Annotated in this window: 241 protein-coding genes, 2 tRNA genes and 3 rRNA genes (2 of these 246 only partly in view); 127 read left to right on the top strand and 119 right to left on the bottom strand. The window is 61.4% G+C overall.

All coding sequences use genetic code 11. The features are described 5' to 3' along the window. On the bottom strand, nt 1-26 hold the 5' end (the start) of the coding sequence (locus OIS50_RS05325; protein WP_264693291.1) for a hypothetical protein. The gene continues 877 nt to the left of window position 1, outside the view; the window shows 26 of its 903 coding nt (coding positions 1-26); it begins with the start codon at nt 24-26; its stop codon lies off the left edge, out of view. 371 nt (nt 27-397) lie between these two features. Here OIS50_RS05325 and OIS50_RS05320 point away from each other — a divergent pair, with 371 nt between their 5' ends. After that, nucleotides 398-1,426: a class 1 fructose-bisphosphatase gene (locus OIS50_RS05320; RefSeq protein ID WP_264693290.1), complete on the top strand. Its 1,029-nt coding sequence runs from the start codon at nt 398-400 to the stop codon at nt 1,424-1,426. 96 nt (nt 1,427-1,522) lie between these two features. Here the strand turns inward: OIS50_RS05320 and OIS50_RS05315 are convergent, their stop codons facing one another. Then, nucleotides 1,523-2,365 (bottom strand): oxidoreductase, encoded by an 843-nt coding sequence (locus OIS50_RS05315; protein WP_264693289.1) that lies wholly within the window; start codon nt 2,363-2,365, stop codon nt 1,523-1,525. A 243-nt stretch (nt 2,366-2,608) separates the two neighbouring features. Here OIS50_RS05315 and OIS50_RS05310 point away from each other — a divergent pair, with 243 nt between their 5' ends. Next, nucleotides 2,609-3,328: a M48 family metallopeptidase gene (locus tag OIS50_RS05310; protein WP_264693288.1), complete on the top strand. Its 720-nt coding sequence runs from the start codon at nt 2,609-2,611 to the stop codon at nt 3,326-3,328. Between the two features lie 12 nt (nt 3,329-3,340). On the opposite strand, the gene OIS50_RS05305 is transcribed toward OIS50_RS05310, so the two are convergent. The 3 genes from OIS50_RS05305 to OIS50_RS05295 all read right to left on the bottom strand — a co-directional run bounded on the left by OIS50_RS05305 (nt 3,341) and on the right by OIS50_RS05295 (nt 5,763). Beyond that, nucleotides 3,341-3,727, bottom strand: coding sequence for a DUF3037 domain-containing protein (locus OIS50_RS05305; RefSeq protein WP_264693287.1), 387 nt, complete (start codon nt 3,725-3,727; stop codon nt 3,341-3,343). Beyond that, the gene (locus OIS50_RS05300; protein WP_264693286.1) at nt 3,705-4,496 is read right to left on the bottom strand and encodes a HipA family kinase; all 792 of its coding nucleotides are present in this window, start codon (nt 4,494-4,496) and stop codon (nt 3,705-3,707) included. Before OIS50_RS05300 ends, OIS50_RS05305 begins: the two co-directional genes overlap by 23 nt. A 517-nt stretch (nt 4,497-5,013) precedes the next feature. After that, nucleotides 5,014-5,763 (bottom strand): S24 family peptidase, encoded by a 750-nt coding sequence (locus OIS50_RS05295; protein ID WP_264693285.1) that lies wholly within the window; start codon nt 5,761-5,763, stop codon nt 5,014-5,016. Between the two features lie 234 nt (nt 5,764-5,997). Here OIS50_RS05295 and OIS50_RS05290 point away from each other — a divergent pair, with 234 nt between their 5' ends. From OIS50_RS05290 to OIS50_RS05245, 10 genes are all read left to right on the top strand, one after another. Beyond that, entirely contained in the window at nt 5,998-6,258 is a 261-nt protein-coding gene (locus tag OIS50_RS05290) for a hypothetical protein (protein ID WP_264693284.1), read from the top strand. Next, nucleotides 6,258-6,470, top strand: coding sequence for a hypothetical protein (locus tag OIS50_RS05285; protein WP_264693283.1), 213 nt, complete (start codon nt 6,258-6,260; stop codon nt 6,468-6,470). The genes OIS50_RS05290 and OIS50_RS05285 overlap by 1 nt, the downstream gene beginning before the upstream one ends. 81 nt (nt 6,471-6,551) lie before the next feature. Further along, nucleotides 6,552-7,181, top strand: a complete 630-nt coding sequence (locus OIS50_RS05280) for a hypothetical protein (RefSeq protein WP_264693282.1) — start codon at nt 6,552-6,554, stop codon at nt 7,179-7,181. Continuing rightward, nucleotides 7,178-7,747 (top strand): hypothetical protein, encoded by a 570-nt coding sequence (locus OIS50_RS05275; RefSeq protein ID WP_264693281.1) that lies wholly within the window; start codon nt 7,178-7,180, stop codon nt 7,745-7,747. Before OIS50_RS05280 ends, OIS50_RS05275 begins: the two co-directional genes overlap by 4 nt. Nucleotides 7,748-7,752: 5 nt before the next feature. Then, the gene (locus tag OIS50_RS05270; protein WP_264693280.1) at nt 7,753-8,589 is read left to right on the top strand and encodes an adenine nucleotide alpha hydrolase family protein; all 837 of its coding nucleotides are present in this window, start codon (nt 7,753-7,755) and stop codon (nt 8,587-8,589) included. Nucleotides 8,590-8,601: 12 nt separating this feature from the next. Continuing rightward, complete coding sequence (locus tag OIS50_RS05265; protein WP_264693279.1) at nt 8,602-9,627, top strand: hypothetical protein; 1,026 nt, start codon at nt 8,602-8,604, stop codon at nt 9,625-9,627. Nucleotides 9,628-9,661: 34 nt separating this feature from the next. Next, nucleotides 9,662-10,366: a hypothetical protein gene (locus OIS50_RS05260; RefSeq protein WP_264693278.1), complete on the top strand. Its 705-nt coding sequence runs from the start codon at nt 9,662-9,664 to the stop codon at nt 10,364-10,366. 188 nt (nt 10,367-10,554) lie between these two features. After that, a complete protein-coding gene (locus OIS50_RS05255) occupies nt 10,555-11,679 on the top strand; it encodes a site-specific DNA-methyltransferase (RefSeq protein WP_264693277.1) in 1,125 nt (374 codons plus the stop codon). A gap of 61 nt (nt 11,680-11,740) precedes the next feature. Next, nucleotides 11,741-15,985 carry a DEAD/DEAH box helicase gene (locus OIS50_RS05250; RefSeq protein WP_264693276.1) on the top strand — a complete coding sequence of 1,415 codons (4,245 nt, stop codon included), beginning with the start codon at nt 11,741-11,743 and terminating at the stop codon, nt 15,983-15,985. Between the two features lie 27 nt (nt 15,986-16,012). Beyond that, on the top strand, nt 16,013-16,702 hold the full coding sequence (locus OIS50_RS05245) for a hypothetical protein (RefSeq protein ID WP_264693275.1): 690 nt from the start codon (nt 16,013-16,015) through the stop codon (nt 16,700-16,702). 464 nt (nt 16,703-17,166) lie between these two features. Here the strand turns inward: OIS50_RS05245 and OIS50_RS05240 are convergent, their stop codons facing one another. The 3 genes from OIS50_RS05240 to OIS50_RS05230 all read right to left on the bottom strand — a co-directional run bounded on the left by OIS50_RS05240 (nt 17,167) and on the right by OIS50_RS05230 (nt 20,011). After that, nucleotides 17,167-17,607 carry a hypothetical protein gene (locus OIS50_RS05240; RefSeq protein WP_264693274.1) on the bottom strand — a complete coding sequence of 147 codons (441 nt, stop codon included), beginning with the start codon at nt 17,605-17,607 and terminating at the stop codon, nt 17,167-17,169. Continuing rightward, nucleotides 17,600-18,115 carry a M15 family metallopeptidase gene (locus OIS50_RS05235; protein WP_264693273.1) on the bottom strand — a complete coding sequence of 172 codons (516 nt, stop codon included), beginning with the start codon at nt 18,113-18,115 and terminating at the stop codon, nt 17,600-17,602. The genes OIS50_RS05240 and OIS50_RS05235 overlap by 8 nt, the downstream gene beginning before the upstream one ends. A gap of 1,485 nt (nt 18,116-19,600) precedes the next feature. Next, nucleotides 19,601-20,011: a DUF2493 domain-containing protein gene (locus OIS50_RS05230; protein ID WP_264693272.1), complete on the bottom strand. Its 411-nt coding sequence runs from the start codon at nt 20,009-20,011 to the stop codon at nt 19,601-19,603. A gap of 189 nt (nt 20,012-20,200) precedes the next feature. On the opposite strand from OIS50_RS05230, the gene OIS50_RS05225 reads away from it, so the two are divergent. The 6 genes from OIS50_RS05225 (at nt 20,201) to OIS50_RS05200 (ending at nt 23,102) form a co-directional block, all read left to right on the top strand. Then, entirely contained in the window at nt 20,201-20,563 is a 363-nt protein-coding gene (locus OIS50_RS05225) for a hypothetical protein (RefSeq protein WP_264693271.1), read from the top strand. Beyond that, complete coding sequence (locus OIS50_RS05220) at nt 20,556-21,053, top strand: hypothetical protein (protein ID WP_264693270.1); 498 nt, start codon at nt 20,556-20,558, stop codon at nt 21,051-21,053. Before OIS50_RS05225 ends, OIS50_RS05220 begins: the two co-directional genes overlap by 8 nt. Nucleotides 21,054-21,063: 10 nt before the next feature. Continuing rightward, nucleotides 21,064-21,249: a SymE family type I addiction module toxin gene (locus OIS50_RS05215; RefSeq protein ID WP_264693269.1), complete on the top strand. Its 186-nt coding sequence runs from the start codon at nt 21,064-21,066 to the stop codon at nt 21,247-21,249. 48 nt (nt 21,250-21,297) lie between these two features. Then, nucleotides 21,298-21,612 (top strand): DUF3846 domain-containing protein, encoded by a 315-nt coding sequence (locus tag OIS50_RS05210; protein WP_264693268.1) that lies wholly within the window; start codon nt 21,298-21,300, stop codon nt 21,610-21,612. Between the two features lie 65 nt (nt 21,613-21,677). Beyond that, a complete protein-coding gene (locus OIS50_RS05205) occupies nt 21,678-22,382 on the top strand; it encodes a hypothetical protein (RefSeq protein WP_264693267.1) in 705 nt (234 codons plus the stop codon). 48 nt (nt 22,383-22,430) lie between these two features. After that, nucleotides 22,431-23,102 carry a PD-(D/E)XK nuclease-like domain-containing protein gene (locus OIS50_RS05200; protein ID WP_264693266.1) on the top strand — a complete coding sequence of 224 codons (672 nt, stop codon included), beginning with the start codon at nt 22,431-22,433 and terminating at the stop codon, nt 23,100-23,102. Between the two features lie 69 nt (nt 23,103-23,171). Here OIS50_RS05200 and OIS50_RS05195 read toward each other — a convergent pair whose 3' ends face one another. Together OIS50_RS05195 and OIS50_RS05190 are read right to left on the bottom strand one after the other, a co-directional pair. After that, nucleotides 23,172-23,993, bottom strand: coding sequence for an agmatine deiminase family protein (locus tag OIS50_RS05195; protein WP_264694329.1), 822 nt, complete (start codon nt 23,991-23,993; stop codon nt 23,172-23,174). Nucleotides 23,994-24,037: 44 nt separating this feature from the next. Further along, on the bottom strand, nt 24,038-25,033 hold the full coding sequence (locus OIS50_RS05190; RefSeq protein WP_264693265.1) for a hypothetical protein: 996 nt from the start codon (nt 25,031-25,033) through the stop codon (nt 24,038-24,040). Between the two features lie 212 nt (nt 25,034-25,245). Here OIS50_RS05190 and OIS50_RS05185 point away from each other — a divergent pair, with 212 nt between their 5' ends. Beyond that, entirely contained in the window at nt 25,246-25,932 is a 687-nt protein-coding gene (locus tag OIS50_RS05185; RefSeq protein WP_264693264.1) for a DUF1353 domain-containing protein, read from the top strand. Between the two features lie 203 nt (nt 25,933-26,135). Here OIS50_RS05185 and OIS50_RS05180 read toward each other — a convergent pair whose 3' ends face one another. The 12 genes from OIS50_RS05180 to OIS50_RS05125 form a co-directional block, all read right to left on the bottom strand. Continuing rightward, on the bottom strand, nt 26,136-26,708 hold the full coding sequence (locus OIS50_RS05180; protein ID WP_264693263.1) for a hypothetical protein: 573 nt from the start codon (nt 26,706-26,708) through the stop codon (nt 26,136-26,138). A gap of 80 nt (nt 26,709-26,788) precedes the next feature. Then, entirely contained in the window at nt 26,789-27,448 is a 660-nt protein-coding gene (locus tag OIS50_RS05175; RefSeq protein WP_264693262.1) for a hypothetical protein, read from the bottom strand. Nucleotides 27,449-27,634: 186 nt separating this feature from the next. After that, nucleotides 27,635-28,270, bottom strand: coding sequence for a DUF6266 family protein (locus tag OIS50_RS05170; protein WP_264693261.1), 636 nt, complete (start codon nt 28,268-28,270; stop codon nt 27,635-27,637). A 56-nt stretch (nt 28,271-28,326) separates the two neighbouring features. Then, a complete protein-coding gene (locus OIS50_RS05165) occupies nt 28,327-28,869 on the bottom strand; it encodes a thermonuclease family protein (protein ID WP_264693260.1) in 543 nt (180 codons plus the stop codon). 405 nt (nt 28,870-29,274) lie between these two features. Further along, entirely contained in the window at nt 29,275-30,594 is a 1,320-nt protein-coding gene (locus tag OIS50_RS05160) for a site-specific integrase (protein WP_264693259.1), read from the bottom strand. A gap of 148 nt (nt 30,595-30,742) precedes the next feature. Further along, nucleotides 30,743-30,815 (bottom strand) — tRNA-Thr (locus tag OIS50_RS05155). Nucleotides 30,816-31,140: 325 nt separating this feature from the next. Further along, nucleotides 31,141-32,253 (bottom strand): porin, encoded by a 1,113-nt coding sequence (locus tag OIS50_RS05150; RefSeq protein WP_264693258.1) that lies wholly within the window; start codon nt 32,251-32,253, stop codon nt 31,141-31,143. A gap of 1,445 nt (nt 32,254-33,698) precedes the next feature. Continuing rightward, a 5S ribosomal RNA gene (gene rrf, locus OIS50_RS05145) occupies nt 33,699-33,810 on the bottom strand. A 99-nt stretch (nt 33,811-33,909) separates the two neighbouring features. Beyond that, nucleotides 33,910-36,819 (bottom strand): 23S ribosomal RNA (locus OIS50_RS05140). A 203-nt stretch (nt 36,820-37,022) separates the two neighbouring features. Then, nucleotides 37,023-38,537: ribosomal RNA gene (locus tag OIS50_RS05135) — 16S ribosomal RNA — on the bottom strand. The 16S, 23S and 5S rRNA genes sit together here, the layout of an rRNA operon. 831 nt (nt 38,538-39,368) lie before the next feature. Beyond that, nucleotides 39,369-41,720, bottom strand: a complete 2,352-nt coding sequence (locus OIS50_RS05130) for a DUF349 domain-containing protein (RefSeq protein WP_264693257.1) — start codon at nt 41,718-41,720, stop codon at nt 39,369-39,371. Nucleotides 41,721-41,784: 64 nt separating this feature from the next. After that, entirely contained in the window at nt 41,785-42,351 is a 567-nt protein-coding gene (locus OIS50_RS05125; RefSeq protein WP_264693256.1) for a YqgE/AlgH family protein, read from the bottom strand. Nucleotides 42,352-42,620: 269 nt separating this feature from the next. Here OIS50_RS05125 and pdxH point away from each other — a divergent pair, with 269 nt between their 5' ends. The 3 genes from pdxH to OIS50_RS05110 all read left to right on the top strand — a co-directional run bounded on the left by pdxH (nt 42,621) and on the right by OIS50_RS05110 (nt 45,265). Continuing rightward, nucleotides 42,621-43,271, top strand: coding sequence for a pyridoxamine 5'-phosphate oxidase (pdxH, locus tag OIS50_RS05120; protein ID WP_264693255.1), 651 nt, complete (start codon nt 42,621-42,623; stop codon nt 43,269-43,271). Between the two features lie 118 nt (nt 43,272-43,389). Continuing rightward, complete coding sequence (locus OIS50_RS05115) at nt 43,390-44,709, top strand: DUF1015 domain-containing protein (RefSeq protein WP_264693254.1); 1,320 nt, start codon at nt 43,390-43,392, stop codon at nt 44,707-44,709. Beyond that, nucleotides 44,684-45,265, top strand: coding sequence for a Maf-like protein (locus OIS50_RS05110; RefSeq protein ID WP_264693253.1), 582 nt, complete (start codon nt 44,684-44,686; stop codon nt 45,263-45,265). The genes OIS50_RS05115 and OIS50_RS05110 overlap by 26 nt, the downstream gene beginning before the upstream one ends. Nucleotides 45,266-45,359: 94 nt before the next feature. On the opposite strand, the gene OIS50_RS05105 is transcribed toward OIS50_RS05110, so the two are convergent. The 4 genes from OIS50_RS05105 to OIS50_RS05090 all read right to left on the bottom strand — a co-directional run bounded on the left by OIS50_RS05105 (nt 45,360) and on the right by OIS50_RS05090 (nt 49,594). After that, nucleotides 45,360-47,072 (bottom strand): catalase, encoded by a 1,713-nt coding sequence (locus tag OIS50_RS05105; RefSeq protein ID WP_264693252.1) that lies wholly within the window; start codon nt 47,070-47,072, stop codon nt 45,360-45,362. Nucleotides 47,073-47,239: 167 nt separating this feature from the next. Further along, the gene (locus tag OIS50_RS05100) at nt 47,240-48,397 is read right to left on the bottom strand and encodes an MFS transporter (RefSeq protein WP_264693251.1); all 1,158 of its coding nucleotides are present in this window, start codon (nt 48,395-48,397) and stop codon (nt 47,240-47,242) included. Between the two features lie 354 nt (nt 48,398-48,751). Further along, a complete protein-coding gene (locus OIS50_RS05095; RefSeq protein WP_264693250.1) occupies nt 48,752-49,183 on the bottom strand; it encodes an EamA family transporter in 432 nt (143 codons plus the stop codon). 6 nt (nt 49,184-49,189) lie between these two features. Then, nucleotides 49,190-49,594, bottom strand: coding sequence for a DUF4259 domain-containing protein (locus tag OIS50_RS05090; RefSeq protein WP_264693249.1), 405 nt, complete (start codon nt 49,592-49,594; stop codon nt 49,190-49,192). A gap of 70 nt (nt 49,595-49,664) precedes the next feature. Between OIS50_RS05090 and OIS50_RS05085 the strand changes: the two genes are divergently transcribed. Then, nucleotides 49,665-50,120 (top strand): DUF3592 domain-containing protein, encoded by a 456-nt coding sequence (locus OIS50_RS05085; protein WP_264693248.1) that lies wholly within the window; start codon nt 49,665-49,667, stop codon nt 50,118-50,120. 81 nt (nt 50,121-50,201) lie between these two features. Here the strand turns inward: OIS50_RS05085 and OIS50_RS05080 are convergent, their stop codons facing one another. The 6 genes from OIS50_RS05080 to OIS50_RS05055 all read right to left on the bottom strand — a co-directional run bounded on the left by OIS50_RS05080 (nt 50,202) and on the right by OIS50_RS05055 (nt 57,477). Beyond that, nucleotides 50,202-51,191, bottom strand: coding sequence for an NAD(P)H-dependent glycerol-3-phosphate dehydrogenase (locus tag OIS50_RS05080; protein WP_264693247.1), 990 nt, complete (start codon nt 51,189-51,191; stop codon nt 50,202-50,204). Nucleotides 51,192-51,394: 203 nt separating this feature from the next. Beyond that, nucleotides 51,395-52,807 carry an efflux RND transporter periplasmic adaptor subunit gene (locus OIS50_RS05075; protein ID WP_264693246.1) on the bottom strand — a complete coding sequence of 471 codons (1,413 nt, stop codon included), beginning with the start codon at nt 52,805-52,807 and terminating at the stop codon, nt 51,395-51,397. A 137-nt stretch (nt 52,808-52,944) separates the two neighbouring features. Continuing rightward, on the bottom strand, nt 52,945-54,492 hold the full coding sequence (locus OIS50_RS05070) for a TolC family protein (RefSeq protein ID WP_264693245.1): 1,548 nt from the start codon (nt 54,490-54,492) through the stop codon (nt 52,945-52,947). A gap of 76 nt (nt 54,493-54,568) precedes the next feature. After that, complete coding sequence (sdaAB, locus tag OIS50_RS05065; RefSeq protein ID WP_264693244.1) at nt 54,569-55,249, bottom strand: L-serine ammonia-lyase, iron-sulfur-dependent subunit beta; 681 nt, start codon at nt 55,247-55,249, stop codon at nt 54,569-54,571. Nucleotides 55,250-55,379: 130 nt separating this feature from the next. Then, nucleotides 55,380-56,669 carry a site-specific integrase gene (locus tag OIS50_RS05060; protein ID WP_264693243.1) on the bottom strand — a complete coding sequence of 430 codons (1,290 nt, stop codon included), beginning with the start codon at nt 56,667-56,669 and terminating at the stop codon, nt 55,380-55,382. Between the two features lie 43 nt (nt 56,670-56,712). Beyond that, nucleotides 56,713-57,477 carry a LexA family transcriptional regulator gene (locus tag OIS50_RS05055; protein WP_264693242.1) on the bottom strand — a complete coding sequence of 255 codons (765 nt, stop codon included), beginning with the start codon at nt 57,475-57,477 and terminating at the stop codon, nt 56,713-56,715. Between the two features lie 141 nt (nt 57,478-57,618). Here OIS50_RS05055 and OIS50_RS05050 point away from each other — a divergent pair, with 141 nt between their 5' ends. The 33 genes from OIS50_RS05050 to OIS50_RS04890 all read left to right on the top strand — a co-directional run bounded on the left by OIS50_RS05050 (nt 57,619) and on the right by OIS50_RS04890 (nt 71,853). After that, a complete protein-coding gene (locus OIS50_RS05050) occupies nt 57,619-57,843 on the top strand; it encodes a LacI family DNA-binding transcriptional regulator (RefSeq protein ID WP_264693241.1) in 225 nt (74 codons plus the stop codon). Between the two features lie 23 nt (nt 57,844-57,866). After that, on the top strand, nt 57,867-58,136 hold the full coding sequence (locus OIS50_RS05045) for a helix-turn-helix domain-containing protein (protein WP_264693240.1): 270 nt from the start codon (nt 57,867-57,869) through the stop codon (nt 58,134-58,136). 108 nt (nt 58,137-58,244) lie between these two features. After that, a complete protein-coding gene (locus OIS50_RS05040) occupies nt 58,245-58,505 on the top strand; it encodes a hypothetical protein (protein ID WP_264693239.1) in 261 nt (86 codons plus the stop codon). After that, on the top strand, nt 58,502-58,765 hold the full coding sequence (locus tag OIS50_RS05035) for a hypothetical protein (RefSeq protein ID WP_264693238.1): 264 nt from the start codon (nt 58,502-58,504) through the stop codon (nt 58,763-58,765). Before OIS50_RS05040 ends, OIS50_RS05035 begins: the two co-directional genes overlap by 4 nt. After that, nucleotides 58,765-59,034, top strand: a complete 270-nt coding sequence (locus OIS50_RS05030; protein WP_264693237.1) for a hypothetical protein — start codon at nt 58,765-58,767, stop codon at nt 59,032-59,034. Before OIS50_RS05035 ends, OIS50_RS05030 begins: the two co-directional genes overlap by 1 nt. An 11-nt stretch (nt 59,035-59,045) precedes the next feature. Further along, nucleotides 59,046-59,597, top strand: a complete 552-nt coding sequence (locus OIS50_RS05025; protein ID WP_264693236.1) for a phiTE_072 family protein — start codon at nt 59,046-59,048, stop codon at nt 59,595-59,597. A gap of 97 nt (nt 59,598-59,694) precedes the next feature. Next, a complete protein-coding gene (locus OIS50_RS05020) occupies nt 59,695-59,931 on the top strand; it encodes a hypothetical protein (protein WP_264693235.1) in 237 nt (78 codons plus the stop codon). 19 nt (nt 59,932-59,950) lie between these two features. Next, nucleotides 59,951-60,184, top strand: coding sequence for a hypothetical protein (locus OIS50_RS05015; protein ID WP_264693234.1), 234 nt, complete (start codon nt 59,951-59,953; stop codon nt 60,182-60,184). A gap of 1 nt (nt 60,185) precedes the next feature. Next, entirely contained in the window at nt 60,186-60,845 is a 660-nt protein-coding gene (locus tag OIS50_RS05010) for an ERF family protein (RefSeq protein WP_264693233.1), read from the top strand. 11 nt (nt 60,846-60,856) lie between these two features. Further along, nucleotides 60,857-61,225 (top strand): hypothetical protein, encoded by a 369-nt coding sequence (locus OIS50_RS05005; RefSeq protein ID WP_264693232.1) that lies wholly within the window; start codon nt 60,857-60,859, stop codon nt 61,223-61,225. Nucleotides 61,226-61,244: 19 nt separating this feature from the next. After that, nucleotides 61,245-61,535 (top strand): DnaJ-like cysteine-rich domain-containing protein, encoded by a 291-nt coding sequence (locus OIS50_RS05000; protein WP_264693231.1) that lies wholly within the window; start codon nt 61,245-61,247, stop codon nt 61,533-61,535. Then, the gene (locus OIS50_RS04995) at nt 61,528-62,133 is read left to right on the top strand and encodes a nucleoside triphosphate pyrophosphohydrolase family protein (protein WP_264693230.1); all 606 of its coding nucleotides are present in this window, start codon (nt 61,528-61,530) and stop codon (nt 62,131-62,133) included. Before OIS50_RS05000 ends, OIS50_RS04995 begins: the two co-directional genes overlap by 8 nt. 98 nt (nt 62,134-62,231) lie before the next feature. Continuing rightward, nucleotides 62,232-62,411 carry a hypothetical protein gene (locus OIS50_RS04990; protein WP_264693229.1) on the top strand — a complete coding sequence of 60 codons (180 nt, stop codon included), beginning with the start codon at nt 62,232-62,234 and terminating at the stop codon, nt 62,409-62,411. After that, nucleotides 62,408-63,136, top strand: a complete 729-nt coding sequence (locus OIS50_RS04985) for a GIY-YIG nuclease family protein (protein ID WP_264693228.1) — start codon at nt 62,408-62,410, stop codon at nt 63,134-63,136. Before OIS50_RS04990 ends, OIS50_RS04985 begins: the two co-directional genes overlap by 4 nt. Before the next feature lie 5 nt (nt 63,137-63,141). After that, nucleotides 63,142-63,738 (top strand): hypothetical protein, encoded by a 597-nt coding sequence (locus OIS50_RS04980; protein WP_264693227.1) that lies wholly within the window; start codon nt 63,142-63,144, stop codon nt 63,736-63,738. Between the two features lie 65 nt (nt 63,739-63,803). Continuing rightward, a complete protein-coding gene (locus OIS50_RS04975) occupies nt 63,804-64,853 on the top strand; it encodes a YdaU family protein (protein ID WP_264693226.1) in 1,050 nt (349 codons plus the stop codon). Nucleotides 64,854-64,856: 3 nt separating this feature from the next. Continuing rightward, complete coding sequence (locus OIS50_RS04970; protein WP_264693225.1) at nt 64,857-65,267, top strand: hypothetical protein; 411 nt, start codon at nt 64,857-64,859, stop codon at nt 65,265-65,267. After that, a complete protein-coding gene (locus OIS50_RS04965; protein ID WP_264693224.1) occupies nt 65,254-66,411 on the top strand; it encodes a P-loop NTPase family protein in 1,158 nt (385 codons plus the stop codon). Before OIS50_RS04970 ends, OIS50_RS04965 begins: the two co-directional genes overlap by 14 nt. Nucleotides 66,412-66,495: 84 nt before the next feature. Continuing rightward, nucleotides 66,496-67,038, top strand: coding sequence for a hypothetical protein (locus OIS50_RS04960; RefSeq protein ID WP_264693223.1), 543 nt, complete (start codon nt 66,496-66,498; stop codon nt 67,036-67,038). A gap of 1 nt (nt 67,039) precedes the next feature. Further along, entirely contained in the window at nt 67,040-67,231 is a 192-nt protein-coding gene (locus tag OIS50_RS04955; protein WP_264693222.1) for a hypothetical protein, read from the top strand. Between the two features lie 161 nt (nt 67,232-67,392). Then, complete coding sequence (locus OIS50_RS04950; protein WP_264693221.1) at nt 67,393-67,950, top strand: hypothetical protein; 558 nt, start codon at nt 67,393-67,395, stop codon at nt 67,948-67,950. Between the two features lies 1 nt (nt 67,951). After that, a complete protein-coding gene (locus OIS50_RS04945) occupies nt 67,952-68,179 on the top strand; it encodes a hypothetical protein (protein ID WP_264693220.1) in 228 nt (75 codons plus the stop codon). Between the two features lie 12 nt (nt 68,180-68,191). Further along, nucleotides 68,192-68,662: a hypothetical protein gene (locus OIS50_RS04940; RefSeq protein ID WP_264693219.1), complete on the top strand. Its 471-nt coding sequence runs from the start codon at nt 68,192-68,194 to the stop codon at nt 68,660-68,662. 2 nt (nt 68,663-68,664) lie between these two features. Beyond that, on the top strand, nt 68,665-68,880 hold the full coding sequence (locus OIS50_RS04935) for a hypothetical protein (RefSeq protein WP_264693218.1): 216 nt from the start codon (nt 68,665-68,667) through the stop codon (nt 68,878-68,880). A 69-nt stretch (nt 68,881-68,949) separates the two neighbouring features. After that, nucleotides 68,950-69,102, top strand: coding sequence for a hypothetical protein (locus OIS50_RS04930; protein ID WP_264693217.1), 153 nt, complete (start codon nt 68,950-68,952; stop codon nt 69,100-69,102). Further along, the gene (locus OIS50_RS04925) at nt 69,099-69,410 is read left to right on the top strand and encodes a hypothetical protein (RefSeq protein WP_264693216.1); all 312 of its coding nucleotides are present in this window, start codon (nt 69,099-69,101) and stop codon (nt 69,408-69,410) included. Before OIS50_RS04930 ends, OIS50_RS04925 begins: the two co-directional genes overlap by 4 nt. 103 nt (nt 69,411-69,513) lie before the next feature. Then, nucleotides 69,514-69,747: a hypothetical protein gene (locus tag OIS50_RS04920; RefSeq protein WP_264693215.1), complete on the top strand. Its 234-nt coding sequence runs from the start codon at nt 69,514-69,516 to the stop codon at nt 69,745-69,747. 116 nt (nt 69,748-69,863) lie between these two features. Then, nucleotides 69,864-70,241, top strand: coding sequence for a RusA family crossover junction endodeoxyribonuclease (locus OIS50_RS04915; RefSeq protein WP_264693214.1), 378 nt, complete (start codon nt 69,864-69,866; stop codon nt 70,239-70,241). A gap of 18 nt (nt 70,242-70,259) precedes the next feature. Beyond that, entirely contained in the window at nt 70,260-70,820 is a 561-nt protein-coding gene (locus tag OIS50_RS04910; protein ID WP_264693213.1) for a hypothetical protein, read from the top strand. Between the two features lie 2 nt (nt 70,821-70,822). After that, on the top strand, nt 70,823-71,050 hold the full coding sequence (locus OIS50_RS04905) for a hypothetical protein (protein ID WP_264693212.1): 228 nt from the start codon (nt 70,823-70,825) through the stop codon (nt 71,048-71,050). 12 nt (nt 71,051-71,062) lie between these two features. Beyond that, entirely contained in the window at nt 71,063-71,218 is a 156-nt protein-coding gene (locus tag OIS50_RS04900; RefSeq protein ID WP_264693211.1) for a hypothetical protein, read from the top strand. A 3-nt stretch (nt 71,219-71,221) separates the two neighbouring features. Continuing rightward, nucleotides 71,222-71,539, top strand: a complete 318-nt coding sequence (locus OIS50_RS04895; protein WP_264693210.1) for a hypothetical protein — start codon at nt 71,222-71,224, stop codon at nt 71,537-71,539. Continuing rightward, complete coding sequence (locus OIS50_RS04890; protein WP_264693209.1) at nt 71,539-71,853, top strand: hypothetical protein; 315 nt, start codon at nt 71,539-71,541, stop codon at nt 71,851-71,853. Before OIS50_RS04895 ends, OIS50_RS04890 begins: the two co-directional genes overlap by 1 nt. Before the next feature lie 541 nt (nt 71,854-72,394). Here the strand turns inward: OIS50_RS04890 and OIS50_RS04885 are convergent. The 11 genes from OIS50_RS04885 to OIS50_RS04835 form a co-directional block, all read right to left on the bottom strand. After that, nucleotides 72,395-72,468 (bottom strand) — tRNA-His (locus tag OIS50_RS04885). Between the two features lie 313 nt (nt 72,469-72,781). After that, nucleotides 72,782-73,189: a hypothetical protein gene (locus OIS50_RS04880; protein WP_264693208.1), complete on the bottom strand. Its 408-nt coding sequence runs from the start codon at nt 73,187-73,189 to the stop codon at nt 72,782-72,784. Beyond that, entirely contained in the window at nt 73,189-73,551 is a 363-nt protein-coding gene (locus OIS50_RS04875; RefSeq protein WP_264693207.1) for a hypothetical protein, read from the bottom strand. The genes OIS50_RS04880 and OIS50_RS04875 overlap by 1 nt, the downstream gene beginning before the upstream one ends. A gap of 2 nt (nt 73,552-73,553) precedes the next feature. Then, nucleotides 73,554-74,900: a hypothetical protein gene (locus OIS50_RS04870; protein WP_264693206.1), complete on the bottom strand. Its 1,347-nt coding sequence runs from the start codon at nt 74,898-74,900 to the stop codon at nt 73,554-73,556. Between the two features lie 75 nt (nt 74,901-74,975). Then, nucleotides 74,976-75,389, bottom strand: coding sequence for an N-acetylmuramoyl-L-alanine amidase (locus OIS50_RS04865; RefSeq protein ID WP_264693205.1), 414 nt, complete (start codon nt 75,387-75,389; stop codon nt 74,976-74,978). Beyond that, the gene (locus OIS50_RS04860) at nt 75,386-75,697 is read right to left on the bottom strand and encodes a hypothetical protein (protein ID WP_264693204.1); all 312 of its coding nucleotides are present in this window, start codon (nt 75,695-75,697) and stop codon (nt 75,386-75,388) included. Before OIS50_RS04860 ends, OIS50_RS04865 begins: the two co-directional genes overlap by 4 nt. After that, nucleotides 75,688-76,176, bottom strand: a complete 489-nt coding sequence (locus OIS50_RS04855) for a hypothetical protein (protein ID WP_264693203.1) — start codon at nt 76,174-76,176, stop codon at nt 75,688-75,690. The genes OIS50_RS04860 and OIS50_RS04855 overlap by 10 nt, the downstream gene beginning before the upstream one ends. After that, the gene (locus OIS50_RS04850; RefSeq protein WP_264693202.1) at nt 76,173-76,619 is read right to left on the bottom strand and encodes a hypothetical protein; all 447 of its coding nucleotides are present in this window, start codon (nt 76,617-76,619) and stop codon (nt 76,173-76,175) included. Before OIS50_RS04850 ends, OIS50_RS04855 begins: the two co-directional genes overlap by 4 nt. Nucleotides 76,620-76,638: 19 nt before the next feature. Next, nucleotides 76,639-78,054: a right-handed parallel beta-helix repeat-containing protein gene (locus tag OIS50_RS04845; RefSeq protein ID WP_264693201.1), complete on the bottom strand. Its 1,416-nt coding sequence runs from the start codon at nt 78,052-78,054 to the stop codon at nt 76,639-76,641. Between the two features lie 61 nt (nt 78,055-78,115). Then, entirely contained in the window at nt 78,116-80,521 is a 2,406-nt protein-coding gene (locus OIS50_RS04840; RefSeq protein WP_264693200.1) for a pectate lyase family protein, read from the bottom strand. Between the two features lie 15 nt (nt 80,522-80,536). Continuing rightward, nucleotides 80,537-80,815, bottom strand: coding sequence for a hypothetical protein (locus tag OIS50_RS04835; RefSeq protein ID WP_264693199.1), 279 nt, complete (start codon nt 80,813-80,815; stop codon nt 80,537-80,539). A gap of 60 nt (nt 80,816-80,875) precedes the next feature. On the opposite strand from OIS50_RS04835, the gene OIS50_RS04830 reads away from it, so the two are divergent. Next, the gene (locus OIS50_RS04830; RefSeq protein ID WP_264693198.1) at nt 80,876-81,058 is read left to right on the top strand and encodes a hypothetical protein; all 183 of its coding nucleotides are present in this window, start codon (nt 80,876-80,878) and stop codon (nt 81,056-81,058) included. Here the strand turns inward: OIS50_RS04830 and OIS50_RS04825 are convergent. The 7 genes from OIS50_RS04825 to OIS50_RS04795 all read right to left on the bottom strand — a co-directional run bounded on the left by OIS50_RS04825 (nt 81,030) and on the right by OIS50_RS04795 (nt 95,161). Then, entirely contained in the window at nt 81,030-83,030 is a 2,001-nt protein-coding gene (locus OIS50_RS04825; protein WP_264693197.1) for an Ig-like domain-containing protein, read from the bottom strand. The genes OIS50_RS04830 and OIS50_RS04825 overlap by 29 nt on opposite strands. Then, the gene (locus OIS50_RS04820; protein ID WP_264693196.1) at nt 83,030-84,406 is read right to left on the bottom strand and encodes a hypothetical protein; all 1,377 of its coding nucleotides are present in this window, start codon (nt 84,404-84,406) and stop codon (nt 83,030-83,032) included. Before OIS50_RS04820 ends, OIS50_RS04825 begins: the two co-directional genes overlap by 1 nt. A 3-nt stretch (nt 84,407-84,409) precedes the next feature. Next, on the bottom strand, nt 84,410-84,790 hold the full coding sequence (locus OIS50_RS04815) for a hypothetical protein (RefSeq protein ID WP_264693195.1): 381 nt from the start codon (nt 84,788-84,790) through the stop codon (nt 84,410-84,412). After that, a complete protein-coding gene (locus OIS50_RS04810) occupies nt 84,787-85,497 on the bottom strand; it encodes a hypothetical protein (RefSeq protein WP_264693194.1) in 711 nt (236 codons plus the stop codon). Before OIS50_RS04810 ends, OIS50_RS04815 begins: the two co-directional genes overlap by 4 nt. Further along, nucleotides 85,498-85,779, bottom strand: coding sequence for a hypothetical protein (locus tag OIS50_RS04805; protein WP_264693193.1), 282 nt, complete (start codon nt 85,777-85,779; stop codon nt 85,498-85,500). It abuts the gene before it with no gap. 97 nt (nt 85,780-85,876) lie between these two features. Continuing rightward, nucleotides 85,877-93,442, bottom strand: a complete 7,566-nt coding sequence (locus OIS50_RS04800; protein WP_264693192.1) for a hypothetical protein — start codon at nt 93,440-93,442, stop codon at nt 85,877-85,879. Between the two features lie 3 nt (nt 93,443-93,445). Beyond that, on the bottom strand, nt 93,446-95,161 hold the full coding sequence (locus OIS50_RS04795; RefSeq protein WP_264693191.1) for a hypothetical protein: 1,716 nt from the start codon (nt 95,159-95,161) through the stop codon (nt 93,446-93,448). 306 nt (nt 95,162-95,467) lie between these two features. On the opposite strand from OIS50_RS04795, the gene OIS50_RS04790 reads away from it, so the two are divergent. Continuing rightward, on the top strand, nt 95,468-96,049 hold the full coding sequence (locus OIS50_RS04790) for a hypothetical protein (protein WP_264693190.1): 582 nt from the start codon (nt 95,468-95,470) through the stop codon (nt 96,047-96,049). A gap of 98 nt (nt 96,050-96,147) precedes the next feature. Here the strand turns inward: OIS50_RS04790 and OIS50_RS04785 are convergent, their stop codons facing one another. The 5 genes from OIS50_RS04785 to OIS50_RS04765 form a co-directional block, all read right to left on the bottom strand. Continuing rightward, nucleotides 96,148-96,474 (bottom strand): DUF4326 domain-containing protein, encoded by a 327-nt coding sequence (locus OIS50_RS04785; protein ID WP_264693189.1) that lies wholly within the window; start codon nt 96,472-96,474, stop codon nt 96,148-96,150. Nucleotides 96,475-96,559: 85 nt separating this feature from the next. After that, the gene (locus OIS50_RS04780) at nt 96,560-96,826 is read right to left on the bottom strand and encodes a hypothetical protein (RefSeq protein ID WP_264693188.1); all 267 of its coding nucleotides are present in this window, start codon (nt 96,824-96,826) and stop codon (nt 96,560-96,562) included. A gap of 2 nt (nt 96,827-96,828) precedes the next feature. Beyond that, entirely contained in the window at nt 96,829-97,176 is a 348-nt protein-coding gene (locus tag OIS50_RS04775; protein ID WP_264693187.1) for a hypothetical protein, read from the bottom strand. Between the two features lie 229 nt (nt 97,177-97,405). Beyond that, on the bottom strand, nt 97,406-97,696 hold the full coding sequence (locus OIS50_RS04770) for a hypothetical protein (RefSeq protein WP_264693186.1): 291 nt from the start codon (nt 97,694-97,696) through the stop codon (nt 97,406-97,408). A 39-nt stretch (nt 97,697-97,735) separates the two neighbouring features. Beyond that, entirely contained in the window at nt 97,736-98,410 is a 675-nt protein-coding gene (locus OIS50_RS04765; protein WP_264693185.1) for an endonuclease domain-containing protein, read from the bottom strand. 504 nt (nt 98,411-98,914) lie between these two features. On the opposite strand from OIS50_RS04765, the gene OIS50_RS04760 reads away from it, so the two are divergent. Both OIS50_RS04760 and OIS50_RS04755 read left to right on the top strand, forming a co-directional pair. Continuing rightward, nucleotides 98,915-99,217, top strand: coding sequence for a hypothetical protein (locus tag OIS50_RS04760; RefSeq protein ID WP_264693184.1), 303 nt, complete (start codon nt 98,915-98,917; stop codon nt 99,215-99,217). Between the two features lie 12 nt (nt 99,218-99,229). After that, nucleotides 99,230-99,580, top strand: coding sequence for a DUF3127 domain-containing protein (locus tag OIS50_RS04755; protein ID WP_264693183.1), 351 nt, complete (start codon nt 99,230-99,232; stop codon nt 99,578-99,580). 84 nt (nt 99,581-99,664) lie between these two features. Here the strand turns inward: OIS50_RS04755 and OIS50_RS04750 are convergent, their stop codons facing one another. Genes OIS50_RS04750 through OIS50_RS04740 form a run of 3 tightly spaced genes read right to left on the bottom strand, consistent with a single transcriptional unit; the run spans nt 99,665 to nt 100,772 of the window. After that, the gene (locus tag OIS50_RS04750) at nt 99,665-99,931 is read right to left on the bottom strand and encodes a hypothetical protein (protein WP_264693182.1); all 267 of its coding nucleotides are present in this window, start codon (nt 99,929-99,931) and stop codon (nt 99,665-99,667) included. Continuing rightward, nucleotides 99,931-100,080 (bottom strand): hypothetical protein, encoded by a 150-nt coding sequence (locus OIS50_RS04745; protein ID WP_264693181.1) that lies wholly within the window; start codon nt 100,078-100,080, stop codon nt 99,931-99,933. The genes OIS50_RS04750 and OIS50_RS04745 overlap by 1 nt, the downstream gene beginning before the upstream one ends. 11 nt (nt 100,081-100,091) lie before the next feature. Beyond that, complete coding sequence (locus OIS50_RS04740) at nt 100,092-100,772, bottom strand: hypothetical protein (protein ID WP_264693180.1); 681 nt, start codon at nt 100,770-100,772, stop codon at nt 100,092-100,094. A gap of 95 nt (nt 100,773-100,867) precedes the next feature. Between OIS50_RS04740 and OIS50_RS04735 the strand changes: the two genes are divergently transcribed. Further along, a complete protein-coding gene (locus tag OIS50_RS04735) occupies nt 100,868-101,527 on the top strand; it encodes a DNA cytosine methyltransferase (protein ID WP_264693179.1) in 660 nt (219 codons plus the stop codon). A gap of 35 nt (nt 101,528-101,562) precedes the next feature. Here the strand turns inward: OIS50_RS04735 and OIS50_RS04730 are convergent, their stop codons facing one another. Beyond that, nucleotides 101,563-104,742, bottom strand: a complete 3,180-nt coding sequence (locus tag OIS50_RS04730) for a hypothetical protein (RefSeq protein WP_264693178.1) — start codon at nt 104,740-104,742, stop codon at nt 101,563-101,565. 111 nt (nt 104,743-104,853) lie between these two features. On the opposite strand from OIS50_RS04730, the gene OIS50_RS04725 reads away from it, so the two are divergent. The 6 genes from OIS50_RS04725 to OIS50_RS04700 all read left to right on the top strand — a co-directional run bounded on the left by OIS50_RS04725 (nt 104,854) and on the right by OIS50_RS04700 (nt 107,009). After that, complete coding sequence (locus OIS50_RS04725; RefSeq protein WP_264693177.1) at nt 104,854-105,117, top strand: hypothetical protein; 264 nt, start codon at nt 104,854-104,856, stop codon at nt 105,115-105,117. Nucleotides 105,118-105,119: 2 nt separating this feature from the next. Continuing rightward, nucleotides 105,120-105,617, top strand: a complete 498-nt coding sequence (locus tag OIS50_RS04720; RefSeq protein WP_264693176.1) for a hypothetical protein — start codon at nt 105,120-105,122, stop codon at nt 105,615-105,617. Continuing rightward, nucleotides 105,614-105,892 (top strand): hypothetical protein, encoded by a 279-nt coding sequence (locus tag OIS50_RS04715; protein ID WP_264693175.1) that lies wholly within the window; start codon nt 105,614-105,616, stop codon nt 105,890-105,892. Before OIS50_RS04720 ends, OIS50_RS04715 begins: the two co-directional genes overlap by 4 nt. A 2-nt stretch (nt 105,893-105,894) precedes the next feature. Continuing rightward, nucleotides 105,895-106,350 (top strand): hypothetical protein, encoded by a 456-nt coding sequence (locus OIS50_RS04710; protein ID WP_264693174.1) that lies wholly within the window; start codon nt 105,895-105,897, stop codon nt 106,348-106,350. Beyond that, a complete protein-coding gene (locus OIS50_RS04705; RefSeq protein ID WP_264693173.1) occupies nt 106,347-106,505 on the top strand; it encodes a hypothetical protein in 159 nt (52 codons plus the stop codon). Before OIS50_RS04710 ends, OIS50_RS04705 begins: the two co-directional genes overlap by 4 nt. 213 nt (nt 106,506-106,718) lie before the next feature. After that, the gene (locus OIS50_RS04700) at nt 106,719-107,009 is read left to right on the top strand and encodes a hypothetical protein (RefSeq protein ID WP_264693172.1); all 291 of its coding nucleotides are present in this window, start codon (nt 106,719-106,721) and stop codon (nt 107,007-107,009) included. 47 nt (nt 107,010-107,056) lie between these two features. On the opposite strand, the gene OIS50_RS04695 is transcribed toward OIS50_RS04700, so the two are convergent. From OIS50_RS04695 to OIS50_RS04675, 5 genes are read right to left on the bottom strand one after another with little or no spacing between them, the layout of a single operon-like run. Further along, nucleotides 107,057-107,791: a hypothetical protein gene (locus OIS50_RS04695; RefSeq protein ID WP_264693171.1), complete on the bottom strand. Its 735-nt coding sequence runs from the start codon at nt 107,789-107,791 to the stop codon at nt 107,057-107,059. Continuing rightward, nucleotides 107,791-108,549 (bottom strand): hypothetical protein, encoded by a 759-nt coding sequence (locus OIS50_RS04690; RefSeq protein ID WP_264693170.1) that lies wholly within the window; start codon nt 108,547-108,549, stop codon nt 107,791-107,793. Before OIS50_RS04690 ends, OIS50_RS04695 begins: the two co-directional genes overlap by 1 nt. Continuing rightward, entirely contained in the window at nt 108,550-108,903 is a 354-nt protein-coding gene (locus tag OIS50_RS04685; RefSeq protein WP_264693169.1) for a hypothetical protein, read from the bottom strand. A 6-nt stretch (nt 108,904-108,909) separates the two neighbouring features. After that, nucleotides 108,910-109,608: a hypothetical protein gene (locus OIS50_RS04680; RefSeq protein ID WP_264693168.1), complete on the bottom strand. Its 699-nt coding sequence runs from the start codon at nt 109,606-109,608 to the stop codon at nt 108,910-108,912. Between the two features lie 3 nt (nt 109,609-109,611). Then, a complete protein-coding gene (locus tag OIS50_RS04675; protein ID WP_264693167.1) occupies nt 109,612-110,493 on the bottom strand; it encodes a hypothetical protein in 882 nt (293 codons plus the stop codon). 288 nt (nt 110,494-110,781) lie between these two features. Between OIS50_RS04675 and OIS50_RS04670 the strand changes: the two genes are divergently transcribed. Further along, nucleotides 110,782-111,297, top strand: coding sequence for a phosphohydrolase (locus OIS50_RS04670; protein WP_264693166.1), 516 nt, complete (start codon nt 110,782-110,784; stop codon nt 111,295-111,297). 76 nt (nt 111,298-111,373) lie between these two features. Here the strand turns inward: OIS50_RS04670 and OIS50_RS04665 are convergent, their stop codons facing one another. Together OIS50_RS04665 and OIS50_RS04660 are read right to left on the bottom strand one after the other, a co-directional pair. Next, nucleotides 111,374-112,756 carry a hypothetical protein gene (locus OIS50_RS04665; RefSeq protein ID WP_264693165.1) on the bottom strand — a complete coding sequence of 461 codons (1,383 nt, stop codon included), beginning with the start codon at nt 112,754-112,756 and terminating at the stop codon, nt 111,374-111,376. A 12-nt stretch (nt 112,757-112,768) separates the two neighbouring features. Then, nucleotides 112,769-113,902, bottom strand: a complete 1,134-nt coding sequence (locus tag OIS50_RS04660) for a hypothetical protein (protein WP_264693164.1) — start codon at nt 113,900-113,902, stop codon at nt 112,769-112,771. A gap of 96 nt (nt 113,903-113,998) precedes the next feature. On the opposite strand from OIS50_RS04660, the gene OIS50_RS04655 reads away from it, so the two are divergent. Then, entirely contained in the window at nt 113,999-114,160 is a 162-nt protein-coding gene (locus OIS50_RS04655; protein ID WP_264693163.1) for a hypothetical protein, read from the top strand. Further along, on the top strand, nt 114,157-114,426 hold the full coding sequence (locus OIS50_RS04650) for a hypothetical protein (RefSeq protein ID WP_264693162.1): 270 nt from the start codon (nt 114,157-114,159) through the stop codon (nt 114,424-114,426). The genes OIS50_RS04655 and OIS50_RS04650 overlap by 4 nt, the downstream gene beginning before the upstream one ends. On the opposite strand, the gene OIS50_RS04645 is transcribed toward OIS50_RS04650, so the two are convergent. The 20 genes from OIS50_RS04645 to OIS50_RS04550 all read right to left on the bottom strand — a co-directional run bounded on the left by OIS50_RS04645 (nt 114,423) and on the right by OIS50_RS04550 (nt 126,786). Beyond that, a complete protein-coding gene (locus OIS50_RS04645; RefSeq protein WP_264693161.1) occupies nt 114,423-114,794 on the bottom strand; it encodes a hypothetical protein in 372 nt (123 codons plus the stop codon). The two genes, OIS50_RS04650 and OIS50_RS04645, sit on opposite strands and share 4 nt — an antisense overlap. Further along, on the bottom strand, nt 114,791-115,057 hold the full coding sequence (locus OIS50_RS04640) for a hypothetical protein (protein WP_264693160.1): 267 nt from the start codon (nt 115,055-115,057) through the stop codon (nt 114,791-114,793). Before OIS50_RS04640 ends, OIS50_RS04645 begins: the two co-directional genes overlap by 4 nt. A 16-nt stretch (nt 115,058-115,073) precedes the next feature. Continuing rightward, nucleotides 115,074-115,922: a hypothetical protein gene (locus tag OIS50_RS04635; RefSeq protein WP_264693159.1), complete on the bottom strand. Its 849-nt coding sequence runs from the start codon at nt 115,920-115,922 to the stop codon at nt 115,074-115,076. Nucleotides 115,923-116,022: 100 nt separating this feature from the next. After that, nucleotides 116,023-118,464: a hypothetical protein gene (locus OIS50_RS04630; RefSeq protein WP_264693158.1), complete on the bottom strand. Its 2,442-nt coding sequence runs from the start codon at nt 118,462-118,464 to the stop codon at nt 116,023-116,025. Nucleotides 118,465-118,482: 18 nt separating this feature from the next. Continuing rightward, nucleotides 118,483-120,564 (bottom strand): hypothetical protein, encoded by a 2,082-nt coding sequence (locus OIS50_RS04625; protein WP_264693157.1) that lies wholly within the window; start codon nt 120,562-120,564, stop codon nt 118,483-118,485. Beyond that, nucleotides 120,565-121,215, bottom strand: a complete 651-nt coding sequence (locus OIS50_RS04620) for a hypothetical protein (protein ID WP_264693156.1) — start codon at nt 121,213-121,215, stop codon at nt 120,565-120,567. Then, complete coding sequence (locus OIS50_RS04615; RefSeq protein WP_264693155.1) at nt 121,215-122,027, bottom strand: hypothetical protein; 813 nt, start codon at nt 122,025-122,027, stop codon at nt 121,215-121,217. The genes OIS50_RS04620 and OIS50_RS04615 overlap by 1 nt, the downstream gene beginning before the upstream one ends. After that, nucleotides 122,024-122,212 carry a hypothetical protein gene (locus OIS50_RS04610; protein ID WP_264693154.1) on the bottom strand — a complete coding sequence of 63 codons (189 nt, stop codon included), beginning with the start codon at nt 122,210-122,212 and terminating at the stop codon, nt 122,024-122,026. Before OIS50_RS04610 ends, OIS50_RS04615 begins: the two co-directional genes overlap by 4 nt. Continuing rightward, entirely contained in the window at nt 122,212-122,430 is a 219-nt protein-coding gene (locus tag OIS50_RS04605; protein WP_264693153.1) for a hypothetical protein, read from the bottom strand. Before OIS50_RS04605 ends, OIS50_RS04610 begins: the two co-directional genes overlap by 1 nt. A 22-nt stretch (nt 122,431-122,452) precedes the next feature. Continuing rightward, complete coding sequence (locus tag OIS50_RS04600; RefSeq protein ID WP_264693152.1) at nt 122,453-123,025, bottom strand: hypothetical protein; 573 nt, start codon at nt 123,023-123,025, stop codon at nt 122,453-122,455. An 85-nt stretch (nt 123,026-123,110) separates the two neighbouring features. Beyond that, nucleotides 123,111-123,401: a hypothetical protein gene (locus OIS50_RS04595; protein WP_264693151.1), complete on the bottom strand. Its 291-nt coding sequence runs from the start codon at nt 123,399-123,401 to the stop codon at nt 123,111-123,113. Nucleotides 123,402-123,433: 32 nt separating this feature from the next. Next, nucleotides 123,434-123,679: a hypothetical protein gene (locus OIS50_RS04590; protein WP_264693150.1), complete on the bottom strand. Its 246-nt coding sequence runs from the start codon at nt 123,677-123,679 to the stop codon at nt 123,434-123,436. Nucleotides 123,680-123,681: 2 nt separating this feature from the next. After that, nucleotides 123,682-123,852, bottom strand: a complete 171-nt coding sequence (locus OIS50_RS04585) for a hypothetical protein (protein WP_264693149.1) — start codon at nt 123,850-123,852, stop codon at nt 123,682-123,684. Continuing rightward, complete coding sequence (locus tag OIS50_RS04580; RefSeq protein ID WP_264693148.1) at nt 123,849-124,145, bottom strand: hypothetical protein; 297 nt, start codon at nt 124,143-124,145, stop codon at nt 123,849-123,851. The genes OIS50_RS04585 and OIS50_RS04580 overlap by 4 nt, the downstream gene beginning before the upstream one ends. A 2-nt stretch (nt 124,146-124,147) precedes the next feature. Then, entirely contained in the window at nt 124,148-124,723 is a 576-nt protein-coding gene (locus OIS50_RS04575) for a hypothetical protein (RefSeq protein WP_264693147.1), read from the bottom strand. 10 nt (nt 124,724-124,733) lie between these two features. Further along, complete coding sequence (locus OIS50_RS04570) at nt 124,734-124,964, bottom strand: hypothetical protein (RefSeq protein ID WP_264693146.1); 231 nt, start codon at nt 124,962-124,964, stop codon at nt 124,734-124,736. A gap of 2 nt (nt 124,965-124,966) precedes the next feature. Next, nucleotides 124,967-125,170 (bottom strand): hypothetical protein, encoded by a 204-nt coding sequence (locus OIS50_RS04565; protein WP_264693145.1) that lies wholly within the window; start codon nt 125,168-125,170, stop codon nt 124,967-124,969. 4 nt (nt 125,171-125,174) lie between these two features. Then, complete coding sequence (locus OIS50_RS04560) at nt 125,175-125,303, bottom strand: hypothetical protein (RefSeq protein ID WP_264693144.1); 129 nt, start codon at nt 125,301-125,303, stop codon at nt 125,175-125,177. A gap of 249 nt (nt 125,304-125,552) precedes the next feature. After that, nucleotides 125,553-126,305: a GIY-YIG nuclease family protein gene (locus tag OIS50_RS04555; protein WP_264693143.1), complete on the bottom strand. Its 753-nt coding sequence runs from the start codon at nt 126,303-126,305 to the stop codon at nt 125,553-125,555. A 1-nt stretch (nt 126,306) separates the two neighbouring features. Continuing rightward, nucleotides 126,307-126,786 carry a helix-turn-helix domain-containing protein gene (locus OIS50_RS04550; protein WP_264693142.1) on the bottom strand — a complete coding sequence of 160 codons (480 nt, stop codon included), beginning with the start codon at nt 126,784-126,786 and terminating at the stop codon, nt 126,307-126,309. Nucleotides 126,787-127,440: 654 nt separating this feature from the next. Here OIS50_RS04550 and OIS50_RS04545 point away from each other — a divergent pair. The 14 genes from OIS50_RS04545 (at nt 127,441) to OIS50_RS04480 (ending at nt 133,054) form a co-directional block, all read left to right on the top strand. Further along, complete coding sequence (locus tag OIS50_RS04545; protein ID WP_264693141.1) at nt 127,441-127,878, top strand: hypothetical protein; 438 nt, start codon at nt 127,441-127,443, stop codon at nt 127,876-127,878. Nucleotides 127,879-128,012: 134 nt separating this feature from the next. After that, the gene (locus OIS50_RS04540) at nt 128,013-128,228 is read left to right on the top strand and encodes a hypothetical protein (protein WP_264693140.1); all 216 of its coding nucleotides are present in this window, start codon (nt 128,013-128,015) and stop codon (nt 128,226-128,228) included. 51 nt (nt 128,229-128,279) lie between these two features. Beyond that, complete coding sequence (locus OIS50_RS04535; protein ID WP_264693139.1) at nt 128,280-128,594, top strand: hypothetical protein; 315 nt, start codon at nt 128,280-128,282, stop codon at nt 128,592-128,594. 116 nt (nt 128,595-128,710) lie between these two features. Then, nucleotides 128,711-129,292 (top strand): antirestriction protein ArdA, encoded by a 582-nt coding sequence (locus OIS50_RS04530; RefSeq protein ID WP_264693138.1) that lies wholly within the window; start codon nt 128,711-128,713, stop codon nt 129,290-129,292. 12 nt (nt 129,293-129,304) lie between these two features. Then, nucleotides 129,305-129,577 carry a hypothetical protein gene (locus OIS50_RS04525; protein ID WP_264693137.1) on the top strand — a complete coding sequence of 91 codons (273 nt, stop codon included), beginning with the start codon at nt 129,305-129,307 and terminating at the stop codon, nt 129,575-129,577. A 124-nt stretch (nt 129,578-129,701) separates the two neighbouring features. Further along, on the top strand, nt 129,702-130,127 hold the full coding sequence (locus OIS50_RS04520; RefSeq protein ID WP_264693136.1) for a hypothetical protein: 426 nt from the start codon (nt 129,702-129,704) through the stop codon (nt 130,125-130,127). 44 nt (nt 130,128-130,171) lie between these two features. Next, the gene (locus OIS50_RS04515; protein WP_264693135.1) at nt 130,172-130,468 is read left to right on the top strand and encodes a hypothetical protein; all 297 of its coding nucleotides are present in this window, start codon (nt 130,172-130,174) and stop codon (nt 130,466-130,468) included. Nucleotides 130,469-130,481: 13 nt separating this feature from the next. Further along, entirely contained in the window at nt 130,482-130,670 is a 189-nt protein-coding gene (locus OIS50_RS04510) for a hypothetical protein (RefSeq protein ID WP_264693134.1), read from the top strand. Nucleotides 130,671-130,747: 77 nt separating this feature from the next. Next, nucleotides 130,748-130,942, top strand: a complete 195-nt coding sequence (locus OIS50_RS04505) for a hypothetical protein (protein ID WP_264693133.1) — start codon at nt 130,748-130,750, stop codon at nt 130,940-130,942. A 278-nt stretch (nt 130,943-131,220) separates the two neighbouring features. Then, nucleotides 131,221-131,544: a hypothetical protein gene (locus OIS50_RS04500; RefSeq protein ID WP_264693132.1), complete on the top strand. Its 324-nt coding sequence runs from the start codon at nt 131,221-131,223 to the stop codon at nt 131,542-131,544. Between the two features lie 235 nt (nt 131,545-131,779). After that, entirely contained in the window at nt 131,780-132,031 is a 252-nt protein-coding gene (locus tag OIS50_RS04495) for a hypothetical protein (RefSeq protein ID WP_264693131.1), read from the top strand. Nucleotides 132,032-132,079: 48 nt separating this feature from the next. Beyond that, nucleotides 132,080-132,511 carry a hypothetical protein gene (locus tag OIS50_RS04490; RefSeq protein WP_264693130.1) on the top strand — a complete coding sequence of 144 codons (432 nt, stop codon included), beginning with the start codon at nt 132,080-132,082 and terminating at the stop codon, nt 132,509-132,511. A gap of 12 nt (nt 132,512-132,523) precedes the next feature. Next, nucleotides 132,524-132,811 carry a hypothetical protein gene (locus OIS50_RS04485; protein ID WP_264693129.1) on the top strand — a complete coding sequence of 96 codons (288 nt, stop codon included), beginning with the start codon at nt 132,524-132,526 and terminating at the stop codon, nt 132,809-132,811. Nucleotides 132,812-132,901: 90 nt separating this feature from the next. Further along, complete coding sequence (locus tag OIS50_RS04480) at nt 132,902-133,054, top strand: hypothetical protein (protein WP_264693128.1); 153 nt, start codon at nt 132,902-132,904, stop codon at nt 133,052-133,054. A gap of 75 nt (nt 133,055-133,129) precedes the next feature. Here OIS50_RS04480 and OIS50_RS04475 read toward each other — a convergent pair whose 3' ends face one another. After that, nucleotides 133,130-133,927 carry a hypothetical protein gene (locus OIS50_RS04475; RefSeq protein WP_264693127.1) on the bottom strand — a complete coding sequence of 266 codons (798 nt, stop codon included), beginning with the start codon at nt 133,925-133,927 and terminating at the stop codon, nt 133,130-133,132. A gap of 405 nt (nt 133,928-134,332) precedes the next feature. Here OIS50_RS04475 and OIS50_RS04470 point away from each other — a divergent pair, with 405 nt between their 5' ends. Both OIS50_RS04470 and OIS50_RS04465 read left to right on the top strand, forming a co-directional pair. Beyond that, entirely contained in the window at nt 134,333-135,322 is a 990-nt protein-coding gene (locus OIS50_RS04470) for a tryptophan 2,3-dioxygenase family protein (protein WP_264693126.1), read from the top strand. A gap of 78 nt (nt 135,323-135,400) precedes the next feature. Next, nucleotides 135,401-135,874 (top strand): hypothetical protein, encoded by a 474-nt coding sequence (locus tag OIS50_RS04465; RefSeq protein ID WP_264693125.1) that lies wholly within the window; start codon nt 135,401-135,403, stop codon nt 135,872-135,874. A gap of 67 nt (nt 135,875-135,941) precedes the next feature. Here the strand turns inward: OIS50_RS04465 and OIS50_RS04460 are convergent, their stop codons facing one another. Further along, complete coding sequence (locus OIS50_RS04460; protein WP_264693124.1) at nt 135,942-136,574, bottom strand: NAD(P)-dependent oxidoreductase; 633 nt, start codon at nt 136,572-136,574, stop codon at nt 135,942-135,944. Nucleotides 136,575-136,798: 224 nt separating this feature from the next. Between OIS50_RS04460 and OIS50_RS04455 the strand changes: the two genes are divergently transcribed. From OIS50_RS04455 to OIS50_RS04435, 5 genes are all read left to right on the top strand, one after another. Next, nucleotides 136,799-138,364 carry an NAD(P)/FAD-dependent oxidoreductase gene (locus OIS50_RS04455; RefSeq protein WP_264693123.1) on the top strand — a complete coding sequence of 522 codons (1,566 nt, stop codon included), beginning with the start codon at nt 136,799-136,801 and terminating at the stop codon, nt 138,362-138,364. Between the two features lie 135 nt (nt 138,365-138,499). After that, entirely contained in the window at nt 138,500-138,865 is a 366-nt protein-coding gene (locus OIS50_RS04450) for a CoA-binding protein (RefSeq protein ID WP_264693122.1), read from the top strand. Nucleotides 138,866-139,291: 426 nt separating this feature from the next. Next, nucleotides 139,292-139,867, top strand: coding sequence for an RNA polymerase sigma factor (locus tag OIS50_RS04445; RefSeq protein ID WP_264693121.1), 576 nt, complete (start codon nt 139,292-139,294; stop codon nt 139,865-139,867). Then, nucleotides 139,848-140,732: a hypothetical protein gene (locus OIS50_RS04440; RefSeq protein WP_264693120.1), complete on the top strand. Its 885-nt coding sequence runs from the start codon at nt 139,848-139,850 to the stop codon at nt 140,730-140,732. The genes OIS50_RS04445 and OIS50_RS04440 overlap by 20 nt, the downstream gene beginning before the upstream one ends. Before the next feature lie 54 nt (nt 140,733-140,786). Next, nucleotides 140,787-141,911, top strand: coding sequence for a PorT family protein (locus tag OIS50_RS04435; RefSeq protein WP_264693119.1), 1,125 nt, complete (start codon nt 140,787-140,789; stop codon nt 141,909-141,911). Nucleotides 141,912-142,056: 145 nt separating this feature from the next. Here OIS50_RS04435 and OIS50_RS04430 read toward each other — a convergent pair whose 3' ends face one another. Genes OIS50_RS04430 through OIS50_RS04420 form a run of 3 tightly spaced genes read right to left on the bottom strand, consistent with a single transcriptional unit; the run spans nt 142,057 to nt 143,551 of the window. Beyond that, complete coding sequence (locus OIS50_RS04430; RefSeq protein ID WP_264690536.1) at nt 142,057-142,368, bottom strand: IS1 family transposase; 312 nt, start codon at nt 142,366-142,368, stop codon at nt 142,057-142,059. Between the two features lie 17 nt (nt 142,369-142,385). Then, nucleotides 142,386-142,745: an IS1 family transposase gene (locus OIS50_RS04425; protein WP_264690537.1), complete on the bottom strand. Its 360-nt coding sequence runs from the start codon at nt 142,743-142,745 to the stop codon at nt 142,386-142,388. A gap of 56 nt (nt 142,746-142,801) precedes the next feature. Next, nucleotides 142,802-143,551, bottom strand: a complete 750-nt coding sequence (locus OIS50_RS04420) for a TrmH family RNA methyltransferase (protein WP_264693118.1) — start codon at nt 143,549-143,551, stop codon at nt 142,802-142,804. A gap of 12 nt (nt 143,552-143,563) precedes the next feature. Between OIS50_RS04420 and tamL the strand changes: the two genes are divergently transcribed. Continuing rightward, nucleotides 143,564-146,056, top strand: coding sequence for a translocation and assembly module lipoprotein TamL (tamL, locus tag OIS50_RS04415; protein ID WP_461657600.1), 2,493 nt, complete (start codon nt 143,564-143,566; stop codon nt 146,054-146,056). 204 nt (nt 146,057-146,260) lie between these two features. After that, nucleotides 146,261-149,548, top strand: coding sequence for a T9SS type A sorting domain-containing protein (locus OIS50_RS04410; protein ID WP_264693116.1), 3,288 nt, complete (start codon nt 146,261-146,263; stop codon nt 149,546-149,548). 241 nt (nt 149,549-149,789) lie between these two features. Here OIS50_RS04410 and OIS50_RS04405 read toward each other — a convergent pair whose 3' ends face one another. Together OIS50_RS04405 and OIS50_RS04400 are read right to left on the bottom strand one after the other, a co-directional pair. Continuing rightward, nucleotides 149,790-151,904 (bottom strand): alpha-ketoacid dehydrogenase subunit alpha/beta, encoded by a 2,115-nt coding sequence (locus tag OIS50_RS04405; RefSeq protein WP_264693115.1) that lies wholly within the window; start codon nt 151,902-151,904, stop codon nt 149,790-149,792. Nucleotides 151,905-151,970: 66 nt separating this feature from the next. Further along, a complete protein-coding gene (locus OIS50_RS04400) occupies nt 151,971-152,399 on the bottom strand; it encodes a hypothetical protein (RefSeq protein ID WP_264693114.1) in 429 nt (142 codons plus the stop codon). 309 nt (nt 152,400-152,708) lie between these two features. Here OIS50_RS04400 and hemF point away from each other — a divergent pair, with 309 nt between their 5' ends. Further along, nucleotides 152,709-153,653: an oxygen-dependent coproporphyrinogen oxidase gene (gene hemF, locus OIS50_RS04395; RefSeq protein ID WP_413617041.1), complete on the top strand. Its 945-nt coding sequence runs from the start codon at nt 152,709-152,711 to the stop codon at nt 153,651-153,653. Further along, on the top strand, nt 153,646-154,230 hold the full coding sequence (locus tag OIS50_RS04390) for a phosphatase PAP2 family protein (RefSeq protein ID WP_264693112.1): 585 nt from the start codon (nt 153,646-153,648) through the stop codon (nt 154,228-154,230). The genes hemF and OIS50_RS04390 overlap by 8 nt, the downstream gene beginning before the upstream one ends. Before the next feature lie 79 nt (nt 154,231-154,309). On the opposite strand, the gene OIS50_RS04385 is transcribed toward OIS50_RS04390, so the two are convergent. The 5 genes from OIS50_RS04385 to OIS50_RS04365 all read right to left on the bottom strand — a co-directional run bounded on the left by OIS50_RS04385 (nt 154,310) and on the right by OIS50_RS04365 (nt 158,045). Next, nucleotides 154,310-154,519, bottom strand: a complete 210-nt coding sequence (locus OIS50_RS04385) for a hypothetical protein (RefSeq protein WP_264693111.1) — start codon at nt 154,517-154,519, stop codon at nt 154,310-154,312. 70 nt (nt 154,520-154,589) lie between these two features. Next, nucleotides 154,590-155,321, bottom strand: a complete 732-nt coding sequence (locus OIS50_RS04380) for a phosphodiester glycosidase family protein (protein ID WP_264693110.1) — start codon at nt 155,319-155,321, stop codon at nt 154,590-154,592. Nucleotides 155,322-155,347: 26 nt separating this feature from the next. Next, nucleotides 155,348-155,938, bottom strand: a complete 591-nt coding sequence (locus OIS50_RS04375; protein ID WP_264693109.1) for a riboflavin synthase — start codon at nt 155,936-155,938, stop codon at nt 155,348-155,350. 6 nt (nt 155,939-155,944) lie between these two features. Continuing rightward, nucleotides 155,945-156,583, bottom strand: coding sequence for a hypothetical protein (locus tag OIS50_RS04370; protein WP_264693108.1), 639 nt, complete (start codon nt 156,581-156,583; stop codon nt 155,945-155,947). 43 nt (nt 156,584-156,626) lie between these two features. Beyond that, the gene (locus OIS50_RS04365) at nt 156,627-158,045 is read right to left on the bottom strand and encodes a sugar transferase (protein WP_264693107.1); all 1,419 of its coding nucleotides are present in this window, start codon (nt 158,043-158,045) and stop codon (nt 156,627-156,629) included. Nucleotides 158,046-158,174: 129 nt separating this feature from the next. Between OIS50_RS04365 and OIS50_RS04360 the strand changes: the two genes are divergently transcribed. The 3 genes from OIS50_RS04360 (at nt 158,175) to OIS50_RS04350 (ending at nt 160,418) form a co-directional block, all read left to right on the top strand. Then, nucleotides 158,175-158,852 carry a protein-L-isoaspartate(D-aspartate) O-methyltransferase gene (locus OIS50_RS04360; protein WP_264693106.1) on the top strand — a complete coding sequence of 226 codons (678 nt, stop codon included), beginning with the start codon at nt 158,175-158,177 and terminating at the stop codon, nt 158,850-158,852. A 143-nt stretch (nt 158,853-158,995) separates the two neighbouring features. Then, nucleotides 158,996-159,514, top strand: coding sequence for an acyl-CoA thioesterase (locus OIS50_RS04355; RefSeq protein WP_264693105.1), 519 nt, complete (start codon nt 158,996-158,998; stop codon nt 159,512-159,514). Nucleotides 159,515-159,617: 103 nt separating this feature from the next. Next, nucleotides 159,618-160,418, top strand: a complete 801-nt coding sequence (locus OIS50_RS04350) for a hypothetical protein (protein WP_264693104.1) — start codon at nt 159,618-159,620, stop codon at nt 160,416-160,418. Between the two features lie 150 nt (nt 160,419-160,568). On the opposite strand, the gene OIS50_RS04345 is transcribed toward OIS50_RS04350, so the two are convergent. From OIS50_RS04345 to gatB, 4 genes are all read right to left on the bottom strand, one after another. Beyond that, entirely contained in the window at nt 160,569-161,714 is a 1,146-nt protein-coding gene (locus tag OIS50_RS04345) for a TlpA disulfide reductase family protein (RefSeq protein WP_264693103.1), read from the bottom strand. Between the two features lie 152 nt (nt 161,715-161,866). Then, nucleotides 161,867-162,967 (bottom strand): AhpC/TSA family protein, encoded by a 1,101-nt coding sequence (locus tag OIS50_RS04340; protein WP_264693102.1) that lies wholly within the window; start codon nt 162,965-162,967, stop codon nt 161,867-161,869. 77 nt (nt 162,968-163,044) lie between these two features. Continuing rightward, nucleotides 163,045-164,175 (bottom strand): TlpA disulfide reductase family protein, encoded by a 1,131-nt coding sequence (locus tag OIS50_RS04335; protein ID WP_264693101.1) that lies wholly within the window; start codon nt 164,173-164,175, stop codon nt 163,045-163,047. A 137-nt stretch (nt 164,176-164,312) separates the two neighbouring features. Then, nucleotides 164,313-165,773 carry an Asp-tRNA(Asn)/Glu-tRNA(Gln) amidotransferase subunit GatB gene (gatB, locus tag OIS50_RS04330; protein WP_264693100.1) on the bottom strand — a complete coding sequence of 487 codons (1,461 nt, stop codon included), beginning with the start codon at nt 165,771-165,773 and terminating at the stop codon, nt 164,313-164,315. A 615-nt stretch (nt 165,774-166,388) separates the two neighbouring features. Here gatB and OIS50_RS04325 point away from each other — a divergent pair. Continuing rightward, entirely contained in the window at nt 166,389-167,825 is a 1,437-nt protein-coding gene (locus OIS50_RS04325) for a glycosyltransferase family 39 protein (protein WP_264693099.1), read from the top strand. Between the two features lie 121 nt (nt 167,826-167,946). On the opposite strand, the gene OIS50_RS04320 is transcribed toward OIS50_RS04325, so the two are convergent. Both OIS50_RS04320 and alaS read right to left on the bottom strand, forming a co-directional pair. Beyond that, nucleotides 167,947-168,702, bottom strand: coding sequence for an energy transducer TonB (locus OIS50_RS04320; RefSeq protein WP_264693098.1), 756 nt, complete (start codon nt 168,700-168,702; stop codon nt 167,947-167,949). Between the two features lie 218 nt (nt 168,703-168,920). Beyond that, nucleotides 168,921-171,569, bottom strand: a complete 2,649-nt coding sequence (gene alaS / locus OIS50_RS04315; RefSeq protein WP_264693097.1) for an alanine--tRNA ligase — start codon at nt 171,567-171,569, stop codon at nt 168,921-168,923. Between the two features lie 268 nt (nt 171,570-171,837). Between alaS and OIS50_RS04310 the strand changes: the two genes are divergently transcribed. The 3 genes from OIS50_RS04310 (at nt 171,838) to OIS50_RS04300 (ending at nt 174,269) form a co-directional block, all read left to right on the top strand. Next, nucleotides 171,838-172,200: a MerR family transcriptional regulator gene (locus OIS50_RS04310; protein WP_264693096.1), complete on the top strand. Its 363-nt coding sequence runs from the start codon at nt 171,838-171,840 to the stop codon at nt 172,198-172,200. A gap of 136 nt (nt 172,201-172,336) precedes the next feature. Beyond that, on the top strand, nt 172,337-173,443 hold the full coding sequence (gene dprA, locus OIS50_RS04305; RefSeq protein WP_264693095.1) for a DNA-processing protein DprA: 1,107 nt from the start codon (nt 172,337-172,339) through the stop codon (nt 173,441-173,443). A 1-nt stretch (nt 173,444) separates the two neighbouring features. Then, nucleotides 173,445-174,269 (top strand): aminotransferase class IV, encoded by an 825-nt coding sequence (locus OIS50_RS04300; protein WP_264693094.1) that lies wholly within the window; start codon nt 173,445-173,447, stop codon nt 174,267-174,269. Here the strand turns inward: OIS50_RS04300 and OIS50_RS04295 are convergent. From OIS50_RS04295 to OIS50_RS04285, 3 genes are all read right to left on the bottom strand, one after another. Continuing rightward, entirely contained in the window at nt 174,266-174,607 is a 342-nt protein-coding gene (locus OIS50_RS04295; protein ID WP_264693093.1) for a hypothetical protein, read from the bottom strand. The genes OIS50_RS04300 and OIS50_RS04295 overlap by 4 nt on opposite strands. Nucleotides 174,608-174,948: 341 nt before the next feature. Further along, nucleotides 174,949-175,743 carry a thymidylate synthase gene (locus tag OIS50_RS04290; RefSeq protein ID WP_264693092.1) on the bottom strand — a complete coding sequence of 265 codons (795 nt, stop codon included), beginning with the start codon at nt 175,741-175,743 and terminating at the stop codon, nt 174,949-174,951. A gap of 57 nt (nt 175,744-175,800) precedes the next feature. Continuing rightward, complete coding sequence (locus tag OIS50_RS04285; protein WP_264693091.1) at nt 175,801-176,250, bottom strand: SMI1/KNR4 family protein; 450 nt, start codon at nt 176,248-176,250, stop codon at nt 175,801-175,803. A gap of 381 nt (nt 176,251-176,631) precedes the next feature. Here OIS50_RS04285 and OIS50_RS04280 point away from each other — a divergent pair, with 381 nt between their 5' ends. Next, a complete protein-coding gene (locus OIS50_RS04280) occupies nt 176,632-177,705 on the top strand; it encodes an N-acetylmuramoyl-L-alanine amidase family protein (RefSeq protein WP_264693090.1) in 1,074 nt (357 codons plus the stop codon). An 82-nt stretch (nt 177,706-177,787) separates the two neighbouring features. Here the strand turns inward: OIS50_RS04280 and OIS50_RS04275 are convergent, their stop codons facing one another. After that, the gene (locus tag OIS50_RS04275; RefSeq protein ID WP_264693089.1) at nt 177,788-178,036 is read right to left on the bottom strand and encodes a hypothetical protein; all 249 of its coding nucleotides are present in this window, start codon (nt 178,034-178,036) and stop codon (nt 177,788-177,790) included. Between the two features lie 113 nt (nt 178,037-178,149). Between OIS50_RS04275 and OIS50_RS04270 the strand changes: the two genes are divergently transcribed. The 15 genes from OIS50_RS04270 (at nt 178,150) to OIS50_RS04200 (ending at nt 196,777) form a co-directional block, all read left to right on the top strand. Beyond that, on the top strand, nt 178,150-180,465 hold the full coding sequence (locus OIS50_RS04270) for an efflux RND transporter permease subunit (protein WP_264693088.1): 2,316 nt from the start codon (nt 178,150-178,152) through the stop codon (nt 180,463-180,465). A gap of 239 nt (nt 180,466-180,704) precedes the next feature. Next, on the top strand, nt 180,705-181,301 hold the full coding sequence (locus tag OIS50_RS04265; RefSeq protein WP_264693087.1) for a hypothetical protein: 597 nt from the start codon (nt 180,705-180,707) through the stop codon (nt 181,299-181,301). Nucleotides 181,302-181,434: 133 nt separating this feature from the next. Further along, nucleotides 181,435-181,794, top strand: coding sequence for a putative signal transducing protein (locus tag OIS50_RS04260; RefSeq protein ID WP_119443883.1), 360 nt, complete (start codon nt 181,435-181,437; stop codon nt 181,792-181,794). 105 nt (nt 181,795-181,899) lie between these two features. Further along, nucleotides 181,900-183,246, top strand: a complete 1,347-nt coding sequence (locus tag OIS50_RS04255; RefSeq protein WP_264693086.1) for an SWIM zinc finger family protein — start codon at nt 181,900-181,902, stop codon at nt 183,244-183,246. Further along, nucleotides 183,247-184,803, top strand: coding sequence for a DUF5691 domain-containing protein (locus OIS50_RS04250; protein ID WP_264693085.1), 1,557 nt, complete (start codon nt 183,247-183,249; stop codon nt 184,801-184,803). A 245-nt stretch (nt 184,804-185,048) separates the two neighbouring features. Then, on the top strand, nt 185,049-186,149 hold the full coding sequence (locus tag OIS50_RS04245; protein WP_264693084.1) for an ATP-binding protein: 1,101 nt from the start codon (nt 185,049-185,051) through the stop codon (nt 186,147-186,149). A 167-nt stretch (nt 186,150-186,316) separates the two neighbouring features. Then, a complete protein-coding gene (locus OIS50_RS04240; RefSeq protein ID WP_264693083.1) occupies nt 186,317-187,204 on the top strand; it encodes a hypothetical protein in 888 nt (295 codons plus the stop codon). 15 nt (nt 187,205-187,219) lie between these two features. Then, the gene (locus OIS50_RS04235; protein WP_264693082.1) at nt 187,220-189,529 is read left to right on the top strand and encodes a DUF5682 family protein; all 2,310 of its coding nucleotides are present in this window, start codon (nt 187,220-187,222) and stop codon (nt 189,527-189,529) included. 156 nt (nt 189,530-189,685) lie between these two features. Then, nucleotides 189,686-191,122: an amidohydrolase family protein gene (locus tag OIS50_RS04230; RefSeq protein WP_264693081.1), complete on the top strand. Its 1,437-nt coding sequence runs from the start codon at nt 189,686-189,688 to the stop codon at nt 191,120-191,122. A 12-nt stretch (nt 191,123-191,134) separates the two neighbouring features. Further along, nucleotides 191,135-191,686 carry a peptide deformylase gene (locus OIS50_RS04225; RefSeq protein ID WP_264693080.1) on the top strand — a complete coding sequence of 184 codons (552 nt, stop codon included), beginning with the start codon at nt 191,135-191,137 and terminating at the stop codon, nt 191,684-191,686. Nucleotides 191,687-191,716: 30 nt separating this feature from the next. Beyond that, nucleotides 191,717-191,956: a hypothetical protein gene (locus tag OIS50_RS04220; RefSeq protein ID WP_264693079.1), complete on the top strand. Its 240-nt coding sequence runs from the start codon at nt 191,717-191,719 to the stop codon at nt 191,954-191,956. Then, nucleotides 191,953-192,834 carry a VWA domain-containing protein gene (locus OIS50_RS04215; RefSeq protein ID WP_264693078.1) on the top strand — a complete coding sequence of 294 codons (882 nt, stop codon included), beginning with the start codon at nt 191,953-191,955 and terminating at the stop codon, nt 192,832-192,834. The genes OIS50_RS04220 and OIS50_RS04215 overlap by 4 nt, the downstream gene beginning before the upstream one ends. A 129-nt stretch (nt 192,835-192,963) precedes the next feature. Next, nucleotides 192,964-194,949: an AAA domain-containing protein gene (locus OIS50_RS04210; protein WP_264693077.1), complete on the top strand. Its 1,986-nt coding sequence runs from the start codon at nt 192,964-192,966 to the stop codon at nt 194,947-194,949. 479 nt (nt 194,950-195,428) lie between these two features. Then, nucleotides 195,429-195,941, top strand: a complete 513-nt coding sequence (locus OIS50_RS04205) for an FKBP-type peptidyl-prolyl cis-trans isomerase (protein ID WP_264693076.1) — start codon at nt 195,429-195,431, stop codon at nt 195,939-195,941. A 122-nt stretch (nt 195,942-196,063) separates the two neighbouring features. Continuing rightward, nucleotides 196,064-196,777 (top strand): carboxypeptidase-like regulatory domain-containing protein, encoded by a 714-nt coding sequence (locus tag OIS50_RS04200; RefSeq protein WP_264693075.1) that lies wholly within the window; start codon nt 196,064-196,066, stop codon nt 196,775-196,777. 60 nt (nt 196,778-196,837) lie between these two features. On the opposite strand, the gene OIS50_RS04195 is transcribed toward OIS50_RS04200, so the two are convergent. Together OIS50_RS04195 and OIS50_RS04190 are read right to left on the bottom strand one after the other, a co-directional pair. Beyond that, nucleotides 196,838-197,674: a DUF6671 family protein gene (locus OIS50_RS04195; protein WP_264693074.1), complete on the bottom strand. Its 837-nt coding sequence runs from the start codon at nt 197,672-197,674 to the stop codon at nt 196,838-196,840. A gap of 59 nt (nt 197,675-197,733) precedes the next feature. Next, entirely contained in the window at nt 197,734-198,327 is a 594-nt protein-coding gene (locus tag OIS50_RS04190; protein WP_264693073.1) for an acyl carrier protein phosphodiesterase, read from the bottom strand. Nucleotides 198,328-198,445: 118 nt separating this feature from the next. On the opposite strand from OIS50_RS04190, the gene OIS50_RS04185 reads away from it, so the two are divergent. The 5 genes from OIS50_RS04185 (at nt 198,446) to OIS50_RS04165 (ending at nt 204,583) form a co-directional block, all read left to right on the top strand. Next, complete coding sequence (locus tag OIS50_RS04185; RefSeq protein ID WP_264693072.1) at nt 198,446-198,955, top strand: pyridoxamine 5'-phosphate oxidase family protein; 510 nt, start codon at nt 198,446-198,448, stop codon at nt 198,953-198,955. A 75-nt stretch (nt 198,956-199,030) separates the two neighbouring features. Continuing rightward, on the top strand, nt 199,031-199,771 hold the full coding sequence (locus tag OIS50_RS04180; protein ID WP_264693071.1) for a spheroidene monooxygenase: 741 nt from the start codon (nt 199,031-199,033) through the stop codon (nt 199,769-199,771). Nucleotides 199,772-200,181: 410 nt separating this feature from the next. After that, nucleotides 200,182-200,436 carry a hypothetical protein gene (locus tag OIS50_RS04175; RefSeq protein WP_264693070.1) on the top strand — a complete coding sequence of 85 codons (255 nt, stop codon included), beginning with the start codon at nt 200,182-200,184 and terminating at the stop codon, nt 200,434-200,436. Between the two features lie 154 nt (nt 200,437-200,590). Continuing rightward, complete coding sequence (gene leuS / locus OIS50_RS04170; protein ID WP_264693069.1) at nt 200,591-203,374, top strand: leucine--tRNA ligase; 2,784 nt, start codon at nt 200,591-200,593, stop codon at nt 203,372-203,374. Nucleotides 203,375-203,512: 138 nt separating this feature from the next. Continuing rightward, a complete protein-coding gene (locus OIS50_RS04165; protein WP_264693068.1) occupies nt 203,513-204,583 on the top strand; it encodes an acyltransferase family protein in 1,071 nt (356 codons plus the stop codon). On the opposite strand, the gene OIS50_RS04160 is transcribed toward OIS50_RS04165, so the two are convergent. After that, a complete protein-coding gene (locus tag OIS50_RS04160; protein ID WP_264693067.1) occupies nt 204,580-204,936 on the bottom strand; it encodes an MmcQ/YjbR family DNA-binding protein in 357 nt (118 codons plus the stop codon). The two genes, OIS50_RS04165 and OIS50_RS04160, sit on opposite strands and share 4 nt — an antisense overlap. Nucleotides 204,937-205,082: 146 nt before the next feature. Continuing rightward, nucleotides 205,083-205,262: a DUF6728 family protein gene (locus tag OIS50_RS04155; RefSeq protein ID WP_078011923.1), complete on the bottom strand. Its 180-nt coding sequence runs from the start codon at nt 205,260-205,262 to the stop codon at nt 205,083-205,085. Between the two features lie 362 nt (nt 205,263-205,624). On the opposite strand from OIS50_RS04155, the gene OIS50_RS04150 reads away from it, so the two are divergent. Continuing rightward, nucleotides 205,625-206,083 carry a nuclear transport factor 2 family protein gene (locus tag OIS50_RS04150; protein ID WP_264693066.1) on the top strand — a complete coding sequence of 153 codons (459 nt, stop codon included), beginning with the start codon at nt 205,625-205,627 and terminating at the stop codon, nt 206,081-206,083. Nucleotides 206,084-206,217: 134 nt separating this feature from the next. Here OIS50_RS04150 and OIS50_RS04145 read toward each other — a convergent pair whose 3' ends face one another. The 5 genes from OIS50_RS04145 to OIS50_RS04125 form a co-directional block, all read right to left on the bottom strand. Continuing rightward, nucleotides 206,218-206,538, bottom strand: a complete 321-nt coding sequence (locus tag OIS50_RS04145; RefSeq protein WP_264693065.1) for a DUF6984 family protein — start codon at nt 206,536-206,538, stop codon at nt 206,218-206,220. Between the two features lie 86 nt (nt 206,539-206,624). Beyond that, nucleotides 206,625-207,278 (bottom strand): HAD family hydrolase, encoded by a 654-nt coding sequence (locus OIS50_RS04140; protein ID WP_264693064.1) that lies wholly within the window; start codon nt 207,276-207,278, stop codon nt 206,625-206,627. Between the two features lie 31 nt (nt 207,279-207,309). Next, nucleotides 207,310-207,804 carry a hypothetical protein gene (locus OIS50_RS04135; protein WP_264693063.1) on the bottom strand — a complete coding sequence of 165 codons (495 nt, stop codon included), beginning with the start codon at nt 207,802-207,804 and terminating at the stop codon, nt 207,310-207,312. Nucleotides 207,805-207,817: 13 nt separating this feature from the next. Next, complete coding sequence (ispG, locus tag OIS50_RS04130; protein ID WP_264693062.1) at nt 207,818-209,887, bottom strand: (E)-4-hydroxy-3-methylbut-2-enyl-diphosphate synthase; 2,070 nt, start codon at nt 209,885-209,887, stop codon at nt 207,818-207,820. Between the two features lie 260 nt (nt 209,888-210,147). After that, nucleotides 210,148-210,810 carry a MarR family winged helix-turn-helix transcriptional regulator gene (locus OIS50_RS04125; RefSeq protein ID WP_264693061.1) on the bottom strand — a complete coding sequence of 221 codons (663 nt, stop codon included), beginning with the start codon at nt 210,808-210,810 and terminating at the stop codon, nt 210,148-210,150. 101 nt (nt 210,811-210,911) lie between these two features. Here OIS50_RS04125 and OIS50_RS04120 point away from each other — a divergent pair, with 101 nt between their 5' ends. Then, nucleotides 210,912-213,365, top strand: a complete 2,454-nt coding sequence (locus tag OIS50_RS04120) for a TonB-dependent receptor (protein ID WP_264693060.1) — start codon at nt 210,912-210,914, stop codon at nt 213,363-213,365. Between the two features lie 274 nt (nt 213,366-213,639). Here OIS50_RS04120 and OIS50_RS04115 read toward each other — a convergent pair whose 3' ends face one another. Beyond that, nucleotides 213,640-214,614: an NAD(P)H-quinone oxidoreductase gene (locus OIS50_RS04115; RefSeq protein WP_264693059.1), complete on the bottom strand. Its 975-nt coding sequence runs from the start codon at nt 214,612-214,614 to the stop codon at nt 213,640-213,642. A gap of 101 nt (nt 214,615-214,715) precedes the next feature. Between OIS50_RS04115 and OIS50_RS04110 the strand changes: the two genes are divergently transcribed. Beyond that, on the top strand, nt 214,716-215,240 hold the full coding sequence (locus OIS50_RS04110; protein WP_264693058.1) for a hypothetical protein: 525 nt from the start codon (nt 214,716-214,718) through the stop codon (nt 215,238-215,240). Between the two features lie 239 nt (nt 215,241-215,479). On the opposite strand, the gene OIS50_RS04105 is transcribed toward OIS50_RS04110, so the two are convergent. After that, the gene (locus OIS50_RS04105; RefSeq protein ID WP_264693057.1) at nt 215,480-217,666 is read right to left on the bottom strand and encodes a glutamine synthetase III family protein; all 2,187 of its coding nucleotides are present in this window, start codon (nt 217,664-217,666) and stop codon (nt 215,480-215,482) included. A gap of 248 nt (nt 217,667-217,914) precedes the next feature. Between OIS50_RS04105 and OIS50_RS04100 the strand changes: the two genes are divergently transcribed. Then, nucleotides 217,915-219,251 carry the 5' portion of an LTA synthase family protein gene (locus tag OIS50_RS04100; RefSeq protein ID WP_264693056.1) on the top strand. It continues 529 nt past the right edge of the window, so the window shows 1,337 of its 1,866 coding nt (coding positions 1-1,337); its start codon is at nt 217,915-217,917; the stop codon falls past the right edge of the window.

Raw genomic sequence — 219,251 nt, 5'->3', positions numbered from 1 at the left:
TCGCGATGCTGATCGTAATTAGCCATGGTGGGAATGTGTTTTGGTTGAACAATCAACTTATTACTGCCCTTACAGCCTGTGAGTTGCGTTAAGCCGCATTTTCGCGGCCGCGTACAACCCTCCGGTTTCGGTGCAGCCCAGCTTCCAAAACGCAAACGCACTGCCGGGCTTGGCCCAAACCTTACTGCCTACTCCGCACCAATAGCCGAGCAACCTAGGGCACAAGCCAACCAACTGGCAAGCACACACAGGCCTTGTGCAGCTACGCGGTTTTTTAGCTAATTATTTGCGGAATATTTTTACGTTTTTTGCTGCTGGCGTTGCCCGCCCCATTCATTTTCGGGCTTCATTCATCTTTGGCCACGCCGGCCCCGTATTACCACTACCACACGCTGATTTGCTGCAGCTTATGCTGAACGACGACGACCTCGACCTGCCCGTAGGACTCACCCTCGAACGTTACATTATGCAGAAGCAAGGCGAATTTCCGGCCGCCACCGGAGAGTTTTCGCAGTTGCTTCGCGACCTGGCCCTGGCTGCCAAGCTCGTGAACCACGAAGTAAACCAGGCCGGCTTGCCCCAACTAAGCATGAACGTTCGGGCCGGCCTGGGCAACCAAACCTCGCAAACCCTCGACGAAACCGCCCACCTGCGCTTTTCGCGGGCGCTAAGCCGCGGCAGCGAGGTATGCGCCGTGCTATCGGCGCAGCATGGCACGTTGCAGAACACCGGCCACAACCTAGGCACCTACGCGGTAGCCCTCGATGCCCTCGACGGCGACACCAACACCGGCGTAGGCATTGGCTTGGGCACGCTGTTCAGCATTTACCGCCGGGTTTCGCCCCTAGGCACTCCGGCTACCCCCCACGATTTTCTGCAAGGCGGCCATAAGCTGGTAGCGGCCGGCTACGTGCTCTACGGCGCCAGCACTGTGCTGGTGTACACCACCGGCCAAGGCGTGGCGGCCTTTACCTTCCAGCCGCTGCTGGGCGAGTTTTACCTCGCGCAGCAGCAGGTAACCATTCCGTCGGAGGGCAATAGCTACTCGTGCAACGAAGGCCTGACCTTTCAATACCCCGAGCCCATTCAGGCGTACCTGACGGATTGCAAACAGCGCAGCTTTAGCAGCCGCTACGTTGGCTCGCCGGTGGCCGACTTCCACCGCACACTCTTCACCGGCGGCGTATACCTCAGCCCACCCACCGAAGCCGCACCCGACGGCACCCTCAGCCTCGTGACGCACTGCTTGCCGCTGGCCTATTTGGTAGTGCAAGCCGGCGGCCTGGCCTCTACCGGCAGCGAGAACGTGCTCGATGTGGTACCCACCGGCCTGCAGCAACCCAGCCCGCTCTACATCGGCTCGCGCAACATGGTGGAGGAGCTGACCAGCAAAATCCTGCAGCCAAGCTCGGCCGACGAAGCCTAGGCGCCCCTAGGTGCCGGCAACTACTGAAATGCAAAAGGGCCACACCCGCAACGGGTGTGGCCCTTTTGTGTAGTGCGACGAGTGCGACGCAGCCGGTTATTCCGGGAAATCGGCCGAGTTGCCCAGCTCGGCCTGGCTTTCGAGCTCCTGCAGCAAGGCCGTAAACTTTTCGCGGGCCCCGCGCACGGCGGCTTTGCCAATGGGCAAATGCAGAGGCGGGTTCGGCTCGCGTACCAGGTCAAACATAATCCGGGCGGCGCGCTGCGGGTCGCCGGGTTGCCTGCCGCTGTACCCCTGAATGCCCTTCAGGTTTTCGCCTACGGTGGGCTGGTAATCGTCGATGGCAGTGGTGACGATGTTGGCCGAGCGGCCGGCCCAATCGGTACGGAAGCCACTGGGCTCGATGTTGGTAACCTTAATGCCCAACAGGCCTACCTGCTGGGCAAGGCTCTCGCCAATGGCTTCGAGGGCAAACTTGCTGGCGTTGTACACGCCCACCCCCGGGAAAGTCTTGAGCCCGCCGATGCTGGTGATGTTGATGACGTGGCCGCTGCGGCGCTGGCGCAGGTGCGGCAACACGGCGCGGAGCACGTGCAAGGGCCCGTACACGTTCACCTCAAACTGGCGCTGCACCTCCGCAGCCGAAATCTCCTCGATGCTGCCCAACGAACCGTAGCCGGCGTTGTTGACCACGACATCGATATGGCCCAGGCCTTCGATTGCACCGGCCACGGCCGCTTTTACTTGCGCTTCGTCGGTAACGTCGCAGATCAGGGCAACGCCGTTGGGGCCAGCTTTCCGGGCAAATGCTTCGGCTTGCTCGGGCTGCCGAAAGGTAGCCGCCACTTTGTCGCCCTGCTGAAGCAGTAATTCGGCCAGGGCGGCGCCAAAGCCCGTGCTAACGCCTGTGATAAACCAATGCTTGGGTGTATTAGCCATTCTGTGCGAAAGAAAAATGAACTGAACAAGTATGCCGCGCGGGCATGTAGCGCTTTCAACTAGCCAGCGGCCGCTTAGGTTTTGCCTTATTGTTGCACGTGGGCGAGCTGGCCAGCCGCCCCTAGGTGCTGATTGTGCTGCACCGGAATATAGCGGGTAAGCTCGGCAGCAGTGGGTAGCTTTGCGGCTTAGCACCTAGGGCGTGGCTGCCGTGGGTGCGCGTCTCCATCGACTGTTCACCTCATGCCCCAGTTGCTCGTCGATAACCTCGCCGTAGAGGTCGTTCGCAAAAACATCCGTACGCTGCGCCTCACCGTGTACGCTCCCGATGGCCGCGTGCGCGTGGCCGTGCCCCTGCGCACGCCCGAAGAGGACATCCGGCAACTCGTAATCGCCCGGGGTTCCTGGATCCGCAAACACCAGGAGCGCTTTCAGCAGCAAACCCGCCCGCTACCGCTGCAATACCAAACCGGCGAGACGCACTACTACCTGGGCCAGCCGCACACGCTGCAGCTCCATTGCACCACCGGCACGCCGCGCGTTGAGCTCGACGGTAGTAAGCTGTGCTTATTCGAGAAGCCCGGCACCACCGCGGCCCAACGCAAGCAGCTGCTTACTGCCTGGTACCGGGCCCGCCTCAAAGAGCAATTGCCGGTGTTGCTGGCCCATTGGCAGCCGATTGTGGGCGTGCAGGTAAAGGAATGGGGCGTGAAGCAGATGAAAACCCGCTGGGGCACCTGCAACATCCGGGCAAAGCGCATCTGGCTGAACCTGGAGCTGATTAAGCACCCGCCGCACTGCCTGGCTTACGTGGTGGTGCACGAGCTGGTGCATTTGCACGAACGCCTGCACAACCAACGTTTCTGGGGGCTGATGGATCGGTTTATGCCCGAATGGCCGCAACACCGCCGCGAGCTAAACCAACACTTCCTGCGCGCTGGCCACACCCCCGACGCCTGCTAAGCACCTAGGGCGCTAGCCCACCAGCTGCGCGTACAGCCGGTCGAGGGCAACGCCGGCATCAGTACACATGCCGGGGTGCACCGCCGACGTTTGGATGATCGTGCTGCGCGTAGCGGTAAGCCAACGAAACCGTTCGGCCACGCCCATTTGCCCAATTGGCCCTCCCTCCTTGCGGCCGCGGCAAATGCGCTCAAACGAGCGCAGCCGCTCGGCCACATCGGCCAGGTCGAGCTCGGCCGCGGCAAAAGCCCGCAGGCGCGCCTCCGGCACCTCGAAGCGGCAGGCTAGAAACCCCTGCGAACGGCAATACACAATCACGCCGACGTTCAAAAACTCTTCGCGCTCTACGCGCGGTACCACGCGCAGCACGGCGTACTCAAACAAGTGCTTGTCGGGCATTCTCGGCTTCCTGAACAAAGGTTTCGGATGCGGCCAGGCGGTTCTCCAGGAACCGCACGTAGGCGCTGCGCTGCTCATCGGGGCTGAGGTCGGGTTCGTTCAGCCAATCATCGGGTACCAGCGCCACAATGGCCCGCAGGCGTTCGGCGGTGAGCAGCCGCCGGCACTCTCCATCTACTGCTGCCAGCTGCGTAGCCTGCGGCAGCAGTACATGATCCTTTATCTGCGGAAAGGAACGGCGCGGTACGTCGGCCCAACCCGGCCCGGTGTGGTGCACGTAAAGGGCCGCTCCGTGGTCGATCAGCCACAGCTCCTTGTGCCACATCAGCATGTTGGTGTTGCGTGCGGTACGGTCAACGTTCAGTGTAAGGCAATCGAGCCACACCACCTGTGAGGCCATTGTTGCGTCGAGCGTGTTTACCAGCGGATCATAGGTGCTGGCGCCGGCCAGAAAGTGCAGCCCTAGGTTCAGCCCCGTGCTAAAGCGCAACAGGTCCTGAATTTCCTCATCCGGCTCGGTGCGACCAAAGGCTTCGTCGAGCTGGCAAAAGACCAGTTCGGGCATACGCAAACCCAGCGCCCGCGCCAGTTCGCCCACAATCAGCTCGGCAATCAGCGCCTTGGTGCCTTGGCCTGCCCCCCGAAATTTCAGCACATACATAAAGCCGTCGTCGGCTTCAACCAGCGCGGGCAGCGAACCGCCTTCGCGCAACGGCGTCACGTAGCGAACCACGTCGACGCTTCGGAGGTGCAAATCTTGGTTGGGCATACAAGGCTCAAATGCAGCGCAAAGGACGTACAATGCGGGGAGTTAAACGCAGCTCGTCGGTATTTAGGTGTCGGCAGCGCCGTAGCCGGGCTTATTCTGGGAGCTTTGGTACGTTCACGGGGTAGTAGCGGCCTACCGTTTATGTCTCCAGAGGCCGTATCATCACAGGTCTGGGAAGTACTAATGGCTGCGTTAGCTTCTTCTCAACGGCTCTTCCGTTTCGGGCACGACCACTGCACTTATAGCGCCTCGGTTTTTCGTCTAAGCTCTGCTCTAAACGAGTCGGATAACGGATACCCCATTGAGGCCAACGTTCCGGGTGAGCCCACCAAGAAAGCCCAAATCCGGTTTACGAGAACCGAACATTGCGCCACAAAAAACGCCCTTGCAAATCCTTCGATTTACAAGGGCGTTTTGAGTAGATGAGCCCCCTGCCGGGGCTCATCACACCACACCGAAGTGCTCGGCAACTATCATTCAATCAACCGCTTAAAAGCAATCAAGCGGCCGACATTTCTCATAGGGTAGCGTCAGGGGTTGCGCCTTCATCCAAATGCCGCCGCACCTCGCCCCGGTCAAAGCCCAGTTGCTCGATGACTTCCCACAGCCGCTCGGTAGTGACATCGGGTGCCGACCGCAGGTAGGTGGAGATGTAGCCGCGCACCCGCCACAGCTCCGTGATGTCAGCGGCATCAACCGGATAAGGCCGCCGATGGGGATTGTCCGAGAACAGCAGCACTTCCTCATCCAACCCGGAGATGCGCTTGCGAATGCGCTTCAGCATCACCGATTCGCTCGTCACCACCACGTACACGTCATCGGGCACCAGCAACCGCCAATTGTCCACGAAGCTGCATACCACAATGTCATTGTGGTTGAGGGTGGGCTCCATCGAGTCGCCGGCCACTTCAAAGGCCCGGAACTTGCCGTGCTCAAAGCGTGGCAGCCGGTATTTGGGCAGGTCCTGCACAAATACCGCTTCGTTGTGCTGCAGCGCGTAGCCCGCCTGGGCGCTGACCGGAACCAGCTCCGTGTTTTCGTCCCCGTCCTTATCCACGGTCACCACCAGCACCCCGCCGCTGTTCACCACGGCCGTGTTGCTGGTCGATACCGACTGGCGTGGCGCGGTTGAGGCCTCCCCGCTGTCCCGCAGCATCGCCCCCTCTCCCAGCATCAGCCACGCCGGCGACACTTGCCGCCACGTGCGCAGAATCTCTACTAATGTGGAATATGAAGGCGCTACCTCCGCCCGCATAATCTTGTACATCTTGCTAGTGCTTGAATATCCCAGCGCTTTGCTGGCGCTGTTGGCATTCAGGCCGAAATGGTCCAACATCTGTTGCAAGCGGCCCACGACCTGCGTAGTCAACTCAGACTCTTTTTCGGCTGGCTCCATATTTTGTGTGCATTAGTGCAACTTACACACTTATGTGTGTGTATATTTGTACGCATACAAGGCGTCGCTTTGTTGCACCAATGTACACACTTAACTGCAATTAAAGTGGAACAACCAGCAAAAGAACCCACATTATTCCAACAAATCCTCCGCAGTCTGCCGCGCAAGAATGGCGTGGTCGAGGAAACCATCCGTAGGCTGGCCCAGAAGGGCATCAGCATTACCACCAGCGGCATTTACCAGTTGCTCAACGGTCGCAGCAGCCGCCCCGAAGTGATAGAGGTGTTTTTGGAAGTAGCTGAGGAAGCAAAGGACCGGCAGCGCCAAATACAGGAGCGGGCCCAAAAACTTATTGCCGACGCCTGATGCAAACCGCCGTCATCCTCAGTGCGGCCGAGTTCCAGAACCTCACCGCGCGCCTCGACAAGCTGGAGCAGGCCGAAGCCGCCCGCGCCAAAGCCACCACCGCCAAGCCCGACCAGGTGCTGACCACTGCCCAGGCCGCTGCCTACATCGGCCTTTCTGGCCCTGCTGCGCGCCCGCCGCGCCGGCCGCCTTCAGGGAGTGCGTCTCAATGAAAAAGATTGGGGCTTCCGCCAGTCCGTGCTCGACGCCTACCCGCGCCGCTACCACCGGGCCACCATGCAAGTAGCCGCCGCATGAGCCAGACCGTCATTTCCCTGTTCGACCACTCCGGCCGCTTCGTGGAGCCCTGGGCCGCCGCCGGCTATACCTGCTACTGCGTGGACGTGCAGCACCCGCCCGGCGAAACCTGGCAAGGCAACGTGTGCCTGGTCGGCGGCGACGTGCGCCGCTTCACTCCCCCGGCCGGCCCGGTGGCCTTCGTGGCCGCCTTCCCGCCGTGTACCGACCTGAGCAATGCCGGCGCCCACCTGTTCCGCGTCAAGGGCCTGCGCGCCCTGGCCGTCGCCCTCGACCTGGTAGGCGCTGCCGCCGACCTCTGCCAGCGACTCGGCGCCCCTTACTTTATCGAGAACCCGCGCGGTCAGCTCCGCCACTACTGGCGCGAGCCCGACCATCAGTTCGACCCCTGCGAGTACGCCGGCTGGCTGCCCGACCCGGAGCCCGAAGCCTACACCAAACGCACTTTCCTGTGGACCGGCCACGGCTTCGTCATGCCCGAAAAGCGCCCGGTCTTTCCCGTCAAAGGCTCGATGGTAGACAAGGTACCCGGCTCGAAGAACCGCGCCAACATCCGCAGCCTTACGCCCCGCGGCTTCTCGGCCGCCGTCTTTCATGCCCACCACCAAACCCCGCAGCCCGCATGAGCACCCAACTTGCCCCCATCGTCGGCCCCGAGGCCGCTACCTCCGTCATCTGCATTCAGAAAGCGAAGCTGAAGAACGGCCTGCTCTACGCCGAGTTCAGCGAGCAGCACGAAGCCGACGCCCCAGCCAGGACCTTCACCATGCAGGGCACCGTGCCGGTTCACGCCGACTTGCAACACTGCTTTGCCTGCCTCGTGCCCCACCTCTGCCTGCTCACCGAGCAGTTGGTTGAATCGTCCGACTACTGGCCCGAAGACGAAGCTGAGGAGCTGCCCGGCCACTTCGCCGGCTACGCCGTCACCGGCTTCAGCATCGGCCGCAACGGCGGCGTGACGCTCATCGGCCAGCGCGAGTTGAAGGGTGGCAAGGTGCTAAACCTGACCAGCCCCTACGTCGCCTACGACGACGAAACCGGCCCCGTCTACGATTACGCCGGCTTGCTGGAAACGGCGATGCTCGAGGCGCTGGCCGAAGTCGAAGCCGCCTTGCGCGGCAAACGCGCCGAGGCTGGCCGCCAGCTCGATTTGTTCAGCAAGTCCACGGGGCAAGAGTTGCTAATCGAGTAGCCCCCATGAAGCACATCGTTTGTTTCTCCGGAGGCCACAGCTCGGCCCTCGTAGCCGTTGCGGTAGTTCGCCGCTTCGGGCCGCACGACGTGGTATTACTGAACCATGACATCCACCCGCACAAAGAAGCCGCCGACATCAAGCGGTTCAAGCTGGAGGTAGCGTCGTTTCTCGGGGTGCCCATTACATACGCCAACCTCGGCGGCATCACCGATGCCCGGCAGCTGCCCGATCAGTTCCAGGTGAGCCTGGCGGCTAAGGCGTTCAAGCAACCCGGCAACGGCAATGCCTTCTGCACCCACGAGCTAAAGACCAAGCCTTTCCACGCCTACCTCGAGCAGCACCACCCGCCGGACCAGGCCGTCATCTACTACGGGTTCGACGACCACGAGCAGGACCGCATCAGCCGGCGCCGCGCCATCCTGGGCTCAATGGGCTACGCCACCTGCTTCCCGTTGGCCGAGTGGCCCGACACGCTGGAAAGTACCACGGAGGTGGGCATCGCCCCGCCCCTGACCTACGGCACTTACAAGCACGGCAACTGCGCAGGCTGCCTAAAGGGTGGCATCCAGCACTGGTACGTTACGTTCTGCCACCGCCCCGACGTGTACGCCCAGGCCGAGGCGGCCGAGCAGCAGTTGGGCTACACCATCAACCGCAGCCGGGCCTACAAGCGCGTGCGCCCGCTCCCGCTGGCCGAGCTGCGCCCGGTTTTCGCCCAGATGCAGGCCGATGGCGTGCCCAATACCGAGCACTACCCCACCGGCAAGTTCTCCTGGGACCTGCGTCGCTACCAGCTGGAAGCGGCCGAAATGCGCCGCCCGTGCGAATGCTCTTTCTGATGAACCGGCCGCGTGAACTACATCCACCATACCCGCACCGCCCACCGGCTGCTGACGTGCCACCCGCATGCAAAGCCGCAGCACGTCAGCTTGTACTGGGCGCTGTTCTTCGCCTGGAACGCCGAGCGGTTTCCCGAGGCCTTCGACCTCGACCACGCCGCCGCTATGCAGGCCGCCCGCATCGGCAACAAGCGCACGTACACCGATACGCTTTACGACCTCGTCGCCTGGGGCTTGCTGACCTACCAGCCCAGTAAATCCAAGTACCAGCCCAGCCGCTGCCGGATGACGGTCTTACCAGTGGCAGAAGTGCCACCAGTAGAAGCCGGCACCAGTGGCACTTCTGCCACCAGTGAACCGGCTCCATCGGGTGCAGAAGTGCCACCTGTAAACACCCCTACCAGGGGCACATCTGCCACGGGTGAACCAGTATCACCCGTGGCAGATGTGCCACAACACTCCTTATTGGATAAAACTGGTGATGTACTAAACACCACTACCTCAAACGGAGGCAGCGGCCTGAAAAAAAGAAGGAACCAGGTTTTCGCGGGCGAAGGACAGTCAGCAGCGGAGGTATTCGAAGACGACCTATCGACCATCGGCGCAGCCGAAGCCCCCAAAAAGAAAGTTGCGCCAAAGAAAAAGGGGGTACAGCAGGCCACCATCCGCCAAGCCGCCGCCCGGGCTGCCACCACCGCCCGCACCGAAAAAGCCCGGCCCCAGCGCCCCGAAGTGCCCTTCGCCGAGTCCGGGCTTGCTCGTTACGAAGACTTCGCCGCCGCCTTCGCCAGCACCGATTACGAGCTGGCCGATTTACGATTCTACCACGCGCAGGTAGCCAACTGGCGCAAGGACGGCGAGCCGCCCCGCCGCCGCGACTGGAAGGCCACCGCCACCAAGTTCATGCTCAACGATGCCCACGACAACCGCCTCAAACTCGCTCCAAACGTCCAGCGCAGCCCCGATGGCAGCCTGCACCAGCAGCCGGCCGGAAGCGGCCCTGCTGGCACTGGCTACGTCAGCAAGTGGGATCGGTGAGCTTGCCCGCACCCCGAGCCCCGATGCCCGCCTCATGTTGGCCGAGGTGTCCACCGGGCTGACCATCGCCCAGGCCCACGCCGCCCCCAAGCTCTACCAGCTACGCCGCCGCCACGGCGAGCAGGTGCTCGTCGCGCTGCTTGTCATCATCCTGCGCGCCTTCATCGACTCGCTGCGCGTGCCCGACAAGCCCGACGCGGCCGACATCCTGGAAATGGCCGATACGCTGGCCCAGACCTACACCCACGACAGCCTGAAGGATATTATCCTGGCCCTGAAGGAAGCCCGCACCAACGGCAGCAAGTTCTACCAGTCGCTCGACCCGGCCCGCATCTACGCCCTCATCCGCGAGTACTTCGATCGAAAGGCCCGCTTTCTCGAAAACCAGCACCTCGACCAGAAAGCCCGCGGCGCCAGCCAGGAACAGCACACCCTCCAGCAGCTGCAGCGGGCCGCCCCGCAGCTCGTGGTAGGCATCGGCCGCCAAATCCCCGACGACCACCCCAACGCCGAGCACCTGCGCCAGCGCCTGAGCCTCATCAACCAAAAGCAGAAGCGCGGCCTGCTTTCAGCCGCCGAAGCCGACCAGCTGCGTGCCGAAACCCAAACCGCCACCCAGCGCCACCCCCGCCCCGACTGGAAGCCCAACGAAGCCGCCCAGCGCGCCATCGACCACCGCCACCGGCAGGATGCCCACCGCTTCGCCCTGCGTCACGGCATCAACCCCAACCATATTTAGCATGTGCGCAAGCGCGCCTCGTCTGTCATGTTGCTCTTGGCTATGGTTCACACCGTTTCATTCTCTTGCCAAAAAGCTCTTTAATGTTTTCGTGGAGAGCCTGCTTCAGAAAGCTTATTACTTACTTTACACCTGGTATGCTTCGTCACCTTCGAGCGAGGCTTAATACCGACTAACTTGACTTACCCATGGCCAGAGGCCTAGCATACGAGCCACAGAACGCGCTCAACGCTATTTGTCCTTATTTCACGATGTTTCCTTTGGAGTACCCGATGCAGGTGCTGCAGAAACATAAGGCAGCAAAATCCAAAGTAGTAGATCCTTTTTGCGGACGGGGCACCACGTTATTTGCGGCCCGTTCCCTACGGCTAGCTTCTGCAGGAGTAGATGCTTCTCCTGTAGCGGTAGCAATTGCCCAAGCTAAGTTATGCCAGGTGTTGCAAGCCCCGATCTTGGATTTGGCTCGTGCGTTCATCGATACAATTATTCCGAAGCACATTCCCGATTCGGCCTTTTTCTACGGGGCGTACCATCCAGAAGTCCTCCGAAAAATCTGTGCTATCCGTGAAGGGCTGCTAACACTCGAACAGCATACAGAAGCCTCCATTATGCTTCGGGCAGCAATGTTAGGTTGCCTACACGGACCTATGAGCAAAAAGCCGGAGAATCAGGCTTACTTCTCTAATCAGATGCCGCGAACCTTCTCGTCGAAACCGGAATACTCCGTTAAGTTTTGGCAACAGAAGCAGTTGACAGCACCCAATTTGGATGTTATAGCCGTTCTGCAGCGCAAGCTGGAGCGTATTCCGTCAAGTCCTCTACCGGCTAGTGTTAGTTTTAATGATGTTTGTTTGGGAGATGCCCGTTCGCCTGACAGCATCGCCAAAGAGGCTCTGGATTTCTCAGTAGTGGTAACCTCGCCGCCCTACTACGGCATGAGGACCTATGTGGAAGATCAGTGGTTACGAAACTGGTTCGTGGGTGGCCCAGACCACGTTGCTTACGGCAATGCCAATCAGCTCCAACACACCGGTAAAGCCGTTTTCGCCGAATCGTTGGGGCAGGTTTGGGCCAACATGGCCCGTTCCACAGCCGATAGCTTACATATGTATGTTCGCTTCGGCATCATTCCATCTGCCAAAACGGATGCCCGGGAGTTGATGCTCAACTCCTTGGAAGCCTCCACCATTCCGTGGCGCGTTGTTTCGGTGCGTAATGCCCAAACAGCCCACTCCGGTAAACGTCAAGCCGCTCAGATGGCCGCTGCTTCAACTGCGGCCGTCGAGTACGATTTTCACTTGGTTCGTCAATAACCTAGATATCCGCCCAGTGCCTTCTTTCCCGCCCGCCAAAATAGGCAAGTCTACCTTGTCTATGTACCTGCGTACAAACTGTGACCGTGAGCTATTCTTTTCGTTATTCAAGTCCAACAGCCACGCAATATTAGAGGCCGCTGGGATTCCGGTGCCACTCAGCGCCCGTCCCAATATTCAGTTGGTAACAGCGGCCGGCGTAGAGTTTGAGGACCACGAGTACAACATGTTGGTCAACATGTTTGGTACTCCAACCGTGCAAGCCAAAAAGAAGGCCGACGGAAAGTTCGATGAGATAGACTTGGTACGCGCATTACGTGCGGTGCCGACTCCGGGCTTGTGCTTGCAGCCTGCCATCGAGCCTGAGGATTTCCGTTCACGACTGCTCGAGCAGAACCTGGGTCTTACCCCAACGCAGGTGCTTCATTTTCCGGCTCTGCAGGGAATGCGACCTGATATTGTGCTGGTACGGCCCAATACCGGTCTGTTATGGGAAGTCATGCCCACAGGCAAACGCCGACGCCTACCCGCCACGGAGCCGCGCCTTGCCTTGAGTGTGGTGGATGTAAAAAACACTGCGGAGGGCAACAAGAGCTACGCCGCTGAAGTGGTGTTGTACAGCATTGTGCTGGCCAACTGGTTAGAGGAAAATGGCTTACAGAACGACTACTTCGTGTCCGACGAGTGCTTTCTATGGACACACCAAGAAAAGCCGGCCCTCGACGCGTTGCTGGCCAGCCATGCTGGCGTTACTACCGAGCAAAAGTTTCAGGTTATCCTAGACACGCTCGAAAAAGTCGAGTTTTCGGTTGTTGCACCCAGTGTCGTCCGCTTCCTAAAGCAGGATGTGCTACGGGTTCTTGATCAGGCTGCGGCGCATGGCTGGACAACAATTGATTACCACGTCTGTGGCTTGTGTAGTAACTGCGACTGGCTTGGTTACGAACGTTGGCTTACCGGGGATGATAAAACCAAGTTGCAAGCACACCCCGACTGGTATTGCAAGCCCGCCGCTTTGTCGTCCGACCACCTGAGCCAATTGCCACAACTCAGTAAAGGCGCCCGTCAGGTGCTCGAAGCCGACGGCACTTGCGACTTGTCGGGATTGTGTGCCATCGACGCCGATGAGCCGGTGTTGCGAGAACATTCCTTTCTCAAACGTGTACGCCGATTTGTGGCCCGGCGGGCCCAGGCTATCAAAACAGGCGTCACCGACACCGACGCTGATGCGGTGTTGGCTGGCCTTGCAAGGTGGATTGACCTGCAAATTTTCATTGTCGTCAACTTCGATGCGGCTGCAGGCTGCCTAACTGGTATTGCCTTTCGGTACGTGCATTTCGTGCAGCAGCCCAATGGCGAATGGCTGGTCACGCACGACCAGTTTGAATCCACTGTTGAAAACAACAACCGGCCGAGTGAATGGCATACGCTGCACTCGTTTCTGGATAAGTTTCAAAAGGTATTCAAGGACGTAAAGCAGGTTCGGGAGAACAATGGAAAAACGGGCGAGGACATAAAGCCCAAAACCCAAATTCATTTTTGGGAACCTCGGCAGTTTGAGGAGTTATGCGCTGCGGTGGGGCGGCACTTACCCATCATTTTAGGCCAGCCCGGGCGGAGCCTGCTTCCGGCCATAGCACGGCTTTTTCCGCCTGATGAGTTACTGCCCCGAGACAGCGCCATCTCGCCCTACATCGTCTTCGTTGGGGAGTTGGCGCAGCGCGTAGTGTTTGGTCCCGAAGCCCATGCATTTACGTTGTGGGCCACCTATGAGGCTTATCACAAGCCCGGCTATGACATGCGGATGGATAACTACTTCCAAGACCCTTTCGGCAACGGTATTCCCCGCGAGCGGATTTATGAGGTCTGGAAGAATCAGGGCACGATTCGCAGCGGCAACGAGCTGAAAACAAAATCCAAAGCCTCTGCCGATTACGCCAGCGCCCTTGCCAAGCAGGTACGGGCCCTGAGTGAAATTACCGACCGGTTGCGCACAGAGTTTCGTCCCCGCTTGCAGGGTGACGCTATCCGCCTTAGCCTCACAAATCCTACTGGGCCCAGGGGTGTAGCCTTTGATTCTAAGGTCTGGATGCAGTGGGCTGAAATTAGCGCTAAAACTGCCCGTCTGGAGCGGGAGGCTGAATTCGTATTGCCTGCTGAAGCGCTAGAAGCCAGCTACAAGGCCTTGGTGCTGATGGATCAGATAGCGCAGCATTCGCCTACTGAATTCCGCTACCGGGTCAGCCCCGATTCCCGCGAAACCAAGCTGGACGACAACGGCGAGTATTTCGTATTGGGTAATGCGCAACGGCCCGGGTTGCCCTTGGAAACACCTTACAGCTTAGGCCTGCCCTTGCCTCCGGCCGACGACCCTGCTCGACGGTTCTATTTTCTCAGTATTGCCCAACTCATCCGGGTGCGTCTGCGCCTAAACCGCGAAACGCTTGAAGCCGGGATTGAGCTATTGCCGCGCAACCCGAACTCAGCCGAGCAGGCGACGATACTGGGCGAGTTGTTGGCTCAACGCAAATTACCGGTAGACGGTCAGCTGTTCCTGATGGACGGGCTGCCCTACAGCCAGGAGGATGAGATATGCGAGATTCTGCGTGCTGTAGGCAATCCAGCTTGCGCCGTGCCCGACCCAGCCGCCAGCGTTACACTCGGTACAACCCCATCCCGTTCCACCGGCACGCCTAGTGCCCTTACCCCGCTGGCTGAAGTCCTCTGGCAGGCCAATGCGCTGGTCACCACTAACCCCCCACGTAGTGCCGCGCAGGCCGCCGCGTTAGCTGCGCGAGCCACACACTACTCCGGTCTGCGCAACGCCAGCTACGCGCTCGACCCCAGCCAGCAGCAGGCCATCGAAGCCGTGGCGCAGCAGCGTCTGTCGTTGGTGTGGGGGCCGCCCGGTACGGGCAAAACGTCTACGCTGGTAGCTTACTTGCTGGCTGTCATCGAAGAAGCTAACCGCAGCCACCGGCCCCGTAACATTCTGCTGACCGGCCCCAACTACCGCGCCGTGGAAGTGCTGGCTCACAAGCTGCTGAAGGAACTGAACCAGCTGCCCGCGTTGCCGGCTGACTTGTTCGTGGTCTACTCGCGCAGCCGGCCCGTTGCCCCTTTGCCCGAGCCAGGCGCCGCGCACCTGACGGCGGCCGCCGTACGCCTGACCGACCCCGCGACTGATCCTGAACTACGGCTGTCCTTCTTCGGACCCGACGTTTCCATTTTCGCCACCAGCGCCCACAACGCCCGCAAGCTGGCCCATGTCCTGACCAACGGCAACGACAGTCTGCCGGAAGCTTTCGACTTACTTATCCTAGACGAAAGCTCCCAGGTACCGCTCGAACTGGCTTTCATGCCCTTGGCCACACTCAAACCAGCCGCAGAGGTACTCATTGCGGGCGACCCGAAGCAAATGCCCCCCATCCACGCGCTCGACCCGCCCGCCGGTGCTGAGCACCTGGTAGGCAGCATTCACAATTACCTGCTCGACCGTTTCAACCTCGCGCAGCAGCCGCTGCTGGTGAATTACCGTTCCTGCGAAGCCATTGTGGACTACGCCCGCACTCTGGGCTACCCGCATGACCTGCGCGCCAGCCAGTCCGACCTGTGCCTGGAGTTGCGTCAGCCTATCAGTGCCATCACGCTACCTGCTTCCCTGTCGGCCAGCACTGACCTGCGCCCGGCCTTGGAGGCGGTGCTTGCGCCCGACCGTGCCGTTACAGCTCTGCTCTACCACGATACGCGCTCCTCGCAGGCCAACCGATCCGAAGCCCAGCAAGCTGCTGCGCTGGCTTATCTGCTGCGCCATGCAGCGGCGGCGCAATTAGCGCCGCAAGCTGCCGGATTCACCTTTACTGAGTTCACCGATGAAGATTTCTTCAAGTACGGCATTGGTGTCGTCACTCCGCACAAAGCCCAACGTGCCTTAGTGCTAGCCCAGCTTCGGCAGCTGTTTCCCGGCGTTGCCTACGAGGTATTACAAGGCGCGGTCGACACCGTAGAACGGTTTCAGGGAGGGGAGAGGCACACGATTATCGTGTCCTATGGGGTTGGTGACGTGGATGTCATCCAAGGCGAGGAAGAGTTTCTGATGCAGATGGAACGTACCAACGTAGCGGTATCCCGTGCTATGGCTAAATGTATTCTCCTCATGCCTTACACTTTGGCTTATCACTTACCGGCCGATAGCAAAGTTTCGCAGAGTGCTGGTGCGCTCAAATCGTACTTGGAGGAGTTCTGTGCCAACCGTCAAGTCTTCACGCTGCCTGCCGGGGGCGAAGTAGAGATCCGCTGGAAGTAATATTAATAATTAAGTGAGCAGCCAAAGATGGAGAAAAAGCACATGGAGCGCCTGTTTTCAGCAGGCCGCTTGGCGCGCTTCTACCATGCCGCCGGTCAGGATGCCTCCGAAGCCGCAGCCTTGTACGCTGGTAATATTCTGCTGTCCGAGAGCTTATACCCCAGCTTAGCGGTGGCTGAAGTGGTACTCCGCAATGCCGTTCACCGGCAGCTCTCGTATCTGTTCCAGACCCCTGATTGGTACCAGGTACTCAGCCAGCGAGAACCCGCTTTGGTGGGGCTGCAGTCCAGTCTTACCAAAGCCGAGGAATACATTTTGGACCGTGGCGAAACGTTGTCTGCCGACAAGGTAGTGGCCGAGCTACCCTTCGGCTTCTGGTCATCTCTGTTCAACGCGGCATACGAGTTGGTGCTGTGGAAACAGCTGCGCTTGGCGTTTCCCCACCTGCCCAAGCAAGACCGTCAACGATCTACCGTATCGGTCGCCATCAACGCTGTGCGCCACCTCCGCAATCGGGTTTACCACAATGAGCCCGTCTGCTGGAAGCTACGCACGCTGGAGCAACAACATGCACAAACCATTCAACTCATTGGCTGGATAGAGCCGCAGGTAGTGGCTTGGTTGCAGCCCTTAGATCGGTTTACTGCAGTGCTGCAGACGGAGCAGCAGCGGCGTGCCAGATACCAGGCTAAACCATCAGGACAAGCGCCACAATAATCAGGGGCGCGAAACCATCTACCCCTAAAAACAGAAAACCCGGCTCCATCACCAGCATAAGACATCTGGGAGAGGGAGTACCGGGACTGTGTACAAATATACGCACGCAGGCCTGGAAGGGTCAAGTATTTGTTGACCTTTTTGGCGGATTCGGCGAATGCAGGCCGTGGAGCCAGGGGCTGAGTTCGGCAAGGAGTAATAGAAGCCATTTGCACAAGGCAATTTAGATGGTCGATACAGGGATAAAGTTATCTGTCTGATGCTACTAATTTTAGCAATAGGCAGTCGTGCAAGCTTTGTAATCGAGCATATTTAGCCGCAACTTGTAGCTTTTACTCCTAAGCCGATCCATTCAAGGTGCTCGGCTTCGCTTGCCTCATCTCCATGCTCCATACCATCGTCCGGCAGAAAAAGTTAAGTCGCAAGGGCAGCCACTGACAACGCACAGCCACCCCCTGACCACTTTATTCCTTATCCAGCCGGGCCAGAATCCGGTCGGCCCACCGGTTGCGCTCCACCTGCTCCTTGTAGGCGTCCGAGAGGTTGCGCGTGCGCTCCTCCACCAGCGCCATGGTCTTGTCGATGTGGCCCAGCCGCTCGGTGAGCTTGAGCACCAGCTGGTTCATCTGCTGGCGCAGGGCCTCGCGCTGCTCCAGGCTTTCGGTGCGCAGCCGCTCGATGTCCAGGCGCACCTCGTCGCGCAGCTTGGCCTCCCGCGCCACCGCCGACACGTGGTACTCGTCCACGCGCAGCGTCAAGGCCTCCGACTTCTGCTCGTTCGTGCGGCAGGTGGCCTTCAGCTCCTCCACCGCCCGCCAGTTCTTCACGAAGTACAGCAGCACGGCCACCGCCCCGCCCACCACCGAGGTGATGACGCCCCAGTTGTCCAGCACCGGGTTAGCCATGGCCCGGCCCTCCTTTCGGCGCCGTGAGCAGCTCGAAGTGCGGCCGGTCCAGCCACCGCTCGTCGTCGCTGCGGCCGTTGCCGTTCCAGTCCCCGCCCCACACCACCCGCGCATCGGCCGCCTTCATCAGCCGGGCAAACTTGGAGAGCAGCAGCCCCGACCACGACACCGACCCGTCGGCCAGCAGAAACGCCACGTCCAGCGCCGGCGTCGGCGGCCCCAGGTTGTGCTTCGATTCCCCGCCGCGCTTGTACGTCACGATGGCGCCCGGCCGCGTGCGCCCCTGGGCGTACAGCTCGTTCTGCCGCTCCACCGAGCGAAAGCACTCCGTCACAATCGGCCGGCCCGCCAGCCGCAACGCCGGGTCCAGCAGCCACCGCCGCAACGCCTCCGCGTAAGCCGCGGCCAGCGTGGGCGCTGCCTGGGCCAATCGTGCGGCTTGGCTGGCTGCCTGTTTCGGCGTCAGCTCCGGCAGCGTTCGTGAGGATGATATGGTCGAATAAGCCATGGTACCGTGTGCCGTTAGGTGTATCTACAAAGGTGTACTGATTTACACTTTTGTGTAATTATACGCAGTCAAACGTAAGAGGTGCCAGTTCCGGGTAATTAGCCATCAAATTGTACTTATCTGAGCGCACCCCTACGGGTCGGGCTGTCCGCCACTCCGCTTCGCTGCGGCCCTGCGGGCAGCCTCCTGCGTCGGCTTGGCTACCATCCCTTGCGCACTCCTGCTGTTGCCGCTGCTGCTGCCGCTGCCAACCGTTCCACGCCGCCAGCCCAGGCCCTGGAAAACGGGCCCCGGCAGTCGGCTACCGCCCCAGCGCCGGCCGCCGGGCCGCGCCCCAAAAAGCGCCGCCCGTCGTCCCGCTCACCGCCCGTCCCACGCTCCGGCCCCGCACCGCTCCCTACCCGCCAGCCCCCAGCACCGGTGCCCGGCCTCCGCTACCGAAGCCTCCGCCCGGCCCGCTTCCCTGCGCCCTCCGCCCACGCTGCGCTCCGCTCATTCGTCGCTCCACTACGCTGCGCTCCTCGTTCGCTACGCTTGCAGGGCTCCGGTTGCTGCGGTCAGCCAGCCTCCCCCTGCCCGCCACCCGATGCCGCCGAAGCTGCCGACCGCCCCACGCTCCGGCCCGCTGCCTTTTCAGCCCGCCAACCGCCGCCCGCAGCCAGCCTCCGCTACCACAGCCCCCACCCCGGCCCGCCTCCCCTTAGTCGGCCAGCCTCTGCCCACCCCCAGCCGACACCACGCTGCACAAGTCGCTGCCCGACGCTCCCACCCAAACGCTCTGCCCGACGCAGCTACCCAGACGCTCCGCCCACCGCACGGCTCTGCCCGCCCATTGCTTCGCGGCGGCCAGGCCCTTCCCACCAGCCCCTGACGGCCCATACGTCAGCCCACCGCACGGCCACCCGCCGCCAACGCTTCGCGGCAGCGGCCGGCCTTTGCCCACGCACGCAGCGGCAGCAACAGCGACTCAGAGCGGCTAAAGCGGCTGAAGGCGGCAACGGCAGCTCAGGATAGCTTGAAGCAGCTTATCAGGCAGCGGGAGTCACTACCCCTCAACAAGCCTTGCCCAACGCATAGCGTGTAGTCCGGCGGCACCACGGGCGGCACTTCGTTGAACCGTCCGCGAGCCGCCTTGCAGCCTCCGCGTTGCTCTGGCTCACCTCGGACTCCGCAGCCAGCTCTGCAGCATCCGCAACGGCAGCGGCCGGGCGCAGCAACAGCGGCAGCTGGCTGCTACGCCTCACAAGGTGCGCTTCGCGCCGGTCTGCCGGGGCCCCTCATGGCCCGGCCCCCAGACCCCCAGGCCGTGGTATTTAGGTGTTGTGGTCGGCCCGGCACTGCCACGGCGTCCGTAGGGGCCGCCAGCCTGTCCCAGGTTGCACGTTCCGGGGCTGGCCGTTGTGCTGCAGGGTCGGCGTAGTGCCTGCAGTAGCGGGGCTGCCGGGGGCCTTTAGCGGGGCAGGCCGCGTCGCGGCCTGCCGGGCCTTACAGCCCCAGGCCACCGGCCACTGGGCCCGCGCTGGGCGCGGGCGCCACTAACCACTCGCAGGGGCGGCCCTGCCGCACAGCGGCGCGGGCGGCGCTCAGCGTACCCCGGCTCTGCCCGTCCCAGCAAACCAGCACCAGTCCCGCACGGCGCACTATTTCAGCGTTGCGCACGTGCGGGGCGCCGGCACCGTGGGCGCGGTAGTCTGGGCGCAGTTCCACCAGGTCCACGCCGCGGGCCCGTGCCCAGGTGGCGGCCAGTGTGTCTATGCCTGCCGAACCGCCGCTCACCAGTTGCCCCAGCTGCCCGGCAGCGTGCAGCTCATTCAGGCGGGCCAGCAAAGCGGGGCACTCAATCAGGCGGCGGCTGCCCACCACGGCTACGGTATACACACTTTGTACTTTTATCATAATTCAATATACGCAGATATACACACTTATGCGCGTGCTTGAATGAAATTTTTATGTATATATGTGTACCATATGTGTACCATATGTGCCCATATGTGCGTATATTAGTATAGTAGTTCGGCAGAGGCCCGGACGCCCGCGCGCTGGGCAGGCCGCCAGGAGCGCACCACACGGCTAACACCTACAGCCATGCTCACCCCCTTGCAGTTTTCGCAGCTCGTTTCGGCCGCCTGGTCCGGCCCGGCCGTGGCCCATCATGCCACCATCAGCCACTACGTAGGCGCTACAGGCTACCAGGCTACGCAGTATCAGGTCTCCTACCACATTGGCGGGGAGTGCTTTATAGCGCCGTGGCAAGCGCAGGAGTGCCCGTTTCAGGCCGTGGCCGCCGCGGTAGCCGCCGCCGCTGCTGCCGGTATCCCGGTATGCCGCCGTCATGCGCAGCGGGCCATCAGCCGCACCGTGTGGGGCCTCACCGGGGCGCCCGCCATCCGGTCTGGCTTCGCGTGCCGGGCTCGTCGTCACCGCTGCGCTACGCTTCGTCATGCGTAGCGCCGCCACCGCGCCGGCCGCCCCTGTAGCAGGGGCGGCCGTGCAGGGCGCTCCGCTCAGCGTAGCGGCCAGCCGCCTACTGGGGGTGTGCCGCGCCCACCACGGCCGCGCCGTGGGGCTGTCCACGTTGGCGCTCCGCAGCGGGCTGAGCGTGGAGCGTTGCAGCGAGGAGCTGCAGGAGTTGCGCGCCGCCGGCCTCGCCTGCTACACCTGCGCCGCCGCCCCGCTCTGGGCCCCGGCCGCGCCGTGGCAGCCCGCGCTGCGCTTCGCCACCGCTACCCCCTGGGGCGTCGTGTGCAGCGCCCCGCAGCCCGGCCACCCGCACCTTTACCAGCAGCAGGCCGCCGCCGGCTGCTATGCCACCCAGGAGCAGGCCCAGGCCGCCGCCGACCAGCTGAACCACACCGGCGCCCCGCGCCTGCGCACCGCCGACCGCTACGGCGAGCTGCACGAGCCGCAGTACGCGCTGCATCCCTGGGACTTGAAATAAGCGGCCCGCCATGCTCAGCTACGCCCCGCGCCGCCTCAAGGTGGCCCCGCACTTCAAGCGCCTGCATCCCCGCCCAGCCGTCACCTCGTCGCTTCGCCTGCAAGGTGATTGGCTGGAGGCCGCCGGCTTCGCCCCCGGCACCGTCGCCTTGGTCCACGTCGAGGCCGGCCGCCTCATCATCACCCCCGCATCCTAGTTCCAACCAGCCCGCGCCACGCCGGCGCGGGCCCTAACTCCCCCCCTTATGCCCGCAACCTCTACCACGTACCAGCCCCACCTGCTCGACCCGCACAGCGCCGAGCCCCAACCCATCAGCCCCCGCAACGGCCGCAGCTTCCAGCTGGCCGAGCTATACGAATTGCTCGACTGCCGCCTGGTGGATGTGGTGCGCCTCACCGACGAGCTGATCCTCATCATCGACGACGAAGGCAAGTTCCGCACCCCCTGCTACCTCAACCTGCTGGCCACTTACCTCTGGTACCAGCACCAGCCGGAGGCGCGCGGCCAGGACAGCATCGTGGGCCGTGTGATTCTCTGCCACAACAAACACTTCCGCTAACGGCCAACGGGGGCCGGGCCGGTAACCGGCCCCCATTTATTCATTTATAACAAGCGCTTAACCAAATGGAAAATAAACCTAACAAACAGACTGTTACAGCCACTGTTGCTGCTCCAGCCGCTTCAGCAGCTACCCTCCAGGCGCCCAGCCGCGCCTACCTCACGGCCACCGTTGACGAGGACACGGGCAAAGTCACCGAAACCAGCCGCTTCCGCTACCTGCCCGGCCACCCCCGGCAAATCCCCGCCGACCTCAAAGCCGGGGTGTTCAACGTCGGCGGTGAAAAGGTGCTCGGCAAGACGCTCAGCTTCATCCCCATGGCCCTGCGCATCTTCTCCGACAACATCCTGAACATGGGCCGCAAGGTCTGGGCCGAGCTGTTTTTTGTTGACGAAACCGACGCCGTGTGCGCCGTGCTGTTCCACGGCTACAGCGTCGAGAACCTGCAGAAGCTCAACGCCAGCCTGTTCTACGACGACCTGAAGCTGACCGACGTGGTGCTGACGGCCACGCCCACCAAAAAGCAGACGGAGAAGGACGGCAAGCCCGCCACATACTACATCGTGGAGTTCAGCTACTCCCCTGCCGACCCGGCCGAGGTGCGGGCCCGCCAGGAGTTTGCCCAGGATTTCGACCTGTACCGGGAAGAAACCCTGACCGGCACCGAGGAACGGCGCATCACAGAGGGCTACCGCCTGCCCGCCGGCTACCACGCCGAGCAGCAGCCCGCCCAGCTCGCAGCCGTGCCTACCACCGCCGAAACCGAATAGCCACCGGGCCCCGGCCGCAGAGTCGGGGCCGCTTATTCTCCTCCCGCCATGTTTACCAACGTACAAGCACACCCCAACCTGACCCAGCTGCAGCACCGCTCCCTCCCCTTCGTCAGCAACACCGACCTGAGCCGCCTCAAAGATGAGCTGCTGGGGCAGGTCCGCACCCCCAACCCCCAGGCGCTGACGTTCGGCGTCGCGTTTCACGAGGCCGTGCTGGAACCTGAGCGCTATGCCGCTCCTGCCCTGCCCCCGGCCCAGGTAAAGCTGCTGCAGCAGCTGGCCGCCGCCGTGCGCCGCCAACGCTACTGCCGCGACCTGCTGTACCGGGGCACCGCCGAGCTGACGCACACCGCCGTGCACGAGGAAACCGGCCTGACCGTGAAGCTGCGCCCCGACCTGCTGCTGACCACGCCGGTGCTGGGCCGCAAGGTGCTCGTGGACTTCAAAACCACCAGCTGCAGCGACTACGCCCACTTCGTCGCCACCGTCGAGCAGTACGACTACGACCGCCAGGCCGCGTTCTACTCCGACGTGCTGGGTGCTGACCGCTTCGTCATCATCGGCGTGCAGAAGAAAGTCCCGCACGACATCTGGGTGGTGGAGCTGTCGGCCGACGCCGCCACAATGGCGCAGGGCCGCAAGAAGTACCGCCGCCTGCTGCGCGCCTACGCCGAGCGCAGCGAGCAAACAGCATTCGTAACGGATGCGGCGGCATGAACCACAACGGCCGGTCCCACTGAGGAGACCGGCCGTTTTCGTTTATTGTAAAATGACTTGCCCTGTGTGTTAGATGGCCGGTATGAGATGGTTGTTTCTGACCAAGCGCGGGGTGCCGCTGCTACTGCAGGCTGTCCAGGTGATGCAGTGCAAAGCCCCGCCCTCCTGCGCTACCGCCTCGATTCTGATGCCCAGCACGCGCCGCCCATGAAAGGCTTGCTCATAAACGCGCAGCGCCAGCTCATCTTCGCGCTGCCCGAACTGGGGCACCAACACTACCTCGGGCAGCACCAGCGAGTTTACGTAGTCCCCGGCCGCATCAGTGTACGTGCGGTTGCCGTACGGATTGTAGGGCAGTTCAACACAGCTCAAGCCCGCCAGGGCCAAGGTCTGCCGGAAAGCGTGTACAAACGCCGGAGGTTCCCGCCGATAGGCGCTGACTAACACGGTGTGCTCATCTACCGATTGCACCAACCCGTCGGCGTGGCCGGTGAAGTCGTCCGGGTGTGCCGGCACCACGAGCAGCTGCTCGACCCCTAAAACAACTTGTAGTTTTTGCCGCAGTTCATCGCGTTTCAGCCCCGGGTTTTCACTGTATACCCGATCCGTCACGACGGCAGCTCGGCCTACGAATACCACGTTGCCGCCATCCAGCAGCAGTTCACATTGCTGAGGCTGCAGGCCAAGAGCCGTGCACAGCATATGGGTATCGGGGATGGTCGCCCGTTCCCGCGGAGTTCGGAGATAGGAAGGCGCATACCGGAACTGAACGAGCCCGCCCCTAGGCAGCGGCACGGGCATAAAGTCCCGCACCCAAACGTCCCGCGTGCGTGGAACCAAACGCAGGGAGCAACCGGCAAGCTCCAAGGCGGCTGCTACATCGGCGTACACCTGCGGGTAACGCCTGGGCAGAAGGTCGGAGACAAAGACGGTACTCACGTTGTAGCCGTCCACTTGGCCCGATACCCCAACAAGGCGGCCACATCTTCCGCTTTTACTTGCTTATCGCCCACCAGTTCTTTCAGCAGTTTCTCTTTGCCCTTCAAGCTGCCCAGGTACCCCGAGCCGCTCAAATGCCGGTATTTGCGGGCCGCGAAGTCTTGGGCCACGCAATCATCCTTTCCCACCAACCCCTCGCGGCTGGTACGCCAAACCGGCTCATCTGTAGGCGCCTCGGCAGCCACCAGCTGCCAGCCTTTCCCTTCCGCCACGGCATTGCCCAGTGCCGATACCAACTCGCGCAACACCAGCTGTACACCGCTGACGAAGTAAGCAGGCGCTGCACCGAGCTTCTGCAGCCCGCGCAACAGGATGCCGCCTTCGCTGTGCTCATCGCCGCACGTTAAGTCCAAGCCGCCGGCCATATTGTAAAACCAGGTGCCGGTTTTCCGCTGCTCTGGGCCGCCGTGAACGTAAGGATCTGCGTGCCCGGATTCGCGCCGGTAATAAAACTCGAGGTCTGTGATGCGGTAGTGCTGCTCGCCGGCGCGCAGGGTGATGCGGTTCAGCACCAGATAGGAAATTGCGTCCATCATCCGCGGCAGGTGCTCGGCATTCGTCCGCGGCAACTCCTTCAGGCACTGCATCAGCAGCGCACTTGGTGGCGACTCCCGCAGTTCCCCTTGGTGCAGCCAGTCTGAAAACTCCTGCGCGAAGGGTACACCCATCGACACCAGCCGCTCCGTATTGCGCCATTGCTCCGACAAGCCGCGTTTGTTGAGGTAATATAACGCCTCCCCATGGTTGCGGGCTGCCTCGTACACCCGTTCAAATTCATCCCAGGTAAGGCCACTACCTAACCAATGAGCGTTCCAGAAGTAGTGCATGTACCGGCCGCGCGGTACCGCCACTCCCTCGAATGCGTCTGACGAAAACATTCCACGCTGTCTGGCTTCTTCTAAATGAAGCCGGTATTCAGCTATTCTACTCATGGGAAAATGGGTATAGTCTGCAGGCAAGAAGCTGCCTATACTCCAGCTGAGCAAGTAGATTGAAAGCTTTTTATCAAAACACTGCTTTGAATATTTATAAATTAATTAATATTTATACAATTACTAGTGCAGCAACGCTTGAGCTGAGTGGTACTCCTACCAATGCGCTTAGCATAAGGTTTTGCTAACCTCCAAACAACCTTATATGCATCATGAAAAAGTTAGGACTCCTCATCATCGCATTAGTTTTCATAAGCGCCATTCGGGTAAATCCGCCTCGCAAAGGAAGCTTTAACCTTCCTACAGCACCCCTCGTTAAAGCCCCCAAAGATTTCGTCTCTAATCAGCTGTATACATACACTGACACCACGGGCAAGGTCTGGACTGCCCCAGTTCAAACTATTACTGATGGAGCGTCCATCCCCAAGCCCGCTTTGGCAATCATTGGAGATAGATACGATGACCCTTACGTAGGGGCCGCTTTAGTCCATGATGCATATTGCAGTTCAGAGAACAATAAAGGCGCATCATTTCATAAAGCGAGCTGGCGCCAGGTTCACCGTATGTTCTATGACGCATGCGTTGCAGGTGGAACCAACCCTGTAAAGGCCAAGATCATGTACGCAGCTGTTTGGCTCTTTGGCCCTCGTTGGGAGTTTCCTACTCCTGGCAGGAGTCCTGCTTCAACAGGTAGCATCAGCAAAGCCAGGATGGAAATCAACGAACTCGATATTTCAAGTGCGCCCGCTACACAGCAAAAGGCGCAATTGAACGAAATAATCGACTACATAAACGACAAAGACCCAGAGCTGGATGTTTTAGATGGTGTCATGGAAGCTTCAGCTTACAGCTTGAAAAGTAATAGAGTGCTAACGCTGCCGGGCGCTGGTACTAAGTAGCGACTGGCGGTTCAGCGGCTTCTGGTACAGCGTCAGCACCGGTGCCGGCTTCTTGTAAAGGTCCGAGAGCCCCTCTGTCTCCTAACAGGTCCCCAGGGCCACCTGCGGAATACCCTGTGCCGCAGCCCCCGAATCCGTGCAACCAAAAAACCGGCCCCTTTCAGGGAGCCGGCTTTTTGTTCCGAGCCCTACGCGGTCGGGCCCTATCCGTCCAGCATCGCCGAGGCACGCCCGACGCCCCCGCTCGGGGCAACCGCCACGAGGCTGATCATATCCCCCGATGAAATCCCGTCGTTTTGTACCTCCAGCAGGCGCAGCGAAACCACCTGCCCCAGGGGCACCCGCGTACTCGTGGCTGCTCCCTGGTCGGGGGTGTTGGACGAGTGGTAGGCGGCATAGACCTCCGCCGTCGTGTCCGCGCCGTTGCTGCTCGTCACCCGGCACGTCAGCTGCATGTACGGGCGCTCCGGCAAAGTCACGAAAGACACGTCGCTGATCGTCAGCGCCGGCGGCGCGGCGGCCGGTGCGGCGCTGGCCGCCAGCGTGGCTCCCGGCAGCTCGAAGCCAGGCGCGGCCGCGGCAACGATGTACGCGCCGTCCGGCTGCAGGTGCGTGAGCGAGTTGAACAGGCTGCCGGGTTTGAACACGGTGTAGGCGTCGCCCCCGGCGTTGAAGCCGTAGACCGCCTGCACGTTGTTTTTCCACGGCGCCGCGGCCAGCGCCAGCGCCGGCCCGCCGTACAGCATGCCCGTCAGGGCCTTGTTGATGTTGCTCATCTTGAATGCGTTTGGAATGGAAAGAAAAGGGCCAGCCCCGGCTGCGTGCCCAGGCCGGCCCACCAAGTGCCACGAGCAGCTTACAGGTTGACTTTCCCCGGGGCAAAGGCCGAGGTGTAGGCCCCCGTGTTGTCCTCAAACCGGAACGGCTTGCCCGTGTAGCGGTCGAAGTACACCACCCCGGCCACCTGCTGCCCGTTGCGGTACAGGTCCATGCTCACCGGCGCCGCGCCGCCGTCTGCCAGGGCGGTGAAGGCCAGCGTGTCGCCCGCCTGCGCGGCCAGCGTCACACCCGCGGCCGAATTGGCCGTGGCGCTAAGCGTGTTCGTGAACGAGGGCGCCGGCTTCGTCGGCGTGGCATCCAGCACCGGCGGCAGGCCGATCGGCGGCAGCGATTCCCCGAAGAGCAGTTCCGGGGCCAACGCCACCCCGCCATTGCCATTGGGCGTCGGGTTGAACAGCTGCACCTCCTCTCCAGGGGTGCTTTCATTCAGAAGCGTGCCCAGCTGAGGGCCGAAGTCGCCCACGCGCACGCTGTGCGCCAACAGCGTTTCCGTACTCAGGTCCACCCCGTAGAGCTGATTGATGCGGTCCAGCCGGCTCTTGGCGTCCATTGCCCCGCCGATGGCGGTAATCAGCGCCTGCGCATACTTGCGGATGCGGGCGTCGTATTTGGCCCGCAGGCTCAGCGCCTTTCTCGTGCGGGTATCGGCTTGTTTTTGATAGGCAGTGCGTGCCATGGTCCTCAAAGAGTAATGTTGAAAAAATACCACTGAACCGGGCCGCGTAGCGGACCCGGGCTGCTCCGGGGCTCCTCCTAGCTTTCCGGCCGGTGGCTCCCAGGTGCCCGGCAGCGCCGCTATCCGGCCCGGATGCAAAAAGCCGCCCCGGTCCTGAACGGACCGAAGCGGCTTGCTCCGCCGGCCTTAGCCGACCTGCACGGCCGAGGTGGCCGAGGCGTCCGAGCCGTCGGCGCGGTAGGCGAAGGCGTAGGCCACCAGGTCGGCGGGCTGCGCGCCCACAAGCGCGTCGTCCTCCAGCTCCACCGAGCCGTCGGTGCGGGTCACGTCCTCGTCGGCCTGCGTAAGCACGCGGCCGGTCTGCTTGTGCACCAGCACGGCCTTTACCCGGTCGGTGTCCACGGCCGTGTTGCCGTTGGAGTTGTCGGCAAAGCTCACCGTCACCTTGCCGGCCGCCGCGTCCAGCACGGCCGCCACGCCCGAGAGCGGCTCCACCGCGCCGCCCGACAGCACCAGCTTCAGGTAGTCCACCGTGGCCACGTTCTGCGCGTCGGCCTGGGTGTTCACGAAGTTCTGCTGCACGAAGCGGTTGTAGGCCGAGCGGCCGCCCTGGGTTTTCAGGCCCGCCTGCGCGGCGCCGGCGAACTTGCGGAACAGCTCGGCCAGCAGCTTGAAGCGGCTGCGCGTGTTCTGCTGCGCGGGGGTGTTGCTGCCATTGCTGGCGATTTTCTGGCGCAGCTGGTTGTTGCCGGTCCCACCCGAGAAGGTGAGGTTGCCGATGCTGCCTTTGATGTTGCCCAGCGGGCTGTAAATGCGTGCCATCGTTGAAAGGGGTTGAAGGGTGAGAAAGGTTGTTGCTGCTTGTTTGCGCGCATCGCCTACCAGGAGCAGCGTCCCCAGCCGGCTATTTTTTCTTGCTTGTTGTAGGCCCGCCACACGGCCGGCCGGATCGGCGCGGCCGTGCCGCATTTCCACAGGCCCCGGTGCCGGGCCTGGGCCAGCTGCTGCTGGGGCGCTAGGCCGGGCGTTGTGGTGCGCGGATTATAGGCCCAGGCCCAGCCCCGCACCACCGCCACCGAATCCAGCCGTACCCACCCCCGCGCCGAGCGCCACCGGATGTTTACCAGCCCCCGGCCGTACCCGTCCTTGCCTGTGACCATGAGTTGCACCGAGCGGCCCCGCAGCAGCGCGGCCACCGAATCCGCCGCCTGCCGGCCGTAGGGTTGTCCCAGCTCCGGCGCGTCCACCTCTTGCAGCCGCGCCCGAAAACGCCCGGCCGGCAGCTGCACATCGTAGGTGTCTCCATCCAGCACTTGCCGAACCGAGCCCCAAACCCAGCCCGGACGGCTCCCCGCAGCGGGCGCATGCACGGGCGGCAACCCGGCTTTCGGCAATAGGTGCCGCAGCTCAGAGGTGTGCACCGAAGTTTGAGCATGGGCCGCACAGACCCAGGAAATACATATAAGTGTATTTTGAATACGCTTCATGACTCCAAAAATATACATTTTTACACATAAAGCCGATTAATGTTACACTTATATACACCTATGCGTATCAGTACTTCCAACCGCAGCGCCTACATCTACCTTAACTGTCCTCACCCACCCTGCTCCCAGTAACTCTCGACCTCCACTACGCCCTGCTACCCAACCTCATCCGGCACCTAATGCAGTTTCGCAGCCCGCTTACCTTCTCTCAATAGCCCATGGTTTGAAGCCTAGGCTTTGGAACGCGAAACGAAGGGTACACTGGCCCGAGAACCGCTATAAAGAATGCGGCCCGCCGGGTTGGCGAGCCGCATTCTTTATGGGGTTGAATGTGTTAACTCAGGCCGCGGTTTCCACGGCGCAAATCCGGCTGTCCAGAGCCCCGGCATTGTCGGAAGCAGAGCCCTGACCTTCCCAGATGCGGCGCATGGTCTGGTGCTGGAAGTCCTCGACAATCTTGGCGTAGACCAGCGTGGTCTTGATGTTGGCGTGCCCCATAATCTTCTGCAGCACCTCCACCGGCATTCCGCGCAGCAGGCTTTGCGTGGCAAACGTGTGCCGGGCCGTGTGCATGGTCACCAGCTCGTGCAGCGCCGCCGCCTGCTTGCGCACTTGCCCGCCCGAGATATCCACCAGCTCCACTGCCCGCTGCAACCCGCACAACTGTCCGATGTGCTTCAGGTAGCGGTTCATTACCTGGTTCTGGTACACCGGCAGCAACCGCGCCCCGTTGCCCGTTCGCTCTGGCCCGGCGTACTTATCCAGCAGCGCCGCCGCGGCTGCCGTCAGGTACACGCTCACTTTCGTGCGCGTCTTGGTCTGGGTGAGGCGCAACACCCGACCCGAACCGTCGGGCAGGGCCTCCACGTTGCCGCCGTGCAGCTGCAGCACGTCCGAGTAGCGCAGGCCGGTGTAGCAGCAAAACAAGAACACGTCCCGCACCGGCGCCAGGGTGGTCGGCAGCACCGCCGTTCGCAGCCGCTCCAGCTCCTCCGCCGATAGGTAGACCTTATCCGTATCCTGCCAGCCCACGCGCAGCTTGGCCGGCTCCACGCTCAGCACTTGCCCCCGCTCGTCGCGCAGATAGCCAAAAAGGCGACGTAGGTCCTTTCCCACGGTGTACAGCGAATTGGTGCTTAACTCACGCTCCTCGCGCAGGTAAGCCAGTACATCGTCGTGCGTAGCCAGGTCGTAGCCCGCCACCGTCAGCCGGCGTCCCGACCACGCCTCAAAGTCCCGCAGCCAATTGCCCGTCACCAGGTAGTGCCGCAGCGTGTTCCACATCATCCCCCGGCGCCGCATCACCTCCCGAAATGCCGACAGCTCCTCGACAAGCAGCAGCGGTGCCGGCGCCGCACTGGGCGCGGCAGGGTGCAGCGCCGCCTTCAGGCCGGCTACCGTGGGCACTTCGCCCGACGCCCGTACCCCGCGCCACCATTTCAGCACATCGGCTGCCATTCGCTGCAGCATGTCATTGGCCTCCTCCGCCAGCGGGTAGGAGCGGCGAAACTGTTGCCGGTCTTCGTTCCAGTCCGACGGCTTGCACTTCTCGCCGGTGGAACAAGCCAACCGGGCACCGTCGAAATAAACCATCAGGTATACCGGACACTCTCCGGCCTTGTTTTGCTTCTGCTTCCGCAGCACAAATTGGGTTACCATACAGGTAGCGTGTAGGGTAGCGTCAGCGACGCTCCAAAGTGAAAGTTTCACGCCCAGAAGTGCCGAACCCCCTGAACGCAAAAAGCCCGGAAACCGGCTTTCGCAGCGCGAGAAGCCAATTTCCGGGCACTCCGGTATGGTAAGAGTGAGCCCCCTGCCGGGATCGAACCAGCGACCTACTGATTACAAGTCAGTTGCTCTACCAGCTGAGCTAAGGAGGCGTCAAATGTGGCGCAAACCTAATAGCTTAATGCGAAAGGACCAAACGGAAGATGCAAATTTCCTTTCACCAACCCTTTGCAGCAGCTTCCCGATTGCCGGTTTTTGGGGTCAAACGCAGGTCCGACCTAACGTCCTATTCAAATACAATGAACTACTTACCAGGGAGATTTACGCCTTTTCAGACGCATGTTGAGTAGTTGATGATTGAGAAGAATCTTGCACAAGCTGGGTAAGATTTAAGGGCATTAAGCCGTGGACCACCGCACGAATAGCACCTTGTAGGCTGATGGCCCTGCACCGCATACCGCCATAAACTGCCGCGGCCTAGAAGCTTATAGCAATGCTGGAGGTAATATTGGCGTACAACTGGCGGAGGCTATTGTTTCCGTCCTCAAACAGCGGGGCGGCGCTCCGCAGCACTCGTCCTTCCAGGCGGCACAGCACCATAGCACTCGGAGCGTAATCGCAGTTCACCGATGCACCTGCTAAGCGCACCGATTGCTCAGCCGCCCTAGGTGCCACAGAGCGGATAACCACGCCGCGCGCCGCGCGGTAAAACTCTCCCCGCACGGTAGCACTCCATTTGCTGCTCAAGCGATACCGCAGGAAGGCTGCGCCTGTGTACCATACATCGTATGGTGCGCTACGGCTTAGCTCTCTTTGCTGCCACCCTACATCAAACACCACTGCCAGCGCCAATCGGGGTGTTGCCGCATAACTTACGTAGGCATTATGAAAAATGCGCCGGCGCCGGGTAGAATCCTGCGGTTGTTCGTTGCCGAAAAACGTACTGGAGTTGATGGCTAGCTGCCTGTTTGGCTTCCAGAGTACCTGCGTACCTAGGGCTTTTGCCCGGTTGTTATCCCGCAGATTCTGCCAACCGTTGAGCACCAAAGCCGTGAAGCTGATACGGGTGTTGGGTTCGTAGCAAAGGCGCGCGCCAGCTTCGTAGTAGGGCGAATTCTCGGCCATGAGCGAGCGAGTAAGCGTCCAATTGTCTTTACTGATGGCCGATTCAAACCCAATGTGCGACTGGAAAATCCCTAGGTCGAGCCAGGTTTTCGGCACAGGGCGAAAACCAGCATAGGCTTCGTACACGTGCCGCAAGGACTGGGGTTCGGAGGCGTAATTCGCCTCTACGTATGTCCCAGCGTGTAGCGCCACTGATCCTCGCACCTGCTCATCGGTGTACCTAACCCCAAGAATGGCGTTGTTTAAAGCAAGTTCGTTGCTGCGGCTGTGCGAGTACAAAAAGTACGGCCGTTGGCGGTTCTTGCTTACTGCATCAATACCCCAATACGCATCTGCAAAGCCAAACAAAGCAATTGAACTGCTTTGCGTGGCCGTCGAGTCCATCGTGCCGATGCTGAATTGGTCTTGACCCATCCCTTTGCCTGATAGCACCAATCCCAACAGCAGTAACGTGTTCTTTCTCATGCGCAGTCCCAGTGCCTTACAAAATGATGTTGGGCATCTGGGCTGAATGTACTGCAACATAGGCTAAAAAGGTGTTGTGAATAGGTGCACTGCTGGCTTCATGGCTTATCAGTATTCTGTCACCACGCATAGCACAACTACAATGCGTAAGCACTGCTAAACAAAATAGCCCGCACCAGCATAAGCGGCCCATTTGCGTAGATCGGACACTTTCCGCTTGTGTTAATTCCTTTCCGCAACGATGGCCTGGACGACTGTCGCCACTAGCACCTGAGCTAGCATTGAACCTTGCCCGGACCATTTGTCGCATAAGGCTTGTACCGTAAGAATCACTACCCCGCCATAGGTACTAGCGACTGTTAACCAACCCAGCTTGGTAGGTTAGTAACCCAGTCAGCCAAAACTCATATGGCTTTTAGGGATGGTGTAGGTGGAAACAGAAACGATCCAGCCAGTTGTGAATGGGGTTCACAGGCTCCGTTCCGCATTACGGCTTAGCGCTGTCAACCACTTACCGACTCACAGTAGCAAGCTAGTTCCCTTGCTACCGCTGCCATGTAAACGCCACTTGTACCTGCTCCAAATCGTCAATGCCTTACTGTACGTGTGCCTCACGTGTTACCAGTCCTGCCAAAGGTGTCACCTAACTGTATGTCGGTGTCTTACTCCTGACGTCGCTGGCAACGAGACGGCAAGCGCCCGCACCTCTATAGCAGATTGATGAAGGCTGAACGCGTGCGCGAAGGGCGATGCCAGCCATGCTCTTACTGGACAACCAAAACGTGAAGCAAACCGAGAATTCGACGTGCATGTTGGGGTGAACGGGGGAGCAAGCGGCAGATATTGATTGGCACGCGGCGCACCAGCAAGCTGGGCCGGACACGGCTGCTCGAACGCCATTACTGTGGCCCGCACATGCGTGCGGTGGTCATCCACTTTGCCTGCCACGGCCGCTTTCTTTAGGGGGTACTGGCGCCCAACCTGCTTCACGAACAGGCCAGCTGCCCCTCCTCAGGGTCTGTATTTGTATCCGTAGCCAAACGCAGGGTGGGCAAATTTGTGTTTTGCTTGGTTCAACTGCTGACCGCTGTCAAGATACCTAATAATCCTAAACCTAATGATGCCAAAGCAGGACCACACCCTGTAAGGAATGCTTCGGGCCATATAGGGAACAGAGAAATATAGTTACAGTGATGAAGCAATTAGTGGGCACCGCACGAGTTGAGTACCATGAAGTAGTTAAGAGCCTGACATAGAGGATGGGACGGTAGTTTTTTGATCAGATAGTTCAATTACAGGACCTACATATGGTCAGACTACGCGCACCCTGACAGCCCGCGCAAGCGCTCCGCCTCGGGGTGCAATACACATTCCCCGCAACGCGGACTGCCCCCCGCGGCGGTTCCTGGGGGAGGAACCCGCGGGGGGCAGCGCGAACAGACAAGGGTTGGCGGCGACCGACTCTCCCGCCGGCGAAGGCAGTACCATGGGCGCTCCGGGGCTTAACGACTCTGTTCGGAATGGGAAGAGGTGAACACCCGGGCTAAAGCCACCATTGTCGTGAGCGGACATCCCGGCCCCCCGGTGGGGGCGGCGGGAGCCGTGAACTTGTGACGCACGGCCAGCAAACGCAGAAGGGGAAAACACGAGGCACTGGTTCGGAAGCGTTCGGTTCATTAGTACCGCTCGGCTGGCCGTTTCCGGCTTAAGACCTGCGGCCTATCGACGTGGTGATCTGCCACGGACCTTATACAACGGAATGCTCATCTTCAGGTGAGTTTCGCACTTAGATGCTTTCAGCGCTTATCTCGACCCAGCGTAGCTACCCAGCGCTGCACCTGGCGGCACAACTGGTACACCAGCGGCTGGTCCAACCCGGTCCTCTCGTACTAAGGTCAGGTCCTGTCAACATTCCAACGCCCGCCACAGATAGGGACCGAACTGTCTCACGACGTTCTGAACCCAGCTCGCGTGCCACTTTAATCGGCGAACAGCCGAACCCTTGGGACCTTCTCCAGCCCCAGGACGTGACGAGCCGACATCGAGGTGCCAAACCTCCCCGTCGATATGAGCTCTTGGGGGAGATCAGCCTGTTATCCCCGGCGTACCTTTTATCCTTTGAGCGATGGCCCTTCCATGCGGAACCACCGGATCACTATATCCGTCTTTCGACCCTGCTCGGCGTGTCGGCCTCACAGTCAAGCCCGCTTCTGCTATTGCGCTCTGCATCCGGTTACCAAGCGGATTGAGCGGACCTTTGAAAGCCTCCGATACACTTTTGGAGGCGACCACCCCAGTCAAACTACCCACCAGACACTGTTTCCCCTTCCTGGAGATTAGGCCCCAAGCAACGCAAGGGTGGTATTTCAACGTCGGCTCCCCGAGGGCTGGCGCCCCCGGCTCAACGCCTCCCACCTATGCTACACATGCGGTGCCCAGGGTCAATGTCAAGCTGTAGTAAAGGTGCACGGGGTCTTTCCGTCCCGTGGCGGGTACTCGGCATCTTCACCGAGACTACAATTTCACCGAGCTCACGGCTGAGACAGCGCCCAGATCGTTACACCATTCGTGCAGGTCGGAACTTACCCGACAAGGAATTTCGCTACCTTAGGACCGTTATAGTTACGGCCGCCGTTTACCGGGGCTTCGATTCAGACCGTCGCTTGCGCTAAGTCCCCCTCTTAACCTTCCGGCACCGGGCAGGTGTCAGGCCTTATACTTCCTCTTGCGAGTTCGCAAAGCCATGTGTTTTTGTTAAACAGTCGCCTGGGCCTTTTCACTGCGGCTTCTCCTATTGCTAGGAGGAAGCGTCCCTTCTCCCGAAGTTACAGGACCATTTTGCCGAGTTCCTTGGCCGTGATTCACTCGAGCGCCTCAGGATGCTCTCCTTGACTACCTGTGTCGGTTTGCGGTACGGGTTGTCCAGCGGTAAACGCTTAGCGGGTTTTCTTGGGAGTCTGATTAGGGCAACTATGGCCGCGCCCCGAGGGGCTTGGCCTACTATCACGTTTCGGCAAAACCGGCGTACTTCACTACCGGTCCTATACCTACGCGCTTCAACGGGCACTTCCGTCCGCCCGCGTGCCTTTCACTTCTCCGTCACCGCATCACTCCACTGAACAAGTGCTGGAATATCAACCAGCTGGCCATCGGTCATCGCCTGTCGGCTTAGCCTTAGGTCCCGACTAACCCTGCTCCGATTAGCGTTGAGCAGGAAACCTTAGTCTATCGGCGTGGGGGTTTCGCACCCCCATTATCGTTACTCATGCCTACATTTGCTTTTCCAGCCGCTCCACCACGCCTCCCGGTCGTGGCTTCGCCGCTGCTGGAATGCTCCCCTACCACTCATCCATAGGATGAATCCATCGCTTCGGTACCGGACTTGATGCCCGCGTATTATCGATGCCCTGTCGCTCGACCAGTGAGCTGTTACGCACTCTTTAAATGAATGGCTGCTTCCAAGCCAACATCCTGGCTGTCAAGGCAACTGGACCTCCTTTGTTCAACTTAGCCCGGATTTAGGGACCTTAGCGGATGGTCTGGGTTCTTTCCCTCTCGGCCTGGGACCTTAGCACCCCAGGCCTCACTGCCGTGTATATCACCGTGGCATTCGGAGTTCGTCTGGATTCGGTAGGCTGTGACACCCCCTAGTCCAATCGGTAGCTCTACCTCCAGGTGACTCGACCACGACGCTGTACCTCAATACATTTCGGGGAGTACGAGCTATTTCTCAGTTTGATTGGCCTTTCACCCCTACCCACAGGTCATCCAAATCCTTTTCAACGGAAACTGGTTCGGGCCTCCAGTTGGTGTTACCCAACCTTCACCCTGCCCATGGGTAGATCACAAAGTTTCGCGTCTGCCCCCCCTGACTCTGCGCCCTGTTCAGACTCGCTTTCGCTGCGGCTCCGCGTCTCCAGACGCTTAACCTCGCCAGGGAGGAGCAACTCGTAGGCTCATTATGCAAAAGGCACGCCGTCACTGCACCTAGCAGCTCCGACCGCTTGTAAGCGCACGGTTTCAGGTTCTTTTCACTCCCCTATCCGGGGTTCTTTTCACCTTTCCCTCACGGTACTGGTTCACTATCGGTCTCTCGGGAGTATGTAGCCTTGCCGGATGGTGCCGGCGGATTCAGACGGGGCGTCTCCAACCCCGCCTTACTCAGGATCCCGCTAGGGCCTTTTACAATGTCGTCTACCGGACTCTCACCGTCTCTGGTACAGTTTCCCACCTGTTTCGACTACCGTAAAAAGGTCCCACGCCGCGGTCCTACAACCCCGGGCTGGCCGTAACCAACCCGGTTTGGGCTCGTCCCCGTTCGCTCGCCACTACTGGGGGAATCATTGTTATTTTCTGTTCCTGCGGGTACTTAGATGTTTCAGTTCCCCGCGTTCGCCTCCGTCCTTGCGGATTCGGATACTTGGTCTTCAACCAAGTGGGTTGCCCCATTCGGAAATCTCGGGATCAACCGGTATGTGCCCGTCCCCCAAGCTTATCGCAGCTTATCACGTCCTTCGTCGCCTCCGAGAGCCTAGGCATCCCCCGTGCGCCCTTCGTTACTTCCGTAAGTAACGGTCGTTCCCGAGTAAGCAGGGAACTGTCGTTTGCTCGTGTGATGCCCACCCGATTGCTCGGGCAGGCTTATCTTCTATGTTTGCTAGCCGTTACGTCAAAGAACGTGTACCGGGCCTGTTGCCCGGTGCAGCTGAAAGATGAAAAGACAAAAGGCGTAGCAAGCCAAGGCCAGCTCACGGATCGGATTGCTCCAGAAAGGAGGTGATCCAGCCGCACCTTCCGGTACGGCTACCTTGTTACGACTTAGCCCCAGTTACCTGTTCTACCCTAACCGGCTTCTGTGACGAGCACCGGCTTCAGGTCTACCAGACTTCCATGGCTTGACGGGCGGTGTGTACAAGGCCCGGGAACGTATTCACCGCGTCGTTGCTGATACGCGATTACTAGTGATTCCAGCTTCACGCAGTCGAGTTGCAGACTGCGATCCGAACTGAGAACGGCTTTTCGAGATTGGCTCCGCATCGCTGCGTGGCAACCCGCTGTACCGCCCATTGTAGCACGTGTGTAGCCCTAGGCGTAAGGGCCATGATGACCTGACGTCGTCCCCGCCTTCCTCGCTGCTTGCGCAGGCAGTCTGTCTAGAGTCCCCGCCTTGACGCGCTGGCAACTAAACATAGGGGTTGCGCTCGTTGCGGGACTTAACCCAACACCTCACGGCACGAGCTGACGACGGCCATGCAGCACCTTGCTTTGTGTCCCGAAGGAAAGGCCCATCTCTGGGCCGGTCACGCGCATTCTAGCCTAGGTAAGGTTCCTCGCGTATCATCGAATTAAACCACATGCTCCACCACTTGTGCGGGCCCCCGTCAATTCCTTTGAGTTTCACCGTTGCCGGCGTACTCCCCAGGTGGGATACTTAACGCTTTCGCTAAGCCGCGGACCGTCATATTGCCCACAGCGAGTATCCATCGTTTACGGCGTGGACTACCAGGGTATCTAATCCTGTTTGCTCCCCACGCTTTCGTGCCTCAGCGTCAGTACCAGCCTAGTCAGCTGCCTACGCAATCGGGGTTCTGGATGGTATCTATGCATTTCACCGCTACACCATCCATTCCGCCAACCTCGTCTGGACTCAAGCCCGGCAGTATCCATGGCAGTTCCCTCGTTGAGCGAGGGGCTTTCACCACGGACTTACCGGGCCGCCTACGCACCCTTTAAACCCAATAAATCCGGACAACGCTCGCACCCTCCGTATTACCGCGGCTGCTGGCACGGAGTTAGCCGGTGCTTATTCAACCGGTACCGTCGATTCCCCTCGCAAGGGTTTTTTCTTCCCGGTCAAAAGCCGTTTACAACCCAGAAGGCCTTCATCCGGCACGCGGCATGGCTGGGTCAGCGTTTCCGCCATTGCCCAATATTCCCTACTGCTGCCTCCCGTAGGAGTCTGGCCCGTATCTCAGTGCCAGTGTGGGGGATCGGCCTCTCAGCTCCCCTAGCCATCGTCGCCTTGGTGGGCCCTTACCCCGCCAACTAGCTAATGGCACGCAGGCTCATCTACTTCCGAAATTCTTTAACCCCTGCGCGATGCCGCGCCGTGGTCTTATGCGGTATTAATCCACCTTTCGGCGGGCTATCCCCCAGAAGTAGGCAGATTGCCTACGCGTTACGCACCCGTGCGCCACTCGGGGCATCGCTGCCCCGCGTTCGACTTGCATGTATTAGGCCTGCCGCTAGCGTTCATCCTGAGCCAGGATCAAACTCTCCATTGTAAAAAATCAGTCGCTCCGGCCGAAGCCGAAGCCGTGTCGAGTGCTGATCCGACCCGTGCATGCGAGCGTCCTGCGACGCTTGCTGCGCGCCCTGCCCCAAAGCAGGGCGGTCTTACCTTTTGTCTTTCCAGTCTTTCAAAGAACGCGCGCCAAAAACCTCTCGTTTTTCGCGGTGCGGCTGAGCGTCTCAGCCGGGGCTTTTCTCGTTTGCCGAGCGGCGTTTCCGTTCGGGGTGGCAAAGGTACGAGGCCTTTTTCGTTTCGCAAGCAATTCGAAGATTTTTTTTCGAACCTTCCGTTTCGCCTGCCGTAGCGGCCGCCTCCGGGTGAAGCGGGCTGCAAAGGTAAGCCACTTTTTCGCGGCCGCAAGCCCTTGGCCCAACTTTTTTTTTTAACGAAGCGCGCCGGCCCAAAACCGGTCGTTTCCCGCCGTTAGCGCCCCCTTCCGGCTGAAGAGGAGGACAAAAGTAGCAGGCCGGGTGCGTTTGCGCAAGTGTTATTCTGCACTTTTCCCGCTAAACTGTACTTTGGCGTGTGTCAACCTAACCGCAAAAGGACACCGAAAGGCATAACTCATAAGTGGTTATAACAATTCAAGGCGGTGCTAAAAAATTTGAGATAAGGCGACAAGCCACAACTGATTACCAAGCACTATCGATACAGCTTATCAATAGCTTTTACCAGACAGACGAATGCCTCTAATCGGTTCAAAGAATCGGATGATTTTTACTGAACAATGCGAACAATGCTTTAACTAGTTGTAAGTCAATAACAAACAGCGAAGGGCCCGATTACACATGGTAACCGGACCCTTCGCTGTTTGGCTTTCCGCTTAACTACGAACCACTCGCAGCTGACGCTTTAGGCGCTCGATGCGGATTTTAGTTTCGTCTATTCTGCCTTGGTATTCCTCGCGCAGTTGCCCTGCGTTTTTAGATCGGGCAAAGAAGTCGAGGTTCGTTTGTAGGGTTGATACGTCGTTTTCAAGCTCATTGATTTCACGACGCAAGCTCTGCTCCTTTCTATATAAGAGTTGCTGAGCATCGGGGTTAGACTTCATACGCTGTATCTGCAACTGGAATAGCAGGTCTTCGCGCTCGACATAGGTAAGCCCTGGAATGGTGTCGATGTATTTACCCATCAACTCCAAGAACTTCTCCTCAGCCTGGGCAGCACCTCCTCTCCTATTACCCGACTGCCCGTCGCCTTGGCTCCATTCCTCAACCAAAGCCTGCAGGCCTTCGGGGGAACCAGGATTGTCGACTGAAAGGGTAGCTACGTGGGAGGCAATGCGGTCTAGCCGAGTGGCCTGCTCTTGCGAAAGCTGCTGAGCATGTTGTTCACGCTGCCGGGTTTCCTGGTGCTTGCGCTCAAAGAAAGCGTCGCAGGCTGTGCGGAAACGATGCCAGATTTTATCGGACTGCTTTTCCGGAACGCGACCAATGCCCTTCCATTCCTTCTGGACCCGGATAACCGTTTCACGGGCTTCTTCCCAGTTGGGATTTTCGAGCGCGGCCTCGGCTTGCTCGCATAAGGCAAGCTTCGCCTTCAGATTGCGCGCTTTCTCCTCGTCAAGCGCTTTGAAGAATTGATTTTTGTGTTGGAAGAACCCTTTGTAAGCAGCCCAAAACTGCTTGTTCATGGTTTCGGCCTGGCTGCGAGGCACCAAACCGGCGGCATCCCACTGCTCCTTCAGCGCCTGAAGCTCATCCGTTTTAGCGCGCCATTCGTTAACGCGCTCGGTGCGGAATTCACCGAAGGGCACGATTTGAGCCAGTAATTCCTGCTTACGCTGCAGGTTGGCATTCTCCTGAGCCGAGCGCGCATCGAGGAAAGTACGCTTGCGCTCGTGTACCTTCTCCGAAGCTTGCAGGAAACGCTGCCACAGTGGTTCGCGCATCTCATTGGGTACCGGCCCAACGGTTTTCCACTCTTCGTGGAGCTGGCGCAGCTCCGTCAGGGCTTTGTTGATGCTGGATTGCTGAGACAAAGCGTCGGCGCGCTGGATTAGTGCTTCCTTGGCTTCGAGGTTTCGCCGGCGGTCCAGCTCCTTCATCTCGAAGAAGAGGCCGCGGTTGTTATAATATATGTCGAGCAGGGCGTGGTAGCTATTCCATAGCTCCTGCGCCTGCTGCTGCGGCACCGGGCCGATGGCTTTCCACTCTGCTTGCAGCGCCTTAATGCGTGCCGAACTGTCTTTTGTTTCGGCCGATTCGACGAGTTGACGCAGCTGACCTAGGAGCTCTTGCTTGCGAGCAAGGTTTTGAATGCGTTGCTCATCTTCTTGCTTTGCATCGCGGACCCGGGCTTCGCGGTACTCCTGAAAACCTCGGCTTACCTCGGCATAGCCATCGGGGCCAGCGTAGCTGAAGGCTTCGGGGTCGTTACCGCCTTCGGCAAACCGTTGGCGGGCACCATTACGGTCTGCATTGATAGCTTGCTCGTACTGGCGGTGCAGGTCGAGGATCTGGCGGCGATTTTGCCGGGCATCGGGCCGTTGAAGCAGGCCTAACAGGTAGTTCCCCTGAGCTGCCAGATCGAGCTTGCTAAAATCCGGAGCCGGCGTTTCGGGCACATAATCCTCCTCGTGTTCATCGGCCGCCAGCGCTTTTGCCGCTTCGGCTGCTGATTCGTTGTTGGAAGTAGGCAACGACCCAATGGGCGCTGATGCGGATTCGATAGCGGAAGCCTGGGCCAAGTGTTGCTCCGGTTCGCGCACGGCCACAGGAGCTTGCTCGTCGGGGGCTGCGGCCCCAATTGGGGCAGCTTGCTCGGCCGAAGGAGCGAACGAAGTACCGGCCTCGGCGGCGGCCGCAACCGCGCCAGGACCTAGGTTTCCGTAGTGAGCCTCTGCACGCTGTTCGGAGGAAGTTGGCGCAGGATGAGCTGCTCCGCCGGGCTCGGGGTTGGCAGCAGAATCGGGTTGCTCCGAAGCCGAGGCTGCGGGGGGCGGAATATCGGCGGCGGATGGCACAGCCATATTTACCTCGGCAGGTTGGGGCGTGAGGTCCTGCTCAGGTGATGATGCGGCCTGTGGGCCCTCGGTTGAAGCATCGGCATTGGGCTCGTCGGGGTTCTGACGTGCCTGCGCAATTTCGGCCAGCCGACGTTCCAGAATGCTCATTGGCGTTTCGGAATCCTGATCGGGGCGGTTGGGGGCGGTATTTTCGTTCTCGGGTAGCATGGTTCTCTCAACAAAACAGCCCGGCTGACCGCAGAGCGAGCAGGCCGGGCAGGCGGCGGTCAAATTAATTCAGGCGCGGATCGACGGGGTAGTTGGACAGGACGCGGTAACGCCCCCCCTTTTCGCGCAAGATAGCCTGCCAGAAGGCATCAGTAGTCAAAGTAAATACTTTCCCGGCAGCATTTGGATGTACTATCCAAGTATTTTCCTGCACTTCGCCGGCAAGCTGCCCGGCTGTCCAGCCCGAATAACCAACGTAAAGCCGTAAGTCATTTTCAGTTAGCTCGCCCGAAGCAATGAGGCCGAGCAGCACTTCAAAATCACCGCCCCAGTATACATCCTGGTCGATGGGCTCGGCATTGGGGATATCGGAACGGCGGTGCAGGTAGTGCAGCGTATCGGGCTGCACGGGGCCGCCCACGTGCAACACCAGCTTGGCGGCCGGGTGCGCGTCGCCTTCGGGCAGGCTCATGGCGTCGCCCAGGGATACGGTGGTAGGCCGGTTGAGCATCAGCCCAAACGAGCCTTCCTCGTCGCTGTGGCGGCAGAGCAATACCACCGACCGCTCGAAGTTGGGGTCGCCCAGAAAGGGCTGCGAAATCAGCAAGCTGCCGTTGGTGAGGCTGGTCATGGATGGGGCATTAAAAACGTGAAACAGTGCGGCCAGCAAGACCTAGGTTCGTTGCAGGTAAGGGCTGAGAAGCCGGCAAGTAAGCCAAGTGCTTTTAGGGCTTACGTTGGCGAGGCTAATGCAGGTTCCAAAAAACGCCTAGGTGCTTAACGGTGGCTTGCCCTTCCAACATAAGCAATTCTTGAGCGCTGCTTACTGTTGTGAGGGTGCCCGGACCTAGGTTGGGAGCAAAATGAGGCTACTTTTGCGGGGCTCAATTTTGCCAGTGTATGCAAGATCAACACCTCGCCGACTTACGGAAAACGTACGCACAGCACGACCTCAGCGAAGCAGCCGCCGACCCGGATGCTATTCGGCAGTTCCGACGCTGGCTCGATGAAGCCCTGCAAGCGCAGGTTGATGAGCCGACTGCCATGACGGTAAGCACCGTTGGCCCCGATGGCCAGCCCTCGGCGCGCGTAGTGCTGCTGAAAGGATTGCCCGAAGACGCCGGCTTTTTGTTTTATACCAACTACGAAAGCCGCAAAGGACAAGAGCTGGCCGCTACGCCCAAAGCAGCCATGACGTTTTTCTGGCCGGGGCTGGAGCGCCAGGTAAGAATAGAAGGCGTGGTGGAGAAAGCACCGGACGCGCTGTCGACGGAATATTTTCAGAGCCGACCTAGGGGCAGCCAGATTGGTGCGTGGGCCTCGCCGCAAAGCCAGCCCATTGGCAGCCGCGAAGAGCTGGAACAACGCGAGCGGGACATTACGCAACGCTTCGCCGAGCAAGACCCGCTGCCACGCCCGCCGCACTGGGGCGGCTACATCCTGCGCCCGCAGCGGGTAGAGTTTTGGCAAGGACGCCCCTCGCGCCTCCACGACCGGCTGCTGTACGAACGCACCATGGCCGGCTGGCAACGCACCCGCTTGGCTCCTTAAATGGTGACAAGTAACAGGTGAAACGTAACAGGTGGAGTTTTCTGACCTGATACGAGCCACCTGTCACCCCATCACCCTAAACCTGTCACGTGTTACCTGTTACTTGTCACCTAAAAAGTTGGCCGAAATACAACCCATCCGCGCGTGGCGCTACAACCCCGAGCTAAGCCAGCGTATCGATGATTACGTGTCGCCTTTGTTCGACGTGGTGTCGCAAAAGCAACGCGAAGTGCTGTACCACAACCCGCTGAACAGCATTCACCTGTCGGTACCTAGGCAAGGCGACGACCCCGCCGGAGAAGCCCTGCGCCGGCTGATTGAGTGGCAGCAAACGGGCGTACTGCATCAGGATGCTTTGCCTGGCATCTACGCTTACTACCAGTACTTCCGGCTGCCGGGCAGCACGCGCGAGTACTGCCGCAAAGGCTTTATGTGCCACATTCGCGCCTACGACTGGGCCGAAAACGTAGTGCTTCGCCACGAAAACACCCTGCCGGCAGCCGTAAACGACCGGGCCGAGCTGCTGGCGCGTACGCAGTTTCAGACCAGCGCCACGCACGGGCTTTACCGCGACGATGCGCACGAGCTGGAGCGCTACCTCGACGAGGCCATCCTCGACCCGCTTTGCCAGACCGAGGAGGATTACCAGGGCGCGCGCGATGTGCTGGCCGTGATTCAGGATGCCCAAATTATCCGGCGCTTTCAGGAGTTACTGCGCGAGAAGCAGGTTATTCTGGCCGATGGACATCACCGTTACGAGGGCTCGTTGGCTTACCGCCAGGCCCGGATAGCCGCCGATCCAACCCACAACGGGCATGAGCCGTGGCATTACCACCTGATGTACCTCACCAACGCCGCCTCCGACGACTTGCGCATTCTGCCCACGCACCGCTTGCTGCTCGAGCTACCCCATGGCCTGACCGATAAAGAATTCCTGGAGCGCCTGGGGTTGTATTTTGTAGTAACTCCGCAGGAAGATGCCTACGTGCTGCCCGAGATCATAGCTGGCAAGCAGTGGGCCTTCGGGTTGTACCTAGGTGGGCAGCCCTACAAACTGCGCCTGCGGCCCGATGCGCATGCGTTGCTGGATTGGGATACCACGCCCGAGGTAAAAGCCCTCGACCTGACCGTGATGCACTACTTCGTGCTCGAGCGCGCCCTGGGTATTGCGGGGCCCGACGCCCAGCGGCAGTGGCCGGGCGTGGCCTACGTGCGCAACTTTCCGGAATGCCTTAAGCGCGTGGATTCCGGCGAAGCCCGCGCGGCCATCATCACCAACGAAGTGACGATGGACGAAGTGGAGCGCGTGTGCCACACCGGCGCCGTAATGCCGCCCAAATCAACCTTCTTCTACCCCAAAACGCTCGGCGGGCTGCTCTTCACGAGCATCCGCGACGACGAACCCGTGCCCTATGCCCCGTTTACTCCTAGCCTCTAACTCGCCCCGGCGCAAACAGCTGCTCACCGACCTAGGGCTTGCTTACGAAGTGCGTCTGAAGGAAGTAGACGAAACGTACCCGCCGCACCTGCAGCGCGCCGAAATAGCCGAGTACCTGGCGGCACACAAAGCCAGTGCTTACGCCGAAGATTTGCAGCCCAACGATGTACTGCTCACGGCCGATACCATCGTGTGCCTGGATGAGCAAGTGCTCAACAAGCCCGCCGACGAGCAAGAAGCCGTGCAAATGCTCACGCTGCTGCAGGGCCGCTTCCACGATGTGTACACAGGCGTATGCTTGCTCACGGGCGAGGGCCAGCAAATTGTGTTTTCGGACCAGACGCGGGTGTACTTCCGCGAGCTTACGGAGGTAGAAATCCGTCACTACGTGCGCAACTACCGCCCCCTCGACAAAGCCGGCGCCTACGGCGCACAGGATTGGATTGGCTTGGTAGCAGTAACAAGGCTGGAGGGTTCATACTTCAACGTGATGGGCCTGCCCGTGCACCGCGTGTACGAGGAGCTGGAAAAGCTGGGCTTTGGTGTGGAGCAGTAGTTAATCTAACTGCATCTAGGGTCCCTGCTTAAACAAAAAGGGCCGGATTCGCATCCGGCCCTTTTTCTTTCCCAACGTTTAACGCTCAACCTGGCTAATACGGCTTGGCTTCATGTGCCTGAGCTTCGGCCTCGGCTACAGCTTGCTTCTGCTTAACCTCGTTGTACTGGTTGCCGCCTTTGTTCTGCTTGTTCTTCGCGGCCGTTTTCAGGCCGTCGGCGAGGCGGTTGCCCCAGTCCGGGTCGCAGTTGGTGCACAGCTCAATCATCTTGTCCTGAATGACCTTGTTGGCATCGGCCAGGGCGCCCACCATGTTGCTGATGAGGTCGTCGCGCTCCCAGTCTTCGTGCAGGCGGTACCGCTCGCCGGCCTGCTTGAAGTTGTTTTGCCGGTCGATGGTTTGGCGCATTACCCGGCCGGTGTACTGCGGCATGTGGTCGGGGGCGCTGCGGGGTGCTTCCTTCAGGCCGTTCAGCGAGCTGGGCTCGTAGTTGATGTGGTTGTTCTGGCCCGGCGCGGCGTCCACGTGATAGGCCATCTGGCCGTCGCGCTGGTTGGTGGCCACGTGCTTTTTGGGCGCGTTGATGGGCAGCTGCAGGTAGTTGGTGCCCACGCGGTAGCGCTGCGTATCGGAGTACGAGAACGTACGGCCCTGCAGCATCTTGTCGTCGGAGAAATCGAGGCCATCCACCAGCACCCCGGTACCGAACGCCGACTGCTCTACCTCGGCGAAGTAGTTTTCGGGGTTGCGGTTCAGGGTCATCTTGCCCACGGGCAGCCACGGAAACTGATCCTGCGGCCAGAGCTTGGTGTCGTCGAGCGGGTCGAAGTCTAGTTCGGGGTGCTCATCGTCCGACATAATCTGCACCAGCAGCTCCCACTGCGGATAGTCGCCGCGCTCAATGGCCTCGTACAGGTCCTGCGTGGCGTGGTTGAAGTTCTTGGCCTGAATGGCTTCGGCTTCGGCGGCGGTCAGGTTTTTAATGCCCTGCAACGGCTCCCAGTGGTATTTCACCAGCACGGCTTCGCCCTGGGCGTTTACCCACTTGTAGGTGTTCACGCCCGAGCCCTGCATTTGGCGGTAGTTGGCCGGAATGCCCCAGGGCGAGAACAGGAAGGAAACCATGTGCATGGCCTCCGGAGTGTTGCAGATAAAGTCGAAAATCCGCTCGCCGCTTTGGCGGTTGGTTATGGGGTCGGGCTTCTGCGAGTGAATCAGGTCCGGGAACTTCATTGCATCCCGGATGAAGAATACCTTGAGGTTGTTGCCCACCAGGTCCCAGTTGCCGTCTTCGGTGTAAAACTTCACCGCAAAGCCGCGCGGGTCGCGCAGGGTTTCGGGCGAGTGGCCGCCGTGGCCTACGGTGCTGAAGCGTACGAACACCGGCGTTTGCTTGCCGGGCGTATTGAAGAGCTTGGCGCGGGTGTACTTCTCAATCGGCTCGTCGCCTACTTTGCCGTAGGCCTCAAATACGCCGTGGGCCCCGGCCCCGCGGGCGTGCACCACGCGCTCGGGTATCCGCTCCCGGTCGAAGTGGCTGATCTTCTCGATGAAAGCGTAGTTCTCCAGCGTGGCCGGGCCCCGGTTACCTAGGGTGCGGATGTTCTGGTTGTTGCTGAGCGGGTGGCCCTGCCGCGTGGTAAGGGTTTGGGCGTCTTCGCCGGCTGCGGTTCGCTGATCCTGCGAGGTGCCCGTGCCGGTAACTGCAGTACCCGTGCCGTTGACGGGGTTGTGGCCGTTACCCGCGTGCTGCCCATTATGGCCGTTGTGGCCCGGGTCCTGAGGATTTTGGGAATTAGGGGTCATAGGCGAACTGGTTGTAGGTTGTGTATGGTATACCAACAAGGTGTGCCTACGGTTTCTCTTCCGGAGAATAATTCTCCGGAAGAAACAGGAGCCCTTACCTGCTTTGCTGGTATTGCCGGCTATGCTACTGAAGCCGCACAACAATCACAAGCCCAACCATATACACGCTACACCCGCGCTTTGCTGGCCACGGCCGCCACGCAAAGTCCCATCAGGGCTATAAGCGTGAAGGAGATGCGTAGGCTGGTGGCGCCCGCAATCAGCCCGATTACGGGCGGGCCCACCAAAAAGCCCAGAAAGCCAATTGTAGACACCGCAGCCAGGGCCATCCCGGCCGGCACCACGGTGCTTTTGCCCGCTGCGCTGAACACCAGCGGCACCACCGACGACGTGCCAAAACCCACCAGCATAAAGCCCAGCAAAGCCGTAGGCAGCGCCGGCAGCAGCACGGCCGTCAGCAGCCCCGCGGCCGTGAGCAAGCCGCTCAGCTGAATGACGCGCTTGGCGCCTAGCTTGCTGGTAAGCCAATCAGCCCCGAAACGACCCATGGCCATGGTGCTCATGAAGGCCGTGTAGCCCGCGCCAACCCAGCCTTTATCGGCCTGCACTACTTTTTTGAAGTACACGCCGCTCCAATCAAACATGGCTCCTTCGCAGATAAGGGCACAAAAAGCAATGGCGCCCAGGCCCAGCAACGTACGATCGGGCAGCACGAACAAGGGCTGATCGGCGGCTTCGTCGTCGGGGGAGTGCGGCAACAAGGAGCCGTAGGTGAGCACCACGCCCGCCAGAATAAGGGCCAGCACGAGCAGGAAGTGGTACTCGGGCATAACGCCGGCGGCTATCATGCCGGTACCAATGGCCGCGCCGGTAAAGCCTGCCAGGCTCCACATGCCATGAAAGGAGGCCATAATCGGGCGTTCGTAGAGCGCCTCCACTCCCACCGCCTGGGTGTTGATGGAGATATTCATCAGGTTGCTGGCGAAACCAAACACCACCAGGCCCGCAATCAGCTGCCAGGGCACCTGCGCCCAACCTAGGCTCACCAGGGTGATGCTGTAGAGCACAGCACCGGCAATAGCCGTGCGCCGGCTGCCATACTTATGAATCAGCCACCCCGACAGCGGCAACGACGGCAGCTGCCCCACCGGCAACGACAACAACACCAGCCCGAGCGTAGCATCGGAAAACCCCATGCGTTGCTGTATGGAAGGTATGCGCGAGGCCCAGCTGGCAAAAATCAGCCCTTGCAGAAAAAACCAAGCCGCAACGGCAAGCCGATGCGTGCGCGGGGTTGCTTGCCCCGCTATTGCTATTGTACTCATGAACGATCCGGACGAAAATGACGCGCACCTGAACGGCACCCTCGGGCGGGCTACCTCAGCACACAGGATTCAGCGGCAGCCCAAAAGTACGGCAACCCCCGAAAAGCGTTTGGTAATGAGTGAGTTGCAAACGTTTGCGGGCCAAATTATTTTTCAGTCGTGATGCATAACACTGGTAACGCATAAGCAATCATTAGCTTAAGCAGCAAGCAGCTGCCTGCCAGCGCAAGCCGCCGGCTTGGCGTGGGCGGTTTCCCTAGGTACTGGTTGGCGCCATGGCGTGAGGGGCCACTGTAGGCTGGGCAGCAGCACTTAGCCGCCGGTGCAATGGGTGCGGGCGCGGCCCTAGGTGTTTTATCCGTGCCCCCGGGCCAAGAGGGCAATGCCACCCACAATCAGCAGCAGGCCCAAAACTTGCGGCAGAGTTAAGGTTTCGCGCGCTATCAGCACGCCCATAAGGGCCGTGAGCAGCACCGAGCCGCCCACGATTACCGGCGTACCCACCGACGAAGACACCCCCCGCCCAAACACCACAAACGTCAGGATTTCGGCCAGGCCTACGCCCAGGCCGGCCAGGGCGGCCAGGCCGAGGCCTTTGGGCGTGGCCATCAGGGGTTGGCCTTCCAGCTTGAGCTTCAGCAGCCAAACGGCACCTAGGGCCGCGGCCACCAGCTGCAGCACCACGGCCCCTACCGCTGCCTGCACGTGGTCGGAGGCCAGCTTGATGAAGAAATTATAAACGGCCAGCGAAAGGGCCGTGAGCAGCGCGAGTACAAGCCAGTGCATAGGGCGTTATTGAAGCCGATGGAGCAGATCCTGCTGCACCTGCACCCACCCCTCGGCGGCTTCGCCCTGGTTGGCCCAATGGGCTTGCAAATCGGAGCGGCGCATTACGGCCTCCACGGCTTGTTGGGCCAACTCGCGCAGGTCTTCGCTTTCGCCGGGGTTCATTTTCACGATAACGGGGATGACATCGGCCGGGAAGTCGCGGGTGGGCTTGCCCAAAATAGCGGCCACGATTTCGGCGGCAGCCAGGGCCTCGCTGGCTTCAGCAGCCTCAATGCGTTCGTCGTCCTCGGCTTCGGAAACGGTGGCCAGCGCTGCCAGCAGCATGGCCTCGTTGGGGTGCTGGCGGAAGTCGCCAGCAAAATCGGCGGCCGTGTCGTTATCGAAGTTGCGGTGTCCCCAGGTGGCCATGTGATGTATTTAAGTTTGCTACAAAATGTTTCTCTTTGCTTTGTTACCTATAACCAATAATTCCGCTTAAATGGACGCCTTTTTAATGCTAGGTGGGATAGCAGTTACTTTCGGACTTGCAGTTCAAACCATATATGATTCGATCAACACTCAAACCTTCCAGGTTGATGGTATTCCGGCTCAGGCTACACTAGTAAAATGGCGTTTGCAGAAGCGAGAAGCGTCTCCATATAAGATTAGGTTTGAGTTGATGCCCTTGCTACGGTTTACAACCGAGTACGGCGAAGTGATTGAAGGGTATACAGAAACTCAGATGAGTCCGCTATTCGATCGACCTGGCAAACGGGTTAATGTGATGTACTCGCCATCTAATCCTTTCGATTTCAACATCTACGATCCGCACCCTATTCTCACTGCAATCAAGAGAGTAGGTGTGTTTTGCCTAGTGTTCGGAGTTATGGTTTTCGCCGAACGCGTTGGAATACTGCAACAAGCTTTGAGTTCGGTATGGCGTCTGTTTCGTTGAAAAGGCAACAATCTTGCTCACTACTCTTAAGCAAAGAGTTGAGGATTGTTACTTTGGGCAGCAACAATCCTCAAAGACCTCTTACTTGAACTTCTCCTTCAGAATCTCCAGCTCAATGGCCGGGGCAATTTTCTCGTAGAGGACGTGGTACGCGGCGGCCGTGATGGGCATGTTCACGCGCAAGTCCTTGTTCACTTCGTAGATGCTCTTCACGGCGTAGTAGCCTTCGGCCACCATGTTCATCTCCATCTGCGCCGATTTCACGGAGTAGCCGCGGCCCACCATGTTGCCGAAGGTGCGGTTGCGCGAAAACTGCGAGTAGGCCGTCACGAGCAAGTCGCCTAGGTAAGCCGAGGCCGACAGGTCGCGGGGTTGCGGGTTGAGGGCGTACAGGAAGCGGCGGATTTCCTGCACCGCGTTCGAAACGAGCACGGCCTGAAAGTTGTCGCCGTAGCCGAGGCCGTGGGCAATGCCGCAGGTCAGGGCAATGATGTTCTTCATCACGGCGCAGTACTCAATGCCGTCGAGGTCGGCGGCGGCGTGGGCCTTTACGTAGCGGTTGCGCAGCAGCTGGCAGAAGTCCTCGGCCAGGGCCAGATCGGGCGAGCCGATGGTAAGGTAGCTCTGCTTTTCGAGGGCTACTTCCTCGGCGTGGCAAGGGCCGGCCACCACGCCCAGCTTCTCGCGCACTACCTTAAACCGCTCGCACACGTAGTCCGTCACCAGCTCGTTGCGGCCCGGTATCATGCCCTTGATGGCCGATATAACCCGCTTGTTTTTCAGGGCGTCGCGGTCGAGCTTATCAAGCGCTTCTTTAACAAACGCAGCCGGCACGGCCAGCACTACCCAATCGGCTTCTTTCACCACTTCCTCAATGTCGCTCGACGGGAACACGCGCGTCAGATCAAAAGCTACCGACGAGAGGTAGCGCGGGTTGTGGCGCGTGGTGCGCAGGTGCTGCACGTCTTCTTTCTGGCGCACCCACCAGCTTACGCGGGCGCCGTTTTCGGAGAGAATTTTGGTGAGTGCAGTGGCCCAGGAGCCGCCGCCAATCATGGCTATTTTTTCCACGGGAAAAGCAAGGGAGGAATGCGGGGAAAATGAACCCCTCACGGCGTGTGAGCGGGCGTAGGTACAAGCACCCAAGGCAAAGTAAGCACCAACGGCACAAACCCGGCAATGGCAACGAACGGCCGATTTTAGCCAAAAAAAGCGAGAGGCCGGGCCGATTTGCTCGGTCCCGGCCTCTGCCGTGGGCTTAAACCACCTAGGTTTTACTCTTCGTTGTCGCCGCCTTCTTCTTTCAACGCGGCACGGTTCAGCGACTTGGCATCTTTAACTTCTACCAGGGCGCCGTCTTTCAGCGTTTTCGAAACAGCCCGGAAAGGGCCGCTTACTACTTCGTCGCCAGGCTTCACCCCCGACAGAATTTCGATGTTATCAAAGTCGCTGATGCCGGTTTTAACCGGCGTGAGCACCGCTTTGCCGCCGCGCACCACAAACACCACCTCTTCGATGTCGCCTTTGGGCTTGGCTTCTTCGCCGCTGCTCTTGCCGCCGCGGCCCCGCCCTACTTTGATACCGCCTTCCTTGTTCTTGTCCGCATTCTTCACCAGGGCGCTATCCGAGCGGGTGGTTACTGCCGCCAGGGGCACCGACAGCGCGTTGTTCTTGCGGTTGGTGATGATGTCGACCGAGGCCGTCATGCCCGGGCGGAACGGCACCACCGTGCGGCCGCCCACATTGCGCACCAGCTGGCGGTACGACTCGGGCAGCAGGCGCACGCGCACCTCAAACTCGGTTACGGCTTCGGCCGTGAGAGCATCTTTGGCGGTGTTGGCAATGCTGGTTACAATGCCCCGGAATTTGATGTTGCGCGAGGCGTAGGCATCTACCTCCACCACGGCCGAGTCGCCGAGGTCCACGTTGCTCACGTCGTTTTCGTTTACGTTCACGCGCACCTCCATCGAGTTGAGGTTGGCAATGCGCATGATTTCGGTACCGGCCATTTGCGAGGTGCCTACCACCCGCTCGCCGCGCTCGGCGTTGAGCTTGGAAATGGTGCCGCTCACGGGCGCGTAGATGGTGGTGCGCGTCAGGTTCTGGCGGGCTTCGGCCAGCGAGGCTTGTGCCGAGCGCACGGTGCTTTGCGCGGCCCGGATGCTTTGGCGCGCGGCGTTGATTTCTTCCTGCGTCGATTCGTAGGCGGCTTTCGATTGCTCGTACTCGGCCTGCGAAATCACCTTTTGCTTAAACAGCGAGGCATTGCGGCGGAAGTTCAGCTCGGTTTGGCGGGCGTTGGCCTGCAGCTGCTGCAGCCGGGCCTGCGCCTGGGCCACGTTGGCCTGCTGCGTGCCCACCACCGCCGACTGCTGGTTTACCATGGCCTGGTAGTTATCGGGGCGGATGCGCAGCAGCAGCTGGCCCTTGCGCACGGAGTCGCCCTCCTGCACGTAGAGCTCGGTAATCTCGCCCGATACGTCGGCCGAAATCTTTACCTCGGTTTCGGGCTGCACCTTGCCCGAGGCGCTTACCTTCTCTACAATATTGGCCGGGGCGGCCTTGGCCGTCAGCACTTCGGTACCGGCGGGCTTACCTATCCAGCCCTTCTTCTTGGCAATCATACCCCCTCCCACAACCACTACCAAGAGGCCGAGCAGGATGAACAACAAGCGGTTGTTTTTCATGTACAAATGATCAATTAGCAATGATCAGCAGGCAATTATCTGCCAAAAAAAAGCAAGGCACAACGCCTAGGTACCTCAACCATTGGCAGGCCAAGGCACCCAGGCGTTGTACAGAACACGTTGACCTAGGCTAACCACTAAAGCGTCAGGGGCTTGCCTTGGTAGAAATCGAGCACCTTGCGGCGGAAAATGAATTCGTATTTGGCCTGAATCATGCCCGACTCGGCCGCCGTGAGGTTGTTTTTGGCGATGTTGAAATCGGTACCGTTCATCAGCCCGTTGTTGAAGCGGATTTCGGCGTTGCGGTAGGCCGTGCCCAGCGCTTCTACCTGGCGCTTGTTGGCCGCGTAGCGGCGTTGGGCCGCCAGCGCATCGGCGTAGGCTTGCTGAATGGTCTGGCGCAGCTGCAGGCGCGTTTGCGCGGCGCGCAGTTCGGCCTGCTTCACCCCGATTACGGAGCGCTGCACGTTGGTACGGGCCTGCCAGCCGTTCAGGATCGGAATGTTCAGGTTGAAGCTAAGCTGCTTGCCCAGGTTGTTGCGTACCTGCGAGCCAAAGCCCTCAGGCAAGGTCTCGAAATTGGGCTGCCGGATGCCCGCGAACAGGCCCGGCACCAGCTGGGGCTGGCCTGTGGCAGGGTTCAGCTGGTAAATAAAGCCGGTGGGGCGCAGCACCGAGTCGCGGCCGAGCACGCGGGCGTTGCGCGCCGAGGAGTAACCCGAAAAGATGCTGGCACCAAAGGTCAGGCGTGGGTAGTACGCCCCCCGCGACACCTCCTGGCTGCGTTGCGCGCTGCGCACGCGCAAATCGGCGGCTTTCACCTGCGGCTGGGTGGTTTGGGCGGCCTCGAAGGTTGATGCCACGTCGCCGTCGAGCGAGGGCTCGTCGTCGGGGTCGGGCAGGTTGGGCACTGCTATGGCAAAGTCGCTGGCACGGGCGGCCTCCAGGTTGAGGGCCTGCACGAGTTGCAACCGGGCCAGGTCGCGCTGGTTTTGGGCCGTTACCAGGTTCAGCTCGTCGGTAGCCAATTGGGCGCGGGCGTCGGCCAGGTTGCTTTCGGGCACCGAGCCGGCGCGCAGCAGCTTTTGCGTACGCTCGATTTGCTGCTTGGCCGAGTTGATGCGCAGCTCGTTGGTGCGCACCAGCTCTTCGCCCAGCAATAGCTGCAGGTAGGCCGAGGCCACCGTCAGCGAGAGGTCGTTGCGGGCCTGCTCGATATCAAGCAGTGAGGCTTCGTAATCGAGGGCGTTGCGCTTGATGGAGTTGCGCACCTGAAAGCCCGAGAACAAATTCAGCTGCCCCGAGGCCGAGAAGTTGTTGGCGCGGGTGGTCTGGTTCTGGAAGGTGAACGTGAGCGGGTCGACGTTGGTACCGTAGTTCCAGCTTTGCGAGGCCGCGGCGTTGGCCGTGGGCAACTGGCTCATGCGGCTTTGCCGGTACGTGGCTTCCGAAAGCTCGGCCTGCAGCTGGCTCTGGCGCACCTGCAGGTTGTTCTGCACGGCGTAATCAACGGCTTGCTGCAGCGTCCAGGGGCCGGCGGGGGCGGCTTGTGGCACGGCGGCCGCGGGTGGGGCAGCGGGGCGGCTTTGCGCCCAGGCGGGCGCACTCAGCCCGAGCCCGGCCAGCAGCAAGGCACCGGCTTTCAGGCGCCCATGGCTCAACCAAGGAGTAACGAACGGATTCATAAGTATGCGGCGAATGGCGGTTAGCGGATGGAAGAGGCACAAACGGCCCTGGCGGAAGCTGAAGCGGATGAAATAGCTACTCGATGGCCGGGATGTAGCGCACCTGGTGCACCCAGCGCAGGTGCCGCAGGTATTGCAGCGCCACGTCCGACAAGGCCGAGTCGATTTCGATGAACTGCCGGGCCACCTGGTTTTTGCCTTTGCGGCTCACGTTCATGGTGGCGATGTTGCAGTCGTCGTGGGCAATGACATCGGCAATAAAGGCGATGGAGCCCTTCACGTCGTCGGCGTCGACGATAAGCGTGTGCAGGCCGGCCGAAAAATCACACGGAAAGCCATCGACCTCCACAATGCGGATAACGCCGCCGCCCCGGCTTTGCCCGATCACGTCGACCTCGGCGCCGGTGCGCTCGTCGCGCAGCTGCAGCCGAATGGTGTTGGGGTGCATGGTGGAGGCGTTGCCGATGCCCTGAAACGTGTACTGCAGCCCGGCCGCTTTGGCGTGTTCGAAAGCCTCGCGGATGCGCTTGTCGTCGGTCGGGAAGTCGAGCAGGCCGGCGATGATGGCCCGGTCGGAGCCGTGGCCTTCGTAGGTGCGCGCAAACGAGTTGTAGAAGGTAATGGTAGCGTGCGTGGGCAACGAGCCCAACACCCGGATGGCCGCGCGGGCAATGCGCACCACCCCGGCCGTGTGCGAAGAACTAGGACCGATCATAACGGGCCCAATCATGTCGAAAATACTGCTTTTCTCAGCCATTGCGGGTTCCAGCGGGTCTAACACCCGCACAGCGGGCTTTTTGGGGGGTACTTCGCCGGGCTTGCGCGGGTTGAATCCGCTGCCGCTCCCGGCTTTGTTGTTCCGCCGTTATTCTACGGAACAACGGCGGTTATTTTTCGGCGGGCGCGGCGAACACCGACGCGGTGAGCTGGTCGAGTTCGTCGGCGTCGAGGCCGGCAAGATAGCGTTCCGTCTGCGCTTCCGAGCTATGACCGAGCAAATCCCGGACGAGGCGCAGATCGCCCGTCACCGCCCGCGCGTGCGAGGCAAAGGAGTGGCGGGCGGCGTGCGAGGTGAACTCCGGCAGCCCGGCGAGTTCGGCCAGCCAGCGAAGCCCCCGGTTTACCCGCTTGGTGCCCGCGTCCAGCGCCGCAAACACGGCCTCCTCCCCGGCTTTGGTCAGGGGCTTGGGGCCGCGCAAATAGGAGCGCGAGCGGTCCAGAAAGGGCAGGATAAAATCGTCGGGGTCGGGCTCCACCCCGTACGCCTGGCGGCACTCGTCCAAGACCTGCCGCAAATCGGGCGTGACGAGCACGCGCTTGTGCTTGCCCGTCTTGCGCTCGGTAAACGTGAGGTGGGTCGGGCTCAGGTTGCGCCAGCGCCATTCGAGCACGTCGCCGATGCGCGTGCCCCGGCTCGTGAATTGGAGCAGCCACGCCCGCCGCGCCCACACCATTGCCCACTGCCGCTTGCCGGGCGGTATCTCGACGTGCAACACGGCCAGCCGGTCGCTTTCCGAGAGGCGGCGGCGCGGGGTGCGCGCCCCGGTGGGGAAGACCAGTTTGGGCAGCGGGTTCTTGTGGTGGGGCAGCAGGCCGTCGTCGGCCATGCGCCGCAGCACCGTGCTCAGGACTTTCATTTGCAGGGCCAGGGTATTTTCGGCCATGCGGGTTTGCGCCCGCAAAAACAGGTAGAACTCCTTGACGGCGGCGGGCGTGATTTCGTCCACCGGCCAGCCCTGCGGCTTCCACGCGGCCAGCCGCTCGCACAGCCGCTGGTAGGTGCGCAGCGAGCGGGGCGAGATCAGCGGGGCCGAGCGGCGCAGATCGTCGCGGAAGTACTGGATCACGTCGGGGGCGGCGGGGGCGGGCGTGCGGGCGCCGCGAAAGCGGGCGAGCAGTTGGTCGGCGGATTCGGCGGGGTATTGCAGGGCGAGGTGGCGCAGCTCCTGCCCCTGCCGGGAGAGTTCCGCGTTCCAGAACTGGTGGTCGTAGTGGGAGGTGCGCAGCCAGTTGGCCTTGCCCTCGGTGGCTTTCTCGTTCCAGTCCTTCGGGCTCACGCGCAGGCCCACATCGACAAAGCGCACCACGCGGTCTTTGGTGATGCGCAGGCGCACCTGGTAGGTGCCGTCCTCGCGCTGGCGGTGGTGCAAGAGGATTTTAATGGTGGCAAGTCCCATGATTGACCAAATGAATAAACGGTACGCTATACTATAAGGAGTGCTAGTAGATTTCCGGGGCCTGGGCCAGCCGCTTGACCCGCCACATGGAGCGGATGGAAGCGCGGGCCACGGTCATTTGCCCGCCGCGCGGGTTGTCGGAGGTCAGCAGCAGCCCGCCGCCCACGTCGAGGTCGTTTTTGCTGATGCGCTTGACCACCACCATGTCCTCGAAGGCCACCACGTACACGCCCGTACTCTGCAAGCCCCACTTGGCCTCGGGCACGCGCTCGACGAGCACCTGCTGGCCGTGTTGCAGGGTGGGCTCCATCGAGTCGCCGTTTACGTCTAAGCAATACCAGCTCGCCACAATATCCAACAGTTCGCCAGGGTTGAGGTAGATGCTTACGGTATCCCACGCGCCGGGGTCGAGCAGGCCGCCGCCCACCATTGCCTCGGCAAACGTGGCGCGGGCGGCGATGGGAATGTGCGCCACCTGCACGAGCGGGGCTAGGCGCGGGGCGGGGCGCGCGTGGTGGCCGTGCTCGCCGTAGCGCAGGTGTTCGTAGGGCACGCCGAGCACGGCGGCCATCAGGTGCAGGTGGCCGTCCTGCTTGAGCCCCTCGCCCGACTCGAAGCGCGAGAGCGTGGCGGGCGAGGGGGCGCGCTCCACGTCCCGCCACGGGGCGGCGGTGGGGTTTTGGGCGCGCAGGGCTTCCATGCGGTCGGAAAACTCGCGCAGGGGGATGCGCTGGGCCGTGCGCAGGGCACGCACGCGCTCGTGCGGCCCGTCCGTTTCGGCGGTGCCGGGGCTGGGGGTGGAGAGCAAAGGCAAGGGCGGGAAAAAATATTTCGATAAAAAAGAACGGAAATGCTTGCCTTTTGAAATTTTGTTGCGCACCTTTGAAACACCAATTCACCAAGGCGCGTATCAACCGACAAACCACCCGCAACCAATGGGAAAATCGCCATGAATGCAACAGCAGCGAAACAAATTCGCGAAATATTAGGCCACGGGGCCCTCGCCGACGTGGCGACCCTGAGCAAAGTGCCCCGCCCCACCGTCACCCGCTACTTCCAGGACAAGTCGGTGCGCACCAAGAACCGCCGCGCCATCGAGCAGGCCATTGCAACGTTGTTGCAACAAGAGCAACAAGCCCAGCACACCCTGCAACAACTTATCGACCGCTACTAGCCATGCAGCTCGACCTCTCCCCTTTGCTTGCCCAGTACCTGCAACCCGTGCTCGCCCGGCTCGACGCGGCCGAGCGCCGGGTGCAGCAACTCGAAGCCTCGCTCGACGAGTGGGTGGACACCCGCACGGCCTGCCGCCTGCTGGGCGTCTCGGACGACACGCTGAAGCGCCAGCGCGAGAAGCCCGGCTGCCTGATCGAGTACAAGGGCGAGGGCCGGAAGATTCTCTACTCCCGCCGCTCCTTGTTCCGCTACAGCGAGGCCCGCCGCTGCCGCGCCCGCGCCGAAGCCTGAGCCAGCCGCCCCACGCCCCGCCGTTTACCTCCCGCCGCCCGCCACTACCCGACCCCGACACGACCCTTCGCTTACCGCTTATGCCACACTTCTACTCCACCGCGAACCATGAGCCAACCGCGCTCTCTTGCCCGCCACCGGGCCGCTTTGCTCGACGCCCTGCAAGGCCACCCCACCATCACCGCCGCCGCGCTGCACCGGGACGGCCGCCACTGCTGGGTTGAGTATACCGAAAACGGGCGGCGCTACCACACCGAAGCCGAGGTCGGCGGGCAGAAAGCCGTCGCCAACTTCCTGCGCGAAGCCTGCCGCGCCGTGGTGCTGCCCGACCTGAACCTCGAAGCCATTACCATTCCCCACGCGCCATGACCGAACCCCGCTACACCACCGACGGCCGCTCCTACTACGCCTACCTGCCCGACGGCCGCCAACTGGCCGTGCCCGCCTCGCTCACCGTGCAGCAGGCGTGGCCCACGGTGGAACTCGGTTCCACCCCCGGCTTCATGCAGCGCCAGCCCGCCGCCGACGAGCTGCCCACCCACCGCGCCGCCTTCGAGGCCGCCTACCAGCGCACCCTCGCCGCGCTGCAAGCCACCTACGCCGCCCTCCAACTCACCCCCGCCCACTGATGTACTGCGCCGACGAACTCCACCACAAAGCCCGGCAGATAGCGGCCGAGTACGACGTGCCGGACGCGGGTATTGCATCCCTGATCTGCGCCGGCACCTCCTACGCCCCAGGGTACACCAAGTACTCGCTGCACTTCTTCGAGAACCCCGAGCACAAGCACACCTTCCGCTGCTCGGCCACCGATGTACCCCGCCTGCTGGTATTGTTCCGCCGCCACCTGGAGCAACGCTACCAGCCCAACCCAATCACCACCGAACCTGCTTTTTAATTCCAAACACGATGAAACGCACCGAGGAATTTAGTGTCAGCAAGAGCACGGTTGAGTGCTACAAAATTCGCCACAAGAGCGGCTTCTATTGGGCCGACATCACCATCGACGCCAACCCGCACGGCGGGCGCATTCAAATTGCCTCAGACTACGGCACCTGGCAAAACTATTGGGGCGCCACGGGCGGCGACTTCAAAGAGTTTCTAGCCAAACTCAACCACGACTATGCCGCCTCCAAGTTTGGCGTAGAGCGATGGCTGGATGTCAAGGCTACGGTGACAATGTATAAGCGCAGGCTTTTCGAGTGGCGTCGGGCCAAGGAAATTACCGCCGACAAGGCACGGGATATCTACAACGAGCTAGAGGAAGTCCGCCATGAAAACCACAAAACGTTTGAGTCGGCGGTTCTGAACACCGACAACCTCTACGATTTTCTGACCGACATCTACGACGTGCCGGATGTGTGCTACGAGCCTGACCCTCACTTCAAGAAGTTTTGGGAAGAAACCTGGCCCATCCTTTTAGCCGAGTTCAAACGCGAACTAGAACCAGTAACAGTCTAAGCCATGAAAGTCACCCGCCTCGCCTGCTGCTGCCGCCTCCGCGACCTCGTGCCGATTGTCATGCAGCAACTCAAAGCCAAACAAGCCGCCGCGTAAGATGAATAGAACCTGGAAAGACGTTGAAGCTTTTCGCTTCCGTATGAGCGGCCGTGAGTTTCTAAATCTCACGATGAAGCACATAAAAACAGATATAGACGCGCCGCAGGTAATCCTGTCCAATGAATCCGAATTACTCGAACTAGTAAAGGAAATCTGCCGCAGCCACGGCCACGCGTACCCGGAGGACGGCGCTTGGAACACTGAAGAAGATTACCTCGTCGTCTACCAGTTTTAACTCCTTCTCTCCACCAGCCATGTTCCGCAAAATAGTTCTGTTACTCGCCCTGCCGCTGCTGCTCGCGCTGTATCTTGTAGTCGGCGAGCGCGAGCCCGCGTTTGCCTCGTGGGCCGAGCTGGCAACCCGCCGCTGGCCCCTGCTGGCCGCGCTGCTGCTCCTGCTCGCAAGCTGCGCCACCCCGAAGACGACCGCTGAAAGCGACCTTGCCCTCGAACGCCCCGAACCACGCATCCACCAACCAATCAAGTAGTATGTCAGAGCAAACCGACACCAGCAAAAACCTTTACCAACGCATTAGCGGCGTGATGCAGGATGTGCGCTACCTGCAAAAAGACAAGCAGGTATCTACCGGCGCGGGCGGCCCAGGCTACAGTGCCATGAGCGAGGAGAAAGTAACCGAGAAGGTACGCGAAGCCCTCATCACCCACGGCCTCGTTATCCTACCCGTCGAGCAAGACCAGCGCCTCGACGACCTGCCACGCGGCGCGGGCAAGATCGTGTCGCTGACGACGGTAAACACCCGCTACAAAATTGTCAATATCGACAACCCGAGCGAGTTTGAATACCTCGCCAGCAGCGGCACCGGGGTAGACTCACAGGATAAGGGCGTTGGCAAGGCCATGACTTACGCCTACAAGTACATGCTGCTGCGCACCTTCGGCATTGCCACGGGCAAGGACACCGACGACGTGGGCAACGCGGAGCTGGAACGCCAGCAGGAAGAAGCCGCCGCCAAAGCCCTGCAAGCCAGCAAGGACGAGGTAAAGCGCCTGCTCAACCACCCGCTTGTCAAGCCCGAGGAAAAGCAGAAGGTGCTTGCCAGCCTCGACGGCCTGAACGCCGGGCAGACCGAGAAGGCGATTGCGTGGGCCACCAAACTAATCGACGAGCGCGAAGCGCAGCCTGCCTAGTGAAACGCCTCGTGCCCCACTCCACCGCTTTCGACCGGCTCGTTCACGAGGACGAGCTGGCCGACGGCCGGCCCCCGCGCCCGCCCCGCACCGAAAAGGCTATTGAGCAGGGCCGCCGCCAGGTCAGCCGCCAGCTCGCCGCCCACGGCCTGCCCGACCCTTCCGACCACGCCGTGCTGCGCTACCTCGAACGCATCGAAGGGCTGGACATCGCCGCCGTCAAGGCCCGCATGATGGACATTGACGAGCGGGGCCGCCAAGCCCTCGAACAGTTCGCGGGCGGCACCACCACCATCACCGTCAACAACACCCACAAGCTGCGCTTTAAAAATGGCGCGGTGGTAACCGTGCTTCCCGTGCAGGAACGCGCCCGCGCCTGATATGCCCTGCTTCCACGGAATGCCGTTTGCGTTTACCTGCCCGCGCTGCGACGGCGAAGGGCACTACGCCACCGAGTTGTGGCCCACCAACAACTGCTCGCGCTGTGCTGGCACTGGCTTAAGGCGCATTTTACTGCCGCTCGACGTGTTCTTCAGCCTCGCGCCGATGTCGGCCGCGCAGCGCCAGCGGGCACTTGCCGCCTACGACGAACAAAGCGGCCACGTAGACCAGCACCTTGCCAACGGCAACCTCGCCGACCTTTACCCCTTAACGCCCGTAACCGCTAACCAACTTACCAGCCATGTGTAAAGCCACCTGCAAGAACGCCGACACCATCGACTACAAGATGGAGTTTATGAGAGCCGGCCTGCAACCCATCCGCACCGAGCAGGGCCAGCCCAGCATCGAGGAGCGCAAGATAAACGTGCGCCTCATTCTGGAAGAACTCAACGAACTGGCGCGCGACGGCTACGGCATCGAAACGTCGTTTAAGTTTATGCTGTTCAAGCTGATCGCCGACGACCTATACGTTAACAAAGACGGCAATATTGTTTGCGGTGGCCCTGGTGACACAGAACAATACAACCCCGTAGCCACACTCGACGCGCTCTGCGACCTGCGCGTGGTTTGTGACGGCCCCGTGCTATCCAGCGGCTTACAGGGCGTGTTTCCGGCTGCTATGCGCGAGGTGCATGTAACGAACATGAACAAGTTTGTGAACGAGGCGACGGCTCAGGCAAGTTGCCAGTATTACCTGTCTGCCAAAGACACCCCCGCCTTCTACGACCACGCGGGCGACGGCTCAGGCAACTTTGTGATTAAGAACGCGCAAACCAATAAGGTGTTGAAGCCGATTGGCTGGCAGGAACCGAACCTCGGGCAGTTTATTGACGGCAACGAAAAATAATTGCCACTGCCACTTGCGCGAGTTAAAAATACGCGTACATTTACGACAGATAAGCGGGCTAACCACCCGCTTATCGTCGCACCAAACACGTCAAAATAATGCCAGTCCTCAAGCTCCTAAAGATTGATCCGCTTCGCTGCTACAATGCGAAGACGTGGGCCGACAAAAAGAAGGTATCCGAACGCACCGTGTATCGCGGTATCGAAGACAAGTCGCTCCCGCTCGTTGAAATTGCCGGCCAGTACTTCGTGTACGACCTTCAGGGCGAGAACAAATGATCGCCCTTTATTTTCTCGCTTCTCGTCACTTTTCTGCCATGCGCCCGTCTAGACCGGAGTTTAGAAACAACCCAGCATCCTTGCTCCCTTGTGTTTATGCTATAAAAAGCACCATTGACAAGCGGATGTACATTGGTAGCAGTAAAAATGTGCGCAGCAGGACATCAACGCACTTTCACAACCTAAAACACGGCAAGCATTCATCTAAGCACCTCCAAAAGTTCTACGACAAATACGGGGCGGAGAAACTAACTGTCGAGATTCTTGAGAATTGCCCAATTGAAAAGCTAATTGAACGCGAGCAGTATTGGATGGATTACATTTCAAACCGCCGTAGTCGTTCGCTTCTTTTCAATGCCTGCCCCAATGCAGGCACTCCCAAAGGACTAAAGCATACAAAGCAATCACTTTATCTGCGGGAGAAGAAAGCCGCCGCCAAACGAAAAGCAAAGTTCGAGCTTGAGAACCGAGAATACTTTGCGCATAGTGATATGATTGCCGCCGCCTTGCTTGAACGGTCGCAAGGTAAGTGCGAAGACTGTCTGGCTCAGACCGAGCCTGACCTGTACTTTATGGTGGTAGATATTGAGGAGACGAGGTATTGGCGTGAGACCACCGTAGATAACCAAATTTTCTTATGCGGGCATTGCATACAAGCTAGGCGCTCAGCTCGTAAGAAATTCAAGATGGAACAAAAGAAGGCGTTGAAAACCGCAACAGTATAGCAACCATGAAAGCCTACATCGTTACCGAGAACGAAGAGCACCACGCCTGCGTCGTATTCGCCGACCACGCCGTTACAGCCCGCCGCAAAGGAGCCGACGAACTTAACACCGATTTCACGGACGACCTAAGCGTGAAGCGCGCCAAACACTTCGACCAGTACGCCCCGCAAGGCAGCGTGCCGCTGGAAGTGTTGGTGATGGAACACGGCTGGTCACACGAATGCGACGAGTGCAGCGAGCGCGTAACACAAGACCTCTACAACTACCAGGAGGAGCGGGATATGCAGCCCGTATGGGGCCAGAACTTTGTCTATTGCAGCCCGGAATGTGAAGCCACTTACAACGAGCGCAAGGCCAAGGAGAAAGCCGAGTACGATGCCTTGGTGGCAAAGCTACTGGCTGAATACCCCGGCGTTACGCCCAAGTATCGCACCACCAACGGCGGCTTGTCGCTCCGCTTTCCCGGTGCCAAGCACGACAGCTACTGGCAACCCGACAAGCCTGGTATTGGCGCCCTGCGGATGGATGTACCAGCTCTTTACCGCTACCTAAGTACGATCCGCCCGATGGACTTCGCCACGGCCATGCACGCTGGCGCCTAGACTACCCCTGCTCACCGCCCTTTACCCAAACACGTCGCTCTTACTTCACTTTTCCCCAGCAAGCGATGAAAGCGCCCGCCTTCCAGTTTTATCCAGCCGACTTCCTTGCCTCGCCCGACGTGCAGATCATGGAAACCTACGAGGTAGGTGCCTACATGCTGCTGCTGTGCGCCGCGTGGCAGTCCGAGCGTCCTGGCTACCTCGCTAACGACGAGGGCCGCCTGCGCCGCCTAGCACGCCTCACCGCCGAGCAATGGAAAGAGAGCAGCGCCATTTTGCTGCGCAAGTTTCCTGTGGTGGAAGGCGGCGAGTATCGGGCTAATCGCCGGATGCTGCACGAGTTGGAAAAGCAGCAATCGTTCCGCGAATCACGGGCCGAAGCTGGCCGGGCGTCGGCGGCCAAACGAGCAAAGCGGCAACAAGAGGTCAACGAAAATCCAACACGTGTTGAAAATCCGGCAACACGTGTTGAGGAAAAGGCCAACATCGACCCAACTCTTCTATCTACATCTTCATCTACAGAAGAAGTAAGTAAACCGTTAGGGGAGTCTGAGGGGGAAGACCGCTCGGCTGACGCCTCGCTGGCAAAAGAGGTGGTCGCTAAAATTGAGGCGGCTAAGACGGTGGCCGAGCTGAAGGTAATCTGGGAGCAACACCGCGACATGCAGACCAGCACCGGCTTCCGGCAAACCATGAGCGCCCGGCGCCAAGCCGTTGAGGCCGCCGCTGGCAAGAAGAAGCCTGAGCCACCCGCGCCTAGTAAGCGCACGATAGCCCCGGAACCAGGGTTGGAATTTGAGGCGTTTTGGAAACTCTATCCCCGCTCCGAGAAGAAGGCGGCGGCACTCAAGCTCTGGAACACCAAGCTCTCCAACAACGACCGTCGGCAAGTTTTGGAGGGGTTGCCGGATTGGGTTGCCAAGCAAGACCGAGAGTACGTGCCACACCCAACAACATTTCTGAACGGAAAGCGGTGGTTGGACGACGGGTACGGCAGCAACCCGGAAAAACAGGCGACCCTTATGACCGTGCATCGCAACGACGAAAAGCCCCGCAAAGCCTGGACGCGGGAAGATGTTGACAACCTCTGGGCACCCAAAGCCGCAAACTCCTAAGCCATGACCATTCCCAACCAAGCCCAACTCGAAGCCGCCAAGCGCCACCTCGTCCACGCCGCCGCCCTGCTGGCTCCGCACCTGCAACGCCTGCAAGCCCGCATCGACGGTGGCCCCACGATGGAGGAGCTGATGCTGGACGACGAAGCCCGTGCGCGAATGCTGGAAGACCAGATGCTGCTGCAAGCCCTTGTTAATTACGGCGACGCCGTGGAAACCCAAACCGCCGCCATGACTGACGTGGTGGACGAGTGCATAGGGGAAATGGCCCGCGCTCAGTTTGTTTTCCACCAAATGAAACTTGACCGCGACTTCTTCCAGCACAGCGCCCGCACCGCCACTGCCATGTTCCACCAAGCCGGCGACATCCTGATTGCCCGCACTATTGCCGCCCGCCGCCATGAACAGCGTTAATCCTTTCAAAGCCAACCAGCAACGCCCCGGTTTCGCCCCTGCCGCCCCTGCCGCGCCCCTGCCGCGCCCGCTGCCCATCGCCCCGAAACCGCACGCGGGCTCCAACGAGCCGATTGACACGGCCGACATCCTAGGCTTCGAGGAGGTGTGGCCGCTTATGGAGCATACGTGGAAGCACGGCAAAATCAACGGCACCACCACCCACTTCCCCGCGCTCGACCCCCACTTCACCTGGAAGCCGGGGGAGCTTACGCTGGTGACGGGCTGGCCGGGCTCCGGCAAGTCGGAGTTCCTGCTGCAACTGCTCAACGCCAAAGCGATTTACGACGGCTGGAAGTGGGCGTTGTTCTGCCCGGAAAACATGCCCGTGGATGAGCTGGTGGACAAGCTGGTGCAGAGCTACGTGGGCAAGACCAGCAACCAGAAGTACCCGCAGTACCGCATGACGTTCACCGAGTACAAGGAGGCTACGATGTTCGTGATGAACCATTTCTCCATCATCTACCCGAAGGGAACGTGGACGCTGGGCAACCTGCTCAACCACCTGGACTGGGTTATGGCGCAGCGGGAAATCAAAGGCTTTCTGATCGACCCGTGGAACGCCCTGACTTCCGACCTGAGCGCGCACGGCGGCCGGGAAGACAAGTGGCTCGAACAAACGCTGACCGACTTTATCCGCTACACCGAAGACCGCAACCTGCACAACATCATCATCGCCCACCCCAGCGGCCAAGCCCGTGACAAGGACGGCAACCTGCAAGTGCCCGACCAATACAACGTCAGCGGCGGGCGCATGTGGAACAACAAACTGGACAACATCATGGCGGTTCACCGGCCCGGCTACGGCAAAACCTTGGAGCCCGGCGAGAAGCCCGATACCAGCGTCGAAATCCACGTCCACAAGATCAAAAAGCAGGACCTGGTAGGCATCCCCGGCGTTGCAACGCTGGATTACGAGCGGGGCAACTTCCGCTACATCGACCCCTCGCTGGGTTACGCGCCCCTTGACCGCCAGCGCAAGCTCCGCGACGCGGCTCCGAAGGTTATTCAGGGCTCGCTGCCGGCTTCCACGTTTGAGGACGAGCCCGCCCGGCCCCTGCCCCAACTCGATCCGCGCTTCGCCACCGAAGACCCGCCGTTTTAACAGGCAAAAATATTTTGCCATTCACTTGCAAGTCAGTTTAAAGTTCGTGTACTTTACAATCAGAAACCGACCACGATTCCACCCGTGACCGCCCACAACACCCGTACCCCCGAGCGCATCGCCGCCATCGACGACTACATCCGCCGCCACGCCGCCACCATGAACGTCAAGGACATGGCCCGCAAGCTGCGCGCCGACCACCGCTACGTGAGCCTGCGCCGCGCCGAGCTGGGGCTGGTGCCCGAAAGCCGCGAAGGACACCGCCAATCGCTGCCACCCCGCCACGTTCTTAGCGCCGCCGACCGGGCGTTTCTCAAAGCCCACCACGCCACGCTGTTGCCCGAGCAACTCGCCGAGCGCATCAACGCCCCGCTTTACAAGGTCAAGGAGTGGCTGCGCAAGAACGGGCTCGCCGCCCAGGAAGACCTCGCCCCCTACCAGCACGTTATCGACACCTGCGAGCGCATCGACCGGAAGCGCATGGAAGAGGGCGAGCTGCCCAAGTTCCGCAAGGCCACGCCCGAGGAGGCCGAACTGGTGCGCCGCCGCCGCCAGCACCGCAAACCCGCTTTCATCCCCGTCGAAGTAATCGACCTCACGCCGCACGTGCGGCCCCGCTTTTTCTAGTATGCGTACCTCCCTTACCTACCTGAGCATCACCAAGCCCCACCTCTGGCCCACGGCCACGCTCCAACGGTGGCTGCTCGAATGCCGCGACCACCTGCTGCACCACAGCACGACCCCGGCCCGCCGCCTCGACCTGAAAGCCAAGCGGGCGGAAGTCAACGAGGTAATCGCCGCCCGCCCCGCCACCGCCTGACCCCGCTAATTCAACCGCTATGAGCCCGCTTAGCCCCGTGAAAGACCTCGCCCCGGCCTTCTTCGCCCACCAGAAGTTCGCCGCCCTTGTTCAAACCCTACGCGCCCTGACACGGGGCTAAACAACTCATCTCCACTTCACCCTCAACCCAAACGCGTACCATGAAGCCCTATCTCCACCTTAAGACCTCGAAACCCAATCGCAAGGGGTATTGCCCCGTTTTGTTCGTTAAAAACGACATGGTGCTTGCCACGGGCTTTACCGCCCACCCGAACGCTTGGGACGCTGCCACAGGCCGCATTACCAACGGCACGAAGGAAGCCAAGCAGGCTAACAACTTCCTGAATTTCATCAGCACCCGCGCCCAGCAGTTGCTGGCGCAAGGCAAGTCGGAAGAAGAAATACGCCTCGCCGTGGGGTTAAAGCCCAAGCGTGTTTACAACAGCACGCGCTGGCCGCGCAAGGAGACGCCGCTGTTCGCCGCTGAGGAGGCTGTAGAGCCGCTGGAAGAAGCCGCGCCCATCGCAGCGGAAGACACCGCCCCGAAACGGTTTGCTATCAGCTCAAGCCAAAACGTAGGCATCGCTCGCTACACCACGTTGGAAGAAGCCGAGGCCGCTGCGTGGCAACACGCCCAGCTTACCAGCAGCGAAGTATTTGTGCTTGAGATGAAACCCCTGTTGCGCGTCGAGGCCCGCCGCCAGGCGCTGGTTGCCTAACATGCACGAACCCCACCACTACGCCGCCGAGGCCGTCCGCCAGTTCGCCCAGCGCGAGGCGGACGGCACCGACTTCGCCCTCTCCCGCGACGAGCACGTTCACTGCGTCGCCAAGCTCGCGGTCGAACTCTACGCCCAAGACGCGGAGAAGTACCGCACCAACCTCGCCCTCGCCATCATCCGCAGCCAACCCACGGTTTGCCCGGACTTCACCGGAGCGGCCGTCTAGCCAACACGTTTTATGCTTCCAACCCGTCGCGTTCTCAACAACGAAGCCCTCAAGCAACTCGCCCCGAGCGTGGTGAGCTTGTTTCTCACCGATCAGGTGGGCGAGCCCGGCTTCAAAGCCTGCACCCAGCTCGCCAACGCCATGCGCGAGACGCTGGCCCACTTCAACCGCTACGCCGAGCTGGTGTTCGCCGCCCCGCGTCAGCTAACCGAAGCCGAGGTGGCGCAGTACTTCGACCACCTGCTCTGGAACACCATGCCGCAGAACAAGCGGAACATGATGGTGGCCGCCGTCAACCGCGAGGTGCAGGTCGTGCGCAAGACCATTGCCGCCCACCTGAAGTTCTTGGGCGACTACGTGGGCGAGATTGAGAAAGGCACGCCGCAGGTGCATAAAGCAATTCAGGACGAAGCCCGCCGCAGTTTTGGCTGGTCGGAGAAGGAGATTGAGCAAGGCTTCCTCGATACCGAAGACGACGAATAGCCATGAAAAGCAGCTACTACAAAATACTCGCCATGAGTGCGCTGTCGATGGTGACTTTGGCAGAAACCGGAAGCCGACAAGCCTATGAGCCGGGCGCTGGACTTGCACCACTCCGGCGCGGGCCACTGGATACGATGGACACTTCAGCTTTCAACCGCGAGCGCCGCGAAAAGGCCGAAGCCAAACGTCAGCGCAAAGCCGCTAAGAAAGCCAAATAGCATACGTTACCGCCCTGGGTTGCCGCACCTGGGGCGGTAGCCAAACCCTCCACCTAAACCACTACCGCGATGCCAGAGGCGCCGGAGAGTATCTACGAACAAGAGCCGACCAGCCGGGGCTTTATGAACACCGGCAAGACCGTCCGCGAGTACGCCAAACTGCCGCACGCCGAGCGGATGCAACTGCTCAAGAAGCACAAACTCCAACCCAACCGGAAATGAAGCCGCTTCAGGAGCATATCGACGAGGTAATGGACTACTTCGACTTTCACAAGGCTCAGGGAGTTATGGAACACCTGAATTGGAAGTGGGCCAGCTTCTCGCCGCCACAGGTGCCCGACACGGCGCAGCTACGCGCCGCCGCCCGGCGCTACCTGCGTGATGCGGCGAAACGCGCCATGAAAGCAGGCGGCACGAGCAGCACTGGATCAGGTGGGCTTTATGCCTATGCTTACGCCAACAAAGAAACCGGCGAACTGCACGGAATCGAACTACACTTCTCCCTCAGCTATTGGTCAACCATTGAATGAAAAAGCCCCACCCCTGCCGCTGCAAACACCCGCTGCCCGCCGACCTGCTCGGCAACTGTGGCTACTGCGGGTATCCGGTTAAAACGCCTAAGAAGAAGTAAGTATGAGCGCAACCAATACCCATCGCATTACCAGTGTTGCCGACTTAGTGGAGGTAGTTACCTTAGAAAACCACGCCGTCTTAGCCCAGGACATTGCCCACTTTCTGACAATCATAGCCGAAGCCAAGGCATTGAGCAGCGCAGTAGAGGGCAAGGAAGGAATTAAACTACCTACGGAGTTTAATTGGTTTGACGACGGCAAGAATGACGTTAAGCTCAATGTGGTGCTGGGATGAGCGCGGTGAACGATAAGACCACTCGGATTAACGCCGCCGACATCCGGGGCAAGGCGGGCGGGCGGAACCGTTGGATAATAAAGGAGGACTTGCCACCCGCTCAGCCGGTTGCCCAAATGGGTAAGCCCCGCCACATCGTAATCGAACACGAGCCGATGGGTGCCCCGCGCATGACGAAATCCGACAAGTGGAAGAAGCGCGACGTGGTGGTGCGCTACCACGCCCTGAAGGACGCCATTCGGGCAGCGTGCGCTACGCACGGCTACACCTTGGGCGAGGCAGTTGCCTTGCGGTTTGAAATACCCATGCCTGCTGGCTGGTCAAAGCGAAAAAAGGAGGAAATGAGGGGCAAGCCGCACCAGCAGCGGCCCGATTGGGATAACCTCGCAAAGGGATTTTGCGATGCTTTTAACGTGGAAGACAGCCACGTACATACAGCACATATAACCAAAGTATGGGCTGACGAAGGGCGCATCATCATCCTTAACCCGTAACGTTCACCTCCCTCCACCATGAACGCGCAGGAATCCCCCTATTCACAAGGATACAGCCGCCACTACAGCAAGCTCAACGTCAGCGACGGCAAGGACAACGCCGTGCAGCTCTACCGCCAGCAGCGGCAGGTGCTCAGCCGGGTACGCCGCAAGCTCGACTCCTACCCCGCCGAACAGGTGGCGGGCTGGTTCCAGCAGGAGCCGCTGAAAGGCATCGTGCCCGCCCCGAGCTGGCCCGAGAAGGTGCCCCGCCCCCGGCGCGGCCAGAGCCTCGGCAACTTCCGCCGCGCCCTGCCCACGGCCGACACCGACGACGAGCCGGACTACCACAACTACCTCGAAGCAGCCCGCGCCTACGCCGACGACGTGCGCTGCTTCCCCGCCGATTGCATCGAAGCCGTGGTGCAGGCCATTGAGCACAAGCCCGTAGACGAGCTGTACTACGAGAACCTGCTGAGCTGGCTGGACGCCATGCAGCCCGCCGCCTTCTGCGCCCGCGTCCTCGGGCTCAAACGCGCCCTCTGGCTGCCGCTGAACGCCAAACCGAGATACATCGTCACCCAAAGCAATTTGTTTTAACCATGAGCCAGTTTAACCAAATTCAAGCCTACATCGAAGGCTACTCTGAACGCGACGGCTTCCGGCAGCAGCATCCAAACAAGGCAGTTGACATACTGTTGGGCCTACAAAGCGAAGTAGACAAGCTGCGCCGCCAGAAACGGGACTACGCAGTAAGACTATTGGTACAGGGCTGCTACTTTGATTTTAGCCGGCAGAACGAGTACGGCATCTACTACAAGCCCCTGTAATAACCCTGCCGCATGGTACGCCCTCTGACCTCGAAGGATATTGTGATTGACCGCTGGGGCGTGCTGTGCGTGCGCGGGCTGATGGGCCTGTTTCATCCCGTAATCAAGCTCCGGTTGCCCAAGGGAACGCAGCACCGCCCGGAGTACGTTGAGCTGCTTAGTTTTTAACTCATGAACTTCTACAAAATCCGCCAACGCACCACAGGCGAGTATTTCCTCGGCGGGCGCTACGCCCCGAGCTTCGGCCAGCCCGGTATGCGCTACGAGGCGTTAAATGCCGTAACCGCCGCCTTGCGCCACATCGAGCGCGAGCGGCCCAATCAAGAAAAGCAGATTACCTCGTACGTGGAGCGGTGCGCTCTTGAAGGCCGAGCACCAGAGGAGCCGTGGTTTGGCAACCGAAAGGCTGCTGTTCAGGGTTTGCTGCCGCATAACCTAGAAATTGTGGAGTTTGAGGAGTGCGAGGTTCGCATAATTGAGAAGAAATAATGCCTGATATTCTGTTTGCTGTGGGCGAGAAGGTGGTGGTAGCCGACGATAATTTTGCCGTCATGCACGCCCTGAACCATCCCAAGCACCCGCAAATCACCACGCCCAAGAAAGGCCCGATCTACACCGTGCGCGGCCACATCATCCTACCCCACGGCGTCGTCGGACTTTGGCTGGCCGAAATCGTGAACGCGCCGATGGCACCGGGCGTGCCCGAGCCGAGCTGGAACCAGGAGCGGTTCGCCAAGGTGCCGCCCGTCGAGGAAATCAGCCTCGCGGAAGTGCTGGAAGAATCGCTCGCGGAAGTCGAGTAGTGCAGACATAATACGAAGAAGCCCGCCGTAACCATAGCTACGGCGGGCTTCTTCTTTTCATCAAGGCGGCGGGTACTAGGGTTGCTTCCCCTCCCCGCTGAACATGGTCGTCACTAACTGCAACTCGACGACGCTCAGAGGTTCACCTTGGGCAAGCGTCGCCTCTCGGCGGGGCCAGTATTATCGCTGCTCCTACGTTTTCGCCCGAAGGCCGGCATCACCGAGCAGCCAACCACGCCGTTTGTGCAGAACCTAGGATTCGAACCTAGCACGTCTTGGCCTGACGCCTTCCTGACCGCGCCACTACAGCGCCGCCTTAGTTCCGCTGGTTAAGGCACCCACAACACGGGGAGCGACCCCGTGTTTGTAATCAAGCGGTCTGGATGCCTCAGAACTCCCGCTTAATGCCTACTGGTGGTGTAATTATACGAATCCGGCCACACCGAGCACAGGCAAACTCTCGCACGCCCCCGTGGAATCGAACCACGCCTGCCGCTTTTGGAGAGCAGCCCGCCTACCTTGGAACATTGGTGCGCGTATAGGTGCTAAAGCGGGCTCGAACCGCTGACCTTCAGAATCACAATCTGACGCTCTAACCTGCTGAGCTACTAGCACAGGCAGCAAGATAATACATTGTTTCGACAAATGAAACAATGTTGCAAAAGAAAATCGGTTGCCGGGGTCCAATCCAGCAACCGATTAAGGTACAATTGAAGATGCGCCCAGCGTACGGGCACTGCTACTATCGCTTGAACATGACGGTGGTGTTTAGAGACCGGATGAAGGGAGTTGTCGTAGAGTGTATCAGGACTTAAATATACTTACAATTTTGCAACAGTGTTGCATATACATGGTAAAATATTTTCGCGAACAAAAAAGCCCGAAGCAGAACCTCGGGCCTTTACCAAACACGTTGCCTGATTGGGGTTCAGGCCACCCTATACAAAAGCGCCAGCAGGGCTACGGCGCGCAACACGAAGCTCAGCCGCGAGGGTTCCAGCCCTGCCTTGCCTGCTACGTAACGAATGGCTTTATCGGTCAGGCTCGTTGTGCCCACGCTCAGCAGCGGCTCGCTCGCTCGGCTCACCTGCTTGTTCATCAGGTTGCGAACAAGGTTGAGCACGGGGTCGAACAAGGCCAGACGCAGCAGCATCGCGCTCAGCCACGGCTGCTCGTCCACGAGCGCCACGACCACAAGATACAACGCGAGCCCGGCGTAGTGGAGGGCGTAATCAATAATTTTCGCCCACGTCGGCGGCACGTACTCGCGCAGCAGCCACGACAGAACGCCGTGTTGAGCGCCCGCCCCGAGCAGGTAAGCCAGCAGCGCCAGCATTAGCGCGCGCGGCCGTTCAGAACCCCGTCCAACACGGCGTTCACATCCACAGACTTTTTCTGGCGAACGGCTAGGTCAAGCAGCTTTCCGTCGATGTAGCCCTGTCCGAAAAGCGAACGGGCGCGCACACGGGCCTTGCTCAGCGCCTCATATTCTTTGCGCTTCTGCGCTTGCCGATCCAGCCACCAGTTGTAGACCGACGCGGCAACGATTGCCACCACGCCAAGGGCGAAGTAGACCACCGACACATAGGTAGGCCAGCCGTAGCCGCCCGTAAACTCGTATTCAACGGTGGGTACGACGGCAGCAATTGCCAGCGCAACAGTAGCGGGGAATTTGAGTTTGTTGTAGTTGATTTTCATGGCTAGGCAGCTAATGACTGGTTGGTGTAGGTGAACGTCAGGTGGGCAACCACTCCCTCTCCTTTGGCCCACACAAAGGCTTCAGCGGAGCGCAGCGAGCCCACGTATCCTTTCTGGTGGTGCCACGCATCGACGGCGGACAACGAGCGCATGTAGCGCACGGTCAGGCCGATGTTTTCGTGGATGGTGCGGTACTTAAATTCCTTCTTGTGGTGGATGTGCGCCAGGTGCGCCTCGCGGAACCGCGTGGCGGCCCACATCGCCGGCTGCTCCTGCGCGAAGATCATCGGCAGGTTGCCTTCTTTCTCGTCGCTGCCGTGGGTATACATGATGGCGCAGTCGTGAAACTGCACGTACTTGCGGGGGGAGAACGAGGCGTCTACCTCCACGTCGGCGCAGCCGCTGAACGTGGCTTCCAATACCTGTCCCAAGTAGAACAGGCGCTGAAAATCGTGGTTGCCGGGCACCATCACCACTTTTACCTTGAAGCCGCGCTGGCGCAGGTAATTAACGGTGCTGGCAACCAGCGTGGCGCCGGTAACGAAGGTGCGCTGCCACCGGCCCGCCTCGTGCTGGGGCGTGCCCTTGGTGGTGGCGTTCAGGATGGAGTCGGAGTTGTAGAAGTCGTTGCCGACGGGCAGGACGATGGTGCCAATCGGGTAGCCCTTGGCGCGTTCGAGCAGCGTTTCCACCGCCATCTTATAGAGCGCGCAGGCGATTTCGAGGCTGTAGCTCTCGCCGGATTCCAGTGGATCGGCCACCTTGCCCAAGTGCAGGTCGAAGATGTCGATTTCCAGCATGTAGTTCTCGCTGCCCGCCAAGGGCTTCGGGCGGAAATTAAAGCCCTGGGGCTTAACGATGGGCGCGAGCGCCTTGGCAATTTCCTCCACGGTCAGTTCCGTCAGGCGCTCCACGGGCTTGAGCCACGCCTTGACCTGCCAGTTGGTCGCCACCTCGGGGCCGTTGTCGCCCTTCATGGTCACATCCCACTTGTTTGCCACCCAATTGCTTACCTCCCACTCCAAGGGGTTTACCTTGGCGGCGGCGAGCAAGCCATCGAGCGTACGGATGGAGTTGGATTCGGTCACGTAAATCACGCGCTGCCCGTCCTCCATCGCGTCGTTTACTTGCTCCTCGGCTGCGGCCTCGGCTTTGGCGGGCTCGCCCGCGCTGCGGAACTGCTCGCGCCGAACCGCTTGCAGCACGTTAAACGAGGCGCGCGGCGCGTTCTTGATTTCGGGGTGTTCGCGGAAAATAATCTCGCGTATTTGTTCCGCGCTTTTAAAGGGATAACGCTCAACGTACTCCTTCGCTAACTGCGCGTAGGCGGGGCCGGTGGTGGTGGGCATCGACGGGTGGTTGGTCTACTGTAAAAGTACAGCAATTACAGAAGTAATTGGCTGTGAGGAGCAATTATTTTTCGACTACTTCACGCTGGCCCACCACGCGGCGACATCAAATGACGGACAGGCTTTTTTCACGCCGGGAAAGTCGCGGTGCCCCACCACCTTGGCATTGGGGTACAGCGCCAGCCACGCCGTGATAATACGCTCCAATTCCGCCTTCTGCTGGGGCGTGCGGTTGTCCAGCGCCCGGCCTTTGGCATCAACGCCGCCGATGTAGCTAACGTGCAGGCTGTTGCTGTTGTGGCCCGCCACGCCGTTGGTAACGGCGCTGTCCGGCGCTAACCGCACGGTGGCCCCGTTGGGCGGCACGACTTTGTGGTAGCCCACGGTTCGCCAGCCTTTTACCTCCCGCCAGTAGCGGGTAATGCTTTCGACCGTAGCGGTTTGCGGGGTCGCCGTGGTGTGAACCACGATGTAATCAATGCGCCTCATGCTTCGTCGTCGGGCAGTTGGTTGTTTACGGGGTGCTCGCCGGTCTGCACGTTCACGTTCTCGGGGGCTTTGCGCGCCTGCCAGAAGCCGCGCTCCATAATCAGCGACAGCAGCGTGTCGCCCACCGAGGCGGCGAGCACCAGAAAAAAGTTGGCGTAGGCCAGCGTGTCGATGCGCTCGGGGTTGGGATAGCCTTGCAGGACGATGCACCACGGCAGGCCCACCACCGTCAGGCCCGCGAGCAGGGCAATGACGGTGAAGATGTTGAACACGCCGCGCGCGTCCTTGAAAAACTGGTTTACAGCCACCGTCCGCGAATTAGTTTGTGGAGGCCCAGCACCAGCAGCAACAGCAGCAACAGGCCGCCGAGGATGTACGCGCCCGCTGGCAGGCCGCTTTTGACGCTGTGGTTGGGCTTGGTTTTTACGTTGGACTTGTCCTTGGTCACGGGCTTTTGCTTGCGCACGGACTTGTCCTTGGCCTGCGAGTTGTCGGCCTCGGCGGTGGCCTGCTCGCCCCACGCAAACGCGCCGTCCTCGACGATTACCTTTTTGGGCACGGCGGGCTTTTGGGCCTTCGCCACGCGGGCGGCGGCTTTGCTTTCGGCCTTCAGGTTCTTGCGGTACTGCCGGGCCTCGGGCCCCGTAAGCGGTACTGCCGGGGCGGCGGGGCTTGGCGCCGGGGCTTGCGGGGCTTCCACGCGGGGCTTCGGGGCTTCCGCCACGGGCTTGGTGGGTACGCACGCGGCGCAGGCGGCGAAGGCGAAACAGGCGAGCAGGTGCTTCATTTGGTGAGGAGTTCGATGAGTAATTTGACGCCCACGGCAAAGCTGCCGCCCCCTATCCCCGCGCCCACCCCGTAGCCGATGGCCCGGTTGACAACGCCTTTTTTCCAGTCGTCCAACCCGTTGATGCGCGAGTCCAGGTGCTCGCACTTCTTCTGCATGTCCTTGAAGTCGTCGGTGAGGCCGGGGCGCTCCAGGCCGGGCTCGCGCTGCCCGCGCAGCAGCAGCTCCAGCTTTTGCAGGAGGATGATCTGGTCTTTCTGGCCGGTGGCGATGCCCTGCATCTGGTGCTTCATGGCATCCATGTTGCGGTCGTTCTCGTCGAGCCGCTGATCGACGCGGCCCTGCCAGTCTTTAAACTCCTCGAAGCGCAGCATGAGAAAATCCAGCCGCTCGTCGGGAGAGTGCGTAACGGTGCGCGGGGGGCGCGGAGCATTCGGGGGCATGGCTATAAGTTACGAAGGATTAGACGGACACGAGGCCCACGGCCACGCCCGCGTCCTCGGCGTCCTTGCGCCAGAAGTGGTAGAGCCGGTCCTGGTTGGCCTGCGTGATAAAGGCGCTGGGAAACAGCAGTTGCTGCGCGCCCGGCGCGTCCTGCCCGAAGTCGTTGCGGCTCGTGCCGTTGGTGGCAAACACGCCGAGCAGGTTATCCTTCACCACGTTGTCGCGGTAGTAGGCGGCGGGGCGGTTGAGGTAGTTGTAGAGCGAGAGGCCCTGCGAGTGCGAGCCGTTGGCCGTGCCGTCGGGCTTGCGGCCCGTGCTCACGTTCACGTTGCGCTCCATACGGTTCTCGTAGCCGCCCGCGAGGTTGAACCCGCCGAAGGTGGCCCCGGCCGAGTAGTTCTCGATCACGTCCACGTAGTGCGGGTCTTTGCTGCCCACCGCGTCGGATTGCAGGTCGTTGTCGGTGGTGATCGAGGAGCCCGTGCTGTTGCTGGTCGAGGGGTGGATGTAGAGCCCGTGCTGCATGTTGCCCTGCACGCGCAACCGGCGGGTCGGGCGGCCCGAGGTGCCGTGCAAATTGATGCCGTCCTGCTGCGAGCACTGGCCGGGCTCGTTTTTGATGTAGTTGAACCGCACGTCGGCCGTCACCTCGAAGCACTGCAAGAGCTGAATGCCGTTGCCGTACTGGTCGGTGTTGCCGTTTTGGTCGAGCTTCTGCACGTTGTGCAGGTAGTTGCCCTGAATCGTCAAGAGGTTCGTCTGCGAGCCGTACCGATCCACGAGAATCCCCAGGATGTTCTCGAAGTAATTGTTGCGCAGCGTCGTGGTGGCCGCCACGCTGCTCAGCAGGTCGATGCCCTTGCCGGGGTAGCCCGCCTGCCCGCTCGGCGTCTGGTAGCCGTAGAAGCCGCAGTTGTACACGTCGAGGGTGCAGGAGGCGTTGAGGCCCCAAAACTCCAACAGGCAGGAGGGCGCGAAGCCCGTGAAGTTGCAGTTGCGCACGATAACCGTGCAGTTGCTCAGCCCGTTGGCGTGTACCTTCAGGGCGGGCTGGCCGGCGTTGTTGTTGTGGAAGTTGCGGTTCTCAATGACCAGCGTCTGCCCGCTCGCGCTCGGGCTGATAACCTGCGTGCCCGTTTCCCAGCTTGTCGGCTTGGGGCGGCGGGGCAAGGGCGGGTAGGTCTTGGGCAGCGGCCCTTGGTAGTAGCCGAGGGTGAACCGGGGGTCGAGCACCACCACTTCCTGCTGCCACGCCTTGACGAAGGCGGGCGTGTTTTTCAGGCGCACCTTGAACACGCCCGCCGCGTAGGCCGCCGTACTCACGCCCGTCAGCACGGGGCTGTCCTGCCACTGCTGCGTGTTGGGGTGCTGGTACTCCAGGGCCACCCCGGAGGCCGGGGTGGTCGTGGCGGTAACGGTGACGGTGTTGGGCATTTACGAAGCGGTAACGGCGGTAATCGTAAAATCCTCGGCGGTGCCCGGCTCCCCGGCCGGGCTAGTTAAAAACCCAGGCGCTCCCCGTCCAGACCTCTTGTTTGCCGAGTTCGGTGTTGAAGTACGGCCACGGCCCGGCGAAGCCCGCCAGGTTGGGGCGCTGCGCCGTGGTGCCGAGGCCCGTGCCCAGGGGGCGCCACTTCGGGGTCGCGTACTGCACGCTCTGGCCCTGGCTGTAGTCCTGCGGGCCAGGGCTCACGTACACGCCGTTCTGCCCGTCGAAGCCCGTTACCTGGTAGACGAAGTTGCCGATTTTCAGGTAGGCCCCGTTGGCGATGCCCAGCGCCGCCCAGCCCTGCGAGAGCTGGAAGGTGGGGCCGTTGCCGTTGGCCGTGACGCCGGCGGGCAGGCTGGCCTTGACCCCGCCCTGCACGCATACCCAGCCGAGCGGGCTGTTTTCCGCGCCCGAGGCGGCGCTTACCTGGTCGTTGACGCGCACGGCCGCGCCGGCGGGCAGCGCGTCGTAGAACGCCTGCGGGGTGGCGGCCACGGTTTCCAGCCGCGCCCCGAGGTAGCGGTGGCTGGTGTGCAGGCCCGGCACGGGTATCACCCGCTCGCTGACGACGTGGCCGGCCTCGGCGAAGGTCAGGCGGTTTTGCTCGCCCTGCCCGATGTCGGAGCCGCCGTAGCCGAACACCCACGCCCCCGCCGCCGACTCGCGGAAGCGGAGCATGTCTTTCTGCGGGTTGGTGCTCAGCTCCGTGAAGGCCACCGGCCAGGTGCCCGAGGTGGGCTGGTAGGGCTCGGGCGGGCCGTAGCGGAACGAGCGGCCCTGGCGTTCGAGGATGGTGGCTTCCAGCTTGAGCACGTTGACCTTCTGGCCCACGGCCGGGATGCGGTTGGCGTCCGCGTCCGAGTTCATGGTAAACCAGAGCTGGTTGCCCGCCCGCAGCTCCACCGTGGCTTGCAGCACCACGTAGCGGTCACGGGTGGGCGTAAAGGTCAGGCCCTCGCGGTTGAAGCCGAAGCGCCCGATGCCGAAGTTGTTCATCTGCGAGCCGATGATGACCAGGCCCGGCCCGTCCCACGGCTGGCCGTCGAGGCCGCCGATCACCACCGAGTTGGCTTCCACGAAGCTGTTGCCCTGGTTGCCCTGCTCGGAGTAGCAGAACGACCAGAACGAGCGGGCGTTGAGCGAGCGGGTGCGGAACGAGCCGATGGGCAGGTAGTCGTGGCCGAAGATGTTGTTGATGGCCAGCTTGTTGATGCGGCGGCCGTTGCGCGTGCCGTGGCAGCCGTAGAAGCCCGAGCCGAGGAAGGAGTTGTCGTCGATGCCCCACAGCCCGTTCTCGCGCACGGACAAGCCCACCACGTTGGTCTGGTTGCCGTCGGCCCCGACCATGTAGAGGCCGCAGCCGCCGTTGTAGTCGAAGTTGCAGACGCCCGTGATCTGGGAGTTGTCGGCGATGAGCGCCCCGCCGCGCGGCTCGATGGTGGCCGTCCACTTGCCCGAGGTGGGCATGTTCGGGATGGGGGCCCCCGTGACCAAATCCACGAGGTTGATGGCGAAGCCTTGGTTGACGTAGCCCGTGTTCTGGGCCGTGGCCCCGTTGATGGTTACCTTCCAGCCGTTGCCGACGCGGTACTGGTCGCCGGGGTCGTCGGGGGTAAACAACTGGTTGGCCGGGGGCTGGAAGGGCGAGAGCGTACCCGTGATGTCGAACTTGACGCCGGGCATGTACACCTCGGGCGAGCCGTAGATGCAGACCCCGTGGCCGGAGAACTGCTGCACGTCGCAGTTGTGGAGGATGAACTGCCCCCAGCCGTTGATGCCGTTGAACTGGTAGTTCTCGTAGTCGAGCGAGGCGTCGCCGAGGGTGCGGCCCGCGTCGGGGTTGGGCTGCCCGTTGGGCTTGGTCGCGCCCGTGTGCAGCACCCGGCCTTCGAGCAGGGAGTCCGAGCCGGGGCCGATGTAGCGGATGTTCTCGGACTTCCACAGCCCGCGCGCCGTGCCGCCGTTGAGCTGTACGCCGATGCAGCCCTCGTCGAACTTGAACACGGTTTCCTGCTCGCCCACGAAGTGCGCGCCCGTGGCCGAGATGTGGATGGCGACGGGCGTGACGCCGAAGCAGTTGTAGCGGGCGGGCAGCGGGCCGAAGCGGTAGGTGCCCTGCGGGAAGAAGAAGGTCGTGTTGGGCGGCAGCAGCTCCATCGCCCGTTGCAGGGCGGCTTGGTTGCGGGTGCTGTCGTCGTTTTTGACGCCGAGCGAGAGCACGTTCACCGGGCCCTGCACCACGCGCTTGAAGTACTCGGTGCCGATCTTCTTGTAGATGGCCCCGTCCACGAGCGAGTCGGTCATGGCCTGCCCGTTGGCCCACTTGGTGACCTTGGCGTAGGTAAGCGCCTCGCCGGTCAAATCGTCGAGGATGCCGTAGTAAAAGTCGTTTTTGCGTTGCGCGGTTGCCATGCGTAGGGGCGGGCGTTAAGTCAGTTCCGAGAGCAGCACGAACTCCGTGGGGGCGCCCTTGGCTTCGGTGGTGGGAATCTCGTAGGGCACCTGCTTGCTGAAGAGCACGTAGGCCACCCCGTCGTCGAGGCGGGTGAAGGCGTTGAAGGCCGAGCCGGGCACGAACGGGGCGAAGTTGCCCTGCGCCGTCATGCGGAAGATTTTCTCCACGTTGCCGAGGAAAGCGGCCTCCGTGAGCAGGAGGCCGCTGCCGCGATAAGTGAAGGTTTGCTTGAGGTTCGTAATCGTCGCCATCGGCGGTTTTTTTAGCGGGTTAGGCAACCATTCAGGGCGGGTTCTGCGTAGGTTTGCGGTATGCTCAAGATTCTACCTCTCGCCCGCCGCCTGTTTGCCTGGGTGTTTAGTTCCCACCCCAACTACAAGCCCGCGCCCTATCCCTTGGACGACGAGGAGTACGCCGTGCTGCTGGCCCACGAAGAAGCCGACCAGCAGCAGGCGGCGGCAGCGGTTAAGCGGTTACCAAATTCGGGCCGCTGATCTTGGCGCTGGCGAGTACGCCCGCGCCCAGGAAGGCCGCGTCTACCCGTAGCGGCCCGCTGATGACCGGCAGGGCCACCTCGTCGAACTGCGTTCCGTTGATCGAGTAAATCACCTTCGATTCGCTGCCGTTCTTGCGCAGGGTAATCCGCACCTTGTCGCCGGGTACCATGCCAGAACCATTGTTGCCGTTGTACCAGTTGCCCGTTTTGGCCGAGCCAAAGGCGCGTATCTGGCCCGACAAGATGTGGACGCTGATCTGGTGGTCGCCAAAGTCAGAGGCGGCCGTGGCGTGGTCGGAAAAGCCCGTTACGTACTGGTCGCCGCGCGCAATGTCGTCGATAGTGAACTCGTAGTAGCTGTCGGTGGCGCTGGTCTGCAAGTTCACCGCCCGCGTGGAGTAGGCCCCGCCGTCGGTGGTGGCGTTCAGGGTGTTGCCCGTGGCGCTGATGCCGGTGGTGAAGCCCGCCCAAACCACGTCTTCTACGGGGATGGGGGGCGGGGCGATGACGGGCAGCGTGTATTCGCTGATGGTTACCACGCCCGTCTTCGTGGTCAGGCGCAGGGCCTTGTTCACGAGCTGCGCCATGACCTTGTAGCCATCGGGGGCGATGTGCAGCTTATCCGGGTTGAAAACCCGCGTGTCGTTGCTGTCGGCGGCTTCGTTGAAGTACTGGCTTGAACGAATGTCCAGCACCATGTCCGAGCCGTTGCTGCCCACGTTGCTGCGTTGCAGTACGGCAATATCGGCGGCCTGCTGGTTGCGCAGCGGCGTGCTCGTATCCAGCGGCGTCATGGTAAACGAGGCCACCTTGAAGCCCAGCGCCTTTACCTGCTGCTGCAACTCGACTAGCTGCGCGTACACGTTCGCCGCAGCGGTGCCGTCCGTGGTGGTGTTGGTGAGTTCCTGAATCAACACCCATTGCTCCTTGCTGCTGTCGCGCAGGGGTTGCAGCGCGTCCGATACCCGCGCTTTGAGGTAGGTAATGTTCTGGCCGGGGTAACCCAGCACCGAGCGGAGCGTAACGCCCGACCCACTCAGCAAGGTTACCGCCTGGTCGGCCCAGCGGTCGGATTGGTTGGTAAGGCCGTAGCCTGCTGTAATGGAGTTGCCAAAGGCGATGTACTCCACCGGCAGCGGGGCCGCTGGCGTTACCGTGAACACGCCCGCCGTGAGCGAATTGCCGGGGTAGTTCAGCAGCACGTTGCCTGAGCTGGCACCCGCAGGCACGGCGGCCGTGAGCTGCGTGCCCGCGCCGTTTACCAATACCGTGATTTGCCCGGCCCCGCCGAACGACACCGATTGGATTTGGCTCAGGCCCGTGCCCGTGAAGGTAACCGACGTACCCACCGGGCCGCTGGCCGGGCTCATGCCCGTAACGGTGGGGGTTACCACCGCCGCGTTTACCGTAAGCGTCACGGGCGAGGAGGTGTTGCTGCCTCCTTTGTCGTCGTAGACCTTGGCCGTGATACTATAAGCTCCCGCTGCGGGCGACCAGGAGTAGGCGTACGGCGAAACGGTGTCCTCCCCGAGCAAGGTGCTGCCGTTGTAGAACTCCACTTTCGTTACGGTGCCGTCCGAGTCGGAGGCCAGGGCCGTAGCCGTGACCTGCTGGCCCGCCGTAACGTTGGTGGTGGACAGAGAGAGGGCCACCGACGGGGCTTGGTTCGCGGGTGCCTGGTCGGGCATCGTCAGCAGCAACTCGCTGCCGGTTGTAAACGCCTGCTTGGCGTAGATTTCGTACACCTGCCCCTTTACCAGCGTCTTCACGCCGGCAAAGGAGTTAAGAATGGGGGTGGCGTTGGCGGGCTTGGAGGCGACGTGCCCCTGCCGGTTGACGGAGGGCTCGTAGATGCCGCCGACGTTGGCGAAGGTAAACCAAGGCGGCAGCGTGCCCGCCCCTGACCCGGCAATGGTCAGGGTGGGCGCGTTCCAGATAACGTAGGAGAAGTACTGCGGGATGGAAGCCATTAACCGATGCTGGTAAATTGCCCGTCGGGCGTGTTCTGGAAGGTCGTCACGTAGGTCTGCCCGTTATGCACGAAAGCGCAGGGCTTGCCCAGGGTGTTCGGGTGCAGGCTCACCTGCCCGATCTGCGCGCCGCTGACCGAGGGCGCCATCACGGCGAAGGCCGGGTCGCCGCCCACCACGTCGGCCGCGTTGAGCCGGAGCTTGGTGCCGATGTTGGCCGAGAACACCAGCGACTTGAACTCGGCCTGGAAGCTCTGGCCGTACACGACCGCGCCGGCCGTGTTCTCGTCGATGATGGTGTCAAACGAGAGCGGGGCGGGCTGCACGCCGAGGTTCTGCACGGCGGTTTCCGCGAACAGGCCCTGCTGGTCGTAGACGCGGCCCTTCAGGGCTTTCGTGCCCGTGGCGGCGGGCGTGTAGGTCAGGGCGAAGCCCGAAGCGGTCAGGGTGGTGCTTTCGGCCACCTTCACGTTGCCCTCGTACAGCTCGGCCTTGGTCAGCCCCTTGTCGTCGGTGCCGTTGACCGTGGCCGTGACGCTGGTGCCCACGTAGGTCGAAGGCGTGGAGAGTTGCAGCGTCGCGCCCGAGGGGGCCGCGTTCACCGCGCTCACGGTTACGTTGCGGGCGGGCGAGGTGCCCGTGCGCGGCCCCGCCGTTACCTTGGCGGTGTAGGCGTGGTTGCCCACGGGCGGGGTCAGGGTGAGCACGTCGCCGTTGGTTTCGCCCACCTTGCTCGGTACGCCGTTCTGCGTGTTGAAGAACTCCACGGTAACGGCCGTGCCCGGCGCGAGGTCGAACGTGGGCGTGAGCGAGAGCGACTGGCCGTCGGAGAGCGCCGAGGCCGAGGCTTGCAGGCCCACGGTGATCGGGCTGGTGTTGACAACCGGCGTGCAGACGAGCAGCGCCGTCGCGGCCTCCTTGGCGGCTTGCAGGGCGAGCTTGTCGGCGTCGGCCTGGTCCTGGGTAGAGGTGCGGGTGGCTTCGCGGGTAACGCTCGCGCCCGTGGTGCCCTCGCCGCAGACGGCCGTAAAGCTCTTGGTGGCGGTAAACACGGCGGCGGAGAGCGCGCCGATTTCCACGATGAGCTGCCAGCCGGTCGCGCCTTGGCCCGTGAAGGTGTACACGCTGGTCTTGCCCGTGCCCTGCTGGTGGTAGTACATCTGGCCGGGCTTGCCGGGGTCGGCGCTGGTCGGGGCCGCCGCCTTGATGATGGGGGCGGGCGCAATGACCTTGCGCAACTCGCTGATGTCGTCGATGTAGGTGGGGGTGCCCGCCGCGTTGGTCAGTATTACCCCCTCGTTTTCGGCGATGGGCACGCCCGCCGGCCGCACAAACAGCGGGTCGTCGGGCTTGATTTCGATGAAGTTGTCAGCCATGTGTTAAGCAGGGATTACGCCGTAGCCGACGCAGAAAGGCCGCCCGTGCAGGTGCAGGGCGCGGCCGTTGAGAAACAGAATCCTGGGCACCACCTTGCCGCCCTGCGCGGGCACGGGCGGCACGCCGGGCTGGCCCCACGCGTTCAGCTCGCTCGTCGCGAGGCCGTAGGTTTCCACGAGGTAGCCCGTGGTTTGCGCGGCCGAGGCGGCGTCTTGGTCTACGGCCACCGCGTCGAGGCCCACGGCAAGGTCGAGCAGGCGGCGGTAGTGCCCGTGGGCGAGCTGATCCACCCCCCGCTCTTTGGCGAGCAGGGCGGCGTCGGCCAGTTCCATGATGCGGCGCTGCGCGGCGGCGTACACCGCGTTCCAGTTCAGGGGGCTCACGGGGCGAGGTGCGATAAGGCGGTGGGGGTAGCTTCGCCGGGCAGGGCGGCGAGGGCGGCGGCGTACACGGCGGCCTTTTCGGGCTGGCCGAGGTCGGCGGCGGCGAGCAGGGCGCGGTGCAGGGCGAGCCGCTCGGCGTCGGCGTCGGGCAGGCGCTGGGGCTTGGCGACCTGCAAGGCGGTGTAGCGGCGCACCTGCGCGCGTACCTGCTGCTCCACGCGGCGGTAGACGGGAATAAAGAGGCGGGCCGCGACGGCGCTGCTCACGCGCACCTCCACTTCGTAGAGGCCGTCGGCGGCGGTCAGCGGCACGGCAATGGTGGCGCGCACGGCGGCCTGCGTGACCCCGCAGGCGCGCCACGTCGGGTCTTGGGGGCGGCGGAAGCGGGCGGTGAGGGCCTGCCCCGGCCCCGCTTGCAGGTCGGCGTATACGGTGGCTTCCTGGGCCTTGAGTTCGTAGCTCACGCCGGGTTGCAGCCACGGCCACCCTTGCGCGGGCGTGGTCAGTTCAGCGGCAGCGACGCGCGGGGCGGGCAGGCGCTTGAGGTGCTGCGCGGCTGCGACGTTGTTGCCTTCCTTGAGGGCGGCGCGGGCCGAGGCCAGCCGCAGCCAGAAGCGGTAAAACGCCTCGCTCGCCCCGTGCAGGTCGGGCCGGGCGCGGTGGCGGGCGTAGGTTTGGGCCAGCAGGGCAGCGGCGGCGTTCAGCATTTACAGGCGGGGCGTACCGTCGTCGCAGAGCGCGGCGGCGGCGTGGGCGAGTTTGGCGGCGTTGACGGCGGGGTGGGTCAGCCCGGCCGCGTGGCGGCGGTGCAGCTCATCCGCGAAGCCCCACTTGGCCGGTAGTCCCTCGCGGGTCTGGGCCACGGCCCCGGCTTTCACCGCCTTGTCGAGCGTGGCCGTGGGCCACACCGAGGGGCGGGTCAGGGAGGCGTAGGTGAGGAAGTTCGCGGGCTCGGACACGGGGGCGTCGTAAGAGGCGGGGCTGGACATGGTTGGCGGTGGTGTAGCGGTGTGATAACAAGGTACAAAAAAATCAGAGCGGACTAGACGGCCCGCTCTGACGTTTGCGTACTGCTACAGCAGTGGTTTAATACTCATCTTCTTCGGGGAGCTTCACCCGTGCGGCGGGGCCGAACACCTTGATCTTGGCACGCTGGCCGGCGAGGCGCGTGGCCCTGCTGACGATTTTGCGCGCCCTCGGCCGGGGCGACCGCTCGATCAGCGCCAACTGCTTGCCGAGCAGGGCCCGCAGGATTTCGCCGCGCGCCACGAGAAAGTCGTGGTACTGCTCGGGCGTGGCGGGCTCCTCGGTGCGGGTTTCGAGGTTGGCAATGGTCAGCGTGCGGCGGTCGGGTATGGAAATAAACGCCCGCTTCTTCAGCAACACCGCCCAAATCCGCTGCGACTCGGCCGAGCGCGGCTGGGGCTCGCCGAACACGCGGTCGGTATCGACGACGATGCGCTCGCCCAAGGCATCCACGGCGTCGGTCAGGCCGCGCCGGGCAAACGGGATGTCCTGCACTATCACATCCAGAATGCCGTTTACCTCCTTCTTGGGCATCTCCGCGATGTTCTGCGCCGTTTTACTCAGCTGCGTGGTCAGCGCGCCGCCCGGCAACAGGTAGTTTTTCAGCGAGTTGCCCACGAGGCGGTTGCCGTACTTGAGCAGCGCGTCGGAGTTCGGGTTGTTGAAGGCGTCCAAGCCTTCGTAGAGCCCGCGCGTACTGGTCAGGTTCATGTTGTACTGCGCCGTTTTTACCGCCAGCAGAAACGCCCGGTCGGTCATATCGCGGTCAGCCCACGTCTTGCCCTCGAACTGCTCCATGTCGCGGATGGTGCCCGCCGCGACCATCGCGGCGGCCCACGGCATTCCCTGGTAGCTGACCGATACGCCCGAGCCGCGCTTGCGCACGCTGTACGGGCGGTTGCCCGCCTGCATCCACTGCTGGCGCTTGGCGAAGTCGCGGGGGCCGTAGCCGGTGATTTCGAGCTGCGGCTGCCCTTCCTCATCCTTGTCGTGCGACCAGGCGTAGAACAGCGCCATCAGGGCGAGGCCCGCCGTGGCGCGGATGGCGGCCTTGGATTTCTCCTCCGGGGTGTAGGGGTCGTAGAACTGCCCGTACGCCTTGTTGTGGAAGCCGATGCCCCCCTTGATGGCCCGAAGGTAGCCGAGCGGGGTGTATTCCAGCGCCCGGTTGGCGATGTTGGCCGGTACGCGGGTGTACGGGGCAAGAAACATGAGCGGGCGGAACCCGTAGATGCTCAGGCGGGTAGCTTGGCTGATAACGCCGGCCAGCGCGCCTACCGTGCCTTTGGGCGCGGAGTTGAAGGTGGTGCGGCGGGCCCAGCGCAGGCTGTCTTCGCGCAGGGCAGCCGGGCGGCTTTGCTCCACGATTTCAAACACGCGGCGCTTGTAGTCGCGGCCCTGCAAGCCTTCGGCTTTGGCCTGCTGCTCGGCGGCGGCGAACCGCTCTTTGGTGCCGTAAAGCGTTTCGCTGGCTTGCTGCCAGATGGCTTTCGTGGGCTGCCCCTTGCCTTGGCGGTCGGCTTCCATCATGGCGTATTCCCACGCCCGCATCTCCTTCGCCCCACCCGTAAAGAAGGCATCCTCCGCGCGCAGGGCGCGGCCGACGTAGCGCAGCAGCTCGGGGTACTTGCTCAGGTAGGCCCACAGCTTCTTGACGCCCGAGGCGGTGGCCGGGTCGAGGGCGCGGTACACCTCCAGCTCGGACGGCACCTCGACCTTGTAATCGCTGTAAACGTTGTGGCCGGTCTGCCACACGTAGCCCGCGTCGCGCGCCCCTTGGGCAAAGCCGTGGGTCAGGCCGCGCCACGGCGCGAAAGCCGCCAGGCTGCGCGTACGGCCGAGCTGGTACAAGGTGGAGATAATATTCTCCTCCAAGACCGCGAGGCCCGTGGTATACATATTGATGGCGTGCGTCTTCGGCCCCATCAGACCGTGCGCGTACCACATGGCGTTTGCCATGTCCATAAAGGAGAGCCCCGCCACGCGGGCCTGCGCCTTGAGCAGTTCTTCGGTGGCGGCAATCTTTTGCCAGCCTTCGGGCGCGGCCTGCGCTTTGGCGGCCAGTTGGCGCAATTGCTGCACCTGCTCGACGGTGAGTTCCGGCAAGTCCAGCTCCTTCGCCACGAGGCCCACGATGCGCTCGTCGGAGGTGGGCGAAAGCGCAAACAACTCCTGCACCTTTTCCAGCGCCGTCCTGGTCTTATTGGGCAGGCGGTAGCGCACGAGGCGGCTGTAGATGCCGTCGAGGATGCTGGCGCGCTTGGCTTCGAGCTGCTTGGCGAACTCCTCCTCCACCACGGCGGCGTAGTACTGCGCCTGCTGCGGGCTGAGGCGGGCGCGCTTCACGAGGTAGGCGGCCAAGTCCTTGCCGGCCTGCTGCTCGTCGACCAGGAACTCGCGGGCGAGCTGGTCGAGGCTGACGTCCGCGCCTTTCAGCCCCTCCTTCACCGCGCCCGTGAGCTGGGCGTCGGCGTAGGGCTGGCCGATGACTTCCTGGTAAAAGTCTTCCAGCGCCTCGTGCATCTGCTTTTTCTGCGCCGAGGAGGTGTCGGGCAGGTTGTCGATCAGGGCTTCCGTGTCGGCCTTGGCGCGTTCCCACACGGCGGCGAACTCCGCTTGCCGCTCGATGGCTTCCACCACCTGCTGCGCTTGCGTGAGGCTGGGCTGCTTGGGCGTCTTGGGTAGGTTCTGCTGCACCTTCTTCAGCAGGGTTTGCAGCATCCGCTTTGTGGGGTCGGCCTGCACGTCGCCGTCCTTGTCTTCCACGAGCTTCACCACGCGTTTGGCGAGCGCGGCGGCTTGCTCCTTTTCCAGCGCGAGGGCCACGCCGTCGGGGCCTTCGGTGCCGTCGATGGCCGCGCCCCGGCTGACGAGTTCGGCCTTGGCTTCCTCGTAGAGTTGGGCGAGGTGGGGCTTGACGCGGGCGCCTACGTCGCGCAGCACCTTCTTGGAGAAGTCGGCAAAGCGGCGGGCCCCGGCCTCGATGTGGTAAGCGCCGAGGTACACCAAATCGGGCGGCAGGGGCGTGGAGAACGCCAAGCCCTTCAGGCGCTTTTTCAAGTCCTGGTAGCCCTGCTTGGTGAAGTAGCGGTTGGTGGCCCCGTAAGCTGGGCTGTCGGGGGCTACGGCCGAGGCCGGGTCGGCTTTGGGCTTGGAGCCGGTTTGCTGCCATTCCACCACGCGGGCTTCGGCGTCCTGCACGGCGGCGGTGTTCAGCGCCGCGTCGAGGGCTTTCTTCTTGGCCGTGCGGGCGCGCTTGGCAACGGTCGCTACCACCTTCCGGGCCTTGCCGAGCTTGCTTTCGCGCTGCTCGCGCACGGCCTTCTGGGTGTCCACCACGACGGATGCCGGCGAGTGGGTCGCCGCCGCCAGCAGCTTGTAGGCGTTCAGTTCTTGGCCGAGGTCGGTGCCGCGCTTGGCAATGGCCTCGGCTACCTCGAACGCCTTCTCGTGCAGGGCGTCGGCCGCCGCTTGGTCGCCGCGCTCCAGGGCCGCGTCGATTTGGGTGTTGAGCACGTTGAGCACCTTTACGCGCAGGGCGGTGCGGGTGTCGCCGTTGCGCAACAGGGTGCCGCTCACGGCCGCGTCGATGGCGTCGTTTAAGCTGAGTACCTGCATCTGCCGCTCCACGAACGCCTCCGCGTCCGCGAGCGAGCGGGGCTCGTACTTGTCGAGGCCCGTTTCCCTGATGCGCTCCACCAGCCCTTCCGGCGAGTTGGGATCGGCGGCGTACCGCTCCATTGAGCGGCGCGTTTTCGCGTTCTCGGTGAGCGGGGCCTCCTCCGGCTGGGGCAAGGTGGCAGCCTGCGCGGCGCGGCCCTGCACCATCTGCACGAGCAACGCCAAGTCGTCGTCCGAAAGGGTCGTTTCCTCGCGGTTGCCGACCTCGGCACGGAAGCGGGCAATCACGTCCTCGGCACGCACCACGCCTTCCTGCACGTAGGTTTTGACGATGCGGGCGGCGGCAATGGCAATGTCCGGGTCGAGGCCGATAAACGAGCTGTTAAGCTGCGTCTTGGGCTTTTTAAGCAGGCGCTTGAAGTCCTCGATAGCGGCTTGGCGCTCCTGCTCGATGGCGGCGAGGCGGTCGCTTACTTCGGCTGGTTGGCTTGCAGCAGCAACTCGCGGAGTTTGCGCACCGCGTTGATCTGCTTCTGGTTGGGGAGCGGCTGCGGGGTCGGGTGCGGCCCCGGCTGGTCGATTGGCTGCGGTTTGCTCGGTAGCATAGGTGCGTAATTTCTGGAATGCTTCGGAGTTTACCGCCTCCGCGCCCAATAAGTTTGCGGCGGCGGGGCCGTTGAGCTTGTCCGCCAGTTTGTTTAAGTCGATGTTGCCCTCCTCGTCGGCCACCACCGAGTCGATAAAGGCGGCGAAGTCCGGCTCGGCCGCCAGCAGGTCGGCAATGTCTTCGTCCGAGCGGGTATCCTCGCCCCACGCCCGCATGTCGCTCGGGCGGGCGGCCTCGCCGGTATACACCGGGTACGGGCCGATAAGCGGGTCGTCCACGGTGAAGTAGCCGCGCTCGGCCGCCTCCTCGGCCCGCTGGATCAGGGCTTCGGCCCGCTTGGTGTGCTTGCCCTGCTGCACGTCCTTGACGGCGGCTTGCAGGTCGCGGGCGTTGGTAAAGCCGAGCTGCTTGAAGTTCAGGGCGGGCAGCATCGTGGCGGCGTTGCCGTCGATCATGTCCACGAGTTCGCGCGTGGCCTGCTGCACTTCGGGGCGGCGCTCGGCGAGCGGGGCGGAGGTGGCGGGCGAGGTGAGCGTGGTAGCCGCTTTGGTGCTCGTCACGCGCTTGCCGTCCTGGGTGGTGAGTGAATACTTGCCGTCGCCGCGCAGCTTCGCCACGAGGCCGGATTCGGCCGCCAATTGGGCAATCTTCTGCCGGAGCTGCGCGCCCTGCCTGCCGTTGCGCTGCGTGCCGCCGAGGTTGTTGTACTCCTGCACGGTCGCCACGAGGGAGTTGTGGGCTTTCTCCCGCTTTGCCTCCTGCTCCTGCTGGCTGCGGGCGGCTTCGGCCTGCTTGACGGCGGCCTTGTACTGGCTGCTGCCTTCGCTGAGCGCGGCCCCCGTCTTGTCGTTGGTTACGACCCAGCCGCTTTCGGCCAGCTGCACCGAGTACGTGCTGCGGCCCACGCGGGCGGCGTAGGTGGGCGCGTTGTCGGCGGGCAAATTCCCCTGTCCGCTTTCCGGGGCCTGTCCACTATTTGTAGACGCGGGGCGGTTGTCCCACTCGGCGGCGGCCGGGTCGAGCAGCACGGCTTCGCTCAGGTCGGGGCTCTGGCTATCGGGCAGGATCAGCGCGTCGTAGCCCGCCTGCCGGGCCAGTTCCGCGCCGTAGACCTCCAGCAGTTCGTAGCTGTCGTGGTAGCGGCCGTAGTCGGGGCCAGGAAAGCGGGCTTCCAGCTCGGCGGCCAGCTCGGCTTTGGGCAGGGCGGCGAGGCGGCTGAACTCCGCTTCGGGCACGAGGGTTTTGAGCGCGGCGACCCCGGCCGAGGCCGCGCCGGTTTCGCGCCAGCCGAAGCGGGCGTGGCGCACGGTGGTTTCGGTCAGGCGCAGCGGGTTCTTCGGCCGGGCAACGCCCGTGTAGCGGGTGTCGCCGTCGTCCTCGAACGGGCTGGTGAAGTTGGCGGGGTCGGCGGGCGTGGAGACGTACAGGCCGTGCGGCTTGGGCTGCGCGGGGTCGAAGTCTGCCTGGTCGATGCGAACGATGGGAAACTCCTCGCCTACCCTTGTTTCGGCAGGTTGGGGCGCGGCTTCCGGCGCGGCAGGGGTTTCTTCGGGTAGTGCCCCGACTGCATCCGCGCTTTGTCCTGAAAGTACTGGTGCCAGCCCTCCATCTGCGGGCACTGCCACGTCGGCGGTTCCAGGTACAGCGAGTTCAGCAGGCTCGGATTCGTCAAGGGCGGCAACAGGTTGTTCATCTACCTCGGGCGCGGTTTCTACCAATGTACGCAGGCTTTCGGGCACTTCGAGCCCCGCCGCTTCGATAACTTCAACGGCGTGCTCGGGCTTGAGCTTGCCCGCCTGTACGGCGGCTTCGATTTTGCCCGCTTGCAGGGCGGCGGCCACTTCCACGGGGCGCACCACGGCGGGCGTGCCGTCGGAGAGCGTTACCGTTAGCTCCTGCGGCGCGGCCTGCCCATCGGCAGTGCTGACCTGATTGGTAGCGGGGTCGAGCTTCAGGCCCTCGATGGAGCCCGCCATTGCCGTGCCCACCAAGCCTTCGATGCCCGCCTGCTTGAGAATATCAAGGGCTCCCTGCCCGTAGCCGTTTTCCAGCGTGCCGAAGGAGCCGTTGCCCTTGGGTTGGCCGAGGTTGCCGCTGGCCGCGTCGTAGGCATAGTAAGTGGCGTTTTCCACCGCCGACTGCGCGGCCTCGGTGACGCCCTCGGTTTTGGCGCCTTGCAGCACCGTGCGGCCGGTTTGCTTGGCGGCGGCTACCAGCTTGGGCATGACGCGGCCCACGGCGGCGGCGATGCCTTTCTCGCTCAAGTCCTCCCCTGCTTCGCGCAGCACGGCTTTGGCAAGGCCCGCCTGCGCGGCTTTCTTCGCCAGAACACCTTCGAGGCCCACCTTATCGAGCAGCATCAGGGGTACGGCCAGGGCGGTGGCAAACACGGCTTTCTCGTCGTCGTTAAGCCCGGCCTGCTCAGCCGCGTCGTACACCCCGCCGTAGGCATCGGCCCCGCCCACGAGCATCGCGCCGGGCGCGCCGGCCACGCGGCCCGCAATCATCATCTTGGAAAGCGAGCCGAACGCCGACGAGGCGAGGGCCGTCCACGCGGCCCCCGAGGTGGGGTGTTCCAGCACGTCCTGCTCGTAGGCGGGCGGCAGGTAGGCGCGCAGCTCGGCCGCTTTTTTGCGCCACTTATCGGCCAGCTCGTCGCTCCACTTGTCGTCGGTGGCGGGTTCGCCCAGCGCGCCCCGGCTTTGCACCAGATCGCCCGTGCCTTCGAGCAGGTTGGCGAAGTTGCGCATCGTACCCGGCACGATGTTGTTGTAGGCCCCCGTGGAAAAATCCGAGAGCCATTGCAGCACCGTGCCGGAGCCGGGTACGCCGAAGCGATCCATCGCGCCGGTTATTGCCAAGGAGCGGTAGTAGTCGTCCTCGCGCTTTTGCTGCAAGGCGGCCTGCTCGGCGTCGTATTCGGCCGAGGCTTGCTTGATGCCCGCCAGCGATTCGGGGGTGGGCACGGTTTCGCGGGGCATGAACGTGCCCAGCGCGCCCGTGGCCTGCTCGGCTTCGGCTTGCAAACGGTAGGCCGCGTCCTGCTCGCTTTCGCCCGCCTGAGCGAGCGTGTCGGCTACCGGCTCACCAGCCGTAGAACCAAGCGGTGCAGGCGTGCCAGTAGGCGGCGAAGCGGGCGCAGGCGTAACGGATGCGGAGCCGGACTCTTTTTTTTTTAGCCCCTCGGTCAGCTTCAGCTCGAAGGTGGCGTAGTCGCCCGGCACGTCCGCGCCGTCCTTGCTGAGCTGCTGGTATAGGCCCTGCATCCGGGCGGGGTCTTCCAGCAGCTTCGTTTCAAATGTGTTGTAGTCGGTTGGTGCGTCGCCGTATTCCTTGACCAGAAAGGCGTGCAGGGTTTGCAGGCGGGCGCGGCCAGCGGGTTGTTGCGGATCGGGCATGGGTTACCATTTCACGCCGGTTGACTTTTTGGCCGGCGCGGTGGAAGTGGAAGACTTGGGGGCGGCAGCTTGGCTACCGGGGCGGGTGCGGGCGTCAAGTTCCTTGATGGCCTTGGCGCGCTGGGCGGCGGTTTGCTTGTATGCCTCGCCCGTGTAGGCGTAGAGGCGGCGTTCCTCGTCGCCCGCGAGCGGAATCAGGTAGGAGGCGTCGCGCTTGGCGTATTCCTTGCGGGCGAGGGCGCGCAGCGCCACCTCGGCCTTCCGCTTGTGGTAAGGGTCGGACTCCACGGCGGCGTCTTCGGCCGCTTTATAGGATTGGTAGTAGTCCTCCTCGCTGCCGAGGTCGTTTTCCCCCTTGACGGGTGCGGCCTGCACGTAGGCTTGCAGCTTGAGGGAGGGGTACTTGGCCCGCGTCTCGCGCATCCACTGCTCGAATCGCTTGGGGTCGGCGGCGATGGCCGGGTCGGTGGGGTGGTACACCTTGCCGGTGGAAGAAGTCAGGGCGGTAATCACCTCGCCGTATTGCAGGTTCTGCGGCTGCGAGTTGTTGGTGACCAGCTCGGCGTTGCGGCCGGGCACCTGCACGATGTAGGTGCGGTGCTGGGCCTGCTTGTAGGTGTAGGGAACGATGTCGCCGTTGCTCTTGGTGCGGGTCGGGGCCGTCTCGTGGTAGAGCGTGGGCAGGCCGCCCTGCCGGCCTTGGTCGCCCTGGGTCTGGAAGCCGACGTTGCCGTAGCCGCTGGGCGTGCCCGCGTTCGGGGTGTACTTGGGCGCGCCACCGCGACCCGAGCCGCCCGTTTTCACGGCGCGGTTGCGCGTTTCGTTTTCTGTTTCGCGGTAATACGCATAAGGGCCGATGAGCGAGGCGGCAGCCCTCTCCTCTGACTCGCCCGACTGCTTCACCCGGTCTTGCAGCAGCACGTTGAACCGCTGATTTTGTTTAAGCACGCCCAGCGACTCGGGTGTGATGTTGATTATTTCGGTTCCATCGGCGTGGCGGGCGACTACGGGGCGGCCTTGCGCGTCCTTGTCTATCTTATAAAACAAGGAGGTAAGCGTCGCCGTGTTGTGCGTGCCGCCGGCTTTCCCAGCGCGCGCATAGGCATCCGACGATGCCTTGAAGCCCTTGATGGCGTTGCTGATTACAACCGGAGCATTAAAGGTGCTTGCGTCGTTATCGAGGTCGTTCCAGGCTTCGGGGCGGAAGGCCGACGGGTTGAGGTAGTTGCCGGCAGCGTCCTTCTGCATTCCAATCAGCTTGGCCGTGTACACGTCCTCATTGCGCTCCGTGTCGGTGCGGGCAGCGTTGATGCGGCGCATCCGCTCCTCGTGGATGGCAAGCCCCCGGTCGCGCTCGTAGGCCAAAGAGCGTTTGGCTTCGGCCACGCGGGCGATGTTGCCCAACGTATCGCCGGGGTTCTGCTGGTAGGATTGCAGAATTTCGTTTTGCTTCTCCTTTGCCAGCTTTTCGTAGATGAGCTGCTGGTACTCCTCGCCGGTTTTCAGGTCGAGATTCATGTCGGAGAGCAGGCGGGAGGCTTCTTCCTTGTTGGCCTTGGCCCGCGCCATCTCCGCGCGCTGCCGGGCGGCGGCGCGCAACTGTTCGCCCTGCAATAAAATGCGGGCGGCTGAGTTATCGGAAGGCAAGGTGTAGGCCAGGCCGGTGCCCGCCCGGCCGGGCGAAGCCGGAGCAGCTTCGGAAAGGGAAAGGAGCGCCATATGCTGTCAAGGTACGCAAAATGCAGAACGTTTGGGTATTTGCGCGGCTTGCATAATTCCGCCCGGCGCGGGGCCGCTAAGCCTCAGTTTGTTGGCCCCGGCGGGGCGGGGGCCGGCCCGAAAAAACGCCGGTTCGGGCGGTGCATTTAACGCTTGGCAAACATGAACTTTTCAAGAATCTTCATCTTTCCTTCATGCAAGCGTAGCGGGGTGTCTATATTCGTAACGGCCGCTGCGGATCGGCCGCCCTTGAGTTGATTTCGCGTTTTTACCCTTTTTCTTACCCTTCATTTCTTACCGCTTATTATGCCGCTTGCCGCTCCCGCTTACCCCGCCGACTTGGATTTGTCCGCGTCTTTGTCGCCCCTGACCGATGCCCGCCTGCTGAGCGTGTTGACCGACGCCGAGGTGCTGGCGGGCTGCTGCCTGTTCCCCGTGCCCGACAACAGCGTTTCCCCGGCCTTGTGGGCGGGCGAGGGCGTGATTGCCCGCCCCGTGCCCGCGAGCGAGTGGGACGGCCTCGCCACCGGGCAGCTCCTGCTGCTGACGTGGGCCGACGAGGACAGCGACGCGCAGACCCACTACCACTTCTCGGAGTACCTGCGGGTGGTGCGCAACGAGTGGGGCGCGGACGGGGTGCTCACCGGCATCCGGGCCGAGGCCGGGGCGCTGGGCGCGGTGCCCTACCGCCGGGCGCAGGTGCGGGCCGTCTACCAGGTGGTGCGCCGGGCGGGCTTGCCGACGCTGGTGCAGCAGGTGGGCGGCAAGCTGCTGTGTATGCGGGCCGTCGGCTGCGCGGCGGGCAAGAGCGGCATGTGCGCGGCCACCACGGGGCGCAGCGCCGACCTGACGAGCTGGGCGATGTGCCCGGTGTGCGTGGCCCCGTGAGTATCTTTACGCACGGCTTACCCACGTAGCAGGCGCGGCGGCTGCCAAACGCGGCGCCAAGCAAAAGCCCGGCTTCTTTGCAGAGGCCGGGCTTTTGTTTACAGCTTCGATTCGATCAGCTCCTTTATCACGCCCGCATGGCAGCGTTGGGGCGCACAGTAACAAAGCAGGTTGACCGGGCCTTCCTTTGCCAGTGAGAAGATACGGTTCATTTCGCCGCATACGTCGGGGTCTTTGTCAGCCAGCTTCTGCCTGAGCCACGCCGCGTAGCAGTCAACCGCCTCGTCGCGGGAACCCACCCTGAACTGCGCTTTGGCGCCTTCGAGGTGTGAGAACGGGTTGCCGAGCGGCGTACCCCGGCCCACGTAGTAGTCCGTCTCCCCTTCCTTGGGCTTGTGCCAGTGACGGCTGACGACCGTTATCATACAAACAGGGCTTCGGGTTGGGGTTTCGACTTGGCAAGGGCCAGCGCCACGGGCAGGGCGAGCACGAGGCAGAGCAGCAGGGGTTTCATAGTCCGGGTGCGTTGGTCATGTAGATGGGGCCACGGTAGTAGTCGCAGTCAATGCCGAGTTCGGGCGTGCGCGGCACGTAGCGGATGCGCTGGATTTCCACGCGCCCGTTGCGGCGGCGGGTGATGAGTTTGTGGCGTTTGCCAGTTACTTCCCACGCGAGGTCGAAACCAAAGAACCCACTCATGCGCGGGTTGTGGCGTATGGCATCACGAATGATGCCTTCTAGGTAGTCGAGGGTAAGCGGGGTTCCGTAGTCGTGCATGGCTAGATTGCAGGGTTTAGCGGTATGGGCTCCTTTACCAACTTGTACTCGTGCAGTTTGTCGTAGGGGTCGAGGCGGTCGGCGTACTTCTTGTCCAGTGCTTCGTACTCCTGCCTCCACTCTTTCGACTCCCACTTATTCTCTTTGTGTTTCTCCACTAGCGCGTCGTACTCCTTCTCGTACTCCTTGTACAAGCCAACGCGGCGCTCTACGTCTTTGGCAAAGGCTGCATTGGCGGCGGCGACCCAAGCCTCGGCGGCTTGCTTGGTGGTGAAGGCGGCTACCGGCCACGAGATATAATCGTCGTAGGAGCCGCTGGATTGCTTGACGATGTATAAAGTGTTTTTCACGGGTGCAGGCGGTTAGTAAGCGGTTTTCACGGGCGGTAAGCGGTTTTCAGGCTAACCGGGAAAATCAATCTTGTGCTTGGCGCAAAAGGCGCGGGCATCCGCCTCGTCCATATCCTTCACCACAAGCGATGCGCGACGGTGATGAGCGCAGCGGTATTTGTTCGAGCCCTGAACAGGGCGGCAGGTCGCGAAGGGCTGGGTCGTGCCTACCATGAATTTAGCCTCCATCTTATTTCTCTGGTTCAATGCCGAGGTCGGCTAGTAAATCTTCGACTGCGTGTTCGCTTTTTAACGCTGCCATCGCATCGGCGGAAATCTTCTCTGCCTCCGCGTGAATAGCCAGAAGCAATACTTGACGCGGCGACTTATAGTACTTCCGGTCGGGCATCCCTTCCGTCACCTGCACCATTGCCCGCATATAGCTCCACAGGCGACGGTGAGCGTACTGTAAGATACGGTCTGCTTCGGCCGCATACTCAGGCGGGAAAGGTATTCTTGCAAAGTCTTGTTCTTCTGGCATAGTGTTGGGGTATGTACGTGACGGGTGTGAACGTTCTGACTAAGACTTTAACCTTGCAAGAGCTTCTGCTTTAGCTGCTGAGCGTTTCTCAACCCAGTTTTTGCGGGCCTCTTTAATGCCGGTAGGCTTGCCTGTAGCCTTGATGGCAGCCGCGATTTGCTCGAATCGTTTGCCCTTTTTAGCTAGCTGACGAGCGTAGGCTTCAGCCATGCTAATCTCCCGACGCTTCTTGGGTTTACGTGGCTGTCTTGCCAAATGAAGGTACGACTCCTCTCCTGTCTTAGTGGATGTCTGAGAAGAAATTTTGGCAACATCTTGGCCCGTTTTCTTGGCTTTAGCGGCCACCTTCTTCGCGCGCTCCCACGTATTCATCCAGTTCATCACGAAGGGCGCGGCGGCTAGTTCTGCGGCCACCAGTGCGGCGTTGTCGTTGTGCAGGCGAATGGTCGTCAGGCCGCACTCTTTTACGAAGGCGTCGCGACGGGCATCGTATGCTTCGCGGCCCTCGTGCGAACTGCCGTCCAGTTCAATCACCAGCATCTTGCTTGGCACCACAAAGTCGAGGATGTAGTAGCCAAACACCACCTGGTTCTTAAAGCCGGCGCCCGTTGCCAGAAAATTATCCTTCAGGATGTTGTAAGCCGTCTGCTCAGCCGGGGTCTTTACGCGCCGCATCTGCGCCGCAAAACCCTTCATTTCATTAGTTGTCTTCATGTAATCGTTGTAGTAATACGTCTGCGGTGAAGTTGTTCAGAGTTAGGTAACAGCAGAAAGAAACAGCCCCCTTCCCCCATGCCTACGGCACAGGTTAGAGTGTTCTTTCTACTGTTACCAAGACACGTCTCGCGGAGCCAGTCGTCGTCGTCAGTATAACAGGGTAGCGCCCGTCCAGTCCCCTAACCTAAAGGCATTGCCACCACCTATCCCTCTCCGTCCAGTACGGCATCACGCTACTCAGGACTTCGAGACTCTGGATAGGCCAGAACAAACAGGGCAAAAGAAAGCCCCGACAGGTAGCAGGCTGCCGGGGCTGGGCCACTTCGTACCGCGAGGGTCGCAGGAGGTGGTAAAGTCTCGACGCGCTGCTACCCGCGTTTGTAATGTAAAGGTACACAATAATCCGAACAATACAACTGTGGTCAGCAAAATATTTTTGCCGTTACAGCTTGTTATTGTCTGTAACTCCTGTACCTTTACAGCATACCAATCAACCTCTCCATGCAGAAGTTTCTTTACCGTGCGGGCTACGTATTGGGCCGCGTCCTGCGCGTTACCCTGCGCTTCGCCCTGGCCTACGCCATCTTCGCCATCGGTGAAATTGCGCTGGTGCATAACGTGCGGCTGAACTTAAACGGCTCAGAAGTTGCGTGGCAAGGCCCGCTTAGCTTTTGGGGCTACGTCGCCAGTGTTTTCACGGCTCTCGCGCTGTATGTCATCACGCAGTCCTGCAAGATCGAGTACAACGGCAAGGTGGTCTATCAGGGCCAGTGGAGCGCCGACTACGAACGAGACAACGCTTAACCAACCATACCCATGAGCGACCAGGTAAAAATTACCGGCACCATCTCCCACATCTCCGATGAGCAGCAAATCACGGAGAAGATGCGCAAGAAACTCGTTGTGATTACCACCGAGGGCACGTACCCGGAAGTAGTAGCCGTCGAGTTTATCAATGACAAGATCGACCTAACCGAAGGCTACAAGGTCGGGCAGACCGCCTCCGCCTACGTGAATATTAGGGGCCGTGAATGGAACGGCAAGTATTTCGTATCGCTGGCTGGCTGGAAATTAGAGGGTGCGGCCTCGCAGACGGGCCAGCGCGCGGGCTCTGCACAGCCGCAACGCGCTGTAAAACAGAATGATACGAATGATCTTCCGTTCTGATCTAGCTGTCAAATAGCTTACTGCAACAGAAAAGGCCGCTTCCAATCGGGAGCGGCCTTTTCGTATTCCAAGCTGTGAGGCAACCTATTCGGCCTTCACGAACCGCTCGGGAATTTCGCGCAGCACAATGCCTTCGCGGGTGCCGTCCTCGTTGAGCACGGGCACGGTCACGTCCACGACCTTGCCGCTCACGCCGTAGTACGAGTTGATGACGCTGCCGGCCTTGATTTTCGAGCCGGTGCCGAAGTCAATCACAAGGCCCTTGGCTTTCGCGGCGGGCTGCGGCGCGGCGGCCACGGGTAGTTCGGCGGCCACTTCGGCGGCTACGGCGGGGGTAGATTTCTTAGCCATTAGTTCCAAATGGGGGCTGGTAGGTAATATTGGGTGAAGTCAAAGTCGGGGTCGCAGCACTCCCACACCACGGCGGGGTCGGGGCGCAGCGACCGGCCGCTGAGCAGCGGGAACACCAACAGGGCCAGTTCAGTCCGCGACAGCAGCATGGCAGCGGGGCTTAACGCACGCCCAAGCGGTTCATGCCCATGCCCGCGCCTTTCGTGCGCGAGCGGTAGCCGCTGAGGCCCAAGCCCATGCCCACGCCGGGGTCTTGCATCGGCGCCATGCCCGCGCCGCCCTGCCCGTACATGGTTTGCAGGTTCTGCTGGTTCATGTCCATGTTGTAGAGCGTGGCGGCGCCCGTGGCTACGTCGCTGAAAGCGCCCGCGAGGTTGCGGTTGGCGGCTTCCTTCAACGCGGCCTTGTCGCGGCGGTAGTTGTTCAGATCGTTCGTCTGGTAATCGCCGAGGGTTTGCAAGTCCTGGTTGAGCCGCTGCTGCATTCCGAGGCGGTTTTGCTCGGCCTGCATCCCGATGCGCTCGATGCCCTGCTGGCGCTGCTGGTCAAGGCCCGCGATGGTGCCGAGGATGGCCCCCGTCGAAGCGCCCGAACGGGTCGCGGCCGAGGTGGCGGCGGCCTGCGACTGGCCGAGCTTGTTTTCCAGCAGCCCCTGGCCGGGCAGGCGGTAGTCGCCCGCCGCGAGGCGCGAGAGGCCCAGCCGCTCCTTGAACGCCGCTGGGGTTGTGTCCTGAATTTTCAGACGGTTTGCCTGGCGGTTCTGCGTGATGCCCGACAGGATTTTCTGTCCGGCTTGCAGGCCCATGCCGGCGAGGGTAGCAACTAAGAAGGGTGCTGGCATAGAGACAAGGTACACAAAAGGCGGATAAGTGATTGGCGAAAATATTTTGCCATTATCATACCTTATGCATCTGCATTTGCTGTACATTTACACCTATGAAGCCGAAGCTGTTAGACTTATTCTGTTGCGAGGGAGGGGCGGCGAAAGGGTATGTCGATGCCGGGTTCGAGGTAGTAGGCGTCGATATAGAACCGCAGCCTAACTACCCGTATGCTTTTATCCAAGCCGATGCTGTACAGGCATTGCGCGAGTTGGTGGAAACCGGCCACTGGCACGGTTATGCCCTTACGGATTTTGCCGCCATTCACGCCTCTCCACCCTGCCAAGGGTACAGCAACACGCAAAAACTACAAGGCAACGAGCATCCATTGCTTATAGAGCCCGTTCGCGCTTTGCTAGAGCAAAGCGGCAAGCCTTACGCCATTGAGAACGTGCCCGGCGCGCCATTGCTCAATCCTATAACGTTGTGCGGCACTATGTTTGGCTTGGAAACCACCCGTCACCGGCTGTTTGAGTGCCAGCCTACACTGTGGTTTCCGCCCGCTCCGTGTAGCCACGTTAAGAAAACAACCAAGATGGGGCGCAAGCCCAAGCCGGGCTTGGAGTACATGCACATCGTTGGAAACTTTAATGGGGTGGCGTATGCGCGCGAGGTAATGGATATGCCCTGGGCTAGCCGCTACGGGCTGGCGCAAGCCATTCCTCCCGCCTATACCAAGTTTATCGGCGCTCACTTGCTAAGAGCAGCGCAGTAAAGCAGAACGCCACCCGTTAAGGTGGCGTTCTTCGTTTAGACCTGCCCCATCGTTTGCCCGCTCAGCGGCTTCCAGGAGACGCTGCACGCCGTCAGGGGTACATCTTCCCCGCCTGTGGGCGCCGTGAGCGTGTAGGTGAGTTTCTGACCCTGCACGGGCGGCCCGGCAATGAGCGCCTGCTGCTCCGAGGCAAAGCCCGGCGCGGCGTAGTTGTTTTTCAGCGCGGCCCGCCACACCCCTTCGCGGTACTCGTACCACGCCGGGCGGGTACGGGAGCGGTGCCCGAAGTCGGTGCTGAGGTGCGTTATGGCCCACACCCCCTGCCGGGCGCTTTCCACCGCCACGGCGTTATACCGCTTCGCCGTGCCCGGTGCCTCGGCGCTTTCCACCGTCACTTCCGGGGCATTGTAGAGGCCGAAGTAGGTGCAGCGCGGGGCTTGCCGGTCGTGGCGGTGCAAGACCGCGTTCTGCCAGCTAAACAAGCCAAAGGGCGTACCGAGCGCGGCGTCGGCCCCCAGCAGCGAGCGGATGCCCGCCATAGCCTCCGAGCGGGCGCGGAACACCTGCGCGCCCAAGGGCGTGAGCAGCAGCGCCTCGTCGCGCACCGGGTCGTAGGCCGCGCCCGTGAGCCCCGAGGCCGCGAGCTGGCGCACGGCCGCTTTGCAGTTGTAGGCTTGCCCCAGGGGCGTCACGCCGTTCTGCGCGTAGCGGCACCACTCCTGCCGGGTGCGGTCAAAGAAGTACACCTTGCCGCCGTGGGCGCTCACGGTCTGCGCGTCCTGGCAGCCGAAGCCGCCGTTCAGGGTGTTGACAAAGCCGATTACGCGGTCTACCTCCACGAGCAGCGCGCCGCCGTCGGTTTGCCGGGCCTGCGAGACGCCGAGGCCGATGGAGGCCAGCCCGTTGCGGCACAAAGCCACCAAAAGCGAGCCCTGCGCCTGCGTGTCGTCGGCGACGCAGAGCGCCGTGACGGGGCCGATTTCGCGCGGCACCCGCTGGTCTTCGAGGTTCAAGGGCTCCCACGAGGAGAGGCCGTTGGTTTGGGTGCCTGCGAGGCGCACCAAAGAGAAGCGCACGGCGTTGGGCAGGTGGGTTTGCTGCTGCGCGTCGGGCAGGCGCACGGCCACGCGGCCCCGCTCCACGCCCGCGTTCAGGCCCGGCTGCTCCTTGCTTGGGCTCACGGCCTCGAAGTAGTCGCTGACCCAGCCGCCGCTCTCGCTTACGCGGTCGTAGGTGCGCAGCGCGCCCGCGTCGGTGACGGCCGTGTACCGCTCGCGCTGCACCAGCCAGCTCTCGCCGGTCAAATCGGCGGTGGTGACGGCGAACGCCCGCTGCGCGCCCTGCTGGTCGATGCGGTAGCTCGGCCCGGTTTCATAGAACACGTCGGCGGCGGCGGTAACGGGCGAGTAGATTTCGATGCGCGGGGTGCGCGAGGTGCCGAACGCGGCCGTTGTCCACGGCACCAGCAGGTAGTCGCCCTGCTGGCCGACGATGGGCAGGTCGGCCCCGGTATCCACGAAGCGCACGCGGTCGCCCGAGCCGCTGGCCCACACGTAGCCCGAGCCCTGCGAGGCGAGCGGGCGGATGTCCAGCCACAGGTGCGGGGCCCCGCTCAGGCCGGGCGCGGCGTAGCTGATGCTCTTGTCGGCGTTGGTGCTTACGTTGCTCCACATCGCGGCGAGGCGCAGTTGGCGGAAGAAACCCACCCGCTCGTTGCGCGAAACAACGAGCTGGTAGGTGGCGGCCCACGCCGGAATCACGGCCGACTGGTCGCCCGAGGGCAGCGACCAGCGCAGCACCCGCTGCTTGGGCGCGTCGTAGGTCTGCGCCGGAATCTCCACGCTTTGCACCGCGCCCACCCCGCCGGGGCGGCCCAGGGCATCGCGGAACTGGATGCCGACGCGGTAGCGGGTCTTTTCGTGCCAGGTGGGCTGGGTGCCCGCCGTGGCCGGGGCCGAGGTCTGGTAGGGAAACGCGCCGAGGCTGATGGTGCCGTTGTTGGGGATGCCCTGCACGGCCGTCTCCCCCGCCCCGTAGTTGACGAACGCCTGGTTGTAGGTGTAGGGAACGTTGCTGAGCGGGTAGTAGAGCCCGCTGGTGTTGCCCACTAGCAGGTAGGTGCCCGTCTTGGTGTCGAAGTTCTCGGCCACCTCCGCGTACTCGCGCACGAGGTTCTGCCCGTTGAAAACGACGGTGCGGCGGAAGATGCGGCGGGTGACGTTGGTGGCGGTGGCGGCGGCGAAGTCCGCCACGGCCACGCTCAGCGCGGGCTGCGGCGTCACGTAGCCTTCCCGCAGGTTTGCCACCCACGCCCGGTTGCGGGCCACGGCGAGGGCTTCGGCCGGCCAGAGGGCTTCGGCGGTTTTGCCCGCCTCGTCGGCGGAAAGCACCGCGCCGGAGGTGGCGCCCGCGAAGGTGTAGGAAGTAGCGAGGGTGTTGCCCGTGCGGCGCAGGGTGTCGGCGATTTGCCACGCGGTTTCGGCGTTCTTGCGCACCAGCACCTCGACTTCGAGCACGCCCTGCGGGGGCTGCGGCCACGTTACCTGCACGGCCCCGCGCGCCGCGTCGGTGGGTGCCAAGGGCGGCAGGATGTTGGAGTAGGGCGAGAGAATGGTGGTTTCGCCGTCGAGGTAGCGGTAGCGGAGGGCGAACTGCCACGCCGCCGCCATCACGGCCGAGTACGCCGAGGGGTCGTAGCCGCCCTGCACCCGCCCGACCGAGGGGGGCGACAGGGGCGGCACTTTCAGCAAATGCAGGCAGAAGGGCTCGGCCGCGAGCAGCACGGGGTTGTAGTAGCCGCTGAGGCAGCGGGCGATGGGCAGGTTGCGCACCTCCCCCGCCGCGTCGAGAAAGAGCAGGAAGCCGTCGGTGACGCAGGGCTGCGCCTTGCCCGGCAGGCTCGGCAGGCTCAGGCCCGACCATTGCAGCAGGCGCTCAATCTGGTCGGCTTCGGGGCGGTAGCGGTAAGCGCCGTGCTGGCCGTCGGCGTTGTAGACGAGGTAGTACAGGGCTTGGGTTTCCGCGTCCCAGCACGCGCCGACGACGGTGTTCTGCCCCGTGGGCAGGGCCGTGCCGATGGGCCGGTTGCCCCACGCGCCGGTTACAAAGCCGCGTTCGAGAAAGAGGTTGCGGGCTTGGCGAAAGGCCGTGGCGGGCAGCAGCGAGGCGTCGGTGTCGGTGTCCTGCGAGAGAAAGGTTCGGCGCGTAATGGGCATAGCCTCAAGGTACGCATTCCAAAAGAGGTGTGAATGTGCAAATATTTATGACGAATAGCTTGCTTATAGTTCGCGCTTAGCGTACCTTCACATCACCCAATTGGAATAAGCATGACCAAAGAAACCCTGCAACAAGCCAAAGAGTTAGACCAGCGGATCGGCAAGCTCCACGCCGAAATAGCTGACCTGCAACAGCCGAATCTGGTGTTGCGGATTCACCACAATGATTTTGGCTTTAGCCTGATGAGCACCATCGGCACAAGTGAGAGTTCCGAGCATCCCGACGCGGAGCTGGCGCGTGCTTTTGTGGAGCAGCTTATCAAACGCCGCCAACAGGAGTCCGTTAAGTTGCACGAACGCTTTAACACCATATAGTTATGAACGACTGCGACATCAACAACTGCCCCGTGGAAGGGCCGCTGCTTACCGAGACTGCTTCCAACGGCGAGCGTGGCGGCCTACAAGGCGCCGCGCTGCGTGCCATGCGCGAGGAAAACGAACGGGAAAAAGCCCTGCGCGGCGCTCTTTATGACCTGTGGTCGGCTGTATGCCCCGGCAAGCCGTTCAACTGGGATACATGGGGCACGGAGCCAGTAGCGCAAGCCATCAGCCGGATTCGGGACTTGGAGCACCGCCTGCAATCCGCTCTGACGGCAGTTCCCCACGTAACGCTGGCGTGGGTGCAGCCGAGCACGACCACGGGGCAGCCCGGTTACTACACGCCGGTTTACTCGCACACACCCACGTTCGCCGCGCCCTTGGCTGCCAGACGTTGCGGCGGTAATGTGTCATATGATGCCACTACCGGGCAGCAGATTCTGTGGGCGGCCGACGAATGGTCGAATTACCCTGACTTGCCAAAACAAACGCCATGAAAGACCAACTGAGAAAGCACCTTGATGAGTTCATCAACGGCAGCGCCCGCCCGTACTTTGACCAGTCGCTGATTGATGGTATGCTTGCCTTTGGCGACAAGCTCGACCAGCAGAACAAAGGCCGGAAGGCGTTTCGCGTTTATGTGAAGTGTCTCGCCCGTAAGAAACCCGGCGTAGCCAACCGCATCAAAAACAAGTACGGCCACGCGTTCCCGCGTCCTGACGACAGAACCTTGGCGCTGGGATTCGCAATGATAGCCGCCAGCAAGTACTAGCCATGACCAGAGCAGAAATCGAAGCCTTGCCCGCTGAAGATGGATGGGGCAAGTGGATGGGCTTGGTCGGCTGGGCCGATACCACGGTGGAACGGTGGGCCGCAAATCCCGAACAAATCTGGGTGTTTAGCCCCGCTGGCCCGCGTCAGATAACAGCCCAAAAGGTAGAGCGGTGGAAGTATCACCGCTACCAGTTTACTGGTTGCCGATTCGGCCCAGTGGTTCCAAACGACGAGCGGCGGATTATTTACACGGCTGGCGAATACCCCAACTTTGAGGACTACACGCTGGCCTCACCGGACTCGAAAGCGGACCTAAAAACCGTGTACGCCACCTCTCGCGAGGACTTGTGCCGCTTCGTTACCCAGCGCCTCACCGCCGAACTGAAGGAACACAAGAAAGTCGAGCAACAACTCCGCGACAAGCGCAAACTTTTTAAAGCGCACCCGAACGCATGAGCCTGCTTCCTGTATTTGCCTACAGCGCCGCCAACCGCAAGGCGGAAAAGACTTACTTCTTGATGCGCAGCGGCCATGCCAGCCACGAACAGGCTACTCGGGCTGCAACCCGTGTATTCCGGGAGGCATTCCATCGCTACACGCAACACTTATAACCACCGAAGATGACCGAACATGAAAAAGAAGAGTATGGACAATTGCTAATCGCAATCGACCATGCCCTAGCAACGGGAGCACTGACGAACGAGCAGGCCAACAAAGTGTATAACGCTGATTTTGTGTCTATTCAACACGTATTACTGAATAGGTATATAAACTACAATGCTGCGCAGCGTCAAACCACCACATCACCCTTAAACAACCCCTCTATGAGCACGACCCGTGCCAAATTCAAGGTTGACTACGTGCAAGACTTCGGCACGTCGGCCACCGTTAAATTGTCGCCCGTATACGGCACCAGCGGCGAGAACAAAACCTTCTGGGATGCCACACCCTGCGGCTCCATCGAGTTAATGATTCAGAACCGCACCGCCTTGGCTGGATTTAAGCCGCAGGCGGAGTTCTACATCGACTTCACGCCTGTTGAATCGACGAATACTCAGGTGCTGCGCAACGTCGCAACCCCGCCGCGTATTCCCGGCGACCACCCGCGCGGGTAGTCCTGCCTGCACACAAAAAGCCCCGGCGACGAACCGGGGCTTCTTGTTTACATCGGGGTTTGCGAGAAGGCTTCCCGCATCTGCGCCTCGAACATGGCCTGCGTGTAGGGCTTGAGCCGCCCGTTCATCTTGCGGTGGGTGCGCCAGTAGTTCTTCTCGGCCTCCTGGTAGCGGTTGTCGCCCTTCATCAGCCAGAGCTGCCAGAGCAGATACCAGCGCAGGTTCTCGTGGCAGTACTCGTGAATCGGCGTGGCGGCGCTCGGGTTCAGCCCGTTCGACACGTACTGGAAGTACAGCGGCTCGTCGGGGTTGAGCAGGCTGGACAGGCGCAAGGTGCGCTCCTGCGCGTCGATGGTGAACTCCTCGCGGTACTCGCCCCAGCCGTAGCCGCACACGGGGCTTTCGCCGCCGACGTAGTGGTAGACGGGCCACGCGGTATCGGGGCACTCGTCGAGCGGCACGCGGTCTAGAAACGGCTCCACGGGGTCGAGCAGCGACAGGCGCGGGTTGAAGGCGAGGTTCCTGACCAGCGCCTCCCCTTTCGGCCCCGCGTACTCGCGGCCCACGGTAACCCAATCCACGTAGTCGTCGGGCAGCATGGCTACGCGGTCGGGGCCGACGAACAGGCGCACGGTCTTCAGCTCGCGGGACGAGGAAGCGCGGTGTTCGCCCAGCCACGCGTAGGCGTACGGCAGCAGGTCGAAGTACTTGCGGTTGAGCGCGTCGCCGAGCTGCTGGCAGGTCTGCTTGACGACTTTATCAATGGTGCTGAACTGGCTCACTAGGCGAGGTTGGCGTTGTTGTCGTTGATCTTGTCTTCGGCGCGGGTGCGGGTGACGATTGCCACGGCGCGGCGCAGAATATCCTCCTCGTTCATGGCTTCCAGCAAGCCCGGCTCGGGCAGTGTGTCACTCTTGGGGCGAATCACGGCCTGCAAGCGCAATACCTTGTCGGGCGGCGGGGCGCTGCCCAAGGCGTAGGTCAGCACCAGCCTATCGCCCTCGCGGTGGAAACCGTAGTTGCCTTCCATCGAGCCGTAGAGCGTCTGCCACGCGGCGGCCTGGCCGTGGCGCAGCGGCAGGTACTGGCGGCGGGTGCGGTCAACCACCTTCTGCGGCTCCGCCATGCGTACCAGCTCCTCGCCGGGCAGGTTCTGGTAGCGGCGGATGGCAACGAACTCCTGCGGCAAGAGGCAGTAGTACTCCCCGTCGTCGTTGGTGTGCACGGGCCAGTTGTCCCAGGTCTGCACCCACGCGTCGGCCGTGCCGTCGAACTTGTAGATGGCGTCGAGGTTCTCGAAGTAGATGGCCTTGTCGGCGGCCAGTCGGTCCGTGAAGTCCTTTTGCAGCCGGTCGGCGTTGTACTTGGCTACGTCCTGCTTGCGGGCGTCGTAGGCGTGCTGCACCGCTAGGCGGCACTCGCGGCGGTCAACGGGCGAATCGGCCGAGACGTTGCCGCCCGCCACGATGCGATGCACCTCGGCGGCGAGCACGTCCAGCCGGTCGGTTTCGGGGCGGGCAATGAAGGGGTAGTCAGCCATTTACTCGGCGGGGGTGAATGTAATGTTGAGCGCGTACACCTCTCGCCTTCCGTCGGCGCGGTGCTCTAACACAAGCTTTTGGTTGCTAATACGCTTGGCGTAGGCCGCTACCGCCTCATTCGGTGTGTCGCCGTCTTCTACCCCGTAACGAACCATGCCGTCTCGTGACTTGTCCTCGTTAATGCCGATAGAGCCCTTTCCATCGGCGCTCAGGAAAGCATAGAACCGCTTACACCAGCGCGGATAGACCGGCTCACGTTCAATTACCTGTAGGGTCAAGCCGTTGTCTTGAGCGAACTGCTCGATGTCTACACCGGCTGCATCCTTGTAAGGAGTAAGGTATTGGACTTTCATGGTTGGTTAGTCGTTTTCTTGACTCAGCAGTTGCGCGGCTTGCTGCATCATGCCCTCGCGCATGGAAAGCCCTAGGTACTTGAGCAGGCGGGCTACCAGGTCGGGCTCGTGGGCGCGGCCCCAGCCCGTGTCCACCGAGTTCGCCTCGTCGTACACCTCGTTGTCGTCGGCATCGACGGTGAAGGCGTACTTGGGCTCGGGCGGGTACGCGAGGTACTTCACCGTGCAGCTATCCGCCCCGCCGTAGAGCTTCCAGCCGAAGCCGGGGCGCATTTCCGCGCAGGGGTACTCCGGCGTGGGGCCGGTAATCGGGCAGTTCAGGCGGTGGTCAAGCTGCGCGTCGTCGAGCAAGTCCACGGCCACCTTCGCACCGGGTACGCGGATGGCCGTGGGGTAACACAAGTCGCTCGGAGCCGTCAGGTTGCCCTGCGCGTCCATGCGCCGCGCCAACCCTGCCGCAATCGCCGCCTCGCTCGTGGAGTACGCCTGCTCCTTCAGAAACGGCCAGAGCGCCACCGAAACGCGGGTGTTGATCTGGTAGGCGGGCTGGCGCGTACCGTCTTCGGGGCGGCCGAGGAAGTGGTTGAACAACTCCTGGCTGACCGTGGGCAGCAGGGCGTTGAGGCGGGAAGGCGACACGTTCGAGCCCTGCTCATCGGCAAGGGCGCGAACGGTGCGGACAATAGCGTGGATGCGCTTGGGCATGGGTTACTTTTTCTTGCGCTTTTGGGCCTCGCTCACGGCCGATTGCAGCGCGATCTTGGCTTTCTGCCCCTGGTCACCGAGCAGGTATTCCAGCAGTTTGTCCTTGGGCTCGCCCTGCGGCACTTGCAGCACGGCGGCGCGGTTGCTGGTCTGCTCCCACTGCTGCTTTTCGCCCACGAACTCGATCACTTTCAGGCTCAGGGCTTCGTCGATCAGCGCGCTTACTTTCAGCTCGCCGCCCGAGAGGAAGTCGAACACCTTCTCCGGCGAGCCCGAGGCCACGCTGATAAGGTCGTTGAACACGGCGTCCTCGGTGCCGTCGGTGGCGCGGCCGAGTTTGCCGGCCAGGGCGCGCAGCTCGGCCTCGGTCAGCTCGTTGAGCAGGGCCTGTACCTTCACCACGAGGCGGCCACGGGCGGCCAGTTCGCGCTCGGTTTTCTCCGGGTCTACGCGCTCGAACAGGAAGCCGGTTTCGGGCATGGTCGCGCCCGGCACCACGTTGCTCTTGTTCGAGGGCATGAGTTCCATGTGGCGGTAGGTCGCCATCTGCTGCTCGGTCAGGGTGCATTCGCCCGTGGGGCCGAAGGCGATGTACTCCACGTTGGGGATGCGCTGCTGCTGGCCGGGGTTGCCCACGAGGCGCGAGCCCTTCGACACCATCAGGTACACGTCCGTTTCCTGAAACGGGTCGTAGATGCTGCACTGCGCCGTGATGTAGGTGGGCGAGGTTTCCACGCGGCGCGAAACGAGCGTGTTGTCCTCCTGCACCTCGTTGAAGACGGCGTTGGCCGCGAGCAGGCGGTAGGTAACGGTTTTGCCCTTGGGGAAGGGCGGGATCAGCGCGGCGAGCTTGGGGCTGATGTCGTTGTACTTGATCGTATCCATGTGCGGAACGTTGGTTGGCTGCTGTCAAGGTACAAATTTTTACGGCTGTCTGCTTGCCTTGAATCTGTAATTGATGTACGTTTACAGCATGGATATAAACCTACACCTCTCCCACTATTGGCTACTGGTGCCCGTAGTGCTATTGCTGGCGCTTTGGGTACGCAGCGCCGCCGCGAAAGAAACGGGCGGTTACTTTAGTGGCTTGGGCACGTTTATGGTATTCGTGGGTGCCGTGGTGATTTTTCTCGTGGCAGTTGTCGTGCTCATGGCAATTCACCTGTTAGCGCGATGAAGCACTCTATCAACACGCGGGCGCAGCAATACGCAACCGCCCAGCACGCGGGCCAGTTTTACGACGGGTTTCCCTATACCATGCACTTAGAGCAGGTTCACGCGGTCTGTTGCAACTTCACGCACCTACTGCCCGATCTGCAAGACCTGCACCACGCCTTTGCCGGAGCGTGGGTGCATGATGTGATCGAGGATTGCCGAGTGACCTACAACGACGTGAAGGCCGCCACCAACGAAGCGGTAGCGGAAATCGCTTACCTGCTGGCAACGCCCAAGGGCCGCTCGCGGGCAGACCGGCACTGCGACGCCTATTATGAGGAAATGAGCCGCAATCGCTTGGCTACCTTCGTGAAGATAGCTGACCGCATCGCCAACGCGGAGTATTCCCGCGACATGGGCAGTTCTATGCTCAATCGCTACCGAAGCGAGCAGGCGCACTTTGCCAAGTTCCTGCGTCCGGCGTGGCTGGAATTTGAGCCCATGTGGCACCGCCTCGATGCGACTTTCGCTTGAAAAAGAAAAGGCCCCGGAAGTTCCGGGGCCTTTTGCTTGACAGGCATCACTCTGTCTTACCAACCAACTGATGCGTTTACTGCGGCGCTACGAAGAAGCCTTTCCGCACCCCAACGTATTGCAAGCCTTCCTGCGATTGCAGCAGTTTCTCGCGGTAGTCGGCGCGGGTTTCTTCCATGCCCCGGTTTACTTCGATGAAGCGGCGGTCTACGCCGTTCGACTGCGACTTGTAGCACAAGGTCAGCGCGTTCAGGCTCAGGGTCTGCACGCCGTTGATGGCGTCCTTGCGCGTTACCTGCATCATGTTCGCGGGCAGGATGTACATCTCGCGGTCGTAGGTCTGCCAATCCAGGCCGGTGAGCTGGGTGTGCAGGCGGTACTCCTGGAAGTGGATGGTGATGTCCTTGTAGGTCACCGTCGAGAAGCCCAGGTCGATGGCGCGCTTCTTGGCGTCGCCGTCGCCGAACGAGTTGTAGCTGATGCCGCCGTCCTTGGTGAAGGTGCGCAGCAAGTCCTCGATCTGGCCGCGAATCACCGGGCCGCAGAAGGCGTGCACCTCGCGGTCGCCCGTGAGCAGCTTGATTTGGGTTACCAGCTTGTCGAGGTCGGCCAGCGTGAAGCCGGCGGTGCCGTCGTAGAGCAGCTTGTTGCCCAGCGCCTTCAGGTTGCCGCGCAGCGAGGCGGTCAGCGGAATCGAGGCGTTCGAGGCGTCGTTGAACGAGCCGCCGGGCGAGAACATCAGGGCGAGGTTCTGCTGCACGCGGTGGGCTTTCAGCATCTTCACCGTCCGCATCTGGAAGTGGTACTTGGTGCCCTCCCAGTTCACTTCCATCGTGGTCGAGTCGGCGTCGCCCGTGGTGCCGGCGAACGACTTGATGGTCTGGAACTGGCCCTGGAAGCGGGTGGCCTGCGGAATCAGGCCCGCAATCGGGAAGCCCGAGCCTTCGCCCCACGCGTTGAACTGCACGGCCATTGCCTTGCCGCCCGAAATGTGGGCGAGGATGGCGGCGCGCACGTCCTCCGTGGTGCCGGCGCGGCGCACGACGGTAAACTGCTGGGCGGTGCCCGTGCCGCTTACGGCCGATACGAAGCCGTAGATGTCACCGATGAGGTGAACGATGTCGTTTTGCTTGATGGGGGCCTGCCCGTTGGTGTACGAGTCGGCCGAGAGGGTAAAGGTTACCGAACCCGCCGAGCCCGTGCCGACTTCCGCCAGCGGCTTGACGGCGCGGAACAGCAAGCCTTCCTCGTAGTGGTTGAACGAGGCGGCCTTCACCAAGCGGTTCTTGGCGATTTCCAGGAACGAGATAAAGTTGTCGTCCACCCACGTCGGGTCAACCGCTTCCAAGATGTCGCGGTTCTGGATAAAGTCGTCGGCGGTTACGAGCTGCGAGGTGCTGGTGCCGTAATTGGCCGCGCTGTTGGGAACGGCGGCAGAGGCCGCAAAAGTAGAGGGCATGAGGGGCTAGAATTAGCGGTGCAAGTTGTTTTGGTACTGGGCCTGCTGCGCGGCCTGGCGGAACGCGTTGGCGAGGCCGCCCCGGTCGCTGCCCGAAGCAACGGTGGGGGCTACTGCGGCGGGCGGGTTGACGGCGGTGCTCATCGGAATCACGGCCCCCACGCTTTTCTTGCCCGCTTCAAAGGCTCTTTGCAGCGCGACTTTCATGACTTGGGGGTTGCCGCCGATGGAGCGGCGCAACAGGGCGCTGAAATCGTTTTGCCCGTCCTTTACTACTTCGGCCTGCAAGGAGCCGATGGGGTCGAGCATCTGGTCTTTCAGGATGGCGAGGTCGTCCTTGGTGAGCTTCACCGAAATGGTCTGGTCGCCGTCCGTGGGGAACTCGATGTCGAGGTCTTCGGCGATGGATTGCTCCACGCCGCTGATCCAGTTGGCCTCGTACTGGGCTACCTCCTCCGCGCTCGGGCCGGATTCGGCCGGGGTGGCGGGAGCGGGCAGCTTTTGTTTCGCTTCCTCCTTGATCGTATTCATCGCGGCGCGGGCTTGCGTGCCGTCGTAGTCGAGCATCAGGCGGGCTTCCTCGGCCTCGATGGAGTCGGGGTCGTCGAAATCAGCCGCGCCGTATTTGGTGGCGAACTCGCGCTCAAACTTTACTTCCGCCAAGCGCCCGGTCAGGCCGGGGTTGTCGTGCAGGAATTTGGCGCGCAACACCTCCTTGGTGTCCATTGCCTCGAAGTCGGTGCTTTGCAGCTCGAAGTAGGCACGGGCCTCCTGCGGGTTGTCGTGAACCCACTTGCGCAGGGCGTTTTCCTCGGCCAGTTGCTGCTTGAGCGTTTGTGCTTCCTCGGCGGCCTTCAGGCGCTCGGCGAGGGCGGCGGGCGTTTCCACGCCGAACTTCTCGCGCAGGTAGGCAGCCTCGTCAAAGGCGGGCGCTTGGGGGGCGGCGGGTTCGGCCGGGGCTACGGCCTGCGGGGCGGAATCTACGGTTCCCGGCGCAATGGCCGCAGCGTCGGCTGCGGGCGCGGAAACTTCCGGCGTTTGGGCCGGGGCGGGCGCGGCCTGGCCCACGGGCACGGCGTTGCGGAACGCATCGGCCAGCGAGGGTTCCGCCGTCGGTAAGGATTGATTTTCTGCCGTTTCGGACATGGTACGCGGGTTGGTCTGAGGCAAGGTCAGCCCCTCCCAAATTTTTGTACCTTGCCACTAGGGGTTGCCCGCGCTACTCCCTAGACGAAATTCCGCATGACCGCAACCCCCAAAGCCAACCCCAATCAGGTGTTTCTCGCGCTGACCCCGCACGACCGGGCGCGCGTGGTGCGCCACCAACAAAAAAACGGCTTCCGCTATTTCGCAGAAGCCGCCCGTGACCTGGTAAGAATCGGTCTTAAAAACGAAGGATTATGAACTGGCAGAAAATAAACCTCGACTGGATCGAGCCACACGTACTAGGCATGGAGTTGCCGGCGTGTGAGCCCATGCAAACCGCCACCGTAAAGGTGCTTATCTGCTACACGGTGAAGGATAAGTTCTTTGGCCGCGTCGAGAAGAAGTACGACATCGGCTGGTTTGATTGGGACGGCGACAACTGGTATTGCACGCTGGATTATAAAAACAAAGACCAAGTACACGAGTACCTGGCCTATGCAGAAATCGAGCCCTACGAGGGTTAGCTAAACAAGCCGCCCACGGGCTGCGGAGCCGGCTGCTTCTTTCGGGAGGCGGCCGGCTTTTTCTTTTCCGCGTCGAGCGGGGCGCTGGCGGACACGGCAGCGGACGCGGCGGACACCGAAGCGGACACGCGTGGCCGGGGTGCGGCGAAGCGCGTGGCCTTCCACTCCGGGCGGCCGTCTACCCACAGCTCGCGGATGCCGAACTGGTCGCGGGCGCAGAGCCAGCCCTGTCGCACGGCGTAGTCCACCGCCCCGCTTTTGTCGCGCAGGGTGTCGGGCAGCTTGTCCAGCACGTAGTCGCGGGGGTAGAGCTTGTCCTGATCGAGCGGGAGCTTGGCGAAGATGGCTTTGAGTTCGTCTTTGCTCATCCTTGTTTCTTGCGCTCAAAGAACCGTTGGGCGACGTGGTGCATGAGCAGCGAGCCGCACACCGACGCCACGAGGTAGGTGGCCTGCGTGGTCGTGTCGTTGATGTTGAGCGAGAGTTGCTTGAACACCAGCAGGTACATCCCATTGGAGCACACCGCCCCGAACGCGTGGTAGGCGTAGGAGCCGGAGTTGCGGGCGCGCGATACGAGGGTGAAGCTGGCGTTTTGCAGCAGCACGAGGGCGAACAGGGAGAGCGTAGACATGGTTGGCAGGTAGCGTTTAGAAGCTGCACTCGCAAGGAGCAAACAGGCTGAGTTCGGGTAAGCGATACTGCTTGAGGTACTTCTTAAATTTACCCTCGTCGTAATGCTCGGTATTGGGCACCCCCGCGCACTTCATGCGCGCAAACACGGGCTCTAGGTCGGTAAGGGGCAAGGGCTTGGTTACGCCGCCGCGCTGGTCTTTCAGAATGGTGTAGCCAAGCGAGGCTTCGGTGTTTTTGGCTTTGGTAAACACATCGTAGCGGTGGCAGTAAGTGACATACCAGTGCTGAATGCCACCCTTCTCGCAGCCAGCGCAGTTGCCGTGCTTGTACGTGGCGTATGTCATGGGGCGCGGAATGCCAATTTCGCTCGTTTCCTCAATCGTGGAGGGCCAGCGGGCAATCGGAAAGTCAGTTTTGTACCCCTTATTGCCGAGGATCATTTCGCGGCGGGCAATGCGGTGCTGCTCGTCGTCATCAAAGCCGTAGTAAATCACCACGTTCTTGTCGGGGAAGTTCAGCTCTAGGAACTGCATAAAGGGCTTGGTCTTTAATTCGTAGGTGCAGAACGCGTCCCCAGTCCCCGGGGCTTTAAACCCCTTTTTGCGCAGGCTTATATCGAACTGATCAGGAATCAACGCATCGTCCTCGATGCCGTCGATGTTGGCGTAGGTAATGGGTAGGCCGAGGTAATCTGCCACCTGCTGCTTGAACCGCTTGATGTCCGCGTCTTCGTAGTTGCGGTTGATGTTGTGGTTGAGCAGCAAGACGTTCTCCTTGCCGTAACGGCGCACTACTTCAATCGCCACGATGCCGGAGGAATGCCCGCCGCTAAAGCACACGATATGGGTGGTCGGTTGTTCCATACACTGTTCCTATGTGGCGTAAATGTACTCTAACTGCTGACCAAAAACAATGAGCGTGGCAAGTTTTTCTCGCCACGCTCATTTACGTTACTCCCCCGCCCTACTTGCCCGCTTGCGGCCGGGCTTTGGCGGCTTGCTTTTGCGCCTCCGCCTGTCGCTGCTGCAACACGAGGTCGCGGTCAATGCCTTCGAGGTGGTGCTGATCCGCCTGCATCCGCTCCCGCTCGGCCTGCTCGGCGTCGGTGCCGCTCTTGATTTCGGCCACCGTTACCTGCGCCTCGGCCAAGAGCTGCGTCGCGGAGAGCTTGCCGTCGGTTTGCGTGCCGGTGTTCTGCACGGCCGTTTCCTGCTGGATGCGGGCCACGAGCACGGCGCGCTCGGTGATGTGCTGCTCCAACTGCATCCGCAGCTCGTGCTCCATCTGCGCGGTCTTGCGTTTTTCCTCCTCGGCGGCCTGCGCGCTCTGCATCTGAACCTGGCCGGTCTGCTGCTGCTGCATCAGGCTGTTTTCCTGATCCATGCGCTGCTTTTTGCGGATGCCCGTGGTCAGGTGCAGTGCCGCGTCCTTGAGGTTTGGAACGAACGTAAGCTGCACGTAGTCGTCCATCAGGAGGTTGCCCGAGGCCACGGCGTTGTCGGCGGCGGCGTACACGCGCTGCCACTCCTGTTGGGTGGGGCGGCGCTCGATCATGTACTGGAACTTACGGCCCGCAATCTCCGGGGCGGCGGCCACGCTCACGGCTTGCGTTTTGCCCATGCCGCCCACCGGCAGCGAGAACGAGCCGGTCAGCGGGGCGTCGGCTTCGTTGTACTTGATCGTGGAGCCCAGCGCCTGCACCACTTGGTTAAAGCGGCGGCGCTTGCTGTGGTAGTAGAGTTCGAGCGCGTTCTGCGCGCCCGAGACGGCCTGCTCGGTTACGCCCTTGCCCACGTCGGCGGTGGGGTTGGCGGCGGCGATGGCCCCGTTGATGCCGCTGATGGCTTCGATTTCCAAGCGGGCGCGCTCCATGTTCGACCAGCGCAGGTTGACTTCCTGCTCCCAGCCTTGGGTGAAGCCGGAAGTAATGGCGGCGCGGTTGATTTCGTTGCCTTCCTCGTCGGTGTTGTTGGCGGGCATCCAACGGTTCTTGAGCAGGCCGCGAATCGCGTCGGCCACGCCGCCGTCCGGCTTGCTCTTGTCGCCTTCCATGACCTTCTCGCGGATGGCACCGACGTTAAATTCCAGCCACCACGGCACGGCCGTCGCCAGCGAGTTTTGCAGGCTCAGCCACTCGCGCTGGTAGGTGTCGTAGGGCGAGAAGCACAGCTCGACCATCGAGCGCGACTGCCCGTGCAGGCGGCCGGGGGCCGACACGACGTAGAAGGGGTGGCAGTTCAGGGGGTTGCTTTCGTCGCGCAGTTGGGAGTGGGCGCGGCGGGCCCCGTAGCCGAGTTCGAGGTTGCTGGCAATGAGCGTGCCTTCGTACACCGACTGCATCTGCGCTTTTTCGACTTGGCTGTAGTAGTTGCGGGGGTTGTCGTACCCGGCCTGCTTCTCGCGCCACGGCTTGCCCTCGGCGGTGGCCTGCACGTACTCGTCGGTGGAGAAGAAGGAGAAGCGGATTACCTCGATCTGGCCGGCGAGTTCGGGTTCCTTGCCGAGCGTGGAATCGTAGCGCAACTCGCGCCCGCCGTTCTGCATGGAGGTTTTGGCGATGCTGCGCAGGTGCTCCCAGTCCGCGTCGGTAAACTTGGCGTGGGGGTCGGCGGCAACCTCGGCCTTGAGCTGGGCGAGGGTGATGCGTTCGAGGTGGGCCCCGGCCTGCAAGCCCGCGAAGTCCTCGGTTAAGGAGGGCAGGAAAAAGCAGTCGCCGGGGTAGAGCGCGGCGGGCAGGCGGCGGGTGCCCCACGGACGCTGGTAAATCACCGATACGCCGTAGAGCATTTCGTTGCGCTGGCACTCGCGGTTCTGCTGGTCGTAGTTCGCCAGGAACAGGGCGTACTGCAACTTGCGCTCCAGGGCTGCTTCCTCCTCGGTTTTGCGGCGCTGCTGGGCGAGTTCGAGTTCGGCCGGGTCTTGCGGCACGTCGGGCTGGCCCTGCATGGGGTCGAGGTCGGCGGCCCCCATCTGCTGCGCGGCCCACGAGGCTTGCACCTCGGCGGCGTAGCGTTGCTTGTCGGCGGCGGCCTGCTCGTCCACGCAGCTCACGGAGGCGTCGAACTCGTGGTCTTTGAGCACGCCCTCGGTGGCGCGCAGGTAACGGTCAAGAATCGGCAGGGGGCGGAAGTCGAGCTTCTTGTTGCGGTCGGCGTCGGGGTTGCCTTCCACGTCCTTGAGGGCTTGCACGGGTTGGTGCAGGCCGAGCGCGTACTGGCGGGCGAGTTCGTAGCGGCCGGAGGTGTGGCCGTGGTAGAAGTCCTTGCTGGTGCCGGTGCGGTACTGCGAGTAAAAGCCCCGCCCCCACTGCAAAATCCACGCGGCGTTCTTTTTCCTGGGATCGCGCGTGTCAAACGTCTCTGGATACGGCCACGGGGCCGTTAAGGGCGAGGATAGCTGTTGCATTACCTACAAGGTAGTAAATCAGACGTTGAAGAAATTGCGCAGGTTGAACACGTCGGCGGGGGGTAGCGGGCGCCCGCTGCGGCGCACGAAGCGCCGGGCCTGCATGAGCGTCCAGCCCGAGGCCACGGCCGCGTCGTACTTCTGCGTGTCGAGCACGTCGAGCGAGAGCCAGTCCTTGACCTGCGCGGCGAAGGGCATCCGGCGCCAGTCGTCGGCCAAAGGGCCGTGCGAGTAAATCGCCATCAGCTCCGACCACTGCACGGTCGCTTCCGTGGAGGCGGCGTGGCCGTAGTTGTCGGCGTCCTTTTTCTTCGCCAGCTTCTTGCGGTCGGTGTCGGTAAGGGCCACCTGCCCGCCGATAAAGGCTTTGTAGCCCCGGTTCTCGAAGTAGTGGATGATGCCGGGCTTCTGGCGCTCGGGCAGCAAAGAGCAGCCGAAGAAGTGGCAGAGCTTTACCATGTCCTCGTAGAAGTCCTGCGGGCGCGGCGGGCGGTTGATGTACTCGACGATAAACGAGTCGGAGGGCCAGTAGCCGCCGCGCTCCACCCCGTCGGCCCCGAGTCGCTCCTGCTCGTGGAGCATGTCGGGCTTCCAGAGCACGTAGGCCGCGCCCTTGGAAGCGGTGGAGAGCTTGGCGACGGTACGTGCGTCGTAGGGGTCGCAGCCCACGGCGTAGCGGTGGTCGTTGAGCGGCTTGAACGTGGGCACGGTCTGCCCCTGCTCGTTTTGCATGTAGCCCGCCTGCACGACGTTGTTTTGCTCGGGCGGCAGGGCGCGCATCACCAGCTTAAAGCGGCCGTTCTCCTTGTTGGGGCTCGTCTTGACGGCGGTGCGGGTGTGATCCGTCCAGACCAGATCAACCTGCTGGACGATGTGCGGGTCAAGCTCGTGGTTGATTTTCTTTTCCACGGCGCGCAGCACATCGACGTTGAAGATGGAGTCGCGGCCGGCCGTGGCGAAGGCGTCGTTTACGTCGCGGGGGTTGGCGCGCCAGTAGCGTTGCGCCTGCACCGGGTCGGAGGGGCAGTTGGCTTCGAGGTCGGCAATCGACTCCCGAATCAGCGAGCGGCCGTAGGCGTCGATGATGTGGCCTTCGTAGGCGGGCACGAATAAGCGCACCAGTCCGTTCTCGGTGCTGCCCGTGGTTTTGCGCTTGGTCGGGTCGGCGTCCTTCCACATGCGCAACGGCATGTCGGGCTCGAAGTCCTCCTTCTCGTCGATGGTGGAGGGCAGCCAGCAGAAGCCGATGGCCTTGCCGCCGCGTCGCATCATGCGCGACACTACGTTGAAGCGTTCCTCGGAGTCGTAGTCCTGTTTCTTGGCCCACTCGTCGCCCAGCCACTCGGCGAGCGTGTCGCCGTCGAACGCCTGCGGCTTGGAGTTGCGGCGCTCGATGGTGGTGTTCAGGGCAATGACCTTGGGCGAGTTTAAGGCCGTCTTGCCGCGCCGCGCCGGAGCTTTGAAGTTGATCTTTTTCTGCGCGTTGTCCGTTGCCAGGTCGGTAACGGGGCGAATCAGACGCGAGAGGTTGCGCAGCGCGTGCGAGACGAACTTATTGAGTACGTCCTGGGCGGATTCGTCGTTTTTCGACTGAATACCCAAGCGAATACCCATGTCGGTGATGGCGCGCCAGAACAGGCGGCAGGCGCGGCGGGCGGTTTTGCCGCGCTGGCGGGCGCCGAGGAAGATTTTGCCGATGCACTGCGGGTCGTTGAACGCGGCCTCGTCGTGCAGGAAGTCCTTTTGGTCAGCCTCGCGGAAGTCGGCGTACTCGCCCGAGGGGAGCTGAAAGTGGGTCAGGAAGGTGTAGTGAACCCCCGTGAGGTAGGTGGGCTCGCCGTCGTTGAGAAACCAGCAGCCGTTGAAGATGCGGTCGGCTTCGCGGGCCTGTAAGTCGAGGTATTCCTTTTCCGAGAGCAGGTCAAGTTCCTCGTCGGTGGGAAAGTCGCGCTCCCAGCGTTGGTCTTTGCGGCTTTTGACGTGCCCGTTGAGAAAGCCGCTCTTGTCTTTGGGTACGGGCGGGGTAAAGCAATCGAGGTCGGCAATGCAAACCTTGAGGCGGCCGTCCTTTAGCTTCTCAAATTCGAGGCTGCGCTGCACTTACTTCTTTTTCTTGCGGCTCAGCACCTGGTTTTCCCACGAGTCGCGGGCGGCCTGGGGCTTGGCTTCTTCGGCAGCCTGCTTTTTCATGTCTTCGTCGTCAAAGAACAAGCGGGCCTCCATTTCTTTGAGCTTCACTTCCATGCGGTCAAGGTCGAGCCAGAGGTCGATGCGCGAGCGGTTGGCCCGCATTTCGGCGTCGGCCTTCAGGTCGCCTTTGTCGGCGGCGTCTTCCTCCTCGGCGATGCGCTTCTCCACCCGTTCGCAGGTCTGGTCGTAGGCTTCGCAGCCCGCCACGTAGGAGCGGAACAGGCGCGAGGACGTGACGCGCAGCCACGCCCAGCGGAGTTCGCGCGTGGGGTCGTCGGTGAGGTTCAGGATTTTCTCGACGCGGGGGTGGTCGGCCGGAATGCCGGCGAGGCGCAGGGCTTCCTTTTTGCGCTCGTGCCAGTCGAGGCCCGCCGTGTGCAGGCCGCTGCCTTCGCCGAGGTAGATGGCGTAGCGAAGAAAAGGGTCGTTCTCCCCTGCTCCGTAGGTAATTAGCTTGTCGTTGGCGGCGGCCAACTCCGGCCAACGCTCCAAAACCGTCTCCCCTTTGCGGAGCTGGGTAATGTCGTAGCGGAAACGGTGAGCGTAGGTATCCTCAGCCATTATGCGTCGTAGTACTTGCTGTTCAGCGGCAGCACGGCGTACTGCGGCTTGTCTTCGAGAATGGCGGCGATGTAATCCTGTCGCACAGCCAGATATGATTCACCTTCGATGGTGACGGGCGAGGCAAAGCCGGGCTGGCAGAGCACGCGCTGACCGGGTTGCAGCGTAAACGACTGCTCGCCCAACGGGTCGCCCGCGTAGGCCACGATGCCTTCGTTGTCCAGCGGGGCGCAGACTTCCACGAGGCCGAGGCTGTTGCGGCGCACCTTGCGCACTACGCCGTCGATGCGCTCCTCGAAGCACTCGGCGGGCCAGATGCGGTTGAGCAGCACGTAGCCCGCCACGGGTGTTAACACATCCAACTCGGGAATGCGCTTGCCGTGGCTATCCACCGCCAACTCTACGATGCACACCACCGATGAGTACGGCACGCGGTAGATGCCGGGCTGTAACTCGTTTTCCTTGCTGAAGGTCAGGTTGTCGCAGTAGATGTGGTCGCCCACGCTGATTACCTGCAAGATGTCTTCGGCGGTGCGGCGGCCCTTGTTCTTGAGCCCGCCAGCACACAAAATCATATCCGGGGTCAGGCGCTCCGGCAGGCGCAGCACCTGCCCGATGTTCACGGGCGCTTGGGCGGGGTCTTCGTTGGTTTCGGCGTGAAACTCGGTGCCGGCCTGCAAGGCAGCAGTCAGGGCTTGCCAGTCGTCGGCACCTTTCAGGGTAACGAGCTTGGGCGCGCCTGCGGGTTGCGGTGCTCTGGCCGGCACGCTCACCAGTAGGTAATTGGCTAACGGCGTTAAATCACAAGTCATTGGTTGGTTGGTAGTTGGCGGAGGAGTTTCTTAACCTGCTCGCGGCAGTGGTCAGCCCGTTGCTGTTGCGAGTAGAGGTTGAGTTCAGCGAGGCGCTGCGCCCGCTCGGCCTGCTGCCGCCGTCGTCGCTGGTGGCCGTAAGCCAGGAGCAACGCCAGCGACAACAGGCTGAGGGCGTAGGTCATTACAGGCGCTCGAACTCGTCTTTCATCTTGCGCAGGCGCTCCTCCGAGTTCTTAATCTCTTTCTCGAAGTAGTCCTCCTCGCAGACGGCGGGCGAGCTGTGCAAGGTGTGGCGTAGCTTCTGCATTCGCTGCTGCGCTTTCATGCGAATGATTTCGTCCTCCTGCAACTGGATGTTGGTGGAGAGTTCGTTGGCGAAGGCGAGGGTTTCGCGGGTCATGGTATGGTTGGTATGAGTTGGGTTATTGGAGCTTAATCGTACGACCGGGAGCGGCAGCGCCCGTGCCACGGGGAACAACGGTGTAGCGGCGGGCCATGTCGGCGGCGGCCACTTGCCGGGGCGTGCCGTCGGGCAGCACCACCTGCGTCTCGTTGATGAAGTTCTGGCCCCGAAGGGCGGCGGCGGCTTGCAGGGCTTCGGGGGCGAACACCACCTGCTGCGGCGTGGCCGTGGCGCGCTGCATCAGGCGGGCCTTGCCTTGGTCGTGCATGGCTTGCAGGTAGGCCCCGGCGTCGCGGTAGCCGCCCTGCCGGTAGGCTTGGCTCTCGAACATCTGCTTGGCCGTGGCGGGCGAAGCGAAGCGGGCCTTGAGCTGGCCGTAGTTGATGCGCTGGCCGGGGGCGAGCGGGTCGTCAAGGTCGTTGATGCCCGCCGCGTACAGTTCCTGCAACCCGCGCGGGTCCTGGTTGAACTGTTCGAGGTAGGCGTAGGTGGCGTTGCGATCCGAAGCGGCTTTGGGAGCCACGTTCGGGGCCGTGTTGTAGGTGCCGGTCAGGGCAATCTTGCGGCGGGCGGGGGGATTGGACTCGGGCATGGGCGTAACTGGTATTGGCAAGGTACAAAAAATGCAGACCGTGGGGCGGTCTGCATTCCAGTTTTTTCGTACGTTCTTAGCTTACTTAGTCCTTCTGCTCGCTGAAATCTGTCCAGCCTTGGTGGGCGCAAATCAAAACAAGGTAGCCCATGAGGTCGGCCACGTCATTCTTGCGTAACTCCTCGCTGTTGCGGATGCGCGCCACCTTGTCGTCGGCGCGGGCCAGCAGTTTGTCAAGGGTTGAGGTCTTGCTAAAGACCCCGATAGGCTCAAGGCCAGAGTTCCCATACTGACGGTTCTTGTAGCGGAGAATATCTTCGAGGCCGTCGAGGGCGGCTTTGAGGGGCGCGAACGTGTTCTCATCGTATTCGCGCATGGAGAGTGGTTGGTTCATTTTGGTGCGGTGTGTTACAGGCAAGAGCCATTAATGGCTTCTTCTAGGGCTTCTTGAAGCGTATCGGCATCGTAGTAGCCGTCGTATAGGTAGCCGCCGTCTTTGTGGCGTACGTCGATAGACCAGCGGCTGTTCTTGCATTTGCGGCTTAGGTCGATTTGGCAACCCTTGTAGAAGCCAAAGAACTCGTTGGTGCCGTAGGTCACGACCTTGGCAAAGCGGCGGCCGTTAAGGGTGAAAGGCTTGAGGTAGGTGTACATGGCTATGCTTCGTTTGCCGTGTCGAGTTGGCTGAATAGCTTATCCCAAAAGGATTTCGGGAGTGCTTGAAAGGCGGCGCGCAACTTGGCTTCGTGTTCGCGCTGCTTGCGGGTTTTGCGGTAGGGGTTGGCGTACTCGCCTACCCCTAGCTTCTTGCGTAGGCGCTTTTTCATTCGCTGGTCGGTATATCGAGGTCACTCAGCATGTCCTCTAGGTCGAACTCGGCTTGCAACTGGCCTTGCAGTTCCTTGGCTATCTTCTCGCATTCGTGCTGCATGGCTAATAGCACAATTTGGCGCGGGTCTTTGAGCACATTGCGGTTGGGGTGTTCGCGCTCGGCTATGTCGATCAGGGTAAGCACGTAGGCACGCATCCGGCGGTGTAGGCGACGCAGCAGCACGTCTACATGCGGCTGGTATTTGCGGGGCACGGGGTCGTACCACTCTTTGGCTTGGGGCTTGCTCATGGCTATGCTTCGTCTAGGTCGATGTCGAGGCCGCGGGCAACCTGTTCGATGTGCTGATTGAATGCGCGGGCTGCTTTCGCATCAGATTCGTGGCGGTAAATGGCTGAATCGTCAAGCATCATGTCCCGCAGCGCATCCGTCACCTGCAACCGCAGCTGCGTGTAGGCTTCCTCGGCGGCTTGGGCGCGTTGGGTGGCGGCCGTAAGGGCTTCAACCAAGGCTGGGTATGTGTTCAGAGCCTCCCGTATGTCGTCCTGTATAGTGGGAGTCCGATGCAGGTCGGGTATCTCGCTGTGCCGGCAGGGGTAGGTGTCGCTCATTACTTCGTCACCTTCGCAGTCCGTGAGCGTTTGAGTTTGGTTGTGCCACGCCGACGTGTAAGGCGCAAACAAAGACTCGGCTATATTTTGGGCGGCTTGTAGTTCTTCCTGGCTCATGCTATCGGGTCGGTTGGGGTTGGTCGGTTGCTTAACACAGGGGCATGTGGCGTATTCGTGCTCGCCTACCTCCACGCCACCGCTGCCTTTGCAGTCGGGGCACAGGGCCTCCAGGTTCACGGGGTCGGGGGTGGTGGGCATGGGGTTGGGGTTAGTTGGTGAGGGGGTTAGCTAGTAGGCGGGCGCAGGTTTTGCAATCGACAAGACGATGGTGCACCGAGCTCAGGTAGGGGACAATGGCCCGGCCGACGGTGTAGCGCCCGCACAGCGTTTTGTAGAGCAGCGGGCCGGTGCTGGTATTGCGTTGGTAGTAGTGGCGTGTGGCGTGAGCGGGCCGCGATGCCCACCCGCCTAGGGGCTGTTCAGCGTCAATTGAAGGCATGGCTAGTGGCGATAAACAGGTTTGTGCAGGCGCGGCAGGCGGCGGGCGGACTCGCGCAACCGCACGCAATACCGAGCAGGCAGGCGGCTATCGAGGCGGTCGGCAAACCGCTGCGTTTGCGCGTCGCTGAATTGCGTTACATCGTAGCGACGAACGGGCCTCGGGCCTCGGGCGTAAGCCGGCAAGATTTCTAGGTAACAGGGCATGGTGTTAGTGGGTTGGGGTATTGGGCTGGGCCTGTTGGGCTTGGATGCGGCGGGCGGTGTTCATCGCCCGGATGAGGTCGCGCCATTGCGCGGGGGTGAGCAGGGAGTCGGCGATGCGGGCGAGGGTGTTCACGGGGTTTCGGGCAAAAAGGCGGCTATCTACGATTGGTGGGTTGGTTTGGAGAATTTATGCTTCAGGCGCAGGCGTTTGCCTATTCTTTGCGGAGCGGGCACCACTTCGGCGGCTCATCTTTGATGTTTGGGATAAGGCGGCCACGGCTGCCGGCGTAGCACATGCCGTAGCACGGGAGCGCAGCTCGGTCTTTACGAGGTTTGCGCATGTGGGCGCAGTATTCGCATGGTATCGGGGTTTCGGGCATGGCTAGTGAGATACTTGGCGCAACCAGTCTTTAAGCTGGTCTTTTGTAACAGGTATTACTTGCAGGCCCGCTTGCCACCATTCACAGTCGCCTTTTAGCTTGCACTTATAAGGCTTGAGGGTAACCCTCTTAGCCAATTCAATAGCCGCCCTGCGACTCCTGCATACCAAGGGCTCCATAATATGGACTTGAACGGGGTCTGAGAACTCGTAGGTTTGACACTCGAAGTGAATAGAGGCCACGTATAAACCCATGCCTTCTTTCTGTTGGTCGGCGGACAGCTTGCTCATGCTCTCTGGCACCAACACTTTTTCGTCAATGCATTCGTCAATGGCTTGCTCGACCACAGACAAACGCAAGCCTGAACGGGTGGCAATGTCGTTTAACTTCGCGGTATCCAGAATTACAACGTCGTCCTTTCGGCCGGTGGTCGCTAGGGCATAAACCGTCAGCGCGGTAGGCGAAAGACTGGATATGCGCTCGAAAGCGCCCGGTGCAACGCGAAACATACTCTCGCCCATAAAGCCGAAGTAGGCGGCGATTTCAGCGGTTAGAGTAAACCACTCGCCGTTGAGCCGGTCTTCGGCAAAACGCTGGTGCAGCAGTGCTTCTTCCTTTTGGCCGCCCTCCTTTTCAGCCAGCACCTCAAGTTGAAACGGGAAGCCGCATTGCAGCTTCTTCATGCGATCCTCCGGGTTATTGGAGTAGCCAATCTTGCAAACCTTATGCTCGCGGGAACCGATGCAGTATACCATGTTATTCGCTATCAAAGGTTGATTCTACGTGGGCTAGTGACGGGCTTGCCGCTTTGCTCGTGGGCTTCTCGTCGGGTTGATTGCCCCCAAGCACCTCTGCCCTCCTGCCGGTGGTTCCTTTCCAGATAACGGAAGGCTGGATAGCAACCTCGCCTTTACCTGAAGTAAGAACGCCTTTCTCGCGCAGTCGGCGCAGCGCATTGCTTAGGTGTTGCGAGGTGACGCCAGCCAGCGCCATTACTTCTTGTCGGCGGGCGCCGGTTAAGTACACCTTGTTGGTATTGAACTCCGCAAACTCGCACAAGGCCAGCAGCACATGCATATCCTTGATGCGGGTAATAGAAAACAATAGCGGGCTGGTCGGGTGAGGTAGCATGGAGAACAACTGCGTTTTAACACGCTGGCTGTACTGGTTTAGAATCTTGCGCTCCCAGCGCCCCGTCTGAGGATTAAGCTCCTCTCTTACTTGCTGTCGTGCCATGTTCCAAAGGTTGCAACATTATTCCATTAATGCAAGCATTATCGAGAAAATATTTCACCCATGGTTTACAATGCATACTTATACGGTGGCGAGCAGATACATATGCTCTACCCGCAAGTGCCTGTATATAAGGCTTCCCCTGAGCGGTGTATATAATACTATCCCACCTACGGGAGTGCAATAAGGCCATTGCATCCAGCGCCTACATCCACACTCCTATCGTCGTGCCGCCAGCAGGCATTGGCGAAGTACTCTGAGTAAGTTAGATTGAAGGCTCGGTGTAGGTGAGATGAAAGACCAAGCGGCAGTTTTCCCCGCGCCGGGGCCGTTCCCAACTTCAAAACCACAGCACCGGGTACCCTCTGCGCGACCACCAGGCCCGTTTTTGCCAGTACAAACCGGAACCCGTTCCCATGCGGAAGGCTGGTACAAAATAGGATATTGTCATGTATAATATTCATTATGTTAAGTAGTGGTTGGTATATAATCCGAAACCCCATACAGCAAGGCAATGCGCCGGCCACGGGAACATGCGCCCTTCGCCCCTCCCCTGCCTTGTTTGGCGGACGTGGAGTATGGGGATTGTGGGCGACGTGGTGTGTGTAGGTGGGACGGACTACTAAACAACTCCCATTCTTTCCACACCTTGTACACATGGCATCCACTCCACAGAACAAACACGATGTACACGGCCCCGCATGGCTTGCAGCCTACGAACGCACAGCCGAGCGAGAACAATGCAGCACGCGTCATTTACAAGCCTTGCAGCTCGTATCGGCATGGGGCAGCATGGGCAAGTTGGTACGGGCTAAGGATGTGGCAACATTCCTAGGCATTGACTACAGTTATACGCACCACCTGCTGAGCAACCTGATCCAACGGAACTGGCTTGAACGCGCCCGAGGTGCACGGCTCAGCACCCGCACGAGTTACCGCCCGACTTCTGCCGGCGCACTGGTATGCGGCCGACTAGCCAGGGAACTACGCAGCCAGAAGGAACGCATAACCGGCGCCGAGCTGAAGAAATACCCGCGCGCGTACGTAAAGAAACAAGCGAGTACAGCAAATGCAGAAAATAATACGCCTGTGTAACAAGCAATTACATTGTTGTATGAAATTATTTTTCACAATGTTGTTGCAATAATGAAACAGTGTATTACCTTTGACGTACAACAACACAGACACACACAACAACCCAACGCCGCCAGCGTCACAGGCAACCATATATGTTTATCAACAACACCGCCGAAGCCATAAACAAAGCTCTCGAAACGGGCCGCATTTCGCCCGTTGTGATTCGGTTTAACGCCGAGCAGTACAACCGGCCGCACATCTTAACCGCGACCATGACACTAGCAGGCCAGTTGTACGGTCGTATTCTGCGCGGTAATCAGGATGTATACGAGCCTATTACGGCGGCTGATGTTATCAGCCAGCAGTAAGAACCAACACACCCCTCACACCCACGCCCGCAGCGTTACCGCGACCCAACCATGAAAGCCACGAAATACACCGCCGAAGTACAGCACCGCATAAGCCAACACGTAGCCGCAGGCGGTCAGGTAATGACCCCGCAGCAGTTTAAGCAGCACGTCAGCGCCCTAGGGTACGACGTGCGCCAGGAGGGCAGGTATTACAACAATCTTAACGCCTTTGCCAGTTGGCCCGCTGTTAGTTGCACGCTAGTAGACCGCGCAACCGGCCACAATTTCAGCAACACCGCCGCGAGCAAGAACAACCTAGAGCAGTTGCAGGAAGCCCGTGTTAATGTGCTGGTAGTTACCGCCCGCGCCATTTGGGAATATTAACCACGACAACCGGCCCCGTCCGGCCCTGTCCTACGGTGTGCGCCGTAGCTGATGAAGCAAAAGCAGAAACAGGAACCCAACCACAAAGCCCGCCAGGCATTAAACGGCACCAACCCATGAAAAACAACACCACGACCGCCCCACGCGTTTACATCGCCTCGCTATCTGACTACAACGCCGGCTCCTTACTCGGTGAATGGTTCGACCTCGACGACTACAGCAGCGCCGACGAAATGCTCGAAGCAATTGCCGACATGCTCAAGAAGTACGACGAGGAGCACGGCACCGCCGAGAATTGCGGCCAGCCCCGCGAGGAATGGGCAGCCCACGACTTTGAAGGGTTCCCCCGCTCGCTATACTCGGAAAGCATGGATTTTGAAGCGTATTACAACTACGCCGAAGCCATGAACGAGCTGAGCGAAGACGAGCAAGAGGCATTCCAAGACTACTGCGATAACCTCGGCCGCGACCTAAGCGAAGCCGCCGAACTGGTTGAGGAGTTCCGCGAGGACTACCAAGGCCAGCACGACAGCGAAGAAGCTTTCGCCGACCACATAGCCGAGGAGCTTGGATACTTTGACGCTATGAAGAAGGCAGGTATAAACGCCTTCTATTTCGATACCAAGGCTTTTGCACGGGATATTTTTATCGGTGACTACTGGATAAGCGAAAACAATCACGTTTTCCGCAACCGTTAACCACTCCGCAACATGCCAGCTTTTGCCTACCCAATCAAGATCAACCGCAGCAAGGAAGTAATTCCGGCGACGTTTACCGAATACACTGATAGCACCCGCCTAACCCTTAAGGAACTTGAGCCGATTGTAGGAGCTAACCCGTTCAGTGTATCGGAAGATACAAGCGGATACCGCATAGAAGTATATGCGACGCGCCTAGAAACAGACGAGGAATATAACGCCCGCATATCTCGCCAAGAGGCATACATGGCCGAGTACAACCGACGCAAACAAGCAAAACATTAACACGACAGCCGGCCCAGCGCCGGCCCTTAATGCGGCCTCATTAGAGCGAGTTGCAAGCCTCGATAAACGCAGAGCAAGGAACCAACCCCAACCCACGCCGCCGAGCGTCACACGGCACCAGGATATGAGACACGCACCCCGCCCGCCGTTCAAATTCCAAGAGGAAATACAGAACGCCACGCACCCCAAAAGCAGCAAACAAGAAATACAGGCTGTTTGGGAGCAGTACGGCTACCTAATACCGAACAGCATAAACAGATTTAATTCCGGGCATTTTCTGCGCTCCGCATTGGCCTCTATCCAAACAAAGGAACAAGTACTGGAATTTATTGAATCGTTGAACGAGGACGCCCGCCGCACGGGTCGCAGCCGATGCAATAAGGCCGAGGTTGCCCGCAGACAATTAGAAATCGTCATAGAATCCGCAGGCATTGCTAACAAAGTAACGGGCAGCGAACTACCACCCGACTACGCCCAAGCATTGCACTGCTTAGCGCGGCGCACTTGTTGCGGCTGCCATGAAACCGGATCATACCACCCCAGAGGCTAACACCCCACTAAACCCCGCGCGGCCGGATAGCCGCACCGCCAACCATGAAAGCCCCGATTTACGCCGCCCTGAAATTAGACGCAGCTGAGTTTGCCAACTGGCTACAAAAACAGCTCAGCACCGAGCAATACGGCAACATCACCGCCAATCAATGCACGTTGGCCCTAGCCAGCGTACTGGAAACCGACCGCAACGGCCGCAAGTTGGCCCGCAAGCTCCTCGCGTTCTTAGGTCTTAGCGCGCAAGGCTATTGGTACGGCGACGCTTTCCGCGCGGCTTACGGCATACTTGAGCACCTGAGCGGCGACGCTGACTTGTTCTGTGATTGTTACACCGCCTAACCAACGCAGCACCATGCAAGCCCCACACGCCGACAAAGTACGCACCCTTGCCCGCCTCAACGCCACCAACCGCGACGAGCCCCAACGCCGGCAAGTACTGGCCGACCTCAAGCAAGCCGGAGTGCTCGACAGCCTAGGCAACTGGCTAAACGAGGACGCGCAACACCTATACATAACTACGTGCGGAGCTTGGCTGGATTAAGCCCCAACTATTCCCGCATCCCTGAATAATCACAAACCAAATTGCACGCCGCTCAGCGTTACCGAGCACCGCTGTTTATGAAAAATACTCCGCTCCTAGCATTTGTTATTATGGGCAAGTTCGCTGCCATCGGCACCGCCTATGCACACGACAAAAACGAAGCTAACAGCATTACCCGCAACGCGGGACACTACAACTTCGAGATATGGGGCGAAGGAGAACCCACAAAGGTTAAAAAGCCAGGATTTAAAAAGTGGAATTTTAACGGTTGACCCGCTCGACTGTGCGAGCCTAAACAGACATTAGGCACAGTGCGGCAGCCTTAACCGGCTGCGTTGTACCCCACGCTCCCGAGTACCAAACACGCATACTGCTATGAAAGCACCCATTCACGCCCCGCCGTTGCCCGTGCGCTGCCTTGCCACCGTACGCGCCGAGCACCAGCGCCGCCTCGAACGCATTGCCCAAACCGTCCGCAAGATTCGCGGCAACTAGACCCGTTTTACCAGTTTCCAACCTTTTCGCCGCCCTGCGTTACGGGCACCATGCCATGAGCAAAGCAGTAACCAAACTAACCGGCCCGATGGCCGGCCAGGAAGCCGAAAAGAAAGCCCGTTACGGCCGTAAAGACTGGGTTGTTTATACGACGCGCGAAGGCGTAAGAACCGCCGAAGTGCTGACACTCGAAAGCTTGAAACGTGCTATGTTGGCACACGGGACGAATAAACCGTTTACGCACATTGTAGGCGGTTTAGGCTCGCGCATGTATACCACTTGGCGGATAGCAGTTAACTTGTTTTATCAGCTTAAATACCCGAATGAATACCGAAAAGGCCCAGCCCTCTACGCCAACAAACGCAGCGAGCTTTATTAACAGCCCGTTCGCTGACTGCAAAGCGCAACTAAAAAGCGAGAAGGTTGTACTGGCCTACAAAGGGCAGGAATACACCGTTACGCGTTCTTATTATCGCTGCCTAGGCACTGATGCTGATTTCGTCACGCCCGAGCAACACGACGAAGTTCTTCGGCAACTCCGAAGTAAATCGACCAACTAGGCCCGTTTCAACCGATTTTCACTTTTCGCCGCCGAGCGTTACCGGCACCACCTGATGCACGTTATTACCCTAGACCCCACCAACGCCACGTACGAAAGCATTGCCAATGTAGTAGGCGATACTATCGGGCAAGAGCATTACGTTGAAATAGCCGGCCGCAAACTTATAGTAGTGCGCAAATGCACCTACCGGGGCAATGTGATTAAAACCAATTACCGCCACATCTTGCGCGTAGACAATTGGGAGCGGCGCCGCGTGCTCGTACATTACCGCGAAACCGCTGACGGTACTTTCAAAACCCTTTAACCCTACTAACCCCCGAATTTCGCCGCGCCACGTTACGCGCACCCGCTTATGCCTACTCCCTTCACCGCTTACCGCCACCAAGGTTGGCGCGTATTCCCCCTGCACACCATCGGCAAGGCCCACGTTGCCCGCCTGACCAAACCCGGTGAGGCCCCGCTGTTTGCCGTGCGCTACCGAGGCCAGCAAGCCACGGCCGCCACGCACCAGCACGCCGCGCAGCTCGTGCGCCAGGCCATTGCCGAGCATCAGCAGAAACAGGCGCAGATCGACGCTACGCAGGTAACGCCGGCCCTGCTCGTATCCTTCGGACTAAACCCGCAGCAGGTAAGCCGCTTTTACGAGTTTAACCGGCTCGACCGGCAGCAGGCTTACCCATTTGGAGAACTACGTAAAATTGTGCTAGCTCGTAAAAAGTGCAATTGCGGACTATTCCGCAACGAGCTACTGACCGCTGCCAACCGCATTCAAAACGCATACTAACCCCGCTCGACCATGAACCAAGACAACGATTGGGGCACTGTACCCAGCCCCATCGGGCCAATCACCGTGCCCCGCTTTTCCAAGGTGCGCGCCATGAGCGATGAGCAATTGTGCGAGTACATGAACACGCAAGCCCATGTTGATCCAGCCGGCTTAGCCGAGGCCACGCAGCGCAAAACGGTTTGCCATTACTACGACGGCAAGCAATGGACGTGGAATACCGCCGACGGCTACCAAGCCTGGAAGGCGACGCAACCAAGCCCGTTCGACATCATCCTGCAAAAACTTACCGAGCGATAACCGCTTACTAAACCCGCTATGCAGTACTCGCACAACGATTTTACCATTGCCACCGGAAGCCGCGCGCACCCTAAGCGCCAAGTTCACCACATGCCTAGCACGTTGCACATTGAGCGCGCGGATGGCGAGCTTACTTACCGTATTCAGATTGGCCTCGATGGCGAGCTTATTATTACCAAGGCGGGCGACGACTCTACTATGGTAATCCGGCCTCACCACTCCAATCAGGTTTCTATTCTGTAACTAACCCCCGCTTACCACTCTCCACCAATAGAAAAGCCCGGCCTTTCGGTCGGGCTTTTCTCGTATGCTGCTGGCTTAGCCAATGCTCACGAGGCGGGCGTCGGGCGTGGGCGCGTGGCCCGTGCTGACCCCGACACCCGTTTCTTCCCCGAGCACCCGCAGCAGTTCGTGCCACGCGGCCTTGATGGCGCGGTAGGCACGGCCCTTGGCGTAGCCCCGCTCCTCGATCACCAGCTCAATGCCCTCGATCTGCTTGGCGTTGGTGGCGAGGTAGTACACCACCTCGGGCGCACCCACTAAGCCCCGCCGCTGCTGCTCAAACGAGCGCAACGCGGCGATGATGGCCGGGTAGTTCGGGGCCTGCTCGGGGGCGATGGGCTGGGGCTTCTCGGGCTTGCCGCTCACCCGCCACGGGTGCAGCTCGTTCTGCGGGTCGTCGGGGTAGTGAGCAGCATCTTCCTCGGGGCGCGGCCCGCACTTCCACGCGGCCGGGGCGGCGTAGCGCAGGGTGTAGGGCACATGCACGTCGAGGCGGCGCCCCATGCGCAGCGGGCCGCTGGTATCGTGCGGGTCTTTGAAGCCAAAGAGGATGTAGTGGTAATCCCCGTTGTATTTTTCCTTCAGGCGCTTCAGGTGCTCGGCCCCGACGCCCCGGTGGCCGGCGCGCACGGTGCTGATGGTGCCCTTGCTCATGCCCAAATCTTTTTCGAGCGTAACGCGGGAGCGGACGCGGCCCTCGCGTTCGAGGCGTTCGACTTCGCGCACGAAGCGGAAGTCGATTTCGTAGGTTTCAAGTTTCTTGGCGTCCTTGTCGGTGATGCGGCGCTGCCGGTTGCGGGCGGCCACGTTGGGCGGGGTAAGGGTGGTTGGCATGGGGTAACGTGTTGGAGAAGGTTGGGTAGATAGGAACGGTAGCGTGAAAGCAAAGTACGCGAAATACGAACTGAGAGGCAAGAAGTTTTTAACTGTTTCAAGAACAAACAGGAAAAAGTTTACCCGCTGTTGTTCCAAACGCGGAAAATGCCCGCAAGTAGTTGGCGGCCAGTATCCGCACTGACATACTGCTTTTCTCAGCCATAATGCGGGCTAAAGGTACTGCCCCGGTGCACAAAACCAACCCGGCCCAAAGCACCTAGGGCGCAGCCGCCTGCGGGGCCGCAACTATCCGATGCCGCAACCCACCCAAACGTTGCTTGGGCGTGGCCAATTTGTAGGGTTTTTCGTTCTTTGCGAACCCACCCACTCTTCCCCACCTCCTTACCCCGCCACCCCGCTTTCATGCCCTTAGAAGAAGAATTTTCGCCCGCGGTACTCACCCAACTGCGGCGCCTACAGGAAAAGTACGCCGCCGATAACCAGGATCTGGCAGCGTACCTCGAGGGTTTGTACCACGCCGACTACGTCAATTACTGGGACTACATCGAGCTCGACACGCTGCTCTCGCTGCAGCGGCCGCTCACCAACTTCCCCGACGAGCAGATCTTCATTATCTACCACCAGATTACGGAGCTCTACTTTAAGCTTTGCCTGTGCGAGTACGAGCAAATCGGCGACCTGCAGCAGCCCACCCTAGGTGAGCTGGTGCTGCGCCTGGGCCGCATCAACCGTTACTTCGAAAACCTCATCAACTCGTTTGATGTGATGGTAGACGGCATGGACCGCCAGCAGTTCCTGCAGTTCCGCATGTCGCTGATGCCGGCTTCGGGCTTTCAATCGGTGCAGTACCGCTACATTGAAATTGCCTCCACGGCCCTCAACAACCTGCTCGATAAGGAAAAGCGCCGCCTGCTGGGCGAAGCCGCCGCCCACGACGAGCTGATGGGCTGCATTTACTGGAAGGCGGGCGCCACGCTCGAAGAAGGCGGCGCCAAAACGCTCACGCTCGTGCAGTTCGAGCAGAAATACCACGAGCAGCTTTCGGCCCACGCCCAGCGCTTCCGCGAGCGAAACGTGTGGGCCGTGGTGCAGCGCCTGCCCGAAGAAGACCGCCGCCACCCGCGCCTGGTGCGCCAGCTCAAGCAGCTCGACGTGAACGTGAACATCAACTGGCCGCTGATGCACTACAAATCGGCGGTGCGCTACTTGGAGCGGCAAGCCGGCGACGCGGTGCCCGCCACGGGCGGCACCAACTGGCGCAAGTACCTGCCGCCCAAGTTTCAGAAGCGCATTTTTTACCCCCAGCTGTGGTCGGAGCACGAGTTTGAGGACTGGGGCAAAAGCTGGGTGGAGAAGGTGCTGGAGGAAATTGGCGCAGAAAGCCCGAAATAAAATACCAACGACCCAACCCGCCTCGTTATATTTGGCGGGTTGGGTCGATTGTTTTGAGCACTTGCTAATTATGTGGCTATGAAGCGTCTGGCGTATCCGTTACTACTGTTAAGCATTGCGCTGCTGCGCGTGCCCGCCATGGGCCAGGCCAAGGAAGGCATCAACTCGCTGCCCAGGTACGGCGGCATCGTCAAGAGCAAGGCCCTGCGCCAGCTCGACCAGGAGTTTATCGCCTCGGCCTTGCGCCAGTACAACAACGACCGCCGCGCCGCCTCCGAAAGCTGCGTGGTGCAGGGCTGGAGCTACTTCTACGACAACAACTTCTCCACTTCCGTCAAGCGCTTCAACCAGGCCTGGCTGCTCGACTCGACGAACTGCAACGTGTACTACGGCTTCAGCGCCTGCCTGAGCGAAAAAGGCGACGCGGCCGGTGCCCACCGCTATTTCCTGATGGCCCAGCGCCTCGATTCGCGCAACCAGGGCGCCAACAAGTATTACGACCGGTTGTCGCTCTACTACAAAGCCAAAAAGCAAGCCCCGCGCAACGCCTAGGTGGTTTGCCCCGCTACCCCGCCCCAGGGCCCGGCTGCCGCAGCCGGGCCCTGGGTGCTTTTGGGCGTTAGTAGCTCACAAAGGGCATTTTGTGCACAAAGCCGTTGTCCTCCACCTGCTGCAGGATGAAGGCGGCCAGATCGGCGCGGCCTACTTTGGTGCTGGCGTTTACGCCCACCCAGCCCACGCGGTACTGCCCGCGGCGGGGCTCGTCGGTAAGCCGGGGGCCGCGCACGATCAGCCAGTCGAGGCCGCTGGCTTGCAGCAGCTCGGCGTGCCGGATGGCGTCGTTCAGCACCTTGGGCACGGCCAGCTTCATGATGCCCCGGATAAGGTAATCGGGCAGCTTGGGGCGGTCTTGCTCGTAGGGCAGGCCGCCGCCCGAAAGGCTGATGATTTTGCGCACGCCGTGCTGCTGCATGGCCTGCACAATGTGGCGCGTGCCGTTGGTTTGCAGCCACTCGGGCGAGCCTTTTACGTGGCCGAACAGGCTCACCACCACCTCGGTGCCGGCTACGGTGCGCGCTACGTCGTCGGGGTTGAGCACGTCGCCGCCGATAACTTCGAGGTTGGGGTGCTGCACAGGCAGCTTGGCAGGGTCGCGCACCAGCGCGCGCATGCGGTAGCCGGCGGCCAGGGCCTGGTCGAGAAACTGCCGGCCGGTTTTGCCGGTGGCGCCGAAGAGGGCAAGGGTTTTCATGGGGGTTCTGCCGAGGGTTGTGGGTTGGTTTCAGCAACAAACGACCTAGGGGGTACCTACTGTTTAGTAAGTAGGCGCCGCAGTACGCCCCAGCCATACCTTTGCTCAGGCCCCACCCCTCCCAACATGCCGCGCACCTAGGGCCGCCATTCGGAACACCCGCCGTACTTTTGCTGTCTGAACCCTTACCGGCCTGAAGGCCTAACTCCCTTCCGCCGCCTTTCATGCAGAAACGCGAAGTAGAAATTGTGTTGTCGCCGGCCGAGGCGTACGACGAACTGGCCCGCTACCGGGCCCTCCTCGAGGCCGCCGGCCTGAAACCTGGCCAAGCCGATTTTGTGCACTTGCTGCGCCGCTCCATTGATGCGCGCGGCCGCAACGTGGGCGTGCGCCTGCGGGCCGATGTATACCAAACCCCGCCGCCGCGCGAGCTGTTTGGCCCCTGGGTGCAGTACCAGAACGTGGCGCACAGCCCCCGGCGGGTGGTTATTGTGGGCGCCGGGCCGGCCGGGCTGTTCGCGGCGTTGCGCTGCATCGAGCTGGGCCTGAAACCCGTGGTGCTGGAGCGCGGCAAGGATGTGCGCACCCGCCGCCGCGATTTGGCCGTCCTCAACAAGGAGCACCTCGTGAACCCCGACTCCAACTACTGCTTCGGCGAAGGCGGCGCGGGTACCTACTCCGACGGCAAGCTTTACACGCGCTCCAAAAAGCGCGGCGATGTGCAGCGCATCCTGCGCCTGCTGGTGCAGCACGGGGCCACGCCCGAAATCCTGGTTGATGCCCACCCGCACATCGGCACCAACAAGCTGCCCTACGTGGTGCAGGCCCTGCGCCAGAGCATCATCGACCACGGCGGCGAGGTGCGGTTTGAAACCCGGGTTGATGACTTGCTGCTGGCACAAAACCGCATTCGGGGGGTAGTTACGCACCAGGGCGAGGAAATAACCGGCGACGCGGTAATTCTGGCCACCGGCCACTCGGCCCGCGACATTTACGAGCTGCTGCTGCGCCGCCAGGTGCGCATCGAGGCCAAGCCGTTTGCCCTGGGCGTGCGCGTGGAGCACCTGCAGGTCCTCATCGACCAGGCCCAGTACCACCGCGCCGACCGCGGGCAGCTGCCGGCGGCTTCGTACTCGCTGGTGCAGCAAACCGATGGGCCGGGCGGCCAGCGCGGCGTATTTTCGTTTTGCATGTGCCCGGGCGGGTTTATCGTGCCGGCGGCCACGGCCCAGGGCGAGGTGGTAGTGAACGGCATGAGCCCCTCGCGCCGCGATTCGCGCTTTGCCAACTCGGGCATTGTGGTGGCCATCGAGCCCGACGACATGGACCTGAAGCGCTACGGCGTGATGGCGGGATTGCGCTTGCAGCAGGAAATTGAGCAGCGCGCCTGCCAGCTGGCCGGCAACACGCAGCTGGCCCCGGCGCAGCTGCTCGGCGACTTCGTGCAGAAGAAAACCTCGCGCAGCCTGCTCGAAACCTCGTACCAGCCCGGCCTCGTGTCGGTGCCGATGGACGAGGTGCTGGGCCCCGTGCTGGCCGACCGCCTGCGCCAGGGCTTTAAAGCCTTCGGGCGCAAAATACCGGGCTACACCACCAACGCGGCCCAGATTGTGGGCGTGGAGAGCCGCACCTCGGCGCCGGTGCGCATCCCTAGGTTGCCCGAAACGCTGGAGCACCCGGAGGTGCGCGGCCTGTTTCCGTGCGGCGAGGGCGCGGGCTTTGCGGGCGGCATTGTGTCGGCGGCTATGGATGGCGAGCGGTGCGCCGAGGCCGCGCTGGCCACGCTGTAGGGGCGCGTTGCAGGCGCCCGCCCGGCCCGGCCCTGGGTGCCGGGCAGCGGTAGCCAAGTCTGCGGTTGCCTGCGTATATGCCCTACCGTAGTTGATTTCTCAAACCGCACCTAGGCCCTGTGGCCTATTCCGAACATGGCTAATAAAAAAACTGTCGTCATCGGCGCTTCCGATAATCCCTCGCGCTACTCCTTCCAGGCCGTGAACCGGCTGAAAAGCTACGGGCACGACGTAGTGCCGGTGGGTATCCGCAAAGGCCAGGTGGCCGGCCTCGACATTCATACCGATAAGCCCGCCGTAGAGGGTGTAGATACCGTGACGCTGTACGTGGGCCCGCAAAACCAACCCGCCTGGCAGGACTACATTCTCGGCCTTAAGCCGAAGCGCATCATCTTCAACCCCGGCACCGAAAATTACGAGCTGGAGAAGAAGGCCCAGGCGCAAGGCATTCAGACGCTCGAAGCCTGCACCCTGGTGATGCTTTCGGTTGGCAATTACTAGACGGAGCCCTGAAAGAATAAAACGTCCTGCTTCATCTGGCGTCCGCTTGTCGAACCGCAGGTCGGCGTAGCCAAGCATCTCTACCGCTTCGTCGAATAGTAGATTACTATCAGCAGAGATGCTTGGCTTGCGCCTTCCTTCGGTTCGACTGCGCTCAGCACTGCGTTCAGGGAGTGCAAAATGACTTCTCTGACAGCTCCTGGCAATTAGCTCATCAGCCCCGGCGACCCGCGTTGCCGGGGCTTTGTGTTTCTGTTGGTGTACTAGCTTAATGAATATATATTTTTTTTATTGATTATCAATCACTTAACCAAAAGGCTTAGTTGGCTTGCAACTTTTTTCGCTGCCTCAGGCAACGGCTGTTCCGCGGCTTCCATCTTACCACCAAACGACAACGCTACTGCCCTACCACTACCTTTCTGAGCTGTGAACGAAGTTGAACTCATAAGTGCTTGTCGGCAAGGCAGCGTCCGGGCGCAAAAGCTTCTCTACGAGAAGTTTGCCGGACTGATGCTGACGGTGTGCCTGCGCTACCTGCGCCAGCGCGCCGATGCCGAAGAAGCTATGCTTACGGGCTTCGTGAAGGTGTTCAGAGCCCTTGAACAGTACCGCCACGAAGGCTCGTTCGAAGGCTGGATTCGCCGCATCATGGTCAACGAGGCCCTAGGTCAGCTTCGCCGCAAAGAGCCCCTGCACCTGGCCATCGACGACATGGTAACCGACGTGCCGGCCACCGCGGCCACCGCCGACAGCGACCTGGCCGCCGCCGACCTGATGCAGCTGCTCAACGAGCTGCCTGCCGGCTACCGCACGGTGTTCAACCTCTACGCCATCGAGGGCTACACCCACCCCGAAATTGCCGAGCTGCTGGGCATTTCGGAGGGCACCAGCAAATCGCAGCTCAGCAAGGCCCGGGCCATGCTGCAGCGCCGCCTCGGCGCCGCCTCGGCCCAGGCATCCACCTCCTCACCGAAAGAATATTATGCGACCGGAAGATATTGATAAGCTGTTTCGGGACAAGCTGGAGCAGCACCCAACGCCTCCCCCGGCCAACCTGTGGTACGATTTGCAGGAGCAGCTCGAGCCGCAGGAAGAAAAACGCCGCGGCGGCTTCTGGATGTACGCCGTAGCGGCGGCCATTACCCTGCTGCTGGTAGCCGGCGGCGGCTGGCTGATGTGGCGCACCGGCGGCATATCCCAACAAGGAACTTCGGCCACTGCCCCGCTGGCTTCCAACACTGCCACACCTGCCCCCAATACTACCCCCGAAACCCCTGCCCCGGTTGGCTCTGGTACCGAACCCAACCTAGGCGCCGCGCCCCAGGCACCGGCCGTAGCTGCCCCCTCCGAAGCCTCCGGAGCTTTGGCCAAAGCAGCCACGCCCGCCGCACCAACGCACAAAGCCGAGCCCCAGCCGGCCCGCAACGAACAGCTTATGCTGGCCAGCACGAAGCGCGCTGCAGCGCGCCAGCGCCAAGCCACGGGCGTTGTGCCTGTGCGGGCTACCGAAGTCGAGCCCCAGGCCCTTGCGGCTCGTGCGGTGCAGGCTCCGGCGCCGGCCCTCACTTCTTCGCCCGAACTGGCACCGGCTAGCAGCACTCCGGCAGTAGCAGCTGTCAGCCAGCCCATTGTGGGGCCTATTGAAGTGGAAGTACGCCAGCAACCGGCCGCGCTGGCCGTGGCGGCCGCCGAAACTACCCCGCAGGGCCGGACGCGGCCCACGGTGTTCGGCGTAATCAAACAGGTAGGCAAAATCGCCCGCGGCGAAAAACCCGACCTGACGGAAGTTGGCCTGCCCGCTAACCCTGCCCTCACGTTGCAGGCCCACGTGGGCAACCGCACCCTTACCAAAACCATTGCGCTGTAAGCCCGGCTTACGCCCTCTCCTCCTCCCATTCCCGACTTTTCGCCCTTGCTTGTTATGAAACCTGCTTCGTTTCTCGCTGCTCTTTCCGGCCTGCTCCTGGCCAGCTCCGTGGCCCACGCCGGCACCGCCCCCGCCCCCGACGACACCATTGTGGTAAAACTGCCCAACCAGGTGTCGATGACCATCTACGCCCGCAACAAGCAACAGCTGCGCGAGCTGCGGGCCTACAAACTCGACTCGCTGATGGTGCTGCTCGACGGTTACATTACCCAGGCCGAACGCGCCGGCACCAAATCGGCCAACGGCCAGGTAACCATGGAGTTTTACCCGGCTAAGGACAAACCCACCAGCAAAGCCGCTCCGGAGCAGGTGCGCGTAACCGTGCGCGGCCAGCAGCCCCGCACCGACCGCGTAGAGGTAACCATGGGCCGCGTGTTTGGCGTGACGGTGGAAGAATCGACCGACGACAAAGGCGAAGACCACGTGTCGGTGCGCCTGGGCACCTCGGCCAAAAACGACTCCCTCGACCAGGCCAAGCGCGTAGCTAAGCAACAAAAGCTCAGCGGCAGCGACTTTGGCGTGGATGTGGGCCTGAACGCCCTCACGAACCGCGGCGACGCTCCCGGCGACCAAAGCTTCGACCTGCGCCCCTGGGGTTCGCGCTACGTATCCCTGAAGTGGCAGTACTGGACGCGGGCCGGCAAAAACAGCCCGGTGTACCTGCACCTGGGCCCTGAAATTGCTTTCAACAACTTCATGTTCGAAGGCAACAAAGTGCTGGCCGAGGCCGGCCAGCGGACCACCGCCATTATCGACGATCCGCAGAACCGCGACCTGGAGAAAAGCAAGCTGGCCATGACGACGCTCAACCTGCCGGCCGGCATTACGCTGCGCCTGCGCAACAACGAAGGCAAGGAGACGTTCCGCATCGGCGCGGGTGGCTTTGCCGGGTACCGCCTCAGCTCGCACACCAAGATTAAGTACGAAAACGAAGGCCGCACCAACAAAGACAAAGACCGCGGCTCCTACAACCTGGAGGATTTCCAGTACGGCCTCACGGGTACCCTAGGTGTGCACAACTTCAACCTGTTTGCCAAGTACAACCTCAACGAGCTGTTCAAGGACAACCGCGGCCCCAAAGCCCAGGTGCTCAGCTTCGGCCTCACGTCGGTTTTCTAGCCGAACCAACAGCCTAGGTGCTTGCTCTTGGCCACAGTAATTGACCCAGGCACCTAGGGCTCCGGCAAACAGCAAGCGGCCAGCGGGTATTCCGCTGGCCGCTTGCTCGTTTAGGGGCCTGGTGCAGTTCAGTACCAGGGCATTGCTACAGCAGCATAGCTAAGGTGCCGTTTTTCTTGGCGCGTAGCAGCAGGACAGCTTGCAGCAGCATGCGTTTGCACTTGCTGTAGCACTTGGTGCGGCGGCGGAAGCGGGCCAGGTAGTGGCGCAGCAAGCTGTTGCAGCTCTCCACCGAAGTGGTTTCGGCCTTGCTGCGGTAGTGCAAGTGGATCGGCACCAAGGCCCGGTACGGCCGGTAGTAGTCCGTGCACACGAGTTGGAACGCGTGGCGGGCCAACGAGGCGAACAGCCGGGCGCCGGTCGCCTCGTCGCGGGCGCCAACGACGGCATCGAGCACCTGTTTTCGCTCCCGGTCTACCGCGAGCCAGACCCAACAGGCGTTTTTTTCTGCCCCACGTAGCTGTGCAACTCGTCCACTTCCCCGATGCGCACGGCCTGCCCCGGCGCGTCGGTCGCTTGCTGTTGGGCACGCTGGCCGTACGCCCGCACCCAGCGCAGGATGGTCACGTTCGACACGCCCAGCACCCGCCCGATGGCGCGCAGGCCCAGGCCTTCCAGGTACAGCTTGAGCGCCAACTGCCGCTGCTCGTCCGGATAGGCCACGCCCACACCGCCCGTGTAATTGTAGCCGCAGGCCAGGCAGCGGTAGCGCTGCTTGCCCCGCATCAGCCCGTTTTTGCAGTTCGAGTCACTGCCACACCGAGTACATTGCATACGGCCAAGTTACCTGAATCTACGCGGTGTAGCAATGCCAGTACCAGAGTGGCTGCTTACAGATGCCGGAAGAAATTATCGAGCAGGATGGCGGCCGAAATGGCTACGTTTAGGCTTTCGGCGCCACCTTGCCCCGGAATGTGCAGGCGCTGGGTAAGGCAGGCTTCTACCTCGGGGGTAAGCCCGTGCGACTCGCTGCCCATTACCAGTACGCCTTTGGGGGTAAGCTGCTGGCGGTGCACGTTGTCGCCGTGCAAATCGGCGCCGTACACGGGTAGGTCTTTGGGCAGGTGAGCCAGCCACTCGGGCAGGTCGCGTTGCCACACCCGCACCCGCGTAAACGAGCCCATGGTAGCCGCCACGGTTTTGGGGTTCCAGGCATCGGCGCAGGTTTCCGACAACACCACTCCGCCCAGGCCGTACCAATCGGCAAGCCGGATGAGGGTGCCCACGTTGCCGGGGTCGCGCACCTGGTCGAGGGCCAGCAGCAGGTGGCCGGGCTTGGCCGCCAGCGGCGCTTCCTCCGGAATGCGGGCCACGGCCAGGGCCGTGTCATTGTGCTGCAGGGTACCTAAGCGGGTCAGCTCATCCGCCGAAACCATGTCGACCGGCACGCCTTTGGGAGCCGGCGGAAGGCCGGGCGCGGCGGCAAACTCAGCCGTGAGCAGCAACCGTTCCACCTGAAGTCCGGAACTTAGCAGCTCACGCACGCTTTTTGCGCCCTCAACCAAAAAGGCTCCCGTGCGCTGACGATATTTTTTTTGGTGCAGTTGCTGCACGTACTTGGCAACGGCTTTCGAAACCATTCTTTGTTTGTGATGCTACCCTGGCCGCCTCGCAAGGCCTCCTGGACAACGTTAGGTATTGTATCGGCAACGCTGCTGGCGGGCTGTTCGCCCATGCGGCTACTGGGTCCCCGCCAACAATTGCTATCCGAAGTAAAGCTGGAGGGCGTGGGCCGCGCCGACCGCGATGCCCTGGCGGCCCTCTACCGGCAGGAGCCCAACCGCAAGTTTCCGGTTCCGCTGCTCGCAATTTATAACCTCGGCTACACCTTTTACAGCCCCGAGCGCGCCGAAGCCCGTTTGCAGGCTACCCGCGCCCGCTACGCCGCCCTTATCGCCGAAGCCGGCACCGACTCGGTAACCGTGGGCAAGCTGCTGCAGAAGCGCGAGCGAAAGGTGCAGCACCAGCAGCAGGTAATTGAGCAGGGCAACGCCATTATGCGCCTGGGGCAGGCCCCGGTGATACACGACTCGACCCTGACGAGCGTAACGGCCGACCAGATGCGCATCTACCTCCGCTCGCACGGGTATTTTCGCTCGCGGGTGCAGGCCACCGATACCGCCCAAAACCGCCGCGTAACCGTTACTTACCGCATTCACGAAGGACAGCCGTTTCAGGTGAGCGAGCTGCGCTACGACATTGCCGACTCGGCCGTCGCCCACGCCATCCGCACCGACTCGAGCCGCTCGCTGCTGCGCGTAGGCCAAACCTACAACGAGGAGCTGATCGGCCGCGAACGTTCGCGCATCGAAGCGGTGCTAAAAAACGCCGGCTACTACGATTTCCGGCAGCAGTACATCACCCTCGAAGCCGACACCAGCTACGCGCCCTACACCGTGCGCCTGCTGCTGCAGGTAGCCAACCCGCCCGGCCAGCCAGCGCACCGCTTGTACTCGGTGCGCAAAGTCAGTTTTGTTACCGATGCGGGCATAAACCGCTTTGGCATTCAGCGCGATACGGTGCAGCGCAACGGCGTGTACTACCTGGCTTTCAACCACCGCTTCAGCACCCGTATACTCGACCGCAAGCTGGCCGTGCGCCCCGGCGACCGGTACAGCCTGCAGAACACCATCCAAACACAGCGCCAGCTTTCCGGCATGGATGTGTTTCGGTTTGCGGGCATCAATTACCAGAAAGTAGCGGCCTCGGCCGATTCGGCCCGCTTCGGCCAGCTCGATGCCACGATCAGCACCACGCCCATGAAGCGGTTTCAGGAAACCACCGAACTGGGCGGCACTTACGTAGCAGGCCTGCCGGGGCCCTTCGGTAATTTTCGGGTGCGGGTGCGCAATGCTTTCGGCGGCGCCGAGGTGCTGGATATCGGCCTGCGGGCAGGCCTAGAAGGCCAGTACATTCTGGCCAACGACGCCAACGAGGGGCGGCAGGTAGGCAACCAGCGCACCACGCAGCTGGGCGGCAACATCAACCTCACGCTGCCCCAGTTTCTGCTGCCCTGGCACTCCAACCAGCTGTTTACGCGCTACAGCCCCCGCACCCGCCTCAGCACCGCCTACACTTACGTAAAACGCCAGGAGTACACGCGCACCAACCTGGAGTTTACCTACGACTACATCTGGCAGCACAGCGCCTACAAGCAGTTTATTCTGACGCCGCTGGACATCAGCCTGATCAACACGTCGGCCATCGACGACACGTTTCGGGTGCGGCTGGGCCGCCAGCCCAACGGCCAGGCGCTGCTCCGTAGCTTTCAATCGGTATTGGTGCCCAGCGCCAATGCCACCATGCTCTACAACACCAACGATTTCAACCAAACCCAGGACGCGCGCTACCTCCGGCTGTTTGCCGAAATCGGGGGCCTAGGTCGGGGCCTTTACACCCGTACCGATGAGCTATCGGCAGGGCGCATCGGGCAGCGCAACACCAACATTAAGGTCTATGATTTTCTGCGCCTTAGCGCCGATTACCGCTGTTACCATAAGCTGACTTCGCGCCAGTTTCTGGTATGGCGCCTGAACGCCGGCCTGGCCCGGGCCCTTACGCGCACCCAAATCCGCGATTCCGCTGCCGAGCCCTTCCGCTCCGTGGCCATTATCCCCTACGACCGGTACATGTTTGCGGGGGGCGGCTCCAGCGTGCGCGCCTGGCTACCTAGGCGCCTGGGCGTGGGCTCGTACCGCAACCCGCAGTTGGTGCGCAGCGAGTCGATTGAGCAACCCGGCGAGCTGCTGCTCGAAGGCAGCCTCGAATACCGCTTTCCCATTTACGACTACATCTACGGCGCGGCCTTCACCGACTTCGGCAACGTCTGGACGCTCGACGCCGACCCACAGCGCCCCGGTGCCAACTTCGAAGCCAACCGTTTCTACAAGGAGTTCGCGGTGGGCTCCGGCCTCGGCCTACGCCTCGACTTCACGTTCCTGATCGTGCGCCTCGATTTTGCCGCCAAAGTGTACGATCCTACGCAAGCGGCCGGGCAGCGCTTTGTATTGCCCAAAGCGGCCATTTTCAACACGGCCAGCAGCAACAATCTGCGCCTGAACATAGGTATTGGGTACCCGTTCTAAAAACTTTGTAACGCCAGGCTTGGCATATTAAAAATTGTGTTAAATCTGACAAGGTGCAATTACCATATTATCTAAACACCTAGATTTGTTATCTGAACACCTGTACCTTGTAGCTAAAGGTGGATGAAGCCAAACTAAATTTTGGATTTTACCATCATTCAGCTGAACACAGGTTTGATTTAGGTTTCCAACTCATAGTACGTTATGAAAACATCTTTACTAGGCCTGAGCTTCGCCGCGCTCTGGGTCATTTCCCCCCAATGGGTTTGGGCTGAGGGGTCGAAGCAGTTGACGCCAAACACGAACAATGTTGCCCTCACTGATCCGACCAATACACGTTCGGGTTACCTTTCGCACGATGATAACCTGTTGAATGGCATCAATGTGTCGCTGGGCTTCCTTAAGCCCGCTTCTTGGACTGGTCCTACGGGTGAAGCTTTTTCTGCCGACTATCGGATGTACATCCACATGGAGCCTGGCGAAACGCTTCACTACGGCGTGCACCGCATTCCGATAGATCCAGCGGCTACGGGTGTTGCACAGAGTGACCTAGTAATAACGTTGCGTTACGGAGCGGGAGCAGGTCAAATTGTTAAACAAGATGTACTTGCACGTGACCCCAATAGCGTAGGCCAATCAACCCTGCTTCAGCAGCAAGGTGTTATTAACACCGGAGCTGAAGCTTTTGCCGGCCCGCAACCCGCTGCTGGCGGTTACAACGCCTTGGTATACACCAACAACACAGGCGCAGCACAAGACTTTTATGTCGAGTTTACCCAAGTCGGTGAGGAGAACATGACGGATAGCAACAAGCGTTCCGCCTATGATTTCTGGGACTTCACGGTACGCGCTAACGGCGTAGAAAAGCCCGGCCGCCTGTACAGCAAGCACTGGGGCTTCTTCGCTGGTAACTCTGGAGGCACAAATAACTTCCAGAACCGCCTCTCGTCTACTTTCAAGCTCTACCCGATGGTGGAAAGTAGGCAGGCTCCGGGGCAGTATTACGTAAAGGAAGTGGAGTTGGCTGGTATGCGCCCCCTCTCGTTCTACTTCGTAGCCAACGAATTTGGCTCAACAACTGCCGTAGGTACTACTATTGAGGCCCGGCGTCGTAGCCAAACTACCCGGACTAGCTACACACAATACCCTGCATTTGTAAACAACCCCGACCCGGCGGTTTGGCCGAGTGCTCCCACTCCTACGGTAAGCGTAACGCCTCGCCCGTACTGCCGCAATGGCGTTACCGAGGTGGCCTTTACCACACAAAGCGCCGAAACCGGTCAGTTCGATATTCTAATCGACATTGACCGCGACAACGTGCGTGACGCTGACGAGCCATTACTGCGTCAAACGCTACAGGCAGGGGTACCTAACACTGTAATCTGGAATGGTCGTCGGAAGGCTGCTGGCGACGTTGATGGTAACTCGCCTACGGGTACGCAAGTAGCTGCAGGCACTACTATTCGCTTCGATTTCACCAGCTTTGGTGCCCCTGTTAACTTCCCGGTGTATGATGCGGAAGGTAACCCCGATGGTTTCCGGGTGCGGAACATACGTCCTGCCAACGGCAACAACTTCGATCTGCTTTATTGGGACGACACTAACCTTACTGCCTTCCCAACTGCAATTCGGACTGCCCAGCTATCGGGTGTAAGCTCCGCAACCGGAGCCCACGCTTGGGGTACCACAAACGATGAGGGTAACAACTATACCGTAAATACTTGGACTTACGGTTTCTCGGTATTCGTTGGTGACACTGAGTTTACCTATAGCTCTGCCTGCGACAACGACGGAGATGGTGTTGCAGATGCAACCGACATCGACGATGACAACGACGGTATCCTTGACGTAGTCGAAGCGATGAGCACATCGGGCACCAGCGCGAGTAGCATTGACCCAAGCAGCTTCGCGGATGGCAGCTCCCCAATTCTCTACCTCGACGGTGCTTACGTTCACCCAGTATTAGGTGCTTTCCGCGACCTGAACAACGATGGAGTAAATGACATTTTCGACACGGACCGCGACGGTATCCCAAACCACTTTGACTTAGACTCTGACAATGACGGCTTGTCCGACGCATTTGAGGCGGGTACCACAGCTTTGGTTTGGACAAGCAACAACGGGAACAACCGCAGCGCTTACAGCGAAGCTCAAGGTCGATTTGTAAATACGCTAGGAAGTATCGCAAATGCGGTTGGTGCCAATGGTTTGCCTAACGCTGTAGAACTTCGTACTTCAAATAACACAGAAGTAGACAACGTTAGATACACCCTCACCGACAATGATTCGGATAACTTCACTGCATCCAACGCTACAGTAACCAATTATAACTTTCTCGATGTTGATTCCGATAACGACGGCATTTCTGATGAGATAGAAGCCCTGACTACATCAACATACAACTTACGCAAAGCCGCTATTGACTTCAACATCGATACAGATGGTGACGGCATCCGTGATGCTTACGATGGCAATAATGGCGGCAATGTTATTAACACGCGCAACAACAATCCCGATGGTGATGCAATTGCCGACATGTTCGACAACGATTCGGACGGCGACAACGCTACCCGCGTCAACCTACCCATCTACCAACAGACCGCCGACTGGACCGAAGGCTTTGATACCGACCGCGACGGAAGAGCAGGTGATGAGATTGTTGCCTTGGCCCGTCTGTTTGCCGTAAACAACCCGTCGAAAGCATCTTACTACAGCGTAGTTGTACCTGGTAGCGGCACGGTGAATTCACCTTTCCTGCAGGATTCGGACAACGACGACGTACCCAACTTCCTCGACATCAACAGCACGTACTTCCACGACGACAACTTCAACGGCCTTGTGGATATCTACGACCCGGCCTATGGCGGCATGCCGTCCACGGCGCCCAAGCGCACCGTGGCCCAGACCGATGTGGACTTCCGATCTGCGGATATTCTGACGCCGCTGCCGGTTGAACTGATCGAGTTTAAGGCCCAGGCCAATGGCCTCGACGGTCTGCTGACTTGGGCTACGGCTCAGGAGAAAAACAACGCTGGCTTTGAGCTGGAGCGCTCGAGCGACGGGGTGAACTTCGAGAAAGTAGGCAATGTGGCCGGTGTTGGTAACAGCAACCGTCGCAACGATTACCGCTTCGTTGACAAAGGAGCTGGCAAAGTGGCCGGACTGCGCTACTACCGCCTGCGCCAGGTTGATGCCGATGGCAAGAGCGCGTACAGCAACATCCAGGCAGTGATGTTCTCGGGCTCGAAAACCAGCCTCGTGGTGGTTTACCCCAACCCCACCGCCGCCGATGCCAAGCTCGACCTGACGAGCCTGCCCCAGGGCACGTATTCCGTTGAAATCCTAGGTGCTGAAGGCCGCCACGTGGCAAGCCTCGAAGGCAAAGGTGGCGAACTGCTGCCGCTACAAACGAGCCGCTTCGCCAAGGGCTCTTACATTGTGCGTGTAAGCGGCAATGGCCAGGCCCACGTACTGAAGCTGGTGAAGATGTAATCATCGCACAGCACCACAAAAAAGCGGCTGCCGGATTTCGGCAGCCGCTTTTTTTATAGGTTGACAGCACGGGCGGCCGACCCCTCCGCACACAGGCTTTATTCCTACCCTAGGAACACAGTTGCCCTTGAGGTGCTGTTGGCTTTGCGGACGCCTAGTGTATTTTAATACTCATAAAACAGCAGCGGCGGTGCCTACCCAGGCACCGCCGCTGCTGTTTTAAGCTGGCTTGAACTAAACCTTAATAAGCGAGCAGCTCGGCAAGCGCTGCATGCACTTTCTCAGCATTGGGCAGCATTTGCTTTTCGAGCTCTACGTTGAGGGCAATGGCGGGCAGGTTGGCAGCACCTAGGGTAAACACCGGCGCATCGAGCTCCTGGAAGCAATGGCGCTGAATACGGCCCGCCAACGATTCGGCAAACGAGTTCATTAGCGGCTCTTCGGTGAGCACCAGCACTTTGCCGTGGCGCAGCGTGGCGGCCTGCACGGCTTCCCAATCGAGCGGGTTCAGGGTGCGCAGGTCCAGGATTTCGACCTGGCCGGGCAGCTGCTTACTGGCGGTTTTGGCCCAGTACACGCCCATGCCGTAGGTGATTACCACGCACGAGTCGCCTTGCTGCAGCTTCTCGGGCGAGGCCTGCTGCACCACGTTGGCTTTACCTAGGGGCACCACGTAGCCGGCGGCCGGCTCAACGGTTTTGGCATCCTCGGTGCCGGGCACTTTGCTCCAGTACAGGCCCTTGTGCTCGAGCATCACCACGGGGTTGGGGTCGAGGAAGGCGGCGCGCATCAGGCCTTTCATGTCGGCGGCGTTGGAGGGGTACACCACCTTAATACCGCGGATGGTGAGCAAGGTGCTTTCGACGGAGCCCGAGTGGTAGGGCCCGCCACCGCCGTAGGCCCCAATTGGTACGCGAATGAGCGACTGTACCGGAAACTTGCCGTTGGAGAGGTAGCACGATTTGCTCAGTTCCTCCACCAGCTGGTTGAGGGCCGGCCAGATGTAGTCAGCAAACTGGATTTCGACGATGGGTTTGGCGCCAACCGCCGACATGCCCGCCGTGCTGCCCACGATGTAGGCCTCCTGAATGGGCGTGTTGAACACGCGCGTATCGCCGTACTTCTTGGCCAGCAGGGCCGCCTCGCGGAACACCCCACCCAGCTCGCCGCCTACGTCCTGGCCGTAGAACAGCGCCTCCGGAAACTCGCGCAAAATGTCGTCGACGGCGTGCAGGGCGGCATCCACCATAATGGCTTTGTCGGCCCCGGCGGGGCTGCGTTCACCGGCCTCTTCGGTCACGGCTGCAGGTGCAAACTCGTGCTCGGCGAAGGTAGCCGGGTCGGGGTTGGGTGCGGCCAGGGCGCGCTGGTAATCTTCCTGCACCGTGGTTTCAGCCTGAGCTGCGGCGTACCCTAGGTCGCCTTCGGAGAAACCTTCGGTGAGGAGCTGCTGGTGGAAGCGGGGCAGCGGGTCGTTTTGCTGGTGCTGGGTTAGGTTGTCGCCGCGGTACCACTCCCGCCGCACTCCGCTGGTGTGGTGACCTAGGAGCGGGCATTTGGCGTGTACCAGTACCGGGCCGCGCGTTTGGCGTACGTGCTGCACGGCGGCCTGCATGGTCGCGTAGCTATCCACGAAATCGGCGCCGTCGCACTGCAGGCGGTGCAGGCCCTTAAAGCCGGCCGCAAACTCGTAGGCATCCATGGCGCGCATTTCGCGGCCCGTGGCCGAGATGCCCCACTCGTTGTCCTGCACCAGGTACACGATGGGCAGCTGGTGCAGCACGGCCATCTGCAGGGCTTCCGCTACTTCGCCTTCCGTCATGGCCCCATCGCCGATGGAGCACAGCACTACTGGCTGCTCGTCGGCGGCTTTCAGCAGGCCCTGCCCTTCGAGGTAATGCAGGCCGTGGGCCATGCCGGTGGCCGGAATGGCCTGCATGCCCGTAGCCGAGCTTTGGTGCGGAATTACCGGCGCGCCGGGCCGGCGCAGCGAGGGGTGCGAGTAGTACGTGCGGCCACCCGAAAAGGGGTCGTCGCGCTTCGCCATCAGTTGCAGCATCAGCTCGTAGGGCGTAATGCCCAGGCCAAGCATAAAAGCGTCGTCGCGGTAGTACGGGGCGCAGTAGTCGGTTTCGCGCAGCTGAAAGGCGGCGGCCAGCTGAATGGCCTCGTGGCCGCGGGCCGTGGCGTGCACGTACTTGGCCGTTACGGCTTTGTTTTCTTCGTAGAGCCGGGCCATGGCCGCCGATGTCTGCATCAGCCGATAGGCTCGCAGCAGCGTGGCGCGGTCGGGATGCGCGGCGGTAGCCGGGCTAAAGTCGGTTTCGGGAGTTTCCAGGGCGGTGGGAGCTTGCATCGGTATTATACGCGGTGGCGAAGGGCCGAATTTACGGCATAGCGCCCATACCGCCGTGGGCCGGCCCTAGGTCGTGAGTAGCCAGCGGGTGGCCTCGTCCGGGTTTTCGAAGGCTTGGTACTGCACGGCTTTGGGCTGATACTGGCTGATCCAGGTAACGGCACCTAGGCGGGCAAATACGTTTTGGCTGAGCAGCACGGCGCAATGCGAGTATCCCGCCTCGGCCGCGGCCTTGGGCAGCCACTGCTCGGCCACCCAACGCTGCGTTGCCGGCGGCAGAGGCGGCATTTGCCGCTGGTCGCTGAGCACGCGGTGGCACCCGGTGAGCCGCATGGCCAGCAACAAGCCCTCGAACACAGCCGTAGCTACCTCGGGCTGGGTAGCACCGGGCCGCCACTCCAACTGCAAATAGCCGGGGTGCACCTGCACAACACGGGCGCCAGCGTTGGCAAATAATTCGCGCGCAACGGGAGGTTCGGAAAACGATTTGGGCATTAGAAAGAAGTTGCGCAGGGTGAGTAGCGGACTGTTGGCGTTCGGGACTACAATGATAGGCAGGTTTGGCGTAGTACTACACAGGTAATACACCGGCCCTGGCTCCGCCCAACCGGTACTGGGCTGGTTGGCGGGCTGCCGGGGCCGTTGCCATCGCCGAAAAACCGCCACCTTTGCGGTGACAAAAAACAGCCGCGTGGCTGACATTGGTCAGGATTTGGGTTACTGCCGGGCTCTTATTTCGCCCTTGCAAATCAGCCCAACCAGCCCATGAACGCTACGCTCCTCTCCCCTGCCTTTGCCCCTGCCATGACGACCGATACCGACACAACGCTCACGCCCTTTCGCCAGAACGTAGAGCAATGGATGCGCTCCTTTCAGAAGTGGCTTTACACCACGCTCGAAACCACCGACGGCGGCGCTACCTTTCAGCCCGACATCTGGCAGCACCACTCGGGCGGCGGCGGCGAAACGCGGGTAATCCAGAACGGCAACATCCTGGAGAAAGGCGGCGTGAATTTTTCGGCCGTGTGGGGCCAGATGGACGAGCGGGCCGCCCGGCAGCTGCTGATGCCCGACCCGCGCTACTTCGCCACCGGCGTATCGGTGGTGCAGCACCCGCGCAGCCCCATGGTGCCCATTTCGCACATGAACGTGCGCTACTTTGAGGCCGGTAACGGCGAAGCCTGGTTTGGCGGCGGCCTCGATCTGACGCCGATTTACGTGGACGTGAAGCAGGCCCGCTGGTTTCACGAGCAGATTGCGGAGGTGTGCGAGCGGCACAACCCCACATACTACCAGCGTTTTAAGGACTGGGCCGACGAGTACTTCTTCCTGACGCACCGGCAGGAAACCCGCGGCGTGGGCGGCATCTTCTTCGACCGCCTCACGGTGGGCAAAGATGGCGACCGGGACGAGCTGTTTGCCTTCGTACAGGATGTAGGCGAGGTGTACGGCCGCACCTACAGCGAGCTGATGCGCCGCAACGCCGAGCTGCCCTACGGCGAGCCCGAAGTGCAGTGGCAGATGGTGCGCCGCGGCCGCTACGCCGAGTTTAACCTGGCCATCGATAGGGGCACCAAGTTTGGCCTCGAAACCAACGGCCGCACCGAAAGCATCCTGATGAGCCTGCCCCCGCGCTGCGAGTGGCACTACAACCTGCGTCCCGAAGCCGGCACGCGCGAGGCCGAAACGCAGCAGTGGCTGAAAAAGGGCGTAAATTGGCTCGACAATTCGCCCACTTCGCTTGATTGAACAACTGCAGGAGCTTGATCGGTGGCTGCTGGTGTCGGCCAACAGCGCCCACACCCCCGGCCTCGATCGGCTGATGATTTTCTTTACCGACCGCTTTGTGTGGTTTCCGGCCTACCTGGTGATGGTAATAGCCCTGGGCTATTACTTCGGCAGGCGGGCCGCCCTGCTTTTGCCCCTGCTGGGCGCGAGCGTGGGGCTGGCCGACTTCATATCGAGCCGTTTCTTCAAGCCCTACTTCGCGCGCCTGCGCCCCTGCCACGACCCGCAGGTTTCCGAAACCCTGAACCTGGTGAACGGCTGCGGCGGCAAATTCGGCTTTATCTCCTCGCACGCGGCCAACGCTTTTTCGCTGGCCGTGTTTGTATGCCTTGCGCTTCCCCGGCGCTTCTGGCCCGTTAAGGCGCTGGTGCTGGCATGGGCTGCCCTCGTAAGCTACAGCCGCATTTACCTGGGGGCACATTACCCCACCGATGTGCTGGCCGGCACTACCCTAGGTGTTCTGCTGGCCTGGGGCTGCTACTGGCTGTACCTGCAAGGCGTGCAACGTTGGTGGCCTCAGCTAACAGCTAACAGCTAACAGCTAACAGCTAACAGCATGATACTGAAAAAGCCCTCCGGCGTTGGCCGGAGGGCTTTTTTAATGCTGGCTGAACCAGCTATTTTTTGGCGGCGGGCTTGCGGTTGCCGGTGTGGCCGTCGCCCCGGTCGCCCTGGCCGGACTTGCTGGTTACGTGGGAGTTGTGGCGGTCGTCCTGCGACAGGGAACGGTTCAGATCGACGTTGCTGGTGAATTCGCCCTTTTCGTTGCGGCGCACGTAGCGCTTGTCGCCGGGCGTGGGTTCTATCAATTCGCGTTTGCTCGACATGGCGGGGAATCGGTTAGGTACTGCACCGTTCTACGCAAGCGGCGCGGAAAAGTGCAAGCCCGCCCGCGGCTCAGCGGTCCGTCACCCCGATCATCACGCCAAAATCCCCGTCGGTTTGCACCCAGCCCTGCGCCGGCAGGTACGTACGCGACACAAACCCATCGAGGTACAGCGCGTTGCGGCAGCCCTGCTGCTGAAAGTAGCGGGCGAAATCGTAGAAGCTCACCGGCTCCTTCGACATGACCAGCAGCACCCGCCCATCGGGCAGCACGCCCACGCCGTTGCGCACGTGGCGGTTGGCCGAGCCGGCCCGAAAAGCCGGGTGTAGCTGGCCCTCAATCACCAGCATCGGGCCCGATTGCGTGGCGTAGAGTACGCGCCCTACCCGCCCAAAATCCTGGGTGCGGCACACGCCGGCCCGCCCTTCGGGGCTGAGGTAAAACACGCCGTTGGGCTGCAGGTAAAAGTTGCCGTGGCCAGTGGTGGCCGTATCGAGCGGCACCAGCTGCCGGCCCGCCAGCACTAGCAGGCCCACCGGCACGTTGCCTGCGCGGTACATGCCGCCGTTGGTAGCGAAGCGCAGCCGGCGGCCCTGCCCGGCCAGCCACGCCCGCAAACCACCTAGGCTGCGCAGCGGCTGGCCGTGCTCGGTGCGCCAATACAACGCCACGTGCTGCCGGCGCACGTCGGCGCGGTAGCTCACAAATTGATCCGCGCGGCCCACGCGCCACCACGCTCCGCCCAAGGCCAGCATTAACAGCGCCGCGCCAAGCCAGGCAAAGCGGACGAAAGCACGGCGCATCGCGGTTAACAGGCTTAACTGAACGCTTACTTGCCCAGCAGCTTCGCCACGTACTTGCCCACAATGTCAAACTCCAGATTCACCGTGTCGCCGGGGCGCAGGTGCTGAAAAGTGGTGTGCTCGTAGGTGTACGGAATGATGGCCACGGAAAAGCCGTCGTCGTTGCTGTTGAAGCAGGTGAGGCTTACGCCGTTGATGCAGATGGAGCCCTTTTCCACGGTAACGCGTCCGGGGCCGGTTTCGTGGCGGAAACGGTACAGCCACGAGCCGTTCTGGTCTTCCACCGCCTCGCAGGTAGCCGTCAGGTCGACGTGGCCCTGCACGATGTGGCCATCGAACCGGCCGTTGGCCGAAAGGCAACGCTCCAGGTTTACCTGCCGGCCCACGGCCCAGGTGCCTAGGTTGGTTTTGCGCAGCGTCTCGTCGATGGCCGTAACGGTGTGCGTGCCCGCTGCCGCATCAAGCGCCACCACCGTCAGGCACACGCCGTCGTGGGCCACGCTCTGGTCGATCTGCAGCTCGGCGTTGAAGGGGGCCTCGATTACAAAATGCCGGTTGGTACCCTCCTGGCGCACGGCGCGCACGGTACCCAGGGCTTCGATGATTCCGGTGAACATAACTGGCTAACGAAGAATTTTCATTGAGCCGACAACATCGTTGAGCAGCTTTTGATTGCTGGCATCGGAGCTCGAACCGTCTTCGCGGTTGATGGTAACGACCATAATCCCTTCGTTTTCGCCCGACCACGTGCCCAGTTGGTACACGCTGCGCGCATTTTTCTGGCTGAGGTACACGGTTTTGCCATTCAGCACCTTGCCGTCTGCCAGCTTTTTCTCGAAGGCTTTGTCCTGGCGTTTGTAGCCGGCTTTTACCTCGTCCTTGATTAGCTGAGTAATCATGAACTCGAGGATGTCCTTGGGGTCAATCCCTTTGTACTCCTGCACTAGCACGCCAGCGCCGGCCGCGTTCATCACAATAAGCTGGCGCACCCCATCTTCCTCGGTTTCGGCTACCGAGAGCTTGGGCGGGTGCTGAAACGACACCCACTCGTCGCGGAAGTGGCGGATGCTGCTTTCGCGCAGCTGCACTTGCAGCACTTCGCCTTTTGGGGTGGTGTAAGTGTAGGTTTTGCCCGGCTCCACGTCGAGCGCCTGCCCGTTGAGCACTACCTGAAAGTTGGCGGGCAAAGCGTCCTGCGCCTGCGCCGAAACGCCTGCTGCCAGCAGGCCCGAAAGCAAAACAAGGGGTAAAATTTTTGGCATATATGATAGCAACGATGAGTGTAAGCAGGAATCGAAAACAACCCTATTTGCCGCGCCCTTCCACGATGATTTTCAGCGTGTAAAGCATCACCCTGAAATCCATGGCCAGCGACATATTCTCGATGTACAGGATGTCGTACTTGAGGCGCTGCACCATCTGCTCCACGGTCTCGGCGTAGCCGTATTTCACCTGACCTAGGGAAGTAATGCCGGGCCGCACGCGGTGCAGGTGGCGGTAATGCGGCGCCATTTTCACGATCTGGTTGATGTAGAACTGGCGCTCGGGGCGCGGGCCCACCAGGCTCATGTCGCCTTTGAGCACGTTCCAGAACTGCGGCAGCTCGTCGAGGCGCACTTTGCGCATAAAGCGGCCCCAGGGCGTAATGCGCGGGTCGTTTTTGCTCGATAGCGACGGGCCCATGCGTTCGGCATCCACGTACATCGAGCGGAATTTGTAGATGCGGAAGGGTTGGCCGTGCTTGCCGATGCGCTCCTGGGCAAAGAAGATCGGCCCCGGCGACGAAAGGCGCACCATCAGGGCCGTGAAGGCGTACACCGGCCAGGCCAGCACCATAAACAAAGCCGAGCCCGCAATATCGATGGCGCGCTTGGTAACCTCCTGCCACACGGGCAGCAAATCGTGCTTTATCTCGATGAGCGGGGTGCCAAACAGGTGATGCACCTTCACCGAGCCCAGCAAAATCTGGTACACATCGGGCAGCACGCTCACCCGGGCGGGGGTACCTTCGAGCTGCGTCAGTACCTCCTGAATCATCTGGTGCTCGGAGGGCTCCAGGGCCACTACCACCTGCTCCACCTTGTAGCCCCGGATAAGGGCCGGCAGGCGGCGGTACGAGCCGCGGCGCGGCAGCTCGGTAGCTAGGTCGGGGTCCACGGTGTCGTTGACGGGCACAAAGCCGACGATGTTGAGCCCCAGGTGCCGGTTGGTGCGCTCCAGCTCGCGGTAGGTTTCCAGGGCCAGCGGGCTGGAGCCCACAATGAGCGTGTTGAAGGAAATAACGCGCCTGCGCACCAACCGCTGAATGCTGGTAATGGCCCAGGTGCGCAGCACGGCCGTAATGCTGAAGTGCAGCAGAAAGTACGCCGTAATGGTTTTGTAGTAGCTGCGGTAGTTCTGCACGCCCTGGTCGTCGAGCAGGAGCGCGAAGAAGATAACCACCCCGCCAATAAACGAAATACGGCCCAGGCGGATGATTTCGCCCACGCGGGACTTGCGGAATATGTCGCGGTACTCGCCGATGAGCGTATAGAGGATTACCCAAAACGTGGCAATCATCACGGCCGAGCCGGTGAGGGTGAAGAGCTGGTCGCCGGTGAAGCGGTAGCCTTCGTTGATTTCGCTCAGCAAGTACTTGCGCAGCAGGTAAAAGAAGCCCCAAGCAAGCAGCGCCGCGCCAAAATCAGCGGCAATCAGCTTGAGCTTTTGCAGTGAGCGGATCAAGGAGAATGCAGTAGTAACAGGACGAAAGAGCGGCTGCCCCGCGGCACAAATACCGCGCCGCCGTAGCTTTGCGGCAGGTATAGCCCGCCAGCCGCGCGCAAAGGTAGGGCTGTTTTAACCGAACCTGCTATGTCGTCGTCCGTTCCTGCCTCCGCTTCCGACTCCTACCGCCACCGCGGCCAGCGCCGTGCTTTGGTGGAGGAGCTGCGGCGCAAAGGCATCCGCGACGAACGGGTGCTGGCAGCCATCGGCACGGTGCCGCGCCACTTGTTTTTCGAGCAGGCGTTTGAGTCGCACGCCTACCACGACAAGGCCTTTCCCATTGGCGAGGGCCAAACCATTTCGCAGCCCTACACCGTGGCGCACCAAACCGAGCTGCTGGCCGTGCGCCCCGGCCTGCGCGTGCTGGAGGTGGGTACCGGCTCGGGCTACCAGTGCAGCGTGCTGCTTACCCTAGGTGCCCAGGTGTTTAGCATCGAATACAACCGGGTGCTGTTCGAGCGCACCTGCCAGCGCCTGCCCCAGCTGGGCTACGCGGGGGCAAATCTGTTTTGCGGCGACGGCTCGGTGGGCTTGCCGGCCTACGCGCCCTTCGACCGCATTCTGGTAACGGCCGCCGCCCCGGCCCTGCCGCGGCCTTTGCTGCAGCAGCTGGCCATTGGCGGGGTGCTGGTGGTGCCCGTGGGCAACGAGCAGGTGCAGCGCATGGTGCGCGTCACGCGCGAGTCGGCCGATGGTTTCGCCCGCGAGGAGTTCGACGAGTTTCGGTTTGTGCCGTTGCGCGGGGCGGCCGGCTGGGCCGAGTAGCTGTTGGCGTACTCGGCACCTAGGGCACCCACGCTGCCCCTAGGTGTAGCAAAGGCATTTTGGACGGGGCACGCATGGGCTGGCAGCCCAACGGCTATCTTTGCGCCCGATTTATACGCCCCTGGCCTAACTTTCCCCTGAACATGCGCAAACAGAAGCCCGTAGCGGAGTCATTCGTGCGAATGACCGAACTGGTACTGCCGAACGATACCAACACGCTCAACAACCTGATGGGCGGCCGCATGATGCACCTCATGGACATTGCCGCGGCTATTTCGGCCCAGCGCCACTCCAACCGCATCGTCGTTACGGCCTCCGTCGATAACGTGTCCTTCCGCGAAGGCATCAAATTGGGCAACGTGGTGACCCTGGAGGCACAGGTAACGCGGGCGTTCAGCTCGTCGATGGAAGTGCACATCAACGTGTGGTCGGAAGACATTCCGAGCGGCACCAAGTTTAAGTCGAATGAGGCCTTCTTCACCTTTGTGGCCGTGGATCAGTCGGGCCGCCCGATTGACGTGCCCGAGGCCGTGCCGAACACCGAAGAAGAAGTACGCCTGTACGATGGCGCCCTGCGCCGCCGCCAGCTGCGCCTGGTGCTTGCCGGCCGCCTGAAGCCGCAGGAAGCCACCGAGCTGAAGGCCTTGTTTGAAATGGATTAAGGCACTCCGCCAAAATGGTTAACTTGAGTATTGTTCAGCCGCGCTGCCCTAGGTAGCGCGGCCGAGCTGTGCGTTGACTACCTAGCCCTAGCCTGACCCTACCGTGGACGAAGCCCTGCTCGCCTTTTATCAGCAGTTGTACGCGGGCACTCCCCTGTACGTGGTGCCCGAGCCCGGCACCGCTTCGCAGCCGCCCGTAGCCCAAACGCCGGCCGTTGCAGCGCCGGCGGCTGCTCCTATTCTGGCTGCCAGCCCCGCCCCGGCCCAGCCCGTGGCTCCGGTTGCTCCCGTAGCAGCTGCCGAACCGCCCGCCCCCGCAGCAAGTGCGGCTGGCGGCCAAGGCAAGCTGCCCTCGTTGGCCGATTTAAAAGCTACGCGAATCGAGCCCTCGCCAGCGCCGGCACCGCAGCCGGTGGCTGCCCCTCCGGCGGCACCCGTTCTCACGGCAGCCCCCGGCCCGCCGCCCGCAGCACCGGTACTTCAGCAAGCGCCGCCCCAACGCCCGCCCGTCGAGTTTGATACGCTCGGTAGCAATGCCAACGGGCTGGTTATGCTTGTGCGCCTCGAAGACCCCACTCGCTTGCCCCGGATGCAGCGCAACGTGTTCCTGAACAACATGCTCAAGGCCATTCAGCGGGTAATGGAGGAATGCGTGATTGTGAACGTAAAGTCACCCTATCCCGTGAGCCTCGAGGAGCTGCGCGCCCGCGGCCTGGCCGTGCGCGAGGTAATCGGCTTCGGCAAAAACCTGCTCGACGTGGCCACCAAGCGCACCCAACCCTACGAGCCCGTGCGCATCGGCGACGTAGCCTACCTGCCCGCCGCCGAGGTAGAAATGATTGAATACGACAACGGCCGCAAAAAACAGCTCTGGCAAGCGCTGCAACGCATGTTTTTGGCGTAGTCAGTTGTCAGTTGTCAGTTGGGTATTCGTTTGCACTGATGAGGTTACAAAAAAGGCCCGCGACTTTCGTCGCGGGCCTTTTTATTTGTTTAGCTCAGGCCGGATACCTGATAACGGACAACTAACAGCTGACAACCAGAAGCCAACAGCTTACTTCAGCAGTTGCGCCAGCTTTTCTTCCAGGGCCGGGCCGCGCAGGTTTTTGGCAATGATCTTGCCCTGCGGATCGAGCAGGAAATTCATCGGGATGGATTGGATGCCGTAGGCCTGACCGGCGGCGCTTTGCCAGCCTTTCAGGTCCGATACGTGCGTCCAGGCCAGCTTGTCGTTGTCGATGGCTTTCAGCCACTTGTTCTTGTCCTGATCCAGCGACACGCCGAACACCGTGAAGTTCTTGCCTTTGTACTTATCGAAAGTGCGTACCACGTTCGGGTTTTCCTGGCGGCAGGGGCCGCACCACGAAGCCCAGAAATCGAGCAGCACGTATTTGCCGCGCAGGCTGCTCAGGGCCACGGCCTTGCCATCGGGGGCGGGCAGGCTTATGTCGGGCGCAACCGTGCCAATGGCGGTTTTGCGCATGGGCTCCAGCTTTTGCACCAGCGCCTGGGTGTAGCGCGAGTTGGGCGCGGCTTTCGTAAGCTGGGTGGCCACGGAGTCGGCAAAGCCGAAATTCTCGTCGGCATTGAACAGCTGCGGCTCGCCCAGCACAAAGGCCGTTACCACCGAAGTCGGGTTTTTCTTGATGATGCCCTTTAGCTCGGCCGTGCTCTTGGCTTTGGCGGCGTAAAACTTCTGCTCCAGCAATTGCATCGAATCCTGACGGCCGGCCTGCGCATTGGCCTGAAAGCGCCGCATGATGCCGCCCATGTAGTTGCCGTGGCGCGTCATTGCCCGCGACATCTGCTGCCACACTTCCGAGTCTTTCGAGCCCTTTACGGCGTAGGTAGCGCCCAGCTTGCTCGCATCGCCGGTGAGCTGCAGCTTGGTCTGGTTATTTAAAGCCACCAGCACGTTGTTTTCCTCGTTCAGCTTGATCTGGTAGATGGTGGGCTCCGAAGCCGAGCCTTTCAGCGTGAAGCGGCCCTGCGCGTCGGTTTTTACGGTATCGCGCGATACGAACTGCCCTTCGGTCAGCTCGGCCAGGTACACCGGCGTGCCGGCCGGCGCGTTGCGCAACTGGCCCGAAACCACAAATCCGCCCTTCTCGGCGGCCGAGGAAGACGCGCTTTCGTTGCAGGCGGTGGTGAAGCTCAGCAGCGAGGTCACCAGAATTAAGCTTTGCATAGGGTATTTCATGAGAACGAAGTGGGCAGCCGCAAAATGCGCGCCAGCCTGGGAACAGCGCAAGTTGTCGATTTGTGCGGATTTGAGCACGGCATTTTGGCGGCCCGCCGGTGCCGGGTACCTACGCTGCCCGCGCCCCTTCGGATGCCTCGGCGCGTAAGCACCTAGGGCAACAGCTCGGCCAGCTTTTTAGCTAGGGCTTTGTCGCGCAAGCCAACGGCTACCAGGTTGCCGGCCGCGTCGAGCAGCACGGTGGTGGGGTAAGAGCTGATGTTGAAGCGGTTGAACGAAGGCCCCGCCCAGCCCTGCAAATCCGACACGTGCTGGCCGGGCACGGCAAAAGCCTGCGCGGCCGTGCGCCAATTGGCAGCGTTGGTGGCCGCCGATACGTGCAGCAGCTCCAGGCCGCGCGCGTGGTACAGCGCGTAGAGGCGCGCCAGCTGCGCCGCATCGGGTTTGCAGCACGCTCCCCAGTAGCTCAGCAGCACGTAGCGGCCGCGCAGCTGGCTTAGCAGCACGGGGTTACCGTCGGGGGTCTGCAGCGCCAGCTCGGGCGCGGGCATGCCGGGCATCAGCGCAGGCACTTTTTGCTGGCGCTCCTGCAGCGCGCGGGTGTAGCGCGAGGCGGGCAAGGTGCGGGCAAACACGGCCGTCATCGAATCCACGAAAATGCGCTGCTCCTCGAAACGGCTCATTTCGCGCAGCGTCCAGTACGCGGCCACGGGCGAGGCCGGGTGCTGGCGCACCAAACGGCGCGTGGCCGCCATCAGGCGGTCGTCGGGCAAGGGCCCCGTGGGGTAACCTCGGCGCAAGGCCTCGCGCGGGTACTGTTCGCGCAGCTCATAAAACTGTTGGTAAAGGGCCACAGCGGGCGTGCCGCCGAACTTCCACGCGAAGGGCGAGCCGAGCCTGGGCGGCTTCTTGCGTCGCTGCACGCTGGCCTGCACCACGGCCCCCGCCTCTAGCGGCACGAACTGCAGGAAGCGGGCGGTATCAAGCCGCAGGAGGTACACACCGGGCTCGGGCACGCGGCCCTGCACTAAAAAGCTGCCGTCGGGGCCGATGGTGGCCGAATCGAGGCGCTGGGTTTTCCCCTCCCAAAAGTTACTGACAACCACGCGGCGGCCGGCCAAATCGGGCGGCGCGCTGCCGCGCAGGGTGTACGGGATGCCGGCCTCGGGGCCTTGGTTTTGGGCTACTGCGGCGGTGGGCAACACAAGCGCGGCCGCGGCCAGCGCCTTACTGAGCTTCAATTGACAACGCATAAACATAACCGAAGCCGCCAACGCGGTGTTGGCGGCTTCGCAATATAGCCCTTGTGCTATGTGCCGCCGCCACGTACCTAGGGCAACAGATCGGCCAGCTTGGCCGCCAAGGCTTCGCCGCGCATGTTTTTGGCGATGATGCGGCCCTGTGGATCAAGCAAAATGGTGGTGGGCAGGGCCCGGATGCCGTAGGTTTCTTTGGCGGGCTGCGCCGCTTTGGGGTCGTCGAACACCTGCGTCCACGTAAGGCCGTCGGCGGCAATGGCTTTGCGCCAGGCTTCGGGCTTGTCGTCGGTGGCCACGCTGTACAGCTCCAGGCCTTTGCCGCGGTAGGCTTGGTAGAGCTTCAGCAACTCGGGGTTTTCGCGGCGGCAGGGGCCGCACCACGAGGCCCAGAAATCCATGAGCACGTACTTGCCGCGCAGGCTGCTGAGCGCCACGGCGTTGCCCTGGGGTGTAGGCAGGCTGATGTCGGGCGCGAGCTGGCCCACGGCGGTGGCCCGCGCCACGGCCTGGTCGCGCAGCAGGCGCTGGGTGTAGGGCGAGGCAGGCCATTGCTGCACGTAGCGCACCGTAGCCGAATCCAGAAAGGGCTTGTACTCGTCGAACGAGCTCAGGAAGCTCACCGCCGCAAACGGCGCCGTGTAACTCGGGCCGCGGGCCACGCGCTGGGCCGCCCCCTGAAACGCGCGAAACTCGGCGGCCCATTGCCGCTCGAAAGCGCGGGTGGCGGCGGTGTCGGTTTCGGCGGGCCGGCGGGGCATCAGGGCTTCGATGCGCTGCATGGCTTGCCGCTGCTGCCGCTGCATGTGGGCCAGGGCCGCGGCCTCGGGCGCGCCGCTTACGGCCGCCGTGGCCTGCAGCTGCGGCGCGGCGGCGCGCACCTGCAGGCGGCTGCCCGGTGCCAGCGGCAGGTACAGGTTTTCGCGGCTCAGCTTGCTGTACAGCTCGTACACGCCGGGCGCCGCCAGCGGGCCGCGCAGCCGAAACCGGCCGGCGGCATCGGTAGCGGCCGAGTCGAGGGGGCGGCGCCGGGCGTCGGCTTCGTTGCGCAAATACACTTGGGTGCCGGCCGGGGCCTGGCTTAGCTGCCCGGCAATTTCGTAGCCGCGCCCCTGCCCCTTGCCGGCGGCGGCCGGGCGCTGACCTAGGGCCTCGTTAGTTACGGTGGCGCTCAGCAGCAGCGCCCCAATCACGGAGTAATTCACAAGAGCAATACGATAATGGTGGATAGTACGAGCCGCGCCACCCGGCGCCGACGCGGCAGCAACATAGCGCATTTAAAACGCAAAACCCGCCGGGCACCTAGGTGCCCGGCGGGTTTTGCGTTTGGCGGCAGTGGTGCCTACGCCTGCTCCAGCTTATCGCGCAGCAATTGGTTCGAGAGCTTGGGGTCGGCTTTGCCTTTGGTCAGCTTCATCAGCTCGCCCATAAACATGCCCACCAGCGACTTTTTGCCGGCGCGGTACTCGGCCACCTTCGCGGGGTTGGCGTCGAGCACCTGCTGCACCATGGCTTCCAGCTCCGAGGCATCCGACTGCTGCAACAGACCTAGGGCGTCGGCGGCTTCGGCGGCCGACTGCTTGGGGTTTTCGAGCAGGTGCGGGAACAGCTGCTTCGAGGCCACCGAGTGGTTTACCTTGCCTTCGTCGATCAGGCCGATAATGTCGGCGAGGTGCTGGGCCGTAAGCGGGAAGTCGCTCATGGTCAGGGCGCGCTCGTTCAGGAACGACTTCACGGGGCCCTGCATCCAGTTGGCGGCGGCTTTGGCGTTGGTGGTCCGGCGCGTAAGCTCGTCGAAGAACAGGGCAATGTCCTTCTCGGCCGTCAGCACGTTGGCATCGTAGTCCGACAGGCTCAGCTCGCCCGTAAAGCGGGCGTAGAGCTGCTGCGGCAAAGCCGGCAACTCGGCCTGCACGCGGTGCAGCCAGGCGTCGTCGATGATAACCGGCGGCAAGTCGGGCTCCGGGAAGTACCGGTAGTCGTTCATCGTCTCCTTGCTGCGCTGGGCCTGCGTGGTGCCGGTGGTGGCGTCGAAGCCCCGCGTCTGGCTGTCCACTTCCTCGCCGGCCTCAAGCAGCTCAATCTGCCGCTCGATTTCGTACTCGATGGCCCGCTGCACGTTGCGGAAGGAGTTCATGTTCTTCACCTCCACCTTGGTGCCGAACTTCTCGGCGCCGCGCAGCATCACCGAAATGTTGGCGTCGCAGCGCAAGGAGCCTTCCTCCATGTTGCCGTCGCAGATACCCAGGTACTGCACCAGCTTCTTGATTTCGGTGAGGTACGCGTAGGCTTCGTCGGCGTTCCGGATGTCGGGCTCCGACACGATTTCGATCAGCGGCACGCCGGCGCGGTTCAAATCCACCAGCGTTTCTACCTCGCCCGCCAGGTGCATCGATTTGCCCGCGTCTTCCTCCATGTGAATGCGCGTAATGCCGATTTGCTTGGTCGAGCCATCGGCCAGCCGGATTTCCACGTGGCCCTTGGTACAGAGCGGGGTTTTGTCCTGGGTAATCTGGTAGCCCTTGGGTAGGTCGGGGTAGAAATAGTTTTTGCGCGCAAACAGGTTGTCGCGCGTGATGTGGCAGTTCGTAGCCAGGCCCATTTTAATGGCGTACTCGATGGCCGTGCGGTTTACGCGCGGCAGCGTGCCGGGGTGCCCTAGGGTAATTACCGACAGGTTGGAGTTGGGCATAGCGCCGTACTCGTTCTCATCGGCCGAGTACATTTTGCTGCGCGTGAGCAGCTGCGCGTGCACTTCCAGACCGATAACAGGCTGGTATTTTGCTTTGATGTTTTCGTCCATGAATCGCAGGTTACCGCTGATTGCCCTAGGTCGCTGCGGCCGTGGTTGGCCCCGTGGGCGAACAGGGTGGGTGGCAAAAGTACGAAGCCGAGTGGCTTTTTGTGGGTTTTGCCAGCAACATGCGCGAAAGCCGCCGCCGCGGCCGCAGCCCGGCTACACGTCCTTACCGCTACCCGGTTTGCCAATGCGCCCCGGCACGCTGCCGCTTAGCTGCCTTTTGGCGCCCAAGCCCCGGGGCAATAGCTTCAGACAGCGAAGCATACGGCATACCGGCCCACTAAAAATGCCCACGCACAAACCAGCGCCGGCCAGCCAAGGCATCAGCTGCTGTAAGGCAGGCTCATTGAGGCAGAGCAGGCACCAACGCATGCAGGCAGCGGTATGGGCGCTGAGGGCCATATCCCGCATTGGTTGGCCAAACCGATTCCTGCGCTAAAGCCTGCACTGTAACAACCAAGGGCAATTTCGCCGCCGGGGCCTAGCCACGGAAGTACTAACTTGCGCCCGGCTGAAACCGGGTTCCCAGGTACCCGAGGCCGGGCAGGGTATTTAGCGCCAATTGGCGGCGGCCGTACTGCCGGCTCTTCACTCAGTCGTTGCTATTGCTTGTTTTATATGAAGTCGGATTTCTTCGCCCGGAAGTATTATCTCGGTGGCGTTGTTTTACTGCTCGCCCTGTTTGCTGCCACGCTGTATCACCGGATTGCCCGCTTCGATGACGCCTGGTGCACCGAACAATCCTATTGGCTGCTGAAGGAAGGTATTGTGCGCTCCGAGCTGTTTCGGGGCTACAATTTCTGGCACGAGCGGCTGTACGTGTTCCATAAAGCGTTTGTGTACATCCAGGCGCCGGTGCTGTACGTGCTCGGCTGCCATATTTGGGCGGCCCGCACTATTCCGATTCTGTTTTCAGTAGTGGGGCTGGTACTGTTGCTGCGCTATTTCCGGCGGCAGCCCGAGCAACAGTGGCTGGTGGCCCTGCTGTACGTGGGCTGCGGCTGCCTCTGGCTCTACGGCGTCGACAACCGCCCCGAAACCATGACCGTGGCCAGCGGATTAGCTTCGTTTGCCCTGCTCCGCCGCGCCTCCGTTTCGGCCAAAAATGCGGCCGCTGCCGGAATGCTCGCCGGCCTGGCCGGCCTCACGCACCTCAACGGCGTTATCTACTTAGCAGCGGGCGGGCTGTGGCTGTTGGTGCAGCGCCGCTGGAGCCACGCCGTGCTGTTTGGCCTGGTGGGCGGCGCCACCCTAGGTCTTTACCTGGCCGATGCCCTGTGGGACAACCAGCTCGACCGTCTGCTTTTTCAATTCAGGAACGACCACGCCGCCAGCTCCAATTTCAACTGGGCAGCCAAGCTGCGGGTCATGTCGAAGTTCGACCGCATCTTCTTTCACAGCGACGGCGAGCTGCCGCTTACGGTGTTCTTCCTGGTCGTGATAGGTGTACTGCTGGCCCGGCCCGCCACCCGGCGGGCTATCCTCACCCCTAGCATGCAGTACCTGCTGCTGCTGGTGGGCATATTCTGGCTGCTCACCAAAGGCACCAGCACGTACTATTACCTGCTGTTTGCGCCGTTTCTGATGCTGGTGGCCGTGGAGGAGCTCTTCAGCGCCCGGCCGGCCCTGCTTCGTTGGCAGCGCAACGCCATTATGGTGGCCATTGCTTTGTACCCCCTGGGCGGGGTAGCCCGCACGCTTTACCTGGTTCAGCTAAACCGATCGGAGCCCTACATCATGGCCGAAAACGCCCGGCTGGCGGCCCTAATGCCCCAGCGTGGCGCTAAAGTCATTGCCCCGCTCGACTTTTTCTTTGGCCAGATGCCAAACTACTCCATTCGCTCGCTCACCTACTATCAGCTGATTGCCCCTGGCAACCCGCCGCCCGTAGCCGAGTTCTTCGCTCAGGCAGCCCGCGACTCCGTGCATTACATCATCTGCGACCACCGCCAGTGGAACCAGATTTACCACGTTCCGCCTAGCACACCGGCGCGCATGGGGCCATACAAACGCGTGTACCAAACGCAGTGGCGCAGCCTGTACGTGCACCAGTAGCCATGCGCCTTACCCCCGGAGTACCTAGCCCCTTTGGAAAGCGCAGCCAAGTGATTTCCAAAGGGTTTAGAATTTTTACCCAACCCAGTCACTACTAGGTTTACACCCCCGTAGGCCCGGCCTACCTGATGGTGAAAGTTACCGGCACGGTATAGGTTACGGGTACGGGTTCGTCCATCTGCAAGGCGGGCTGCCAGCGCTCCAGAAGTTGCAGCACGCGCACGGCTTCGGCATCGAGCGAGGGCATAAGGCCTTGCGTTACGTGCACGTCGCGCACCTGGCCTTCGGCATCTACCACAAACGCCACCAGTACTTTGCCCTGGGTGCGGCGCTTCAGGGCATCTTTGGGATACTTTATGTTGCGGGCCAGCAGCCGAAACATGGCGTCGGTGCCGCCCGGGTACTCGGGCATACGCGCCGAATAACCATCCCCCTGGCACGGCACCGCGGCCCCGGCGGCATCGTAGCAGGTTTCCGCTAGTTTTTGGCCGCGCTCGAAGGTGGTGCGGCGCGTGAGCTGTCCGGCGAGGTTGTATTGCCGGTTTTCGCCGTGGCCTTTTTGGTTGAGGTGCTCGAAATGCAGGTAACGGTGGCCGTTGGCGCGCCATTGATCAATTACGGCCGCGGTGTCGCCGGTGGGCAGCACGGTGGTAAGCACGGTGCGCTGCAGCTTGCCCGAGTTGTAGTGGAACACGCTATCGAGCTGGGCGCCAGCGGCCGTGCGGTAGCGCACCACCCGGCTGGCCATGTCGGCGCTGGCCGGGGCCTCCTGCTGCCAGTAGTTCAGGTAAAAAATACGCTCCAGGGCGGGCTGCTGCGCGTGGGCGGCCAGGCCAGTACTAAGCCACAGCCCAGCGGCGCCAATCAATAATTTCATTGGATAAAAAGCGGTTGAATAACGGCCAACAAAGGGATGAGCCGCACAGACCACTGGTAAAGATAACGCCGCCGTAGAGCACCTAGGGCGATAGTGGGTGGGCTTTAAAGCAAAATGAACGTCCTGCTGCGCTTGTCGACGCATCTCTACCGCTCCGTTGTTCGGTAGAGATGCTTCGACAAGCTCAGCAGGACGTTCAAATGTCGCCCAAAAGCTGCCTAGCCCAGCAAGCCGGCCACCAGCGTTTCGGCTTTGCCGATGGCAGCATCCAGCCCAGCCGCATTTTTGCCGCCGGCCGTAGCGAAGAACGGCTGACCGCCGCCGCCGCCCTGAATATCCTTGGCCAGCTCGCGCACCAAGTGCGAGGCGTTCAGCTTACCGCCTTTGGCCAGCTCGTCGTCGAGCATTACGGCCAACTGCGGCTTGCCTTCGATTTCGGCACCTAGCACCAGCACCAAATTCGGCACCACCTGGCGCAGGTCGTAGGCCAGCTTCTTCACGGCATCGGCCGAGCGAGCGGGCACCTTGGCCGCCAGGAAGTTGACGCCACCTAGGGCTTTCACCTGCCCGGCCAGCTGGTCTTTCAGCTGCCCCAATTGCTGCACTTCGGCCTGCTCCAGCTGCTTGCGCAGGGTGGCTACTTCCTCCGATAGCTTCTGGATGCTCGGGATGAGGTGCTGCGGGTTGCCTAGGGCTTCGCGCACCTGAGCCAGCAGGTCCATCTGCTCCTCCACGTAGCGCTCGGCCAGGTCGGCCGTTACGGCCTCCACGCGGCGCACGCCGGCCCCCACGGCCGACTCCGAGGTAATTTTGAAGAAGCCGATTTCGCCGGTGTTCGGCACGTGGATGCCGCCGCAGAGTTCCACGGAGTACTCCGGATCGAAGGTGATAACACGCACGCTGTCGCCGTACTTCTCGCCGAACAAGGCCATGGCGCCGCGCGAACGGGCTTCGTCGATGGGCACGTTGCGCTCCTCGCCCAGCTGGATTTGCTGGCGAATGCGTTGGTTTACAATGTGCTCCACCTCGCGCAGTTGGTCGTCGGTTACTTTGGAGAAGTGCGAGAAGTCGAAGCGCAGCAGCTTGTCGTTTACCAGCGAGCCGCGCTGCGCCACGTGGTCACCCAGCACGTGGCGCAGGGCCGCGTGCATGAGGTGAGTAGCCGAGTGGTTTTTGCGGATCAGCTGGCGGCGGGCCTCGTCAACTTTGGCTTCCACGGGCGCTTCCAGGTCCTGCGGCAAATCGAGCACGGTGTGCACGATGAGGTCGTTTTCCTTGCGGGTGTCAATCACGCGCACCTTCGAAAGCGGGGTCTCGAGGTAGCCTGTGTCGCCCACCTGTCCACCCGACTCGGCGTAGAACGGCGTTTGGTCGAGCACCACGTGGTACTCGGTTTTGCCTTTCTGCGTAACCTGGCGGTAGCGCAAAATGCGGGCTTCGGCCGTAATGGCATCGTAGCCCACAAAGCGCGGCTGCTCCTCCGAGGGGTGCACAATTACCCAGTCGCTCTGCTCCTGCTCGGCGGCGCGGCGCGACCGGTTTTTCTGCTGCTCCATCTCCACGGCAAAGCCTTTCTCGTCGATGGTCAGATTTTTCTCGCGGGCGATGAGTGCCGTAAGGTCGAGCGGGAAACCGAAGGTGTCGTACAGCTCAAACGCCGTCTTGCCGTCGATGAGGTTGCCCTGCTGCCGGAACGATTCCTCCAAGGCATCGAGGCGGCGCAGGCCGTTCTCTAAGGTCTTCAGGAAGGCAATTTCCTCCTCCTCAATCACGCGCTGCACAAACTGCTGCTGCTGCTTCAGCTCGGGGAAGATCGAGCGCATGTGGTCGGCCAGCACGGGCACCACTTTGTACAGGAAGGGTTGCTTGAAGTTGAGGAACGTAAAAGCGTAGCGCACAGCCCGTCGCAGAATGCGGCGGATAACGTAGCCGGCCTTCACGTTGGAGGGCAGCTGCCCGTCGGAAATAGCAAATGAAATGGTGCGGATGTGGTCGGCAATTACCCGGATGGCAATGTCGGTTGGCTCCATCGCGCCGGTGTACTTCACGTTGGCTTCCGAGGCGATGAACTGAATCAGCGGCTGGAACACGTCGGTGTCGTAGTTCGACTTCACGCCCGACACGGCCATCATCAGGCGCTCGAAGCCCATTCCGGTATCCACGTGCTGAGCAGGTAGCTTCTCGAGCGAGCCATCGGCTTTGCGCTGGAACTCCATGAACACGTTGTTCCAGATTTCCACCACCTGCGGGTGGTCGGCATTCACCAGCTCGGCGCCGCTTTTCTGGGCCACTTCGGCCTCGTCGCGCAGGTCGATGTGGATTTCGGTGCAGGGGCCGCAGGGGCCGGTGTCGCCCATTTCCCAGAAGTTATCCTTCTTGTTGCCGGGCAAAATGCGGTCCTCCGAGGTGTACTGGCGCCAGAGGCCCTGGGTCTCGGTGTCGGCCCCTAGGTTGTCGCCTTTGTCGCCCTCAAAGTAGGTAACGTACAGGCGGTCTTTCGGCAGCTTGTATACCTCCGTTAGCAGCTCCCAGGCCCAGGCAATGGCTTCTTTCTTGAAGTAGTCGCCAAACGACCAGTTGCCCAGCATCTCGAACATGGTGTGGTGGTAGGTGTCGTAGCCTACTTCTTCCAGGTCGTTGTGCTTGCCGCTCACGCGCAGGCACTTCTGGGTATCGGCAATGCGGGCATAAGGCGCTGGCTTGTTGCCCAGGAAGTAATCCTTGAACGGGGCCATGCCCGAGTTGATAAACATCAGCGTGGGGTCGTCCTTCACCACGATGGGCGCCGAGGGCACGATGTGGTGACCTTTGGAGGCGAAGAAGTCGAGGAACTGCTGACGAACTTGGTTGGCTGATGGAAGCGACATGGGCGGCTAAAGCGCGATGCTGATTCGCGTTGTGATGTGGGGTTTCGTTGCTGAGCCTAGGCTGCTGACCTCAGAATTGGCAACGGCCGGGTTTTTGGCTACTTTTCGGCTTCCGTCGTCTTCGCAGATCAACGGAGGGGCCTTCCGGCAAAAGTAGCCAGTTAGGTTCGTAAATCGTAGGGCCTGGACGCTTGCCCGCCTTGCGTTGGGTGTTTCGCACCCAATTCACTCCTACATACCGGGCGGGCCAGTTCCCGCTTTTACCCATATGCCCTACAAAGAGCGCGACATCGAGAAGCAGTACTACACCATTGGCGAGGTGGCGGCGCAGTTCGACGTGGCCCCGTCGCTGATTCGCTTCTGGGAAACCGAGTTTGACGACCTGAAACCCCGCAAAAGCAAGAAGGGCAACCGCCTGTACTCGCCGCAGGATATCGAGATTTTTCGGACCATTTACCACCTCGTAAAGGAGCGCGGCTACACCATCCCCGGCGCCCGCGAGATTATGAAGCAGCGCGGCCCGCAGCTGAAAGAGCGCGTGGACGTGATTCATTCCCTCGAAAAGGTGCGGAGCTTTCTGGTAAGCCTGCGCAAGGAGCTGGACGCGGCGGGCAAGCAGCCCAACGGGTAGTTACTATTGGCCCCGCTTGCCCGGCTTGGGCATCTTTTTTAGCTGATAAGCAGTATTTACACCTCATCCACAACGTGCGCATCCGCAGCGCCTGGGTGGGCCTGCGGCCCATCCACCAGTCATTTAATCAGCCAGCGTGCCCGATACTTCACTCCTATCCGAAGTTGCTCTTACTCTGCTGCCGGGCATCGGCCCCTTGATTACCCGCAACCTTATTAGCTACTGCGGCTCGGCCGAGGCAGTGCTGCAAGCCCCACAGGCTAAGTTGCTTAAAATACCGGGCGTGGGCCCCGGCACGGTAACTGCCCTGCGCAACAACGCGGCGGCCCTGGGTAAAGCCGAACAAATCCTGCGTCGGGCCGAAAAGGACGGCGTGCAGCTGCTGTACTACACCCGCCCCAACTACCCCACCCGCCTGCGCCCGGTGCCCGATGCCCCCGTGCTGCTCTACTACCTAGGCACCGCCGACCTCAACCACCCCCGCTCCTTAGCCGTGGTGGGCACCCGCCAAGCTACTGACTACGGACGCGAGCAAACCGAAAAGCTTGTTCGGGGCGTGGCCGGTTATCAGCCGCTGATTGTGAGTGGCCTGGCATACGGCATCGACATTATTGCGCACCGGGCGGCTTTGCAGGAGGGTTTGCCCACCATCGGCGTAATGGCCACGGGGCTCGACATTATCTATCCTGCCGCCCACCGCCGCACCGCCGAAAAAATGGTGGAGCAGGGCGGCTTGCTCACCGAGTTTCCCTTCGGCACCCAGCCCGACAAATACAACTTTCCGGCCCGCAACCGCATTATTGCCGGCCTCACCGACGGCACCGTAGTAGTAGAAGCCGCCCGCAAAGGCGGCGCGCTTATCACGGCCGAGCTGGCGCTGGAGTACAACCGCGAGGTGCTGGCCGTGCCCGGCCGCCTCGATCAGGCAGTTTCCGAAGGCTGTAACCATCTTATCCGCAACCAGCAGGCCGTTATCTATACCAGCCCGGCCGATGTGGAGCAGGTGCTCAACTGGGACGGCGCCCTGCACCACACGCCCCCGGTGCCGGCCCTCGACCCCGCCGATTTCAGCGCCGATGAATTCAAGCTCGTCCAAATCCTGCAAGCGCACAAAGAGCGGCAAATCGATGAGCTGAGCTGGGAGGCACAGCTGCCCATCAACCAGGTCTCGACCTTGCTGCTGGGGCTGGAGTTCAGGGGCGTGGTGCGGGCGCTGCCAGGCAAAAAGTTTGCGCTGGTATAGCATGAGCTACGCCCTGCTCAACGGCCAATTGCTGCCCGCCGCCGCGGTGCAGTTGCCGCTGCCCAACCGCGGCCTGCAGTTCAACGACGGCTTTTTCGAAACCCTGGTGCTGGCGGGCGGCCAGGTAAGTTGGGGCCCGCAGCACCTAGGGCGCATGCAGCGGGCGGCTGAAGCCTTGCACCTGGAGCTGCCGGCTGGCCTGAGCAGCGTGGCTGCCCTGAACGACACCCTGGCCCCCTTGGCGGCAACATTGGCCGGTGCGGTGCGCATCAGGCTGCAGCTGTGGCGGGCAGGCGGCGGCCTCTACGCCCCTGCCACCACGCAGGCCGAATGGCTGGCTACGGCGGCGGCCTTCGTGCCCCACAACAGCCCCATCGGGGCGGCCGATTTTGCCCGGAGCATCAGCACGCACTATTCGCCGGTTTCGTTTTGCAAGGGGCCCTACGCACTGCACTACGTGCTGGCCGCCCAGGAGCGCAAGGCCCGCGCCCTAGGTGAGCTGCTGCTGCTCGACGCGCAGGGCCACGTAGCCGAAGCCGTTTCGGCTGCCGTGTTCTGGATCAGCGGCAACGAGCTGTTTACGCCCGCCCCCGAGAGCGGCTGCGTGGCGGGCGTGCGGCAGGCGCATTTGCTGCAGGTGGCCCAACGCCAAGGCATCCGGTGCCACCTAGGGTTGTACCGGCCCGCTGCCCTGTTGGCGGCCGATGCGGTGTTCACGGCCAACGTGGCGGGTATTCGCCGCATCGAGCAACTGGCTGATGTAGCCTACAAACAAACAGAGCATCCATTGCTGGATGCTCTGCGGCAGTGGGATACTCAAATCTAAGCTACGTTACTGTAGCGACGCCGACGCATCCGCAGCCATTCTTTCTGATACTGCATCAGATCGGCTTCGGTGACGTCGTTAGCGGCAAGGATTTCGTCGCGCGATTGGCGCCCGATTTCCAGAGCGTACATAGCTATAAGCACACGGTGCTTAAGCGGCAGGGGGCAGCCGCAGGTGGAAGCGACGGCAGTTGACAAGGAAGGTGTGGTAGAAAACGCGGCACTGTTTTGCGCAGGGCCGCTGGATTGAATTTTGGCGGAAGAGTTTACTTTTTCCGCCGCGAAGTTCGGGGTTTTAACCGGGAAGTAGGCAAAAAGCGGCAGAGGATTCGAAAGCACTGGGTCAACTATTTATCCAACAACGCAACTGTGCATGCATTCATTGCAGCAATCACATGAAAATGTGATTACGCACGGCCCTTATTAAGGTTACGTAAGGCTGAGAGGTTTTTTTAGCTTATATAAATGTGCTATTTCCTATACTTATCGTACTGCCGGGGATGTAGGCATGCCTCATTTATTCGTAGCAAAGTACCAACCTGCACTTGCTCATTGTTCCAATCTGCCATTGGCATTCCGGCATGGGCTCCTAACCCAACTATTGCTCACCCCGCCCCGGAGCCAACGCAAAAGGGCGCCCCGTTGGGCGCCCTAGGTGCAAAAGAGCTCTGGCTGTGCCGCTACACGGCCACGGGCGCTTTGATGGCCGGATGCGGGTCGTAGTTCTCCAGCCTGAAATCATCGTAGCGGAAGCCGAACAGGTCGGTTACTGCGGGGTTGAGCCGTAGCTGCGGCAGCGGGCGCGGTTCGCGGGTGAGCTGCAGGCGGGCTTGCTCGAGGTGGTTGGAGTACAAGTGGGTGTCGCCACCGGTCCAGATAAACTCGCCGGGCTGCAGGCCCACCACCTGCGCCACCATCAAAGTAAGCAGCGCGTACGAAGCAATGTTGAACGGCACGCCCAGAAACACATCGGCCGAGCGCTGGTACAGCTGGCACGAGAGCTTGCCGTCGGCCACGTAAAACTGAAACAGGGCGTGGCAGGGCATCAGGGCCATCTGGTCGAGCTCGGCCACGTTCCAGGCCGAAACCATGATGCGGCGCGAGTCGGGCGAGCGGCGCAGCTGGTCCAGCACTTGCTGCATCTGGTCGATGTGGCCGCCGCGGCCGTCGGGCCAGCTGCGCCACTGCTTGCCGTACACGGGGCCCAGGTCGCCGTTGGCGTCGGACCACTCGTCCCAAATGCTTACGCCGTGCTCCTTGAGGTAGGCTATGTTGGTGTCGCCCTGCAAAAACCACAACAGCTCGTGGATGATGCTTTTCAGGTGCACCTTTTTGGTGGTTACCAGCGGAAAGCCCTGCTGCAAATCAAACCGCATCTGGTAGCCAAACACCGACAACGTGCCGGTGCCGGTGCGGTCGGTTTTCTGGGTTCCGTGCTCAAGTATATGACGAAGAAGGGTTTGGTACTGCTGCATGGCAACTGCGGGTATGGGTCCGAAGCTCAAATATAGCCGCTTGGGGCCCTACCCAACCTAGGCCGTCAGCTCGCTCGAAACCCAGCTTACCAGAAACTCGGCCAACGACGCGGCCACCCGTACGCGGGTATTATCGGTGCAGCTCCAGATGTAGATATCGGTGCTCACGGAACCGTCGTCGGCAATGAGGTAGCCGTAGTAGTCGCCGGTGTACGCCGGGGCCACCAGCAGCAGATCGTGCACGCAAAAACAGGCCGACTGGCGCAGGCGCTGGTTTTCGTGCAGCAGCTCCTGCGCGGGCAGCACGAGGTAGCCGGTGGTGCCGATGCCTTGCAGTTCCTCGGCCAGCCCGTCGGTGAGCAGGTACAGCTGCCGCAGCTCCTCGGGTAACCGCACTTCCAGCGCCGCCGCCAAAAACGCCAGCTCCTCGTCAACCACCGGCGGGTTGCAGCGGTACGTGACTGACGCTGACCTAGGAAGCTTTTCGATGCGGGAAATCCAGTTCATGGCAGGCGGAGGGGGTTGCAAGGCAGAGTTACATCATAAGCTCCTCAAAATGCAAAAAATATTAACGCCACCTAATATGTAGGTGGCGTTAATAGTTAAATCAGTATCAGCGGCTTATACGGCGGCAGCCTTAACGCAGGCGCTTTCTTTACAGACGAGCTTAATTGGCCGATAAACTCAGCGGTGCGCACGAATAATAAAATCGGTTTCGGCTACTAAAATGTAACAACTCGGCGCTGCGTGTTGCTTCCATGCTACTTTTGCAAAATTTCACTTCTATCGGGTGCGCCTACGAGTGCACGGCTCAAACCACCATACGCATAGCCTTATTTCTAGCCGCAATCCTGTTGTAAGCTGCCCAACCAAACCACCCCTGCTCCCTTGCTCAGACCTCTTTCGCTGCTCGTAGCTGCTTTTCTTGCCTTTGCCACTCCCCTTGTAAGCCCGGCGCAGCAACCCGCTGCCAAAGTGCGGGCCAAACGGGGCGATGGTGTAACAATATTGCTGCAGCGCCATGGGCTGAACCCGGTGCGCGATTACAACCGGTTTGTGGCGCTCAACCGCGCCCAAATGGGCCCGCGCAACAGCCTGATTGCCGGCAAATACTACCGCTTGCCAGCCCGGCAGGCGGCCCCGGCCAAACGGAAAACCAGGGCCACCGCTGCGGCCGCACCGGCAAGCGCAACTGCCCGCGCAACCACCAAGGTTAAAACTCCGCTGAGCAACAAGCAGCTGTTCGGCCCTAGGTACGGGCAGGTGGCGCCGCGCAGCCGGCAGTTGAGCGGCACGGTATACTACCTGCTCTCGGGCCACGGCGGCCCCGACCCCGGCGCCGTGGGCCAGTACGGCAGCAACCAGCTGGCCGAAGACGAGTACGCCTACGACATTACCACCCGCCTGGCGCGCGTGCTGATGGAACACGGCGCCAAGGTGCACCTGATTGTGCAAGACCCCAACGACGGCATTCGCGACGAGGCGGTGCTGAAAATGGACCGCGACGAGATTACCGCGCCCAACCTTACCATTCCGCTGAACCACGTGGCGCGGCTGCGCCAGTATACCAACGCCATCAACCGGCTGCACGGGCGCTACAAGGGGGCTTACCAGCGCATGATTACGCTGCACATCGACAGCCGCAGCGCGGGCCTGAACACCGACGTGTTCTTTTACCACCACGACAAAAGCCCCGTGGGCAAGCGCCTGGCCAACAACATTCATAAGGTGTTTACGGCCCGCTACAAGCGCAGCCAGCCCAACCGCCCCTACGTGGGCACCGTGTCGCCGCGCTCCAGCCTGTACGTGGTGCGCAACAGCCACGCGCCCACCGTGTTCATCGAGCTGGGCAACATCCGCAACGATAAAGACCAGCGCCGCTTTGTGATACCCGACAACCGGCAGGCCCTGGCCAACTGGATTTGCGAAGGCCTGATAACCGACTACCGCAACCGCAAGTAACCGGCCCTGGGTGTCTGCATCAAGCAAAAGCCCCGGCACCACTCAGGTGCCGGGGCTTTTGCTTGAATACTTGCCGGTTGGCTTACAGCGACTTAACAACCGGCGCTGCGGGCTTGGTGCTGGCCGGGGCTTGCGCCGCGGCGGTGGCGCCCTTCTTCATGCAGCACGAGGGCGTGGCGGCGGTGGCGCCTTTGGCCGCGCAGCTGGCTTTCATCTCGGCCGAGCAGGTGGCTTTGCTGGCTTTTTTGCCTTTGGTGTCTTTGCAGCCTTCGTGGGCCGAGGCCGAACCAACAAAAGCAAACAGGGCGAGGGCAAGCAGGGCGTTTTTCATGGGGCGAAAACGGGCGGTAAGAAACAAAACAGGAAAACGGGTGGTTGGCTGAGCGCCGGCCTCAATTTACACAACCCAGGGCAAAACTGGTCGGTTCACTTTAGCTCATTTGCGTGCTTTCTCCCCGCTCCCTTAGCCTGCTTACCCTGCTGAGCCTGCTGCTGCTGGCCGCCGTGGCCACCACGGGCCTGCTGCGCCTGCGCTTCAACTACAACTTCAACGACTTTTACCCCACCGGCGACCCTGACCTGGCGTACTACGAAACCTACTCGGGCCGCTTCGGCAACGACAATGACTACGTGCTCATCGGGCTGGAGGCACCTGGGGGCCGCACCGTGTTCGAGCCCGGCTTTGCGCAACGGGTTGATACGTTTACGCGCTTTGCCCAGCGCCAGCCCCACGTGGTGCACGTGCTCTCGCCCACCACGGCCAGCAACCCGGTGGTAGAGGGCCTGGGCGTGTTCAACATCCCGTACCTGCACCTCGACCGGCTGCACGAACCCGCTTCGCGGGCGCAGGACTCCGCGCTGATTTTCCGGACGCCCGGGCTGGTGGGCAACCTGTTTGCGCGCGATGCCCGGGCTGCCACGGTGGTGTTGCAAACCACCCCCGACCTGAAAAAGCCGCCCGGCGACACCCTGCTGACCAGCCTGCGCACCGAGCTGCAGCGCCTGGGCTTTGCCGATGCGCAAGTGCACCTAGGCGGCAAAATGGTGGCGCAATCGGTGTTCGTGGACCGTCTGCGGGTCGAAATGGCGGTGTTCGTGTCGTTGTCGGTGCTGCTGGTGATGGGCCTGCTCTGGCTCACCTTCCGGGCGTGGTGGGGCGTGGTGCTGCCGCTTACCGTTGTCGCCGGCGCTACCATTGGTGGCCTCGCGCTGGTGGGCTGGAGCGGCGCCGGCATCGATTTGATGACTGCCCTGCTGCCCGTGATGATGTGCGTGGTGGGCATTGCCGACTCGGTGCACCTGCTCACGCGCTACGTAACCGAAACCGGCGAAGGCACGCCCACGGTGCCGGCCCTGCGCATCAGCATGCGCGAATCGATGTTCGGCTCGGGCTTGTCGGCACTTACCACGTCGCTGGGTTTCTTCACGCTGACAACCAGCCACATCCGGCCCATCCATAATTTTGGCCTCTACACCGGCCTGGCCGTGCTGATTGCTTATTTTCTCACCTTCACGCTGCTGCCGGCCTTGCTGGTGCTGCTGCCCAAACCGCAGCAACGCTTCGGGGCGGGGCGTTCCTGGGATGGGCCGCTTACCCGCCTGCTGCGCGTGGTGCTGGTGCGCCGCCGCTGGATTATGGCCGCGGCCGCGCTGTTGCTGGTGGGCAGCTTGGGGGCGGCCAGCCGGGTACGCCTGGAGTCGCGCCTGCTCGACGACCTGGCCGACGACGACCCCGTGCAGCTCGATTTCCGGTTTTTTGAGCAGAAGTTTGCCGGCGTGCGCCCCTTCGAGATGCACCTGCTCCCGCAGGGCGGCCGCAGCATTTACGACCTAGGGGTGCTGCGCGAAATCGAGGAAATTGAAACCTATCTGGGCCGCGAGTACGGCCTGCACTTTGTGGCCTCGCCGGTTACGGTGGTAAAATCGGTGCGCAAGGCCCTGAACGGCGGCGCGCTAGAGGAATACCGCCTACCCGCTTCGGAAGCCGAAATGAAACGCCTGCGGCGGCAGGTGCGCAAACTCGGCAAGCGCCCCGAGTTCCGGGCCCTGGCCACGCCCGAAGCCACCGAGGGCCGCCTCACGGGCCGCATGCCCGACCCCGGCAGCACTACTGTAGCCAAGCTGAACGCGGGGCTGCGTCGCTTTCAGGCCGGGCACACCAACCCCCAATTGCTGCGCACGCGCCAAACCGGCTCGGCCCTGCTCATCGACAAAAACAACCAGAACCTGACGCGCGACATGCTGGTGGGCATCGGCGTGGATGTGCTGATGGTGACGGCCATTGTGCTGGTGCTGTTCCGCTCGGTGCGCATGGTACCGGTGGTGCTCATTCCGAACCTGTTGCCCATTGTGGTGGTGGCGGGCGTAATGGGCGTGTGCGGCGTACCCATGAAGGTGAGCACCAGCATCATCTTCACCATCGCCTTCGGCATTGCCGTCGACGACACCATCCACTTTATCAGCAAGTTGCGCCTGATGCTCGGCAAGGAGCCCACCGTGAAGCGCGCCGTTTCGCGCACGTACCGGCTGGCGGGCAAGGCCGTAATCGTTACGTCGCTGATTTTGGTGGGCGGCTTCAGCACGCTGCTGTTTTCGTCGTTCGACGGCACGTTTTACGTGGGCCTGCTCATCGGCCTTACCCTGCTTTTCGGGGTTATTGCCGAGCTGACGCTGCTGCCCATTCTGATTCTGCTCTTCTACAAAAAGGCGCGTGTGGGCAAAGCCCGGCAGCTGAAAGCCGAAGTAGCGCAGACTTTGTAGGCCGCGCCCCTGGGTTGGTACATTCGGTTTGCCGACCTATGGCCGTGCGGTGCAGCGCGGGCTTAGGTGCCTGTTCGAAGGTTTAGCATGTATTTGTCGGAACGAAATCGTTGTGACAGAGACGCTCGGCGCCAATCGTTCCGAAATACGCGGGCTAAACCGCAGGAAGGCGTAGCCAAGCCCACGCTACACCGCGCCGCACCCCGCCCAACCGCAATGCCGTATGTTTGGGCTGAGTTATGAAACAACGTTTGTTACTGGTGTGGAGCATGGTTTTGCTCTCGACCACCGCCCCCGCCCAAACCGAGCCGGCCGCCTCCGCGCCCAACGACCAGATTACGCGCCTGATACAGGAGCGCGAGCAGCTGGTGCGGCAATACGAAGAAGCCAACGCCCAGCGCAATGCCCTGCTGGCCAACAAGCCCTCGAAAAAGGATTTGCAGGAGGTAATTGACGCCCTGAAAGGCATCATTCGCAAAGACACCGAGATTGTGCAGGCCCTGAAAGCCACCGAGCTGCGCCGCACCGCCGACATTGTGTCGCGCCAGCGCCAGGCCGAGCAGCAGGCCACCGTGGCCCAAACCGACCAATCCTCGACGCGGCAACGCTTCTACGACCTCGAAAACCAGATTCAGGATTTGCAGCTGCGCCAGAAGCAACGCGAAAAGCAGCTGCGCGACTATCAGGCAGCAGCCCAGGAAGCCCAGGACGCCCGCCTGAGCCGCGAGTTGCTGGCCGCTGGCTTGGCCGTGCTGTGCATCGGCCTGCTGGTGTACGTGCTGCGTTTGCGCCAGCGCGCGGGCAGCGCCCCCGCCCGCCGCAAGGCCCGGCGCTAAACCTGCCCGGCGCGGGCCCAGGGCCACAGACCGCCTTGCCGGCTCGCGGCCCGGCGCACCTAGGGCTGGCGGGCTACCGCTGAGCTGACCCGCCGGCCGCCCTCCTCCGTTGCCTGCTTTTACCTCTGAACCCATGCTAGTTGCGGCCGCCGAATACCTCACCTACACCGAAGCCGTGGGCCTGTACCACCGCCTCCAGAGCGAGGCTGGCATCGTGAGCCTGGTGAAAAACTACGGCCCGGCCACCCTGCCCTTCGGCGACGGGCTGTATTTCCGGCTGCTGATTGAGGAAGAAGACGTGGAGGCCGCCCGCCCGATTGTGCAGGAGTTCGAGCAGCAGCGCACCGAGCGCGCCGCGGCCCGTTGCCCTAGGTGCGGCTCGTACCACGCCTGGCCCGAGCCCGAAGCCCGGCAGCCGTGGTACAAGCGCCTGTTTTATGCCGGTACCACCATGTACCGCTGCCACAACTGCGGCGAGGAGTTTTCGGGGTAGCGCAACCAATCAGCCTACATACCCTCGCAAGCAATAGCTTGGCGGCCTTATCTTGCCCGTTGCTGCTCAGCTAAGCCCTTAATTGTTATTACTACCATTCCCTACATGTGGACTGAAGACCAGGTTCGGGCACTGATTACCGACCCCGGTACGCTTAAGCGCGGCCTCGACCTAGCCAAACCCAGCCAATGGAACAACCTAGGCAAAACCAACCTGGCTGCGTGGGGCGCGTGTGCTGGCAGTGGCTCCAAACCATACCAGGTGGGCATCGACCTAGGCGAACCAGCCTTTAAATGCTCGTGCCCCAGCCGCGTGTTCCCGTGTAAGCACGGGGCCGGCCTGCTCCTGCTGCTAGCAAGGCAGCCCCAGTTATTTGGTGAAAGCAGCGCGCCGGCTTGGCTAGCAGAATGGCTCGACAAACGACAGCAAACCAAAATCTCGAAAAGCAGTCCTGCCGAGCCTAACGAAGTAGTTGTTCCAACTGAATCAGCTGACGAGAAGCCGCGAGGGGTGCTGCAAGTTTCGGGGCAGCGCTTGGAACGCATGCAGCGCGGCGCCGCTGAGCTGCTCACCTGGCTGCACGACCTGATGGGTGCTGGCTTGGCTCAAACGGAAAAGCAGCCCGCCAGCTTTTGGGAGCACCAAGCCGCCCGCCTCGTCGACGACAAGTTGCCGGGGCTTGCCGCCGTGCTGCGCGAGCTGCCCACCCTACGCTACTCAGGTACCGATTGGCCCGAGCGCCAACTCGCCCGCCTAGGTGAGCTTTACTTGCTAACGCGGGCTGTGCTGCGGCTGCCCGAACTCCCCACCGACCTACGCCACGACGTGCTGCAGCTTATTGGCGTGAACGCGAAGAAGGAGGATGTGCTAGCCCAACAGGTACCCGTAGCCGACACGTGGCTTGTGGTTGGCCAGATAACCACCGAAGAGGAGCGCCTGCTGGCAAGGCGCACCTGGTTGTGGGCCGAACAACAGGCGCGTTATGCCCTGGTGCTGGAGTACTCGTTTGGCGGACAGGCTTTCGCCAGTGCGCTCGTGCCCCACGGCAGGTACCAAGGCGGCCTGGCCTTTTACCCGGGCAGCGTACCCTTGCGCGCCGTACCCGCCACCGACTGGATTTTTATCGGCCTGCAGCCCACGCCTACATTGCCGCCCGCTACCAGCCCCACCGAGCTGCTCGATGCCTACGCCAGCGCCCTAGGTCGGTTGCCTTGGCTGCGCGAATGGCCAGCTACCCTAAGCGGCGTGGTGCCCGTGCTAATGCCCGATGGCAGCATGCAGCTTCACCATACGGCAACCGGCGCGCAGCTACCGGTGCGCGCCAATGCCGATCAAAGCTGGGCTTTGTTGGCGGCCAGCGGCGGGCACCCGCTCAGCGTGTTTGGCGAGTGGAACGGCCGCGCCCTGCTGCCCCTTGGCTATACCGCCCTCACCCAACCAGTTGGCCGCTAAATGGAGCCGAACCTGCAATCCGATTGGTCGCAGCTGCTGCGAGTGGCGCTGCTCGGCACGCGCCAAAGCGGCGAACCGGTACCCAAACTGGCTGCTATACCCGAGCAGCCCGAGCTGGCACGCGAGGCTCAGGTACTCCGGGCTGCCGGCACCCTAGGGCTTATTCGCAAGGCTGGCTTCCGGGCTCCCGCTGCCAGCTTAGCCTTGCCCGAAACGGCTCCGGCCGAAACCTTGCCTGCCCTAGGTCCGCAAGGGCAAGATGCCTTGCGGGTACTGCTCAGCGGTAGCTACCCCGATGTGTTCGGCGAGTACCTGCACCAGCTGGCGCAACACGGCCGCCGGGTGCCGCACCACTTGCTTGTGCCCATGCTCAGCTACGCAGCCGCACGCCCCGAGCTGCGCGCCAACACCGCGGCTGTAATGGGCGAGCGAGGCCGCTGGCTTGCTGGCCTGAACTCCGCCTGGGCACAGCTGTTCGGTGCTTCGGAAAGCAGCGAGGCCGATTGGGAAACCGGCACCATAACGCAACGGCAGCAGTATTTGCAACACCTGCGCTTCCGCAACGCGGCGCAGGCCCGTGAGCTACTCGCCGCGGCTTTACCGCAAGAATCGGCCAGGCAACAAGCAATCTTGCTCGGCACACTGGCCGCAGGTTTGAGCGAGGCTGATGCGCCTTTGCTCGAACAATACCTGCTGTCGAAAAGCAAAGAAGTGCGACAAACCGTTGCGCCACTGTTGGCCCGGCTAAAGGGCAGCGCCTTGGCCGAACGCCTGTGGCAACGGGCCCAGCAGTACGTCAGGCTGAAGAAATCCTTACTGCGCGGCAAAAGCCTTGAAGTACACTTACCGGAGGTATGGAAAACTGAATGGCAGGCCGACGGTATCGAGCAGAAAGACGCCCGGTTTAGCGGCGAGAAAGCAGTAGTGCTAGGTCAGCTGCTGGCACTTATCGCGCCCGAGCGTTGGGCTGCGCATTGGGAAATATCTCCCGCCAAAATATTGGAGCTGGCTGCCGAAAGCGAGTGGGCGTCGGTGCTACTTACCGCTTGGCAGCAGGCGCTTCTGCTTCACCGCTCCGCGGAGTGGGCACGCGCATATCTCTCGTTGCAGCTAGCGCAACCAACCGTGCCGCCGCTTACGGCGCCGCAAGCCGCTGCGCTGCTCAACCCCGCCGAATTTGCGCAGCTGCTGCTCGAGCAATTGCCCAGGCAGCCCCGCTTTAGCCAACCCGAAGGCCGCTGGGAAGCGCTGCTCCTAAACGCCCCAGGTCCGTGGCCCCAAGCGCTAACCAATTTGGCGCTTAGCACGATCGGGAATACCGTCGTTGTGCCTAACAACATCCAGCGTTATGCACTTTCCGCTCGCATTGCGCAGCTTTTGCGCCACATGCAACGTGCCGTACCGCCCGCGCAGTACGATTTATGCGCCACCGCCCTGCACCCACTCCTGGATGTAGAGCCGATGCTAAACAACCAAATAAACCAACTGCTCGATACCCTGCAGTTTCGCCAGCAACTATCTCAAACGCTAACCGAACCTCCTGCCCCGGAAGGCTAAGCAGAACCTTACTCTTTTTACCGCACCTTTTCAATCGGTGTAGCTAAAGCTACAAGCTAGTTCCCCTCCTCAGATGAATTCCGCGCTTGGAGCGGCGTGGGCTAGGGGTGGTTGATAACCGTTGAAAGTCATCCTTCGCCACTCGATGACTGGATTAGTACCCCTAGGTGCAGCATGCCAAAGCAACGGTTCCATCCTTCTACCCTTATCCGCTAATCAGTAGCTTTAGTTCTTCCCTCCCAACTATGTCCTCCACCCCTGCTCTTGATAATATTCTGCGCCCGCATGCCGAGGTGCAGTACGCCGAAGAACTTGCCGCGCTTGCCGCTATCGACGACCGACCAAAGCCGCCCGGTTGGCAACTCTCGCCCTGGGCTGTAGTCACGTACCTGCTCGGCGGCACGCTCGACAACGGCTCCGAAATTGAGCCCAAGTACATTGGGCAGCGCCGCCTGATGGAAATTGCCGTGGCCACCCTCGCCACCGACCGCGCTCTGCTGCTGCTCGGCGTGCCCGGCACGGCCAAGAGCTGGGTCTCCGAGCACCTCACAGCCGCCATCAGCGGGCACAGCAACCTGCTTATTCAAGGCACGGCCGGTACCTCCGAAGACGCCATTCGCTACTCCTGGAACTACGCCCGCCTCATTGCCGAAGGCCCCTCGCCTGCCGCGCTGGTGCCCTCGCCCCTGCTTAAAGGCATGCAAGAAGGCGCCCTGGTGCGGGTTGAAGAACTCACGCGCATCCCCTCCGACGTGCAAGATACGCTCATCACCGTCCTCTCCGAAAAAGTGCTGCCCGTGCCCGAGCTGGCTACCGAGGTGCAAGCCACCCGCGGCTTCAACGTAATAGCCACCGCCAACGACCGCGACAAAGGCGTAAACGAGCTGAGCAGCGCCCTGCGCCGCCGCTTCAACACCGTGGTGCTGCCCCTGCCCACCTCCGTAGCCGAGGAAGTGCAGATTGTGCACTCGCGCGTGGAAAAAACCGGCCGTGCGCTGCAACTGCCACCTACCACCGCGGCTCTGGAGCAGATCAGCCGCTTGGTAACCATCTTCCGCGAACTACGCTCGGGCGTAACGGAAAACGGCAAAACCAAGCTCAAAAGCCCCAGCGGCACCCTGAGCACCGGCGAGGCCATTTCGGTGCTGAACAGCGGTTTGGCCCTGGCTGCCTACTTCGGCGACGGTACCCTGCAAGCCGCCGACCTCGCCGCCAGCCTTACCGGCGCTGTGGTGAAAGACCCGGTGCAGGACCGCGTGGTGTGGCTGGAGTACCTGGAAACGGTGGTAAAGGAGCGCGACGGGTGGAAGGATTTGTACCGGGCCTGCCGCGAGGTAGTGGAGTAGAAAAGGAAATGAGGATTTACTTACTGCTGAGCCTTCTGCTGCTGAGTGTAAGTGCACTAAGCCAAGGACGCAAAAAGTCTAAGCTGCCCCTTGTGCATACAGGAGCATACAAAGACTTTGTGGTGCTGGACAGTACAATCTGGGCTCTGGACGTGGATGGGCTGCTTATGTCCTTTACTTCCAAGGGCAATGAACGGCCATATAAAGCGGGTTTAGAAGGCCCTATATCAAGCATTCACAGCACCAAAACGGGTGAGTTGGTTGCCGTCTGTAATTCGGTGGTATATCAGCTCAACACGAGCAACGGAAAGGCTAACCAAATAGGCCAGCTGCCAGCAAAGACCACTTTCTTGGCCCTTGACAAACTACATCAGGTTTGGGCTGCTACCGAAACCGGGCTCCTTAACGTTTCAACCAACAAGTATTTTGCCCCAAAAGAGAGTTTGAATCGATATTACAAATGGCAGCCTGTACCCGATGCCACGCTATTAGACCGCAACGATGTTCTGTGGCTGGGTTTCGGCCAGGGCGAATGGGGAGGTAACCTGTATGCTTTCGACACGCAGAAGCAGGCGTTCATTCCTGTTTCGTTTCGGGATTCGCTGGCCTGTTTGAGCCCCGTCAATTCCTTTTGTCAAGTCGGTTCTCAGGTATACTTGTCCGGCGCAGTTGCGCACGGTACTTCGTCTGGTTGTATCACCCGTTTAGATGGGTTTCAGGCCCAGCATGTATTCAATAGCAGTGGGGATAAGAACTACCGAACTGTAACATTCGGGAGTGAGGAAGGCGAATACATCCGGGCACTTGCATACAATGCGGCTGAGCAACGCTGCTACTACTACTCACAAAACGGCATTTTCAAGGGAAGCATAACGACAGACCTTAGCAAGGCCAGTGCCTGGCAACTAGTTTGGTCTCCTACCTGGCCAGGCCCAGCTAAACAACATACCGAGGCCAGCAAGATGGATTTTACTTCCGATAACAAGTTGGTATTGCTGATCCGAAACGGTGCTTTAGGCATTTGGGATGGGCAGATTTTTCAGCTGGTACCATAGGCTAGACTACCAGGTATGCCCACCGACCTCCGCCTATTCGGCATTCGCCACCACGGCCCAGGCAGCACGGCCAGCCTGCTGAAGGCACTGGACGATTTTCAGCCCGACGTCGTGCTGCTCGAATGCCCCGCCGACGGCGAACAAGCTATGGCATTGGCGGCCGACCCTGGCCTAAAGCCGCCCGTGGCTTTGCTCATTTACAACCCGAAGCAGCACGCCCAGGCCACTTTTCTGCCGTTCGCCCATTTCTCGCCCGAGTGGCAAGCGGCGCTGTGGTGCCAGCAACACGGTGCTCACCTGCGCTGCTTCGATTTGCCGATGACGCTGCACTTTGCTTTGCCCGTATCAGCTGGTAGGCCCGGCTCCGGCTCGCCAACCGAGGCGGAAACCGACAATAACGTTAACGAAGACCCAACATTAGCTACCGAAACCGAACCGTCTGGCTCCCCCTCTCTTTCGGAGAGGGGGCCGGGGGGTGAGGCCCCCCTCCGCCTCGATCCCATTGCCCACCTTGCCCGCCTCGACGGCTACACCGACGGGGAGCGTTGGTGGGAAGCCCGCATCGAGCATTCCGCCGGCCACGCCGATGCCTTTGCAGTGGTGCTGCAGATGATGAGCGCTTTGCGGGAAGAGCTGGCCCAGCCCGAATCGGCGGAAACGTTGCTGCGCGAGGCCTACATGCGCGAAACCCTGCGCAATACCCTCAAGCAGGGTTACCAGCGCGTGGCGGTGGTGTGCGGCGCCTGGCACGCGCCGGTGCTGCGCGCCGAGGAGCTGCCGCGCTACGCCAAGGACGACAAAGCCCGGCTTAAAGGCCTAGGTAAGGTGAAGACCGAAGCCACCTGGGTACCCTGGACGTACGATCGGCTGGCCCGGCAGTCGGGTTACGGCGCGGGGGTACTCTCGCCGGCCTGGTACGAGCTGCTGTTTACGGAGCCGCACGAGCGGGTTGTAACGCACTGGATGGTGCGGGCGGCCCACCTGCTCCGGCAACAGCAAATAGACGCCTCATCGGCCCACGCCATTGAGGGCGTGCGGCTGGCCGAGGCGTTGGCTGCCGTGCGCGGGCTGGCTTTGCCGGGTATCGAAGAGCTGGAGGAAGCCGCCGTAAGCATCTTCGGCGGTGGCTACGCCGAGGCGCTGCAACTGGTGCATCAGCAGCTGGTAATTGGCGAAGCGCTGGGCGAAGTACCCGAGGAGCTGCCCGCCTCGCCGCTGCAGCAAGACCTAGGGCAGCAGCAGAAAACCTTACGCCTGAAGCCCGAAGCCGCTCGCAAAACCTTGGCCCTCGACCTGCGCAAAGACCTCGACCTAGGGCGCAGCCACTTGCTGCATCGGCTGCAGCTGCTGGGCATTCGGTGGGGCAAACCGCAGCGCGTGGAGGGCAAAAGCGGCACCTTTCACGAAGTGTGGGAGCTGCAATGGCGGCCCGAAATGGTGCTGCAGGTGCTCGAAGCCGGCCGCTGGGGCAACACCGTGCTGCTGGCCGCCAGTGGGGCCGCCAACCACCGCGCCCAGCAGGCCACCGACCTAGGGCAAATCAGCCAACTGCTGGAGGAAGCGCTGCAGGCCGACCTAGGCCCTGCCGTGCCGGCCATGGTTACGCGCCTCGAAACCCTCAGCGCCGATACCCGCGACGTAGCTCATTTGCTGGCCGCCTTGCCGCCGCTGGTAAACGTGCTGCGCTACGGCAACGTGCGCCGCACCGAAAGCGCCCAGGTTGCCCAAGTGGTACATCATTTGGTGCCCCGCCTGTGCATTTCGCTGCCGCTGGCCACCACCGGCCTCGACCAAGACGCTGCCCGCCAGCTCTTGGAACGCATCGAAGCAGCGCACCAAGCGATTCGCCTGCTACCCGACGAAACACAACAAACCGACTGGTACACCGCCCTGCACAATATTGCTCGTCAGCCGGCCAGCAACGGCTTGCTGGCCGGTGCCACCACGCGCCTCCTGTTCGATGCGCAACAGCTAACCCCCGAAGCTACGGCTACCCTCCTTGGCTTGGCCTTATCGGCTGCCCAACCCACCGAGTACGCCACCGCCTGGATTGAAGGCTTTTTGCGCGGCAGCGGGCTGCTGCTCATTCATAACCGCGTGCTGTTCGATTTGCTCGATGAGTGGCTTTCGGGGCTTGATGAAACGGTGTTCCAGGAAATTGTACCGCTGCTGCGTCGCTCCTTTGCCGACTTCAGCCAGCCCGAACGCGAGCAAGTATTGGCCTTAGCAGTTGGCGGACCAACCGCTAAAACGCCCCAAGATGCCGACTTAGATCTTGAGCGCGGTATGCGCGTGCTGCCAGTCCTGCGCGAACTGCTGACCTAAGTAGCAGGCATTAAATTCAGAAAGCTTCGCCACACGATACCAAAGCCTCTTTACCCCGGCACCCCAGCAGCTAAGCCTTAAAAGCACCTTCACGCCTCCAGCTGCTTTGATTCTGTGCTAACTTCCTGCCTCTTCCAAGCTCTTGCTTCCGCCCCAATGAAGCTTTCATCTGCCCTGCTTGCCAGTTCGTTGGGCTTGCTCCTAGGTGGCTGTGCCGGTCAGCAGCCCCAACAGCCGTACGACCTACTCATTACGCACGCCAATGTGGTTGATGTGGAGAAAGGCCGTATTCTGCCCAACCAAACGCTGGCCATTTCCGAAGGGCTGATACGGCGGCTCGGCAACTCGGGCGCGCAAACAGCCGCAGCCAAGCAAACCATTGATGCACAGGGCAAGTACCTCATTCCGGGCCTCTGGGACATGCACGTGCACTTCCGGGGCGGCGACTCGCTTACCGCAGCCAACCGCAACTTGCTGCCCTTGTACCTGGCCCACGGCATCACCACCGTGCGCGATGCCGGCGGCGACCTTACGCCCGCCATCTACAGCTGGCGGCAGGAAATGCAGACGGGCCGGCTGGCAGGGCCACGCATTTTCACCTCGGGCCCGAAGCTCGACGGGCCGTACCCAACCTGGCCGGGCTCGTTGGTGATAGAAACGCCCGAACAGATCAACAAGGCACTGGACTCGTTGCAGAAGCTGAAGGTCGACTACGTGAAGCTCTACGAGAGCACCGTTTCGCGCGAGGCGTTCCTGGGCGCCATTACGGCCGCCGAAAAGCGGGGCATGACCACCACCGGCCACATGCCTTACACCGTAACGCTGCGCGAAGCCATGGAGCGCGGGCTCGATGCCTCGGAGCACCTGTACTACGTGTTCAAGGCTTGCTCCTCGAAGGAAGACAGCATTACCACGGCGGTGCAAAGCAGCCTGCGCACGAGCAGGCCCTTGGGCCTGTTTGCCGTGCTGCCCACCGTATACAAAACCTACGACGCCGCCACGGCCGCTAGCACCTACCGCATGCTGGCCAAGCACCGCACAGCCGTGGTGCCTACCCTGCACATCCAGAAAGTACTGACGGAGCTGCCCGAAACCGACCACGCGCGCGACACCCTACTGGCCTACATCGATCCAAAGATTCAGCGTACGTACGCCCGCCGCATTGCCAGCGCCCGGGCACAATCGGCTGCTACGCGGGCCTTCAATAAGCAGCTCGGCGCGAAGTTCATGAGCATGGTGCCGCAAATGCAGGCTGCGGGCGTTACGCTGCTCGCCGGCTCCGATAGCGGCCCCTTCAACTCCTACGTGTACCCGGGCGCCTCCTTGCTGGGCGAGCTGGAGCTGATGGTGCAAGCCGGGCTCACGCCTGCCCAGGCACTGCAAGCTGCCACCATCAACGGGGCTAAATTTCTGAAGGCCGATCAACGCTCGGGCAGCATCAAGCCCGGCAAAGAAGCCGATGTGGTGTTGCTGAATAAGAACCCGCTGGAAAACATTTCCAGCCTACGCCAGATCCAAACGGTGGTGGTGCGCGGTCGGGTGTACTCGGCCGCCGACCTGCGCCAGATGGTGCAAGCCGTCAAACATCAATAACCCACGCCCTGTATGCCGATTCGCGAAATTCTGCAGCTTGGCAACCCCCTGCTGCGCGAAGTAGCCGAGCCCGTAGCCGACGCAACCGTACCAGCCGTGGCCCAAGTGGTTACCGACCTCACCGACACCGTTGCGCACTGGCGCGAAACCACCGGTTACGGCCGGGCCATTGCCGCTCCGCAAATTGGTGTGTTGCAGCGCATAGTGGTGCTGCGGCTGCCGGGCAAGCCGGTGTGGCCGCTCATCAACCCCACCGTTGTGGAGCGCAGCCCCGAAACCATGGTGGTGTGGGATGCCTGCCTGTCGTTCCTCTCGATTTTTATGCAGGTAGAGCGGCACCAATGGATAACGGTGCGCTACCAAGACCTAGGTGGCAGCTGGCACGAAACCCGCGCAGGGCTGAAAGACGACCTGGCCGAGCTGCTCCAACACGAAATCGACCACCTCGACGGAATACTGGCTATTGACCGCGTAACGGATGTAAAGTCCATTTGCACCCGCGCGGAATTTGAGCGCCGCTACCGCGCCGATAGCCCTTACGGCCGCCAAGCGCACCTAGGGTAATAACCTGAACACAAGCAACTTCACCATTTCATGAGCAACGCTGTCCGCTGGAAGCTTGTGCTTGGCTCGTCGGCAGATGCCAGCAACGAGATTCCCCTCTCGCCCGACTACGGCCGCATGGATGATGTGCTCACGGCGCTGTACGACAGCAAGCCCGCCGAGCGCAAAGGTGGGTTGGGGGCGTCGTCGCCGCGGGTAACGCGTTGGTTGGGCGACATCCGGCAGTACTTTCCATCGTCGGTGGTGGCCGTATACAGAAAGACGCCATGAACCGCCTAGGTCTGCAGCAGCTCCTGCTCGAGCCCGAGGTGCTGCGCACCGTGCAGCCCGATGTGCACCTGGTGGGCATGCTCATGTCGCTGAGCCGCGTGATGCCCGCGAAGGCGAAACACACCGCCCGCGAAGTTGTGCAGCGCGTGGTGCACGATTTGGAACAACGGCTGGCCAATCCGCTGCGCCAGGCTGTGCAAGGTGCATTAAGCCGCGCCGTGCGCAACCCGCGTCCGCGCTACCGCGAGATTAACTGGGCGGCTACCATTCGGGCCAACCTGAAGCACTACCAGCCCACACTCAGCACCATCGTGCCGGAGAAACTGATTGGCTACGGGCGGCGCGGGCAGGCGCTCAAAGAAATCGTGCTCTGCGTTGACCAAAGCGGCTCCATGGCCTCCTCGGTGGTGTATGCGGGGGTGTTTGGGGCGGTGCTGGCCTCGATGCGAGCGGTGCGCACCCACATGGTGGTGTTCGATACGGCTGTGGCCGACCTCACCCAGAACCTGAAAGACCCCGTGGATTTGATCTTCGGCATTCAACTGGGCGGCGGCACCGACATCAACCTAGCCCTCACCTATTGCCAGCAGCTTATTACCCGCCCCACCGACACCATTCTGGTTCTCATCAGCGACTTGTACGAAGGCGGTAGCCCCAACGAGCTGCTGAAGCGGGCCGCCGCCTTGAAAGCGGCTGGCGTTACGTTTGTGGTGTTGCTGGGCCTGAGCGATGAAGGGGCTCCTTCGTTCGATCGTACCGTGGCCGAAAAGCTCGCGGCCCTAGGTATTCCCAGTTTTGCCTGCACGCCCGATAAGTTTCCGGAGCTCATGGCCGCGGCCATTCAGGGCCGCGATGTTGCGCAGGTGGCGCAACCCTAGGTTGCTGCTGCCGGGGGCGTGGATGAAGCCTACCTAGGCCGCGCGTTCCAAATTTCTGCCCGACCTTCGGCCGCACGTTTGCCGTTCAACGTTTGTTGATACGGTTTACACTTATTGCATTCCGAAAGCTTGGCTGAAGCTACCCACACCCCCACCGAGTCCGTTTACGAAGAGCTGCGCCGCGTACAGGGCCTGCTGCGCGTAGAGCAACAAGAGGACCTCGAGCAATACCGCATTCGTAACGCGAAGAGTACGATTGCGGAGCGGCAACACCGCGGCCTGACGTGGTACCCCATCAAAATCACCAAAGAAGACATTGGCTTCGGCGGCAAGCTGGTGCTCGAGCTGGAGCGCCCGGCCGGCCAGAGCCAGCAGCTGCACCTGTTTCAGGTGGGCAAAAACGCGGCCTTGTTCGGCAACATACCCGGCCGCGCCGGCTCCGATAAGCCCACGCTGCAAGGCGTGGTGACGAGCGTGCGCCGCAACAAAATCACGCTGGCAACCAACAAGGAGGACCTCCCCGACTGGATCGACGAGGGCAAGCTGGGCCTCGATCTGACCTTCGACGAGGTGAGCTACCGCGAAATGGAGCTGGCCCTGCAAAAGGTGCAGGGCGCCTTCGGGCGCCTCGCCGATTTGCGCGACACGCTCCTGGGCCACCGGCCCGCCGAGTATAAGTCGGCCGAAGAAACCGAGAAGCTCTACTACCCTAACCCGCTGAACGCCTCCCAAACGGCCGCCGTGCAGCACGTGCTGGCAGCTAAGGATGTCGCCATTATTCACGGCCCGCCCGGCACCGGCAAAACCACCACCCTGGTGCAGGCAATTCTGGAAACCATCCGCCGCGAGCGGCGCGTGCTGGTGTGCGCGCCCAGCAACACGGCTGTGGATTTGTTGACTGAAAAGCTGGCCGAGCGCGGCGTGAACGTTATCCGGATGGGCAACCCCTCGCGCGTGTCAGACTTGTTGCTCGAGCACACGCTCGATGCCCAGGTGATGACGCACAAGCACTACGGCGAGCTGCGCAGCCTGCGCCAAACGGCCGAGCAGTACCGCCAAATGGCCGGCCAATACAAGCGCAACTACGGTTGGGAGGAGCGTCAGCAGCGGCAGGCTCTGAAAGAGCAAGCGCACCAATTGCTGCAGGAGTCGGATCAGCTTGAGAAGTACATCACCGAAGACCTGCTGGAGAAAGTGCAGGTAATCACCTGCACGCTGGTTGGCGCCGCCAACCGCGCCATTCGCCACCTGGTGTACGAAACCGTGTTTATCGACGAAGCGGCGCAGGCGCTGGAGCCGGGCTGCTGGATACCTATTACCAAAGCCGAGCGCGTGGTGCTGGCCGGCGACCATTGCCAGCTGCCGCCTACCGTGAAGAGCGAGAAAGCCGCGGCCCAAGGCTTGCGCGAAACGCTGTTCGAGAAGTGCATTACGCGCCAGCCCGACACGGCCCGCATGCTGCAGGTGCAATACCGCATGCACGAGAACATCATGCAGTTTTCGTCGGACCAATTTTACGGCGGCAAGCTGCAGGCCGATGAGCGCGTGCGCGCCGCCGACCTGCACGACTACGACACGCGCTTTGAGCCCGGCTGGGCCGTGGAGTTTATCGATACCGCCGGCTGCGGATTTGAGGAAATGGGCCTGCAGGATTCGCCTTCGGTAGCCAACCCCGAGGAAGCCGATTTGCTGCTGCGCCGCCTCGCGGAGCTGCTGCAGGACTACCACCAGGCCGACCACGAGCAGCACCCGCTGAGCATCGGCGTAATTGCTCCCTACCGCGCCCAAATCAACTACCTGAAAGACCGCGTGGAGGACATGCCCGAACTGAACGAGCTGCTGCTGAAGCGCCAGCTCAGCATCGGTACCGTCGACTCCTTCCAGGGCCAGGAGCGCGACATCATTGCCATTACGCTCACGCGCTCCAACGCCGCCAACGACATCGGTTTCCTGGCTGATATCCGCCGCATGAACGTGGGCATGACGCGCGCCCGCCGCAAGCTGCTGATGATCGGCGACTCGGCCACGCTGAGCAGCAACGCCTTCTACCGCGAGTTCGTGAACTACGTGGAGGACCTGGGCGCCTACCGCACCGCCTGGGAGTTTCAGCAGTAAGTAGTTGAGAGGATGTTGTTTGGTCTGTCATCCTGAGGCGCTAGCCGAACCGAAGGTCGACGTAGTCAAGGACCTTATCCATGTGAGAACGACTTTCCCTAGGTCGTGTAATGCCGGGCTGGCCGCGGCATCCCGCGTGCTGATGCCGGATAGCATACGCTTTCCCACTTTCAAAGAGGGCGCGGTACCCCATGGGGTCCTGTGAGGTTCATAGACCTAGGCGCATCGTTCCACCGTGAGAAGGTCCTTCGGCTAGCGCCTCAGGATGACAGCTACTATTCAACCTCAGCACGCGAGCTGCCTCCACGGAGCTCGGCATGACGTTGTTTCCCTAGGTCGTTCGAACTTAATTCCTCCTAAATGAGGACAGCCGAGGGGGGGCCGCGGTGCCAGCCAACCGGTATCGGCCGCAACCCCAGGCCCCGAGCGGCGTTAATTTCATTTACTTGCCTTTGTTTTCCATTATTCCCTCCAGACACATGCAGATTGCTGATCAAAAGGTGGTCACCATCACCTACGACCTTAGCGTAACCAACGACGAGCAAGAAAAGACGCTCGTGGAGAAGGCCGAAGCCGACAGCCCCATGGTGTTTTTGTTTGGCATGAGCGGCCTGCCCGAGGAGTTCGAGCAGCAGCTGCAAGGCAAACAAGCCGGCGACACCTTCAGCTTCACCCTCTCGCCCGAGCAAGGCTACGGCGAGTACGACCAGAACGCCCTCGTGGACCTGCCCAAGCAGGTATTTGAGGTGGATGGCCAGGTAGACAGCGAAATGCTGCAGCCCGGCAACTACCTGCCCATGTCGGACAACCACGGCAACCACCTGCAAGGCAAAGTGGTGTTCGTGGGCAACGACACCGTGCAGATGGACTTCAACCACCCCCTCGCCGGCATGACGATGCACTTCGAAGGCAAAGTGGTAGCCGTACGCGACGCCAGCAAAGAAGAGCTCGACCACGGCCACGTACACGGCGAAGGCGGGCACCACCACTAGTGCTTGCTTTAGCTTTTGCAATGAAAACGGGGCCCTGCGGCCCCGTTTTTTTATGGCTGGATCAGTGCTTTCACGGGTAAGCGCGAAGCCAAATCAGCCGCATTGCTGGCTAATTTTGCCGCATGCATTTGCGCTTTTTGCTTACCTGCCTGCTTAGCCTAGGTCTAATCCTGCCAGGCGTTACCGCTGCCGTAGCCCAACGAAAAGTCAGCGGCCGCGTGGTGGCCCAGGGCACCCACGAGCCTTTGGGGCAAGTAACCGTTCGGGTGGTGGGCCAATCAATTACGGCCGTAACGGATGAAGCCGGCCGCTTTGCGCTGACGATGCCCGACGAGCCCGCCGCGGCGCCGCTCGCGTTTTCGCACCTGGGCTTTCAGCCGCAAACGGTGCCCGCCAACCATCTGAAAGCCGATGTGGAGCTGGCCGAGCAAAGCTACCTGATTGGCGAGGTGCAAATAACCCCCAGCCAGCTGCGCCCGCTGTTGCTGCGGCGCTGGAAGCTGGATTCGACTTATATCGTTTCCGTTATCGAAACCGACATTGCCCGCCAGCGCACCAGCAACCCGGCCGCAGCCGAGCGCATGCGGAAGAATTTTTCGTTTTTCTACCGAAGCCTGGCCTCGGTGCGCCGTGAGTACCGCGCCAACGGCATTGTGAAGGATTGGGGCGGCATCGCAGGCTCCGACCGCAGGCGCTGGGTGTTGGATGAAGCCACCCGGACGCTGCTAATCGACGACGACGACTCCCGCCGCGTTACGGTGGTGGAGCTTACCCCCGACCGCCTGGTTGTGAGGCGTGCGGGAAGGCCCAATAAGGTTTATGTTCCGACAGATTAACAAGCCGCCTTTATTGGTTTGATTGGCAGAAGAGCCTGTTGCTAACCCCAACGCACCCGCTCAAGGGTTGCAATGGTCGCAGTACATGGGGTCTTCGGTGGTTTTGTTGTGGGGGTAGCGCTCCTCGCGCTGATAGCCGCAGTGGCGGCACTGGTACACGAAGCTGAGCACCGCGTTGGTGGGCTGGCTGCACCAGCTGCAGGGTAGACCTTTGCGCGCTTCGGTTACGCCAAAGCCCGGCATGTGGCAGCCGGGGCACTCCGATTTTAGCTGCGCGGCCAGCTTGCGGGTGGCCGCTTCAATTACCCGCATGCGCGTGGGGTTGCGGTGGGCGCGCATGTCGGTTTCGGCGTAGGCGTGGCCGTACTTGCCCAGCAGGTAGGCAAAGGCCTGCTGCAGGGCCGCCTCGTCGGTGATGTCCTTGAAAATATCCGTGCTTTCGTCGCGCGATTTGCGCAAAATCAGGCCGTGGCCGGGAAAGCCGGCCTGCCCGGCAAAGGCCTGCAGCTCGGCGGCCGTGGCAATTTTCTGGCCGCTGAAGTTGGTATCGAGGCTTAGCTCGCGCACCACCACCTCGAGGTTGTGGCGCGCATCCACGAACACGAGCAGCTCGTCGTCGGCGGGCACAAAAAACGACGCGGGGTGCGGCCCGAACGAGCCCTCGCTGGCCACGCACAAATCGCAGCCGGTACGCGCCATGGCGCGGCGGCACTTTTCGCGGGCGGCGGCTACGGGGTCGAGCGTGCGTGCGATTTCGCCGGTAAAGGTGCCCAGCTCGTCGGTGTCCAGCCCTTCGGCCACCACGCACACCACGCCCAGCTCCTGTTCCAGAATCGGGGCAATCACGCGTTGCTTGTCGTGCTTGGTGGCAATGAGCAGCTGGCGGTCCTGAAACATGGCGGGGCGGTTGGTAGGGCGGGTTTTTCGGGAGCAAGTATACAACCGGGGCCCGGGCCCTAGGTTAGCTCGGCCTGCACCGCGGCCAGCAGCTGGGGCCAGAACTCCGCAAAGTCCCGCTCATAAGCATCAATATCAGCCAGAAACGCCGCCGCGCCGGTGGCCAGCACCTCCGCGCCCGGCACCCGCCGGCTCAGACCTAGGAGCGCCCGTGCAAGGCCTTCGGGGCGGGCGTAATTGCTCAGCCAATCGTCGCGGCGCATGTAGCCCAGCAGGTGCTGCAGGCGTTCGGGCAGTTCGGCTCGGCGGGCCTGCAGCACGGCGTACATGCGCTGCGCGAAGGCGGGCAACGGCTCGGCGGGGCGGTAGTGGTAGCGGGCAAAGTGGCGGGCCAGCAGGTGGTCGTAGCCCACATCGGCTACCACGCCGGCCCACTTGCCCAGGCCGGCCGCGCGCAGGCGGGCGGTGCTGCGGCGCACCACGGGGTGGGCATCGGTAAAGGAATCGATGAGGCGGTGCAGCCGGATGCCGCGCTGCACGGCGGGCGGGTAGGCGGCCACGGCGGCCCGGCCGCGCACGGCTTCGGCGGCAAAATTGCCCACGATGAGGTCGTCGTCGGGGCCGGATAACAGCAGGTGGGCGAGGAAGTTCACGGGTGCAAGGTAGCGCCAAGGCTGCTGCCCGGTTGCCGCGGCCGGCTAACCTAGGGCCGCCCCGGCGCGTAAGCCCCAACACTCCTTCTTATCTGACTACACCCAAACACCCGACCCCATGGCTGAAAGAGTTGCCGTAAGCCACGACGTAACGAAACTCGTGGAGCGCATCAAGGACATTAAAATTGCCATGATGACCACCCTGGAGCCCGACGGCTCGTTGCACGCGCGCCCCATGTACACCCACGAGCCCGAGGCCGATGGCACCTTGTGGTTTTTCACGGAGCTGGACTCGCCCAAAATCGACGAGGTGCAGCAAGACCGCCACGTGAACCTGGGCTACTCCAAACCGCAGGACAACCTGTACGTGAGCATTTCGGGCCGCGCCCGCGTGGTAACCGACCGCGCCAAAATCAAGGAGCTCTGGAGCGAGGGCCTGCGCACCTGGTTTCCGAAAGGCTCCGACGACCCCAACATCGCGCTGCTTCGCATCGACATTGATAAAGGCGAATACTGGGATCAGCCCAGCAACGTGCTGGTGCACGCCTTCGGCTACGTAAAGGCCGTGGCTACCGGCGAGCGGTACCAGCCCACCGGCGACGAGCACGCCAAGGTGCAGCCCAAGTAACCTAGGGCGGCCTTATCCGAAAATCCACCCGAAGGGAGAGAGTCACTTCTCTCCCTTTTTTGTTGTTTGCTGCCGATGTCGTTTTCCACCGCGCCCCCTGCTTTGCTTACTTCGCCGCTTACCACGCTCACCATCATTACCGTTCGGCCCGAAAACCGCCGCTGGGCGCTGGCCCAGATGGGCACGCTGCCGCGGCACCTGGCCAAGGTGCCGGGCCTGCGCTTTGCCAAGCTGCTGGGCTCGGGCTACGATTTTGGCCTGAAGCCGAACTTTGGCCGCTACGGGCTGATGGCCGTGTGGAACGACGCCGCTGATGCCGCCCACTTCTTCGAACGGAACCCGCATTGGCAGGCCTACCGGCAGCGCAGCCAGGAGCTCTGGACGGCCGATTTGCTGCCTTTGCAGGGCCATGGCCTGTGGGATGGCGGCAACCCCTTCGGCTACGCACCCAGGGCCGATGCGCCACCCGAGGCCCCCGTGGCGGTGCTCACGCGGGCCAGCATCCGGCTGCTGCGGTCGTGGAGTTTTTGGCAGGCGGTGCCGCCGGTAAGCCGGGCGGTGCAGCAGGCGCCGGGCTTGTTGGCCGCTATCGGCCTGGGCGAATTGCCGATTATCCGGCAAGCTACGTTCAGCCTGTGGCGCTCGGCCGCCGACATGCGCCAGTACGCCTACGGGCCGCAGCACGAGGGGCGCCACAAAGAAGTGATTAAGCAGACGCGGCAGGAAGGCTGGTATTCCGAAGAGATGTTTGCCCGCTTTCGGGTGCTGGGCACGCGCGGCACCTGGGATGGTCAAAACCCGCTCCCGCTCACCTAGGGGCATAAAAAAAGCAGGCTACCCGTCGTGGCACGACACCACACCTGAAGTCGTACCAGTTGCCGCATTTCGACGAGCAGCCTGCCGCTACAAAGGTGGCCGTTGTACTTGGGCCAGGCGGCAGCATTTCTACGGGTTTTGGCAGGCGGCTACTACGGATTTTCGCCCCGTACCTATTGCACCGCAGCCGGCAAGCGGCAGGGCCGGTAATAGGATGCTACCATTACCAAGTATTAATTCAGTAATTCACGCAGGCAAGTTTCCGTAATTGCCAAAGCCTCGACGGCTCCCGGGGTTTGTACCTTTGAGCAGGTTCGGAGGCTACCGATATTCCTTGCTGCTGAATCGGTTAGGCCTTGGCCTGCGTCGCACAGAATGTTCGCGCCCATCCCTCACCCCTTGCTTGCAAGATGACGCACGACGAACTGGAAAAGGCCGGCTTTTTGCACGCCGACTACGTGCCCGAGGGCACCAACTACCGCCGCGGCGAGCTGTACGTGCGCATGACGCCCACCGGCTCCTTGCGCGTTTTTGTGCCCAACGACTCCGACAGCGGCGATATTGAACTCTCGTCGGGCGACGTGTACAACCCCGACATCCTCTACCGCGGCCCCATCAAAGACATCGACGAGCTGGTGCGCCTCACCCACCGCTGGGTTGCTTAGGTGAGCTATTAGCTTTTGGCTGCCAGCTGTTAGCTATCAGTTTACGACCTGGGCCACCAGCCGCCGATAGCCAATAGCTATCAGCTAACAGCTCCTTCAAGTCATTTCCCGTATTTTCGCCGGCTCAAAGATTCCGCATCCCAGCCCCGATCATATGCCCGGCTACCGTCCGCAGGAGATAGAGAAAAAGTGGCAGGACTTCTGGCAACAAAACCAGACGTTCCGCGCCGAGAACCACTCCGAGAAGCCCAAGTACTACGTGCTCGACATGTTCCCCTACCCCTCGGGGGCGGGCCTGCACGTAGGGCACCCGCTGGGCTACATCGCCTCCGATATCGTTACGCGCTACAAGCGCCACCGCGGCTTTAACGTGCTGCACCCCATGGGCTTCGACTCGTTTGGCCTACCCGCCGAGCAGTACGCCATCCAGACGGGCCAGCACCCCGAAAAAACCACCCGCGAAAATATTGCCCGCTACATCGAGCAGCTGTCGTCGTTGGGCTTTAGCTACGACTGGAGCCGCGAGGTACGCACCTCCGATGCCAGCTACTACAAATGGACGCAGTGGATTTTCCTGAAGCTGTTCAACGCGTGGTACAACCTCGATACGAACCGGGCCGAAAGCATCCGCACGCTGCAGGATAAGTTTGCCGCCGAAGGCTCAGCCGGCGTGCGCGCCGTGTGCGACGAAGACGAGCGCCACGACTTTACGGCCGGCCAGTGGCAGATGATGAGCGAGGCCCAGCGCGTGGCCGCCGTGCACCCCTACCGCCTGGCGTACCAGAGCGAAACCTACGTAAACTGGTGCCCCCAGCTCGGAACGGTACTTTCCAACGACGAGGTGAAGGATGGCGTATCGGAGCGCGGCGGTTACCCCGTGGAGCGCCGCCTGATGCCCCAGTGGAACCTGCGCATCACTGCCTACGCCCAACGCCTGCTCGACGGCCTCGACCACATCGACTGGCCCGAAGCCGTGAAGGAAATGCAGCGCAACTGGATTGGCCGCTCCGTGGGCGCCGAGGTGCGCTTTGAGGTAGAAAACCACCCCGAGCTGCCGCTAACGGTATTCACCACCCGCCCCGACACCCTGTTCGGCGTTACGTACATGGCCTTGGCGCCCGAGTCGGAGCTGCTCGAAACGCTCATCACCGACGAGCAACGCGCTGAGGTAGAGAAGTACGTGGAGTGGGCCAAAAACCGCTCGGAGCGCGACCGTATGGCTGACGTGAAGACCATTACCGGTGCTTTCACGGGTTCGTACGCGCTGCACCCCTTCAGCGGCGAGAAGCTGCCCATTTGGGTGGCCGACTACGTGCTGGCCGGCTACGGCACCGGCGTGGTAATGGCCGTACCGGCCCACGATACCCGCGACTTCGCCTTTGCCAAGCACTTCGCGCTGCCCATCGTGCCCGTAGTGGAGGGCTTCGATGAGGAAGCCGGTGAAGCTTACGCGGCCAAGGAAGGCCGCATCATCAACTCCGATTTCCTCAACGGCCTCGAAGTAAAGCCCGCCCTCAAAGCCGTAATCGAGCGCCTCGAGGAAATGGGCATCGGCAAGGGCAAGGTGAACTACCGCCTGCGCGATGCCATCTTCGGCCGGCAGCGCTACTGGGGCGAGCCTATCCCCGTTTACTACCGCGACGGTATGGCCTTCGGCGTGGCCGAGCAAGACCTGCCGCTGGTGCTGCCCGAAATCGACGAGTACAAGCCCACCGAAACCGGCGAGCCGCCCTTAGGTCGGGCTAAGGACTGGAAGTACCGCGGGCAGTTCGATTTTGAGCTGAGCACCATGCCCGGCTGGGCGGGCTCTTCGTGGTACTACCTACGCTATATGGACCCGCAAAACGACGAGCGTTTTGTGGGCGAAGAAGCCGAGCAGTACTGGCAGACCGTAGACCTATACATGGGTGGTGCTGAGCACGCTACGGGCCATTTGCTCTACTCCCGCTTCTGGTACTTGTTCCTGAAAGACCTAGGGCTGGTAAGCGGCCACGAGCCCTTCCAGAAGCTCATCAACCAGGGCATGATCCTGGGTCGCTCGAACTTTGTGTACCGCATCAACGGCACCAACAAGTTCGTGACGAACTCGAAGAAAGGCGAGTACGAAACCACGCCCCTGCACGTGGATGTGAACATCACTGAAGACGACGTGCTCGACATCGAAGCTTTCCGCAAGTGGCGCGAAGACTTTGCTAATGCCGAGTTTATTCTCGAAGACAACGGCACCTACGTGTGCGGCGTCGAAATCGAGAAGATGTCGAAGTCGAAGTACAACGTGGTGAACCCCGACACGCTGATTGAGCGCTACGGGGCCGACGCGCTGCGCCTGCACGAGATGTTCCTGGGCCCGTTGGAGCAGTTCAAGCCCTGGAACACCCAAGGCATGACGGGCGTATCGGGCTTCCTGAAGAAGTTCTGGCGCTTGTTCTTCCCCGAAGACCGCGACTGGGCCGTTACCGACGAAGCCGCCTCGCCGGCCGAGCTGAAGGCCCTGCACAAGGCCATCAAGAAGGTGCAGGAAGACATCGAGCGGTTCTCGTTCAACACCTCCGTCAGCACGTTTATGATTTGCGTGAACGAGCTTTCGGCCCTGAACTGCCACAAGCGCGCCATTCTGGAGCCGCTGGTGGTGCTGATTTCGCCCTACGCCCCGCACCTGGCCGAGGAGCTCTGGGCGCACCTGGGCCACGAAGCCGGTTCGCTCAGCACGGCTCCGTTCCCCGAGTTCAACGAGGCGTACCTGGTTGAAGACACGGTGAACTACCCGGTGGCCATCAACGGCAAAGTGCGCGAGCAGCTGCAGTTCCCGGCCAACGCCACGGCCGCCGAAATCGAGCAAACCGTACTCGGCACCGATATCCTGGCCCGCTACGCCGAAGGCAAGCCCGCCAAAAAGGTGATTGTGGTGCCCGGCCGCATGGTGAACGTGGTGGTGTAAGCACCTAGGCGCAAGCTAGTACGGCCCGCCGCTCTGCCCAGAGCGGCGGGCCGTTTGCTTTACCGGCGGCCCCGTTGCGCGGTTCTGCTTGTTTTGCCCTAGGTTTGTCGGCTGCACTTGCCCTCTGCCCCTTCCCCGATGTCAGCTTTGCCGGCTCGCCCAGCCACCAGTACCAGCTACCGCCCCGAGCTCGACGCGTTTCGGGTGCTGCCCGTGCTGATGGTGATTGCGCAGCACTGGCTGCCGGTACCGTGGGTGCGCACCGCTACCAGCTCGGTGGGCGTCACGACGTTTTTTGTGCTGAGCGGCTACTTCGTTACCAACATTCTGCGGCGGGCCCAGGCCAGTGCGCAGCCGTGGCGGGTGCTGAAACCGTTTTACCTGCGCCGCAGCCTGCGCATTTTGCCGGCCTTTTACGCGGCGTTGCTCGCGGCCTGGCTCCTCAACCTCAGCTTCGTGCGCGAGTACCTAGGGTGGTTTGCGCTGCAGGGCGCTAACTTCCTGTTTTTCAGCAAGCAAGCCTGGGGCGAAGGCGTGGGCCACTGGTGGTCGTTGGCGGTGGAAGAACAGTTTTACCTGCTCTGGCCCGCGTTGGTGCTGCTAGTTGGCGTGCGCCGCCTGCCCTGGTTGCTGGGCGCGCTGGTGGTGCTTGGCCCGGTGCTGCGCTGGTATTTGCTGGCCGCTACGGGTACCTCGTTCAGCCTGGTGCTGCTCCCCGCCCACCTCGATGTATTCGCCCTAGGTGGTTTGCTTGGGCTGGCCATGGCAGGGCCCCAACCGTTTGGTTTCCGAAGCTGGGCTATCGGCTTTGCTATACTGCTGCCCGCTTACGTGCTGCTCAAGCACCTAGGCGGCCACCCGGAATTGGTACTGGCGCCCAGCCTGTTGGCACTGCTGGCCGCCTGCGCGCTGGGCATGATTTTGCTGACGCCCTCCACCGCGGCGCGCAAGGTGCTTAGCCACCCGGTGCTGGTGTGGGTGGGCCAGCGCAGCTACGGGCTATACCTGTACCACTTGTTTATGCCCGTGCTGCTGCACCGCGTGTTGCACCGCGTAGCGCCCGCCTATGCTACGGCCGCGTGGGAGCAGTCGCCGCTGGCGTTGCTGCTGATGGCCGCTGGATTGTTAATAGTAGCTTCCGTGTCCTGGTCTTGGCTCGAGCGGCCGTTGCGCCGCCTGGGGCAGCGCTTCGCCTACCCCCGGGGCTAATCGGCAGCGGCCAGCTCGGCCTGTTTGGCTTTGGGTAGCGAGGCGCGCACCAGGTCGTAGGAATGGTCGATCAGCTCCTGCAGCATGCGCACCGAGATGCCGGTGCCCACCAGCACCGTGTTCCAGTGCTTCTTGTTCATGTGGTAGCCGGGCCGCACAAAATCGTGCTCGTCGCGCAGCTGCACGGCGCGCTCCGGGTCGCACTTCAGGTTTACGCTTTCGTAGCTGCCGATGCTGGCGAGGGCATAAATCTTGCCGCCTACTTTAAACACCAGCGTGTCCTCGTCGAAGGGGGTTGCTTCGGTGGTGCCGGGCTTGCTGAGGCAGTACTCGCGGAGTTCTTCGATGTTCATACCAAAGGGAAAGGCCTGGCACAAGGTAACGGCCGCCGCGCACATTCCCACTGCTCGGGCTTGCTGGGGTAGCACCGCTCAGCAACAAAACAAGCCCGCCGGGAGTACCAGCGGGCTTGCCGTATGGGCCATCGGGCCAAGGCGCGTTAGCGCAGAATCACGAACTTGAAGAGCATGAAAATCAGACCTGCCAGAAACATCAGCATCGATATTTTATTGATGGTGTGCATCGTGCGCAGGTTGAAGTTGGTGTGGCGGTTTGGGTCTTTCTTGCGGAAGAAGTAGCCGAACACGGGGCCAAAATCAAACAAACCTTTCGTACGCATATCGTTGGGGTTGCGGCTTCGGCAAAGAAGCGGATTGAAAAGTAAACTTACCACGAAATGACGCGCTGTGGGCGCCATACCTAACCGGCTACCAGCAATTGGCGCTCCGTCGCCCACCGCCCTCCGGCTATGCAATCGGCAACGCGGGGCCTGGCTCCTTTCCCGGGGGTGCGCCCGGAGGGTGGCAAACCACGTGCTGCTGATTATGTAAGAAACAGTGTATAGCGGGGCATAGTTGCCGCTTTTTCAACATATTTTCGGTACCGGCTGGGCCCAAACCGGTGCTTTGTGGCCCACGTGTGCAACTCCGCAGCTCGGCCGTACGTCGTTGCGCACCGGCCCATCAGCCGCCCTATGCCCTCATGAAACACCTGCTCCTCTCCTGCTGCCTGGCTGGCCTGGCCCCGGTGGCCGCAGCCCAATCGGCCACCGACACCAAAGCGGTTAAGCAAACCATCGACACCTTTTTCGAGGGCATGCGCAAAGGCGACAGCGCCATGGTTCGCAGCACCCTCGCGCCTACGGTGGTAATGCAAACCATCAGCACGCGCGGCGACAGCCCGCAGGTGCGCACCGAAAACCCCGCCGAGTTTCTGAAGGCCGTAGGCACCCCACACCCCGAAGTATGGGATGAGCGCATCAGCTACGAGCGCGTGCTGATCGACGCGGGTCTGGCCAGCGTCTGGACACCCTACCAGTTTTACGCGGGCAACAAGTTCAGCCACTGCGGCTACAACTCGTTTCAGCTGGTGCGCATGGCGCAGGGCTGGAAAATTGCCTACGTCATCGACACCCGCCGCAAGGATAAGTGCAAGCCCTAGCGCCACTCCCCTAGGTTGAATGTGTTTGTAGAGCGAAGGGCAGCGTAGAACCCCGGCGTTTGCACTGCATTTCTCGTTGCCCGCAGAATCATGCAGGCGCTTTCACAAACCAACGCTGTCAGCTCCGTTCTCCGCTAAAAAGCCGGGATGCGCCCGAGCGGTGTTTCGTCGGGTTTCCAGCAATCGAGCTCGTACAGCTCGCCGTGCTGATCGAGGTACAGCGCCGCCAACACGGGCACCCCGTCTTCGTCGAGGAACTGCGTGCTGGCAATTCGCTCGCCTAGGTGTCGGTTGGGCACGTGGCTGCTAAAACGTAGGCTGCCGATGCCGTTGGCACTCAGCTCGGTTACCTCGGCGGTGTGCAGGTAGCCCAACAGGCGCCCCGCTTGCGGGGCGCTGCGGATCAAGTAAACGAGCAAGCCCAGCTCCGGCAGGTTCAGCGGACGACCAATCATGCAGGTGGCGCTAACAAGCAGATGTGTACCAGCCTGGTACGCAACTACCGCTCAATGAGGCCAAGCCTCAGAGATGCCCTAGGTGCTTACAGCGCCCGAATAGCCGCGGCACTGAGCTGCCCCAGATGCGACACCACCTGGTCGGCGTGGTGCAGGTCCTGGCCTTCGGAATGCTCGCTGCGGTAGCCGATGCAGTACATACCGGCCGCTTTGGCCGCCGTTACGCCGTTGTGCGAGTCTTCGATAACCAGGCAGTGCTGCGGCGCTACACCGGCCAGCTCGGCGGCGCGTAGGAAAATGGCCGGGTCGGGTTTGGAGCGCGGAAAGTCCTCGCCGCTCACCAGGTTATCAAAATGCGGGTACAGCCCGAAGCGCCGGAACACGCGGTTGATGGTTTCCTTGCTCGCCGACGAGGCCAGCTGCAGCGGCACGCCCGCCTCGCGTAAGTCCGCTATCAGCTCGCGCGCCCCGGGCAGCAAATCCAGTTCCGCTGCTTCGTCGAACGATACCGCAAACAGCTCGCGCTTGCGCTTCATCAACTCCTCAACGTCGCCGGCCAGGCCGAACTCCTGCTTAAGATGCTGGTACACGTTGCGGGTAGAAGCACCTAGGAATGTGGCGTATTCCTCGGCCGTCATCGGAATGCCCAGCTCGGCAAAGTGGCGGAAAAAGGCATCGTGGTGCAGCGGCTCGGTATCAACGAGTACGCCGTCCATGTCGAAGATGACGGTTTGAATCATGCGGCGAAGTTACCTATCTCTACTCTTCAGCCTATTCCCGAGCATCAGCGTTCGTGTACTCGGCAGCTTCGTAAGCGTCTTGAGGATAATCTTCGTCTGAAATCGCATTCCAAAAGAACTGCCCAAGCGAGCAGTTCATCTTGACCAGGTACTCTCTGGGATTTACGTCTTGGTCTTCCCAAAATTCCTCATGCTTGAGCAGTCCTACTTGGTAATCAGCCAAGTCAAGCACAACAACATCGCCGTTTAGGGCACTACCAACCACGAGCAAATTTGCCTTCGCGGCTCGCTGGAACTCTTCTTCCCATTCTATTTGCTTTTTGAAGCAATTTGTTTGGTCGTAACTGTACGAACCAATCGAAACAGCTTCGTTAAAAGAAAAAGTAGCGAAGAAGTCGATGGCTGTTTGGTCCATTCCCATGGCGGCAAGCACGGCTGCATTTTCGGGCCGAAAGCTTTCTTGATGCTTCTTTAAGTCGACACCTGCTGCCAGCAGCGCCTGAGACATCTTCTTAACATCCATCATGTGATGTGCGCAGTTACGCTCCTACCTGCTCCTCCAGCTTCACGGGCTCAACCCACCGCCCGTCCTCCCGAATCAGGTTAATCAACTCATCAACGGCAGCTTCTTCGGGCACCGATTTCTTGATGACCTCTTGCCCGCGGTACAGGGCAATTTTGCCGCGGCCCACGCCTACGTAGCCGTAGTCGGCATCGGCCATTTCGCCGGGGCCATTCACGATGCAGCCCATGATGCCGATTTTCACGCCCTTGAGGTGGTCGGTGCGGCGGCGAATCATGGCGGTGGTTTCGGGCAGGTCGAACAGCGTACGGCCGCAGCTCGGGCAGCTGATGTACTCCGTTTTGCTCATGCGCGTGCGAGCCGCCTGTAGAATACCGAAGCTGAGCTGGTTTAGCGCATCGAGGCGCTGCAGCCAGGTAGCTTGGTCGGCATCGGGCAGCTTTTCGGTGCTGAGCACCACGCAGTCGCCGAGGCCATCGAGCAGCAGGCCACCCACATCGGTAGCGGCGTAGAGCTGCGTTTGCTCGGGCGCCTGCTCGGGGTACTGGCGGTTGATGATGACCGGGTTGGTGATGCCGTGGTTCATCAGCCGGAAGAAAGCCCGGCGGATTTCGGGCATGGCGTGGGCGTTGTCTGTGTAAAGAATAACAACGGCCGTGCGGTCGTGGCGCAGTTGCTCGAGTGCTGCCGTGGTGAGCGACTCCAGGTTATGGAACACGAAGTTGGCCTCGGGGTGCTTGGCGGCGGCCACGGCGTACTCGCTTTGGGTGAGCACCGGGTAGTGGTCTTCGCGTTTGCCGCCGTCAATCCAGGCCGAGTAATCAACCAGCTCCTTCAGGCCGTTGGGCAGCATGAAAGGCACCGGGCGCTGGCCGGTGTAGATGAAGTCGGCCCCTAGGTCGTTCATCTGAAACTTATCGAGGAAGGCCGAGTACAGGTGCCCCACGCACCGCAGATCGGCGTACTCCAGCTGCGGTAGGCGCGATATATCGGCCAGCACGCGCGGCACGTTCTGCCCGCCTAGGTTCAGCACCTCGTGCGAGTGGCGGCGGTGGTACTGGAACGGGTCGATGGGAATGGCTAAGGATGAAGGAGGAATGACGAAGGATGGGTCGGTAGCCCCCTCTTCCTTCTTCGTTAATCCTTCTTCATTCCCCAACGGGGCAATTGGTTTGGCCTCGGCGGCGCGGTTGGTGTAGCGGTCGATGAGCATGCGGGCCACGGGCGCTTCGGCTTCGGGCGGCTCCGTGAGCGACACGCGCACGGTGTCACCCAGGCCGTCTTCGAGCAGGGTGCCAATGCCCACGGCCGACTTGATGCGGCCGTCTTCGGCTTCGCCGGCTTCGGTTACGCCCAGGTGCAGCGGGTACGGCTGAAGGCCTTCGGCGGCAAGCTTTTGCACCAGCAGGCGGTAGGCCTGCACCATCACTTGCGTGTTGGAGGCCTTCATCGAGAGCACCACGTTGTAGTAGTTCTCGTCTTCGCAGATGCGCAAAAACTCCAGCGCCGACTCTACCATGCCCAGCGGCGTATCGCCGTAGCGCGACAGAATGCGGTCCGACAACGACCCGTGGTTCGTGCCGATGCGCATGGCCGTGCCGTACTCCTTGCAGATTTGCACCAGCGGCCGAAACCGCTCCCGAATACGCTCAATCTCGCCCTGATACTCGGCGTCGGTGTACTCGATGGTCTGGAATTTCTTTTTGTCGACGTAGTTGCCGGGGTTCACGCGCACTTTCTCCACGATGCGCGCAGCCAGTTCGGCGGCGTTGGGCGTGAAGTGTATGTCGGCAATGAGCGGCACCGTGCAGCCGCGCTTGCGCAGTTCCTTCCTGATTTCGAGCAGGTTCTGGGCTTCCTTCATGCTCGGCGCCGTGATGCGCACGTACTCGCAGCCGGCCGCCACCATGCGCAGCGTCTCCTCCACCGAGCCCATGGTATCCATGGTATCGACGGTGGTCATGCTCTGCACCCGAATGGGATAATGGCCACCTAGGGGCAGGTCGCCGATGTTCACCACGCGCGCTTCGCGACGCTTGTATTCGGTAAGGCTGGGGCAGTAAATCTTGGAAGCGGAAGTGCTCATGCAGCTGATAACGTAGTCGGAAGCAAAAACCGCTTTTCGGGCGGCAAAGTTGCTGAAGGGCAAAGGTACAAAGTAGGTAGCAGCGCGCAGTAGCGCGGTGTAGCGCGGACTTTGTAGTCCGCGTCCACGGATAGTAATTTCTGACCTAGGGCGGCAGCGCAGTGTAGCGCGGGCTTTAGCCCGCGTGTGCCAGAACGATTTTATCTGCGCGGTTCTGCCCTAACGCCAGCCGTTCACGCCAACGCGGGCCAAAGCCCGCGCTACACGCGCTGTTCCGGCAAGTGGCGCAACAGCTCCGCCAACGACTCGGCTTTGGGCCCGGCGTAAATGGGCTGATGAAACGCATCGAGCTTTTGCAGCAGGTACAGCAGCTGCACGCGCTCGGCGCGCGTCAGGTTGCCGGCAATCAGCTGCGAGGCTTGGTTCATCGGGCCGAACACCTGGCGCAGTACCTCGCCGCCGGCCTGGGTGAGCGTCAGCAACTTGCTGCGGCGGTCGGTAGCGTGGGGCTGCTCGGCCACCAGCCCACGGGCCAGCAGGCGTTTGATTACCTCCGTGCCGGTGGCTTTTTCGTGAATGTTCTTGGTAATCAGCTCCGATTTAGACAGCGGCTGATGCCCCATTACGGTGGCTAGGTAGGCAAAGTCGTCGGGCGTGAGCAAGGGCGTGCCGGCCAGGCCCAGCCGGATATACGAGCGGGCGTAGCGGTTCAGGAAGATGATGAGCTTGCCGATTTCGGCTTCGGCGGGCATAGAGGCCACGTCGGGCGGCGCGGCGGGCCCGCGCGGCTCGGGCGGGGCAGCCACGCTCCCGTACAGCCAGGCCGCAAAACCCGGCAAGTCGGCGGGGCGGCCCATGGCAGCGTTTTGCTGCTCAAACTCTTCCGCTTTGTCGAGTAGTTGCCGCAGAAAGGAATAATCCATGCGCTAAAAAAGCATCCGGCATGGCTGCCAGTAAATTTTTATTAGTTCCAAAACATATCAAAACACCAATTGTTCGTCCGATACCACACAATATTACTTGCATGCGACTTCGTTACTCTCTGGCTTTTTGGCTGCTGCTACTGCCCCTTTTCAGTTGGGCGCAGAGCACCGGCGTACTCAGCGGCACCGTGCGCGACCGAACAACGCAACAGCTGCTGCCGGGCGTAAGTGTTTCGCTTGAAGGCAGCAGCCTGGGTACCGCTACCGACGAGCAGGGCCGCTTTCGGCTCACCAACATCCCAACGGGTAGCTACAACGTGCGGGCCACTTTTGTGGGCTACGAGCCGCTGGTGCGCGCCAACGTGGTAATTACCTCCGGCAACGCCAACATTGTGGCGCTGGAGCTGGTACCGGCCGCGCAACAGCTTGGCGAAGTGCAGATAACGGCCAACCGCGCCATCCGGGCGGCCACGCCCGAAACCCCGCTCTCGGTGCAGCGCCTGAACGTAGAGGAAATCAAGAGCAACCCCGGCGGCAACTTCGATATTTCGCGGGTGGTGCAGGTGCTGCCCGGCGTGGGCGGCGGCGGCACCGGCGGCACGGCGGGCTTCCGCAACGATATTATTATTCGGGGCGGCGCGCCTAACGAAAACGTGTACTACCTCGATGGCATTGAAGTGCCCGTTATCAACCACTTCCAAACGCAGGGCTCGGCCGGTGGGCCTACGGGCTTGCTCAACGTGTCGTTTATCGAGGACGTGACGCTGAGCACCTCGGCCTTTGAGGCGCGCTACGACAACGCGCTTTCCTCGGTGCTGCAGTTTCGGCAGCGCGACGGCAACCCCGACCGCGTGCAGGGCAACGTGCGCCTGAGCGGCACCGAGGTGGCCGGCACGCTCGAAGGCCCGCTGGCCCCAAACACCACTTTCCTGGCCTCGGTGCGCCGCTCCTACCTGCAGCTGCTGTTTAAGGCCATCGACCTGCCCATCCGGCCCAACTACTGGGATGCGCAGTTCAAAGTCACCACCAAACTCTCGCCGCGCACCACCATCACCGCACTGGGCCTAGGTGCCATCGACCACTTCGAGCTGGCCGTACCGCGCGAGACTTCGCTGGAGAAAGAATACGTGCTGCGCAACACGCCCTCCATCGATCAGTGGAACTACACCGTGGGCGCGTCGCTGCGCCAGCTCATCGAGCGCGGCTACGTGAACGTGGCGCTTAGCCGCACCCAGCTCGATAACCAGGTCGACCGCTTTGAGGGCGGCTCGGAATTTCGCGGCGACGAAAGCCGGCGGGTGCTGCTCACGCGCTCCGGCGAGTCGGAAAACAAGCTGCGCCTCGATGTAAACCGCTCCGTGGGCAAGTGGCAATACGCCTACGGAGCCGTAGGTCAGTGGATTACGTTCGATTCGCGCTACTTCAACCGCCTGCGCCGCGAGGTGCTCAACCCCGATGGCACCGTGCAGCAGCCCGGCGTGGAGGTGCGCTTCCGGTCCGACATCAGCTTTGCGCGGTTCGGCGCTTTTGCCCAGCTAACGCGCCCCTTCCTGCCCAACGACCGGCTGACCCTGTCGGCCGGCATCCGGGCCGATGGCAACTCGTTTACCGACGAGGGCACCAACCTGCTGCGCACGCTTTCGCCGCGCGTTTCGGCCTCGTATGCCCTGGCCCCGCGCTGGAACCTGAACGCCTCGGTGGGCCGCTACTACAAAATCCTGCCCTCTACCCTGCTTGGCTTCCGCGACAGCCGCGGCCAGCTCGTCAACCAGAACACGCGCTACATCGGCAGCACGCATTACGTGGCGGGGCTCGAGTTTTTGCCCGCCACCAACACCCGGTTTACGCTTGAAGGCTTCGTGAAGCGCTACGACCACTACCCCGTATCGGTGCGCAACGGCATTTCGCTGGCCAACCTAGGCGGCGATTTTGTGGCCCTGGGCAACGAGGCCGTAACCAGCACCGGCCGCGGGCGCACCTTTGGCGGCGAGTTTTTCTTTCAGCAGAAACTCACCAAAAACCTGTTCGCGGTGGCCTCCTACACCCTGTTCCGCAGCGAGTTCAGCGGCGCCAACGGGCAGTACCGGCCCTCGGCCTGGGATACCCGCCACCTGGCTTCGGCCCTGCTAGGCCGTAAGTTCGGGCGCAACTGGGAGCTGGGCCTGAAGTACCGCTTTGCCGGCGGCGCCCCGTTCACGCCCTTCGACCTAGGAGCTTCGCAGCAGAACTACCTGACCCTTGGCGAGGGCGTGCTCGATTTTACCCGCCTGAACACCGAGCGCCTCAAGAACTTCCATCAGTTCGATTTCCGCCTCGATAAAAAGTACAATTTGCGCCGCGTCACCATCGATTTGTTTCTCGATTTGCAAAACGCCTTCTTGGTCAAAAACCCCTCGTTGCCGCTGTACACCTTCCAGCGTACCCCCGATAACAGCGGTTTCCTGACCACCGATGGCCAGCCCATTCGGCCCAACGGCAGCAACGCCGTACCCGTGCTGCTCACCGAAGACGATGCCACCGTGCTGCCCACCATCGGCTTTATCGTGGAGTTCTAGCCCAAGCAATCAGCCCCATCCGTCATCCTGACAAAGGAAGGACCTGATCACGGCTCCAAAACTATGGCTCCATTTGTCATCCTGACGCAGGAAGGACCTTATCACGCTTACACTACCTAGGAAAAGGCCGTAATGTCGAGCTTGCCGAGACATCTCGCGTGCTAAACTGGGATAGCAACCACTAATTGGACTGCGCTTGGCCTGACACGACCTAGGGAAAATCTTGCTTTGGTGATAAGGTCCTTCGCTTGGGCTCAGGATGACAACGATTGAATTATGAGACGCGCAGCACCAGCTTGCCGATATGCGCGCTGCTCTCCAACAGCCGATGCGCTTCGGCAGCCTCGGCCAACGCAAACTCGCGGTAGATAACCGGCCGAAACTGCTTGCCGGCCAGCAGCGGCCACACGTGCTGCTCCACGGCGGCTGCCAGCGCGGCCTTGAACTCCGCCGACCTAGGGCGCAAAGTGCTCCCCGTGATGGTCAGCCGCCTGCGCATCACCTCCAGGGCGTTGAACTCGGCCCGGGCGCCGCGCATGGCATTGATAAACACCAGCCGGCCGTCGTCTTTCAGCAGGTTAAGGTTTTTGGGCGTGTAGTCGCCGCCCACCATGTCCAGCACCACGTCGGCGCCGCCCAGTTGCCGCAGCTCGCCCTCAAAATCCTCGCGCTTGTAGTTGAAACAGCGCGCCGCACCCAGGGCTTCGCAGGCCCGGCACTTTTCTTCGGAGCCGGCCGTGGCGTACACCGTAGCGCCCAGCAGCCTGCCCAGCTGAATAGCCGTAATGCCGATACCGCTGCTGCCGCCGTGCACCAGCAGGGTTTCGCCGGGGCGCAGTTGCCCGCGCTCAAACACGTTGTGCCACACCGTAAAGACGGTTTCGGGCAGGGTGGCGGCTTCGGCCATGCTCCAGCCGGCGGGCAGCGGCAGGCAGTGGCGGGCATCTACCACGGCATATTCGGCATAGCCGCCTTCGGCCAGCAAGGCGCACACGGCGGCGCCTGGCTGCCAGCGCGTTACTGCGGCGCCCACCTGCTCCACCGTACCCGCTATTTCGAGGCCCGGCACCAGCCCGCTTACCTCGCCCGCGCCGCCGTACTTGCCTTGGCGCAACAGCAAATCGGGCCGGTTTACGCCGGCTGCCTGCACTTTCACCAGCACTTGATGGGCAGCGGGTTGGGGCACGGGGCGGGGCTGAAGTTGCAGTACTTCGGAGCCGCCGGGCTGGGTTATTACAATAGCATTCATGCGCTGAAAGGTTATTGGGCCCTAGGTGTTTGGCCGCCCAAGTTGCGAAGGCAGCCCGGACGCCGGCCACCTTTTGGGCGCTTTTACGTTTCTTACCCCTGATGAAGACGCCCGCAATTGTTCCCTCGCTCCTGAACTCGGCCCGGGCCATTGGCTTGCGCGCCTGGCAAACCGGCCCGTTGTTTCGCAAGGCATTTACGGCGGCCGTGGAGTCGGTGCAGGAGGTGCTGCGCGCCGAGGTGCAGAAAGGCAACGCCAAAGTAGTAGCCGATTTTTTGGTCGACAAAGCGGCTCCGGCCGTCAAAACGCTGCTGCTCGAACGCATGACGGTGCGCATGCTGGCGCGCTTGGGATTGCGCGGTGCCTTGGCATCCAACGTGGTCGGCTGGATATTGCCCTTCGTGCTCGAAAAAGTAGTGCAACTGGTTATGAAGACCGAAGCAGCCGCCCGGCTGCAGCAACACCCCTCCGTTACCAACGTGCGGCGCACCCTCGATGAGATAAAGAACCGGTTGCGCCGGGCAATAGCCCCCGATTATGGCTCGGGTGCCGAAGAAGTAGACCGGTACCTGGCCGAACTACCGGCCGTAAGCGTTTCGCAGCCGCAACCAGCGCCTAAGCCCTGAGCCTAAGGCGCTTTACCCTTGCTCCCCAGGCCAACCCCGGCCCCATTCACCTAGGGAGCCGCGTGCAAATTTTTATGCAATCGTTTGCAGGCCTCAGCAAAATGCCGTAATCTTGGAGCACTAAAATGAAAAAACCCGTCGGCTCTCCGTGATACACGGGGCCAACGGGCTTAGTGAGCGGGCCGGTCGAACTGCATTCCCACCCGAATTCGAACCGGCCTCGCTTGCAAGCTGCTAATTTAATGCAAGAATAGCAGTTCGCGATACTTTACTAGCGGCCAATCTTCATCGGCCACCAATAATTCTAGTTTATCGACCTGTCGGCGGATCACGTCGAACAGCGGACGCACCTCCTCGCTGTACATCAGCGCCCGCTCGCGGGTGTCCTCTTTCTTGTTGGCCACCTTGCGGCGCTCCACCATGTCGCCCACCGTGTTTTTGATGGTAGCTACGCGGCGCGAAATCTCCTTAATCGAGTCAACGGTTACCTGCGTGTACTCGTCGTCGAGGCCCAGCTCGCGCAAGCCCTTCACGTTTTGCACCAGCTTGTTCTGGTAAGCCACGGCCGTCGGAATGATGTGGTTGATGGCCAGATCACCCATTACGCGGCTTTCAATCTGCACGCGCTTGATGTAGTCCTCGAGCAGGATTTCGTGGCGGGCGTGCAGCTCCACGTGCGAGTAGATACCGAGGCGGCCGAACAGCTGGGCCGATTGCTCCGTCACGAACGCATCGAGAGCGGGCGGCGTGGTAGGCACGTTCGAGAGGCCGCGGCTGGCCGCTTCTTCCTTCCACTCATCGGAGTAGCCGTTGCCCTCAAAGCGAATGGCTTTCGAGTCGATAACGTACTGGCGCAGCACGTCGATGATGGCCATTTCTTTTTTGCGGCCGCCGTCGATCAGCGCGTCTACCTCCTTGCGGAAGGTTTCCAGCTGATCGGCCACGATGGCGTTCAGCACCGTCATCGACGAGGAGCTGTTGGCCGACGAACCCACGGCCCGGAACTCGAACTTGTTGCCGGTGAAGGCAAACGGCGAGGTACGGTTGCGGTCGGTGTTGTCGAGCAGAATGGGCGGAATCTTGTCGATGCCCAGCTTCAGGTACAGGTTGTCGCCTTTGTCGAGCGGCAATTTGGCGTTGCGCTCCAGTTCGTCGAGCACTTGCGACAGCTGCGAACCCACGAACACCGACATAATTGCGGGCGGGGCTTCGTTGGCACCCAGGCGGTGGTCGTTCGAGGCCGAGGCAATGGAGGCGCGCAGCAAATCGGCGTGCTGGTGCACGGCCTTCATCGTGTTGATGAAGAACGCCAGAAACTGCAGGTTCTCCTTGGGCTTGCGGCCCGGCGAAAGCAGGTTTACGCCGGTATCGGTGCTAAGCGCCCAGTTGTTGTGCTTGCCCGAGCCGTTTACGCCGGCAAACGGCTTCTCGTGCAGCAGCACTTTAAAGTCGTGCTTATCGGCCACGCGGTCCATGATGTCCATCAGGAGCTGGTTGTGGTCGATGGCCAGGTTGGCATCCTCGAACGTGGGGGCGCACTCGAACTGGTGCGGCGCTACCTCGTTGTGGCGGGTGCGCAGCGGAATGCCCAGCTTGGTGGCTTCCTCTTCGAACTCGAGCATGAAGGCGTGCACGCGCGGCGGAATCGAGCCGAAGTAATGGTCTTCGAGCTGCTGGCCTTTGGCCGGGGCGTGGCCGAACAGGGTGCGGCCGGTCATTACCAGGTCGGGGCGCGCCGAGTACAGAGCTTTATCAACCAGGAAGTATTCCTGCTCGATGCCCAGCGTAGTGGTTACGCGCTGCACGTCTTTGTCAAAGTACTGGCAAATGGGCAGCGCCGCACGCTCCAGGGCTACCAGCGACTTCAGCAGCGGGGCTTTGTAATCGAGGGCCTCGCCGGTGTACGCCACAAAAATCGTGGGGATGCACAGCGTTTTGGCCCCGGCGGTTTCAATGATAAACGCGGGCGAAGTGGGGTCCCAGGCGGTGTAGCCGCGGGCCTCAAAGGTATTGCGGATACCGCCCGAGGGGAACGACGAGGCATCGGGCTCCTGTTGCACCAGGGCCGAGCCTTTGAAGTTCTCGATGGGGCGACCGTCAGAATTCAGATCGAAAAACGAGTCGTGCTTTTCGGCGGTGGCGCCCGTCAGTGGCTGAAACCAGTGCGTGTAGTGCGTGGCACCCTTGCTCATGGCCCAGGTTTTCATGGCCCCGGCTACGGCATCGGCCACCGAGCGCTCCACCGGAGTACCCTGCTTAATGGCCGACTGCAGTTTCTTGAAATAATCGCCCGACATGGTAGCCCGCATGGCCTCGAGGCCGAATACGTTGCGACCAAACACTTCCGAGCGACGCTCAGACGACGTGACCGGCATGGGTTTGCGCTGGTCGACCAGGTTCAGGGCTCTAAAGCGAAGCGTTGCCACAGATAAAAGGTTTGTAGAGGTAAGCAGGTTTGCTTTTGATACCCCAAAGGTATAAACGGCTGTGGTTTCTGCAAAACACCCCTTTAAATTTAAGGGGGTCCATTTAATAAAACGCCTAGATTTAAGCCTGGCCCCTAATTTTTAACAGGCGTTGGCTTATAAGAAACCGCATATACCTTTTGCTCGCCATTCAAGTGCGGCATTTATAGCTTTGGCATCTGACTAACTTTGCGGCTTCGTGTCCGCCCGTGAGAAACCGCTTCTATTTCCAGCCGAAGTACTTTTTGTATTGGCTGCTTGTGTTTGCCCTAGGTCGGGCCGCATTCCTGCTTTACCATTTGCCGCGCACCCAACAGCTAGATGCCGGCAGCATTGCCCGCACCTTTATATACGGTGTGCGGCTTGATGGCTCGGCGGCGGCCTATTTGTGTATTGCACCATTTATGCTGCTGGCGGTAGCGGGCTGGTTTCCGCAGTTGCGCGTGGGTCGCATCATCGGCATCTACACCGGCATCGTCGGTGCGGTAGTGGCCCTGCTCACCGTTGCCGATCTGGAGCTGTACCGCGCCTGGGGTTTCCGGCTCGACAACACGCCGCTGCAGTACCTGAACTCGCCCGGCGAAATGGCGGCTTCGGCGGGCTCCTCGCCCTTGCTGCTGCTCACCCTCATTTTGGGAGGGCTGCTGCTGGTTGGTTATTTGCTGTACCGCCCCCTGCTTGCCTCGCTCCCGCCGCAGCCGGCTTGGTTTAGCAGGGTACGCGCGGTGGCAGTAGGCCTGCTGTACGCCGTATTACTAATCGTGCCGCTGCGGGGCGGGGTGCAGCAGATTCCGGTAAACCAGAGCGACGTGTATTTTTCCACCTCGCGCCCCTTTGCCAACCACGCGGCCATCAACGTGCCCTGGAACGTGGTGCAGTCGTTGCCCCTGGGCGAGCTGCAGCAAAACCCCTACCAGTACCTCCCCGATACCACGGCCCGCCGCCTGGTGGCGCAGCTGTACCTGCCGGCCCCGGCTGGCGCCCCGGCACCTAGGGTACTGCGCACGCCGCGGCCCAATGTGCTGTTCGTCATCCTGGAAAGCTTTACGGGCAAACTGGTAGGCCACCTGGGCGGCGAGCGGGGCGTTACGCCCACGCTCGATAGTCTGGCGCGTACGGGGTTATCGTTCCGGAATATTTACGCCAGTGGCGACCGGAGCCAAAAGGGCATCGTGGCCCTGCTCAGCGGCTACCCCAACCAGCCCACCACCAGCATCATCAAGTTTCCGCGCAAAACCGAGAACCTGCCCAACCTGGCCCGCTCGCTTGGGGCCGTTGGCTACGAGTCGTCGTTTTACTACGGCGGCGAGCTGGCTTTTGCCAACATGAAATCGTACCTGCTGGCCGGCGGCTACCAGCGGTTAGTGGAGCGGCAGGATTTCCGGCGCCGCGACCAAAACTCCAAATGGGGCGCCCACGACCACGTGCTGTTTAACCGGGTGCTACGCGATTTGCGCCAGCAACCGGCGCCGTTTTTCGCCACCGTTTTCACCCTGAGCAGCCACGAGCCCTTTGAGGTGCCCATGCGGCCGCGCTTCCGGGGTAC

The organism is Hymenobacter sp. YIM 151858-1 (assembly GCF_025979705.1).
Classification (GTDB): domain Bacteria; phylum Bacteroidota; class Bacteroidia; order Cytophagales; family Hymenobacteraceae; genus Solirubrum.
This window is presented reverse-complemented; position numbering and strand designations above follow the sequence as displayed.

What these genes read in the sequence shown, in the direction of transcription:
- OIS50_RS04135 (WP_264693063.1), bottom strand. Translation starts at nt 207,804, where the DNA reads ATGATGGATGTTAAGAAGATGTCTCAGGCGCTGCTGGCAGCAGGTGTC.
- OIS50_RS05060 (WP_264693243.1), bottom strand. Translation starts at nt 56,669, where the DNA reads ATGGGACTTGCCACCATTAAAATCCTCTTGCACCACCGCCAGCGCGAG.
- OIS50_RS04220 (WP_264693079.1), top strand. Translation starts at nt 191,717, where the DNA reads ATGAGCAACGCTGTCCGCTGGAAGCTTGTGCTTGGCTCGTCGGCAGAT.
- OIS50_RS04300 (WP_264693094.1), top strand. Translation starts at nt 173,445, where the DNA reads ATGAGCTACGCCCTGCTCAACGGCCAATTGCTGCCCGCCGCCGCGGTG.
- OIS50_RS04950 (WP_264693221.1), top strand. Translation starts at nt 67,393, where the DNA reads ATGAAGCCCTATCTCCACCTTAAGACCTCGAAACCCAATCGCAAGGGG.
- OIS50_RS04320 (WP_264693098.1), bottom strand. Translation starts at nt 168,702, where the DNA reads ATGAAATTATTGATTGGCGCCGCTGGGCTGTGGCTTAGTACTGGCCTG.
- OIS50_RS04710 (WP_264693174.1), top strand. Translation starts at nt 105,895, where the DNA reads ATGACCAGAGCAGAAATCGAAGCCTTGCCCGCTGAAGATGGATGGGGC.
- OIS50_RS04925 (WP_264693216.1), top strand. Translation starts at nt 69,099, where the DNA reads ATGAAGCCGCTTCAGGAGCATATCGACGAGGTAATGGACTACTTCGAC.
- OIS50_RS05280 (WP_264693282.1), top strand. Translation starts at nt 6,552, where the DNA reads ATGAGCCAGACCGTCATTTCCCTGTTCGACCACTCCGGCCGCTTCGTG.
- OIS50_RS04215 (WP_264693078.1), top strand. Translation starts at nt 191,953, where the DNA reads ATGAACCGCCTAGGTCTGCAGCAGCTCCTGCTCGAGCCCGAGGTGCTG.
- OIS50_RS05240 (WP_264693274.1), bottom strand. Translation starts at nt 17,607, where the DNA reads ATGGCTAACCCGGTGCTGGACAACTGGGGCGTCATCACCTCGGTGGTG.
- OIS50_RS04450 (WP_264693122.1), top strand. Translation starts at nt 138,500, where the DNA reads ATGGCTAATAAAAAAACTGTCGTCATCGGCGCTTCCGATAATCCCTCG.
- OIS50_RS04750 (WP_264693182.1), bottom strand. Translation starts at nt 99,931, where the DNA reads ATGGCTAAGAAATCTACCCCCGCCGTAGCCGCCGAAGTGGCCGCCGAA.
- OIS50_RS04195 (WP_264693074.1), bottom strand. Translation starts at nt 197,674, where the DNA reads ATGTTTCAGGACCGCCAGCTGCTCATTGCCACCAAGCACGACAAGCAA.
- OIS50_RS05175 (WP_264693262.1), bottom strand. Translation starts at nt 27,448, where the DNA reads ATGGCACGCACTGCCTATCAAAAACAAGCCGATACCCGCACGAGAAAG.
- OIS50_RS05275 (WP_264693281.1), top strand. Translation starts at nt 7,178, where the DNA reads ATGAGCACCCAACTTGCCCCCATCGTCGGCCCCGAGGCCGCTACCTCC.
- OIS50_RS04945 (WP_264693220.1), top strand. Translation starts at nt 67,952, where the DNA reads ATGCACGAACCCCACCACTACGCCGCCGAGGCCGTCCGCCAGTTCGCC.
- OIS50_RS05210 (WP_264693268.1), top strand. Translation starts at nt 21,298, where the DNA reads ATGCCCGCAACCTCTACCACGTACCAGCCCCACCTGCTCGACCCGCAC.
- OIS50_RS04920 (WP_264693215.1), top strand. Translation starts at nt 69,514, where the DNA reads ATGAGCGCAACCAATACCCATCGCATTACCAGTGTTGCCGACTTAGTG.
- OIS50_RS05260 (WP_264693278.1), top strand. Translation starts at nt 9,662, where the DNA reads ATGTTGGCCGAGGTGTCCACCGGGCTGACCATCGCCCAGGCCCACGCC.
- OIS50_RS04375 (WP_264693109.1), bottom strand. Translation starts at nt 155,938, where the DNA reads ATGTTCACCGGAATCATCGAAGCCCTGGGTACCGTGCGCGCCGTGCGC.
- OIS50_RS05285 (WP_264693283.1), top strand. Translation starts at nt 6,258, where the DNA reads ATGCAAACCGCCGTCATCCTCAGTGCGGCCGAGTTCCAGAACCTCACC.
- OIS50_RS04785 (WP_264693189.1), bottom strand. Translation starts at nt 96,474, where the DNA reads ATGATAACGGTCGTCAGCCGTCACTGGCACAAGCCCAAGGAAGGGGAG.
- OIS50_RS05180 (WP_264693263.1), bottom strand. Translation starts at nt 26,708, where the DNA reads ATGAGCAACATCAACAAGGCCCTGACGGGCATGCTGTACGGCGGGCCG.
- OIS50_RS04340 (WP_264693102.1), bottom strand. Translation starts at nt 162,967, where the DNA reads ATGCGTTGTCAATTGAAGCTCAGTAAGGCGCTGGCCGCGGCCGCGCTT.
- OIS50_RS04240 (WP_264693083.1), top strand. Translation starts at nt 186,317, where the DNA reads ATGTCCTTTACTTCCAAGGGCAATGAACGGCCATATAAAGCGGGTTTA.
- OIS50_RS05070 (WP_264693245.1), bottom strand. Translation starts at nt 54,492, where the DNA reads ATGAATCCGTTCGTTACTCCTTGGTTGAGCCATGGGCGCCTGAAAGCC.
- OIS50_RS04970 (WP_264693225.1), top strand. Translation starts at nt 64,857, where the DNA reads ATGACCATTCCCAACCAAGCCCAACTCGAAGCCGCCAAGCGCCACCTC.
- leuS (WP_264693069.1), top strand. Translation starts at nt 200,591, where the DNA reads ATGCCCGGCTACCGTCCGCAGGAGATAGAGAAAAAGTGGCAGGACTTC.
- tamL (WP_461657600.1), top strand. Translation starts at nt 143,564, where the DNA reads ATGCTACCCTGGCCGCCTCGCAAGGCCTCCTGGACAACGTTAGGTATT.
- alaS (WP_264693097.1), bottom strand. Translation starts at nt 171,569, where the DNA reads ATGTCGCTTCCATCAGCCAACCAAGTTCGTCAGCAGTTCCTCGACTTC.
- OIS50_RS04485 (WP_264693129.1), top strand. Translation starts at nt 132,524, where the DNA reads ATGAACCAAGACAACGATTGGGGCACTGTACCCAGCCCCATCGGGCCA.
- OIS50_RS05040 (WP_264693239.1), top strand. Translation starts at nt 58,245, where the DNA reads ATGAGCCAACCGCGCTCTCTTGCCCGCCACCGGGCCGCTTTGCTCGAC.
- OIS50_RS04475 (WP_264693127.1), bottom strand. Translation starts at nt 133,927, where the DNA reads ATGCCAACCACCCTTACCCCGCCCAACGTGGCCGCCCGCAACCGGCAG.
- OIS50_RS04495 (WP_264693131.1), top strand. Translation starts at nt 131,780, where the DNA reads ATGCACGTTATTACCCTAGACCCCACCAACGCCACGTACGAAAGCATT.
- OIS50_RS05250 (WP_264693276.1), top strand. Translation starts at nt 11,741, where the DNA reads ATGTACCTGCGTACAAACTGTGACCGTGAGCTATTCTTTTCGTTATTC.
- OIS50_RS04455 (WP_264693123.1), top strand. Translation starts at nt 136,799, where the DNA reads ATGCAGAAACGCGAAGTAGAAATTGTGTTGTCGCCGGCCGAGGCGTAC.
- OIS50_RS04155 (WP_078011923.1), bottom strand. Translation starts at nt 205,262, where the DNA reads ATGCGTACGAAAGGTTTGTTTGATTTTGGCCCCGTGTTCGGCTACTTC.
- OIS50_RS04580 (WP_264693148.1), bottom strand. Translation starts at nt 124,145, where the DNA reads ATGAGCAAGCCCCAAGCCAAAGAGTGGTACGACCCCGTGCCCCGCAAA.
- OIS50_RS05025 (WP_264693236.1), top strand. Translation starts at nt 59,046, where the DNA reads ATGAAACGCACCGAGGAATTTAGTGTCAGCAAGAGCACGGTTGAGTGC.
- OIS50_RS04470 (WP_264693126.1), top strand. Translation starts at nt 134,333, where the DNA reads ATGCCCTTAGAAGAAGAATTTTCGCCCGCGGTACTCACCCAACTGCGG.
- OIS50_RS04670 (WP_264693166.1), top strand. Translation starts at nt 110,782, where the DNA reads ATGAAGCACTCTATCAACACGCGGGCGCAGCAATACGCAACCGCCCAG.
- OIS50_RS04665 (WP_264693165.1), bottom strand. Translation starts at nt 112,756, where the DNA reads ATGCCCTCTACTTTTGCGGCCTCTGCCGCCGTTCCCAACAGCGCGGCC.
- OIS50_RS04150 (WP_264693066.1), top strand. Translation starts at nt 205,625, where the DNA reads ATGAAACACCTGCTCCTCTCCTGCTGCCTGGCTGGCCTGGCCCCGGTG.
- OIS50_RS04465 (WP_264693125.1), top strand. Translation starts at nt 135,401, where the DNA reads ATGAAGCGTCTGGCGTATCCGTTACTACTGTTAAGCATTGCGCTGCTG.
- ispG (WP_264693062.1), bottom strand. Translation starts at nt 209,887, where the DNA reads ATGAGCACTTCCGCTTCCAAGATTTACTGCCCCAGCCTTACCGAATAC.
- OIS50_RS05125 (WP_264693256.1), bottom strand. Translation starts at nt 42,351, where the DNA reads ATGACCAGCCTCACCAACGGCAGCTTGCTGATTTCGCAGCCCTTTCTG.
- OIS50_RS04760 (WP_264693184.1), top strand. Translation starts at nt 98,915, where the DNA reads ATGCAGAAGTTTCTTTACCGTGCGGGCTACGTATTGGGCCGCGTCCTG.
- OIS50_RS05050 (WP_264693241.1), top strand. Translation starts at nt 57,619, where the DNA reads ATGAATGCAACAGCAGCGAAACAAATTCGCGAAATATTAGGCCACGGG.
- OIS50_RS04500 (WP_264693132.1), top strand. Translation starts at nt 131,221, where the DNA reads ATGAGCAAAGCAGTAACCAAACTAACCGGCCCGATGGCCGGCCAGGAA.
- OIS50_RS04655 (WP_264693163.1), top strand. Translation starts at nt 113,999, where the DNA reads ATGACCGCAACCCCCAAAGCCAACCCCAATCAGGTGTTTCTCGCGCTG.
- OIS50_RS04615 (WP_264693155.1), bottom strand. Translation starts at nt 122,027, where the DNA reads ATGACTTGTGATTTAACGCCGTTAGCCAATTACCTACTGGTGAGCGTG.
- OIS50_RS04825 (WP_264693197.1), bottom strand. Translation starts at nt 83,030, where the DNA reads ATGGCTTCCATCCCGCAGTACTTCTCCTACGTTATCTGGAACGCGCCC.
- OIS50_RS05090 (WP_264693249.1), bottom strand. Translation starts at nt 49,594, where the DNA reads ATGGCCACCTGGGGACACCGCAACTTCGATAACGACACGGCCGCCGAT.
- OIS50_RS04480 (WP_264693128.1), top strand. Translation starts at nt 132,902, where the DNA reads ATGCCTAGCACGTTGCACATTGAGCGCGCGGATGGCGAGCTTACTTAC.
- OIS50_RS04780 (WP_264693188.1), bottom strand. Translation starts at nt 96,826, where the DNA reads ATGCACGACTACGGAACCCCGCTTACCCTCGACTACCTAGAAGGCATC.
- OIS50_RS04720 (WP_264693176.1), top strand. Translation starts at nt 105,120, where the DNA reads ATGAACGACTGCGACATCAACAACTGCCCCGTGGAAGGGCCGCTGCTT.
- OIS50_RS04115 (WP_264693059.1), bottom strand. Translation starts at nt 214,614, where the DNA reads ATGAATGCTATTGTAATAACCCAGCCCGGCGGCTCCGAAGTACTGCAA.
- OIS50_RS04895 (WP_264693210.1), top strand. Translation starts at nt 71,222, where the DNA reads ATGAACTTCTACAAAATCCGCCAACGCACCACAGGCGAGTATTTCCTC.
- OIS50_RS04890 (WP_264693209.1), top strand. Translation starts at nt 71,539, where the DNA reads ATGCCTGATATTCTGTTTGCTGTGGGCGAGAAGGTGGTGGTAGCCGAC.
- OIS50_RS05215 (WP_264693269.1), top strand. Translation starts at nt 21,064, where the DNA reads ATGCTCAGCTACGCCCCGCGCCGCCTCAAGGTGGCCCCGCACTTCAAG.
- OIS50_RS04605 (WP_264693153.1), bottom strand. Translation starts at nt 122,430, where the DNA reads ATGACCCGCGAAACCCTCGCCTTCGCCAACGAACTCTCCACCAACATC.
- OIS50_RS04140 (WP_264693064.1), bottom strand. Translation starts at nt 207,278, where the DNA reads ATGATTCAAACCGTCATCTTCGACATGGACGGCGTACTCGTTGATACC.
- OIS50_RS04575 (WP_264693147.1), bottom strand. Translation starts at nt 124,723, where the DNA reads ATGCCCACCACCCCCGACCCCGTGAACCTGGAGGCCCTGTGCCCCGAC.
- OIS50_RS04635 (WP_264693159.1), bottom strand. Translation starts at nt 115,922, where the DNA reads ATGGAACAACCGACCACCCATATCGTGTGCTTTAGCGGCGGGCATTCC.
- OIS50_RS05000 (WP_264693231.1), top strand. Translation starts at nt 61,245, where the DNA reads ATGCCGTTTGCGTTTACCTGCCCGCGCTGCGACGGCGAAGGGCACTAC.
- hemF (WP_413617041.1), top strand. Translation starts at nt 152,709, where the DNA reads ATGACGACCGATACCGACACAACGCTCACGCCCTTTCGCCAGAACGTA.
- OIS50_RS04820 (WP_264693196.1), bottom strand. Translation starts at nt 84,406, where the DNA reads ATGGCTGACAACTTCATCGAAATCAAGCCCGACGACCCGCTGTTTGTG.
- OIS50_RS04360 (WP_264693106.1), top strand. Translation starts at nt 158,175, where the DNA reads ATGTCGTCGTCCGTTCCTGCCTCCGCTTCCGACTCCTACCGCCACCGC.
- OIS50_RS05230 (WP_264693272.1), bottom strand. Translation starts at nt 20,011, where the DNA reads ATGATAAAAGTACAAAGTGTGTATACCGTAGCCGTGGTGGGCAGCCGC.
- OIS50_RS05310 (WP_264693288.1), top strand. Translation starts at nt 2,609, where the DNA reads ATGCCCCAGTTGCTCGTCGATAACCTCGCCGTAGAGGTCGTTCGCAAA.
- OIS50_RS04700 (WP_264693172.1), top strand. Translation starts at nt 106,719, where the DNA reads ATGAGCACGACCCGTGCCAAATTCAAGGTTGACTACGTGCAAGACTTC.
- OIS50_RS05295 (WP_264693285.1), bottom strand. Translation starts at nt 5,763, where the DNA reads ATGTACAAGATTATGCGGGCGGAGGTAGCGCCTTCATATTCCACATTA.
- OIS50_RS04915 (WP_264693214.1), top strand. Translation starts at nt 69,864, where the DNA reads ATGGGTAAGCCCCGCCACATCGTAATCGAACACGAGCCGATGGGTGCC.
- OIS50_RS04935 (WP_264693218.1), top strand. Translation starts at nt 68,665, where the DNA reads ATGAAAAGCAGCTACTACAAAATACTCGCCATGAGTGCGCTGTCGATG.
- OIS50_RS04380 (WP_264693110.1), bottom strand. Translation starts at nt 155,321, where the DNA reads ATGCGCCGTGCTTTCGTCCGCTTTGCCTGGCTTGGCGCGGCGCTGTTA.
- OIS50_RS05095 (WP_264693250.1), bottom strand. Translation starts at nt 49,183, where the DNA reads ATGCACTGGCTTGTACTCGCGCTGCTCACGGCCCTTTCGCTGGCCGTT.
- OIS50_RS04200 (WP_264693075.1), top strand. Translation starts at nt 196,064, where the DNA reads ATGCATTTGCGCTTTTTGCTTACCTGCCTGCTTAGCCTAGGTCTAATC.
- pdxH (WP_264693255.1), top strand. Translation starts at nt 42,621, where the DNA reads ATGCAAGATCAACACCTCGCCGACTTACGGAAAACGTACGCACAGCAC.
- OIS50_RS04715 (WP_264693175.1), top strand. Translation starts at nt 105,614, where the DNA reads ATGAAAGACCAACTGAGAAAGCACCTTGATGAGTTCATCAACGGCAGC.
- OIS50_RS04325 (WP_264693099.1), top strand. Translation starts at nt 166,389, where the DNA reads ATGAAGTCGGATTTCTTCGCCCGGAAGTATTATCTCGGTGGCGTTGTT.
- OIS50_RS04850 (WP_264693202.1), bottom strand. Translation starts at nt 76,619, where the DNA reads ATGCCCCCGAATGCTCCGCGCCCCCCGCGCACCGTTACGCACTCTCCC.
- OIS50_RS04505 (WP_264693133.1), top strand. Translation starts at nt 130,748, where the DNA reads ATGAAAAATACTCCGCTCCTAGCATTTGTTATTATGGGCAAGTTCGCT.
- OIS50_RS04875 (WP_264693207.1), bottom strand. Translation starts at nt 73,551, where the DNA reads ATGAAAATCAACTACAACAAACTCAAATTCCCCGCTACTGTTGCGCTG.
- OIS50_RS04255 (WP_264693086.1), top strand. Translation starts at nt 181,900, where the DNA reads ATGTGGACTGAAGACCAGGTTCGGGCACTGATTACCGACCCCGGTACG.
- OIS50_RS04730 (WP_264693178.1), bottom strand. Translation starts at nt 104,742, where the DNA reads ATGCCCATTACGCGCCGAACCTTTCTCTCGCAGGACACCGACACCGAC.
- OIS50_RS04405 (WP_264693115.1), bottom strand. Translation starts at nt 151,904, where the DNA reads ATGCAAGCTCCCACCGCCCTGGAAACTCCCGAAACCGACTTTAGCCCG.
- OIS50_RS04810 (WP_264693194.1), bottom strand. Translation starts at nt 85,497, where the DNA reads ATGCTGAACGCCGCCGCTGCCCTGCTGGCCCAAACCTACGCCCGCCAC.
- OIS50_RS05225 (WP_264693271.1), top strand. Translation starts at nt 20,201, where the DNA reads ATGCTCACCCCCTTGCAGTTTTCGCAGCTCGTTTCGGCCGCCTGGTCC.
- OIS50_RS04795 (WP_264693191.1), bottom strand. Translation starts at nt 95,161, where the DNA reads ATGGCGCTCCTTTCCCTTTCCGAAGCTGCTCCGGCTTCGCCCGGCCGG.
- OIS50_RS04185 (WP_264693072.1), top strand. Translation starts at nt 198,446, where the DNA reads ATGGCTGAAAGAGTTGCCGTAAGCCACGACGTAACGAAACTCGTGGAG.
- OIS50_RS04725 (WP_264693177.1), top strand. Translation starts at nt 104,854, where the DNA reads ATGACCAAAGAAACCCTGCAACAAGCCAAAGAGTTAGACCAGCGGATC.
- OIS50_RS04345 (WP_264693103.1), bottom strand. Translation starts at nt 161,714, where the DNA reads ATGAAATACCCTATGCAAAGCTTAATTCTGGTGACCTCGCTGCTGAGC.
- OIS50_RS04250 (WP_264693085.1), top strand. Translation starts at nt 183,247, where the DNA reads ATGGAGCCGAACCTGCAATCCGATTGGTCGCAGCTGCTGCGAGTGGCG.
- OIS50_RS05220 (WP_264693270.1), top strand. Translation starts at nt 20,556, where the DNA reads ATGCGTAGCGCCGCCACCGCGCCGGCCGCCCCTGTAGCAGGGGCGGCC.
- OIS50_RS04650 (WP_264693162.1), top strand. Translation starts at nt 114,157, where the DNA reads ATGAACTGGCAGAAAATAAACCTCGACTGGATCGAGCCACACGTACTA.
- OIS50_RS04980 (WP_264693227.1), top strand. Translation starts at nt 63,142, where the DNA reads ATGAAAGCCTACATCGTTACCGAGAACGAAGAGCACCACGCCTGCGTC.
- OIS50_RS04630 (WP_264693158.1), bottom strand. Translation starts at nt 118,464, where the DNA reads ATGCAACAGCTATCCTCGCCCTTAACGGCCCCGTGGCCGTATCCAGAG.
- OIS50_RS04755 (WP_264693183.1), top strand. Translation starts at nt 99,230, where the DNA reads ATGAGCGACCAGGTAAAAATTACCGGCACCATCTCCCACATCTCCGAT.
- OIS50_RS04355 (WP_264693105.1), top strand. Translation starts at nt 158,996, where the DNA reads ATGCGCAAACAGAAGCCCGTAGCGGAGTCATTCGTGCGAATGACCGAA.
- OIS50_RS04705 (WP_264693173.1), top strand. Translation starts at nt 106,347, where the DNA reads ATGAGCCTGCTTCCTGTATTTGCCTACAGCGCCGCCAACCGCAAGGCG.
- OIS50_RS05315 (WP_264693289.1), bottom strand. Translation starts at nt 2,365, where the DNA reads ATGGCTAATACACCCAAGCATTGGTTTATCACAGGCGTTAGCACGGGC.
- OIS50_RS04845 (WP_264693201.1), bottom strand. Translation starts at nt 78,054, where the DNA reads ATGCCCAACACCGTCACCGTTACCGCCACGACCACCCCGGCCTCCGGG.
- OIS50_RS04790 (WP_264693190.1), top strand. Translation starts at nt 95,468, where the DNA reads ATGCCGCTTGCCGCTCCCGCTTACCCCGCCGACTTGGATTTGTCCGCG.
- OIS50_RS04570 (WP_264693146.1), bottom strand. Translation starts at nt 124,964, where the DNA reads ATGCCTTCAATTGACGCTGAACAGCCCCTAGGCGGGTGGGCATCGCGG.
- OIS50_RS04585 (WP_264693149.1), bottom strand. Translation starts at nt 123,852, where the DNA reads ATGAAAAAGCGCCTACGCAAGAAGCTAGGGGTAGGCGAGTACGCCAAC.
- OIS50_RS04740 (WP_264693180.1), bottom strand. Translation starts at nt 100,772, where the DNA reads ATGCCAGCACCCTTCTTAGTTGCTACCCTCGCCGGCATGGGCCTGCAA.
- OIS50_RS04145 (WP_264693065.1), bottom strand. Translation starts at nt 206,538, where the DNA reads ATGATTGGTCGTCCGCTGAACCTGCCGGAGCTGGGCTTGCTCGTTTAC.
- OIS50_RS04675 (WP_264693167.1), bottom strand. Translation starts at nt 110,493, where the DNA reads ATGGATACGATCAAGTACAACGACATCAGCCCCAAGCTCGCCGCGCTG.
- OIS50_RS04610 (WP_264693154.1), bottom strand. Translation starts at nt 122,212, where the DNA reads ATGACCTACGCCCTCAGCCTGTTGTCGCTGGCGTTGCTCCTGGCTTAC.
- OIS50_RS04515 (WP_264693135.1), top strand. Translation starts at nt 130,172, where the DNA reads ATGAAAGCCCCGATTTACGCCGCCCTGAAATTAGACGCAGCTGAGTTT.
- OIS50_RS04525 (WP_264693137.1), top strand. Translation starts at nt 129,305, where the DNA reads ATGCCAGCTTTTGCCTACCCAATCAAGATCAACCGCAGCAAGGAAGTA.
- OIS50_RS04765 (WP_264693185.1), bottom strand. Translation starts at nt 98,410, where the DNA reads ATGAAGACAACTAATGAAATGAAGGGTTTTGCGGCGCAGATGCGGCGC.
- OIS50_RS05130 (WP_264693257.1), bottom strand. Translation starts at nt 41,720, where the DNA reads ATGCTACCCGAGAACGAAAATACCGCCCCCAACCGCCCCGATCAGGAT.
- OIS50_RS04165 (WP_264693068.1), top strand. Translation starts at nt 203,513, where the DNA reads ATGTCAGCTTTGCCGGCTCGCCCAGCCACCAGTACCAGCTACCGCCCC.
- OIS50_RS05305 (WP_264693287.1), bottom strand. Translation starts at nt 3,727, where the DNA reads ATGCCCGACAAGCACTTGTTTGAGTACGCCGTGCTGCGCGTGGTACCG.
- OIS50_RS04225 (WP_264693080.1), top strand. Translation starts at nt 191,135, where the DNA reads ATGCCGATTCGCGAAATTCTGCAGCTTGGCAACCCCCTGCTGCGCGAA.
- OIS50_RS05085 (WP_264693248.1), top strand. Translation starts at nt 49,665, where the DNA reads ATGGACGCCTTTTTAATGCTAGGTGGGATAGCAGTTACTTTCGGACTT.
- sdaAB (WP_264693244.1), bottom strand. Translation starts at nt 55,249, where the DNA reads ATGGCTGAGAAAAGCAGTATTTTCGACATGATTGGGCCCGTTATGATC.
- OIS50_RS04990 (WP_264693229.1), top strand. Translation starts at nt 62,232, where the DNA reads ATGCCAGTCCTCAAGCTCCTAAAGATTGATCCGCTTCGCTGCTACAAT.
- OIS50_RS04490 (WP_264693130.1), top strand. Translation starts at nt 132,080, where the DNA reads ATGCCTACTCCCTTCACCGCTTACCGCCACCAAGGTTGGCGCGTATTC.
- OIS50_RS04235 (WP_264693082.1), top strand. Translation starts at nt 187,220, where the DNA reads ATGCCCACCGACCTCCGCCTATTCGGCATTCGCCACCACGGCCCAGGC.
- OIS50_RS04660 (WP_264693164.1), bottom strand. Translation starts at nt 113,902, where the DNA reads ATGTCCGAAACGGCAGAAAATCAATCCTTACCGACGGCGGAACCCTCG.
- OIS50_RS04245 (WP_264693084.1), top strand. Translation starts at nt 185,049, where the DNA reads ATGTCCTCCACCCCTGCTCTTGATAATATTCTGCGCCCGCATGCCGAG.
- OIS50_RS04125 (WP_264693061.1), bottom strand. Translation starts at nt 210,810, where the DNA reads ATGGATTATTCCTTTCTGCGGCAACTACTCGACAAAGCGGAAGAGTTT.
- OIS50_RS04900 (WP_264693211.1), top strand. Translation starts at nt 71,063, where the DNA reads ATGGTACGCCCTCTGACCTCGAAGGATATTGTGATTGACCGCTGGGGC.
- OIS50_RS04880 (WP_264693208.1), bottom strand. Translation starts at nt 73,189, where the DNA reads ATGCTGGCGCTGCTGGCTTACCTGCTCGGGGCGGGCGCTCAACACGGC.
- OIS50_RS05020 (WP_264693235.1), top strand. Translation starts at nt 59,695, where the DNA reads ATGAATAGAACCTGGAAAGACGTTGAAGCTTTTCGCTTCCGTATGAGC.
- OIS50_RS04435 (WP_264693119.1), top strand. Translation starts at nt 140,787, where the DNA reads ATGAAACCTGCTTCGTTTCTCGCTGCTCTTTCCGGCCTGCTCCTGGCC.
- OIS50_RS04265 (WP_264693087.1), top strand. Translation starts at nt 180,705, where the DNA reads ATGAAACAACGTTTGTTACTGGTGTGGAGCATGGTTTTGCTCTCGACC.
- OIS50_RS05030 (WP_264693237.1), top strand. Translation starts at nt 58,765, where the DNA reads ATGTACTGCGCCGACGAACTCCACCACAAAGCCCGGCAGATAGCGGCC.
- OIS50_RS05105 (WP_264693252.1), bottom strand. Translation starts at nt 47,072, where the DNA reads ATGACCCCTAATTCCCAAAATCCTCAGGACCCGGGCCACAACGGCCAT.
- OIS50_RS05160 (WP_264693259.1), bottom strand. Translation starts at nt 30,594, where the DNA reads ATGGTAACCCAATTTGTGCTGCGGAAGCAGAAGCAAAACAAGGCCGGA.
- OIS50_RS04310 (WP_264693096.1), top strand. Translation starts at nt 171,838, where the DNA reads ATGCCCTACAAAGAGCGCGACATCGAGAAGCAGTACTACACCATTGGC.
- OIS50_RS04205 (WP_264693076.1), top strand. Translation starts at nt 195,429, where the DNA reads ATGCAGATTGCTGATCAAAAGGTGGTCACCATCACCTACGACCTTAGC.
- OIS50_RS04995 (WP_264693230.1), top strand. Translation starts at nt 61,528, where the DNA reads ATGTGTAAAGCCACCTGCAAGAACGCCGACACCATCGACTACAAGATG.
- OIS50_RS05150 (WP_264693258.1), bottom strand. Translation starts at nt 32,253, where the DNA reads ATGAGAAAGAACACGTTACTGCTGTTGGGATTGGTGCTATCAGGCAAA.
- OIS50_RS04160 (WP_264693067.1), bottom strand. Translation starts at nt 204,936, where the DNA reads ATGAACATCGAAGAACTCCGCGAGTACTGCCTCAGCAAGCCCGGCACC.
- OIS50_RS04550 (WP_264693142.1), bottom strand. Translation starts at nt 126,786, where the DNA reads ATGGCACGACAGCAAGTAAGAGAGGAGCTTAATCCTCAGACGGGGCGC.
- OIS50_RS04640 (WP_264693160.1), bottom strand. Translation starts at nt 115,057, where the DNA reads ATGTCTACGCTCTCCCTGTTCGCCCTCGTGCTGCTGCAAAACGCCAGC.
- OIS50_RS04805 (WP_264693193.1), bottom strand. Translation starts at nt 85,779, where the DNA reads ATGTCCAGCCCCGCCTCTTACGACGCCCCCGTGTCCGAGCCCGCGAAC.
- OIS50_RS04770 (WP_264693186.1), bottom strand. Translation starts at nt 97,696, where the DNA reads ATGCCAGAAGAACAAGACTTTGCAAGAATACCTTTCCCGCCTGAGTAT.
- OIS50_RS04745 (WP_264693181.1), bottom strand. Translation starts at nt 100,080, where the DNA reads ATGCTGCTGTCGCGGACTGAACTGGCCCTGTTGGTGTTCCCGCTGCTC.
- OIS50_RS05255 (WP_264693277.1), top strand. Translation starts at nt 10,555, where the DNA reads ATGGCCAGAGGCCTAGCATACGAGCCACAGAACGCGCTCAACGCTATT.
- OIS50_RS04930 (WP_264693217.1), top strand. Translation starts at nt 68,950, where the DNA reads ATGCCAGAGGCGCCGGAGAGTATCTACGAACAAGAGCCGACCAGCCGG.
- OIS50_RS05110 (WP_264693253.1), top strand. Translation starts at nt 44,684, where the DNA reads ATGCCCCGTTTACTCCTAGCCTCTAACTCGCCCCGGCGCAAACAGCTG.
- OIS50_RS05010 (WP_264693233.1), top strand. Translation starts at nt 60,186, where the DNA reads ATGTCAGAGCAAACCGACACCAGCAAAAACCTTTACCAACGCATTAGC.
- OIS50_RS04865 (WP_264693205.1), bottom strand. Translation starts at nt 75,389, where the DNA reads ATGAGGCGCATTGATTACATCGTGGTTCACACCACGGCGACCCCGCAA.
- OIS50_RS04600 (WP_264693152.1), bottom strand. Translation starts at nt 123,025, where the DNA reads ATGCCCGAGTCCAATCCCCCCGCCCGCCGCAAGATTGCCCTGACCGGC.
- OIS50_RS04545 (WP_264693141.1), top strand. Translation starts at nt 127,441, where the DNA reads ATGGCATCCACTCCACAGAACAAACACGATGTACACGGCCCCGCATGG.
- OIS50_RS04620 (WP_264693156.1), bottom strand. Translation starts at nt 121,215, where the DNA reads ATGGCTGAGGATACCTACGCTCACCGTTTCCGCTACGACATTACCCAG.
- OIS50_RS04835 (WP_264693199.1), bottom strand. Translation starts at nt 80,815, where the DNA reads ATGGCGACGATTACGAACCTCAAGCAAACCTTCACTTATCGCGGCAGC.
- OIS50_RS05015 (WP_264693234.1), top strand. Translation starts at nt 59,951, where the DNA reads ATGTTCCGCAAAATAGTTCTGTTACTCGCCCTGCCGCTGCTGCTCGCG.
- OIS50_RS05170 (WP_264693261.1), bottom strand. Translation starts at nt 28,270, where the DNA reads ATGGCACGCATTTACAGCCCGCTGGGCAACATCAAAGGCAGCATCGGC.
- OIS50_RS04975 (WP_264693226.1), top strand. Translation starts at nt 63,804, where the DNA reads ATGAAAGCGCCCGCCTTCCAGTTTTATCCAGCCGACTTCCTTGCCTCG.
- OIS50_RS04530 (WP_264693138.1), top strand. Translation starts at nt 128,711, where the DNA reads ATGAAAAACAACACCACGACCGCCCCACGCGTTTACATCGCCTCGCTA.
- OIS50_RS05270 (WP_264693280.1), top strand. Translation starts at nt 7,753, where the DNA reads ATGAAGCACATCGTTTGTTTCTCCGGAGGCCACAGCTCGGCCCTCGTA.
- OIS50_RS04385 (WP_264693111.1), bottom strand. Translation starts at nt 154,519, where the DNA reads ATGTCGAGCAAACGCGAATTGATAGAACCCACGCCCGGCGACAAGCGC.
- OIS50_RS04800 (WP_264693192.1), bottom strand. Translation starts at nt 93,442, where the DNA reads ATGCCCGATCCGCAACAACCCGCTGGCCGCGCCCGCCTGCAAACCCTG.
- OIS50_RS04460 (WP_264693124.1), bottom strand. Translation starts at nt 136,574, where the DNA reads ATGAAAACCCTTGCCCTCTTCGGCGCCACCGGCAAAACCGGCCGGCAG.
- OIS50_RS04830 (WP_264693198.1), top strand. Translation starts at nt 80,876, where the DNA reads ATGCTCAAGATTCTACCTCTCGCCCGCCGCCTGTTTGCCTGGGTGTTT.
- OIS50_RS05075 (WP_264693246.1), bottom strand. Translation starts at nt 52,807, where the DNA reads ATGAAAAACAACCGCTTGTTGTTCATCCTGCTCGGCCTCTTGGTAGTG.
- OIS50_RS05300 (WP_264693286.1), bottom strand. Translation starts at nt 4,496, where the DNA reads ATGCCCAACCAAGATTTGCACCTCCGAAGCGTCGACGTGGTTCGCTAC.
- OIS50_RS04260 (WP_119443883.1), top strand. Translation starts at nt 181,435, where the DNA reads ATGCTAGTTGCGGCCGCCGAATACCTCACCTACACCGAAGCCGTGGGC.
- OIS50_RS04680 (WP_264693168.1), bottom strand. Translation starts at nt 109,608, where the DNA reads ATGCCCAAGCGCATCCACGCTATTGTCCGCACCGTTCGCGCCCTTGCC.
- OIS50_RS04370 (WP_264693108.1), bottom strand. Translation starts at nt 156,583, where the DNA reads ATGCCAAAAATTTTACCCCTTGTTTTGCTTTCGGGCCTGCTGGCAGCA.
- OIS50_RS04410 (WP_264693116.1), top strand. Translation starts at nt 146,261, where the DNA reads ATGAAAACATCTTTACTAGGCCTGAGCTTCGCCGCGCTCTGGGTCATT.
- OIS50_RS05205 (WP_264693267.1), top strand. Translation starts at nt 21,678, where the DNA reads ATGGAAAATAAACCTAACAAACAGACTGTTACAGCCACTGTTGCTGCT.
- OIS50_RS04420 (WP_264693118.1), bottom strand. Translation starts at nt 143,551, where the DNA reads ATGGTTTCGAAAGCCGTTGCCAAGTACGTGCAGCAACTGCACCAAAAA.
- OIS50_RS04645 (WP_264693161.1), bottom strand. Translation starts at nt 114,794, where the DNA reads ATGAGCAAAGACGAACTCAAAGCCATCTTCGCCAAGCTCCCGCTCGAT.
- OIS50_RS04285 (WP_264693091.1), bottom strand. Translation starts at nt 176,250, where the DNA reads ATGAACTGGATTTCCCGCATCGAAAAGCTTCCTAGGTCAGCGTCAGTC.
- OIS50_RS04440 (WP_264693120.1), top strand. Translation starts at nt 139,848, where the DNA reads ATGCGACCGGAAGATATTGATAAGCTGTTTCGGGACAAGCTGGAGCAG.
- OIS50_RS05235 (WP_264693273.1), bottom strand. Translation starts at nt 18,115, where the DNA reads ATGGCTTATTCGACCATATCATCCTCACGAACGCTGCCGGAGCTGACG.
- OIS50_RS04905 (WP_264693212.1), top strand. Translation starts at nt 70,823, where the DNA reads ATGAGCCAGTTTAACCAAATTCAAGCCTACATCGAAGGCTACTCTGAA.
- OIS50_RS04690 (WP_264693170.1), bottom strand. Translation starts at nt 108,549, where the DNA reads ATGGCTGACTACCCCTTCATTGCCCGCCCCGAAACCGACCGGCTGGAC.
- OIS50_RS04540 (WP_264693140.1), top strand. Translation starts at nt 128,013, where the DNA reads ATGTTTATCAACAACACCGCCGAAGCCATAAACAAAGCTCTCGAAACG.
- OIS50_RS05190 (WP_264693265.1), bottom strand. Translation starts at nt 25,033, where the DNA reads ATGAGTAGAATAGCTGAATACCGGCTTCATTTAGAAGAAGCCAGACAG.
- OIS50_RS04175 (WP_264693070.1), top strand. Translation starts at nt 200,182, where the DNA reads ATGACGCACGACGAACTGGAAAAGGCCGGCTTTTTGCACGCCGACTAC.
- OIS50_RS04940 (WP_264693219.1), top strand. Translation starts at nt 68,192, where the DNA reads ATGCTTCCAACCCGTCGCGTTCTCAACAACGAAGCCCTCAAGCAACTC.
- OIS50_RS04685 (WP_264693169.1), bottom strand. Translation starts at nt 108,903, where the DNA reads ATGAAAGTCCAATACCTTACTCCTTACAAGGATGCAGCCGGTGTAGAC.
- OIS50_RS04535 (WP_264693139.1), top strand. Translation starts at nt 128,280, where the DNA reads ATGAAAGCCACGAAATACACCGCCGAAGTACAGCACCGCATAAGCCAA.
- OIS50_RS04290 (WP_264693092.1), bottom strand. Translation starts at nt 175,743, where the DNA reads ATGCAGCAGTACCAAACCCTTCTTCGTCATATACTTGAGCACGGAACC.
- OIS50_RS04965 (WP_264693224.1), top strand. Translation starts at nt 65,254, where the DNA reads ATGAACAGCGTTAATCCTTTCAAAGCCAACCAGCAACGCCCCGGTTTC.
- OIS50_RS04425 (WP_264690537.1), bottom strand. Translation starts at nt 142,745, where the DNA reads ATGCAATGTACTCGGTGTGGCAGTGACTCGAACTGCAAAAACGGGCTG.
- gatB (WP_264693100.1), bottom strand. Translation starts at nt 165,773, where the DNA reads ATGGACGAAAACATCAAAGCAAAATACCAGCCTGTTATCGGTCTGGAA.
- OIS50_RS04735 (WP_264693179.1), top strand. Translation starts at nt 100,868, where the DNA reads ATGAAGCCGAAGCTGTTAGACTTATTCTGTTGCGAGGGAGGGGCGGCG.
- OIS50_RS05035 (WP_264693238.1), top strand. Translation starts at nt 58,502, where the DNA reads ATGACCGAACCCCGCTACACCACCGACGGCCGCTCCTACTACGCCTAC.
- OIS50_RS04520 (WP_264693136.1), top strand. Translation starts at nt 129,702, where the DNA reads ATGAGACACGCACCCCGCCCGCCGTTCAAATTCCAAGAGGAAATACAG.
- OIS50_RS04400 (WP_264693114.1), bottom strand. Translation starts at nt 152,399, where the DNA reads ATGCCCAAATCGTTTTCCGAACCTCCCGTTGCGCGCGAATTATTTGCC.
- OIS50_RS04840 (WP_264693200.1), bottom strand. Translation starts at nt 80,521, where the DNA reads ATGGCAACCGCGCAACGCAAAAACGACTTTTACTACGGCATCCTCGAC.
- OIS50_RS04230 (WP_264693081.1), top strand. Translation starts at nt 189,686, where the DNA reads ATGAAGCTTTCATCTGCCCTGCTTGCCAGTTCGTTGGGCTTGCTCCTA.
- OIS50_RS04985 (WP_264693228.1), top strand. Translation starts at nt 62,408, where the DNA reads ATGATCGCCCTTTATTTTCTCGCTTCTCGTCACTTTTCTGCCATGCGC.
- OIS50_RS04275 (WP_264693089.1), bottom strand. Translation starts at nt 178,036, where the DNA reads ATGAAAAACGCCCTGCTTGCCCTCGCCCTGTTTGCTTTTGTTGGTTCG.
- OIS50_RS04110 (WP_264693058.1), top strand. Translation starts at nt 214,716, where the DNA reads ATGAAGACGCCCGCAATTGTTCCCTCGCTCCTGAACTCGGCCCGGGCC.
- OIS50_RS04180 (WP_264693071.1), top strand. Translation starts at nt 199,031, where the DNA reads ATGTCGTTTTCCACCGCGCCCCCTGCTTTGCTTACTTCGCCGCTTACC.
- OIS50_RS04910 (WP_264693213.1), top strand. Translation starts at nt 70,260, where the DNA reads ATGAACGCGCAGGAATCCCCCTATTCACAAGGATACAGCCGCCACTAC.
- OIS50_RS04870 (WP_264693206.1), bottom strand. Translation starts at nt 74,900, where the DNA reads ATGCCCACCACCACCGGCCCCGCCTACGCGCAGTTAGCGAAGGAGTAC.
- OIS50_RS04510 (WP_264693134.1), top strand. Translation starts at nt 130,482, where the DNA reads ATGCAAGCCCCACACGCCGACAAAGTACGCACCCTTGCCCGCCTCAAC.
- OIS50_RS05245 (WP_264693275.1), top strand. Translation starts at nt 16,013, where the DNA reads ATGGAGAAAAAGCACATGGAGCGCCTGTTTTCAGCAGGCCGCTTGGCG.
- OIS50_RS04555 (WP_264693143.1), bottom strand. Translation starts at nt 126,305, where the DNA reads ATGGTATACTGCATCGGTTCCCGCGAGCATAAGGTTTGCAAGATTGGC.
- OIS50_RS04855 (WP_264693203.1), bottom strand. Translation starts at nt 76,176, where the DNA reads ATGAAGCACCTGCTCGCCTGTTTCGCCTTCGCCGCCTGCGCCGCGTGC.
- OIS50_RS04120 (WP_264693060.1), top strand. Translation starts at nt 210,912, where the DNA reads ATGCGACTTCGTTACTCTCTGGCTTTTTGGCTGCTGCTACTGCCCCTT.
- OIS50_RS04590 (WP_264693150.1), bottom strand. Translation starts at nt 123,679, where the DNA reads ATGTACACCTACCTCAAGCCTTTCACCCTTAACGGCCGCCGCTTTGCC.
- OIS50_RS05100 (WP_264693251.1), bottom strand. Translation starts at nt 48,397, where the DNA reads ATGAGTACAATAGCAATAGCGGGGCAAGCAACCCCGCGCACGCATCGG.
- OIS50_RS05185 (WP_264693264.1), top strand. Translation starts at nt 25,246, where the DNA reads ATGAAAAAGTTAGGACTCCTCATCATCGCATTAGTTTTCATAAGCGCC.
- OIS50_RS04565 (WP_264693145.1), bottom strand. Translation starts at nt 125,170, where the DNA reads ATGCCCTGTTACCTAGAAATCTTGCCGGCTTACGCCCGAGGCCCGAGG.
- OIS50_RS05200 (WP_264693266.1), top strand. Translation starts at nt 22,431, where the DNA reads ATGTTTACCAACGTACAAGCACACCCCAACCTGACCCAGCTGCAGCAC.
- OIS50_RS04955 (WP_264693222.1), top strand. Translation starts at nt 67,040, where the DNA reads ATGCGTACCTCCCTTACCTACCTGAGCATCACCAAGCCCCACCTCTGG.
- OIS50_RS04595 (WP_264693151.1), bottom strand. Translation starts at nt 123,401, where the DNA reads ATGCGCGAATACGATGAGAACACGTTCGCGCCCCTCAAAGCCGCCCTC.